The organism is Vreelandella stevensii S18214 (assembly GCF_000275725.1).
In the GTDB taxonomy this organism is placed as follows: Bacteria; Pseudomonadota; Gammaproteobacteria; order Pseudomonadales; family Halomonadaceae; genus Vreelandella; species Vreelandella stevensii.
In genome coordinates this window covers 56,725-280,833 of sequence record NZ_AJTS01000040.1, presented here as the reverse complement: position 1 = coordinate 280,833, position 224,109 = coordinate 56,725, and the positions used below count along the sequence as shown (strand labels likewise).

Annotated in this window: 211 protein-coding genes, 1 tRNA gene and 13 pseudogenes (2 of these 225 cut by a window edge); 118 read left to right on the top strand and 107 right to left on the bottom strand. The window is 59.8% G+C overall.

All coding sequences use genetic code 11. From position 1 onward, the window contains the following. Positions 1 to 255 carry the end of a phosphate regulon sensor histidine kinase PhoR gene (phoR, locus tag HSS18214_RS0111700; protein ID WP_016915483.1) on the top strand. 1,041 nt of this gene lie to the left of the window's left edge, so only the last 255 of its 1,296 coding nucleotides appear in the window; its start codon lies off the left edge, out of view; it ends in the stop codon at positions 253 to 255. A 319-nt stretch (positions 256 to 574) separates the two neighbouring features. Continuing rightward, on the top strand, positions 575 to 886 hold the full coding sequence (locus HSS18214_RS0111695) for a hypothetical protein (protein WP_016915482.1): 312 nt from the start codon (positions 575 to 577) through the stop codon (positions 884 to 886). A 279-nt stretch (positions 887 to 1,165) separates the two neighbouring features. Here HSS18214_RS0111695 and cysZ read toward each other — a convergent pair whose 3' ends face one another. From cysZ to HSS18214_RS0111665, 6 genes are all read right to left on the bottom strand, one after another. After that, positions 1,166 to 1,912, bottom strand: coding sequence for a sulfate transporter CysZ (gene cysZ, locus HSS18214_RS0111690; RefSeq protein WP_016915481.1), 747 nt, complete (start codon positions 1,910 to 1,912; stop codon positions 1,166 to 1,168). A gap of 70 nt (positions 1,913 to 1,982) precedes the next feature. Continuing rightward, entirely contained in the window at positions 1,983 to 2,708 is a 726-nt protein-coding gene (gene phoU / locus HSS18214_RS0111685) for a phosphate signaling complex protein PhoU (protein ID WP_016915480.1), read from the bottom strand. Positions 2,709 to 2,738: 30 nt separating this feature from the next. Continuing rightward, a complete protein-coding gene (gene pstB / locus HSS18214_RS0111680; RefSeq protein ID WP_016915479.1) occupies positions 2,739 to 3,551 on the bottom strand; it encodes a phosphate ABC transporter ATP-binding protein PstB in 813 nt (270 codons plus the stop codon). Continuing rightward, a complete protein-coding gene (pstA, locus tag HSS18214_RS0111675; RefSeq protein ID WP_016915478.1) occupies positions 3,545 to 4,954 on the bottom strand; it encodes a phosphate ABC transporter permease PstA in 1,410 nt (469 codons plus the stop codon). Before pstA ends, pstB begins: the two co-directional genes overlap by 7 nt. Continuing rightward, the gene (locus HSS18214_RS0111670) at positions 4,954 to 6,072 is read right to left on the bottom strand and encodes an ABC transporter permease subunit (protein ID WP_016915477.1); all 1,119 of its coding nucleotides are present in this window, start codon (positions 6,070 to 6,072) and stop codon (positions 4,954 to 4,956) included. Before HSS18214_RS0111670 ends, pstA begins: the two co-directional genes overlap by 1 nt. Before the next feature lie 95 nt (positions 6,073 to 6,167). Then, positions 6,168 to 7,115, bottom strand: a complete 948-nt coding sequence (locus tag HSS18214_RS0111665) for a PstS family phosphate ABC transporter substrate-binding protein (protein ID WP_016915476.1) — start codon at positions 7,113 to 7,115, stop codon at positions 6,168 to 6,170. 101 nt (positions 7,116 to 7,216) lie between these two features. Between HSS18214_RS0111665 and HSS18214_RS0111660 the strand changes: the two genes are divergently transcribed. Then, a complete protein-coding gene (locus HSS18214_RS0111660) occupies positions 7,217 to 7,630 on the top strand; it encodes an acyl-CoA thioesterase (RefSeq protein WP_016915475.1) in 414 nt (137 codons plus the stop codon). 66 nt (positions 7,631 to 7,696) lie between these two features. On the opposite strand, the gene HSS18214_RS0111655 is transcribed toward HSS18214_RS0111660, so the two are convergent. The 3 genes from HSS18214_RS0111655 to hexR all read right to left on the bottom strand — a co-directional run bounded on the left by HSS18214_RS0111655 (position 7,697) and on the right by hexR (position 12,079). Further along, positions 7,697 to 8,785, bottom strand: coding sequence for a TRAP transporter substrate-binding protein (locus HSS18214_RS0111655; RefSeq protein WP_016915474.1), 1,089 nt, complete (start codon positions 8,783 to 8,785; stop codon positions 7,697 to 7,699). Between the two features lie 125 nt (positions 8,786 to 8,910). Beyond that, the gene (gene uvrD, locus HSS18214_RS0111650) at positions 8,911 to 11,109 is read right to left on the bottom strand and encodes a DNA helicase II (RefSeq protein WP_016915473.1); all 2,199 of its coding nucleotides are present in this window, start codon (positions 11,107 to 11,109) and stop codon (positions 8,911 to 8,913) included. A gap of 115 nt (positions 11,110 to 11,224) precedes the next feature. Then, positions 11,225 to 12,079: a transcriptional regulator HexR gene (hexR, locus tag HSS18214_RS0111645; protein ID WP_016915472.1), complete on the bottom strand. Its 855-nt coding sequence runs from the start codon at positions 12,077 to 12,079 to the stop codon at positions 11,225 to 11,227. A 253-nt stretch (positions 12,080 to 12,332) separates the two neighbouring features. On the opposite strand from hexR, the gene HSS18214_RS0111640 reads away from it, so the two are divergent. Next, the gene (locus HSS18214_RS0111640) at positions 12,333 to 12,551 is read left to right on the top strand and encodes a PA3496 family putative envelope integrity protein (protein ID WP_016915471.1); all 219 of its coding nucleotides are present in this window, start codon (positions 12,333 to 12,335) and stop codon (positions 12,549 to 12,551) included. 94 nt (positions 12,552 to 12,645) lie between these two features. Here HSS18214_RS0111640 and HSS18214_RS0111635 read toward each other — a convergent pair whose 3' ends face one another. The 6 genes from HSS18214_RS0111635 to hemC form a co-directional block, all read right to left on the bottom strand. Beyond that, positions 12,646 to 13,989 carry a sodium-dependent transporter gene (locus HSS18214_RS0111635; protein WP_026001899.1) on the bottom strand — a complete coding sequence of 448 codons (1,344 nt, stop codon included), beginning with the start codon at positions 13,987 to 13,989 and terminating at the stop codon, positions 12,646 to 12,648. A 153-nt stretch (positions 13,990 to 14,142) separates the two neighbouring features. Beyond that, complete coding sequence (locus HSS18214_RS0111630; protein WP_016915469.1) at positions 14,143 to 15,012, bottom strand: DUF72 domain-containing protein; 870 nt, start codon at positions 15,010 to 15,012, stop codon at positions 14,143 to 14,145. A 185-nt stretch (positions 15,013 to 15,197) separates the two neighbouring features. Next, positions 15,198 to 16,460 (bottom strand): heme biosynthesis HemY N-terminal domain-containing protein, encoded by a 1,263-nt coding sequence (locus HSS18214_RS0111625; protein ID WP_016915468.1) that lies wholly within the window; start codon positions 16,458 to 16,460, stop codon positions 15,198 to 15,200. Continuing rightward, a complete protein-coding gene (locus HSS18214_RS0111620) occupies positions 16,457 to 17,839 on the bottom strand; it encodes a uroporphyrinogen-III C-methyltransferase (RefSeq protein WP_016915467.1) in 1,383 nt (460 codons plus the stop codon). Before HSS18214_RS0111620 ends, HSS18214_RS0111625 begins: the two co-directional genes overlap by 4 nt. 43 nt (positions 17,840 to 17,882) lie before the next feature. Continuing rightward, a complete protein-coding gene (locus HSS18214_RS0111615; protein WP_016915466.1) occupies positions 17,883 to 18,635 on the bottom strand; it encodes a uroporphyrinogen-III synthase in 753 nt (250 codons plus the stop codon). Beyond that, positions 18,632 to 19,576, bottom strand: coding sequence for a hydroxymethylbilane synthase (gene hemC / locus HSS18214_RS0111610; protein WP_016915465.1), 945 nt, complete (start codon positions 19,574 to 19,576; stop codon positions 18,632 to 18,634). The genes HSS18214_RS0111615 and hemC overlap by 4 nt, the downstream gene beginning before the upstream one ends. A gap of 135 nt (positions 19,577 to 19,711) precedes the next feature. On the opposite strand from hemC, the gene HSS18214_RS0111605 reads away from it, so the two are divergent. The 8 genes from HSS18214_RS0111605 to HSS18214_RS0111570 all read left to right on the top strand — a co-directional run bounded on the left by HSS18214_RS0111605 (position 19,712) and on the right by HSS18214_RS0111570 (position 28,310). After that, on the top strand, positions 19,712 to 22,156 hold the full coding sequence (locus HSS18214_RS0111605; RefSeq protein ID WP_016915464.1) for a sensor domain-containing protein: 2,445 nt from the start codon (positions 19,712 to 19,714) through the stop codon (positions 22,154 to 22,156). Positions 22,157 to 22,275: 119 nt separating this feature from the next. Beyond that, entirely contained in the window at positions 22,276 to 23,679 is a 1,404-nt protein-coding gene (gene argH / locus HSS18214_RS0111600; protein WP_016915463.1) for an argininosuccinate lyase, read from the top strand. Next, positions 23,679 to 23,804 (top strand): LPS translocon maturation chaperone LptM, encoded by a 126-nt coding sequence (gene lptM / locus HSS18214_RS18830; RefSeq protein ID WP_016915462.1) that lies wholly within the window; start codon positions 23,679 to 23,681, stop codon positions 23,802 to 23,804. Before argH ends, lptM begins: the two co-directional genes overlap by 1 nt. Further along, positions 23,804 to 25,075, top strand: coding sequence for a diaminopimelate decarboxylase (gene lysA, locus HSS18214_RS0111590; protein ID WP_016915461.1), 1,272 nt, complete (start codon positions 23,804 to 23,806; stop codon positions 25,073 to 25,075). The genes lptM and lysA overlap by 1 nt, the downstream gene beginning before the upstream one ends. Next, positions 25,075 to 25,908 (top strand): diaminopimelate epimerase, encoded by an 834-nt coding sequence (gene dapF / locus HSS18214_RS0111585; RefSeq protein ID WP_016915460.1) that lies wholly within the window; start codon positions 25,075 to 25,077, stop codon positions 25,906 to 25,908. The genes lysA and dapF overlap by 1 nt, the downstream gene beginning before the upstream one ends. Before the next feature lie 16 nt (positions 25,909 to 25,924). Continuing rightward, positions 25,925 to 26,653, top strand: a complete 729-nt coding sequence (locus HSS18214_RS0111580) for a DUF484 family protein (protein ID WP_016915459.1) — start codon at positions 25,925 to 25,927, stop codon at positions 26,651 to 26,653. Then, the gene (locus tag HSS18214_RS0111575) at positions 26,643 to 27,557 is read left to right on the top strand and encodes a tyrosine recombinase XerC (RefSeq protein WP_016915458.1); all 915 of its coding nucleotides are present in this window, start codon (positions 26,643 to 26,645) and stop codon (positions 27,555 to 27,557) included. Before HSS18214_RS0111580 ends, HSS18214_RS0111575 begins: the two co-directional genes overlap by 11 nt. A gap of 15 nt (positions 27,558 to 27,572) precedes the next feature. After that, positions 27,573 to 28,310 carry an HAD family hydrolase gene (locus HSS18214_RS0111570; protein ID WP_016915457.1) on the top strand — a complete coding sequence of 246 codons (738 nt, stop codon included), beginning with the start codon at positions 27,573 to 27,575 and terminating at the stop codon, positions 28,308 to 28,310. Positions 28,311 to 28,329: 19 nt separating this feature from the next. Here HSS18214_RS0111570 and yihA read toward each other — a convergent pair whose 3' ends face one another. Next, complete coding sequence (gene yihA, locus HSS18214_RS0111565; protein ID WP_016915456.1) at positions 28,330 to 28,977, bottom strand: ribosome biogenesis GTP-binding protein YihA/YsxC; 648 nt, start codon at positions 28,975 to 28,977, stop codon at positions 28,330 to 28,332. Positions 28,978 to 29,282: 305 nt separating this feature from the next. Between yihA and HSS18214_RS0111560 the strand changes: the two genes are divergently transcribed. The 9 genes and pseudogenes from HSS18214_RS0111560 to dtd all read left to right on the top strand — a co-directional run bounded on the left by HSS18214_RS0111560 (position 29,283) and on the right by dtd (position 36,217). Further along, positions 29,283 to 29,912 carry a c-type cytochrome gene (locus HSS18214_RS0111560; protein WP_026001898.1) on the top strand — a complete coding sequence of 210 codons (630 nt, stop codon included), beginning with the start codon at positions 29,283 to 29,285 and terminating at the stop codon, positions 29,910 to 29,912. 115 nt (positions 29,913 to 30,027) lie between these two features. Continuing rightward, a complete protein-coding gene (locus HSS18214_RS0111555) occupies positions 30,028 to 30,660 on the top strand; it encodes a thiol:disulfide interchange protein DsbA/DsbL (RefSeq protein ID WP_016915454.1) in 633 nt (210 codons plus the stop codon). Between the two features lie 2 nt (positions 30,661 to 30,662). Further along, positions 30,663 to 31,526 (top strand): endonuclease/exonuclease/phosphatase family protein, encoded by an 864-nt coding sequence (locus tag HSS18214_RS0111550; RefSeq protein ID WP_016915453.1) that lies wholly within the window; start codon positions 30,663 to 30,665, stop codon positions 31,524 to 31,526. 115 nt (positions 31,527 to 31,641) lie between these two features. Continuing rightward, positions 31,642 to 32,190 carry a TRAP transporter small permease subunit gene (locus HSS18214_RS0111545; protein WP_026001897.1) on the top strand — a complete coding sequence of 183 codons (549 nt, stop codon included), beginning with the start codon at positions 31,642 to 31,644 and terminating at the stop codon, positions 32,188 to 32,190. Further along, the gene (locus HSS18214_RS0111540; protein ID WP_016915451.1) at positions 32,190 to 33,605 is read left to right on the top strand and encodes a TRAP transporter large permease; all 1,416 of its coding nucleotides are present in this window, start codon (positions 32,190 to 32,192) and stop codon (positions 33,603 to 33,605) included. The genes HSS18214_RS0111545 and HSS18214_RS0111540 overlap by 1 nt, the downstream gene beginning before the upstream one ends. A gap of 15 nt (positions 33,606 to 33,620) precedes the next feature. Continuing rightward, positions 33,621 to 34,437, top strand: a pseudogene (thiD, locus tag HSS18214_RS18185) (bifunctional hydroxymethylpyrimidine kinase/phosphomethylpyrimidine kinase). Between the two features lie 133 nt (positions 34,438 to 34,570). Then, on the top strand, positions 34,571 to 35,416 hold the full coding sequence (locus HSS18214_RS0111530) for a universal stress protein (protein WP_016915450.1): 846 nt from the start codon (positions 34,571 to 34,573) through the stop codon (positions 35,414 to 35,416). A 154-nt stretch (positions 35,417 to 35,570) separates the two neighbouring features. After that, positions 35,571 to 35,732: a hypothetical protein gene (locus HSS18214_RS19110; RefSeq protein ID WP_016915449.1), complete on the top strand. Its 162-nt coding sequence runs from the start codon at positions 35,571 to 35,573 to the stop codon at positions 35,730 to 35,732. A 47-nt stretch (positions 35,733 to 35,779) separates the two neighbouring features. Then, positions 35,780 to 36,217 (top strand): D-aminoacyl-tRNA deacylase, encoded by a 438-nt coding sequence (gene dtd / locus HSS18214_RS0111520; protein WP_026001896.1) that lies wholly within the window; start codon positions 35,780 to 35,782, stop codon positions 36,215 to 36,217. Between the two features lie 10 nt (positions 36,218 to 36,227). On the opposite strand, the gene HSS18214_RS0111515 is transcribed toward dtd, so the two are convergent. Then, a complete protein-coding gene (locus HSS18214_RS0111515; RefSeq protein ID WP_016915447.1) occupies positions 36,228 to 38,174 on the bottom strand; it encodes an ABC-F family ATP-binding cassette domain-containing protein in 1,947 nt (648 codons plus the stop codon). A 17-nt stretch (positions 38,175 to 38,191) separates the two neighbouring features. Between HSS18214_RS0111515 and HSS18214_RS0111510 the strand changes: the two genes are divergently transcribed. From HSS18214_RS0111510 to HSS18214_RS0111480, 7 genes are all read left to right on the top strand, one after another. Continuing rightward, on the top strand, positions 38,192 to 38,785 hold the full coding sequence (locus HSS18214_RS0111510; RefSeq protein WP_230478403.1) for a TIGR02444 family protein: 594 nt from the start codon (positions 38,192 to 38,194) through the stop codon (positions 38,783 to 38,785). A 218-nt stretch (positions 38,786 to 39,003) separates the two neighbouring features. Continuing rightward, the gene (locus tag HSS18214_RS0111505; RefSeq protein WP_016915445.1) at positions 39,004 to 40,050 is read left to right on the top strand and encodes a TRAP transporter substrate-binding protein; all 1,047 of its coding nucleotides are present in this window, start codon (positions 39,004 to 39,006) and stop codon (positions 40,048 to 40,050) included. Between the two features lie 228 nt (positions 40,051 to 40,278). Next, entirely contained in the window at positions 40,279 to 40,866 is a 588-nt protein-coding gene (locus HSS18214_RS0111500; protein ID WP_016915444.1) for a TRAP transporter small permease, read from the top strand. A 17-nt stretch (positions 40,867 to 40,883) separates the two neighbouring features. Then, on the top strand, positions 40,884 to 42,167 hold the full coding sequence (locus tag HSS18214_RS0111495) for a TRAP transporter large permease (RefSeq protein ID WP_016915443.1): 1,284 nt from the start codon (positions 40,884 to 40,886) through the stop codon (positions 42,165 to 42,167). A 14-nt stretch (positions 42,168 to 42,181) separates the two neighbouring features. After that, positions 42,182 to 42,625 carry a universal stress protein gene (locus HSS18214_RS0111490; RefSeq protein WP_016915442.1) on the top strand — a complete coding sequence of 148 codons (444 nt, stop codon included), beginning with the start codon at positions 42,182 to 42,184 and terminating at the stop codon, positions 42,623 to 42,625. 141 nt (positions 42,626 to 42,766) lie between these two features. Then, the gene (bamJ, locus tag HSS18214_RS0111485) at positions 42,767 to 43,447 is read left to right on the top strand and encodes a BamJ family beta-barrel-assembly machinery protein (protein ID WP_016915441.1); all 681 of its coding nucleotides are present in this window, start codon (positions 42,767 to 42,769) and stop codon (positions 43,445 to 43,447) included. Between the two features lie 3 nt (positions 43,448 to 43,450). Further along, entirely contained in the window at positions 43,451 to 44,533 is a 1,083-nt protein-coding gene (locus HSS18214_RS0111480; protein WP_016915440.1) for an alpha/beta hydrolase family protein, read from the top strand. Here HSS18214_RS0111480 and HSS18214_RS0111475 read toward each other — a convergent pair. Both HSS18214_RS0111475 and HSS18214_RS0111470 read right to left on the bottom strand, forming a co-directional pair. Further along, entirely contained in the window at positions 44,530 to 45,135 is a 606-nt protein-coding gene (locus tag HSS18214_RS0111475) for an SCO family protein (protein WP_016915439.1), read from the bottom strand. The two genes, HSS18214_RS0111480 and HSS18214_RS0111475, sit on opposite strands and share 4 nt — an antisense overlap. Before the next feature lie 4 nt (positions 45,136 to 45,139). Beyond that, the gene (locus HSS18214_RS0111470; protein WP_230478402.1) at positions 45,140 to 45,691 is read right to left on the bottom strand and encodes a hypothetical protein; all 552 of its coding nucleotides are present in this window, start codon (positions 45,689 to 45,691) and stop codon (positions 45,140 to 45,142) included. Positions 45,692 to 45,751: 60 nt separating this feature from the next. Between HSS18214_RS0111470 and HSS18214_RS0111465 the strand changes: the two genes are divergently transcribed. Next, the gene (locus tag HSS18214_RS0111465) at positions 45,752 to 46,669 is read left to right on the top strand and encodes an AEC family transporter (protein ID WP_016915437.1); all 918 of its coding nucleotides are present in this window, start codon (positions 45,752 to 45,754) and stop codon (positions 46,667 to 46,669) included. Between the two features lie 467 nt (positions 46,670 to 47,136). Here the strand turns inward: HSS18214_RS0111465 and trmB are convergent, their stop codons facing one another. From trmB to thiS, 3 genes are read right to left on the bottom strand one after another with little or no spacing between them, the layout of a single operon-like run. Then, positions 47,137 to 47,886 carry a tRNA (guanosine(46)-N7)-methyltransferase TrmB gene (gene trmB / locus HSS18214_RS0111460; protein WP_016915436.1) on the bottom strand — a complete coding sequence of 250 codons (750 nt, stop codon included), beginning with the start codon at positions 47,884 to 47,886 and terminating at the stop codon, positions 47,137 to 47,139. Between the two features lie 12 nt (positions 47,887 to 47,898). After that, on the bottom strand, positions 47,899 to 48,693 hold the full coding sequence (locus HSS18214_RS0111455; RefSeq protein ID WP_016915435.1) for a thiazole synthase: 795 nt from the start codon (positions 48,691 to 48,693) through the stop codon (positions 47,899 to 47,901). 29 nt (positions 48,694 to 48,722) lie between these two features. After that, a complete protein-coding gene (gene thiS, locus HSS18214_RS0111450) occupies positions 48,723 to 48,944 on the bottom strand; it encodes a sulfur carrier protein ThiS (protein WP_016915434.1) in 222 nt (73 codons plus the stop codon). Between the two features lie 141 nt (positions 48,945 to 49,085). Here thiS and HSS18214_RS0111445 point away from each other — a divergent pair, with 141 nt between their 5' ends. Then, positions 49,086 to 49,469 (top strand): DUF423 domain-containing protein, encoded by a 384-nt coding sequence (locus HSS18214_RS0111445; RefSeq protein WP_016915433.1) that lies wholly within the window; start codon positions 49,086 to 49,088, stop codon positions 49,467 to 49,469. Here HSS18214_RS0111445 and HSS18214_RS0111440 read toward each other — a convergent pair. The 3 genes from HSS18214_RS0111440 to HSS18214_RS0111430 all read right to left on the bottom strand — a co-directional run bounded on the left by HSS18214_RS0111440 (position 49,444) and on the right by HSS18214_RS0111430 (position 54,710). Then, positions 49,444 to 51,930, bottom strand: coding sequence for an EAL domain-containing protein (locus HSS18214_RS0111440; protein ID WP_016915432.1), 2,487 nt, complete (start codon positions 51,928 to 51,930; stop codon positions 49,444 to 49,446). The two genes, HSS18214_RS0111445 and HSS18214_RS0111440, sit on opposite strands and share 26 nt — an antisense overlap. Before the next feature lie 83 nt (positions 51,931 to 52,013). After that, positions 52,014 to 52,439 (bottom strand): PaaI family thioesterase, encoded by a 426-nt coding sequence (locus tag HSS18214_RS0111435; RefSeq protein WP_016915431.1) that lies wholly within the window; start codon positions 52,437 to 52,439, stop codon positions 52,014 to 52,016. Between the two features lie 96 nt (positions 52,440 to 52,535). Then, the gene (locus HSS18214_RS0111430; protein WP_016915430.1) at positions 52,536 to 54,710 is read right to left on the bottom strand and encodes a malate synthase G; all 2,175 of its coding nucleotides are present in this window, start codon (positions 54,708 to 54,710) and stop codon (positions 52,536 to 52,538) included. A 219-nt stretch (positions 54,711 to 54,929) separates the two neighbouring features. Between HSS18214_RS0111430 and HSS18214_RS0111425 the strand changes: the two genes are divergently transcribed. Beyond that, positions 54,930 to 55,898, top strand: coding sequence for an alpha/beta hydrolase (locus HSS18214_RS0111425; RefSeq protein WP_016915429.1), 969 nt, complete (start codon positions 54,930 to 54,932; stop codon positions 55,896 to 55,898). On the opposite strand, the gene HSS18214_RS0111420 is transcribed toward HSS18214_RS0111425, so the two are convergent. Next, positions 55,895 to 57,403, bottom strand: coding sequence for a YifB family Mg chelatase-like AAA ATPase (locus HSS18214_RS0111420; RefSeq protein WP_016915428.1), 1,509 nt, complete (start codon positions 57,401 to 57,403; stop codon positions 55,895 to 55,897). The two genes, HSS18214_RS0111425 and HSS18214_RS0111420, sit on opposite strands and share 4 nt — an antisense overlap. 199 nt (positions 57,404 to 57,602) lie before the next feature. Between HSS18214_RS0111420 and HSS18214_RS0111415 the strand changes: the two genes are divergently transcribed. The 5 genes from HSS18214_RS0111415 (at position 57,603) to HSS18214_RS18825 (ending at position 61,907) form a co-directional block, all read left to right on the top strand. After that, positions 57,603 to 57,938 carry a type II toxin-antitoxin system PrlF family antitoxin gene (locus HSS18214_RS0111415; protein WP_016915427.1) on the top strand — a complete coding sequence of 112 codons (336 nt, stop codon included), beginning with the start codon at positions 57,603 to 57,605 and terminating at the stop codon, positions 57,936 to 57,938. Further along, positions 57,935 to 58,432, top strand: a complete 498-nt coding sequence (locus HSS18214_RS0111410; protein ID WP_016915426.1) for a type II toxin-antitoxin system YhaV family toxin — start codon at positions 57,935 to 57,937, stop codon at positions 58,430 to 58,432. Before HSS18214_RS0111415 ends, HSS18214_RS0111410 begins: the two co-directional genes overlap by 4 nt. Positions 58,433 to 58,706: 274 nt before the next feature. Beyond that, positions 58,707 to 59,819 carry a hypothetical protein gene (locus tag HSS18214_RS0111405; RefSeq protein WP_016915425.1) on the top strand — a complete coding sequence of 371 codons (1,113 nt, stop codon included), beginning with the start codon at positions 58,707 to 58,709 and terminating at the stop codon, positions 59,817 to 59,819. 70 nt (positions 59,820 to 59,889) lie between these two features. After that, complete coding sequence (gene dcm, locus HSS18214_RS0111400; protein ID WP_083844204.1) at positions 59,890 to 61,353, top strand: DNA (cytosine-5-)-methyltransferase; 1,464 nt, start codon at positions 59,890 to 59,892, stop codon at positions 61,351 to 61,353. A gap of 92 nt (positions 61,354 to 61,445) precedes the next feature. Further along, positions 61,446 to 61,907, top strand: coding sequence for a very short patch repair endonuclease (locus tag HSS18214_RS18825; protein ID WP_016915423.1), 462 nt, complete (start codon positions 61,446 to 61,448; stop codon positions 61,905 to 61,907). Here HSS18214_RS18825 and HSS18214_RS18180 read toward each other — a convergent pair. From HSS18214_RS18180 to HSS18214_RS0111375, 4 genes are all read right to left on the bottom strand, one after another. Further along, on the bottom strand, positions 61,863 to 62,780 hold the full coding sequence (locus HSS18214_RS18180) for an ABC transporter substrate-binding protein (protein ID WP_016915422.1): 918 nt from the start codon (positions 62,778 to 62,780) through the stop codon (positions 61,863 to 61,865). The genes HSS18214_RS18825 and HSS18214_RS18180 overlap by 45 nt on opposite strands. Before the next feature lie 105 nt (positions 62,781 to 62,885). After that, on the bottom strand, positions 62,886 to 64,991 hold the full coding sequence (locus HSS18214_RS0111385) for a TonB-dependent siderophore receptor (protein ID WP_016915421.1): 2,106 nt from the start codon (positions 64,989 to 64,991) through the stop codon (positions 62,886 to 62,888). Positions 64,992 to 65,131: 140 nt separating this feature from the next. Continuing rightward, a complete protein-coding gene (locus HSS18214_RS0111380) occupies positions 65,132 to 66,067 on the bottom strand; it encodes a helix-turn-helix transcriptional regulator (RefSeq protein ID WP_016915420.1) in 936 nt (311 codons plus the stop codon). 184 nt (positions 66,068 to 66,251) lie between these two features. Beyond that, the gene (locus HSS18214_RS0111375) at positions 66,252 to 66,593 is read right to left on the bottom strand and encodes an accessory factor UbiK family protein (protein WP_016915419.1); all 342 of its coding nucleotides are present in this window, start codon (positions 66,591 to 66,593) and stop codon (positions 66,252 to 66,254) included. A 350-nt stretch (positions 66,594 to 66,943) separates the two neighbouring features. On the opposite strand from HSS18214_RS0111375, the gene HSS18214_RS0111370 reads away from it, so the two are divergent. The 3 genes from HSS18214_RS0111370 (at position 66,944) to glnK (ending at position 69,140) form a co-directional block, all read left to right on the top strand. Further along, entirely contained in the window at positions 66,944 to 67,282 is a 339-nt protein-coding gene (locus tag HSS18214_RS0111370; protein ID WP_007112359.1) for a P-II family nitrogen regulator, read from the top strand. A 58-nt stretch (positions 67,283 to 67,340) separates the two neighbouring features. Continuing rightward, positions 67,341 to 68,588 carry an ammonium transporter AmtB gene (locus HSS18214_RS0111365; RefSeq protein WP_016915418.1) on the top strand — a complete coding sequence of 416 codons (1,248 nt, stop codon included), beginning with the start codon at positions 67,341 to 67,343 and terminating at the stop codon, positions 68,586 to 68,588. A gap of 213 nt (positions 68,589 to 68,801) precedes the next feature. Beyond that, entirely contained in the window at positions 68,802 to 69,140 is a 339-nt protein-coding gene (gene glnK, locus HSS18214_RS0111360; protein ID WP_009098335.1) for a P-II family nitrogen regulator, read from the top strand. 182 nt (positions 69,141 to 69,322) lie between these two features. Here the strand turns inward: glnK and HSS18214_RS0111355 are convergent, their stop codons facing one another. Then, positions 69,323 to 70,099 carry a ferredoxin--NADP reductase gene (locus HSS18214_RS0111355; RefSeq protein WP_016915417.1) on the bottom strand — a complete coding sequence of 259 codons (777 nt, stop codon included), beginning with the start codon at positions 70,097 to 70,099 and terminating at the stop codon, positions 69,323 to 69,325. A 191-nt stretch (positions 70,100 to 70,290) separates the two neighbouring features. Between HSS18214_RS0111355 and HSS18214_RS0111350 the strand changes: the two genes are divergently transcribed. Next, on the top strand, positions 70,291 to 71,217 hold the full coding sequence (locus tag HSS18214_RS0111350; protein WP_016915416.1) for a LysR family transcriptional regulator: 927 nt from the start codon (positions 70,291 to 70,293) through the stop codon (positions 71,215 to 71,217). 9 nt (positions 71,218 to 71,226) lie between these two features. Here the strand turns inward: HSS18214_RS0111350 and HSS18214_RS0111345 are convergent, their stop codons facing one another. The 7 genes from HSS18214_RS0111345 to phnD all read right to left on the bottom strand — a co-directional run bounded on the left by HSS18214_RS0111345 (position 71,227) and on the right by phnD (position 79,379). Then, a complete protein-coding gene (locus HSS18214_RS0111345; protein WP_016915415.1) occupies positions 71,227 to 73,332 on the bottom strand; it encodes a methyl-accepting chemotaxis protein in 2,106 nt (701 codons plus the stop codon). Between the two features lie 141 nt (positions 73,333 to 73,473). Then, entirely contained in the window at positions 73,474 to 75,339 is a 1,866-nt protein-coding gene (locus HSS18214_RS0111340) for a methyl-accepting chemotaxis protein (protein ID WP_016915414.1), read from the bottom strand. An 86-nt stretch (positions 75,340 to 75,425) separates the two neighbouring features. Then, positions 75,426 to 75,857: a host attachment protein gene (locus tag HSS18214_RS0111335; protein ID WP_026001891.1), complete on the bottom strand. Its 432-nt coding sequence runs from the start codon at positions 75,855 to 75,857 to the stop codon at positions 75,426 to 75,428. 81 nt (positions 75,858 to 75,938) lie between these two features. Further along, on the bottom strand, positions 75,939 to 76,748 hold the full coding sequence (gene phnE, locus HSS18214_RS0111330) for a phosphonate ABC transporter, permease protein PhnE (RefSeq protein ID WP_016915412.1): 810 nt from the start codon (positions 76,746 to 76,748) through the stop codon (positions 75,939 to 75,941). Beyond that, positions 76,742 to 77,542 carry a phosphonate ABC transporter, permease protein PhnE gene (phnE, locus tag HSS18214_RS0111325; protein WP_016915411.1) on the bottom strand — a complete coding sequence of 267 codons (801 nt, stop codon included), beginning with the start codon at positions 77,540 to 77,542 and terminating at the stop codon, positions 76,742 to 76,744. The genes phnE (HSS18214_RS0111330) and phnE (HSS18214_RS0111325) overlap by 7 nt, the downstream gene beginning before the upstream one ends. A gap of 1 nt (position 77,543) precedes the next feature. Further along, on the bottom strand, positions 77,544 to 78,335 hold the full coding sequence (phnC, locus tag HSS18214_RS0111320; RefSeq protein WP_016915410.1) for a phosphonate ABC transporter ATP-binding protein: 792 nt from the start codon (positions 78,333 to 78,335) through the stop codon (positions 77,544 to 77,546). Between the two features lie 54 nt (positions 78,336 to 78,389). Further along, positions 78,390 to 79,379, bottom strand: coding sequence for a phosphate/phosphite/phosphonate ABC transporter substrate-binding protein (gene phnD / locus HSS18214_RS0111315; RefSeq protein WP_016915409.1), 990 nt, complete (start codon positions 79,377 to 79,379; stop codon positions 78,390 to 78,392). 157 nt (positions 79,380 to 79,536) lie between these two features. Here phnD and HSS18214_RS0111310 point away from each other — a divergent pair, with 157 nt between their 5' ends. Then, positions 79,537 to 80,130 carry a histidine phosphatase family protein gene (locus HSS18214_RS0111310; protein ID WP_016915408.1) on the top strand — a complete coding sequence of 198 codons (594 nt, stop codon included), beginning with the start codon at positions 79,537 to 79,539 and terminating at the stop codon, positions 80,128 to 80,130. Here HSS18214_RS0111310 and HSS18214_RS0111305 read toward each other — a convergent pair. The 8 genes from HSS18214_RS0111305 to hemE all read right to left on the bottom strand — a co-directional run bounded on the left by HSS18214_RS0111305 (position 80,127) and on the right by hemE (position 88,165). After that, entirely contained in the window at positions 80,127 to 80,519 is a 393-nt protein-coding gene (locus tag HSS18214_RS0111305) for a RidA family protein (protein ID WP_016915407.1), read from the bottom strand. The genes HSS18214_RS0111310 and HSS18214_RS0111305 overlap by 4 nt on opposite strands. A 97-nt stretch (positions 80,520 to 80,616) precedes the next feature. Beyond that, positions 80,617 to 81,345, bottom strand: coding sequence for an amino acid ABC transporter ATP-binding protein (locus HSS18214_RS0111300; RefSeq protein ID WP_039179251.1), 729 nt, complete (start codon positions 81,343 to 81,345; stop codon positions 80,617 to 80,619). A gap of 86 nt (positions 81,346 to 81,431) precedes the next feature. Further along, positions 81,432 to 82,532 (bottom strand): amino acid ABC transporter permease, encoded by a 1,101-nt coding sequence (locus tag HSS18214_RS0111295; RefSeq protein ID WP_016915405.1) that lies wholly within the window; start codon positions 82,530 to 82,532, stop codon positions 81,432 to 81,434. A 21-nt stretch (positions 82,533 to 82,553) separates the two neighbouring features. Next, entirely contained in the window at positions 82,554 to 83,744 is a 1,191-nt protein-coding gene (locus tag HSS18214_RS0111290; protein WP_016915404.1) for an amino acid ABC transporter permease, read from the bottom strand. Positions 83,745 to 83,842: 98 nt separating this feature from the next. Continuing rightward, entirely contained in the window at positions 83,843 to 84,868 is a 1,026-nt protein-coding gene (locus tag HSS18214_RS0111285; RefSeq protein ID WP_016915403.1) for an amino acid ABC transporter substrate-binding protein, read from the bottom strand. A 226-nt stretch (positions 84,869 to 85,094) separates the two neighbouring features. Further along, positions 85,095 to 86,105 carry an amino acid ABC transporter substrate-binding protein gene (locus HSS18214_RS0111280; RefSeq protein ID WP_016915402.1) on the bottom strand — a complete coding sequence of 337 codons (1,011 nt, stop codon included), beginning with the start codon at positions 86,103 to 86,105 and terminating at the stop codon, positions 85,095 to 85,097. Positions 86,106 to 86,192: 87 nt separating this feature from the next. After that, positions 86,193 to 87,053, bottom strand: coding sequence for a polyamine aminopropyltransferase (speE, locus tag HSS18214_RS0111275; protein ID WP_016915401.1), 861 nt, complete (start codon positions 87,051 to 87,053; stop codon positions 86,193 to 86,195). Further along, complete coding sequence (gene hemE, locus HSS18214_RS0111270; RefSeq protein WP_016915400.1) at positions 87,050 to 88,165, bottom strand: uroporphyrinogen decarboxylase; 1,116 nt, start codon at positions 88,163 to 88,165, stop codon at positions 87,050 to 87,052. The genes speE and hemE overlap by 4 nt, the downstream gene beginning before the upstream one ends. A gap of 218 nt (positions 88,166 to 88,383) precedes the next feature. On the opposite strand from hemE, the gene ribA reads away from it, so the two are divergent. From ribA to cheZ, 3 genes are all read left to right on the top strand, one after another. After that, the gene (ribA, locus tag HSS18214_RS0111265; protein ID WP_016915399.1) at positions 88,384 to 89,019 is read left to right on the top strand and encodes a GTP cyclohydrolase II; all 636 of its coding nucleotides are present in this window, start codon (positions 88,384 to 88,386) and stop codon (positions 89,017 to 89,019) included. Positions 89,020 to 89,368: 349 nt separating this feature from the next. Then, positions 89,369 to 89,488 (top strand): hypothetical protein, encoded by a 120-nt coding sequence (locus HSS18214_RS19585; RefSeq protein WP_237718615.1) that lies wholly within the window; start codon positions 89,369 to 89,371, stop codon positions 89,486 to 89,488. 248 nt (positions 89,489 to 89,736) lie between these two features. Next, positions 89,737 to 90,423: a protein phosphatase CheZ gene (gene cheZ, locus HSS18214_RS0111255; RefSeq protein WP_016915398.1), complete on the top strand. Its 687-nt coding sequence runs from the start codon at positions 89,737 to 89,739 to the stop codon at positions 90,421 to 90,423. Between the two features lie 77 nt (positions 90,424 to 90,500). Here cheZ and HSS18214_RS18170 read toward each other — a convergent pair whose 3' ends face one another. The 7 genes and pseudogenes from HSS18214_RS18170 to HSS18214_RS0111225 form a co-directional block, all read right to left on the bottom strand. Beyond that, complete coding sequence (locus HSS18214_RS18170; protein WP_272942918.1) at positions 90,501 to 90,869, bottom strand: glutathione S-transferase family protein; 369 nt, start codon at positions 90,867 to 90,869, stop codon at positions 90,501 to 90,503. 33 nt (positions 90,870 to 90,902) lie between these two features. Continuing rightward, positions 90,903 to 91,091: pseudogene (locus HSS18214_RS19690) on the bottom strand (glutathione S-transferase N-terminal domain-containing protein); the annotation flags it as partial. Between the two features lie 196 nt (positions 91,092 to 91,287). Then, entirely contained in the window at positions 91,288 to 92,400 is a 1,113-nt protein-coding gene (locus HSS18214_RS0111245) for an RNA-guided endonuclease InsQ/TnpB family protein (protein WP_016915396.1), read from the bottom strand. Positions 92,401 to 92,589: 189 nt separating this feature from the next. Beyond that, positions 92,590 to 93,351, bottom strand: a complete 762-nt coding sequence (gene djlA / locus HSS18214_RS0111240; protein WP_016915395.1) for a co-chaperone DjlA — start codon at positions 93,349 to 93,351, stop codon at positions 92,590 to 92,592. Between the two features lie 28 nt (positions 93,352 to 93,379). Beyond that, a complete protein-coding gene (gene dxs, locus HSS18214_RS0111235) occupies positions 93,380 to 95,290 on the bottom strand; it encodes a 1-deoxy-D-xylulose-5-phosphate synthase (protein WP_016915394.1) in 1,911 nt (636 codons plus the stop codon). A gap of 39 nt (positions 95,291 to 95,329) precedes the next feature. Beyond that, a complete protein-coding gene (locus tag HSS18214_RS0111230; RefSeq protein WP_016915393.1) occupies positions 95,330 to 96,223 on the bottom strand; it encodes a farnesyl diphosphate synthase in 894 nt (297 codons plus the stop codon). Continuing rightward, complete coding sequence (locus tag HSS18214_RS0111225) at positions 96,217 to 96,501, bottom strand: exodeoxyribonuclease VII small subunit (protein ID WP_016915392.1); 285 nt, start codon at positions 96,499 to 96,501, stop codon at positions 96,217 to 96,219. The genes HSS18214_RS0111230 and HSS18214_RS0111225 overlap by 7 nt, the downstream gene beginning before the upstream one ends. A 274-nt stretch (positions 96,502 to 96,775) precedes the next feature. Between HSS18214_RS0111225 and serA the strand changes: the two genes are divergently transcribed. Next, complete coding sequence (serA, locus tag HSS18214_RS0111220; protein ID WP_016915391.1) at positions 96,776 to 98,020, top strand: phosphoglycerate dehydrogenase; 1,245 nt, start codon at positions 96,776 to 96,778, stop codon at positions 98,018 to 98,020. A 52-nt stretch (positions 98,021 to 98,072) separates the two neighbouring features. Here serA and HSS18214_RS0111215 read toward each other — a convergent pair whose 3' ends face one another. After that, positions 98,073 to 98,762 (bottom strand): pirin family protein, encoded by a 690-nt coding sequence (locus tag HSS18214_RS0111215; protein ID WP_016915390.1) that lies wholly within the window; start codon positions 98,760 to 98,762, stop codon positions 98,073 to 98,075. Between the two features lie 242 nt (positions 98,763 to 99,004). On the opposite strand from HSS18214_RS0111215, the gene trhO reads away from it, so the two are divergent. The 5 genes and pseudogenes from trhO (at position 99,005) to ybiO (ending at position 104,318) form a co-directional block, all read left to right on the top strand. Continuing rightward, the gene (gene trhO / locus HSS18214_RS0111210) at positions 99,005 to 99,964 is read left to right on the top strand and encodes an oxygen-dependent tRNA uridine(34) hydroxylase TrhO (RefSeq protein ID WP_016915389.1); all 960 of its coding nucleotides are present in this window, start codon (positions 99,005 to 99,007) and stop codon (positions 99,962 to 99,964) included. A 222-nt stretch (positions 99,965 to 100,186) separates the two neighbouring features. Next, positions 100,187 to 100,318 (top strand): annotated as a pseudogene (locus tag HSS18214_RS19105) (enoyl-CoA hydratase); the annotation flags it as partial. Between the two features lie 101 nt (positions 100,319 to 100,419). Then, positions 100,420 to 101,244: an IclR family transcriptional regulator domain-containing protein gene (locus tag HSS18214_RS0111200; protein ID WP_016915387.1), complete on the top strand. Its 825-nt coding sequence runs from the start codon at positions 100,420 to 100,422 to the stop codon at positions 101,242 to 101,244. 16 nt (positions 101,245 to 101,260) lie between these two features. Further along, positions 101,261 to 101,692 carry a YqaA family protein gene (locus HSS18214_RS0111195; protein WP_016915386.1) on the top strand — a complete coding sequence of 144 codons (432 nt, stop codon included), beginning with the start codon at positions 101,261 to 101,263 and terminating at the stop codon, positions 101,690 to 101,692. A 271-nt stretch (positions 101,693 to 101,963) separates the two neighbouring features. Beyond that, positions 101,964 to 104,318 carry a mechanosensitive channel protein gene (ybiO, locus tag HSS18214_RS0111190; RefSeq protein ID WP_016915385.1) on the top strand — a complete coding sequence of 785 codons (2,355 nt, stop codon included), beginning with the start codon at positions 101,964 to 101,966 and terminating at the stop codon, positions 104,316 to 104,318. 68 nt (positions 104,319 to 104,386) lie between these two features. Here the strand turns inward: ybiO and HSS18214_RS0111185 are convergent, their stop codons facing one another. Beyond that, entirely contained in the window at positions 104,387 to 105,136 is a 750-nt protein-coding gene (locus HSS18214_RS0111185; protein ID WP_016915384.1) for an SDR family oxidoreductase, read from the bottom strand. Positions 105,137 to 105,394: 258 nt separating this feature from the next. Between HSS18214_RS0111185 and folK the strand changes: the two genes are divergently transcribed. Then, positions 105,395 to 105,814: a 2-amino-4-hydroxy-6-hydroxymethyldihydropteridine diphosphokinase gene (folK, locus tag HSS18214_RS0111180; protein WP_016915383.1), complete on the top strand. Its 420-nt coding sequence runs from the start codon at positions 105,395 to 105,397 to the stop codon at positions 105,812 to 105,814. An 82-nt stretch (positions 105,815 to 105,896) separates the two neighbouring features. After that, positions 105,897 to 106,718: a flagellin N-terminal helical domain-containing protein gene (locus HSS18214_RS0111175; protein ID WP_026001884.1), complete on the top strand. Its 822-nt coding sequence runs from the start codon at positions 105,897 to 105,899 to the stop codon at positions 106,716 to 106,718. Positions 106,719 to 106,725: 7 nt separating this feature from the next. Here HSS18214_RS0111175 and HSS18214_RS0111170 read toward each other — a convergent pair whose 3' ends face one another. Then, complete coding sequence (locus tag HSS18214_RS0111170; RefSeq protein ID WP_016915381.1) at positions 106,726 to 108,279, bottom strand: BCCT family transporter; 1,554 nt, start codon at positions 108,277 to 108,279, stop codon at positions 106,726 to 106,728. Between the two features lie 342 nt (positions 108,280 to 108,621). Here HSS18214_RS0111170 and HSS18214_RS0111165 point away from each other — a divergent pair, with 342 nt between their 5' ends. The 3 genes from HSS18214_RS0111165 to HSS18214_RS0111155 are packed head-to-tail and all read left to right on the top strand — an operon-like array spanning position 108,622 to position 111,240. Further along, positions 108,622 to 109,674 carry an ABC transporter substrate-binding protein gene (locus HSS18214_RS0111165; protein ID WP_040461079.1) on the top strand — a complete coding sequence of 351 codons (1,053 nt, stop codon included), beginning with the start codon at positions 108,622 to 108,624 and terminating at the stop codon, positions 109,672 to 109,674. Then, the gene (locus HSS18214_RS0111160) at positions 109,674 to 110,456 is read left to right on the top strand and encodes an ABC transporter ATP-binding protein (RefSeq protein ID WP_016915379.1); all 783 of its coding nucleotides are present in this window, start codon (positions 109,674 to 109,676) and stop codon (positions 110,454 to 110,456) included. Before HSS18214_RS0111165 ends, HSS18214_RS0111160 begins: the two co-directional genes overlap by 1 nt. Before the next feature lie 10 nt (positions 110,457 to 110,466). Further along, positions 110,467 to 111,240 (top strand): ABC transporter permease, encoded by a 774-nt coding sequence (locus HSS18214_RS0111155; RefSeq protein ID WP_016915378.1) that lies wholly within the window; start codon positions 110,467 to 110,469, stop codon positions 111,238 to 111,240. Between the two features lie 9 nt (positions 111,241 to 111,249). On the opposite strand, the gene HSS18214_RS0111150 is transcribed toward HSS18214_RS0111155, so the two are convergent. Further along, positions 111,250 to 111,996, bottom strand: a complete 747-nt coding sequence (locus HSS18214_RS0111150) for a DUF481 domain-containing protein (protein ID WP_016915377.1) — start codon at positions 111,994 to 111,996, stop codon at positions 111,250 to 111,252. Between the two features lie 125 nt (positions 111,997 to 112,121). On the opposite strand from HSS18214_RS0111150, the gene HSS18214_RS0111145 reads away from it, so the two are divergent. The 10 genes from HSS18214_RS0111145 (at position 112,122) to urtE (ending at position 123,932) form a co-directional block, all read left to right on the top strand. After that, a complete protein-coding gene (locus tag HSS18214_RS0111145) occupies positions 112,122 to 113,816 on the top strand; it encodes an ATP-binding protein (RefSeq protein WP_016915376.1) in 1,695 nt (564 codons plus the stop codon). Positions 113,817 to 113,859: 43 nt separating this feature from the next. Then, entirely contained in the window at positions 113,860 to 114,588 is a 729-nt protein-coding gene (locus tag HSS18214_RS0111140; protein ID WP_016915375.1) for a response regulator, read from the top strand. Positions 114,589 to 114,742: 154 nt separating this feature from the next. Beyond that, the gene (locus HSS18214_RS0111135; protein ID WP_016915374.1) at positions 114,743 to 115,738 is read left to right on the top strand and encodes a Bug family tripartite tricarboxylate transporter substrate binding protein; all 996 of its coding nucleotides are present in this window, start codon (positions 114,743 to 114,745) and stop codon (positions 115,736 to 115,738) included. A gap of 91 nt (positions 115,739 to 115,829) precedes the next feature. Beyond that, positions 115,830 to 116,312, top strand: a complete 483-nt coding sequence (locus HSS18214_RS0111130; protein ID WP_016915373.1) for a tripartite tricarboxylate transporter TctB family protein — start codon at positions 115,830 to 115,832, stop codon at positions 116,310 to 116,312. A 49-nt stretch (positions 116,313 to 116,361) separates the two neighbouring features. After that, positions 116,362 to 117,861 (top strand): tripartite tricarboxylate transporter permease, encoded by a 1,500-nt coding sequence (locus HSS18214_RS0111125; RefSeq protein ID WP_016915372.1) that lies wholly within the window; start codon positions 116,362 to 116,364, stop codon positions 117,859 to 117,861. A 341-nt stretch (positions 117,862 to 118,202) separates the two neighbouring features. Next, positions 118,203 to 119,555 carry an urea ABC transporter substrate-binding protein gene (gene urtA / locus HSS18214_RS0111120; protein ID WP_016915371.1) on the top strand — a complete coding sequence of 451 codons (1,353 nt, stop codon included), beginning with the start codon at positions 118,203 to 118,205 and terminating at the stop codon, positions 119,553 to 119,555. Between the two features lie 80 nt (positions 119,556 to 119,635). After that, positions 119,636 to 121,243, top strand: a complete 1,608-nt coding sequence (gene urtB, locus HSS18214_RS0111115; protein WP_016915370.1) for an urea ABC transporter permease subunit UrtB — start codon at positions 119,636 to 119,638, stop codon at positions 121,241 to 121,243. 6 nt (positions 121,244 to 121,249) lie between these two features. Next, entirely contained in the window at positions 121,250 to 122,392 is a 1,143-nt protein-coding gene (gene urtC, locus HSS18214_RS0111110; RefSeq protein ID WP_016915369.1) for an urea ABC transporter permease subunit UrtC, read from the top strand. After that, the gene (gene urtD / locus HSS18214_RS0111105) at positions 122,389 to 123,225 is read left to right on the top strand and encodes an urea ABC transporter ATP-binding protein UrtD (RefSeq protein ID WP_016915368.1); all 837 of its coding nucleotides are present in this window, start codon (positions 122,389 to 122,391) and stop codon (positions 123,223 to 123,225) included. Before urtC ends, urtD begins: the two co-directional genes overlap by 4 nt. Next, positions 123,225 to 123,932 (top strand): urea ABC transporter ATP-binding subunit UrtE, encoded by a 708-nt coding sequence (gene urtE / locus HSS18214_RS0111100; RefSeq protein ID WP_016915367.1) that lies wholly within the window; start codon positions 123,225 to 123,227, stop codon positions 123,930 to 123,932. Before urtD ends, urtE begins: the two co-directional genes overlap by 1 nt. Positions 123,933 to 123,948: 16 nt before the next feature. Here urtE and HSS18214_RS0111095 read toward each other — a convergent pair whose 3' ends face one another. Both HSS18214_RS0111095 and HSS18214_RS0111090 read right to left on the bottom strand, forming a co-directional pair. Then, positions 123,949 to 124,413 carry an RES family NAD+ phosphorylase gene (locus HSS18214_RS0111095; protein WP_016915366.1) on the bottom strand — a complete coding sequence of 155 codons (465 nt, stop codon included), beginning with the start codon at positions 124,411 to 124,413 and terminating at the stop codon, positions 123,949 to 123,951. Continuing rightward, positions 124,410 to 124,859 (bottom strand): Xre family toxin-antitoxin system antitoxin, encoded by a 450-nt coding sequence (locus HSS18214_RS0111090; protein WP_016915365.1) that lies wholly within the window; start codon positions 124,857 to 124,859, stop codon positions 124,410 to 124,412. The genes HSS18214_RS0111095 and HSS18214_RS0111090 overlap by 4 nt, the downstream gene beginning before the upstream one ends. A 212-nt stretch (positions 124,860 to 125,071) precedes the next feature. Here HSS18214_RS0111090 and HSS18214_RS0111085 point away from each other — a divergent pair, with 212 nt between their 5' ends. The 10 genes from HSS18214_RS0111085 (at position 125,072) to ureG (ending at position 133,952) form a co-directional block, all read left to right on the top strand. Continuing rightward, a complete protein-coding gene (locus HSS18214_RS0111085) occupies positions 125,072 to 126,433 on the top strand; it encodes a diguanylate cyclase (protein WP_016915364.1) in 1,362 nt (453 codons plus the stop codon). A 519-nt stretch (positions 126,434 to 126,952) separates the two neighbouring features. Next, positions 126,953 to 127,480 carry a copper chaperone PCu(A)C gene (locus tag HSS18214_RS0111080; protein WP_016915363.1) on the top strand — a complete coding sequence of 176 codons (528 nt, stop codon included), beginning with the start codon at positions 126,953 to 126,955 and terminating at the stop codon, positions 127,478 to 127,480. Continuing rightward, positions 127,480 to 128,106 (top strand): SCO family protein, encoded by a 627-nt coding sequence (locus tag HSS18214_RS0111075; protein WP_016915362.1) that lies wholly within the window; start codon positions 127,480 to 127,482, stop codon positions 128,104 to 128,106. Before HSS18214_RS0111080 ends, HSS18214_RS0111075 begins: the two co-directional genes overlap by 1 nt. A 327-nt stretch (positions 128,107 to 128,433) precedes the next feature. Further along, entirely contained in the window at positions 128,434 to 129,318 is an 885-nt protein-coding gene (locus HSS18214_RS0111065; RefSeq protein WP_016915360.1) for an urease accessory protein UreD, read from the top strand. Between the two features lie 33 nt (positions 129,319 to 129,351). Then, complete coding sequence (gene ureA / locus HSS18214_RS0111060; RefSeq protein WP_016915359.1) at positions 129,352 to 129,654, top strand: urease subunit gamma; 303 nt, start codon at positions 129,352 to 129,354, stop codon at positions 129,652 to 129,654. 23 nt (positions 129,655 to 129,677) lie between these two features. After that, entirely contained in the window at positions 129,678 to 130,001 is a 324-nt protein-coding gene (locus HSS18214_RS0111055) for an urease subunit beta (protein WP_016915358.1), read from the top strand. A 153-nt stretch (positions 130,002 to 130,154) separates the two neighbouring features. Further along, the gene (gene ureC, locus HSS18214_RS0111050) at positions 130,155 to 131,870 is read left to right on the top strand and encodes an urease subunit alpha (RefSeq protein WP_016915357.1); all 1,716 of its coding nucleotides are present in this window, start codon (positions 130,155 to 130,157) and stop codon (positions 131,868 to 131,870) included. Positions 131,871 to 132,029: 159 nt separating this feature from the next. Continuing rightward, positions 132,030 to 132,587: an urease accessory protein UreE gene (ureE, locus tag HSS18214_RS0111045; protein WP_016915356.1), complete on the top strand. Its 558-nt coding sequence runs from the start codon at positions 132,030 to 132,032 to the stop codon at positions 132,585 to 132,587. After that, complete coding sequence (locus tag HSS18214_RS0111040) at positions 132,577 to 133,296, top strand: urease accessory protein UreF (protein ID WP_016915355.1); 720 nt, start codon at positions 132,577 to 132,579, stop codon at positions 133,294 to 133,296. The genes ureE and HSS18214_RS0111040 overlap by 11 nt, the downstream gene beginning before the upstream one ends. Positions 133,297 to 133,319: 23 nt before the next feature. Then, entirely contained in the window at positions 133,320 to 133,952 is a 633-nt protein-coding gene (ureG, locus tag HSS18214_RS0111035; protein ID WP_016915354.1) for an urease accessory protein UreG, read from the top strand. 256 nt (positions 133,953 to 134,208) lie between these two features. Here ureG and HSS18214_RS0111030 read toward each other — a convergent pair whose 3' ends face one another. Genes HSS18214_RS0111030 through HSS18214_RS0111020 form a run of 3 tightly spaced genes read right to left on the bottom strand, consistent with a single transcriptional unit; the run spans position 134,209 to position 138,351 of the window. Continuing rightward, the gene (locus tag HSS18214_RS0111030; RefSeq protein WP_026001883.1) at positions 134,209 to 136,173 is read right to left on the bottom strand and encodes an aconitate hydratase; all 1,965 of its coding nucleotides are present in this window, start codon (positions 136,171 to 136,173) and stop codon (positions 134,209 to 134,211) included. A gap of 60 nt (positions 136,174 to 136,233) precedes the next feature. Further along, complete coding sequence (locus HSS18214_RS0111025; protein WP_016915352.1) at positions 136,234 to 137,142, bottom strand: hydroxymethylglutaryl-CoA lyase; 909 nt, start codon at positions 137,140 to 137,142, stop codon at positions 136,234 to 136,236. 12 nt (positions 137,143 to 137,154) lie between these two features. Then, the gene (locus HSS18214_RS0111020) at positions 137,155 to 138,351 is read right to left on the bottom strand and encodes a CaiB/BaiF CoA transferase family protein (RefSeq protein ID WP_016915351.1); all 1,197 of its coding nucleotides are present in this window, start codon (positions 138,349 to 138,351) and stop codon (positions 137,155 to 137,157) included. Positions 138,352 to 138,562: 211 nt separating this feature from the next. On the opposite strand from HSS18214_RS0111020, the gene HSS18214_RS0111015 reads away from it, so the two are divergent. The 7 genes from HSS18214_RS0111015 to HSS18214_RS0110980 all read left to right on the top strand — a co-directional run bounded on the left by HSS18214_RS0111015 (position 138,563) and on the right by HSS18214_RS0110980 (position 146,694). Beyond that, positions 138,563 to 139,471, top strand: coding sequence for a LysR family transcriptional regulator (locus tag HSS18214_RS0111015; protein ID WP_016915350.1), 909 nt, complete (start codon positions 138,563 to 138,565; stop codon positions 139,469 to 139,471). After that, positions 139,461 to 140,183 carry a haloacid dehalogenase type II gene (locus HSS18214_RS0111010; RefSeq protein ID WP_016915349.1) on the top strand — a complete coding sequence of 241 codons (723 nt, stop codon included), beginning with the start codon at positions 139,461 to 139,463 and terminating at the stop codon, positions 140,181 to 140,183. The genes HSS18214_RS0111015 and HSS18214_RS0111010 overlap by 11 nt, the downstream gene beginning before the upstream one ends. Continuing rightward, entirely contained in the window at positions 140,180 to 141,094 is a 915-nt protein-coding gene (locus tag HSS18214_RS0111005; RefSeq protein ID WP_016915348.1) for a LysR family transcriptional regulator, read from the top strand. Before HSS18214_RS0111010 ends, HSS18214_RS0111005 begins: the two co-directional genes overlap by 4 nt. 191 nt (positions 141,095 to 141,285) lie before the next feature. Continuing rightward, positions 141,286 to 142,266 carry a TAXI family TRAP transporter solute-binding subunit gene (locus HSS18214_RS0111000; protein WP_016915347.1) on the top strand — a complete coding sequence of 327 codons (981 nt, stop codon included), beginning with the start codon at positions 141,286 to 141,288 and terminating at the stop codon, positions 142,264 to 142,266. 97 nt (positions 142,267 to 142,363) lie between these two features. Further along, positions 142,364 to 144,319, top strand: a complete 1,956-nt coding sequence (locus HSS18214_RS0110995; protein ID WP_016915346.1) for a TRAP transporter permease — start codon at positions 142,364 to 142,366, stop codon at positions 144,317 to 144,319. 156 nt (positions 144,320 to 144,475) lie between these two features. Continuing rightward, entirely contained in the window at positions 144,476 to 145,465 is a 990-nt protein-coding gene (locus HSS18214_RS0110985; RefSeq protein WP_016915344.1) for a TAXI family TRAP transporter solute-binding subunit, read from the top strand. A gap of 275 nt (positions 145,466 to 145,740) precedes the next feature. Further along, positions 145,741 to 146,694, top strand: coding sequence for a D-2-hydroxyacid dehydrogenase family protein (locus HSS18214_RS0110980; RefSeq protein ID WP_016915343.1), 954 nt, complete (start codon positions 145,741 to 145,743; stop codon positions 146,692 to 146,694). Between the two features lie 70 nt (positions 146,695 to 146,764). On the opposite strand, the pseudogene HSS18214_RS18165 reads toward HSS18214_RS0110980, so the two are convergent. The 3 genes and pseudogenes from HSS18214_RS18165 to HSS18214_RS0110965 all read right to left on the bottom strand — a co-directional run bounded on the left by HSS18214_RS18165 (position 146,765) and on the right by HSS18214_RS0110965 (position 149,543). Beyond that, positions 146,765 to 148,027 (bottom strand): annotated as a pseudogene (locus tag HSS18214_RS18165) (TRAP transporter large permease). Beyond that, positions 148,024 to 148,545, bottom strand: coding sequence for a TRAP transporter small permease (locus HSS18214_RS0110970; protein WP_016915340.1), 522 nt, complete (start codon positions 148,543 to 148,545; stop codon positions 148,024 to 148,026). The pseudogene HSS18214_RS18165 and the gene HSS18214_RS0110970 overlap by 4 nt, the downstream one beginning before the upstream one ends. Continuing rightward, complete coding sequence (locus HSS18214_RS0110965) at positions 148,545 to 149,543, bottom strand: TRAP transporter substrate-binding protein (protein WP_016915339.1); 999 nt, start codon at positions 149,541 to 149,543, stop codon at positions 148,545 to 148,547. Before HSS18214_RS0110965 ends, HSS18214_RS0110970 begins: the two co-directional genes overlap by 1 nt. A gap of 154 nt (positions 149,544 to 149,697) precedes the next feature. Here HSS18214_RS0110965 and HSS18214_RS0110960 point away from each other — a divergent pair. Then, a tRNA-Arg gene (locus HSS18214_RS0110960) sits at positions 149,698 to 149,774 on the top strand. A 218-nt stretch (positions 149,775 to 149,992) separates the two neighbouring features. Here HSS18214_RS0110960 and HSS18214_RS19580 read toward each other — a convergent pair. After that, positions 149,993 to 150,118, bottom strand: a complete 126-nt coding sequence (locus tag HSS18214_RS19580; protein WP_232710814.1) for an AAA family ATPase — start codon at positions 150,116 to 150,118, stop codon at positions 149,993 to 149,995. 352 nt (positions 150,119 to 150,470) lie between these two features. On the opposite strand from HSS18214_RS19580, the gene HSS18214_RS18160 reads away from it, so the two are divergent. From HSS18214_RS18160 to HSS18214_RS0110940, 5 genes are all read left to right on the top strand, one after another. Continuing rightward, entirely contained in the window at positions 150,471 to 153,977 is a 3,507-nt protein-coding gene (locus HSS18214_RS18160) for a DEAD/DEAH box helicase (RefSeq protein ID WP_156808512.1), read from the top strand. A gap of 99 nt (positions 153,978 to 154,076) precedes the next feature. Beyond that, positions 154,077 to 154,238, top strand: coding sequence for a hypothetical protein (locus HSS18214_RS19575; RefSeq protein ID WP_162129523.1), 162 nt, complete (start codon positions 154,077 to 154,079; stop codon positions 154,236 to 154,238). Then, the gene (locus tag HSS18214_RS19570; protein WP_016915337.1) at positions 154,210 to 154,767 is read left to right on the top strand and encodes an Rpn family recombination-promoting nuclease/putative transposase; all 558 of its coding nucleotides are present in this window, start codon (positions 154,210 to 154,212) and stop codon (positions 154,765 to 154,767) included. The genes HSS18214_RS19575 and HSS18214_RS19570 overlap by 29 nt, the downstream gene beginning before the upstream one ends. Then, positions 154,743 to 155,060: an RpnC/YadD family protein gene (locus HSS18214_RS19565; protein WP_232710811.1), complete on the top strand. Its 318-nt coding sequence runs from the start codon at positions 154,743 to 154,745 to the stop codon at positions 155,058 to 155,060. The genes HSS18214_RS19570 and HSS18214_RS19565 overlap by 25 nt, the downstream gene beginning before the upstream one ends. 189 nt (positions 155,061 to 155,249) lie before the next feature. Next, positions 155,250 to 155,573, top strand: coding sequence for a helicase-related protein (locus tag HSS18214_RS0110940; protein ID WP_083844202.1), 324 nt, complete (start codon positions 155,250 to 155,252; stop codon positions 155,571 to 155,573). A 28-nt stretch (positions 155,574 to 155,601) separates the two neighbouring features. Here HSS18214_RS0110940 and HSS18214_RS18150 read toward each other — a convergent pair whose 3' ends face one another. Continuing rightward, positions 155,602 to 156,294, bottom strand: coding sequence for a PD-(D/E)XK nuclease domain-containing protein (locus tag HSS18214_RS18150; protein WP_237718614.1), 693 nt, complete (start codon positions 156,292 to 156,294; stop codon positions 155,602 to 155,604). 107 nt (positions 156,295 to 156,401) lie between these two features. Here HSS18214_RS18150 and HSS18214_RS0110930 point away from each other — a divergent pair, with 107 nt between their 5' ends. Continuing rightward, positions 156,402 to 157,820 carry an IS1380-like element ISPsp9 family transposase gene (locus tag HSS18214_RS0110930; protein ID WP_083844143.1) on the top strand — a complete coding sequence of 473 codons (1,419 nt, stop codon included), beginning with the start codon at positions 156,402 to 156,404 and terminating at the stop codon, positions 157,818 to 157,820. Positions 157,821 to 157,951: 131 nt separating this feature from the next. On the opposite strand, the gene HSS18214_RS18145 is transcribed toward HSS18214_RS0110930, so the two are convergent. Next, the gene (locus tag HSS18214_RS18145; protein ID WP_016915333.1) at positions 157,952 to 158,905 is read right to left on the bottom strand and encodes an ATP-binding protein; all 954 of its coding nucleotides are present in this window, start codon (positions 158,903 to 158,905) and stop codon (positions 157,952 to 157,954) included. Between the two features lie 76 nt (positions 158,906 to 158,981). On the opposite strand from HSS18214_RS18145, the pseudogene HSS18214_RS18810 reads away from it, so the two are divergent. Continuing rightward, positions 158,982 to 159,538: pseudogene (locus HSS18214_RS18810) on the top strand (IS5 family transposase); the annotation flags it as partial. Here HSS18214_RS18810 and HSS18214_RS19560 read toward each other — a convergent pair. Then, positions 159,458 to 159,754 carry a flagellin N-terminal helical domain-containing protein gene (locus tag HSS18214_RS19560; protein ID WP_083844201.1) on the bottom strand — a complete coding sequence of 99 codons (297 nt, stop codon included), beginning with the start codon at positions 159,752 to 159,754 and terminating at the stop codon, positions 159,458 to 159,460. The pseudogene HSS18214_RS18810 and the gene HSS18214_RS19560 sit on opposite strands and share 81 nt — an antisense overlap. A gap of 160 nt (positions 159,755 to 159,914) precedes the next feature. After that, positions 159,915 to 160,832 (bottom strand): LysR substrate-binding domain-containing protein, encoded by a 918-nt coding sequence (locus HSS18214_RS18140; RefSeq protein WP_016915332.1) that lies wholly within the window; start codon positions 160,830 to 160,832, stop codon positions 159,915 to 159,917. Between the two features lie 283 nt (positions 160,833 to 161,115). On the opposite strand from HSS18214_RS18140, the gene hglS reads away from it, so the two are divergent. After that, positions 161,116 to 162,477 carry a 2-oxoadipate dioxygenase/decarboxylase HglS gene (hglS, locus tag HSS18214_RS0110910; RefSeq protein WP_016915330.1) on the top strand — a complete coding sequence of 454 codons (1,362 nt, stop codon included), beginning with the start codon at positions 161,116 to 161,118 and terminating at the stop codon, positions 162,475 to 162,477. Positions 162,478 to 162,683: 206 nt separating this feature from the next. Here the strand turns inward: hglS and HSS18214_RS19820 are convergent, their stop codons facing one another. The 3 genes from HSS18214_RS19820 to HSS18214_RS19555 all read right to left on the bottom strand — a co-directional run bounded on the left by HSS18214_RS19820 (position 162,684) and on the right by HSS18214_RS19555 (position 164,100). After that, positions 162,684 to 162,770, bottom strand: a complete 87-nt coding sequence (locus HSS18214_RS19820; RefSeq protein ID WP_443089279.1) for a small membrane protein YohP — start codon at positions 162,768 to 162,770, stop codon at positions 162,684 to 162,686. A gap of 232 nt (positions 162,771 to 163,002) precedes the next feature. Then, on the bottom strand, positions 163,003 to 163,797 hold the full coding sequence (locus HSS18214_RS0110900) for an IclR family transcriptional regulator domain-containing protein (RefSeq protein ID WP_016915329.1): 795 nt from the start codon (positions 163,795 to 163,797) through the stop codon (positions 163,003 to 163,005). A 66-nt stretch (positions 163,798 to 163,863) separates the two neighbouring features. After that, positions 163,864 to 164,100: an HAD family hydrolase gene (locus HSS18214_RS19555; protein WP_272942916.1), complete on the bottom strand. Its 237-nt coding sequence runs from the start codon at positions 164,098 to 164,100 to the stop codon at positions 163,864 to 163,866. 77 nt (positions 164,101 to 164,177) lie between these two features. On the opposite strand from HSS18214_RS19555, the gene HSS18214_RS18800 reads away from it, so the two are divergent. From HSS18214_RS18800 to pcaF, 5 genes and pseudogenes are all read left to right on the top strand, one after another. Then, the gene (locus HSS18214_RS18800) at positions 164,178 to 164,327 is read left to right on the top strand and encodes a hypothetical protein (RefSeq protein WP_237718612.1); all 150 of its coding nucleotides are present in this window, start codon (positions 164,178 to 164,180) and stop codon (positions 164,325 to 164,327) included. Beyond that, on the top strand, positions 164,324 to 164,770 hold the full coding sequence (aroQ, locus tag HSS18214_RS0110885) for a type II 3-dehydroquinate dehydratase (RefSeq protein WP_016915326.1): 447 nt from the start codon (positions 164,324 to 164,326) through the stop codon (positions 164,768 to 164,770). Before HSS18214_RS18800 ends, aroQ begins: the two co-directional genes overlap by 4 nt. A 201-nt stretch (positions 164,771 to 164,971) precedes the next feature. Next, entirely contained in the window at positions 164,972 to 165,832 is an 861-nt protein-coding gene (locus tag HSS18214_RS18130) for a lyase family protein (protein WP_016915324.1), read from the top strand. A 205-nt stretch (positions 165,833 to 166,037) separates the two neighbouring features. After that, positions 166,038 to 166,394 (top strand): annotated as a pseudogene (locus HSS18214_RS19550) (CoA transferase subunit A); the annotation flags it as partial. 54 nt (positions 166,395 to 166,448) lie between these two features. Beyond that, positions 166,449 to 167,636 (top strand): 3-oxoadipyl-CoA thiolase, encoded by a 1,188-nt coding sequence (gene pcaF, locus HSS18214_RS0110870; RefSeq protein WP_050980310.1) that lies wholly within the window; start codon positions 166,449 to 166,451, stop codon positions 167,634 to 167,636. 57 nt (positions 167,637 to 167,693) lie between these two features. On the opposite strand, the gene HSS18214_RS19815 is transcribed toward pcaF, so the two are convergent. Continuing rightward, positions 167,694 to 167,780, bottom strand: a complete 87-nt coding sequence (locus HSS18214_RS19815; protein WP_443089279.1) for a small membrane protein YohP — start codon at positions 167,778 to 167,780, stop codon at positions 167,694 to 167,696. Positions 167,781 to 168,046: 266 nt separating this feature from the next. On the opposite strand from HSS18214_RS19815, the gene HSS18214_RS0110860 reads away from it, so the two are divergent. After that, complete coding sequence (locus HSS18214_RS0110860) at positions 168,047 to 168,943, top strand: LysR family transcriptional regulator (RefSeq protein ID WP_016915322.1); 897 nt, start codon at positions 168,047 to 168,049, stop codon at positions 168,941 to 168,943. A 2-nt stretch (positions 168,944 to 168,945) separates the two neighbouring features. On the opposite strand, the gene HSS18214_RS0110855 is transcribed toward HSS18214_RS0110860, so the two are convergent. Beyond that, entirely contained in the window at positions 168,946 to 170,451 is a 1,506-nt protein-coding gene (locus HSS18214_RS0110855; protein WP_016915321.1) for an AbgT family transporter, read from the bottom strand. Between the two features lie 51 nt (positions 170,452 to 170,502). Continuing rightward, positions 170,503 to 171,672: a M20 metallopeptidase family protein gene (locus HSS18214_RS0110850; protein ID WP_016915320.1), complete on the bottom strand. Its 1,170-nt coding sequence runs from the start codon at positions 171,670 to 171,672 to the stop codon at positions 170,503 to 170,505. A 429-nt stretch (positions 171,673 to 172,101) separates the two neighbouring features. Between HSS18214_RS0110850 and HSS18214_RS0110845 the strand changes: the two genes are divergently transcribed. Further along, positions 172,102 to 172,917 carry an alpha/beta fold hydrolase gene (locus tag HSS18214_RS0110845; RefSeq protein WP_016915319.1) on the top strand — a complete coding sequence of 272 codons (816 nt, stop codon included), beginning with the start codon at positions 172,102 to 172,104 and terminating at the stop codon, positions 172,915 to 172,917. Between the two features lie 24 nt (positions 172,918 to 172,941). Here the strand turns inward: HSS18214_RS0110845 and speB are convergent, their stop codons facing one another. Beyond that, entirely contained in the window at positions 172,942 to 173,847 is a 906-nt protein-coding gene (gene speB, locus HSS18214_RS0110840; protein ID WP_050980309.1) for an agmatinase, read from the bottom strand. A gap of 157 nt (positions 173,848 to 174,004) precedes the next feature. Between speB and HSS18214_RS0110835 the strand changes: the two genes are divergently transcribed. The 3 genes from HSS18214_RS0110835 to HSS18214_RS0110825 all read left to right on the top strand — a co-directional run bounded on the left by HSS18214_RS0110835 (position 174,005) and on the right by HSS18214_RS0110825 (position 178,159). Continuing rightward, positions 174,005 to 174,928, top strand: a complete 924-nt coding sequence (locus HSS18214_RS0110835) for a LysR family transcriptional regulator (protein ID WP_016915317.1) — start codon at positions 174,005 to 174,007, stop codon at positions 174,926 to 174,928. Positions 174,929 to 175,125: 197 nt separating this feature from the next. After that, a complete protein-coding gene (locus HSS18214_RS0110830) occupies positions 175,126 to 176,697 on the top strand; it encodes a Re/Si-specific NAD(P)(+) transhydrogenase subunit alpha (protein WP_016915316.1) in 1,572 nt (523 codons plus the stop codon). A gap of 16 nt (positions 176,698 to 176,713) precedes the next feature. Further along, positions 176,714 to 178,159, top strand: a complete 1,446-nt coding sequence (locus tag HSS18214_RS0110825) for an NAD(P)(+) transhydrogenase (Re/Si-specific) subunit beta (RefSeq protein WP_016915315.1) — start codon at positions 176,714 to 176,716, stop codon at positions 178,157 to 178,159. Between the two features lie 59 nt (positions 178,160 to 178,218). On the opposite strand, the gene HSS18214_RS0110820 is transcribed toward HSS18214_RS0110825, so the two are convergent. The 5 genes from HSS18214_RS0110820 to HSS18214_RS0110800 are packed head-to-tail and all read right to left on the bottom strand — an operon-like array spanning position 178,219 to position 184,031. Beyond that, positions 178,219 to 181,602 (bottom strand): pilus assembly protein, encoded by a 3,384-nt coding sequence (locus HSS18214_RS0110820; protein ID WP_237718611.1) that lies wholly within the window; start codon positions 181,600 to 181,602, stop codon positions 178,219 to 178,221. Positions 181,603 to 181,652: 50 nt separating this feature from the next. Further along, positions 181,653 to 182,096 (bottom strand): pilus assembly PilX family protein, encoded by a 444-nt coding sequence (locus HSS18214_RS0110815; RefSeq protein WP_016915312.1) that lies wholly within the window; start codon positions 182,094 to 182,096, stop codon positions 181,653 to 181,655. Position 182,097: 1 nt separating this feature from the next. Beyond that, complete coding sequence (locus HSS18214_RS0110810; protein WP_016915311.1) at positions 182,098 to 183,132, bottom strand: PilW family protein; 1,035 nt, start codon at positions 183,130 to 183,132, stop codon at positions 182,098 to 182,100. 1 nt (position 183,133) lies between these two features. Next, positions 183,134 to 183,568: a type IV pilus modification protein PilV gene (gene pilV, locus HSS18214_RS0110805; RefSeq protein ID WP_237718610.1), complete on the bottom strand. Its 435-nt coding sequence runs from the start codon at positions 183,566 to 183,568 to the stop codon at positions 183,134 to 183,136. Continuing rightward, positions 183,561 to 184,031, bottom strand: a complete 471-nt coding sequence (locus HSS18214_RS0110800) for a GspH/FimT family pseudopilin (RefSeq protein ID WP_016915309.1) — start codon at positions 184,029 to 184,031, stop codon at positions 183,561 to 183,563. Before HSS18214_RS0110800 ends, pilV begins: the two co-directional genes overlap by 8 nt. Positions 184,032 to 184,392: 361 nt before the next feature. Here HSS18214_RS0110800 and katG point away from each other — a divergent pair, with 361 nt between their 5' ends. The 4 genes from katG (at position 184,393) to HSS18214_RS0110780 (ending at position 190,544) form a co-directional block, all read left to right on the top strand. Beyond that, positions 184,393 to 186,546 carry a catalase/peroxidase HPI gene (gene katG / locus HSS18214_RS0110795; protein WP_026001879.1) on the top strand — a complete coding sequence of 718 codons (2,154 nt, stop codon included), beginning with the start codon at positions 184,393 to 184,395 and terminating at the stop codon, positions 186,544 to 186,546. Between the two features lie 247 nt (positions 186,547 to 186,793). Next, positions 186,794 to 187,042, top strand: a complete 249-nt coding sequence (locus tag HSS18214_RS0110790) for a helix-turn-helix domain-containing protein (protein WP_016915307.1) — start codon at positions 186,794 to 186,796, stop codon at positions 187,040 to 187,042. A 3-nt stretch (positions 187,043 to 187,045) separates the two neighbouring features. Next, positions 187,046 to 188,353, top strand: a complete 1,308-nt coding sequence (locus HSS18214_RS0110785) for a type II toxin-antitoxin system HipA family toxin (RefSeq protein ID WP_016915306.1) — start codon at positions 187,046 to 187,048, stop codon at positions 188,351 to 188,353. Positions 188,354 to 188,522: 169 nt separating this feature from the next. Next, positions 188,523 to 190,544 (top strand): PhoX family protein, encoded by a 2,022-nt coding sequence (locus HSS18214_RS0110780; RefSeq protein ID WP_016915305.1) that lies wholly within the window; start codon positions 188,523 to 188,525, stop codon positions 190,542 to 190,544. A gap of 18 nt (positions 190,545 to 190,562) precedes the next feature. Here the strand turns inward: HSS18214_RS0110780 and HSS18214_RS0110775 are convergent. Next, positions 190,563 to 190,808: pseudogene (locus HSS18214_RS0110775) on the bottom strand (biotin-dependent carboxyltransferase family protein); the annotation flags it as partial. 17 nt (positions 190,809 to 190,825) lie between these two features. Here HSS18214_RS0110775 and HSS18214_RS0110770 point away from each other — a divergent pair. Further along, positions 190,826 to 191,113, top strand: a pseudogene (locus HSS18214_RS0110770) (transposase); the annotation flags it as partial. A gap of 131 nt (positions 191,114 to 191,244) precedes the next feature. Here HSS18214_RS0110770 and HSS18214_RS19685 read toward each other — a convergent pair. Next, complete coding sequence (locus HSS18214_RS19685) at positions 191,245 to 191,646, bottom strand: P-loop NTPase family protein (protein WP_272942915.1); 402 nt, start codon at positions 191,644 to 191,646, stop codon at positions 191,245 to 191,247. Beyond that, on the bottom strand, positions 191,600 to 191,953 hold the full coding sequence (locus HSS18214_RS19680) for an AAA family ATPase (protein WP_272942914.1): 354 nt from the start codon (positions 191,951 to 191,953) through the stop codon (positions 191,600 to 191,602). The genes HSS18214_RS19685 and HSS18214_RS19680 overlap by 47 nt, the downstream gene beginning before the upstream one ends. On the opposite strand from HSS18214_RS19680, the pseudogene HSS18214_RS0110760 reads away from it, so the two are divergent. Next, a pseudogene (locus tag HSS18214_RS0110760) lies at positions 191,834 to 192,826 on the top strand (IS1380-like element ISPsp9 family transposase); the annotation flags it as partial. The gene HSS18214_RS19680 and the pseudogene HSS18214_RS0110760 overlap by 120 nt on opposite strands. A 236-nt stretch (positions 192,827 to 193,062) precedes the next feature. Here HSS18214_RS0110760 and HSS18214_RS19545 read toward each other — a convergent pair. The 4 genes and pseudogenes from HSS18214_RS19545 to HSS18214_RS19095 form a co-directional block, all read right to left on the bottom strand. Further along, a pseudogene (locus HSS18214_RS19545) lies at positions 193,063 to 193,583 on the bottom strand (IS3 family transposase); the annotation flags it as partial. Between the two features lie 17 nt (positions 193,584 to 193,600). Next, positions 193,601 to 194,709: pseudogene (locus HSS18214_RS0110745) on the bottom strand (IS3 family transposase). A 117-nt stretch (positions 194,710 to 194,826) separates the two neighbouring features. Further along, positions 194,827 to 195,867: an AGE family epimerase/isomerase gene (locus HSS18214_RS18780; RefSeq protein ID WP_083844197.1), complete on the bottom strand. Its 1,041-nt coding sequence runs from the start codon at positions 195,865 to 195,867 to the stop codon at positions 194,827 to 194,829. A gap of 13 nt (positions 195,868 to 195,880) precedes the next feature. Beyond that, positions 195,881 to 196,687, bottom strand: coding sequence for an acetate and sugar kinases/Hsc70/actin family protein (locus HSS18214_RS19095; RefSeq protein ID WP_156808511.1), 807 nt, complete (start codon positions 196,685 to 196,687; stop codon positions 195,881 to 195,883). Between the two features lie 195 nt (positions 196,688 to 196,882). Here HSS18214_RS19095 and HSS18214_RS18120 point away from each other — a divergent pair. Together HSS18214_RS18120 and HSS18214_RS19090 are read left to right on the top strand one after the other, a co-directional pair. Continuing rightward, positions 196,883 to 197,415, top strand: a pseudogene (locus tag HSS18214_RS18120) (transposase); the annotation flags it as partial. A gap of 451 nt (positions 197,416 to 197,866) precedes the next feature. After that, positions 197,867 to 198,220, top strand: a complete 354-nt coding sequence (locus HSS18214_RS19090; RefSeq protein ID WP_156808510.1) for a hypothetical protein — start codon at positions 197,867 to 197,869, stop codon at positions 198,218 to 198,220. A gap of 226 nt (positions 198,221 to 198,446) precedes the next feature. Here the strand turns inward: HSS18214_RS19090 and HSS18214_RS0110725 are convergent, their stop codons facing one another. Beyond that, positions 198,447 to 199,808 (bottom strand): IS1380 family transposase, encoded by a 1,362-nt coding sequence (locus tag HSS18214_RS0110725; RefSeq protein WP_016913634.1) that lies wholly within the window; start codon positions 199,806 to 199,808, stop codon positions 198,447 to 198,449. Here HSS18214_RS0110725 and HSS18214_RS18775 point away from each other — a divergent pair. The 7 genes from HSS18214_RS18775 to HSS18214_RS18750 all read left to right on the top strand — a co-directional run bounded on the left by HSS18214_RS18775 (position 199,761) and on the right by HSS18214_RS18750 (position 205,452). Then, the gene (locus tag HSS18214_RS18775) at positions 199,761 to 200,594 is read left to right on the top strand and encodes a hypothetical protein (RefSeq protein ID WP_156808509.1); all 834 of its coding nucleotides are present in this window, start codon (positions 199,761 to 199,763) and stop codon (positions 200,592 to 200,594) included. The genes HSS18214_RS0110725 and HSS18214_RS18775 overlap by 48 nt on opposite strands. Further along, the gene (locus HSS18214_RS18770; protein ID WP_083844195.1) at positions 200,594 to 201,235 is read left to right on the top strand and encodes a dihydrofolate reductase family protein; all 642 of its coding nucleotides are present in this window, start codon (positions 200,594 to 200,596) and stop codon (positions 201,233 to 201,235) included. Before HSS18214_RS18775 ends, HSS18214_RS18770 begins: the two co-directional genes overlap by 1 nt. Before the next feature lie 2 nt (positions 201,236 to 201,237). Then, on the top strand, positions 201,238 to 202,224 hold the full coding sequence (locus tag HSS18214_RS18765; protein ID WP_083844194.1) for an iron-containing redox enzyme family protein: 987 nt from the start codon (positions 201,238 to 201,240) through the stop codon (positions 202,222 to 202,224). A gap of 29 nt (positions 202,225 to 202,253) precedes the next feature. Continuing rightward, positions 202,254 to 203,615, top strand: coding sequence for an IS1380 family transposase (locus tag HSS18214_RS0110710; protein WP_016915294.1), 1,362 nt, complete (start codon positions 202,254 to 202,256; stop codon positions 203,613 to 203,615). Continuing rightward, positions 203,609 to 203,983 carry a hypothetical protein gene (locus HSS18214_RS18760; RefSeq protein WP_083844193.1) on the top strand — a complete coding sequence of 125 codons (375 nt, stop codon included), beginning with the start codon at positions 203,609 to 203,611 and terminating at the stop codon, positions 203,981 to 203,983. The genes HSS18214_RS0110710 and HSS18214_RS18760 overlap by 7 nt, the downstream gene beginning before the upstream one ends. 1 nt (position 203,984) lies before the next feature. Beyond that, the gene (locus HSS18214_RS19780; protein WP_162129522.1) at positions 203,985 to 204,230 is read left to right on the top strand and encodes a Rieske (2Fe-2S) protein; all 246 of its coding nucleotides are present in this window, start codon (positions 203,985 to 203,987) and stop codon (positions 204,228 to 204,230) included. Between the two features lie 313 nt (positions 204,231 to 204,543). Further along, on the top strand, positions 204,544 to 205,452 hold the full coding sequence (locus HSS18214_RS18750; protein ID WP_272942913.1) for an MFS transporter: 909 nt from the start codon (positions 204,544 to 204,546) through the stop codon (positions 205,450 to 205,452). A gap of 89 nt (positions 205,453 to 205,541) precedes the next feature. Here HSS18214_RS18750 and HSS18214_RS0110705 read toward each other — a convergent pair whose 3' ends face one another. From HSS18214_RS0110705 to HSS18214_RS0110655, 11 genes and pseudogenes are all read right to left on the bottom strand, one after another. Then, positions 205,542 to 206,339 (bottom strand): IS3 family transposase, encoded by a 798-nt coding sequence (locus tag HSS18214_RS0110705; RefSeq protein ID WP_016915293.1) that lies wholly within the window; start codon positions 206,337 to 206,339, stop codon positions 205,542 to 205,544. Between the two features lie 57 nt (positions 206,340 to 206,396). Next, positions 206,397 to 206,672 (bottom strand): DUF1153 domain-containing protein, encoded by a 276-nt coding sequence (locus HSS18214_RS18115; protein WP_198517602.1) that lies wholly within the window; start codon positions 206,670 to 206,672, stop codon positions 206,397 to 206,399. A gap of 386 nt (positions 206,673 to 207,058) precedes the next feature. Continuing rightward, positions 207,059 to 208,508 (bottom strand): annotated as a pseudogene (gene tnpC / locus HSS18214_RS18110) (IS66 family transposase). Positions 208,509 to 208,606: 98 nt separating this feature from the next. Continuing rightward, on the bottom strand, positions 208,607 to 209,551 hold the full coding sequence (locus tag HSS18214_RS0110690) for a 5-oxoprolinase subunit C family protein (protein WP_016915292.1): 945 nt from the start codon (positions 209,549 to 209,551) through the stop codon (positions 208,607 to 208,609). Beyond that, positions 209,548 to 210,252: a 5-oxoprolinase subunit PxpB gene (gene pxpB / locus HSS18214_RS0110685; protein WP_016915291.1), complete on the bottom strand. Its 705-nt coding sequence runs from the start codon at positions 210,250 to 210,252 to the stop codon at positions 209,548 to 209,550. The genes HSS18214_RS0110690 and pxpB overlap by 4 nt, the downstream gene beginning before the upstream one ends. After that, positions 210,249 to 211,007, bottom strand: coding sequence for a 5-oxoprolinase subunit PxpA (locus HSS18214_RS0110680; RefSeq protein ID WP_016915290.1), 759 nt, complete (start codon positions 211,005 to 211,007; stop codon positions 210,249 to 210,251). The genes pxpB and HSS18214_RS0110680 overlap by 4 nt, the downstream gene beginning before the upstream one ends. Positions 211,008 to 211,032: 25 nt before the next feature. Further along, complete coding sequence (locus HSS18214_RS0110675; protein ID WP_016915289.1) at positions 211,033 to 212,799, bottom strand: M14 family metallopeptidase; 1,767 nt, start codon at positions 212,797 to 212,799, stop codon at positions 211,033 to 211,035. Next, positions 212,796 to 213,644 (bottom strand): ABC transporter permease, encoded by an 849-nt coding sequence (locus tag HSS18214_RS0110670; protein ID WP_016915288.1) that lies wholly within the window; start codon positions 213,642 to 213,644, stop codon positions 212,796 to 212,798. Before HSS18214_RS0110670 ends, HSS18214_RS0110675 begins: the two co-directional genes overlap by 4 nt. A gap of 8 nt (positions 213,645 to 213,652) precedes the next feature. Then, complete coding sequence (locus tag HSS18214_RS0110665) at positions 213,653 to 214,576, bottom strand: ABC transporter permease (protein ID WP_016915287.1); 924 nt, start codon at positions 214,574 to 214,576, stop codon at positions 213,653 to 213,655. A gap of 55 nt (positions 214,577 to 214,631) precedes the next feature. Next, positions 214,632 to 216,152, bottom strand: a complete 1,521-nt coding sequence (locus HSS18214_RS0110660) for an ABC transporter substrate-binding protein (protein ID WP_016915286.1) — start codon at positions 216,150 to 216,152, stop codon at positions 214,632 to 214,634. A gap of 45 nt (positions 216,153 to 216,197) precedes the next feature. Continuing rightward, positions 216,198 to 218,075, bottom strand: a complete 1,878-nt coding sequence (locus HSS18214_RS0110655; RefSeq protein WP_050980307.1) for an ABC transporter ATP-binding protein — start codon at positions 218,073 to 218,075, stop codon at positions 216,198 to 216,200. Between the two features lie 183 nt (positions 218,076 to 218,258). On the opposite strand from HSS18214_RS0110655, the gene HSS18214_RS0110650 reads away from it, so the two are divergent. Beyond that, complete coding sequence (locus tag HSS18214_RS0110650; RefSeq protein WP_016915284.1) at positions 218,259 to 218,789, top strand: winged helix DNA-binding protein; 531 nt, start codon at positions 218,259 to 218,261, stop codon at positions 218,787 to 218,789. Between the two features lie 286 nt (positions 218,790 to 219,075). On the opposite strand, the gene HSS18214_RS0110640 is transcribed toward HSS18214_RS0110650, so the two are convergent. From HSS18214_RS0110640 to HSS18214_RS18105, 6 genes are read right to left on the bottom strand one after another with little or no spacing between them, the layout of a single operon-like run. Beyond that, the gene (locus HSS18214_RS0110640) at positions 219,076 to 219,285 is read right to left on the bottom strand and encodes a diguanylate cyclase (protein ID WP_272942917.1); all 210 of its coding nucleotides are present in this window, start codon (positions 219,283 to 219,285) and stop codon (positions 219,076 to 219,078) included. A gap of 39 nt (positions 219,286 to 219,324) precedes the next feature. Beyond that, positions 219,325 to 219,594: a hypothetical protein gene (locus HSS18214_RS0110635; protein ID WP_011783506.1), complete on the bottom strand. Its 270-nt coding sequence runs from the start codon at positions 219,592 to 219,594 to the stop codon at positions 219,325 to 219,327. After that, entirely contained in the window at positions 219,584 to 221,239 is a 1,656-nt protein-coding gene (tnpC, locus tag HSS18214_RS0110630) for an IS66 family transposase (RefSeq protein WP_193365618.1), read from the bottom strand. Before tnpC (HSS18214_RS0110630) ends, HSS18214_RS0110635 begins: the two co-directional genes overlap by 11 nt. A gap of 28 nt (positions 221,240 to 221,267) precedes the next feature. After that, the gene (gene tnpB / locus HSS18214_RS0110625) at positions 221,268 to 221,612 is read right to left on the bottom strand and encodes an IS66 family insertion sequence element accessory protein TnpB (RefSeq protein ID WP_016915087.1); all 345 of its coding nucleotides are present in this window, start codon (positions 221,610 to 221,612) and stop codon (positions 221,268 to 221,270) included. Continuing rightward, on the bottom strand, positions 221,609 to 221,896 hold the full coding sequence (gene tnpA, locus HSS18214_RS0110620; RefSeq protein WP_016915086.1) for an IS66 family insertion sequence element accessory protein TnpA: 288 nt from the start codon (positions 221,894 to 221,896) through the stop codon (positions 221,609 to 221,611). Before tnpA ends, tnpB begins: the two co-directional genes overlap by 4 nt. A gap of 46 nt (positions 221,897 to 221,942) precedes the next feature. Then, positions 221,943 to 223,313 (bottom strand): sensor domain-containing diguanylate cyclase, encoded by a 1,371-nt coding sequence (locus tag HSS18214_RS18105; protein WP_016915281.1) that lies wholly within the window; start codon positions 223,311 to 223,313, stop codon positions 221,943 to 221,945. A 217-nt stretch (positions 223,314 to 223,530) separates the two neighbouring features. Here HSS18214_RS18105 and HSS18214_RS0110610 point away from each other — a divergent pair, with 217 nt between their 5' ends. Then, positions 223,531 to 224,109 carry the 5' end (the start) of a bifunctional diguanylate cyclase/phosphodiesterase gene (locus tag HSS18214_RS0110610; protein WP_040461060.1) on the top strand. Its footprint extends 2,115 nt past the window's final position, so only the first 579 of its 2,694 coding nucleotides appear in the window; its start codon is at positions 223,531 to 223,533; its stop codon lies beyond the right edge, outside the window.

The window sequence follows — 224,109 nt, the reverse complement described above, 5'->3', positions numbered from 1 at the left end:
AACGGCAACGGGTGTATCGAGGTCGAGGACGATGGCGATGGCATTGATCCGGTGCATATCCCCCGCCTGACCGAGCGCTTCTATCGAGTGGATAAAGGGCGCAGTACGGCAACAGGAGGGACGGGTCTGGGCCTGGCCATCGTGAAGCACGTGCTGCTGCGCCACGAGGCACAGCTCAACGTAGAGTCACACCCGGGCGAGGGAGCTGCCTTTCGCTGTGTGTTTCCTGCCAGACGCGTTACCGGGCCTGCTTGAAGGCTCGACTTCACTGAATCCCCCTCTCTTTTGCATAACACCTGTATAAGTGTGCCATATTGGCATAGAACTCTGGTCACACCTCACTCATGTGTCATTTTTAACCACTCAAAGGCGTGGTCATGACCCCCTGAGCCCATGCTTTATACCATTCTTGTTTTTTTTAAATTATTGATAATAAATAATTTTTTTATTTTTTGGCATCCGTGGCACAACGTATGCAATATTCAAGGCAAGGAAGATTACCGCAGGAACTGGTAAGACATGAAGTCACTCTTCCTTAACTATGCGGTATCAACAGCGATCGAGGAGGCGGAATATGATGTCCAAGGAACTACTCAAGAAAGCTGGTATTTTAGGTGTTTCTTTTGGCCTGATGGCAAGCCCACTGGCATTTGCAGACACCACGGATCACTCATCCATCGACCAGAATCAGGATGTAACCGTCGAAGATGAGCCCATGAACACACAGTCTGGTACGGCTGAGCCCGGTAGTTACGACACAGAAGACCTGACCACCGATCACGGCACACAAGGTCCTGATGTAGTAGATGAGCCAGAGTCTACCAACATGAGCGGCGGTGCCGAGTACACTCCGGAAGATGTGGTAGAAGAAAATAGCGGCAGCTAAACGTAACAATTCTTTGCAAAGCTGAAAAAAACTCTTACGCTTAGGAGTGAGCAAACTGAGGGCAAGGATGTCCCATAGCAAGGATGCTCACCGATTCAAGGATGAATCAGAAAACGGTCAAGACACTGGTCAGGGTAAATTCCAAGGTTGGAGTCCCGCAAACGGAGAGGAAGCCAGCAGTCAGTATCGTTCATAAGTAAGAGTGGTCGAGACCCCGCCTAGCGGGGTCTAATTTTTTGTGCCTGCTATATGGGCGGCCCTGTGATGAATGGCTCTGATTCAGAGCGCCGAGCCTGCCGCCTTATCCCGCGTGTCCGGTGTGCCACGATAGTGGCGGTCCCACATGAGGACTGCGCCTGCGACGGCGCCTGGAATCAGGAACAGGTTGGCCAAGGGGATCCAGGTGATGAGCATGACCAGCCCGCCATATGTCATGCTCGGCCACCAGCGCCGTGAAAGCCTGCTGCGCATGTCCTTGAACGACACTTTGTTGTTATCCATCGGGTAGTCCAGATAGGTAATGGCCATGACCCAGGCAGAAAAGAGCGCCCATAAGGGAGGCGCGAAGACGTTCAAGCCGGGAATCCAGCTGAACAGGAACAATACGGCCATGCGCGGCAGAATATAGCTCAGCTTGACCAGCTCTCGACCCACGGCGTCCAGCGCCGTTTTGGCCAGCCCTCGGTCATCCAGAGGCTCACGCCCGGTGGCCTGGCGCTCTACCTGAGCCGCCAGAAACCCATAGAAAGGCGCTGCGATCAGGTGAGTCACCAGGGTGAAGCTAAAAAAGATCACCACCAGCAAGCTGATGAAGAATAGCGGCCAGATCAGCCACGACAACCACTCCAGCCAGCCAGGCACCATGGCCATGCTGCTCTCCAGCCAGCCCGAAAAGCGTGTGAAGAGCACGTAAACCATACCCGTATACACGAGCAGATTGACCAGAATGGGTAGAAAAACATAGCGCCTTAGCCCGGGCTGATACACCAGGCGGGTGCCTTGCCCCAATGCGTTGAGTGCATTCACGCGACATTACTCCCTAAAAAAACGCCCAGACAATGGTCTGGGCGTATTGCAGGAGGGTTTGACGGCCAGGTCAAGATTTTTTCATGACCTTCTGTTCCAGGGTGTCTGGGTCACTGTGGCGAATATCCAGGCCTTTCACCAGGTACACCACGTATTCCGCCAGGTTATTGGCGTGGTCGCCCACCCGCTCCAGGGCGCGCAGCACCCACATGATGCTCAACACCGAGCTGATGGAGCGCGAGTCTTCCATCATGAAGGTCATCAGCGAGCGCATGGCGCTGCCGTATTCGTCGTCCACCGATTCGTCTTCGCGAACGACCTGCATGGCCAGCTCGGTATCGAAGCGGGCGAAGGCGGTCAGGGCGTCACGCAGCATCTTGCGCACGTGCTCGCTGATATGGCGGACTTCTACCAAGCCACGAATGGCACCGCTGTTTTCACTCAACAACAGTGCATTGCGGGCAATCTTGCTGGCTTCGTCGCCGATTCGCTCCAGGTCCGAGGTGGCACGGATGACCGCAAGTACCAGCCGCAGGTCCGATGCCGCCGGCTGACGGCGAGCCAGCACTCGGGTGCACTCGTCGTCGATTTGCAGCTGCAGGTCGTTGACCTGACGGTCATTGTCGCGCACTTTTTCCGCCAGGCGGCTGTCGCCCTCCAGCAGAGCATGCACCGCATCCTGCACCTGCTTTTCCACCAGACCGCCCATGGCCATCAGGTGGGTCTTCAGCTCTTCCAGCTCCTGGTTGAACTGGCGAGAGATGTGTTGGCTGTGTGTCTCGCTCGTGATATCCATTGAGCACTCCTGACGTATCGTCGATGGGGCCTAGGTCATGCGGCCGGTAATGTAATTTTCGGTGCGTTGTAGACGCGGGTTGGTGAACACTTGATCCGTGGGCCCATATTCGATCAGTTCACCGTTTTGCAAAAAGGCCGTGTAGTCGGAAACCCGCGCGGCCTGCTGCATATTGTGAGTCACCAGCACCAGGGTGAGCTGGGACTTCAGGTTGCGTATCAACTCCTCGATCTTGAGGGTCGAAATAGGGTCGAGGGCCGAGGCGGGCTCGTCCAGCAGCAGGACATCCGGCTGAACGGCCAGCGTCCGGGCAATCACCAGGCGCTGCTGTTGCCCGCCGGAGAGCTGCCAGGCCGAACGGTGCAGGCGGTCCTTGACCTCATCCCACAGAGCGGCCGATGTCAGCGCCCACTCGATGATATCGTCGCGTTTGCGTTTGGGCAGGCGCCCTTGCAGGCGCAGGCCAAAGGCCACGTTTTCGTAGATCGACATCGGGAACGGGTTGGGCGTCTGAAACACCATCCCTACCCGCCGTCTGAGTTCGGTCACGTTCATGCGTGGCGCATGAATGTCCTGCTCTTCCAGGTAGATATGGCCATCGTGGGTCACGGACTCGTTCAAGTCATGAAGCCGATTGATTGCCCGTAGCAGCGTGGACTTCCCGCAGCCTGAGGGGCCGATGAACGCGGTCACCCGGTGACGAGGTACGTCGAGCGTCAGGTCACGCAACGCCGGTTTCCCCGCATAAGCGAGGTTGAACTGGTGGATGCTCAGGCACCGGGCGTCGGCTGAGAAGCGCGTCACCGGCGGTTGAGCAGTGTTGGCGGACGATAACGCTAGCATTCGTTTCCTCGTTGACGCCTTAGATAATGACGCAGAAATATGGCAGTTAGATTAAGCACCAGCACAATCAGTACCAGCAGGAGCGCGGTGGCAAACACCAGGGGGATCGCGGCCTGTACGTCTTCACCGTGGAAGGCCGTATCAAATAGATGATAGCCGAGGTGCATGAACTTGCGTTCGAGGTGCAGGTAGGGAAACTCGCCGTCCAAGGGCATTTGCGGAGCCAGCTTGGCGACGCCCACCAGCATCAACGGGGCCACTTCGCCAGCGGCCCGCGCCACGGCCAGAATCACCCCGGTCAGCATGGCGGGCATGGCCATGGGCAGCACGATGCGCGTGAGCATCTCCAGGCGGGTCGCCCCCAGCGCCACGGCCCCTTCACGTTGGGCATCGGGAATGCGTGCCAGGCCCTCTTCCGTGGCCACGATCACCACCGGCAGGGTCAGCAGTGCCAGGGTCAGCGATGCCCACAGCAGCCCGCCGGTACCAAAGGTCGGTGATGGCAGTTCGTCTTCGAAGAACCAGCTGTCGATGGAGCCGCCGATGCCGTACACGAACACCCCCAGCCCAAACACGCCATATACGATGGAGGGTACGCCAGCGAGGTTGCGGACCCCGATACGCACCAGATGGGTCAGGCGGTTCTGGTGGGCAATTTCGTTGAGGTAGATGGCCGCCAGCACGCCAAAGGGGGTGACGATCACCGACATGAGAATCACCATCAACAGCGTACCGAAAATGGCCGGCCATACGCCGCCCCCGGTATTGGCCGCGCGCGGCCCCTCACTGAGGAACTGCCACACGCGCCCGCCCCAAGCCGCCACCTTCTGATGCCAGGCCATGGCGTTGGGGGGTTGCAGGCGGGTGATCCCCGCCAGCGGCTGAGGCTGTACCCTGCCATTGGCTTCCAGCAACAGCTGGGCGTCGGGGCGCTGGTTTGGCGGCAGCATCAGGGCTTGGCGCACGAACTCCTTGGCCGCCTGTCCCTCAAGCCGCTGGCCTTCGCTTTCGACGGCGACCAGGCGGCCAAGAAAGTCGCCCCAGGGGGTGCGCTCCAGACGTATCAGCTCAGCAGGTGTGGTGACCTGGGCGATTTGATCGACGGCCAGCCAGCGCCAGCTGGCGCCCGTGAGGTCGCGGTTGCCGGTAAAATAGAGCCGCTCCATGCTTTGGGCATGGGGTAGCGGCACCTCGCGCACCGGCTGGCCGATCACCGTTTCGCCGCTGTGCAGGGTGACCTCCTCCAGCTCGGCGGGCCAGAAATGGCCTAACCCTTTGGTGGTCAGCAGTACCAGCAAAGCCCCGAGCATGAGCAGTGAAAGGGCCACGCTACCCGCACATAGCCAAGGCCACAGCCGGTTGCCCGCCGTGTTCAGGCGAAAGCTCAGCGCTCGCCAGCCCATCAGCGTGCGCCTCCCAGCCGCTGATAACGCCGACGCAGGCGCTGACGCACGACTTCGGCCAGCGTATTGACCGAGAAGGTAAAGATGAACAGCGCCAGCGCCGCCAGAATCAGCAGGTGATAGGTCATGCCGCCGGGGGAGGCTTCCGGCAGCTCGATGGCAATCGACGCCGACAGTGAACGTAGCCCTTCAAAGGGGCTGGCGCTGAACAGTGCGGTGTTGCCGCTGGCCATCAGCACGATCATGGTCTCGCCCACGGCGCGGCCTGTGCCAATCATCACCGCCGAAAACACGCCAGGGCCTGCGGTGGGCAGAGCGACCTTCCACAGCGCTTGCCAGCGGCTGGCGCCCAACGCCTGGGCGCCCTCCATCAAGCTGGATGGCACGTCGGCCAGCGCATCCTCGGCCAGCGAGTAGATACTGGGGATAATCGCAAATCCCATGGCGATGCCGACGATCAGGGCGTTGCGCGTGGCGTAGTCGATGCCGTGGCGCTGCTCCAGCCACAGGCGCAAGTCGCCTCCCAGCCAGTGGGTTTCGGCGAGCGGCGCCACCCACAAGGCTAGGGCAGTCATGCAGGCGAGCCACGGTATCAGCCACAGTGCCGCCGACGACAGCGGCAGCCGCTGGCGCCAACGGCTGCTGGCCGCATGCCAAAGGGCGCCTGCCAGCGCTGCGCTCAGCGGCAGCCAGACCAGCACGAGCAGGGTGCTGCCTAAATGACGCTCTACCCACGGGGCCAGCAGCAGTCCGGCAATGAAGCCAATCACCACGCCGGGTATTGCTTCCATCAACTCCATCACGGGCTTGATGCGGCTGCGCAGGCGTGACGACATGAACAGCGCCGAATACATGGCGGCCCCTAGCGCAATGGGCGTGGCAAACAGCATGGCCGCCAGGGCAGCCTTGAGGGTGCCCCAGGCGAGGGGCGACAGCGTGGCCAAGGAGAGCGCTTCGCCAAAACCAAGCAGCGGCAGCGCTTCCCATACCAGAAAGACGCCAATGGCGAGGATCGCCAGCAAAACAGCAATGCCGCCAGCCGTAATCAGTCCGGTGGCAATACGGTCGTGAAGCAAACGTAGCGGCTGACGCGAAGCAGGTAGCCGAGGAGGAGTCATGTCGACATCATACGAAGCAGGTGCCGTGATGAAAATAGGGGTTCATGGCCAGAATAGCTTACCCTACGCCCTGTTTGTGACAATTGGATGACAGTTTATTCATCCAACGCTTGGCTGCTGCGCAGGTGGTCGGGAAGTGCCACGAAGCCTGCCGCCTGCACGATCTGCTGGCCTTCGGCTGAAAAGACCAGCTCCAGAAAGGCTTGCTCGGCCGCCGGGAGCGCTTCGCCGGGGGGCAAGTTGACGTAGAGATACAGCGTTCTGGAGAGTGGATAGGTGGCCTTTTGAATGTTCGCCACGCTGGGCTCTACCGGGTTGCCTTGCTCATCGGCCAGCGCCACGGCGCGTACCATGGGGGTCAGGTGGTTGTATCCGGCATAGCCCATGGCGTTGGGCGACTCTCCCACGGCGGCAATCACCGCTGCCGCACCGGGATGTTCGCTGATATCGCGGCGAAACTGCCCGCCGCACAAGGCGCGCTGCTGGAACAGCCCCTGGGTGCCGGAGGCCAGGGTTCTGCCATGCAGGGCAATGTGCCCGTAGGGCCAATCCGTGGCGGGCAACAGCGCTTCCCAACGCTGCAGGGGCGCATCGGCACCGCAGGCGAGGGTAGTAGAGAAGATGGCATCTACCTGCGCCAGTGACAGGGCTTCCAGCGGGTTGTGGCGATGCACCACCAGCACTAGCGCATCGCGGGCGACGCTGAGCTGGAGCGGTGGATAGCCATAACGCTGGATGAACTGCTGACGTTCGCCTTCGGTCATGGCCCGAGACATGGGCCCAAGGCGCGTGGTGCCCGCTACCAGGGCCGTGGGTGCATTGGCCGAGCCACCCGCCTGAAACTGCAGGGTGATGCCGGGATGGCGTGCATTCAAGGCTTCACCCCAGCGCAGCATCAGCCCGGCCATGGTGTCCGAACCCACGGCGCCCAGGGTGCCGCTGATGGGCGCTGGCTGCGCCCAGGCAAAGGCGCTGAAGCAGCATAGCCAGCTTGCCAGCAGTAGGCGGTAAGGTCTCCATCGCTGTACACTGTCGCTCTTCAAACGCCTTTCCTCTTGTGATTAACTGGTGCTAGCCTGTTATTGCAGTGCAGCAACAGGCGCCAGGCCCGACCACAACAATAACCTTGCAAAGCGACGACCTCATGACACCACTGGATTCCGATGTGGACGATGCTCCCGCCCCCCAAGGGCAGCTCACGTTAAAGTTACTGGCTTCTCGTCAGGATACCAACCTCTACGGGGACATTCCCGGTGGCTGGCTGGTGAATCATATGGACCAGGCCGCCGAGCTGGCCGCTGGCCGCGAGGCAGGCGGGCGTACTGCCACGGTTGCCATCGAAGCCATGGATTTTCTAAGCCCGGTGCGTGTGGGATCCATGGTCAGTGTATACACCCAGGTACAGGATATTGGCCACAGCTCGATCCGTATCGACGTGGAGGTCTGGGTGCGCCCACCCCATGGCCGACACATCGAAGAGCGACAGAAAGTCACCGAAGCGCGTTTCGTCATGGTGGCACTGGACGACAATGGCCGGATCAGAGCGGTTCACAGCTGACGTTGCCATGCCACCGTCGTCACAACAAAAAGGGCGCCGAGGCGCCCTTTTGAGACCGTAGGGTGATTACGCCCCTACGTTGTCACGACTCTTCAGGTAGGCGTATTCGCCGATATCACTGAAGGGACGTAGTACGCTCTGGAAGGCCGAGTAGGATTCCCATACGCGGCGCGACTCTTCGTCGCTATCGACCTGACGCTGAATGGCTTCCTTGGAGGACTCGTACAGCGCGGCCATGACGTCTTCCGGGAAGGTGCGCAGCTGCACGCCGTGCTCGTCGACCAGCGTTTCCAGCGCCTGGGCATTGCGGTAGGCGAACTCGCTGATCATGGCCAGGTTGGAGGCACGTGCCGCTTCGCGAATCACGTCCTGCAGGTCTTCCGGCAGGGCATTCCAGGCGTCCAGGTTGACGGTGCCTTCCAGTACCGCCGTGGGCTCGTTCCATACCGACGTGTAGTAGTAGTCGGCCACCTGATGCAGGCCGAAGGCCATGTCGTTGTAGGGGCCTACCCAGTCGGCGGCATCCAGAACACCGGTTTGCAGCGAAGTGAAGATTTCGGAGCCTGGCATGTTCACGGTGGTGACACCGATACCGTTCATGGCTTCACCGGCCAAGCCCGGCAGGCGCAGGCGAATGCCCTGCATGTCGGCCAGCGAATTGATCTCTTTCTTGAACCAGCCCGCCATCTGAGTGCCGGTGTTGCCGACGGCAAAAGGCTTCAGGTTGTGGTTGGCGTAGATCTCGTCCCACAGCTCCTGACCGCCGCCATGGTACAGCCAGGCGTTCATTTCGGTGGTGTTCATGCCAAACGGCACTGCCGTGAAGAACTGCGAGGCGGCCACTTTGCCACGCCAGTAGTAAGAGGCGGAGTGGCCCATTTCGGCGGTGCCGGCGGCGACCGCATCGAAGACTTCCAGCGCAGGCACCAGCTCGCCCGCGCCATGGACCCGAATACGCATACGGCCGTTGGAAAGCTCTTCCACACGGCGAGCAAAGTCATTGGCGCCGGTGCCCAGAGCCGGGAAATTCTTGGGCCATGAAGTCACCATGTCCCAGGTATAGGTTTCATTGGCGCTGGCAGTCGATACGAACGGTGCAGCAGCGACACCGGCGGCACCCAGGCCGGCGGTTTTCAGGAATTGACGGCGTTGCATGGCGGGCATGACTCCGAAATTATTGGAAGTTTTTTATAAGCGCAGTGAGCGCAGTGTCCGCCTGCCAGTATGCGCCAAGCAGGTTTTATTGGGCAAGTGCTCACGCCTGCTGGCGGGTCAACGGGTTACAGGGGGGAGAGCTTGGCAAACCCGAGTACCAGCCACTTCACGCCTTCGCCGTCAAAGCTCACCTGAACCCGCGCCCGAGCGCCTTCGCCTTCGGCGTTCAGAATGATGCCTTCGCCGAACACCGGGTGGCCCACCCGCTGGCCGACATGCAGGGCAGGCAGGTCGCCGTCGCTTTCGATGCTGGATTGGGCAAAGCTGGGCCGTGAAGCGGTCACGGGGCGCGAGACATGGCCGCGCAGACGCACTTCTTCCAGCAGATGAGGCGGTAGCTCACGGAGAAACCGGGAGGGGCGGGGAAACACCTCTTTGCCGTGCAGGCGGCGAGTCTCGGCGTGGGTCAGGTAGAGCTTCTGCATGGCGCGCGTCACGCCCACGTAGCACAGGCGGCGCTCCTCCTCCAGGCGGCCTGGCTCCTCCACGGACATCTTGTGGGGAAACAGCCCCTCTTCCACCCCGGCAATGAACACCACCGGAAACTCCAGCCCCTTGGCCGAGTGCAGGGTCATTAGCTGCACGCTGTCTTCGAACTCCTCGGCTTCATGGTCGCCTGCGTTGAGGGCGGCTTCCGAAAGGAAGGCTTCCAGCGCGGCCATGCCTTCTCCGGCTTCCGGTGTCTCGAAGGCATCGCCATGGGTAAAGGCCCGGGCCGCGTTGACCAGCTCTTCCAGGTTCTCGACCCGGGCCTGGCCTTTTTCACCGCGCTCGCTTTGATGGTGTTCGATCAGCCCGGTGCGTGCCGTGACGTGGTCGATGATCTCGTGGAGCGGCAGCCCGGAGGTGTCGTTGTCCAGCTGCTCGATCAGGTTGGTAAAGGCCTGCACGGCGTTGCCTGCGCGGCCTTTCAAGGTGCCGTCCTGGATCGCATCGTGCAGCGCTTGCCACAGCGATACGCTCTGCTCCCGGGCGTGATGGCGGACGATTTCCACGGTGCGCGTGCCGATGCCTCGGGTGGGCACATTGATGACGCGCTCCAGGGAGGCATCGTCATCACGGTTGAGCAGCAAGCGCAGGTAGGCCAGGGCGTTCTTGATTTCCAGCCGCTCATAAAAGCGGTGGCCGCCATAGATACGATAGGGCATGCCCTGGCGAATCAGCGTCTCTTCCAGCAGGCGCGACTGGGCGTTGGAACGGTAGAGGATGGCCACGTCCCGGCGGTTGAAGCCTTCGTTGACCTTCTCCTTGATGGTATCGACGATATAGCGGGCCTCTTCGAGGTCGTTGAACCCCGCATACACCGAGATAGGCTCGCCTTCGGCGCCATCGGTCCATAGGTTCTTGCCGAGACGCTCGCTGTTGTGGCTGATCAGCGTATTGGCCGCTTCCAGAATCGCGCTGGTAGAGCGATAGTTCTGCTCCAGGCGCACGGTATGAGTGTTGGGAAACTCTTCTTCGAAGCGACGAATGTTCTCGACCTTGGCGCCCCGCCAGCCGTAAATGGACTGGTCGTCATCGCCCACGGCGGTCATCGGGGTCTGCTGGCCGGTGAGCAGCTTGAGCCAGGCGTACTGCAGGGTATTGGTATCCTGAAACTCGTCCACCAGCACATGGCCAAAGCGCTCGCGATAGTGGTTCAGCAACGGCGGGTTGTCGCGCAACAGCTCCAGGCTGCGCAGCAGCAGCTCACCGAAATCCACCAGCCCGCCTCGCTCGCAGGTGAACTGGTAGCGCTCGTAGAGCTCGACCATCTGGGCGAGGTACGCATCGCCATTGACGTTCACCTGATGGGGTCGCAGGCCCTCTTCCTTGCAACCAGAAATGAACCCCTGCACCTGGCGTGGCGGGAAGCGCTCATCGTCAATCGAGTAATCTTTCAGCAGCCGCTTGATCAGCCGCAGCTGGTCATCGGAGTCGATGATCTGAAAGTGCTGGGGCAGGCGGGCATCCTGCCAATGGGTGCGCAGCAGCCGGTGCGAGATCGAGTGAAAGGTACCCACCCAGACATGGCGCATGGAGATGCCCAGCAAGGCTTCCAGACGCGTGCGCATCTCGCGGGCTGCCTTGTTGGTAAACGTGACGGCCAGCAGGGCATAAGGGGAAAGCCCTTCGGCCTGCATCAGCCAGGCAATGCGGTGGACCAGCACACGCGTTTTGCCGGAACCGGCGCCGGCCAGTACCAGAAGGTTGCCCTGGGGCGCACTGACGGCTTCCCGCTGGGCCGGGTTGAGATGATCGAGTATCGCCGTGACGTCGTCCATATAAGCCGCTGCCGGTTCAAAAAAGGGGCGACCAGTCTAGCACAGCCAGCACACTGGCTGTGCATACAGCGTGTCTTCAGGACGCTGGCTCAGGGCTCTTTCTCAGAACCGTTGCTCAGGACTCTTCCGGGTAACGCAGCGTGGTCAGGCTCTTCTTCACCGCTTTCAGCTGCTCGGCCAGTTTGGGGCCCCGGGTCTTGGCCACGCCCACCGCCAGCACGTCGATCAGCACCAGGTGGGCAATACGCGAGCTGAGCGGGGTGTAGATCTCGGTGTCTTCGTGCACGTCGATGAACAGCGGCAGGCTCACTTCCTGGGCCAGCGGCGATTCGCTGGGACACAGGCCGATCACGGTGGCGCCTGCTTCGCGGGCCAGGCGAACGCTGGCCACCAGCGCCCGGGTACGGCCTGTCTGCGAGATGGCGACTACCACGTCGCCCTCTTGCAGGGTCACCGCCGACATGTTCTGCATGTGCGGGTCGGCGTAGGCAGAGGTCGAGATCTGCAGGCGGAAAAACTTGTGCTGGGCATCGAAGGCCACCGCGCCGGAGGCGCCAAAGCCGTAGAACTCGACGCGATTGGCCATGGCCAGTGCATTGACGGCCTTGCCCAGCGCATCGTTATCGAGCCGGTCGCGCACCGACAGCAGTGTGCCCACGGTGGAGTCGAAAATGCTGTGGGAGAATTCGGCCACCGAGTCGCTGTCGTTCATCGAGAACTGCGCGAACTGGCTTCCGCTGGCCAGCATCTGGGCCAGCTGCAGCTTGAAATCCTGAAAGCCGTTGCAGCCCAGCGCACGGCAGAAGCGCACCACCGTAGGCTCGCTCACCTTTGCTTCGGTGGCCAGGTCCACGATGCGCATGTGAATGACTTCATCGGGGTTGCGCAGCACGAACCGCGCGACCTTTTGTTCGGAGCGACGGAAATGCTCCATGCGGCGTCTCATTTCATCGAACAGGGCGCGGCTCACGTTCAGCTCCTTAAATTCTTGATCGTGCTTGTGCGGCCATAAAGAGGCCACAGTATGCCTGAGTGTTGCATCGGGGGCAGCGTCCTTCACGAGAGTGCTGCCGTTTAAAAGGCGTTAACCCATTTCTTCAAGAATCGTCATCATTTTGTCAAGTAGGTTATAGTAAGAAGTGACGTGCCGCACTGCATCATTTAAAAATCAGTCGTCACGGATGCAGGTGGACGTAGGCAACTCACCTGGAGGAGCGTCGATTATGAGAAACGTCGAACGAATGACCTCGGTAAAAAGCGAATTGCTCGACATATTCATGAGTATGGAGGTCGATGAGCATGCCCAACGTCGGCGCAGCGCCGCCCAACGTAGCCTGAGAGCGCGTCGGGGCATCGAGCTGCACCGGGAATTCCAGAAGCTGTCACGGGATATCGCTCCCTTGCCAGACGATGACGACCCGCAAGAGAGCGAACTGCACTAGCCAGCCGAAGAAGAGGCTGGTGAAGGAAGGCGAGAAAGCGTTACGCCACGGTAACGCCCTCTCTATTGGGTAAGCTTGCCGACCCAGCGGCGAGTTAGAACAGGCCTGCCAGGAAAACCACCGTGACCCCGATGGGGGCGACGTATTTGGCCAGCAGGTTCCACAGGCTGTAGTCGTAGACATCCAGCCTCAGTTCCTTGCGCGCTTCTTCTTTATCCAGGCAGAAGGCGAAGAATACGATCGCACCCAGGCCGGTCAATGGCAGCAGGATCTTGCTGGTGAAGGTATCCAGCAGGTCGAAGATGTTCAGCCCAAAGAACAGCACGTCTGCCCATACGTTGAACGACAGCAGCGCCGCGACACCCAGTGCCCATACCGCCACTCCGCTCACCAATGTGGCCACGATGCGTGGCATCGACGTGCGCTCTTCCAGAGTTTCCACCACCGGTTCCAGCAGTGAAATGGCCGACGTCAGGGCGGCAAAGGTCAGCAGCAGGAAGAACATCAGGCCCAGAATGGTGCCGCCGGTCATGTTGCCAAACGCCAGGGGCAGGGTGACAAAGATCAGGCCGGGGCCTTCGCCAGCACTCAGGCCGTTGGCAAAGACGATGGGGAAGATGGCCAGGCCCGCCAGCAGGGCGATGGCGGTATCCAGCAGGATGACCGTTCGCGCGGTGCTGATCAGGTTGACGTCTTCGCCCAGGTACGAGCCGTAGGCCATCATGATCCCCATGCCCAGCGACAGCGTGAAGAATGCCTGGCCCATGGCCGCCAGTACGACACCACCATCCAGCGCATCCCAATCGGGGCTGAACATGAAGCTCAGGGCCTCACCAAAGTAGCCGCTGGTCATGCCGTAACCCACCAGCACCAGCATCAGGACCACCAGGGCAGGCATCAGGGTGCGAGCAGCGCTTTCCAGGCCTTTGGTGACCCCGCGTGCCACGATCCCAACGACCAACACCATGAAGGCCGTATGCCACAGCAGCAGGGCGGTAGGGCTGCCCAACATGCCGCTGAAGATGGCGCCAATGCTGTCAGCGTCCTGGTCATTGAAGCTGCCGAGCACCGAACCCAGCGTATAGTTCAACGACCAGCCGCCGATGACGCTGTAGAACGAGAGAATCAGAAAGGCAGCCAGGACGCCGCTGACGCCGACCAGTGCCCACGCTTTCGAGCGGCCATGATTGGCGGCCAGTTCGGCCATGGTATTGATGGGGTTCTTCTGACCGCGACGGCCAATCATCCACTCGGCGACCAGAATGGGCAGGCCGACCAGTGCCACACAGGCCAAATAGACCAGAACGAAAGCGGCGCCACCGCTGTCGCCCACCATGTACGAGAAGCGCCAGATATTGCCCAGGCCAACGGCGGAGCCCGCCGCGGCCAGCACAAAGCCCATACGAGATGACCACTGTGCATGCGCAAGTTTTGCCATAAATCACCTGTTTCAGTTCAATTGTAATGGGTCGATATCGGCAGATTGCGCCGATGTTCGGAAAAAAGAGATTGCCAGCGTGCTTTTCCGAAAGAACGCGCAATTTATCCGATCAAGGGTAGGCTTGCCAGTGAGCCAGCCTAAAAAGGCGGCTTAAAATAGCTGGCTCTGCTTTTCCTCGGCGAAGGGCACCAGGTCTGCCAAAGCGGTCTTGGCCTGCACCAGGCGATAGAGGTGGCGAGCCATCTGGGGAGACTCACGGTTGTCTGCGGTATGCACAAATAAAAAAGGGGTTTTCCCCTGTTTTATCCACAGGCTGAGCTGTTCTATCCAAGGGGCGAAGTAGCGAGTGTTGATCGCTTTGTCAATATGCCCAATGAAGCGAATGATGGGTTGTTGACCAGTGGAAAGCACGTGTAGCGGGAGTTTCGGCTTCTCCTGCTGGGCGTGGGCCAGCCCAGCGTGCCCTTCATGCGGCGTAGAGAATACCGGGCGCACATCCAGCATGACTCGGTTGACTGAATAAGTTATCAACAGGCGGTTCAAGGCCCTCTCTGCGTCACCCTTGTGGAAAAAAACAGGGTGGCGAACCTCTACCGCACAGGGCAAATGCGCTGGCCACTGGGCGAGCAGGGCTTCCAACCGGGGGAGTTCGGCAGGGACAAAGTCTCTGGGTAGCTGCACCATGGTAGGGCCTAGCCGGTCGTGCAGGGGCGTCAGCGCGTCCAGAAACGCCCAGGCATCCCCAGGTTGGGCCAGACGCTGGTCGTGGGTAATCCGGCCCGGCAGCTTGAAGCAGAAGCGAAAATGCGGCGGCGCCTGGCGCGCCCAAGCGGCGATGACATCGGGTTTGGGCGTGCCACTGTAAAACGTCGTATTGCCCTCGACGCTGGAAAACACCGCCGCATAGTCGCTGAGCAGCTCGGTTTTGGCCTGGCGAGGATAGAGGCTGCCCTGCCAATCCTGATTGGCCCACATGGGCAGGCCAAGATAGAGGGGGAGGGCGGGGGTTGCGCCGATCATGTCAACAGGGGGCCTTCATCATGCCATCAAAACATCAGTGTAACCGTTTAGCCGTTTTTCCCGCAGCCTGGACGACGCATACCGCGGTAGCCATTGCCGCGTGAATGGTTACTTGCCCTGCCCATAACGCAACAGGGTGCCCCTCGGGGCACCCTGTTGCATTCAAGCGACCTTCCTTGCGAGGGTCATGCCTTGCGCGGCGTTGCTTTCTGGCCACCCTGCTTGCTGTCATGGGCATCGCTGGGCTGTGGCAGTGAAGGCAGCGACTTGGCCAGCATGTCCACGCTGTGCCGGTAGTAGAGCTGGCTCTTGTTGTGCTCGCCCAAGCTGGCGTACAGGCGTGCAAGCTCGGCACAGACCTCACCGTTCGGGCGCTGGCGCTGGCTGGCCTCGAAATACTCAAGGGCCTTTTCCCACTGGCCAACCCGTAGTGACAGGCGGCCACAGGCCAGCAGCAGTTCCGGGTCGTTGGGGCGCTCTTGCAGCCATTTCTGCGCCTTGGCCAGCTGGCGCGCGGCGTCGACGTTCAGCAGGCCATAGCGCTTGACCAGGCGCGCATCCCAATGATGGTCCAGGGAGTGATTGAGCAGCCGCTCGGCAATCGGTTCTTCGTTGGATTGCAGCAGGGCTTCGGTGTAGAGCACGATCAGCTCGGTATTGGCCCGCAGATAGTCGGGCATGTCGGCCCATAGCCCGCGCACACGCTCGATATTGGACGGGTTCTTGGCTTCGAACAGAATCAGCTCCCGGTAGGCCTTGAACTCCAGCTGCTCGCGCTCTTGCTGGGTAATCAGCTTCTGCGCGGCCAGGCGTGGAATGAGGCGACGCAGCCCTTCCCAGTCGTTGACGCTCAAATGCACCTGCTTGAGCAGTTTCAGCACTTGAGGATGGTTGGAGAGCTGCTTGTCCAGTCGGTTGAGGATCGCCAGCGCTTCTTCGGGCTGTTGGCGGTCGATCATCAGCTGGGCCTGCATCAGGCCAATGGCGGTGTCGGCGCCGTCGGTGGTGAGCTGCGCCTGATTCAAGTGCTCCTGAGATTTCTCGTGGTAGCCCTGATAGTGGGCCGCCAGGGCGGCTGCCAGGTAGTTCACCAGCGGGGTGCTGGAGTCATCGGCAGCGCGTACCAAGGTCTTCTCGGCTTTTTTCCAGCGGCCTTCGGTGAGCGCCACCAGCCCATGTACGGTGCGCTTCATGGCGCGGCGGTTGCGGGCGCGGCTGTTCCAGGTGCGAAAGCGCCCCACGGGACGAATGATGCCGGTCAGCAGGCGCAGCACGAAGTGCAGCACGATGAAGGCCGCCAGCAGCAGTACCAGACCGAACCAGAACGACGTCTGGACCGAGGTGTCGCCCACTCGAATCAGCCAGTAGCCGGGCACTGACATCATCAGGTGCCCAAACAGTGCGCCAACCGCCAGGCCTGCAACGATCAGCAGGATAAGTTTTCTCATGCATCACCTCCGTCCTGGCGGCGCGATTCGAAGCGATTGTCGATGAAGCTGGCCAGTGCCTGCTGGGAAGCACTGATGTCCGGCAGCTCGGGCTTGACCTGAACCTGCTTGAGCTCCTGCAGACGCGCGATGACGCTTTGGGTTTCTTCGCGCTCGGTGGCGTAGTAGCCATTCAGCAGTTCCAGCGCCTTGTCGAGGCTGGCTTCATACAGTTCCTGCTCTTCTTGCAGCAGGGCCAGCTGCGACTGCTCCAGCACCAGACGCAGGCTTTGACGCAGATAGGACTCTTGTTCCGGTGTGATCAGCGTTTCGAGGGCTTCATCGTGATGACGAATGACCACGAGGTCTTTCAGCTCTTCACCGAAGCGGGCCAGCTGGCGCTGGAAAGTGCCGGTCGGCGGCTGCTCGATTCCTGATGTTACGGCGCGCTCTTCGATCTCCTGGGAGAGCCGTAGGCCTGAAATGCGCTCCTGCTGCGCGTTGAGCGCCAGGTAGATACCGGTACGGTCGACACGGGGCACGGCATCCAGTGCGGCCAGCTCGCTGGCGATTTCTCGGCGCACCGAGGTGAGTGCCGGGTTGTCGGCATCGACCAGGCGAGCATCGGCAGTACGCAGCAGGGCAGCGGCACCATCCACATCGCCTTCGAGCTGCAGGCGTTGGTTCGCCAGACGCAGCAGGTAGGCGGCTTCGGCGTGTAGCCAGTCGCGCTCGTCGGTTTCCTGCTCTTGTGACAGTTGGGCCAGCACCTCATCCAGGGTGCTGTTGACGTCGCTGCGGTAGCTGTCCAGCTCGCTGCGCAGTTCGCTCATGGTGCTGTCCAGCGCCTGACTGCGCTCGGCTTCACCGGACTCTAAACGTGCTTCCAGGTCGCTGACCGAGGCTTGTGTGGCGCTGTCCTGGGTCTGTTGGGCCAGCTCGTCGATGCGCTGCTGCTGGCTATCCAGGCGCTGCCAGCCTTGCCAGGCAACGATACCCAGGGCGAGTGCCAGGATAACCACCAGCGCAATGGCAATGCCGCCACCCTTGCCGTTTCCGCCACCGTTGTTGGAGGGCGGCGGCGTGGGCTTCGCGCCGCCGCCTGCTGGAGCAGGCCCGCTGTGTCTGGCAGGCTTTTCATCTGCCGGTTTGGCGGTGGGGTTGGTATCTGCGACGCTCTCTTTCGGGGTGTCGGCCGCTGCGGTTGCCGCAGGGGTCGCTGCCGTATTGCTGGTGTTTTTATGCCGCCGCCGTGAACGGCTGTTCTTGGCGGCATAAGACGAAGAGCCGTGGGTGCCCGAGTCTCGGGTGGCGGTGGCGTCACCAGCAGGGGTGCCGCCCTTGGATGCATCGGTAGACGCCTGGTTGACGCCTTCCTGATCAGTTGGTTGTTTGCTCATCTGTCGCTAGCCCTTATTAAGTTCCTTGATCGACATCGGCACCCTAGGGGTTGCAGGACCGATCCAACGCGGCCACCAGCGCAGCCGGCGTTGCTCCCGACGCCACCTTGAGGTCACAAAAACCCAGTCTACCGGCCAGTGTAGCTAAACGGCGACTGGAAACGATTAGCGGTTGGTTCAACGCAGCTGGACCACACCATTTTGCCAGATATTCAAGTAGTTCGCCGCTGGTGACGATTAACGCTCGGTAATGGCCGTTTGCCAGACACTGCTGCATGGCCGCCGAGGGCGGCTGGTATACGCGCCGATAAACGGCCAGCCGAGTGACGCAGGCGCCCCGCTCGGTCAGCGTATCCGCGAGCAGGGTGCGTCCCCCTTCTCCAGCGACCAGCAGCACCCGCTGATGGTCCAGGCGGGCCAGCGAGGCCAGCGACAGGAGTGCTTCGCTGGTGTCTTCTCCCCGCTGGGGCGGGGGAACACGCACTCGTACGCCAAGCTGGTCATGCAGTGCACTGGCAGTGCTGCGGCCCACGCTGTAATAATCGATGCCGATTGGCAACTGCGGCCAGTAGCGATCCAGCGCTTCACTCAAACAGTAAGCGGCAAAGGGACTGACGACTACTATCTTATGGTACTGATCGATATCCAGCCAGATTTGGCGCTGCGTCGCATCTTCCGCCAATGCTTCCAGGCGCATGACGTCCAGAGGTGCAACCTCCCACCCCTGCTCGCCTAGCGCGTAGGCTAGTGCGTCGCCGCGTTCACCGGGGCGACAAATCAGCACCGGTAGCGTCATACGTTGCTGCCGTAGACCTCGGCCAGGATGTCACCAGCCCCCTGATCCAGCAGCTCTTCGGCGATGCGAATGCCCAGTGCTTCCGGTTCGTGAATGGAGCCTCGGCCTTCGGCACGCAGTACCTCGGTGCCTTCCGGGTTGCCCACCAGGCCGCGCAGCCAGAGCGTGTCATTGGCTTTGTCCAGTACGGCGTGGCCTGCGATGGGCACCTGGCAGCCGCCTTCCAGGCGGGTATTCATGGCGCGCTCGGCGCGCACACGGGTGGCGGTGTCCGGGTCATCCAGCGGGGCCAGCAGTGCAATCAGGTCGGGATCGTGCAGGCGGCATTCGATGCCCAGCGCCCCTTGGCCGCAGGCAGGCAAACATACTTCCGGTGGAAGCGCCTGGGCGATCCGGGCGTCCAGCCCCAAGCGCTGCAGGCCTGAGGTCGCCAGGATGATGGCTTCGAACTCGCCGTCGTCCAGCTTGGCCAGACGAGTTTGTACGTTGCCGCGCAGGTTGAGAATCTGCAGGTCTGGGCGCGCTTCACGGAGTTGCAGGCCCCGGCGCAGGCTGGCGGTGCCGATGCGGGCACCTTCCGGCAGCTCCTCGACGCTGGCGTAATGGTTCGAGACAAACGCATCGGTTGGGTCGGCGCCTTCCAGAATGACCGACAGCCCCAGCCCTTCAGGGAAGTGCATCGGCACATCCTTCATGGAGTGCACGGCGATATCGGCGCGGCCATCCAGCATGGCGTCTTCGAGCTCCTTGACGAATAATCCTTTACCGCCGATTTTGGAAAGCGGCGTGTCGAGGATCTTGTCGCCTTTGGTGGACAGCGGAACAAGCTCGACCTCCAGACCATCGTGGGCCGCCATCAGGCGGTCGCGAACATATTCGGCTTGCCACATGGCCAACTGGCTTTTTCGCGTGGCGATGCGCAATTTCGTGATGGGTAACACGTTATACTCCCTTTGCCGCTGACACGGCGCGTCGAACTGTGATAATTCTCATCATAAAGCACCCGGCCACACAGTAAAAATAACCGGTCCATTTAAGACCCGCGCGCGATGCGCCCAACCCTGCCTGGAATGCCCATGTCCGTTGATGAACCGCAAGGCAAGTTAGACCAGTTCTTCCTGCTTTCCCAGGACTTGTTCTGCTGCATCGACTTTGCGGGTAAGCTGCTCAGCGTCAACCCACGCTTCGAGACCTTGCTGGGTTATGAGGCATCGGCGCTACTGGGCAAGCCCTGCAGCGTCGTGGTGGAACCCCGCGACCATCCGGCCATCGAGGAGGCCCTGGCGCGGCTGTGTCGTGGCGACAAGCTCGACGCCTTTTCGGTGTGTGCACTGACCGCCGATGGGCGCAGGGTGTGGATCGAAGTCACCGCCTCTACCGGCGATCAGGTGATCTACGTCATTGCTCGGGATATTACCCAGCGCAAGGCGGTAGAGAAGCAGCTAAGACGTAATCAACGGTTGTTCAGGATTGCCGGTGAAACCGCTCATATCGGTGGCTGGTATGTCGATACGGTCAATAATGTGCCGGTGTGGTCCGATGAGCTGTGCCATATCCACGGCATGCCCGCCGGGTTTCAACCTTCCACGGACGAGGCGTTTGCATTCTACGCGCCGACATCCCGTGAGCGGCTCAAGCGCGATTTTCAGGCCTGTGCGGCGGAGGGTGTCAGCTTCGACGGCGAGTATGAAGTCATCACCCGCCAAGGGCAGCGGCGCTGGGTGCGTGCCATTGGCCGAGCCGTGCGCGATGAGCAGGGGCAGATCATTCAGGTTCAGGGCTCTAGCCAGGACATTACCCAGCGCAAGGCTACCGAACGCCAGTTGACCCTGCTGGAGCGCAGCGTGGAGTCCAGCACCAACGGTGTGGTGATCGTCGATGCGCAGCAGCCGGACCTGCCGATGGTCTACGTGAATAGCGCTTTCGAACGTATCACCGGGTACTCTCGTGACGCGGCGCTGGGGCGTAACTGTCGCTTCCTGCAGGGCGAAGAGACGGATTCGGCAACGCTGGCACTGTTACGCAAGGGCATCCAGGAGCAGCGGGACGTGCACGTGGTGATCCGCAACTATCGCCGCAACGGCGCGCCGTTCTGGAACGATCTGTACATTTCCCCCGTGCGCGATGAGAGGGGTGTGGTCACCCACTTCATCGGCGCTCAAAACGATATTACCGCCCAGCGCGAGTATCAGGCCCAGCTGAGCCATAACGCCAACCATGATGCGTTGACAGGGCTGCCCAATCGACTGCTGCTGGATCAACGGCTGGCCCAGGGGTGCCTGCTGGCCAAGCGTTATCACCGTTATTTGGCCGTACTGTTCATCGACCTCGATGATTTCAAGCCCATCAACGACACTCTGGGTCACGAAGTGGGCGACTTCATGCTGTTGGAAGTGGCTAAGCGGCTGGAGGGAGAGCTGCGGCCCTGGGATACCGTGGCGCGCTTTGGTGGTGACGAATTCATCGTGCTGTTGCCGGACCTTGCCCATGAGCACGATGTGCTGCAGGTGGTCGAGCGGCTGCTGGCCCGAGTATCGGCTCCTTATTGGTATCGCGGCAGCGAGCTGCGCATGACCGCCAGCATCGGTATTGCCACCGACGACGGCACCATCAAGGAGCCGCGCCAGCTGGTGCAGCAGGCGGACCTGGCCATGTACAAGGCGAAGCGACGGGGACGCAACACCTTCCAGTGGTACACCGACGAGCTGAACCGCAAGGTGACCGAGCGCGTCAACCTGCGGCATGCGTTGCAGCAAGCCATTGAGCAGCACCAGTTCGAACTCCATTACCAGCCGCAGATTGATCACCGTGGGCGAGTGGCGGGGGTCGAAGCGCTGATTCGCTGGCATCACCCGGTGCGCGGCAATATCCCGCCTACCCAGTTCATCAGCCTGGCCGAAGACACGGGCCAGATCATTCCGATCAGCGAGTGGGTGCTGGCCACCGCATGCCGCGATGCGCTGGAACTCAATGCGCTGAACGACACCCCAATCACCGTGGCCATCAACGTCTCGCCCATGCAGTTTCAGCGCCCGGGTTTTCTCACCTCGCTGGAGCAGGTGCTGGCCGACAGTGGTCTGGCACCCGCGCTGCTGGAGCTTGAGCTGACCGAAGGGGTGTTGATGGACAGTGCCGAATCGACCATTCAGGCCCTGCAGGCCATCCGGCGGCTGGGCGTGCACATTGCGCTGGATGATTTTGGCACCGGGTTCTCCAGCCTCAGCTACCTCAAACGCCTGCCTATCAACAAGCTGAAGGTGGATCGCTCCTTCGTACGCGACGTCGCCAACGATACTCGCGATGCCGCCATCGTCGAGGGGGTGGTGACCATGGCCGACAAGCTTGGCCTGGAAGTGCTGATCGAGGGCGTGGAAACGGCCGAGCAGTTTGCCTACCTCCGCCAGCTCCAGTGCGACCATTTTCAGGGCTACTACTTCGCGCGCCCGATGAGCCTGACGGCGCTGAAAGACTTCCTGCGCACGCCCTTGTCCTCCCTGGATGCCCCTGCCGAACTGCCGTGAAGGTGAGGGCTGCCGAGCACACTGAGCAGAGTGCTAAAACGGCGTGCCGCTCGGCGGGGTGACTCTGGTACACTTTCCGGTAACGACTCCTTTAGTTTTGTCAGCAGGATATATCACCGATGAGCCAAGCTACGAATCAGTCCTGGGGCGGCCGCTTCAGCGAGCCTACCGATGCCTTTGTCGCACGCTTCACCGCGTCTGTGAATTTCGACCAGCGCTTGGCGCGCCAGGATATTCAGGGCTCGATTGCCCACGCCACCATGCTGGCGCGGGTGGGGGTACTCACCGAGGACGAGCGTGACGCCATCATCAATGGCCTGACCGAGATTCAGGGCGAGATCGAGCGCGGCGAGTTCCAGTGGTCGGTGCCGTTGGAAGACGTGCACATGAACATCGAAGCGCGGCTGACCGACAAGATCGGCATCACTGGCAAGAAGCTGCACACTGGCCGTTCGCGCAACGACCAGGTGGCCACCGATATTCGCCTGTTCATGCGTGATGAAATCGATGTGATCGAGGCCGAACTGACAAGGCTGCGCGATGGCATGATCACGCTGGCCGAGCGGGAAGCCGATACCATCATGCCTGGCTTTACCCACCTGCAGACGGCACAGCCGGTCACTTTCGGCCACCACCTGCTGGCCTGGCAGGAAATGCTGGCCCGCGATCACGAGCGCCTGCTGGATTGCCGCAAGCGGGTCAACGTGATGCCGCTGGGTTCGGCAGCGTTGGCGGGCACCACGTACCCCATCGACCGCCACGTGACCGCCGAGCTGCTGGGCTTCGAGCGCCCATCGGAAAACTCGCTGGATGCCGTGTCGGATCGCGACTTTGCCATCGAATTCACCAGCTTCGCCAGTATCCTGCTGATGCACCTCTCGCGCATGAGCGAAGAGCTGGTGCTGTGGACCAGCGCGCAGTTCAATTTCATCGATCTGCCTGACCGCTTCTGCACCGGCTCCTCGATCATGCCGCAGAAGAAAAACCCCGACGTGCCCGAGCTGGTGCGTGGCAAGACAGGCCGCGTGTATGGCCACCTGATGGCGCTGTTGACGCTGATGAAGTCCCAGCCGCTGGCCTACAACAAGGATAACCAGGAAGACAAGGAGCCGCTGTTCGATGCCGTCGATACCGTGCGCGACTGTCTGAAAGCCTTTGCCGACATGGTGCCCGCCATCGAGCCGAAGAAAGACAGCATGTACGAGGCTGCGCGGCGTGGATTCTCGACTGCCACCGACCTGGCCGACTATCTGGTACGCAAGGGCGTGGCTTTCCGTGATGCTCACGAAATTGTCGGCCTCTCCGTGGCCTACGGCCTGAAGAGCAAGAAAGACCTCTCGGAAATGACGCTGGAAGAGCTGCAGCAGTTCTCCGCGATCATCGAGCAGGACGTTTTCGAGGTGCTGACACTGGAGGGCTCGGTGGCGGCGCGTAATCACATTGGTGGCACGGCACCGGACCAGGTGCGTGCCGCCGCCAGCCGTGCCCGTGACGCGCTGAAAGCGCTCCAGGGTGCCTCATGATGCGCGTTGCCAGTGCCTTGGGCGCGCTGCTGCTGGTGGCGCTGCTGCTGGTGGGCTGCGGCCAGAAAGGGCCGCTCTACTTGCCTGACGATACATCCGATTCGGCCGCCGAGCAGGAGGGGTAATGGATCACTTTAACTATCGCGATGGCGTGCTCTATGCCGAAGACGTGCCGCTGACGACGCTGGCCGCCGAACTGGGCACGCCCTGTTACGTCTACTCCAAAGCCACCCTGGAACGCCACTTCCGGGCCTACACCGAAGCGCTGGGCGGCCATCCGCACCTGATCTGCTATGCGGTGAAAGCCAATTCCAACCTGGCGGTACTGGGCCTGCTGGCACGTCTGGGTGCCGGGTTCGATATCGTCTCGGTGGGTGAGCTGGAGCGGGTGCTCAAGGCGGGAGGCGACCCCGCCAAGGTGGTGTTCTCCGGCGTGGCCAAGCAGCCCCATGAAATGGCTCGGGCCCTTGAAGTCGGGATCAAGTGCTTCAACGTCGAGTCGCGCCCGGAGCTGGAGCGCCTGAACGCCGTGGCGGGTGAGCTGGGGAAAATCGCCCCGGTCTCGCTGCGCGTCAATCCGGATGTCGATGCGGGTACCCACCCGTACATCTCGACCGGCTTGAAGGACAACAAGTTCGGCATTCCCGTCGATGATGCGCTGGACGTGTATCAACTGGCTGCCAGCCTGCCCCATTTGCGCGTGACGGGGCTGGATTGCCATATCGGCTCACAGCTGACCGAAACCGCCCCGTTCCTGGATGCCCTGGAGCGCCTGCTGCTGCTGATGGAGCGCCTGCGCGAGCAGGGTATCGAGATCGACCACCTGGACCTGGGAGGTGGCCTGGGCGTGCCTTACCGCGACGAGAAGCCGCCCCAGCCCTTCGACTACGCCAGCCAGCTGCTGGCGCGCCTCTCCCGCTGGGAAGGCGGCGAGACCCTGACGCTACTGTTCGAGCCGGGCCGTTCCATTGCGGCCAACGCGGGCCTGATGCTCACTCGGGTGGAGTTCCTGAAGCCTGGTGAAACCAAGAACTTTGCCATCGTCGATGCGGCCATGAACGACCTGATTCGCCCGGCGCTGTATCAGGCGTGGCAGGCCATCGTGCCGGTGGATACCCGCACGCCCCGTGAGCCGGCTACCTACGACGTGGTCGGCCCGGTGTGTGAAACCGGCGACTTCCTGGGCAAGGAGCGGGAACTGGCGATTGCCGAAGGCGACCTGCTGGCGGTGCGCTCTGCGGGCGCTTACGGTTTCGTGATGGCCTCGAACTACAACAGCCGCCCACGCCCGCCGGAAGTGATGGTGGACGGTGACCGCTACCACGTGGTGCGTGCGCGGGAAAGTCTGGAAAGCCTGTGGGCGGGCGAAGCGCTGCTGCCGGAAGGGGCGCGCTGATGCTGCTGCACTTCACCAAGATGCACGGGCTGGGCAACGACTTCATGGTGATCGATCTGGTCACCCAGCGTGCCCGCCTGCGCGACGAGCAGATCCGCCAGTTGGCGGATCGGCGCTTTGGTATCGGTTTTGATCAACTGCTGATCGTCGAACCCCCGCGCGACCCGGACATGGACTTTCGTTATCGTATCTACAACGCCGACGGTAGCGAGGTGGAAAACTGCGGTAACGGAGCGCGCTGCTTTGCCCGCTTCGTGCGTGACCAGCGCCTGACCCACAAGCACGAAATTCACGTGGAGACCGCTGGCGGCCCGCTGGTACTCAACGTCCAGCACGATGGCATGGTGCGGGTGGACATGGGCGCGCCGCGCTTCAATCCGGCCACGCTGCCCTTCGAAGCCACCGGCGACCAGCCTCTCCACGAGGTGGAGGTAGACGGTGAAACGCTCTCCCTTGGAGTGGTTTCCATGGGGAACCCCCATGCCGTGCTCCAGGTCGAGGATGTCGAGCGTGCGCCCGTCGAACGGCTGGGTCCGCTGCTGGAGTCGCATCCTCGCTTTCCCAAGCGCGTCAACGTGGGCTTCATGCAGGTCGTGTCGCCCAACGAGATTCGCCTGCGGGTCTTCGAGCGAGGCAGCGGGGAAACGCTGGCCTGCGGGACCGGGGCCTGTGCGGCGGTGGCCAGTGGCATTCGTCAGGGGCTGCTGAAGAGCCCGGTCAAGGTCTCCCTGCCGGGTGGCCAGCTGAGTATCGAGTGGCCTGGCCCAGAAGCCTCGCTGGTCATGGTGGGGCCCGCTACCCGAGTGTTCGACGGTCGGGTATCACTCAACTGATTCGAGGAGAACGGCGATGTCTCAAGCCCCTGAGCCGCGTAAAACGCTGGACCCGGACCAGGTCGCGTTCTGGCTGGCCCGCCATCCCGATTTTTTCATCGGTCGTGAAGGGCTGCTGCAACAGCTGAAAGTCCCGCATCCGCATATCGAGGGAGCGGTGTCGCTGCTCGAACGGCTGGTCATCGACCTGCGCCAGCGGGCCGAAACGGCGGAGGGCCGCCTGGAGCACCTGCTGGAAACCGCCCGCCATAACGAGGCCCAGTACCGCCGCCTGCGCGAAACGCTGCTCAGCCTGGTAGAAGCAGAAGACCGCGATGCCTTGGCGCAAGCGCTGGCGACCCAATTGAGCGAGCGTTTCCAGACGCCCGCCATGGCGCTGTGGTGCCCGGCCTCCTTGAGTGACGCAGAGCCCGCGCCGCCGCAAGCGCCCCGGCATGTGCTGGACCAGCACGCCGGTGCCCGCCTGGCGGCGTTGCTGGATGGTCGCACCAGCCGCTGCGCCAAGCTCAGCGTCAGCGACTGGAAGTGTCTGCTGCCCCATGCCAAGCCCCCGCGCAAGGCGGGCTCTTGTGCGATTACGCGGCTTTCCGCAGGCGAATCCCTGGGCTATCTGCTGCTCGCCAGCCCCGACCCCGAGTGCTACCGCGCCAGCATGGATACGCTGTTTACCGAGTATCTGGGGGATATCGTTGCTCGGCTGTTGCTGCGCTTGGGGCCGCTGGGTTCGGTACCCCATGGAGAGTGACTCTCCGCTGGCGCAGGCGATAGAGGGCTATCTGGCCCATCTGGCCAGCCATGCCAGCCCGGCGACGGTGGCTGCGTATCGGCAGGATCTGAACGCGTTCTGCCAGTTTGCCCTGCAGCGCGGCGTCACTCAGCCCCATGGCTGGGACACGGCGCTGGCGCGGGCCTTCCTGGGGGCCGAGCGCAGCCGTGGCCTGGCGCCCCGCAGCCTGGCGCGCCGCCGGGCGGCGCTCTCCCGGTTTGCCGATGCGCTGGTGGAGCGCCAGGTACGGGCGGACAACCCCGTGGCGCTGCTGCGCACTCCCAAGCAGCCCAGCCACTTGCCCCGGCCGCTGGATGTCGATGCGTTGGCTCGCTTTCTGGATACGCCCCATGATGGCACGCCGCTGGCGCTGCGGGATCAGGCCATGCTGGAGCTGTTTTACTCCAGCGGGCTGCGTCTGGCCGAGCTGGCTGCGCTGGATGTCGCTCACTTGGCGGGCCACCACGTGCGGGTCATGGGTAAGGGCAGCAAGCCCCGCCAGGTGCCGGTGGGAGCCCGGGCTCGGCAGGCGCTGGAAGCCTGGTTGGGCTGCCGTGACGGGTTGGCTGCCAGTGAAGAGCAGGCACTGTTCGTCGGCCTGCGCGGGCGACGTCTAGGGCATCGCGGCATCCAAAAGCGACTGGCCCAGCTGTCGGTACTGCGTGGCCTGCCAGAGCATCTTCACCCCCACCGTCTGCGCCACTCGTTTGCCAGCCATCTGCTGGAGTCCAGTCAGGACCTGCGGGCCGTACAGGAGCTGCTGGGGCATGCCAATCTATCGACTACCCAAGTCTACACGCGGCTGGACTGGCAGCACCTGGCCGAGAGCTACGATGCTGCCCACCCACGCGCCAAACGGCGTTCCCGCGAGAGTGAAAGTTGAGGCGAGAATCGAAACATGGTCACGTTAGATGCCATCACCTTTGATCTGGACGACACCCTGTGGGACAACCACGGCGTCATGCTCACCACCGAAGAGGGCCACTACCGCTGGTTATTGACGGCGCTGGCGGCCTGGCGAGCGGCCCGCCAGGAACCGCCGCTGGCACTGGACTACGATACAGGCGTGGCAGACTACCTGCAGCGCCGTCAGCAGTGGGCCAGCCAAGTGCCCGAGCGTCGCGGCGACTTTACCTGGCTGCGGCTACGGGCGCTGGAAGCGCAGCTGGAGGCCAGCGGGCTACCGCGCAGCGCGGCGCTGCTGTGGGCCGCCGCCGCGATGAACGAGTTTCACCGTCTACGGGTGCAGGTCACGCCTCACCCGGAGGCGGATGGCTTGCTGGCCGCGCTGGCCCAGCGCTATCGGCTGGCTGCCATCACCAACGGCAACATTCATCTCAAGCGCCAGCCGCTGGCCGCCCACTTTCCCATAGCGATTGCGGCCGGTGAGTTGCTCGCCCCCAAGCCGGACCCCAAGCCGTTTTTGACCGCGCTCGAACGGCTCGCGACCGTGCCTGCCCGGGCCATGCATGTGGGCGATTCGTGGCAAGAGGATGTGCTGCCCGCGCAGCAGTTAGGCATGCACGCGGCCTGGGTGGCCGAACGTGGCGATCAGGCGCTGCCCACCCGAGTGCATCGCATTGCCCACGTGAAGGAGTTGCCAACGCTGATTGCATGGCTGGAGCAGCGCCGCTGAAGACGCACCTGACGCACGCTCAGTGTTCGGTTTCTTCGGGCGTGTGCAGCCAGCGGTCCAGGGTCTGGGAAAGCGTGTCCACGCCCTGACGCTTGAGGGAGGAGAAGAGCTGTACCGAGACCAGGTCTTCCCACTCTTTCAGGCGTGAACGAACCTTCTGCAGCGCCGCGCTGGCAGGCCCTTTCTTCAGCTTGTCGGCCTTGGTCAGCAGAATATGTACCGGCATGCCCCGCTGGTCGGCGAACTCCAGCATCATCTGGTCGAATTCGGTGAGCGGGTGACGCACGTCCATGAGCAGGACCAGGCCACGCAGGCTGAAGCGGCCGCGCAGGTACTCGGAGAGGTGCTGCTGCCACTCGATCTTGACCGCTTCCGGCACTTTGGCATAGCCATAGCCGGGCAGGTCGACCAGGCGGCGACTTTCATCGTTCATCACGCTGAAAAAGTTGATCAGCTGGGTGCGCCCGGGGGTGCGCGAGGTGCGTGCCAGCGCGTTCTGCTGGGTCAGCGCGTTGATGGCACTAGACTTGCCCGCATTGGAGCGCCCGGCAAATGCCACTTCGGCGCCGGTGTCGTCCGGGCACAGGGCCAGCGTGGGGGCGCTGATCAAGAATCGCGCAGTAGGGTAGTTCAGTCGTGGGACTGGGCTATCATGAAGGGTAGACATGATGGTGTTCCTGAAAACAGACATGAAAGAGGGCTCATCGAGCCATCCTGCAGGGATCGCCAAGGTACCGCGACGAATTACCCCAAAAGCAGACATGGACTTGCATTCCCGCCGCTTGGGTGATTCGTTATAATGCATGAGGTTTATAACTGCGACCTGGGGCGCTAGTGTACCATCGCGTTCTAGCCAGCAGCGACCAACAACCTGTTGTTCGTTTCGGCGGAGCTGACCCTGGTAGTGTGCAGAGCCTGGGCAGCGCCCAGGGTGCGTACCAGTCAATAATCAAACGGCATAGTGGAATAGCAATGAGAAAGTTACTGGCAAGCCTGGCAATTACCATGGGTGCCGTTGGCACCGCTCACGCCCAAACGGACTATGAAGCCGATGCAGATGCGGCCGCAGGCCGCGAAATGGCACAAACCTGCGCCGCCTGTCATGGCCAAGCGGGTATCAGCCCTTCGGGCGCTTTCCCCAACCTGGCTGGGCAGCAGATGTCCTATCTGGCCAAGCAGATCATGGACATTCGTGACGGCGACCGCCTGGTGCCCACCATGGCAGGTCAAGTAGACGACTTCTCCGACCAGGACGCCTGGGACGTGGCGGCCTTCTTCGCCGGTCAGGACGCCAACCTGGGTCAAACCAGCGATGAAGATACCGAGCTGCTCGCCCGCGGTGAAGAGCTGTATCGCGCAGGCGACATGAGCAAGGGCATTCCTGCCTGCAGCGCATGCCATACGCCCACCGGTGTCGGCATCGGCAGTGCCGTCTATCCGGCGCTGTCGGGTCAGCACGTGGAGTACACCATCTCCACTCTGCAGGACTTCGCATCAGGCGAGCGTACCAACAGCCCCAACAACCTGATGGGCGATATCGCTTCCAAGATGAGCGATCGTGACATGGAAGCGGTTGCGAACTACGTATTGGGCCTGAACTAAGCGCTCGATGCCGTGCCCCATCCTGCGCTGAACCGGCAGGGTGGGGAACCTGCCTGTGCAAGCGGTGGTCTTAGCCTCGCCCTTGTTGGCTCGCTTATTCTGGAGAGTTCTCGCTATGTTGAAAACGTTGATGGTCGCCCTGGCTGGTCTAGGTCTTTCCGCTACGGTCAGTGCCCAGGAGTTGGTGGAAGGCCAGCACTACACGCTGCTGGCGTCTCCGGTCGCCACGCAGGTGGAAGAAGGCCAAATTGAAGTGACCGAAGCGTTCTGGTTTGGCTGCCCGCACTGCTACCGGTTGCAAGAGCATGTCAGCGACTGGTACGACACGCTGGAAGACGACGTCAGTGTGATCCACATGCCGGCCACCATGGGCGGTGACTGGAATACCCACGCCACGGCCTTCTACGCCGCTCAGTCGCTGGGTATCGAAGAAGAGCTGCATGCTGACTTCTTCGATGCCATCCATCAGGATGGCCGCTCTCTGACCGACCCGGACGACATTGCCGAGTTCTTCGCCAACTACGGCGTCAGTGAAGAAGAAGCCAAGCAGGCGTTGACCGCTTTCAGCGTACGCAGCGATGTCAACAAGGCCAACAGCCGCATGCGTGAAATGCGCCTGATGGGGGTTCCGGCCATCGTGGTGGATGGTCGCTATGTGGTATCGCCACAAACCGCAGGCAGTCTCGAGAACATGCCTCGCATTGCCGATGCCCTAGTGGAAAAAGTGCGTAACGAGCGCGCTCAATAACCGTGCTCGAACACGGCACTACCGGTGAGCCTGCGGGCTCGCCACAGGCGCCCGCCGCTCCCTTGCTGGAGCGGGGGCACCTGCGCCTGTTGACGTTCAATCTGCAGGTGGGCATCCAGACCTCTGCCTATCACCATTACCTCACCCGCAGCTGGCAACACTTCTTGCCGCATCCCCAGCGCTTGAAGCGCCTGGCGATGATGGGCAGCGTGCTCGAGCAGTTCGATGTGGTGGGCCTCCAGGAGGTGGATGGCGGCAGCTTTCGCTCCAGCCGTGTCAACCAGGTGGAGTTTCTCGCCGCCCAGGCAAAATTCCCGCACTATTTTCAGCAGCTGAACCGCAACCTGGGGCAGTTCGCTCAGCACAGCAACGGGCTGCTGTCGCGGCTGGGGCCGAGCCGTATCGAAGAGCACCGGCTTCCCGGGATGCTGCCAGGGCGGGGCGCGATTCATGCCCGCTATGGCGATGGCCCCGATGCCCTGCACATCTTCGTGGCCCACCTGGCCTTGAGCCACCGTGGCCGGGTACGCCAGCTGGATTACCTCAGCGACATCATTCAGCCGCTGCGCCACGTGGTCGTGATGGGCGACCTCAACTGTACGCCGGATCAGCTGCATGCCCACGAGCGTTTCAGCACGTCGTTGCCGCTGCATCCGGTGAAGCCGCTGCTCAGCTACCCCTCCTGGCAGCCGCGTAGGGCGCTGGATCATATTCTGCTGTCCCAAACGCTGGAAGCCGCAGAAGTGCGCGTGCTGGATCATCTGTTTTCCGATCACTTGCCCATCGCGGTTGACCTGCCCTTGCCCGCAGCCTGCCTCAGTGCACTGGCAGAGGCCGAGCACGCGCAAACCCATGGGCGCCCATAGCCAGACGTGCCGCCCAGACGTATGGATAAGCGTTTAATCCCGTGAATAGGGATGACGTCAGGCCCAGAATCAGCGATGATTCTGGGCCGTTTTTATTCATGCTGGGACATCTGCTATGCCGACGAGTGCTCAAGAGCCACGTTTATTGCGTTGGCTGGACTGCGTAACCGAGGGGATTGGCCGAGCCATTGCTTGGCTGGTGATCATCATGATGCTGGTCCAGTTTGCCATTGTCATCATGCGCTACTGGCTGGGCATCAACAGCATCGTCATGCAGGAGTCGGTGATGTACATGCATGCCGCAGTGTTCATGCTGGGCGCCGCCTGGACCCTCAAGCGCGATGGCCATGTGCGGGTCGATATTTTCTATCGCCGCCTATCGGCGCGTGGGCGGGCCTGGATCGACCTGATGGGCACGCTGCTGCTGCTGATTCCGGTGTCGATCTTCATTGCGTTCAGTAGCTACCGTTACGTGCGTAGCAGTTGGGCCATCCTCGAGCGCTCGCCGGATGGCGGCATTCCCGGTGTTTATCTATTGAAAACGCTCATGCTGGTGATGGTGGCGCTGCTGCTACTGCAGGCGGTGGCGCAACTGATTCGCCAGACCTTGATATTGCGCGGCAAACTGACCACCACGCCCCCTACTCATGAGGAGATCATCTAGTGCTGGCGACCTTATTAGACATGATGCCGCTGGTACTCTTTGCGGCGGTCTGTCTCGTGTTGATGCTGGGGTATCCGGTGGCGCTCTCGCTGGCGGGCACCGCATTGGCGTTTGCCGGGTTCGGTATGCTGCTGCAGTCCATGGGCATGGACGTGCCCTTCGAAGCGCGCATGATGAATGCCATGCCCAACCGACTTTACGGCATCATGACCAATGCCACGCTGCTGGCGGTGCCGCTGTTCGTGCTCATGGGCGTGCTGCTGGAGAAGTCGCGGGTAGCGGAAACGCTGCTGGACGCCATGGCCATGGCCTTCGGCGCGCTGCGCGGCGGCCTGGGTATCGCGGTGGTCATCGTCGGCATGCTGCTGGCGGCTTCTACGGGGATCGTCGGTGCCACCGTGGTCACCATGGGGCTTCTGTCGCTGCCCACGATGTTGAAGCGCGGCTACTCGCCCGCGCTGGCCACGGGCACGATCTGTGCCACGGGTACGCTGGGGCAGATCATTCCTCCTTCGATAGCGCTGGTGCTGCTGGGCGATGTGCTCTCCAACGCCTACCAGCAGGCGCAGCTCTCCATGGGCGTGTGGAGCCCGAAAACCCTCTCCATTGGTGACCTGTTCATTGGTGCACTGGTGCCTGGCCTGCTGCTGGTGGGGGTGTACATCATTTACCTGCTGGTGGTGGCGTGGTGGAAAGCGGACGCGGCACCGGCGGCGGACCGTGAGGCTCTAAAGGCCGAGCTGGGGCACACCGGCAGCATCTGGCCGCTGCTGCTGAAAGGCTTGCTGCCTCCGGTACTGCTGATCGTGGCGGTGCTTGGCTCGATTCTGGGGGGCTTTGCAACGCCTACCGAAGCGTCGGCGGTAGGGGCGTTTGGCGCGCTAGTGCTGGCGGCGACCAATCGCCAGCTGAGCATCAAGATGCTCAAGGAGACACTCCACTCCACGGCGCAGGTCACCAGCATGGTGTTCCTGATCCTGATTGGCGCTGCGCTGTTTTCGTTGGTGTTTCGCGCTTACGGTGGTGAAGAGCTGGTCACCGAGCTGTTCGAAGCCATGCCGGGCGGGGTCGTTGGAGCCACGCTGGTGGTCATGCTGGTGATCTTCTTGCTGGGCTTCATTCTCGATTTTATCGAGATCACCTTCGTGGTGGTGCCCATCGTCGGGCCCGTTCTGCTGGCCATGGGCGTAGACCCCATCTGGCTGGGCATCATGATCGCGGTCAACCTGCAAACGTCGTTTTTGACCCCGCCGTTCGGCTTTGCGCTGTTCTACCTGCGCGGCGTGACCCCGGCCAGCGTACCGACGTCGGCCATTTACAAGGGCGTGATCCCGTTCATCATTCTGCAGTTGGGCATGTTGTTGGCGCTGGCGCTGTTTCCGGGCATCGCCACCTGGCTGCCCTCTGTCCTGTAGCGAGCGATTGGCGACATGATTGCAAACGTACTGACCATCGCTGGCTCCGACCCCTCGGGCGGGGCGGGCATTCAAGCGGACCTGAAGACCTTCTCGGCGCTGGGCACCTATGGCACCAGCGTGATCACGGCACTGACGGCACAAAATACCTGCGGTGTCGCCGGGGTGCATGGCGTCCCGGTGGCGGCCATTCGCCAGCAGTTGGAGCACCTGTTGGCCGATGTGCACATCGATGCCGTAAAAATTGGCATGGTGGCCAGCCGCGACGTGGCACAGACCATTGCCGACGTGCTGCAGCAGCGTCGCCCGCGCTGGATCGTGCTGGACCCGGTGATGGTCGCGAAGAGCGGTGACGTCCTGGTGGACGATGCTGGCATCCGCGCCGTGCGCGATATTCTGGTGCCGCTGGCGGATGTGATCACTCCCAACCTCCCCGAAGCCGCCGTGCTGCTGGACCGCGCGCGCCCCGCGTCGCTGGAGGACATGGAGTCGCTGCTGCCCGCGCTGGTGGCCTTGGGCGCGCCTTACGTGGTGCTCAAGGGGGGGGCATCTACGGGGCGAAACCTGTCCGGATTTGCTGGCGTCACCTCAGGGCCAGCGCTGGCTGGCCGCCGAGCGGATTGCTACCGACAACCTGCACGGCACCGGCTGTGCGCTGTCATCGGCGATCACGGCGTGCCTGGCGAGGCTGCCCGCTCAGGCAAGCAGCGAAGCTCCCATCGAGGCGATCACCACCGCCAAACAGTGGTTGCACGACGCCCTGGCTGCCAGCGAGCGGCTCAACGTGGGCCAAGGGCGAGGGCCGGTTCACCACTTCCACGCCTGGTGGTAACAGCGCTGGGGGTGGCAGCTTGATCTGGGGCATGCGCGGATAAAGTCGGCTTGCGAGATGCGCAAACGGGCACCATGCTGAAGGGTGCCCGTTTCATCCAACCGGCTGCGCTATTCGGCCAAGGAGCATGCCCATGTCTCGCTCGCTGCTGTTTGCCTCCGATCTTTCCCGGGAAAATCGCGCCGCGTTCGCACGCGCGCTGCGCCTTGCCCAGGAGCAAGGTGCTTCCCTGAACACGCTGCACGTGCTCGACCCTTATCTGCCGCATCGCACCCTGCATGACCTGGAACAGGCCATCAGTGATGATATCAGCGCCACGCTGACGGATTTAAGTGAAGACTACGCTCTGGCGCTGCCTCCGCTGATGATCCAGACCGTGGTGGGCGAGCCCCATGCAGAAATCGTCCGAGAGGCCCACGAGCGTCACGCATCGCTGATCGTGTTGGGTATGCATCGCAAGCGCGGCCAGAAGGAGCTGCTGCAGGGCACCACCATGATGCGCGTGCTGCGCAGCGCGCCGTGCCCGGTGGTCATCGCGTTCACCCCGCCTACGCAGGCATGGCAGCATATCGTGGTGCCCGTCGATTTTTCCCTGACCGCACGCCAGACGCTCAAGGAAGCCCTGGTACGCTTCCCGGAGGCGCAGATCACCCTGCTGCATGCCTGGAGCCTGCCGGGCGAGCGTGAATTGGGCAATCAAGCCTTCTACGCCCAATGGCGGGACCATGAGGTCAGTCGGCTGCGCACGGCGCTGGATAACGAAGTCGATAGCCTGATGGGCGAGCTGCAGGGTGTGCCTGATACCCAGCTGATTCTGGAGCCGGGCAGCCCATGCGATGTGCTCGGTGACTATATCAAGCGCCATTCGCCTGACCTGGTGATGCTGGGAAGCCGCAGCCGACCCCAGCAGCCCAACCCGCTCACCGAGATGCTGCTGAGCGAGCCGCACTGCGATGTGATGATCTGCCGCCCCTGGTAGCGCCGCCAGTCCTTTGGTTGTACGGAACCTTTACGCATAACATGGGCATGTATAGCGTAGGGGTTTCTGTTCCGTCTGCCTTGGGAGGAAAACACCGCGCGGCGACTCAAGCAATCCACTCCGTTCACCACAGCGCGGCTAGCAGTTCGACCGTGTGGTCGAAGACCAGGGCCAACGCTACATCCTGCTAGGCAGTGGCGTGTTCCGCTACATGATCTGGACGGCCTGCGCGGGGGCCTACTACCAGCTGGAAGGCGAAAACGAGCCGCAACCGCTGGGCGAAGGTTTTCGGGATGCCCTGTTAGGGCGCCGCTGAACTGCGCTAGACTCTTGCCTTTCAGCCATTCCAAGGGTAGCCGTAACGTGAAGGCATTGATTCAACGGGTAACCACCGCCAGCGTGACGGTGGAGGGGCAGGTCATCGGCGCCATTGATCACGGGCTCATGGCGCTGATCGGCGTCGAAAAAGGCGACAGCGAGGCTAATGCCGACAAGCTGTTGCACAAGCTGCTGAATTACCGCGTGTTCAGTGACGAGGCGGGCAAGATGAACCATAACCTGCAGCAGGCCCAGGGGGGCTTGCTGCTGGTCTCCCAGTTCACGCTGGCCGCCGATACCCGCAAGGGGTTGCGGCCGGGCTTCTCCAGCGCCGCACCGCCGGAGGAAGGCGAGCGGCTATTCGATTACCTGGTGGCGCGCGCGCGGCAAGCGGGCCCGCCGATGGCCACCGGGCAGTTTGGCGCTGACATGCAGGTGGCGCTGGTCAACGACGGCCCGGTGACTTTCATGCTGGAAGGGTAGCGGAAAAACCTCAGGCGTTTTCGCTGGCCAGCAGTTCGGCCTCCATGGCTTCCAGCGCCTCTTCGGCGGCCAGCCAGGCTTGCTCGGTGCGCTCCAGCTCGACCTTGGCATCGGCTTGCCGCGCCAGCGCTTGGGTCAGTTCCGCCTTGCGGGCGCTGTCGGTATACAGGGTGGCATCGGCCAGCACGGTTTCGACTTCCTCCAGCGCTGCCTGGGCTTTCTCCATCTGTTTTTCGGCCTGATCACGGACCTTTTTCAAGGGTCGCAGCTTTTCACGCAGCTCGGCGGCGGCCTTGCGAGCGGCCTTGCGGTCGGTAGTGGGTTGCTGCCCTTGGCGCTCGCTCTTTTCACTGCGTGCGTCGCGTCGGCTCTCTTCCAGGCGTGCTTTCAGCCAGGCGCGGTAATCCTCCAGGTCGCCATCGAACGGCTCGACCCGATGGTCGGCCACACGCCAGAACTCATCGACCGTGGCGCGCAGCAGGTGACGGTCGTGGGAAACCAGGATGACGGTGCCCTCGAACGCGGCCAGCGCTTCAGTGAGCGCTTCGCGCATTTCCAGGTCCAGGTGGTTGGTCGGTTCGTCCAGCAGCAGCAGGTTGGGTTTTTGCCAGGCCACCAGCGCCAGCGCCAGGCGCGCCTTCTCGCCCCCCGAGAAGGTTGCCACCTCGCCGAAGGCGTCATCGCCCTTGAAACCGAAGCCGCCCAGGAAGTTGCGGATTTCCTGATCGCTGGCGGTAGGAGAGAGCCGCTGGACGTGGACAAACGGGGTGGTGGTCACGTCCAGCCCTTCCAGCTGATGCTGGGCAAAGTAACCAATCGCCAGATGTTCGCCGGGCACCCGCTTGCCCTCTAGCAGGGCCAGCTCGCCGGTCAGCGATTTGATCAGCGTGGATTTGCCCGCGCCGTTGGGCCCCAGCAAGCCAATGCGGCTACCGGGTAGCAGAGTGATATTGACCTTTTCCAGCTGCGCGACATCGGCCGCTTCGCTGCGATATCCCAGGGTTGCCTGGTCCAGCACCAGCAGGGGGTGAGAGGTTTTGTCGGCGGCGGGCAGCGTGAAGTGGAAGGGCGAGTCCACGTGCGCCATGGCGATATCTTCCATGCGCTCGAGCATCTTCATGCGGCTCTGGGCTTGGCGAGCCTTGGTCGCTTTGGCCTTGAAGCGGGCGATGAAGCGCTCTATTTCCTCACGGCGTGCCTGCTGCTTGGCGGCTTCGGCCTGCTGGAGCGCGAGCTTCTCGGCGCGGGTACGCTCGAAGCGTGAGTAGTTGCCCCGGTAAAGCTCCAGGGTCTGCTGATGCATGTGGACGATGTGGTCACACACGGCATCCAGGAAGTCGCGGTCGTGGGAGATCAGCAGCAGCGTGCCCGGGTAACGTACCAGCCACTGCTCCAGCCACAGCAGTGCATCCAGGTCCAGGTGGTTGGTCGGCTCGTCGAGCAGCAGCAGGTCGGAAGGCATGAACAGGGTGCGGGCCAGGTTGACTCGCATACGCCAGCCACCGGAAAAATCGGAAAGCGGGCGCTGCAGGTCGGCCTGTATGAAGCCCAGCCCCACCAGCAGCTGGGCGGCGCGGGAGGCGGCGCTGTAGCCATCCAGCGTCTCGATCAGGCCGTGCAACTCGGCTTCACGGTGGGCATCCCCCGCCTGCTGGGCGGCCAGCAGGTCGGCTTCGGCCTGGCGCAGAGCATGATCGCCATCCAGCACGTACTCGACGATGGGGCGGTCCAGCGCTTCCACTTCCTGAGCCATGTGTGCGATACGCTGGCCACCGCTCATCTCTACATCGCCCTGGTCCGGGCCCAGCTCGCCCAGCAGCAGCTTGAACAGGCTCGACTTGCCCGCCCCGTTGGCCCCGATGATGCCTGCCTTGACTCCGTTGTGCAGGGTCAGGTCGGCGCTTTCCAGGAGCGTTTGCGTACCTCGTTGCAGGGCGACTTGGCGCAGTGCGATCATGCTTTCTCCCGAAACCAGTGGGTAAATTCATGGATTCTAACCGATTGCAGGACTTGCAGCAGGCTTTGCAGCATCGTTCGCTATGGGATTTTGCGCTGGCCTTTTACGCCCAGCCCGGTGTGGAGCAGGCGTGCTTGACGCTACAGGACGCCGCCGACGTGGATGTCTGCGAATTGCTGTTTCACGGATGGCTGTATTGCCACGGCCTCCAGGCCAAACGTGAGGTGCTTGCCGATATTAGCCGTGAGCGAGCGCACTGGCAGCGCCAGTTTACCGAGCCGTTACGTCACCTGCGCCGTGAATTGAAGCCTCAAGCGGCTGAGGATGAGGCCATCGATACGTTGCGCAAGAGCATCAAAACTGCCGAGCTGCAGGCCGAGCGTGTAAATCTTCAACGTTGGCAGCAGTGGGCGCAGGCTTCCGAGCATGTCTCACAGCGTTTGGAGGAAGTTGATGATAGCATGCAAGATCGTAGCATTTGGCTGCAGAATAGGCTCTTTTTTGCCAAATTTGACAGCGCTTCGTTGAGTGGTTCACGCGTATGCGATGGCATCTCCCCTGCGCTTGAATGTCTGGCAAGTCAGCTTGACCACTGTAAATCACCACGCTAGCCTGAAATTAAGCTGTTTTTGAATAACCTGTGACCACTTGTGTGGCAATCGCCCGCTAACCCACAGCAATGAATCCAGCAGCCATAAATCACCAGCAGCCATTAATCGATAGGTGAAAGCGTTTCTGCGTGTTAGCGGTTGATCAGGACAGCACTGGACAGACAACACTAACTTCATGCGCACTCTTAGAGCGCGCTACCACTGTCAGGGAACTCTGTATGAAGCCAAACAAGTTTGTTTCGACCCGTTCACTCACCACGAAACTCATCACGTCCGCGAGCGTAGGTGCTCTGCTGCTGGGCCTGAGCGCTGCTGCGCAGGCAGATAACTGGCGTTATGCCCACGAAGAGTATGAAGGCGACGTTCAGGACGTCTTCGCCATGGCGTTCAAGGAGTACGTGGAAGAGAATTCCGACCACACCGTCCAGGTATATCGTTTTGGCGAGCTGGGCGAGTCTGACGACATCATGGAGCAGACCCAGGCGGGTATTCTGCAGTTCGTCAACCAGTCGCCTGGTTTCACGGGCGCACTGATCCCCGAAGCGCAAATCTTCTTCGTCCCTTACCTGCTGCCCACCGATGAAGAAACGGTCATCGAGTTCTTCAACTCCAGCACCGCGATCCATGAAACCTTCCCGGAGCTCTACGCGGAGCAGGGGCTGGAGCTGCTCAAGATGTACCCAGAAGGTGAGATGGTCGTCACCCTCGACGAGCCGTTTACCTCGCCAGACGAGCTGCGTGGCAAGAACATCCGCACCATGACCAACCCGCTGCTGGCGGAAACCTATCGCGCCTTCGGCGCCAGCCCCACGCCGCTGCCCTGGGGTGAGGTATATGGTGGCCTGCAAACCAACATTCTGCAGGGCCAGGAAAACCCCATCTTCTGGATCGAGTCGGGCGGCCTGTATGAAGTTTCCCCCAACCTGGTGTTCACCGGTCATGGCTGGTTCACCACGGCCATGATGGCCAACCAGGACTTCTTCGAAGGCCTCTCGGAAGATGATCAGCAGCTGGTGCGTGATGCCACGGAAGCGGCTTACGAGCACACCATGGAGCATATCTCTGGTTTGGCCGACGAGTCGCTGGAGAAAATCCAGGCCGCCTCGGATGACGTGACCGTGACGCGTCTCAATGAAGAGCAGATTCAAGCCTTCCGCGAGCGTGCGCCCCAGGTAGAAGAGCGCTTCGTGGAGATGACTGGCGAGCGCGGTGCGGCACTGCTCGAGCAGTTCAAGGAAGACCTCGAAGCCGTGACCAGCAACTGATTCATGGCGAGGGCCTGGCAGGAGTGATGCCTGCAATGCCCGCAAATGCGTGAAAGCAAAAGGGGTGGCCAAGTGCTGCCCCTTTTTTGTTCACCCCTTGGTGAAGAGCAACACCCATCTACCGTGACGCGGGTGCGGCTAATCAGCGTTGAATGGTGTGCTGTTTTAAGCCGCTACAGTAGCAAGGTAGACCGACAAGTTTAACGGGAACAGAGAGGAACAACTCCAATGGATATGAGCGAAGATGATGTTGCTGAAAAACAGTATCGCTCTATGCTGCCTGGGCTGCTGGGTACCGTTGATACGTGGATCAGTAAAATGGAGGCCGTGATTTTGGCGACGGGCGTCATTCTGATGGCGATCAATACCGTGGCCAACGTCATTGGTCGCTTCGTGTTCGGTGAGAGTCTGCACTTTTCCGAAGAGGTCAACCGTATGCTGATCGTGCTGGTGACCTTTGCCGGGATTGGCTATGCCGCTCGGCATGGTCGGCATATCCGCATGTCGGCGATCTACGATGCGCTGCCCACAGGAGGGCGCCGCGCGCTGATGATTGTCATCAGCCTGTTCACGGCGCTAGTGATGTTCGTGCTGTGCTACTTCTCGATTGGTTACATCGACACCATCATGGGCCGCGGCCGCAGCCTGCCCTCTACAGGTATTCCGGCCTGGTGGATGTACGTCTGGGTGCCCGTGGGCTTTGCCGTCACCGGCATTCAATACGTCATGACGGCGATCACTAACCTGCTTTCGAAGGATGTGTACCTGTCCACGCATGTGGTGGACGGCTACAAGGACACCGAAACCGAAGTCTAGGCAGCGAGGAAACACGCATGACTGCAACGATAATTACCATCATGATCGTGCTGCTGCTGCTCGGCTTCCCGATGATGATTCCCTTGATGACCGCGGCCTTCGTGGGCTTTTTCATGAGCTTCGGCGGCCTGGGGCAGATGGAAACGCTCATCCAGCAGATGATGCGCGGTATCAGCCCCACCGCGCTGATTGCGGTGCCCATGTTCATTCTGGCAGCCGACATCATGACCCGCGGGCAGTCGGCCAACCGATTGATCGACATGGTGATGACCTTCGTGGGCCATATCAAAGGCGGCCTGGCCGTCAGTACGGCGGTCTCCTGCACGCTGTTTGGTGCCGTGTCCGGGTCTACCCAGGCTACCGTGGTGGCCGTCGGCTCCCCGTTGCGTCCACGCATGCTGAAGGCTGGCTATAAAGATCCCTTCACCCTGGCGCTGATCATCAACTCCAGCGACATCGCCTTTTTGATACCGCCCAGTATCGGCATGATCATTTACGGGGTGGTATCACAAACGTCGATTGCCGAGCTTTTCATTGCTGGTATCGGTCCGGGCCTGCTGATTTTGGCCATGTTCTCCACGTATTGCATTATTTACGCCATCGTCAACAAGGTGCCCACCGAGCCCAAGGCCAGCTGGAAAGAGCGAGCCGTGGCCGTGCAAAAGGCGCTTTGGCCACTAGGTTTTCCAGTGCTGATCGTCGGTGGTATTTACGGCGGGGTGTTTAGCCCGACCGAGGCGGCGGCGGCCTGCGTACTGTACGCCTTCCTGCTGGAATTCGTGATTTTCCGCTCGCTGAAGCTGCCGGACATGTTCACCATTGCCAAGTCCACGGGGTTGATCACCGCCGTGGTGTTTATCCTGGTGGCGGCAGGCAACGGCTTCTCGTGGATCATCTCGTTTGCCCAGATCCCGCAGACGATCCTGGGTACCTTCGGGATCAACGAAGCGGGGCCCGTGGGCGTACTGGTGGCTATTTCGATCGCCTTCTTCGTGGCCTGCATGTTCGTCGATCCCATCGTGGTGATTCTGGTGCTGACCCCTATTTTCGCGCCAGCGATTGCGGCTTCGGGGCTGGACCCGGTACTGGTGGGGGTACTGATCACCCTGCAGGTGGCCATTGGCTCGGCGACGCCGCCCTTTGGGTGTGACATCTTTACCGCCATTGCGATTTTCAAGCGGCCTTACCTGGAAGTGATCCGCGGCACGCCGCCGTTCATTTTCATGCTGATCCTGGCCGCGGCTCTGGTCATCATGTTCCCGCAAATTGCGCTGTTCCTGCGCGACCTTGCTTTCCGCTAGCCACAGGAGCGCTTATGTTCAATCGCATTTTGATTCCTGTCGATGGCTCCAAGGGGGCCATCAAGGCACTGGAGAAGGCCGTTGGCCTGCACATGCTCACCGGCGCAGAGCTCTACCTGCTGTGCGTGTTCAAGCACCACAGCCTGCTGGAGGCCTCGCTCTCCATGGTTCGGCCCAACAAGCTGGACCTGCCGGACGATGCCTTGAAAGAGTACGCCACCGAAATTGCGGTGCACGCCAAGTCGCATGCCATCGAGCTGGGAGCCGATAGCCTGCGCGTGCGCGCTTTCGTCAAGGGCGGGCGCCCTTCGCGTACCATCGTGCGCTTCGCGCGCAAGCGGGAGTGCGATTTGATCGTGATTGGGGCACAGGGCACCAATGGCGAAAAGAACCTGCTGCTGGGCAGCGTGTCCCAGCGCGTGGCTGGGGCGGCACACTGCCCTACACTAGTGGTGTAAACCTCTGCGGCATCCTGTTGTCTGAAGGGGACGCCTGAACAACACCCGCCGCGTCAGGTAATGCAGCCTGACGCGGCGGGTGTTAGTCTTTAGGGATTCGACAACACGTTGGCGCGCTGCGCCGCTGGATAAGGTTTTTCCATGAAAGCACTTGTGACTTCTACTGCCCTGACGGGTTTATTGCTGGTAGCACCGTTCGCCGCCGCGGCCCCCGAGACCGACGAGCAACGCCTGGCTTACAGCCTGGGGGTAACGTTGGGCGAGAGCATGCAGGCCGATATCGAAGACCTGGATCTCGATGCCTTCACCGATGGTATGCGCGACGTGTTCGACGGCAATGAGCTGGCGATGAGCGAAGAAGAGATGATGGAAGCGCTGATGACCTTCCAGGAGAGCTCCATGGAGGCCCGCGAACAGCAGGCCGCTGAAATTGCCCAGCTGAACCTGGAAGAAGGCCAGGCCTTCCTGGCAGAGAACGCCGAGCGTGAGGGTGTCGAAGTCACCGAGTCGGGCCTTCAATATGAAGTGCTGGAGTCTGGCGATGGGGCCACGCCTGGCGCAGAAGACACCGTAGAAGTGAACTACGAAGGCATGCTGCTGGATGGCACCGTGTTCGATAGCTCTTTCGAGCGTGGCCAGTCGGTCAGCTTCCAGGTGAATCAGGTCATCGAAGGCTGGCAGGAAGCGCTGCAACTGATGAGCGTGGGCGACAGCTGGATGCTCTACATCCCTGCCGAGCTGGCTTACGGTGAGGGTGGCCAAGGGCCGATCGGTCCGAATGAGATGCTTACCTTCCGCGTTGAACTGCTGGGCGTCGAGTAACCCATGCCTGCCGCCACTGCTTATCGCCTGCTCGGCGTATTGATGCTCATGGGTGGCAGTGCTGCCCATGTGCAGGCGGAAACGCCGCCAACTGACCTGCCTGCGTTGGGTGCGATGCCCGAGGCTGCTTCAGTGGTGGGCGTTTCGTCGGGGGGCTACATGGCCACGCAGCTGGCCGTTGCCTGGCCGGAGCGTTTCAGCGGCGTTGGGGTGCTGGGCGCAGGCCCTTGGGGCTGTGCACAGGGGGCGCTGAGCCTGGCGCTCAACCAGTGCATGATGACCCGCCGAGGCTTGCCTTCACTGGACACGCTGGAACAGCGCCATGAGCGCTATATGGCGCTGGAGCAAGTAGGCAGCCGCGAGGCGCTGCGCCAGCTCAGAACCTACGTGTGGCATGGCGATGCCGATGCAACGGTTTCACCCGCGTTGGGTGATCTGTTAGCCAAACAGTGGCAAGGTTGGCTGGCAGAGCCCGACGAGCAGCTGCGCTACGTGCAGCGTGAGAACACCGGACACGGCTGGCCGGTGGCGATGCCCAAGGATGCCCCCATCGACCCCCAATCCCTGGGCGACTGCCATCTGGGCGGCGGTAGTCACGTACTGGCCTGTGGTGACAATGTGGCCGCCGATATGCTGGCCTGGCTCTATCCCGAGCGGCCCGTGCAGGAGAGTGAAGGCGAGTTACGGCGCTTCGATCAGTCCGAGTTTGCCGTCAAGGGCTTGGCTGATACGGGCTATGTCTTCGTGCCCGAGGCGTGTGACGCGGGAGGCTGCCCCGTTACCGTGGCGTTGCATGGCTGCCAGATGAATGACCAAGCGATTGGCGACACCTTTGCTCGCTACAGCGGCCTGAACCGCTGGGCCGAGGAGCACGGACAGATTATCCTCTACCCACAGACCGAAAGCAGCATGGCCAACCCGCAAGCCTGTTGGGACTGGTGGGGGTTTGCCGAAAGCACATGGCAAATCAACCCTTTGCATGACACCCGTGAAGGCACGCAGGCCAAAGCCCTGATGGCCATGGTCGAGCGACTTCAAGAGGCGCCCGACGCTCCCGCAGAGGAAAGCACGCGGGAGGCGGACTAGCCGCCCAGCTCGCTCTCCAGGGCAGATTTCAACCCATGGGGGGTGGGCGAGTAGAGCACCCGCTGCAGAATGGTTCCCTCACGGTTCACCAGAAACAGTGACGCACTATGGTCGATGGTATAGGCCATGGCGGAATCCGGCGCCTCGACACGGCGCCAGATGACGCCATAGCGCTCGGCAACATCGCTCAACTGCTCCTGGCTGCCCACCAGCCCCACGAACTCTTCGCCGAAAAACTGCATGTATTCATTCATTCGCTCCAGCGTATCGCGTTCTGGGTCCACGGTGATCATCACCGGTACCACACGCTCACGCTGCTGTTCGTCCAGCTGTGACAGCACTTGGCGCTTCACGGCCTGGTTCATGGGGCAGACGTCTGGGCAGTAGGTGTAACCGAAAGAGACCACGGCGATCTCGTCGTCATCCAGTTGGGTCAGCGTAAAGTCGCCGTGGGTGGAGGGCATGGCGATGGGACCGCCTTGCGGCTCGCCGTCGTTCGACGGGGTGGCCAGCTGGTACATCCCGACGGCGCTGACCGTCAGCAGTACACCCAGCAGTGCCAACCCCCACACCAGCGGTTTACGTTTATTTGCTGCCGCCATGCCTTCAGCTCCTTGTGACATCGAAATCGAACCAGCTACCCAACTTGCCCTCGGGCGTATCGAGAATGACCCGAGCCCGCCAAGGCATGACGTCCTGGGTGCAAATGCCTACCTGCCCCTGGCCGTGGAAATGGCCGGGCGCCGTTTCGTTCAGCGTGAAACGGTGCAAGCCCATGTCCATGTCTCGGCCCACGAAGTCGACGGTCACCTGACTGGCGCTAACGCCGTCCACTTCGACGTCCAGAGGCAGCACTTCCAGCGCCTGGATACGCCCATGGGCATCGATGGAGAGGGACAGGTGCCCCTTGTCTCCCAGCGTTGCCGAACATTGGCTAGTATGCAAGTTGCACTCACCGCTGGGCGAGAACCAGACCACATCGCTGTCGCCCTTCAGCCAGTTGGCAAAGACATACCAGGTGCAGGCCGCCAGCGCGAGGCCCGTGACCAATATCAACACTTTTAGCGCTGGAAAACCCGTCGGCTCGACGGGTTCAGGCAATTTCTTCATGGCAGAATAGTCGCTACGCAAGCCGTGAGGCGGGGAAGTTGGATTCATGGTAACAGCTATCCAGCGGATGTCGCTGTGCTGGGATGTCGCACTTGATAAGGAAAACAAATGGAGAGTATTACGGGCGCGCTTGGTCCCTTGTTTCTACTGATTCTGCTGGGAGCGTTACTGGGCAACCGCCGCTGGCCCAGCAGTGAGTTCTGGGTACAGATGGAGCGCGTGATTTATTTCGTGCTGTTCCCCGCCATGCTGGTGGGCACGCTGGCCACGGCGGATGTCAGTCAGGTGCCTGTGGGGCGGCTGGCGCTGGTGCTGCTGGGGGCGATGGCGCTGTTTGGCATGGCGCTCTGGCATTTTCGGGGCTGGTTGGCTTTGGAGCCTGCGGCGTTCACGTCTGTCTTTCAGGGGGCCGTGCGCTTCAATACCTATGTGGGTGTCGCGGGTGCCGCCGCGCTGCATGGCAGCCTGGGGGCCACGACGGCTGCCGTGGCCGTGGCGCTAATGGTGCCTATCGTCAACGTGATGTGTGTCGCCAGCTTTGTGGCAGCGGGCACCCTGGGCAGTGCCAGCGTGGGCAAAAGCGCCCTGGCGTTGATCAAGAATCCGCTGATTCTGGGCTGCCTGGTGGGGATTGCCTTGAATCTGTGCGGTATCGGCCTGCCCGGCTGGAGCGAAGACACCGTCTCGCTGCTGGGAGGCGCTGCCTTGCCGCTGGGACTGGTGGCTGTCGGGGTGGCGCTGCGCCCGCGTGCGTTGCTGCGCTTTGACCGCGGTGTGCTGGCTACCAATACCATCAAGCTGGTGCTGATGCCTGTATTGGTGCTGGTGTTGGCCTGGGCGTTGAGGCTGGACCCCGTCAGCCGAGACGTGGCGCTACTCTTTGCGGCGCTGCCCACGGCCACATCGGCCTATATCCTGGCGCGACAGCTGGGCGGCGATGCCGAGCTCATGGCGGCGATCATCACTGGACAGACGCTATTGGCGATGCTGACGCTGCCAATGTGGCTGCAATGGGTGGGGGGATAGAAATAAATAAAAAGCATTCGCATTTGTGTTGACAGGATAAATGAGAATGATTATATTGTGGTTGCCAGCGTTTGATGAGACGCTGGCAACCACGACAGCGATTCGGCCAGGATCAGCGCCAGTTTCCTGTCATGGTTTCTCCCTCTCATTGCTAGTCACGGTCTTTTGCCGCTCCCCTGGAGCGGCTTTCTTTTTTTATGCGTGCCAAGTTTTATTCATCTCCTGTGGGAGGCGATTGCGATCTTCGCCGTCGACAAATGGTAATAAAAAATATTCTTATTTGTGTTGACGGGGTAAATGAGAACTATTATATTGTGGGTGTGGCGTTTGATGAGACGCCACAGGCCAAGACAGAAACCGCCAGTTTCCTGTCATGGTTTCTCCCTCTCATTGATAGTCACGGTCTTTTGCCGCTCCATTGGAGCGGCTTTCTTTTTTGGTGGGTCAGTCGCGGCATAGACCGGGCGTCAGGCTTCCCGGCGGTAGATCAGGTCCCATACGCCGTGACCGAGCTTCTCGCCGCGCGCTTCGAACTTGGTGAGCGGGCGGAAGGCCGGGCGGGGCACGTAAGGTGCGGTCTCGGGCGTGGCGGTGTTGGCGTAGCCAGGGGCGTCCTCCATCACCTCGGCCATCCATTCGGCATAGGCTTCCCAGTCGGTGGCCATATGGAAGGTGCCGCCGGGCATGAGGCGCGTGCGAATGAGCTCCACGAAGGCCGGCTGGACGATGCGCCGCTTGTGGTGCTTTTTCTTCGGCCATGGGTCGGGGAAGAACAGTTGCAGGGTCGTCAGCGAGGCTTCCGGCAAGCACTGCTCGAGGACGGCCAGCGCATCTTCACGGTACACCCGCAGGTTGGTCAAACCGCGCTTGTCGACCTCGTCCAGCAGCTTGCCCACGCCAGGGGCGTGTACTTCGATGCCGATGAAGTCGGTATCCGGGTGGGTTTCTGCCTGTTCGATCAGCGAATTACCCATGCCAAAGCCAATTTCCACCACGCGGGGGGCTTGACGGCCAAACAGGGCATCCAGATCCTGGCGGCCATCGGCAATAGTCAAGCCCAGGCGTGGCCATACTTCTTCCAGGCCGCGCTGCTGGGCTTGGGTCATGCGCCCGGCACGGATCACGTAGCTTTTGATGCCGCGACGGTGCAGCGGCGCATCTGCGCTCTCCGGGCCAGTGGTGTTGCCGTTCGGCACAGTGTCGTTGGTGTCGGTCATGATGTCTCTGTATCAGCCGTTGATTCGGCCTGCAAATGGCGAAGAGGGGTCGGCGCTCTGGCGGCGCGGCATGCGCCCTGCCAAAAAGGCGTCGCGGCCAGCTTCCACGGCCAGCTTCATGGCGTTGGCCATGCGCAGCGGGTCGCGTGCGTGGGCAATCGCGGTATTCAGCAGTACCCCGTCGCACCCTAGCTCCATGGCCATGGCGGCATCCGAGGCCGTCCCGATACCGGCATCCACCAGTACGGGAACTTTGCTCTGCTCGACGATCAGGCGCACGTTGTGCGGGTTCTGAATGCCGTGGCCCGAACCAATCAGCGAGCCCAGCGGCATGATGGCGCAGCAGCCCATGGCTTCCAGCTCACGTGCCACTATGGGGTCATCACTGGTGTACACCATGACTTCGAAGCCATCGGCCAGCAGGGTTTCTGCGGCTTTTAGCGTCTCGACCACGTTGGGGTAGAGGGTGTGATCATCGCCCAGCACTTCCAGCTTCACGAGGTTGTGGCCATCCAGCAGCTCGCGGGCCAGGCGGCAGGTGCGAATCGCATCCTTGGCGTTGTAGCAGCCCGCGGTATTGGGCAGCAGGGTGTACTGCCTGGGCGAGATGACGTCGAGCAGGTTTGGCGCATCGGCGTCCTGGCCAAGGTTGGTGCGGCGCACGGCAAAGGTGACGATCTCGGCACCGCTCTGGGCAATGGCCGCGCCGGTTTCGGTAAAGTCCTTGTACTTGCCGGTGCCTACCAACAGGCGGGAAGTAAAGTCACGTCCGGCAATAGTGAACGGTGTGTCGGTCAGTTGCGTCATGGCGGTTCCTTGAAAAAGCGCGATGGCCGTTAGCCGCCACCAATGGCGTGGACGACTTCGACCTGGTCGCCATCGGCGAGCGCGGTGGCGGCCAGTTGGCTCTTGGGCACGATCTGTTCGTTGATCTCGACGGCGATTCGCCGCCCGCTCAAGCCCAGTTGGGCGACCAGATCAGCGGCGGTCAGGCCCGGGGCAATGGCGTAGGCTTCGCCATTGAGCGTAAGCTGTATCGACTCATTGGGGGTAGACATAAACAGTGAGCGTCCCAGTGGGTGAAGCGAAACGGCCCTTATTGTAGCGGTTTCAGCCTCGGCCAGGTATGTGTGGCACGCAATATCTCGACGATTAACGGTGCGGCGGTAAGCCGCTCACCTGAGTAAAAGGAGCAGGGTGTGCAGCAAGGCGATCGGTGGTGGTGGGGGTTGGCAGCGCTTTCGGGGGCGATGATGGTCATGCTGGGCGCTTACGCGGCCCATGGGCTGTCGGCACGCACCAGTGCGGCCATGGTCGAGGTGGTGGAAACCGGCGTGCGTTATCAGGCGTGGCATACGTTGGCCATGATGGTGCTGCTGGCCTGGCGCAGCCAGTGCCCACACCCTGGCCAGCACTGGGTGCTGGCTCTGTGGGCCACGGGGATGGCGGCATTCAGCGGCTCGCTCTACCTGATGGTGCTGGCAGGGCTGAACGTGGGCATCGTCACCCCCATCGGTGGGGTGTTGCTGATCGGCGGATGGCTGGCGTTAGCGGCGATTACGCTATTTGGGCGCTTTCCATGAAAGCGTCCACGGGCACTGGCTTACCAAAATAGTAGCCCTGGTAAACCTGGCAGCCTAGTCGCTCCAGAACAGTGCACTGCTCGGCGGTTTCCACGCCTTCGGCGACTACCTCCAATCCCAGACTGTCGGCCAGCGCGATAATGGTGCCAGCAATGGGCGTCGTCTGGATGTCCAGCGTTAGATCTCTGACAAAGGCAATATCGATCTTGAGGGTGTCCAACGGCAGTGATTTCAGATAGGCCAACGACGAGTAACCGGTGCCAAAGTCATCCAGCGCAAAACGAATACCCAGCTTGCGCAGCCTGCGCATCTTGTCGATGGTGCCTTCCGGGTCACTGAGTAGCAGCGACTCGGTGAGCTCCAACGTCAAGCATTCCGGAGGCGCTTTGGCACTGCTCAGTGCCGTGACGACCTGCTCGACGAAATCGGGCTGCTGAAATTGGCGCACACTGACGTTCAGCGACAGCTTCAGTGAGTTCAGGTGCGGCACGTGTTGCCAATGGCCCAGCAGTCGGCAGCCTTCCTGCAAGACCCAGGCGCCCAGCGGCAGGATCAGCCCGGTCTGTTCGGCCACGGGGATAAAGCGCCCGGGCGAAATCATGCCTTGTTCTGGATGATGCCAGCGCACCAGCGCCTCGGCTCCCTTGAGTTGGTGCTGTGCATCGACCTGTGGTTGAAGGTGCAAACTCAGCGCGCCGTTTTCGATGGCCAGGCGCAGTTCGCGTTCCAGCGTCAGGTGCTCTTCCAGCGCTTGCTCCATGGCCGAGCAGAAGCGCTGTGGTTGGCCGTCCCGCTGGCGTTTGGCTTCCAGTAACGCCAATCCGGCACGCTTGAACAGCTGGCTAATATGGTCGATGTCACTCAGAGAGCAGACCAGCAGGCCCACATTCAATTTGCAGGGGTAGGTGTGGCCATGCAGCTGATAGGGTGACGACAAGCTGGCTAGCAGGTTCGTCACACGCTGCTGGACGTGACGCTCGGCGGCAGCCTGGGAAGAAGCGGCCAGCTCACCGTAAAGCGCGAACTCATTGCCATCCAGACGTGCCACGTAGGTGTTCTCGTCAACCTGCTGGTTGAGGCGCTTACCTAGCTGTCGCAGTAGCTCGTCGCCTACTTCCTGGCCCAGGCTATCGTTCAATACCTTGAAACGGTCAATGTCGACCAGCACCAGATAGGCAAAATGGCGTGCCTCGGCCGGACTTTCCATGCGGGCGTTTAAGTGCTCCTGAAGCGCCAGGCGATTGGGCAAGCCCGTTAGTCGGTCGTGGTAGGCGGCGTAGCGGATGCGCTGTTGGGCCTGGTGCTCTACGGTGCGGTCGCTCAGTAGCGCCACATAATCCGGTTGCTGGCGATTGGCGTAGCGCACGCGGCTGACGCTCAGCCAGGCGGGGTACTCCTCTCCATCGGCGCGCAGCGCGGTGATCATGCCGCTCCATTTACCCTGTTCTGATAGCGCCTGTTGAATCTGGCCGTTCAGGGTCTGCTGATTCTTGGCATAGGCGACCTTCGCCACTGAGGTGTCGAACAGCTGCTCTGCACTGCGGCCGGTGAGCCGCTCGAACGCGGCATTGCATAGCCGGATACGGGCTGAGTGGTCGAACAGCACCACGCCGTCCTGCAGGGCTGCAATGACTTCTGATAGCCGCCGCTGGGTCATGTCGCCGTGACGCTGACTGGCCTGAAAGCGGCGCTGCACCTGGATAGCCGCCAGCGTCAGGAATGCCGTAGTAACCGCCGCTGCGCTGATCAGGTAGATGAGCCAGTGGGACTCGTGGGAGTGCAAGGTAGCCTGTGCGGTCAGGGGTAAGTGTGGCACCAGCCAGGTCGCCCGCATGGCGACATAGTGCATGCCGCTGACCGCCACGGAAATACACAGCGCCGACAGTAAGGCGTAGCGATGATAGTGGCGCATGCCATCATCCCGGCGGCTAAGCCGGTAGGCGTAGGCGCTGACCACGCCCAGGCCCACGGCCACCACCAGCGACACCAGAAACAGATCGAGTGCGTAGTAAAGCGTCGCGGGCATGCGCATGGCTGCCATGCCGCTATAGTGCATCACACCAATCCCCAGACCGAGACTCGTGCCTGCTATCAGCGTCTGGCGATGAGATAGGGTCTCGCGACAGAGCAGGTTCATGGCCACCAGGCTGCCGATAATCGCGGGGAACACGGAGAGCAGGGTCAGCAGGGGGGCATGGGTGACCGGAAAGCTCAGCTGGTAGGCGTGCATGCCGACAAAGTGCATGCTCCACACACCGACCCCCATGACGCTAGCCCCGGCCAGCAGCCACCAGCGACGCCATAGCCGTGAGTCCGTACTGCCCACCAGTCGAATGATCTCGAGGCTGGCATAAGAGGCCGCTAGCGCAATGAGCCATGATAGCGTTACCAGCGCGGCGTTGTGTGTCCCCTGCAGCGCACCGAGTGCCTGGGGGGCGAGTAGCAGGTTGGGCAGGATCATTAACGAATCGCCATATCGATAAAACAGCCACTGCTTACTTTATAACGATTGTTAAGCGCTTGCTTGGCTTCTCGCCACCTTGATTAAACGTTTTCAGGCTTGTCTGGCAACGCATAGCTGGCGGTGACATGCACCACGGGGCGCGATGCATCGCTGACCGAAAAAATCTGCACTTCGCCCACCGCCAGGCGGCGGCCCAGCTTAATCAGCTTGGCGTGGGCGACGATGTCGTGATCCCCCGACGCCGCGCGCAGAAAGTGGCAGTTCAGATCGCTGGTCACGGCCATGGGCTCGGGGCCAATCTGGGCCAGTATCGCCACGTAGAGCGCCACATCCGCAAAGCCCATCATGGTGGGGCCCGACACGCGAGGGCCAGGGCGCAAGTGCTCATGGCCAATAGTTAGACGCAGGGTGGCGCACATCTCGCCCACGCTCTCTATCTTGCCCATGCGCTGGGGAAAGACTTCATCTAAAAAGTGCTCAATCTGCTCGGCGGTCATCACGGTCATTGTTGTTGTTCTCCTTGACGTTAACGTAAGCTAGCATAAATAAAAAAGCCCCAGGGCGCGAGCCTTGGGGCTTGGCAGGCCATTTAGCAGTAGTGCTTACTTGGCCTTGTGTACCTGGCGCCACTCGTGCAACAGCGGTTCGGTGTAGCCAGAGGGCTGGACGCGGCCCTTGAAGATCAGGTCGGAGGCTGCCTTGAACGCTGTGGAGCCTGCGAAATCCGCACTCATGGCGGTGTACGTCGGGTCGCCCGCGTTCTGCTCATCGACCACTTTTGCCATGCGCTTGAGGGTCTCCTCCACACGCGGCGCATCGACAATGCCATGGTGCAGCCAGTTGGCAATGTGCTGGCTGGAGATACGCAGCGTGGCGCGGTCTTCCATCAGGCCGACGTTGTGAATGTCCGGCACCTTCGAGCAGCCGACGCCGTGCTCTACCCAACGCACCACGTAACCCAGAATGCCCTGGCAGTTGTTATCCAGCTCCTGCTGAATCTCGTCATCCGACCAGTTGGCGTTTTCTGCTACCGGCACGGTGAGCAGGTCGTCGAGCAGATCCGGCTCGCCCTGGGCTTCCAGGTCGCGCTGAATATCGGCGACATTGACCTGATGGTAGTGCAGGGCGTGCAGGGCAGCCGCCGTGGGTGACGGTACCCACGCCGTGTTGGCACCGGCTTTCGGATGGCCGATCTTCTGCTCCAGCATGCTGTGCATCAGGTCGGGCATGGCCCACATGCCTTTACCGATCTGGGCGCGGCCACGCAGGCCACAGGCCAAACCGACCTGCACGTTGTTCTTCTCGTAGGCGGTGATCCAGGCGGCGCTCTTCATGTCGCCCTTGCGAACCATCGGGCCGGCTTCCATGGCGGTGTGCATTTCATCGCCGGTGCGGTCCAGGAAGCCGGTGTTGATGAATACCACGCGCGAGGTGGCTTCGGCGATACACGCCTTGAGGTTGACCGTGGTGCGGCGCTCCTCGTCCATGATGCCCATTTTCAGGGTGTCACGGCTCATGCCCAGAATGTCTTCCACGCGGCCAAACAGCTCGTTGGCAAACGCGACTTCTTTGGGTCCGTGCATCTTCGGCTTGACGATGTACACCGAACCCGCGCGGGAGTTGCGCGGCTGGTCGGCGTCTTTCTTCAGATCGTGCAGCGCCAGCAGCGAGGTCACGACCGCATCCAGGATGCCTTCCGGCAGTTCGTTGCCGTTTTCGTCCAGCACCGCAGGCGTGGTCATCAGGTGGCCCACGTTGCGCACGAACATCAGCGAACGGCCCGGCAGTGTAACGCTGTTGCCGTCGGTGGTTTGCCAGGTGCGGTCAGCGTGCAGCTTGCGGGTGAAGGTTTTTCCGCCTTTCTCGATGCTCTCTTCCAGGTCGCCCTTCATCAGGCCGAGCCAGTTGCTGTACACGCCGACCTTGTCTTCGGAGTCTACCGCTGCCACGGAATCTTCGCAGTCCATGATGGCGGTCAGCGCGGCTTCGACGAGCACGTCCTTGACGTGTGCCGGGTCGGTCTTGCCGATGGGGTGGCTGGCATCGATCTGGATTTCCAGGTGAAGGCCGTTGTTGGCCAACAGAATCGACTCGGGGGCCGAAGCGTCGCCGTTGAAGCCGATCAGCTTGCTGGCATCTTGCAGGCCGGTTTCACGACCGCCCTCCAGGCTGACCACCAGGTGACCATCACGAATGACGTACTTCACCGCATCCCGGTGGGAACCGGTGGCCAGCGGGGCGGCACGGTCCAGCACGCCACGGGCGTAAGCGATGACTTTTTCGCCGCGCTTCGGGTTGAAGCTGGTGCCTTTTTCCGCGCCGTCTTCTTCTGAGATGGCATCGGTGCCGTACAGCGCATCGTACAGACTGCCCCAGCGCGCATTGGCCGCGTTCAGGGCGTAACGAGCGTTGCTCACCGGGACGACCAGCTGTGGGCCCGCTTGAATGGCCACTTCACGGTCGACGTTGGCGGTGGTGGCCTTCACGCTGTTCGGTGGCTCTACCAGGTAGCCCACTTCTTTCAGGAAGCGACGGTAGGCGGGCATGTCGCTGACCGGGCCAGGGTTTTCCCGATGCCAGGCGTCCAGCTTCTCTTGCAGAGTGTCGCGCTCTTCGAGCAGCTGGCGGTTTTTGGGGGTCAACTCGTGGAACAGGGCATCGACACCGGCCCAGAAGGCGCTTTCGTCGACGCCGGTGCCCGGCAGAGCCTGCTCGTTGATGAAACGGTCCAGGTCGGCTGCCACCTGTAAACGGTGGCGCGTGATACGCTCGCTCATGGGGATCTCCTGTGAAGGTGCCCGTGGATTGTTCTAGTGCCACGGCTCGGGTGAAAGGTAATTTATGGAAAATACTTCCACACCTGCGGTGGCATGTAAACAGGGTAGACCCGAAAGCGGTAAAATGCTCGACCAAATGATGAGAGTGGCCCCGCTGCCGCTGCGATCAAGCGCTGTTTCGGCAGCCCATGGATGTGTCATGTTCACGGAGAGACGTTGATGCATAATTTCCAGCATTTGGAAGGCCTGTTTCGCCAGGCATCAGGCGATTCGCCGTTCTCTCTCTTGAGGCCGGGCGAGGCACTCATGGACGCCATGCACGACTACTTCTGCCATTACGGTCTGGCGGCCTTATTGAGTGACAACCACGAGGTGCACGCTGGTTTCATCGATACCGGCCGGTTTGCGCTCTGGTGCCAGGTGTGGAGCCCGCCTGCACCGGTAGGCACGGCGTTTGTGATTCACGGCTATTTCGACCACCTGGGGCTGTATCGCCATTTGCTGGGCTGCTTGCTGGCCAAGGGCTGGCGCGTGGTGCTGTGGGACTTGCCGGGCCATGGGCTCTCCAGCGGCCCCCGGGCCGAGATCGAAGACTTCGACGACTACCAGCACTGCCTGACTTACCTGCAAGAAGCGCTGCAGGTGTATGGCATGGCGCCTACGCCGTGGCTAGGCGTCGGGCAGAGTACCGGCGCGGCCATTCTGGCCACGGATGCGTTGACGCGCCAGGACGAGGCAGGCTGGGCAGGCATCGTGCTGTTGGCACCTTTGGTGCGGCCCTGGCGCTGGAGCCAATCCAGCTGGCTTCACTTGATCGCCAGCCCGTTCGTCAAGGAGCTGCCGCGCAAGTATCGGCCCAACTCTACCGATGAGCAGTTCACCGAATTCCTGCGCGACCAGGACCCGCTGCAACCTGAACGGTTGAGCGTGGCGTGGATTACCGCCATGCGCCGCTGGATGCCCCGGCTGTTGGCGCTGGAGCCCAGCCCGCTACCCACCTTGATTCTTCAAGGCGAGCAGGACCTCACCGTCGATTGGGAGTGGAACCTGGCCATCCTGGCGGAGAAGTTTCCCAACGCGGAGATTCACCGCCACCCGGAGGCGCGCCACCACTTGGTGAACGAAGCAGATCCTATCCGTGAAGTGCTGTTTGAAGCGCTCGATCGCTTTATCGAGAACGTGCATTAAGCTCCCTTCAATAGCCGATCCAGCTGCCGGTAGCCGATGGCTTCGATAAAGTGCGGCTGAGAGGGCTTGGGTTCCCCTTGCAGGTCGGCCAGCGTAAGCGCCACGCGCAGTACCCGGTGGTAGGCGCGGGCGGATAGCTTGAGTTTTTCCAGCACGCCTGCCAGCCAGGCGCGCTCTTCATCGTTGAGGGCGCAGGCGGCTTCCAGCGCTTTACCGCTGAGCTGGCTGTTGAGCGCACCTCTTGCCATTTGCCGCTCCCGGGCGGCCATGACTCGTTCGCGCACCGCGCTGGAGGGCTCGCCCTGGGTTTGTGCGGTGAGCTGCTCCGGTGGCAGCGCGGGCACTTCCACCTGCAGGTCGATACGGTCCAGCAGCGGGCCAGAGAGACGCGCCTGGTAGCGCTGAATCTGGCTGGCGCTGCACTGGCAGCGGCTTCGCGGATCGCCCAGGTGCCCGCAGGGGCAGGGATTCATGGCGGCAACGAGCTGAAATTGAGCAGGGTAGCGGCGCTCATGGCTGGCGCGGGAGAGGTGAATTTCGCCGGTCTCCAGTGGCTGACGCAACACTTCCAGCACGTGGCGCGAAAACTCCGGCAGCTCATCCAGAAACAGCACTCCGTGGTGCGCCAGCGAGATTTCCCCTGGCCTGGGCTTCGAGCCGCCGCCAACCAGTGCGGCGGCGCTGGCGCTGTGGTGGGGCTGGCGGAAAGGCCGTTGGCCCCAGTCGGCCTCCAACGGCAGGCCACATACCGAGCGCACCGCCGCCACCTCCAGGGCGTCGTCCTCGGAAAGCGGCGGCAGAATGCCGGGCAAGCGGCTGGCCAGCATGGTCTTGCCCGTGCCGGGGGGGCCTGCAAACAGCAGGTTGTGGCCCCCGGCAGCGGCCACTTCCAGCGCCCGGCGGGCCTGGTGCTGGCCGCGCACATCGGCCAGGTCGGCCATGGGTGTGGTCGATTTGGCCGATGCCGAGAGCTGGTGGGGTGAGATCTTTTCCTGGCCCAACAGGTGGGCGACGACTTGCCAGAGAGAGTCGGCGGGCAGCACCGGTAGATCGCCCGCCAGGGCGGCTTCATCGGCGCAGGCGCGGGGCACGATCAACGCCTTGTTGGTACGGCGAGTGGCCAGGGCAAAGGGCAGCACGCCGGGTACCGCCCGCAGCTTGCCATCCAGGGCCAGCTCACCTGCGCACTCCATGCCTTCCAGCGCATCCACCGGGATTTGGCCCGACGCCGCGAGAATGCCCAGCGCAATCGGCAAATCGAAACGGCCACCCTCTTTGGGCAGGTCCGCCGGGGCGAGGTTGAGGGTAATGCGCTTGGTGTTGGGGAAATCGAAGCCCGCGTTGATCAAGGCGCTGCGCACCCGCTCGCGGCTCTCCTTTACGGCGGTTTCCGGCAGGCCCACCAGTGTCAGGCCCGGCAAGCCATTTGCCAGATGTACTTCGACATGCACCGCCGGTGCTTCCAACCCCACGCCCGCCCGCGTGGCCACAATGGCTAGCGTCATCGCCTTTCCTCTGCAGTTGTCACTTACTCCAATGTAGGATAAAGCTACATTAGCTTAAGTATTTAACCTAACGTAATTAAGAAGGCTTTGGTAGCGATTAAGCAACCGGTTCAAGTAGCGGAGACAGCTTGACGAAGTAATGCGCTTGCATTACCTTTGTATGCATTACCTTTGCATTGCTATCAAGCGGAGAGCGACAGTGAGCACGCTTATCGAAGACGACTCAACTCTGACGGATCGCTATCAAACGACTGTTCCTGCATCGGTTCGCCGGGCACTAAAGCTGAAGCGCCGAGACCGTATTCATTATACCGTTCGTCCTGATGGTGAAGTGGTGCTTTCCAAGGCGAGTGATGAGGCCAAGCACGACCCTGTGATGGTCAACTTCCTCAATTTTCTAGAGCGCGATCTTCTGGCGCATCCAGAAAATATTCGCCCGGTGACTGCCAGTAGCTTTGCCGAGGCCGAACGGCTTACCGCAGGTATTGAGGTAGACCTCGAAGAGGCGCTGGAAGAGGATGATGACGACGAATGAAGCCTCTGGAGGTTAATGGATGGACGATTTATGCCCATCCGTTGTTCTTGGAACAAGTCGAAGCACTCACCTTGAAGGTGAGACATCTTCAATCGAAAGATCCTGCCGGTTATCGCAACAAGGCGGCCACCAAGCGTCTAGCAGCGATCATGAAGCTAGCCTTGAATGATATTCCGCAGGATCCATCAGGCACTCAATACCGCCAAGGGAGCACGCTTGGCACAGAGCACACTCATTGGCAACGAGCAAAGTTCTACCAGCAGTACCGGCTGTTCTTTCGCTACGATGCTGCGAGCAAAATCATTATTTATGCATGGGTCAATGATGACGCTACAAAACGTGCTTATGGCAGTAAGCATGATGCTTACTCTGTCTTTCAGAAAATGCTCAGCAGTGGCAACCCACCGGATAGTTGGACAGCCTTACAGAAAGCCTCAGTGAGCGAAGTTGAACGAATCCATTTACTTTTAGCGGCAGATAACAACGATAACTAAATCATACTAGATCTTTTTGGGCAGATCCGCTGGGGCTTCCAACCCCACGCCCGCCCGCGTGGCCACAATCGCTAATTTCATGGCGCTCCCTCGCAACGTCTCTCAATCGGCTCATTCAGTTTAATGAGCCTGCTCGTTGGCTAAGCCTACTTTATTCGGGGTGCCGAGGACTACCATGACGGGGCAACGGCAAGATCAACGCAGCCCAACGTTGCTAATTTTTCCTTGCCTGGCCAGGATCAAACTCTGATAGGCAGTGCAGAGGTGATACAACATGAGCTTGCTGACTCCTTTTGGTCCGTTGCGGGATATCCCGCTGGACAATCTTGAACAATTAAAGGAAATACTGATTCGGTCCGACAAGAGCCGGATGTTGGAAGGGTTGGTCATTGAAGCGGTCTTCAATGACTATCTGGACAGGTTGATGACCCAGCAGGTGCACGTGTTGCCCGTGTCTCTGGTCAGAACACTGACCATCAAGCGACGGCCCCGCACCCGCTACGTCAACGCGTGGTGGCTATGGGATCACTCGGGGGCTGGCGAGGCCGCCACTGACCTGAGTCGCCACCTGCTCCCTGCGTCGGGCAAGGATGAGTTTCTATTCGATTGCTATTACGACGAGAGCGCCAGAGACTTCTTCATCAAGGAGTGGCAGGGCAGGACGCATATTCCGATTCAGTCGTTCATGTTGAAAAGTCGTGGATATGACTCCCCCCGTTTCAGGATGCCAACCAGCGCGGTCATTGACGAACACCGCTCGCAACAAGCTTTTTGGTCAGGCATTTTTAGTCATTACAGCCGCGATATTTTTAAACATGTCGTCCTGCATCGACTGTTTAAAAATTGCGCGATACAGCCTTTTTTCGATGGCGTTTGGGATATCGATAGTGTGGCGCGATTGCCCAATGGGACGCTCATGCAGTTGGAGGTAAAACACAAGTTTCCCTACGTCGAGCGAGGTCGTGGCGGCCTCTTCTTTGGGATTAATAATGGCCAGTTACAGGTCATGCAGGATTTGGCGCGTAAAGGGATCAAGACGCTGCACATGATCATGGTCAAACCGATCTGGGACAAACAGCGCGGAACGGGCTACCTGCTTAACCGCATCGGTGAGCGTAAGCGCGTGTTGCTGTTGGCGAAACTGCTGGACACGCCCACCTTGCGCCAGATACGTGAGCGTCCGTCATGGCAGACGGGGGCTGAGCAGTCGTTTACCGGCACGGACCGCCAGAAGGCTCGCTATGTGAATGCCGCCGAGTTCCAGCTGCTGGGAACCCTGGATGATGCGGTCGATGACGTCGCCAAAAACATTCGCCTTGCGGCGATGGGGGAGCTTGACCAGCCAGTGACGGAACAGATGTTGTACGACAGCCGAATTCATCCGTAAACGCTTCGCGGAGCTAGTTTTTTGGGATACAATCGTGCGCCATTGTCACAGATTTGACCCAGAGGTTTGCATGTCTCACCTTATCGATGTCCAAACAGGTGCAAGTTCTGGCGTGGTTGCCAGCCTGCCGGGCGCCTCTCCGTCGCCTTACGAGGCGCTCAGCGAGCGAGCACTGCTGGATAAGCTTCTGGAGATTTATGATCAGGGCGCCATCGCCGAGGCGCTCGCCATGGCTGACAAGGGGAGCTGGTGTCGCGAGACCATCAACCGCTGGGCCAAGGGTAAGGCGGAGCCGAAAGTAACGCGTGCGGCTTATCAGCAAATGGTGTCCATGTTGCCTGCTCCCCGGCCCAGTGACCTTCAGCCGTCCTTTCGGTTTATCGACCTGTTCGCCGGGATTGGTGGCATACGCAAGGGGTTCGAGGCGATTGGGGGCGAGTGCGTCTTTACCTCGGAGTGGAATAAATATGCCGTGCGTACCTACAAGGCCAATCACTTTTGTGACCCGCGCAAGCACCGGTTCAATGAGGACATTCGTGAAGTCACGCTGAGTGGCGACCTGAGCATCGACGAAGAGACGGCGTACAGGCACATCGATCGGCAGATTCCCAATCACGACGTACTGCTGGCGGGCTTTCCATGTCAGCCGTTTTCGTTGGCCGGTGTGTCGAAGAAAAACTCCCTGGGTCGAAAGCACGGTTTCGAGTGTGATGCGCAGGGAACGCTGTTCTTCGATGTGGCGCGTATTCTGGCCGCCAAGAAGCCCGCCGCTTTCCTGCTGGAGAACGTCAAGAACCTCAAGAGCCATGACAAAGGCAAAACGTTCAGGATCATCTGTGAGACCCTGGATGAGCTAGGCTATGACGTGGCGGATGTGAACTCGCCCAAAGGGCAGGATCCCAAGGTCATCGACGCGCGGCACTTTCTGCCGCAGCATCGCGAACGCATCGTTCTGGTGGGGTTCCGTCGAGATCTGGGTGTTCATGAAGGGTTTACCCTGAGGGATATCCATAAGATGTACCCAAAGGAGCGCCCTGCCTTTGGTGACCTGCTGGACCCGGAGGTCGACGACAAGTACATCCTGACGCCGAAATTATGGGCGTACTTGTACAAGTACGCCCAGAAGCATCGTGCAAAAGGCAACGGTTTCGGTTTTGGCTTGACGCGGCCCAACGATGTCGCCCGCACGCTCTCTGCCCGTTATCACAAGGACGGTTCGGAGATTCTGGTGGATCGAGGCTTCGATGACGCCATGGACTTCTATAGTGACCATAATCAGAAGCATCGGCCCAGACGACTGACCCCCCAGGAGTGCGCCAGGTTGATGGGCTTTGACCAGCCGGGAGAAAGCCGTTTCGTCATCCCGGTGTCCGATACACAGGCATACCGTCAGTTTGGCAATTCGGTAGTGGTGCCTGTGTTCGAAGCCGTGGCAAGGTTGATGGAGCCGCGGATACTGGCTGCCGCCGCCAAGTCGGTAGCCCTTCAAGCGGATGACGACCCGCAACAGTACGAGATGCCCCTTGCGCTGTGATTGCCTGGCCGAAACGATCGGTGCCGGGGGTTGGTTGAGCGGGCCATCGTCTTTTGCAGTGGTTCTATCCTTCAGATGAAAGGGCGAGTACCTTGGCTGATATTGTCGATCGCTTGACTCGATCACGCATGATGGCTTCCATTCAGGGTAAGAACACGGCTCCAGAGCGGTTTGTCCAGGCCGCTCTGGAGCAGCGTCATATCGGCTTTGACGTTCATTCGACTGAGCTTCCCGGCAAGCCCGACATCACCATCCCGCTCTATCAGGTCGCCATCTTCGTCAACGGGTGCTTCTGGCATCGGCATGAAGGGTGCTTCTATGCCACCACCCCATCGAGCCGCAAGCAGTTTTGGCAAACCAAGCTCGCTGAGAATGTGCGTAGAGATGCGCGTAAACGGGCTGAGCTGGAGGCCATAGGGTGGCGGGTCGTGGTGGTGTGGGAGTGTGGGGTGAAACACGCGCCGGAGCAGTTTGATGAGGTCATTGATACGATTGAGGGCGAAATTTTTTTACCGGAGTGGCCGGAAAAGCCGCCAAGAGTAAGACGCCAATGACCCTGGCTCACCACGCGGGTCGTACAGTGCGTTGGTCAGCTCGCGGGCAAAGCGCTGGGCGGAGGGCAGTGCGCCAAAGCTCCAAACGGGCGGCAGGCGCAGCAGCCTGTCATGTTGGACACTGGGCAGATGCTGCCACAGGCCGCTCTTTTCCAGCTGCGCTTTCACTCCGGTAGGCAGTGGGTCAACGACGACCAGGGTGGCATCGGGGTAGCGGGCCAGCGCTTCGATACCCACCAGTGCAAAGCCCCAGGCATTGGTGGGCTCATGCCAGGCGTTGGGCAGCGCCAGCTGTTCCAATACTGCGTTATAGAGGCTGTTCTCGCCAAAGACCCGCACATGGCGGGCATCCATGAACTGCACCATCAGCAGGGCCGGGGCGTCACTGCCCGGGTAGCGCAGCTCGGCCATCAGCCGTTGGGTACCTTCGATCAGCGCGTCGGCCTCGGCTTCGCGCTCGGTCAGTTCGCCCAGTTGGCGAGTGAGGGTTTGCATCTCCTGCCAGGTGTCGGCACCTGGGGAGTAAAGGGCGAACGTGCCCACCGGTGCGATGCGCTCCAACCGAGGAACCAGCCCGGTAAACATGGGCGAGAGCAGGGTTTGCTCGGGTGGTGATTGGGCCAGCAGCTCGAGGTTGGGCTGGGTGCGCAGGCCAATGTCGCTAACGTGTTCTGGAATGTGTGGTTCGCCCACCCAGTCGTGATATGCCGGCTGTTGCGCGATACCGCTGACCGGCGCGTCAATCGCCAATAGCGTTTCGGCGATGGTCCAGTCGATGGTGGCCCACTGGGCGTGGCTGGCGGCGCTAAACAGCAAGGCTGCCGCAAGCCAGCAGCCACGGGCCAGGGTTGGGAGTCGGGAGAAGCAGCGCATGGATTGGGCACCTGACAATAAGCGCCTCATTTAAACGATTCCGTTTATCAATTGCAACTGGAAACGCCCGGACAGGGCGCGCGGCCCATGCCCGGGCGTAGCGACTCAGAAACGGTAGTGGACGCTGGCCGTCATTCCGCGTTCGGCACCGAAGTAGCAGTACTCCAGGGAGTTACACGACGCTACGTACTCCTTATCCAGTGCGTTGTGCACATTCAGGCGGGTTTCCACACCGTTGAGGCCTAAGTGGCCCCAATCGTAGCCTACCGTGGCATCGACCAGGGTGTAGTTGGGAACGCTGGCAGTGTTGGCTCGGTCGGCAGCAATATCGGCATAGTGGCGTACGCCTACGCCGACATCCATACCGCTTAGCCAACCCTCCTGCACGGCATAGTGGCCCCACAGCTGTAGCTGATGGCGAGGGGAGTAGATAGCGTTATTGCCCTGGTTGCCGTCGTCGCTTTTCGCGTAGGTAATATCGGTAAAGCTGTAGCCTGCCTGTAGCGAGAGCGCCTCGCTGAGCTGCGCCTGGGCTTCCAGCTCGATACCTTGCGACTCGATCTCTCCCACAGCGCGGTATGGGTCGGTGGGCTGCTCCTTGGTGGCCACGTTCTCCTGGCTGATATGAAAGAGTGCCGCACTGTACTGCTGTAGGTCATTGGGCTGGTACTTCACTCCTGTTTCCCACTGTGCGCCTTCCATGGGGGCAAGCAGGTCGCCGTTGGCATCCACGAAACTGGTGGGCGTAAAGGCTGTCGAGTAGCTGGCATAGGAGGCCAGGCCATTATCGAACAGGTAAACCACCCCGGCACGTCCGCTGAACTGGGTGTCGTTGAGACGACTGGTTTCGCCGCTGTCGCGGTTGGTGTTGTCAATATTCACCCAATCGAAGCGCCCGCCCAGGGTCACCCGCCAGCGGTCGATGGCCATTTGATCCTGAAGGTAAATGCCGGTCTGTTCAAGCTTGTGGTTCTCTCGAAGAGGCGCGTAGAACGCCAAGGGGGCGCTGCCATGGATCGGGTTGAACGCATCCAGAGCGGGGAACACGCCCGATGGCCAGGAAACTTCGTTCTCTCGATGCTGGTAGTCCACTCCCAACAGCAGCGTGTGCTCCATAAAGCCACTGGTCAGGCGAGCTTCTATCTGGTTATCCAACGTCAAGGCCTGAAGGGACTCGCCGCTGCCGGAGTAGTAGCGAGCAAGTTCAGTGGAGGTGGGAGATGCCCAGCCAAAGCCATACACCTGATTTAACGTCACATCGGCATTGAGATAGCGCAGCAGCTGGCGCGCGGTCACCGCGTCGTTGAAGCTGTGTTCGAGGGTATAGCCAACCATGCGCTGGGTGCGCTGGGTGCGCTGATAGGCGTCGTAGTCGGGTTCGCCATCGAAGAAGTTGTTGCTGATTCTGCGTCCAAGGCGGTCGATGACGGCCCCCTCGTAAGGAACGCCCGAGTGGTAGCCTCCTTCTGGCTCATCTTGTAGATAGGCCTCGAGGGTCAGGCTGGTGGCATCGCTCATGTCCCAGGTCAAGCGAGGGGCGATGGCATAGCGCTCTTCCTCGGCAGGGCCAAACTGAGTATCCGCCGCACTGGCAATCCCGGTCAGGCGAAAGGCCACTCGCTGCTCGTCGCCAATAGGGCCGGTGAGGTCAAAAGCGGCACTGCGCTGGTGATTGTTACCCGCCCGGAAGCGCAGCTCGCCACTCGGCTCGAACTCGGGGCGCTTGCTGTTGAGAGCGACCACGCCACCGGGGGAGGCACGGCCGTACAGCACCGAGGCGGGCCCGCGCACCACTTCAATACTTTCTAAAAACCACGGATCGATGCGCATCGTGCTATGGGAATTGGCATCTCCCATCACTTTCAGGCCATCCAGGAAGGTATTGCTCAAACTGCCATCGGAGAAGCCTCTCAAGACGAGGTAGTCAAAGCGGTTGGAGGCACCTACCTGATTGCTGTATACGCCAGGGGTGTAGTCGGTGGCGCGCTGTACCGTATTCACGCCTCGCTGAGCCATCTGTGCCTCGGAAATGGTAGAGACGCTCTGCGGCGTTTCGATGGCTGGCGTGGCGACCTTGGTAGCCGCCTGCTGGGCCGTGACGGTCACGGTGGCTAACGTGGTGCTGGGCTGTGCTGCTGAAGGTGACGCCAGTGCAAGGAGCAGCGCACCGCTCAGGGGAGTCACTAAAAAAGCAGGGTGTTTAGAGGCCATTGGTGATCCTGGAGGGTGGAACCAGTTGTATTGAGTAATGAGAATTATTGCTTTTAATGGCCAAGGAAAGGTGTGCGCTATGCCAGGTCTGCTATGCGCATCGACAAACTCAGGTGGGGCAGGGGAACCCCGTGTACTGACTATGCACGGGGCCGCTGGAGTTCATGGGGGGTAAAGCCGAAATGGCGCTTGAACGCGGTAGAGAAATTGCTGGCATGGCGATAGCCGCAGCGGTAGGCCACTTGTTGCACGCTTTCTCCGCGTAGCAATGCCTCGTAGGCCTGCTTCAGCCGCACCTGGCGAATGTAATCAAACAGCGAACAGCCGAAGCAGGCGTGAAACTTCTGACGCAGGCTGCTAGGGCTCATAGCCACTTCTTTGGCCAGCTCTGACAGACGGTAGTGGGCGCCAGGGTGTTGGGCAATGCGCGTCCGCAGGGCGGCGAGTCGCTGCTGGTCTCGGGTGGAGAGTCCGCTGGAAGCCAAAGGAGCCACGCCATGGTCCGGCAGGCCTTGCCCAATGAGCTGTAGGGCGATCCCCTGCCACACCAGTGCCTGGCGCCAGTGAGCAAGCGACTGCTCTGTCATGGTGCACAGGGTGCTCATAAGCGCCATGGGCAGTTGCCATACGTGTAGTGTAGGCATCGTCGGTGGGGCGACAAGGCCCAGCGGCGTTGTGGCCAGCACGGCCAGATTGATCGTGCGCAGGCGGGGCTGAGCCGGCTGATGAACCTGCAGAGGGTGGCGGTCATTCAAATGGACACACACGCTCTCGCCTGCGTGTAGCGTGAGCCGCTGCTGCTCATATTGCAACGCGATATGGCCCTCCAGAATGACGCTGATGAACCAGGGAACGCTGTGGCAGGAAGTAGAGCGGTAGCCGCGATGCACTTGCAGATCGGACAAGGTCAAATGCAGGGCGGGCGATAAACGCGCATCCTGAACATGGCCGGTAGCGACGGCCTGATGAGGGGAAAGCCCCTGATCCACAAGGTAGTGAATGCCAAAGCGCTGGCCTAGCTGCGCCAGAAAGTGTGGCGTGATATCAGATGGTGCACCGCAGGAGGGCTGGAGCATGAGGCAATGAGCTGATGGGCTAAATGACCTGAAAAATGCGCTGTGATGGTGCTAAAAAGCGCCGATAGATTTAACGCCGAGTCTGCACGATAACATGCTCGCTCATGCTGTCAATGATATTGATTATTGTTCATTTTTTGGGGAGGGAGATGCTGGGGCCTGTGGAAAGGCACCCAGCGTTGTTTCAGCCTGGCTTGCCTGGGGTGGGTTTGTCTTGCTCGGCAGGCTCTGCGGGGGCTGGTGGTACTTCGGCTTCCATGGGCGTGGCCTGTGCGGCGCTGGCTGCTTCCACCGTGGCTTCCAGGCTGGCTACCTGACGCTCCAGCGCCTCGACGCGCGCGCGCGTGCGCTGCAGTACATCCATCAAGATATCAAAGTCTTCCCGTGATACCAGCTCCAGGCGGTCGAAGGCTCCCCGCACCACTTGCTGCACGCCTTTCTGAATGTCTTCCGGGGCCTGGGAAGCGTTCTGTAAACGGTCGCCTATCTGCTGGGCTAAACGGCTGATGCGATCCTGGGGCGTCATGGCTCTCTCCTTAAACGGTGGCGCATAAATGTGGATAGCTTACCTGTAAGGATACGCAACCCTTTGGCAATCCGCATGCCCCGCGTGCGTTTTCTCCTGCAATGCGCTCGTGCATCAAAAAGAAGCATTGAGCTTTTGGTGATGTGCTTTTTTAGTGCAGTGGCGGGTAGGAGGAGGTGGATAGTCGCCCTGCTGATGCTCTTGAAACGTATTTTTTAATGTTTAAGGGCATGAATTTAAATAAGAAAAAAACCAGTGGCACGGTATGAGCATTAGTAGGGCAAGCACTAAATTCGGGCGGCCACGCCGCTCTCCACCGAGTGGGACTGAACCAGCAGGGGAGATCCGGGATGAAACTCATCACCGCTATCATCAAGCCTTTCAAGCTTGACGACGTTCGTGAAGCACTCGCCGACAACGGCGTGCAGGGGATTACGGTTACTGAGGTCAAGGGATTTGGTCGCCAGAAAGGCCACACCGAGCTGTATCGCGGTGCCGAGTATGTAGTGGACTTTCTGCCCAAGGTGAAAGTGGAAGTGGCCGTGGACGATGCGCGTCTGGAGAGCGTGCTGGATGCCATCTGCAGCGCTGCCAACAGCGGCAAGATCGGTGACGGCAAGGTATTCGTGACGCCGCTGGAAGATGTCATTCGTATTCGTACCGGAGAGCGCGGCGCCGACGCGGTATAGGCCAGCCTACACAACGACGACCCATCAATAACTTCTCTTGGATCACGGGGAACACCTGATGAACGAGCTTACAGAATTGAGCTACGCGCTCGATACGTTTTACTTCCTGATTTGCGGCGTACTGGTCATGTGGATGGCCGCCGGCTTCTCGATGCTCGAGGCCGGTATGGTGCGTTCCAAGAACACCGCTGAAATTCTGACCAAGAACATTGCGCTGTTTGCCATTGCCTGCACCATGTACCTGCTGGTGGGCTACTACATCATGTACTCCAGCGGCGAAGGCGGTTTCCTGCCCAGCCTTGGGTTCCTGATCGGTGCCGAGAACAGCGTCGATGCGGTGCTGGCCGGTGGTGAGGATGCCCCTTACTACTCCATGCGTTCGGACTTCTTCTTCCAAGTCGTATTCGTCGCAACGGCGATGTCGATCGTCTCTGGTGCCGTGGCCGAGCGTATGAAGCTGTGGGCCTTCCTGGCGTTTGCCGTGGTCATGACCGCCTTCATCTACCCGGTGTCTGGCTACTGGACCTGGGGCGGTGGCTGGCTGGATGGCGTTGGCTACTCTGACTATGCGGGCTCGGGTATCGTCCACATGGCCGGTGCCGCTGCAGCGTTGGCAGGTGTGCTGGTACTGGGCCCCCGTAAGGGCAAGTACGGCAAGGATGGTTCTATCCACGCGATTCCGGGCGCCAACATGCCGCTGGCCACGCTGGGTACCTTCATCCTGTGGATGGGCTGGTTCGGCTTCAACGGTGGTTCCGAGCTGAAAATGTCGGATGCCGTGTCGGCCAACAACGTTGCTCAAGTGTTCGTGAACACCAATGCAGCGGCCGCGGGTGGCGTGATTGCAGCTCTGGTGCTGGCCAAATTGTGGTTCCGCAAGGCGGACCTGACCATGGCACTGAACGGTGCGCTGGCAGGCCTGGTCGCCATTACCGCCGACCCGCTGTCGCCTTCCGCGCTGGGTGCCGCCGTGATTGGTGCTATCGGTGGTCTGATCGTGGTCGCTGCCATCGTCACGCTGGACAAGCTGAAGCTGGATGACCCTGTGGGTGCTATCTCGGTTCACGGTGTTGTGGGTATCTGGGGTGTGCTGGCCGTGCCGCTGAACAATGGCGATGCGTCCTTCGGCGCGCAGCTGATCGGTATCGTGGGCATCTTCGGCTGGGTATTCCTGGCGAGCCTGGTGGTGTGGCTGGTGCTGAAAGCGGTCATGGGTATCCGTGTCAGCGAAGAAGAAGAGTACGAAGGCGTCGATATCGCAGAGTGTGGCCTGGAAGCCTACCCTGAGTTTGGCGTCAAGAAATAAGCACTGTGCCATAGCAAGCGGCACTGCTACTCAAGGCCTCCCCGATGGGAGGCCTTTTGCCGTATGTAGCGGCGCATATACGTGCCAGGCACAAGGGCTTTTTATTCTCGGGGCTGGCGGGTGTATGCTAAGTGCAACGGGCGTGAGGAGGGTCAACGTCGCGCCGCCTTGTATCCGGTCAAGACAACCGTTGCATAACCAGAGGATGTGGTCATGAAATTAATCTCAGCCATTATCAAGCCGTTCAAGCTTGATGACGTACGCGAGTCGCTTTCCGATATCGGCGTGCAGGGTATTACGGTGACGGAAGTGAAAGGCTTTGGTCGCCAGAAAGGCCACACAGAGCTGTATCGTGGGGCGGAATACGTGGTGGATTTCCTGCCCAAGGTGAAGCTGGAAGTGGCCGTGGACGATGATATGGCCGAACAGGTCATCGATGCGATCACCCAAGTGGCCAATACGGGCAAGATCGGCGATGGCAAGATCTTCGTGATGCCGTTGGAGCAGGTGATTCGTATCCGTACCGGCGAAACCGGCAAAGACGCTGTCTAACGGTGAAGGGTAAGTCGTGAAGGGCAAGGCGTGAAGAGCCAGTCGCGCCGAGTAGACAAAGCCCCTGTGGATAAAATCCACAGGGGCTTTTTGCAGGGCTTTGCGCATAAGATGAGGGGTGTCAAAGGCTACGATCTATTCTTCACCCTTCACCCTTCACCCTTCACCCTTCACCGCTAGACTTACTTCTCCACGAAAGCACGTTCGATGACGTAGTCGCCTGGTTCGCCCATGCGCGGGGAGATGTTCAGGCCCAGCTCATCCAGCAGCGCGCTGGTGTCGTCCAGCATGGCAGGACTACCGCAGATCATGGCGCGGTCCTGACGCGGGTCGATGGGCGGCAGGCCGGTGTCGGCAAACAGCTTGCCGCTGCGAATGTGGTCGGTCAGGCGGCCCATGGTGTGGAACTCTTCACGGGTGACCGTGGGGTAGTACACCAGCTTTTCGGCGACTTCTTCACCCAGGTACTCGTGGGCGGGCAATTCCTTGGTGATGAAGTCGGCATAGGCCAGCTCGGAGACTTCACGCACGCCGTGAATGAGTACGACCTTCTCGAAACGCTCGTAGACTTCCGGGTCCTGGATCAGGCTCATGAACGGCGCCAGGCCCGTGCCGGTGGAGAGCATATACAGGTTGCGCCCGGGCAGCAGGTCGTCGCATACCAGCGTGCCGGTCGGCTTGCGGCTGACCATGATCTGGTCGCCCACCTTCAGGTGCTGCAAGCGTGAGGTCAGCGGGCCATCGGGCACTTTGATACTGAAAAACTCGAGATGATCTTCGTAGTTCGGGCTGGCGATGGAGTAGGCGCGCATCAGAGGTTTGCCCGCCACTTCCAGGCCGATCATCACGAATTGGCCGTTCTTGAAGCGCAGGCTGCGCTCACGTGTCGTGCGGAAGCTGAACAGCGTGTCGTTCCAGTGGTGAACGCTTAGCACTTCTTCCAGGGCAAACTTGCTCATGTCGACTCCTTTGGGGCTGCGCGGTCTAAGCCTTGCGCGCATATTCTAAAAAAGAATAAAAAATAGATTCATAGGATGCGCTCATTCTAGATAAAGGGTGGTATATCTGTTAAGCAAATTATCTTGATAACGTATATCTTTAAAATCGATATAGCATTCGTTGAGCAGCACTTTTTCTGGAGGGCCTGGTCATGCACTACACGTTGCGCCAGCTGGAAGTCTTCGTCGCCGTTGCCCAGCACGAAAGCGTTTCCCAGGCGGCGCGGGCGCTGGCCATGTCCCAGTCGGCGACCAGTACGGCGCTGGCCGAGCTGGAACGCCAGTTCGACTGCCAGCTATTGGACCGCATGGGTAAACGTCTGAAACTCAACGCGTTGGGGTTCCAGCTGCTCCCCAAGGCGGTGGCGCTGCTGGACCGAGCCGAAGAGGTGGAGGAGCTGCTGCGCGGCCAGCAGGGGGTGGGCGCTCTGGACGTGGGTGCCACCCTGACCATCGGCAACTATCTGGCCACCCTGTTGATCAGTGATTTCATGCAGCGTTACCCCGGTAGCCGCGTGCGGCTGGCGGTGCGCAATACGCGGCATATCATCGAGGGGGTGCGCCAGCATTCGCTGGACCTGGGGCTGATCGAAGGGCAGTGCGATGACGACATGATCATCAGCCAGCCCTGGGTAGAAGATGAGCTGTGCGTGTTCTGCTCGCCTAGGCACCCGCTGGCCGGGCGTGCTCACTTGGAACTGGATCAGCTGCTGCGAGAAGACTGGATCATGCGCGAGGAGGGCTCCGGCACCCGCATGACGCTGGAGCATGCGGCGCGCCACCGGCGCAGCCGCTTCAATACGCTGCTGGAACTGGAGCACACCGAAGGGATCAAGCGGGCGGTGGAGTCAGGTCTGGGGATCGGCTGCGTCTCTCGGCTGGCGCTACGAGACGCTTTCCGGCGGGGTAGCCTGGTGCCGCTACCCACGCCGGAGCTGGACCTGAAGCGTCAGTTCACCTTCATCTGGCATCGCCACAAGTATCTGACCACCGGCGTGCGCGAGTTTTTGCGCCTCTGCCGCGAAATGACCGCCGGTGCCCAGCGCAGCGACGACATCCCGCTGCCGCCCATTCCTTGACGCACATGCTCAAACGGCATTCGATTGACTGTGCCCCGGCAGCGCCGGTTGAGTCGCGTTGTCTCCCAAGGTAAACCCGCCCACCAGGGCATCGAGGCGTTCCGCCTGATCTTTCAACTGTTCGGCGGCGGTCGTTGACTCCTCGACCAGCGCGGCGTTTTGCTGCGTCATCTGGTCGAGATCGGTCACCGCAATGCTCACCTGGTCGATGCCTTGATTCTGTTCACTGGCGGCCGTGCTGATATCGCCGAGCATCTGGGTAACGCGGGACACGCTTTGCGTCAACTGGTGCATGGCCGCTTCCGCATCGTGCACCAGTTGGGTGCCGTCATCGACTTTCTCGGCGGACATATCGATTCGCTGACGAATATCCTTGGCAGCTTCGCTACTGCGCGAGGCCAGCTTGCGGACTTCATCGGCGACCACGGCAAAGCCGCGCCCATGCTCGCCGGCGCGTGCGGCTTCCACGGACGCGTTCAGGGCCAGCAGGTTGGTTTGAAAGGCAATGCCATCGATGACCCCCACGATGGTCTGGATTTCAGCCGACGTGTCGCGAATGGCTTCCATGGTCGTGACCACTTGTTCGAATGCCTGGTCCGTTCGCGCCGCTAATTGCGAGGCCGTCTGTGATAGTCCGCTGGCCTCCTGGGAGGCGTGGGTCGTGTGTCGAACGGTACTGCTGATCTCTTCCATGGCGGCAGAGGTCTGTTGAAGGCTGGCAGCGGCTTGCTCGGTGCGACGAGACAGGTCGTGCCCTCCTTGGGTAATCTCGTTGGCGGCATGATTCACGGCCTCGCTGCTGCGACGTACGTCCAGCAGGATGGTTTGAATCTTGGCTGCAAAGGCGTTGAACTGCTCTGCTACTGCCGCACTCTCATCGCGTCCATGCACCGGTAGCCGCTGAGTAAGATCACCACTACCCGACGCGATCTCTTGCATGCGGCTTGCCAACCGCTTCAAGGGGCGAGCAATGCGGCCGCCAATCCACCAAAGTGCAACCATGCCCACTGCAGACAGCAGTAGCCCCACCAGCGTCATGCCCAGGGTGTTTTGTTGGCGCTGTTCGCTGAGTATGGCCTGCAGTGCATTGAGCTCTGCCATGACCACGGATTCAGGTAGCTGGAGTACCAGCACCCACGGCTGTTCCGTATCGCCGATCGTGAGTGGCTGATAGCGCTGAAACATGCCGTTGGAGACTCGGCTGTAAAGGCTGCCCTGCCGAGCAGCCGTGGCAATACCTTCCAGGACAGCGTCGTTCAGCGATTGGCTGGCGGGCAAGCCCAGGGCGTCATCTCCGTGGGTATCGGCAACCAGACCCCCGCGTCCGGCGACCAGCGCCATCCGGCCGGCACCGTCGTAAAGCGTTGCGTTGGCGTCACGCAGCAAAGCCTGGATGAAATTCAGCGAGAGGTCGACGCCCGCCACGCCGCGGAATGCGCCATCGACCAGGATGGGCGCATTGAACGATGTGACCAGCTGTGTCTCGCCATCGTAATCGTAGGCAGCGGGATCGATCACGCAGGGGGCCAGCGTTTCACGTGGACATAGGTAATACTCACCTTCGCGCACACCGCTGGCCAGTCGTGCTTCGCTCTCCATGGTATCGCCCAAGGGCAATACCTCCAGCGTGCCATCCCCGGTACGGTACCACCATGGCATGAAGCGACCACTACCATCATGGCCGTAACGCTCGTCACCAACGAAGCGGGCATCATCATCAAAGGCATTGGGCTCCCAGCCGATGAAAGCGTCCAGCAGGGCCGGGTTATCCGCCACGGTCTGGCGAACCAGGTTGGAAAGCTGACGACGCGTGAGGTAGAGCGCTCGATGGCCCTCCGCATCCTGCATGCCCATCAACGCGTTGGTGGATGCCAGCTGGCTGGCCAGCGTCATGGCCATGTCCAGCTCCCGCTGTATACGGCCCCCTTCTGCTTCGGTCAGGGCATCAAGCCGGGCATTCAGTGCACTTTCTACCAAGGCTTGCGTGTGATCTTCAACGGTTTGCTGTGTGCGGGCGGCAGCCAACAGGTTGTAGATGACCAGCGCGGCGACGACGGCCAGTAGGCAAGGGCCTGCCAGGGCCAGCACCAGAGTGCGTAAGGAGCGAAAGTGCATAGTGTGGTTGACCTGTTGTCATGGGAATCAGGCAGCTGGGTGGGGGCTTCCCAAGGGCAAGTAGACCAGCCGTTAGTGGCGTGCTGATGACAAAAGGGCATAGCCCCCTGCCAATATAGCAAGGGGGCCGCCATGGGCGCGTTAAAACTTTTCGATAGCGGTTGGTGCATTAGGGGACCGTAGAGCAGGGGCATGCTGTGCGACGCCAAGCTTGAAGCTGCTGATGGTGCCGGTCAGGTGGTTTGCCTGCTCCTTGAGGTGCTCGGCGGCGGTGGTGGACTCTTCCACCATGGCAGCGTTTTCCTGGGTCATCCGGTCCAGCTCGGCCACGGCGATGTTGACCTGCTTGATGCCATCACTCTGTTCGCTGGTGGCGGCGTTGATCTCTTCGAGTACGTCGGTGACACGGGTGATGTGCTCGACGATATCGTGCATGGTGCTGCCAGCCTCGCGCACCAGCGAGGTGCCGTTATTGACCCGGGACTGGGAGTCTTCGATCAGCTTCTGGATGTCGCTGGCAGCGTCGCTGCTGCGGCCAGCCAGTTTACGCACTTCGTCGGCTACCACGGCAAAGCCACGGCCATGCTCGCCAGCCCTGGCGGCTTCTACCGAGGCGTTGAGCGCCAGCAGATTGGTCTGGAAGGCAATGCTGTTCATCAAGGTGACGATCTCACCAATCTTGTTGGAGGCCTGGGAGATGTCTTCCATGGTCGTCACTACGTTCGAGACCACCTGACCGCCGTTTTTCGCTACTTCAGAAGCGGCATGAGAGAGCTGGTTGGCCTCCTGGGCCGACGCGGCGGTGTGGGCGACGGTGCTGGTGATCTGCTCCACCGACGCAGACGTCTGCTGCAGGCTGGAAGCCGCATTGTCGGTGCGGCGCGACAGGTCCTGCCCGCCCATGGCAATCTCGTTGGCGGCGTGGTGCACGGCTTCGCTGCTGGTACGCACTTCGATCAGCACTTCTTCCATTTTGCCCACGAAGCGGTTGAAAGCGCGGGCGATCTGAGTGACCTCGTCGTTACCCTCTTCCGGTAAGCGCTGCGTCAGGTCGCCTTCGCCGGAGGCAATGTTATCCATGGCGTTACGCACACCCAGCAGGCGACGCAGCAGCAGCGAGAGCAGCAGGCCGAACACCACGGCAGTGATGGCGGCGACGATCAGCAGGGTGATGATGGACGTGGCAGCAATGGCGCGCAGTCCGGCGGTGGCTTCTGCTTCGTCCAGCGCGACCACCAACTGCCAGCCGCTATTGCCGCCTACCTGGCTGCCCAGGAGCAGCTTGTGGCTTTCCTGCAGGGCCATGGGCTGGGGCGTGTCGGACTGGATAATGCGCGTGAGCTCTTGAGGGTTCAAGTTCGCACTCAGGGCGGTCGAAGGCTCCAGGGTCAGGGCGGCGTCCGGGTGGGCAACCAGGGTGCCATCCTGAGTGGTCAGAAAGCCGAAACTGGAAGGCGTGGGGGAAATATTGCCCACGATATCGATGACGTCCGCTATGGTAATGTCTGCCCCAATGACGGCCATCAGCTCGCCATTACGGTAAAAGGGGCGGGCGAACGTGATGATCAATCCGCCGGTTTGCGCATCGACATAGGGCGCGGTAACGACCGTGTCCGCTGCGCTAACGGCTGCCTGATACCAAGGCCGTCCTCTAGGATCGTAATCACTGGGTGGCTGCCAGCCGTCTGAAAAAATGGCGTTTGATGTGTGTGGATAAGCGAGGTATGCCGTCATGAAGTCGCCAGAATCGGCCAACTGGCGCAACGCCGACAGCGGCTCTTCGCCGCCGGCAGTGTGCTCCATGCTTGCCATCATGGTGTAGCGGGCATTGAACCACTCATCGATAGCCTGTGTGTTTCCATTCACAACAGCGCTGAGGTTGCGGCTGATCTGTTCGCTATTATGATGTTTAACGGTGGAATAGCTGGCAATGCCGTTGATCACCAGGGCGAGAACGATGGCAGTCAACGCCGCTAACAGTATTCGAAAGCGTAGGGTAGCGAACATGGTCACTCTCTTTATCGTCAGGTTAGGTAACGATTATCGGCGAGAGTGACCACTTCTTTAGTCGAATAATTTTTCTTTGGGGGGCGTCAGCGCAAGTCGCTGACGGCTTCCTGAATATCCGACAGCGAGGCTTTGCTGAGGTCCTTGGAGAGGGTATGGATCACCAGTTTGTGGGTGGGGTTGTCGAGTTTCTCCCTCAGCAACCCGAGGAACTTGGGCGGGGCCACCATGATCAGCTTTTCCATGCGGTTATCGACGCGAGCAGCATAGAGCCGTTGGGCGACTTCCTTGGCAAATAGCTCATTTTCATGCCGAGAAGCGGCGCCCTCTTCACCTGACGAGCGTGACGTGGTGGACGTGGATTCATGCACGTCTGCACCACGGCGGTCGGTGATCAGGTCGCCTTCATGCAGCCTGCCTGCCGCATGCACCATGCTCTCCTGCTCGGCGAGTTCCAGAGCGTCACGGGTAAAGATCCTGGCGCGTGCTGCGTCGGCTACCACGATATAGGTGGTCATCGTCATACGTCCTCCATGTCGTTGATTACCCTTTAACCATGGCAAGCGTTTGGGGTTAGGTCAAACACTTGCCTGGCGGCTTTACAGCACTTTGCGGCGCAGCACGCTGGTAATGGCTTCACCGATCAGTACCAGCACGATAATGGCGATCAGGATGGTGGCCACGGTCGGCCAGGCGAATGTATCGATGGCACCTTGCAGGATCACGCCAATCCCTCCGGCGCCTACCAGGCCCAGCACGGTGGATTCGCGGATATTGATATCCCAGCGCAGAATCACGATGGCGAAAAAGGCGGGCATGACCTGCGGGACGATGGCGTAAGCGACCACCTTGGCCTTCGAGGCGCCGGTGGCCTCCATGGCCTCGACGGGACGGCGGTCAATCTCTTCGATGGCTTCGCCCATCAGCTTGCCGATGAAGCCGATGGAGCGAAACACGATGGCCAGAATACCGGCCAGTACGCCGGGGCCGAAAATCGCCACGAACAGTAGTGCCCAGATAATGGTGTTCACCGAGCGGCTGGAGACCAGAATAAAGCGCCCCAGCCACAAACAGGCCCGGTTCGGTGTCGTGTTCTGGGCAGCGATGTAGGCCACTGGCAGCGCCAGAAAGATGGTGATGAACGTGGCTAGGGTGGCGATATGCACGGTTTCCAGCAGAGCATTCAGGATGTTGGCCAGCCCGGCGCTGCTGGGTGGCCACATGCGTGCGCCCAGCCCCGAGATTTGATTCGGCGCGTCCCACACCCAGGGCCAGAAAATATCGATATCGCGAACGGCCCAGAACACCAGCATCAAGGTGGCCAGCAGGACGGCATAGCGGATCAGCCGCTCTTTTCGGTCGTAACGCTGCCAGACCCGGTCGGCGAGTTGTTGTGCGTGATCTACCATATTTTTTTCCTCACCCAGCCGCTGATGCCTTCGCTAAGTAGAATCACCGCAATGATGATCAGCAGAATGGCGAATGCAAAGTCGTAGTCGTAGCGCCCGAAGGCGTTCATCAACGTGCCGCCAATGCCTCCGGCACCGACAATGCCCACCACGGCCGACGCGCGCAGGTTGCTGTCCAGCTGATACATGGAGAGACCCACCTGGCGAGGCAATATTTGCGGAAACACCGCATAGAACAGCGTGGCCAGATACCCGGCGCCAGCGGCACGCATGGCTTCCACCTGGCCCCAGTCGATCTCCTCGATCTCCTCGGCAAGCAGCTTGCCGACAAAGCCGATGGAGTAGAGGGTCAGGGTCAGGATACCTGCCAGCGGGCCAAAGCCCACCGCAGCAACGAACAGGATGGCCACGATGACCGGGTGAAAGCTGCGTGACACGATGATGATGCTGCGACCGATCAGGTAGATCGGCAGAGGCGCGATATTGCGGGCAGCCATGACCGCAAAAGGGATCGAGAGCAGCACGCCCAGCAAGGTGGCCAGAATGGCGATCTGGAAGCTCTCTTTAAAGCCGGTCAGCAGCAGCCCGAAACGTTCGAAGCTGGGCGGAAAGCCACCGCTGAAAATACGCGCCGCCCGGGGCAGGCCTTCGGAGATACGGGCCCAGTTGAAGGGCAGCGAGCCAAACGCCCAGACCAGATACGCCAGGGCGATCAGCATGAGCCCGTAGCGGAGAACGGGGTTGGCGATGAAAGGCGGCTTTTTCCAGGTGCGTGGAGTAGGGGGAGTCGTCATGTCAGGCCCCTTGCGCCGCAGGGTCGGGCTGTTCACTGACCGATTCGTCCGGCGCCTCGATGCCCCCATAAATGGCGTCCAGTGCCTCCTTGTTGAAGTCGCTCGGCAGGCCATCGAAAATCATCTTGCCATGCCGCAGCCCCACGATGCGTTCGGTGTAGGTCTTGGCCTGGGCGACGTTGTGGATGTTGATGAGCACCGGCAGCGACAGCTCGCTGGCCAGGCTCTGCAGCAGCATCATGATCTGCTCGGATGTTCTCGGGTCCAGCGAAGCGGTAGGCTCATCCGCCAGCAGCAGGTCGGGCTCCTGCATCAGCGCACGCACCACGCCTACCCGCTGGCGCTCGCCGCCAGACAGCTCGTCAGCGCGCTTGTTGGCGTAATGGGCAATCCCCACGCGCTCCATCAGCATGAACGCACGCTCGATGTCGGCTTGGGGGTAGCGCCGCGAAATGGCCTGATAAAGGCTCACATAGCCGAGTCGGCCCGCCAGCACGTTCTCCATGACCGTCAGCCGATCGAGCAGGTTGAACCCTTGAAAGACCATGCCGATCTTGCGCCGGGCACGGCGCAGCTCGGCGCCTCTGATATTCACCAGCTCCGTGCCATTGAGCTTGATGGAGCCTGACGAGGGCTCCACCAGCCGGTTGATACAGCGCAGCATGGTGCTTTTACCCGCCCCTGATGCGCCCACGATCGACACGACGCTTGCGCCTTCTACCTTGAGGTCCAGGCCCTTGAGAACGGGCTCACTGTGGCCATAGCGTTTGACCAGATTGGTAATTTCCAGCATGGGTGCACATCCATTCGCTCGATAAAAGCGCGCCGCCAGGGCGGCGCGACCAGGCTACTCCAGGTTTTCCCGCGTGTAGCGCACGTCATTGGCGGCCTGGATGGTGCGAATCACCTGCCAGTGTTCCTGGTAATTGATGGGAATGAATTTCTCGACCCCTTCGAACTCCTCGCCCAGCTCGGTGCCGACGAAGTCAAAGGTAAAGAACGCCTCTTCGATCTTCTCGACCAGGTCCGGGTGCAGGTTGTGGGCGTAGTTGTAAGAGGTGGTCGGGAAACGGTCGGACTCATAGATCAGCCGTACGTCCTCTTCGTCGTACAGGCCACGCGCGGCCATGCGCTCGACCACTTCGGAGGCAACCGGCGCGGCGTCATAGTCGCGGGCCACCACGCCCAACATGGACTGGTCATGGCTGCCGGAGTAGACCACCTCATAATCTTCATCCGGGGTGATACCCAGCTCGGGCAGCAGTGCCCGCGGTGCCAGGTTGCCGGAGTTGGAGGTGGGGGAGGTATGCGCGACGCGCTTACCCTTCAAGTCTTCCAGGGACTCGATGTCCGAGTCGACATGGGTGAACATTTGCAGCGTGTAGCCGAACTGACCATCGTCAGAGCCCATCAGAGCGAAAGGCACGGCCCCGGCCAGGTTCACGGCAAAGGGCGTCGGGCCGGTCGAGAACCCGGCAATGTGCAGTCGGCCGCTGCGCATGGCTTCCACCTGGGCAGCGTTGGACTGCACTGCAAAGAAGCGCACGTCGCGGCCCGTAACCTCGGAAAGGTGGTCGACGAACGGCTGCCAGATGTCGGAGTAAATGGCAGGGTCTTCAACGGGGGTATAAGCGAAGATCAGCGTACTGGGGTTGGCCCAGCTTGACTCATCGGCCGGGCGGTCGGCGACCATGTCGCCATTTTCATCGCAGTAAAGTGTGTCCAGGGCGCCGCGTTCACAGTCGGCCTGGGCATGGCTGGCAAGCAGTGCCAGCGGGAGAAGCGAAACCGCAGTGAGCAGAGCCAGCGGACGCTTGGGCCAGGATGGCGTTTTCATGAGAAGCCTCTTATGTGCGTTATTGTTGTTGCGTGATGCCCACCGTCGCTGCAAGGTGATGTTGTGATCAGCCTGCGTTTCGCTAATGGACATTTGAAGATGCAGATGTTTATTTTTCGAAAACGAACATTCTCAATCTAGGGTTTGTTACAAAGATATGTCAAACACTTTCCTGACCCCCTCCTACCATTGGCGCAACCGTTACCTGTTGATGCGCCATGGTCACAGCCAGGCCAACGCTCAGCGGCGAATCATCAGCTCCCCCGAGCGAGGAATAGACGCCTATGGATTGTCGCCCGAAGGCGAACGGCAGTTGGTCGAAGCGTTGGCGGACTGGCGTTGGCCGGCGCCCACCCAGGTGGTGCATTCGGACTTTTTACGCACGACCCAAACCGCTACTCGGGTAGCCAGCGCTTTTCGACTGGGCATGGCCATCGACGAGCGCTTGCGAGAACGCCATTTTGGCGAGCTGGAAGGCCAGGCAGATAGCCATTACCCCGAGGTATGGGCGCAGGATGCCCAGAGTGCCGCGCATCGGCAGTGGCAGGTAGAGCCGCTCACCAGTGTGGCAGCGCGCATGTGCGCGGCGCTGGAAGCACTGGAGCTGCGCTGGCAAGGGGAAACGGTGCTGGTGGTGAGCCATGGCGACCCGCTGCAGATCCTGCTCACGGCGCTGGCAGGCAAGCCATTGACCCAGCACCGTGAGCAGCTCGCGCTGGCCCCGGCCAGCATCACGCTGGTAGGCGGTTAGGCGCCTTCCCTGGGGGGAATCCAGGCAATCATGTCGACTTCCACGTCGGCACCGCCTGCCAGGCCGGTGACGCCGATGCAGGTACGGGTGGGGAGCGGTTTCTCGAAGTAGCTGGCGTAGACCTGGTTCACTTCATCGAAGTGGCCCATGTTGGTAATGAAAACCCGTGACTGAACCACGTACTCGAAGCTGCTGCCCACCTCTTCCAGGACGATGGCCAGGTTCTGCATGACTCGATGGGTTTGTTCGGTAAAGGTGCCCAGCAGCATTTCGTTGGTTTCCGGCACGGTCGGCATCTGGCCGGTGATGAACACCAGGTCGCCCACGCGGCAGGCGTGAGAGAACGGCGCAATGGGCTGTGGGGCGCGGTCGATGAACAGTTTTTCCATGATGACTCTCTGGTGTGATGTGGGGTATTCAGAAGGGCCATGAAAATGGGCCTCAGCTGAGGCCCACGTTACGCATTATGACGCGCTGGCAGTCGAATCAATGCCCCAGAATCTGGCTCAGGAAGAGCTGGGTGCGCTCGGACTGCGGGTTGTTGAAGAACGGCTCTGGAGCGTTTTCTTCGATGATCTGCCCCTGGTCCATGAAGATCACGCGGTCGGCCACGGTCTTGGCGAAGCCCATTTCATGGGTCACGCAGAGCATGGTCATGCCCTCTTCGGCCAGTTCGATCATGACGTCCAGTACTTCCTTGATCATTTCCGGGTCAAGGGCCGAGGTTGGCTCATCGAACAGCATGACGTCCGGGTGCATGCACAGCGAGCGGGCAATGGCGACCCGCTGCTGCTGACCACCGGAAAGCTGGCCGGGATATTTCTTGGCCTGTTCGGCGATGCGTACCCGCTGCAGGTAGCGCATGGCCTGCTCTTCGGCTTCTTTGCGCGGCTTTTTCTGTACCCACATGGGGGCGATACAGCAGTTCTCCAGCACGGTGAGGTGAGGGAACAGGTTGAAGTGCTGGAACACCATGCCAACGCTGCGACGAATCTGCTCGATACGCTTCACGTCCTGGGTCAGCGGCACACCGCCGACCACGATCTCGCCCTTTTGATGCTCTTCCAGATGGTTGATGCAGCGAATCATGGTGGACTTGCCCGAGCCGGACGGCCCGCAAATGACGATCCGTTCGCCGCGCTTCACTTCCAGATAGATGTCGCGCAGCACGTGAAAATCGCCGTACCACTTGTTGACGCCGCGCATTTCGACCATCAGATCCGAAGTACCGGTGCCAGGGTTATGGGAAGCTGCTTGTGTCATGTCACTATCCTGCTAAAAAATCGTTGATAAAAGCGGCGTTAACGCCTGTGGCCGGTGTGTAGCCTGCGTTCCAGATACTGGCTGTAGCGCGACATGCTGAAACAGAAGATCCAGAACATGAAGGCCGCAAAGACATAGCCTTCCAGCGAGAAGCCCAGCCAGCGCGAGTCGGCCAGTGCCGCTTGCACGATCCCCAGCAGATCGAATAGCCCGATGATCATGACCAGGGTAGTGTCTTTGAACAACGAAATGAACGTGTTCACGATACCAGGAATCATCATTTTCAGAGCCTGAGGCAGTACGATCAGACCCATGCGCTTCCAGTAGGTCATGCCGAGGGCCGCGGCGGCTTCTTCCTGCCCTTTGGGAATGGCCTGCAAACCACCGCGAATGACTTCGGCCATGTAGGCGCTCTGGAACAGCGTCAGGCCGATCAAGGCGCGCACGAGACGGTCCACGCTGACCCCGGTAGGCATGAACAGCGGCAGCATCACCGAGGCCATGAACAGCACCGTGATCAGCGGCACGCCACGCCAGAACTCGATAAAGATGACGCAGAAGCTCTTGACGATGGGCATGTTCGAACGCCGCCCCAGGGCCAGCACGATACCGATCGGCAGCGCACCTACCATGCCCACGGTAGCCAGCAGCAGGGTCAGCATCAGGCCGCCCCAGCGATGGGTCGGCACACGCGGCAGGTCGAAATAGCCGCCGTGCAGCAGCACGTAGGCGATCACGGGGAAGCCGACCAGCGCAAATACGGCCACCCAGCGCTTGAAGGGCAGGCGTGGAATCGCCAGCCAGGCAATCAGGGTGAAGAACCCGGCAAAGACGATATTGGCACGCCAGATTTCCGAGCGCGGGTACAGGCCGTAGATGAACTGGGTGAAGCGTGCGTTGATGAACACCCAGCAGGCGCCTTCCCGGGAGCAGTCTTCGCGGGAGGTGCCTACCCAATCGGCGTTGATGAACGCCCATTGCACCGTCGGTACTACGAGCAGGTAGAGAATATACAGGCCGATCAGGGTAAAGATCGTGTTGATCGGACCGTTGAACAGGTTGCTGCGTAGCCATGCCACGGGGCCCACGGAGTTGCCGGGCGCTGGCCTTGGCTCGATCATCGTTTGGTTATGAATCATTGGAGTGTCCTCGCCAACGGCCTAGCGTTCAACCAGCGCCACACGGGCGTTGAACCAGTTCATGAACATGGAGACCAGCAGACTGATGGTCAGATAAACCGCCATGGTCATGGCAATGACCTCGATGGCTTGGCCTGTCTGGTTCAGCGTGGTGCCCGCAAAGACCGAAACGAGGTCCGGGTAGCCAATGGCGGTGGCCAGCGACGAGTTCTTGATCAGGTTGAGGTACTGGCTGGTGAGCGGGGGGATGATGACCCGCAGTGCCTGCGGAATGACCACCAAGCGTAGCACCAGGTTACGCGGCAAGCTCAGCGCTTGTGCGGCCTCGGTTTGGCCATGGGAAATGGCCTGAATACCAGAGCGCACGATTTCGGCAATGAACGCAGCCGTATAAATCGAAAGCGCGAACCACAGCGCCAGGAACTCGGGAATGACGGTGACACCGCCGCGGAAGTTGAAACCGCGCAGCTCGGGGACATCCCAGGTGATCGGCACACCGGTGGCAAACATCACCAGCAGGGGCAGGCCGAAAATCATCGCGAAGGAGATCCAGTAGGCTGGCAGGCGCTTCCCCGTGGCCTCCTGACGGCGCTTGTTCCAGATCACCAGCGCAATGCTGGCGATGATCGCCGCAATGAACGTGACCGGAATCAGCCCAAACCCGGACTCGAATAACGGTTCGGGAAGGTACAGGCCGCGCACGTTGAGAAAGATGACCTCACCGAACGCCAGGCTGTCACGGGCGCTGGGTAGCGTCCGCAATACGGCAAAGTACCAGAAGAAAATCTGCAGTAGCAGCGGAATATTACGGAAGGTTTCGATATAGGCCGTGGCCAGCCGCGCGATCAACCAGTTGGGTGACAGGCGGGCGATCCCGACGATGAAGCCAACGATGGTGGCGGCAATGACCCCCAGTGCACCCACCAACAGGGTATTCAGCAGGCCCACGAAGAAAGTGCGGCCATAGGTGCTTTGGGAGGAGTAGTCGATCAGACTTTGAACGATCCCGAAGCCTGCGGTGTTGTTAAGAAAACCGAACCCGGTAGTGATCCCGCGAGAGGATAGGTTGTCTTGAACATTACCGACGATATAGAACAGGAACGCAATAACGGCTGCAATGAGTAGAAACTGAAAGATCAGCGCACGCTTTGCGCGGTCTCGCCAGAACGGAGGCTTTTGGCCAACGGGGCGAGCGTTAGGTCTTACGGACATGGATGGCGTCTCCGCTACACGGAAGGTCAATCAAATGGCCCGCCGGTACCCTTGAGTGATGCTGGCAAGGGACGGCGGGCCGGGGTCAAGCGAGACGCTTAGCGAATCGGCGGTGCGTACTGGAAGCCACCCTGGTTCCACAGAGCGTTGACGCCCCGTTCGATTTCCAGCGGTGAATCCATGCCGACGTTACGTTCGAAGCTTTCTCCGTAGTTACCTACCTGGCTCAGGATGTTGTAGGCCCACTCGGCATCCAGACCCATGCCTTCACCGTAGTTGCCGTCCTGACCCAGCAGGCGAGCCACGTCCGGGTTATCGGAATCGCGCATCTCTTCGGCGTTTTCGCTGGTCACACCGTACTCTTCACCGTTGAGCATGGCGAACAGCGACCACTTGACGATGTTGAACCACTGGTCGTCACCCTGACGTACCACGGGGCCCAGCGGCTCCTTGGAGATGACGTCGGGCAGGATCATGGCGGCAGACGGGTCGTCCAGCTGAATACGCAGCGCGGCCAGCTGAGAGGTGTCAGAGGTCAGAACGTCACAACGGCCTGCCTGGAAACCACCGACGGTTTGCTCGGACGTATCGAAAACGATGGGGTCGAATTCCATGCCGTTAGCGCGGAAGTAGTCCGCCAGGTTCAGCTCGGTGGTGGTACCGGACTGGATACAGATGGCGGCACCATCCAGCTCGGAGGCGTTGGAGATGCCCAGGTCAGTGGAGACCATGAAGCCCTGGCCGTCGTAGAAGTTGACGCCGGTGAAGTTGAGACCCAGCGTGGTATCGCGGGTGGTGGTCCAGGTGGTGTTACGGGACAGAACATCGACTTCGCCAGACTGCAGTGCGGTAAAGCGCTCGACGGCGTTCAGGGAGATATAGTTAACGGCGTCGGCATCGCCCAGTACGGCAGCGGCGACGGCACGACATACGTCAACATCGAGACCTTGCCATTCGCCGCTATCGTCCGGCGCGGAAAAACCTGGCAAGCCATCACTAACGCCACACTGTACGGCACCGCGAGAGCGAGTTTCTTCTAATGTGTTCGCCTGCGCGGTAGCGATACCGGCCAGCGTAATTGCACCCGCAGAGGCAAGCAGTACCAGGTGTTTCTTGTTAACCATGTGTGTTCCCCTTCCTCGATTTAATGATGTTATGCATGTCGATGCATGCCTAAAAGCTAGCAAGGAAGGTGCCAAAAAAGATATGTCGGCAAATTCAGCGGTTTTCAACGTAAAATCAGCGAATTTATCGAAAGTATTGGTGCAAAAAAGAGTTCCAGCGGCTACGCGATGCTCTGTTTTGGTGCGTAGCCGCTGGCGCGGGGAGAAAGCTACTGACGTTCGCCGATCAGCGAATCGGCGGGGCGTACTGAATACCGCCGTCTTTCCAGAGCCCGTTGAGGCCTCTGGCAATGTTGAAGTCCGACCCTGAGCCGACATTGCGGTCATAAACGTCGGCGTAATTACCCACTTGCTTGACGACCTGGTAGGCCCAATCGGCGCTGATGCCCATGGCGCTGCCGAAATCGCCATCCTGGCCCAGCAGGCGCTGCACGTCAGGGTCGTCGCTATCGAGCTGTTCGTCCACGTTCGCCTGGCTGACCTCCAGCTCTTCGGCATTGAGCATGGCAAACAGCGTCCACTTGACGATGTTGAACCACTGGTCATCGCCCTGGCGCACGGCGGGACCTAGCGGCTCCTTGGAGATGATCTCGGGCAGCACCACGGCCATGTCGGGGTCGGCCAGCTGCATCCGCTGAGCATAGAGCTGCGAGGCATCGGAGCTCAGCACGTCGCAGCGGCCTGCTTCGAACCCGGCAATCGACTGCTCGGGAGAGTCGAAGACCACGGCATCATAGGTCATGCCGTGAACCCTGAAGTAATCGGACAGGTTCAGTTCGCTGGTGGTGCCCGATTGGGTGCATACCGCGGCGCCGTCCAGCTCCTTGGCACTCTGTACGTTCAGGTCGCTGGCCACCATGAAGGCCTGGCCGTCGTAATAGCTGACGCCGGTAAAGTGCATGCCCAGCGTGGTATCGCGGCTGGAGGTCCAGGTGGTGGTGCGTGACAGCACGTCCACTTCACCGGACTGAAGGGCCGTGAAGCGCTCCACGGAGTCCAGCGGCACGAAGTCCACCTTGTTAGCATCGCCTAGCGCGGCGGCGGCAATGGCGCGGCAGATGTCGGTATCCAGGCCCCGGTACTGGTCGTCGTCATCCAGTGACGAGAAACCGGGCTGGGCGGCATTCACGCCGCAACGCAGGCTATCGCGATTCTGGACGGTGTCCAGCGTGCTGGCCATGGCGATGGCCGGTGCCAACAGGCTGGCCCCTACTCCCAACCAACGAACACTCTTCATGTGTGATTCCTTGACGTCGAAGCGCGCCGATCTGCGCGCATAAAAAAGCCGAGCAGCGCCCGGCTCTTCCACTAACGATGCCCGCTCTCACGCAAAGGCTTTGCGCATGAAGGGGGGCAGCGCCAGGGCTCCACGATGGGCCTCTGCTGTGTAGTACTGTAGCGGCATTTCGTGGCTGGCGGCAGCTTCTTCGCGGAAGCTTTCAACGCTGGTGCCCTTACCTGCCAACGTCACGCTCCACCAGCCAGAGGGGTAGACCGGTTGGGGGAAGGGCAAGGTGGCCACGCTGTCGAAGCCCGCTTCGCGCATGTCGTTGCGCAGTTCGCGAATGATCGAACCGCTATGGTAAAGCGGCGACTCGCTCTGCTGCACCATCACACCGCCACTTTTCAGTATACGGTGGCAGCGTTTCAGGAAGTCGGTCTTGAACAGGCCTTCGGCCGGGCCGACCGGGTCGGTGGAGTCGATGATCAGCAGGTCGATGCTCTCATCGGTTGCGTCGTCGACCCACTTCACGCCGTCGGCAAACAGCAGCTCGGCGCGGGGGTCGCCGTTGGCTTCCACGAGTTCGGGGAAAAAGCGCTCGGCGGCCTTGGTGACTTCCTCGTCGATATCGATCTGGGTGACCTTCTCGACGCCCGGATGGCGCAGCACTTCTTTCAAGGTGCCGCAGTCGCCGCCACCAATGATGACCACGCGCTTGGGGTCCTGATGGGTGAACAGCGCCGGGTGGGCGATCATTTCGTGATACAGGAAGTTGTCGCGGTCGGTGAGCATCACGCAGCCGTCCAGCACCATCAGGTTGCCGTAAGTCTCGGTGGCGTACACTTCCAGGTGCTGGTAGGGGCTTTGCACATCCAGCAGTTTTTCAGAAACTTTCAGCGAGAAAGCGCTGCCGTGGCTATCAAAGACTTCGGTAAACCACTGGTCGTCGCGTAGGTCGCTCATTGCTTGGCTCCTGGGCATGAGTCGTTCGATTGAGTCGGGATGCCCTGATGGTACTGCGGGCTCAAGTCGTGCAGCGCCTCCATGAAGGCGGTGACGTGATCAGGGTTGGTGAACTGGCTGATGCCATGGCCCAGATTGAAAACGTGGCCAGGGCCGTGGCCGTAGCTCTCCAGTACGCGAGCCACTTCCGCACGAATGGCCGAAGGGCGCGCAAACAGCACGTTGGGGTCCAGATTGCCCTGCAGGGCCACCTTGTGGCCCACGCGGGCGCGGGCGTCGGACAGCTCGGTGGACCAGTCGATGCCCAATGCGTCGGCACCGGCGCAGGCAATGTGCTCCAGCCACTGACCACCGTTCTTGGTGAACAGAATCACCGGTACGCGACGGCCATCGTGCTCGCGGATCAGCCCGGAGACGATCTGCTCCATGTAGCGCAGCGAGAACTCCAGGTAGGCCGGTGTGGACAGCGCGCCGCCCCAGGTATCGAAAATCTGTACCGCTTGAGCGCCTGCGCGAATCTGAGCGTTCAGGTAGTCGGTGACCGCTTGCGCCAGGGTGTCCAGCAGCTGGTGCATGGTGTCGGGCGTGTCGTACAGCATGGTCTTCAGGTGACGGAAGTCCTTGCTGGAGCCGCCTTCGACCATGTAGGTAGCCAGTGTCCAGGGGCTGCCGGAAAAGCCGATCAGCGGCATGCGGCCGTTGAGCTCACGACGGATCGTGGAGACCGCCCGCATCACGTAGTCCAGGTCGCGCTCGGCATTGGGCACGGTGAGCGCGGCGACTTCTTCGGCGGTGCGTACGGTCTTCTTGAATTTGGGGCCTTCGCCGGTTTCGAAGTACAGGCCCAGCCCCATGGCATCGGGGATGGTCAAAATGTCCGAGAACAGAATGGCGGCGTCGAGCGGGTAACGCTCCAGCGGCTGCAGGGTGACTTCACAGGCCAGGTCATGATTGCGGCACAGGTCCATGAAGCTGCCCGCATCGGCGCGGCTGGCGCGGTACTCGGGCAGGTAACGGCCCGCTTGACGCATCATCCACACCGGAGTGCGGTCGACAGGCTGGCGCGCCAGCGCGCGAAGAAAACGGTCGTTCTGCAAAGGTGTGGTGGTCATAAACACTTGCTCTTGGAAAATTTGCCCGCATTGTAAGGGAGTCAGCACATCCGACGATAGGAATTGTACGTGAAGTTGGGCAGCGGTGGCGCCTGTTGGCTGGCCAACATCGTCGCACCCCGGCCAATCGTGAGGCTTGCGCCACTTCCTGTTAGACTATGCGCCCACTTGCCAACACTGATGTGGATAACTGGCCTGGTTCATCTGTGAGGTAATCCGTGACCATTCGCTTCATCGCCGCTTCCCGGCTGCCCACCCCCTGGGCCACGTTCACCATGCATGGCTTCGAAGACGATGCCACGGGGAAAGACCATATTGCGCTCACCCTGGGCGATGTGAGCGATGGCGCGCCGGTGCTGGGGCGGGTGCACTCCGAGTGCCTGACGGGCGATGCGCTGTTTTCCATGCGCTGCGACTGTGGCTACCAGCTGCAGGAAGCCCTCAAGCGCATTGCCAGCGAAGGTCGCGGGGTGCTGCTCTACCTGCGTCAGGAGGGGCGCGGTATTGGCCTGCTCAACAAGATTCGCGCCTACCACTTGCAGGACCAGGGGGCGGATACCGTGGAGGCCAACGAGCAGCTCGGCTTCGGTGCCGACATGCGCCGTTATGATCTCTGCGTGCCGATGCTCGAGCACCTGGGCGTCTCCGCCCTCAAGCTGATGACCAACAACCCCCGCAAGGTCGATGCGCTCACCCGCGATGGGGTCAACGTGGTGGAGCGTCAGCCCATCACCACCGGCCTCAACCCGCATAACGAGCAGTACCTGGCCACCAAGGCGGGCAAGCTGGGCCACATGATGGCGCTGGATGACTTCACCCAGGCCAGCGATGTGGATATCGAGCGCAAGGGGTGATAATAGTGGGGCGTCAGATGTCGGGAGCGCCCCAGTATGAAAGCTGTACGAAAAGAATCGTATGTCGGCGTGCATGAACCGTCGCTTGAAGAGCAGGGGAAGTTCAGCCCCCTCGAAGAGTGGCTGCACAGCGTTACCCATGGCATTGGTGCGGTACTCAGCTTGGTGGGTATTGCCTGCAGACTGCTATGGCCTCAGCGTTTTTCGATACTGCGTGTGGCGATTTATCTGTTGATGGGGTGGATGATCGTCCTGGCGACCGGGGAAATGACGGCTAACCTATCAACGACCAGCATGGCTTTGCTGGCTGCTGGGGGGGGCCTATACGCTGGGGGTCATTTTCTATGCTGTGCGCACAATCCCCTATAATCATGCAATCTGGCATCTTTTTGTGATTGCGGGCAGCGTCTGCCATTATTTTGCTGTTTACACTGCTGTCTTGCCATATAACTCTTTCGCTTCGCACTAACACCTCATGGGCTGGCATTCTCTGCCGTATCATCAAGGCGAGTGCATGCTTGTTGAGCAGGAAATTAATGCCTCATTTTGCAGAAAACCAGTCTGTAAGTTGAATTAGTGGTCAATAGCCCGCTTTAATGGGTAATCGTCCCTTTAACAAGCATGCAGAGTGTTTCTTTTACAGGTGCGTATATTGATGGCGACTGCGAAAGTAATACACGTGAAATTCAACAAGATTTTTCCAACAAGAGGATTGTCATGAGCACTGTTAACAACGCCCACGACACGACCATGCCGTCGGTGCTGGGCAAAAAAGACAGTACTGATGAGATGGTGCAGCGCATAGGCCACTTAACGCGACTGCTGCGGGACAGCATGAAAGAGCTGGGCCTGGATCAGCAGATCACCCAGGCGGCGCAAGCGATACCGGATGCCAATGACCGTCTAAACTATGTCGCCTCCATGACGGAGCAGGCCGCAGAGCGGGCATTGAATGCCGTTGAGCGTGCTCAGCCGTTACAAGACGGTCTTGAGGAAGAGGGCGCCGCACTTAATGAGCGCTGGCAGTTAGCGGCAGTGAAGCTGGCGGCGATAGAGGGGGATCCCAGCCTCCTCGAAGACACTCAGGACTTTTTGAACAACAAACTTCCCAGCGCAACCGGGGCGACGCAAAAAGAGCTGCTTGAAATCATGATGGCTCAGGACTTCCAGGATCTCACCGGGCAGGTGATCAAGAAAATGATGGAGGTCATCAAGCTCATCGAAGAGCAGCTTGTTCAGGTGCTTGTCGATAATGTGCCCCATGTCACCGATGGCGTTAAGGTGGAAGATAGCCGAGATGAGCATGCCAAGCTGCGGAATGGACCGCAGGTGAACCAAAATAAGGCAGATGTGGTAGCAGGGCAGGAACAAGTAGACGATCTGCTGGATGAGCTGGGCTTTTAGACCAAGCCAAGCGACATCGAGCCAAAACCATTGCCATGCGTTGCCAGCAATGGTTTTTGAAAGCGTTTAGCGATGGATTAACGCTCGGCTGCGGTCTGCTCTTTCTCCGCGGCGCGGGCCAGCGCCGGGCGGTAGGCATGGCGGGCGCGGTAGGCCACCAGCGGTTCCGGCAGGCGGTGTTTCATGCTCGCTGCCCAGCTCAAGGTGTGGGTCAGGAAGAGGTCGGCCAGTGTGAAGGTATCGCCCACCAGCGTCTCCTGGCCGTGGTAGCGGCGCTCCAGGGCGGTCAGGGCGCGCTGAAATTCCCAGGCGGCGGTGGGCAGTACGGAGGGCACCCGCTTGTCCTGAGGCAGGGCGAACTTGTGCTTGGCCTGCAGCCACAGCGGCTGCTCGATCTCGGTGACGATGAAGCTTAGCCACTGATCTACCTGGGCGCGTTCCTCCACGCTGTGTGGCAGCAGTTGGCCTTCGCCGTACCGTTCGGCGAGATAGCGGCAGATGGGTGCGGATTCGAACAGCGTCAGTTCGCCGTCTTCCAGCACGGGTACCTTGCCATCCGGGTGGCGGGCGAGATGCTCGGCGCTTTGCCCCGCGCCCTGGTCCAGGGCTACGTGGTGGCACTGGTACGCCAGGCCCAGCTCTTCCAGCGTCCAGGCGGCACGCAGCGAGCGGGAGTTAGGGAAACTTTGACATCCTCCCCTCCCTCAGCTTGCGCTGCCGCCTTGCGACGGAAAGGAAGGGGATTCCCAGGTCGTTACCTTCCTGGTTCCTGCTTCGATGTTCGTTGCCTTCAATGCCTTGGCACTGCTGGTCTTACACAAACTCCACAGGCGTACATTCCCGAGTGCCCCTCGGTATGATATTTCAACCATCTGCACCGGCTAATAGCGCGGTGCCTGCTTGCAGAATGTTGCGGGCCGCATTCGCGTCGCGGTCGATGCCCTGAGTACCGCAATCTGGGCAGTCCCAGGTGCGAACATTCAGCGGTAGTGATTCCAGCACAAAGCCGCAGCTATGGCAGCGTTTTGAGCTTGGGTACCAGCGATCAATCTGGACAAACTGCCTTCCCGCCCAGGCCGCCTTGTAGTCAAGCTGGCGCACTAACTCCCCCCAGCCAACATCACTGATGGCGTTAGAGAGATGGCGGTTTTTGACCATGTTCTTCACCTGCAAACTCTCCGCTGCAATCACTTGGTTCTCGTTAACGATCTGGCGGGTGAGTTTATGCAGGTGGTCACGGCGCGTGTCAGCGATCTTGGCGTGACAGCGAGCGACCTTTAACCGTGCCTTGGCTCGGTTGTTCGAGCCCTTTTGCTTACGGCTGAGGCGCCGCTGCGCCTTCGCTAGCTTTCGGGCATAGCGGGCAGTGTGGCGGGGATTATTCACCCGATGGCCGTCACTGGTCACGAACAGGTCTTTGATCCCCAGGTCGATACCGACCATCTTGAACGTAATTGGCAACGCCTCAGTGTCTACCTTGCACAGACAGCTAATGAAGTAACGGCCTGCTGCATCCCTGGATACCGTCACTGTGCTCGGTACCGCAGGCAGGTCGCGGCTCCAGCGGATGTTTAGCGGTTCACGGCACTTGGCGAGCGTGATCTGCCCGTCACGGTACGAAAATGCCGAACTGGCAAAGGTGGCTGACTGCCGGTGCTTCTTCGATTTAAAGCTGGGGTACCGCGCCCGCTTGGCAAAGAAATGCTTGAACGCACTTTGTTGATGGCGCAAGCATTGTTGCAGTGGCACCGAACTAACCTCGGCTAGAAAGGCGGTGTCCGGCTGCTTCTTTAACTGTGTTAGGAACGCGCTGGCATCGTTATAGCCGATCTTTTCCTGACGCTGATAAAACGCGTCAGTGCGATAGCGCAGCACCGCGTTCCAGACAAACCGCACGCACCCAAACGTCCGCGCCAGCAAGGCTGCTTGCTCAGGCGTGGGATAGAAGCGGTATTGGTAGGCGCGTTCGGCTTTCATGCTTTACACTTTAGACGAAATATTGTAAGGATGCAAAACACAAGGCGTCCTGGCGGACGCCGCGCTATCCATCCTCGCACTAAAAGTACGAGGTTTTCCGCGCTAACTGATAAAGGGTGATCATGGGGCGGCTCCAGGCAGTACCGTGAAGCCTTCACTGTAGCCACTGCCTGAACGCCTGTCACGGGGCTACTGGCACCGCGCCGCGCGGATGCGCTCATAGGCATTGCCAATCTCGCTGGTGCGGGCCTGCGCCACCTCGCGCATGCTCTCCGGAAGCCCCTTGCCCGCCAGCTTGTCCGGGTGATTCTGGCTCATCAGGCGACGATACGCTTTCTTGATCTCGGCATCGCTGGCGTCTTCCGCCACGCCCAGTACGCGATAGGCATCCTTCAGAGCTTCCTCGCTGGCGCCTTGAGAGTTGGCCGCCGCGCCATGCAGCATGGCTTCGATCTGCTGTACTTCGGCCTCGCTGCAGCCAACGCCCCGCGCCACGCGCAGAATCATCTCATGCTCGGCGGGGTGCAGGATCCCGTCGGCGGCAATCGCGCTGAGCTGAACCTGCAAAAATACCTGGCGCAAAATGGGCTGACGCTGGGTCAGGCGATTGACCTTGGCCAGCTCGGCCTCCAGGTCGAAGTCGTCGGCACGGCCCCGTTCGAAGGCGGCCCGCGCCTTGGCGCGGTGCTCGCCCTGCAAACGCATCTGATCGAACAGCTTTTCGGCCACGCCCAGCTCACCTGGCGTGACCTTGCCATCGGCCTGGCAAAGGCAGCCCATCACCGAAAAGATCGACTCCAGGAAGCCTTCCTGCAAGCGCGTGCGGGCGGCATTCAAACGGCGCCCCAGCTGGCGTGCCAACCACCAGCCCAGACCCGCCCCCACCAGCAGGCCCACGGGGCCGCCGCTGGCAAGGCCGATCAAACCAAACAGAATCATCAAAAAAAGCATAACGGTCTCAACAAGTTAGTCAGAAGGCTCAAGGCGACGGCAGGCGCGAACGAATGGCCGCTTCGATGCCGGCGGCATCCAGGCCGCAGTCGCGCAGCAGCTCGGCGGGGGTGCCGTGTTCGACGAAGCTGTCCGGCAAGCCCAGGTTCAGGACTTCGACCTGAACGCCTTCGGCGTGGAGCAGCTCATTCACCGCGCTGCCCGCGCCGCCTGCAATCACGTTCTCCTCCAGCGTGACCAGCAGTTCGTGCTCGTCGGCGGCGTGCAGCACGGCGTCACGATCCAGCGGCTTGATGGAGCGCATGTTGATATGCGTCGCATTGAGCTTCTCGGCCACCGCGGCGGCGGCACCATTGATGCTGCCAAAGGCCAGCAGGGCGACGCGCATACCGTCGCTGGTGCCGGTACGGCGTACCTCGGCCTGGCCAATCGCCATGGGCTCCAGGTGGTCAGGAATGGCCACACCGGGGCCGGTACCACGGGGGTAGCGAACGGCGGCCGGGCCCGGATGGTGGTAGGCGGCGCTGAGCATGGCGCGGCACTCTGCTTCATCGGCGGGTGCCAGAATCACCATGCCGGGCACGCAGCGCAGGAACGACAGGTCCATGCTGCCGTGGTGCGTCGGGCCGTCTTCTCCCACCAGGCCTGCTCGGTCGATGGCGAACGTGACGTCCAGGTCCTGCACGGCCACGTCGTGGATCAGCTGGTCGTAGCCTCGCTGCAGAAAGGTCGAGTAGATGGCGACGACGGGCTTCATGCCCTCGCAGGCCATGCCTGCGGCCAGGGTGACCGCGTGCTGTTCGGCAATCGCCACGTCGAAATAGCGTTCGGGGTAGGTCTGCGCGAAGCGAATAAGGTCCGAGCCTTCGCCCATGGCGGGAGTGATACCCATCAGGCGCGGGTCGGCGGCGGCCATGTCGCACAGCCAGTCACCAAACACATTGCAGTACTTCTTCTTGGGCGCAGCGGGGGGCTTCACCAGGGGCGCGCTGGACGCGGGCACTTTTTCCAGCTTGGTGATGGCGTGATAGCCAATCTGGTCGGCCTCTGCCGGCAGGAACCCTTTGCCCTTGACCGTCTTGATATGCAGAAACTGGGGGCCTTTCTGGTCACGCAGGTTGCGCAGGGTCTGGGTCAGCGCGTCCAGGTCGTGGCCGTCGATGGGGCCCACGTAGTGAAAGCCCATCTCTTCGAAGAGCGTTGCGGGGCTTACCATGCCCTTCATGTGCTCTTCGGTGCGCTTGGCAAACTCCAGCGCGCCGGGCAGGTGCGAGAGCACTTTCTTGCCCTCTTCGCGCATTTTCAGGTAAGGCTTGCTGGAGAGCATCCGCGCCAGATAGGTGGCGATACCGCCGACGTTCTCGGAGATCGACATCTCGTTGTCGTTCAGCACCACCAGCATGTTGGCGTTGACGTGCCCGGCGTGGGCCAGCGCTTCGAAGGCCATGCCCGCGGTGAGCGCGCCATCACCGATGATGGCGCACACGCGGCGCGGGTCGTTTTGTGCCTGGGCGGCCAGGGCCATGCCGAGCGCCGCCGAGATCGAGGTGCTGGAGTGACCAACGCCGAAGGTGTCGTACTCGGATTCGGCGCGGCGGGGGAACGCGGCCAGGCCGCCGTGCTGGCGGATGCCGAGCATGGCTTCACGGCGGCCGGTGAGAATCTTGTGGGGGTAGGCCTGGTGGCCTACGTCCCATACCAGGCGGTCCCTGGGGGTGTGGAAGGCGTGGTGCAGGGCCACGCTGAGTTCCACCACGCCGAGCCCTGCGCCAAAGTGGCCGCCGGTGACACCGACGCTATACAGCAGGTAGGCGCGCAGCTCGTCGGCCAGCTGCGCCAGCTGGCCGGGACTCATGGCCCGCAGGGCCGCGGGGTGGTCAAAGGAGTCGAGCAGCGGCGTCGCCGGGCGCTCGCGGGGTATCTCGTCGAACAGCTTCATAGGCGGCATGTTTTCATGGGTATGTTGTGAAAGGCATCGTTAGTGGTCGCGCTCGATCATGTAATGGGCAAGATCGGCCAGGGGCGCGGCGCGCTCGCCAAGCGGGGCGAGCGCGGCAATGGCGTCGTCGATCAATGCGTTCGCTTTTTGCTGGGCGCCCGCCAGCCCGAGCAGGCTGGGATACGTGGGCTTGGCGCGGGCAGCATCGGCACCGGAGGTTTTGCCCAGCGTGGCGGTGTCTCCGGTGACGTCGAGAATGTCGTCGTGAATCTGGAAGGCTAGACCAATGGCCCGCGCATAGCGAATCAGTGCCGCCAGGCGTGGGTCGTCGGCCTCGACGGCGATCAATCCACCCATCTGGACCGCCGCCACGATCAGCGCGCCAGTCTTGTGGGCGTGCATGTGAGCCAGTGCCTCGACATCGGGATGGCCACCCACGGCTGCCAGGTCCAGCGCCTGGCCCGCTACCATGCCGTCGCGGCCAGCGGCCACCGCCAGGGTAGACACCAGCGCAGCCAGACGCGGGTGCGGGCGGCTGGCCATGACTTCAAAGGCCAGCGCTTGCAGGGCGTCGCCTGCCAGAATGGCCGTGGCTTCGTCGTAGGCCTTGTGCACTGTGGGCTGGCCACGACGCAGGTCGTCGTCATCCATGGCGGGCAGGTCGTCGTGGATCAACGAGTAGGCGTGGATCAGCTCGATGGCTGCTGCGGGGGCGTCCAGGGCGTCGTCTTCTGCTCCCAGGGCACGCCCCGCCAGGTAGACCAGCAGCGGGCGCAGGCGCTTGCCGCCCACCAGCAGGCCGTGACGCATGGCTGCCTCCAGGCGCGCCTCGACGGCGGGCCGAGACTCGAACAGCGCCGCCAGGGTGGCATCGACGCGGGCGTTGCTGGCGCGGCGCAGCGTGGTCAGCGGTGTGTCGTGGGCCGTTACCATGGGGGCGTTTCCTCGCTGTCGTCGTGTCCCTGAGCGGCTGACGGCTCTGGTGTGGCATGGAAAGGAGCCACGTCCAGCTTGCCTTCGGGGGCTTCACTGAGCGCGCGCACTTTCAGCTCGGCACTGTCGAGGCGCTGCTGGGCATCGCGGGTGAGCCGCACGCCCTGCTCGAAGGCGGTCAGGGCATCTTCCAATGAGAGTTCGCCTGACTCCAGGCGTTCCACGATGGTTTCAAGCTCGGTCACCGTGGCAGCAAAATCTTGGGGAGGGGTGCTCATGGTCAATGCCTACCGTTTGTCGTGGGCCCTGTGCTCGGTGCGGGCGGCGAAAGTGGCCGGATGCCAGTCAAATAAACGCACAGTATACACCGAGGCAAGGGGGTGGCGTCTGCCTCCCGCAGGCGGGATTCCCCGACGTGTGCCGGGTTCATCTTCAAAACGCAGACTTTTCATCATCCGGGAGCGCTGAGAAAGGCGGAGGCTGTGCTACCATACGGGCCTTCCGTGAACCGATACACGGCGCCTGCCGCCGACCATAGAGGTTGATTCAGCCATGGCCAAAACGTCCCTGGAAAAGAGCAAGATCAAGATCCTGCTACTCGAGGGCGTCCACCAAAGCGCGGTGGACAATTTTCACAACGCGGGTTATGAAAACATCGAGCTTATCTCCACATCGCTGGATGAAGAAGCGCTGATCGAGAAGATCCGTGATGTTCATTTCCTCGGCATTCGCTCCCGTACGCAGCTGACGGAGCGTGTGTTCGATGCCGCCGAGAAACTGGTCAGTGTGGGCTGTTTCTGTATCGGGACCAATCAGGTCGACCTGGATGCGGCGCTCAAGCGCGGTATCACGGTCTTCAACGCGCCGTATTCCAACACCCGCTCGGTGGCCGAGCTGGTGCTGGCGGAAGCCATCATGCTGCTACGCGGCATTCCCGAGAAAAACGCGCTGGCGCACCAGGGGGGCTGGTTGAAATCAGCCAAGAACTCCCATGAGGCGCGCGGCAAGACGCTGGGTATCGTGGGCTATGGCAGCATTGGTGCTCAGCTGTCGGTGCTGGCGGAGTCACTGGGCTTCAACGTGATCTACTACGATGTGATCACCAAGCTGGGCATGGGCAACGCCAGCCAGGTCGCCAGCCTGGAGGAGTTGCTGGGGCGTTCGGACGTGGTCAGCCTGCACGTGCCGGACCTGCCCTCTACCCGCTGGATGATGGGTGCGAAGGAAATCGCCGCCATGAAGGATGGCGCGATCCTGATCAACGCCGCCCGTGGCAGCGTGGTCGAGATCGAAGCGCTGGCCGACGCCGTGAAGGCTGGCAAGCTGAACGGTGCCGCCATCGACGTCTTCCCGGTCGAGCCGAAGGGCAACGATGAAGAGTTCCAGAGCCCGCTGCGTGGCCTGCACAACGTGATCCTGACGCCGCATATCGGCGGCTCGACGCTGGAAGCGCAGGAGAACATCGGTATCGAAGTATCCGAGAAGCTGATCACCTACTCGGATAACGGCACCACGGTGACGTCGGTCAACTTCCCCGAAGTGGCGCTGCCTGCCCACCCGGACAAGCACCGCCTGCTGCACATCCACGACAACGTGCCCGGCGTGCTGTCGCAGATCAACCGCGTGCTGTCGGAGAACGGCATCAACATCTCCGGCCAGTACCTGCAGACCAACGACAAGGTGGGCTACGTGGTCATCGACGTCGACAAGGCCTATGGCCCGCAGGCGCTGGAAGCCCTGAAAAAGGTAGAGCATACGCTGAAGATTCGCGTTCTCTACTCGGCGCAGAACAGCTGATCTCGCCCCTTCGTGCAATAAAAAAACGGCCCCTCTGGGGCCGTTTTGCCTATCAGGCCAGGTCGAACAGCAGGACTTCACTGGCCTCGCTGCCTGCCACTGCAAAGTCCTCGCCTGGGTTGAAAGCCACCGCGTCGCCGGTGCGCAGGGTTTCTCCGTTCACCTCGATGGCCCCTTTCACCACATGCAGCCAGGCATAACGGGAGGGCGGCGCCGCCAGCTGATCACCCGCGCTCAGCAGGCTGGCGTACAGATTGACGTCCTGATTGACGCTCACTGACCCTTCTCGGCCGCTCTGCGACGCGACCAGGCGCCATTGGCCTTGGCGTTCGGCCGAGGGGAAGGCCTTCTGCTCGTAGCTGGGCGCGATGCCCCGCTGGGCTGGCTGGATCCATATTTGTAAAAAGTGCAGGCCGTTTTGCTGGGAGTGGTTGAACTCGCTATGCACTACCCCTGTGCCCGCTGACATGCGCTGTACGTCGCCGGGGCGCATGACCTCGCCGTTGCCCATGTTGTCCTTGTGCTCCATCTCGCCTTCGAGCACGTAGGAGATGATCTCCATATCCCGGTGGGGGTGGGCGCCAAAGCCATGGCCCGGGGCGACCCGGTCTTCGTTGATCACCCGCAGGGCGCGAAAGCCCATGTGCTCCGGGTCCATGTAATTGGCAAACGAAAAGGTGTGGTACGAGCGCAGCCAGCCGTGGTCTGCATAGCCGCGCTCGTTGGAACGACGAATCTTCATGAACGGTACCTCGTTATTCAGTCAGGTTGTTGCCTTCTATATGTCTTCTACTATACGACCGAGTGCGCCTGGCGTGGGGTGAAGCTTTCTCAATGGTGGCGTCGAAATAATCGACGATTGAGGGCCGCCAGAATAGTGGCTGGCAGGCGCGCGCAGATGCACGCGCGGCGCGCTTTTTGCTATCATGCGCGGGTTTATTCACCCGGTCCGCCCTTTACGAGGGCGACTACCAGGAGCACTTCATGACGACCCCCACTTCCACGCCGCCCATCGTGGTGGCTGCGCTATACAAATTTGTCACCCTGAACGACTTCGAAGCGCTGCGCGAACCGCTGCGCCAGACCATGCTGGCCAACGACGTCAAAGGCACGCTGCTGTTGGCCAAAGAGGGCATCAACGGCACCGTGGCCGGCAGCCGTGAAGGCATCGATGCGCTGCTGGCCTGGCTGACCGCCGACCCGCGCCTTGCCGATATCGACCATAAAGAGTCATTCTGCGACGAGCCGCCGTTCTACCGCACCAAGGTGAAGCTGAAAAAGGAGATCGTGACGCTTGGCGTGCCGGGCATCGACCCCAACGACACCGTGGGCACTTACGTCGAGCCGGAAAACTGGAACGACGTGATCTCTGACCCGGAAGTGCTGGTGATCGATACCCGTAACGACTACGAAGTGGCGATTGGCAGCTTCGAAGGCGCGGTCGACCCCAAAACCACCACCTTCCGCGAGTTTCCCGAGTACGTGCGCCAGCACTACAACCCGGAGCAGCACAAGAAAGTTGCGATGTTCTGCACTGGCGGTATTCGCTGCGAGAAAGCCTCCAGCTTCATGCTGAAAGAGGGCTTCGAAGAGGTGTACCACCTGAAGGGCGGCGTGCTCAATTACCTGGAAAAGGTGCCGGAAGAGCAGTCGCTGTGGCGCGGCGAGTGCTTCGTGTTCGATAACCGCGTCACCGTGCGCCATGATCTCACCGAGGGCGAGCACGAGCAGTGCCACGCCTGTCGTATGCCGATCTCTCAGGAAGACATGCAGTCGTCGGCCTACGAGCCCGGCATCAGCTGCCCGCACTGCATCGACTCGCTGCCCGAGAAGACCCGCGCCGCTGCCCGCGAACGCCAGCGCCAGATTGAGCTGGCCAAGGCCCGCGGTGAACCCCATCCGCTGGGCTACAATCCCCGCCAGGCGGCCCACGACAAAGCGTAACCCGACCCCGTGGCCGCTTGCCTTACAAGAGGCCACTTTGGTCGTAGTGAGCGATCAGCGCGTCGGGTAGGCGCTAGACTGAGCAGCACGTTTTGCTCAGGAGCCTGCCATGCCCTCTTCACACGTTGCTTCCCTCGACGACTGCCTGCTGCGCGGGGCATGATTTGAAGCAGATGCGCGCCCACTCCGAGCAGGCCTATTACCAGGTGCTGTTCGCTCGCCGTGGCGATGCCTTTGGGAGAAGCCTACGCCTTTGCCGGAGACACCATGGCCTGCAACATGCTGGCTGAGGACGTGGCCGAGGGCATCGATGCGTTTATCGAGAAACGCCCGCCGGTCTGGCGGCACCGCTAGCGATCCATTGGTGGAATTTGTTTCCGTAAACGCGACATGGCTGCCGGGGCGAGTTATCCTGCTGATTTATGAATGTTAACGCGCCCTCAGGAGAGTGCCAGGTGAGTGAAGTAAAGCGCAGGTCAGTCGGACGTCCGGCGGGAGCCACCAAAGCCAGCGGCGGGCATAGCCAATCGTTGGTACGCGGCCTCACGCTGCTCGAATACCTGGCGGCCAGCCCGCTGGGGATGGCGCTCTCGGAGCTTTCCGAGCAAGCGGACCTGGCACCTTCCACGACCCACCGGCTACTCCAGGCACTGCAAAGCCAGGGGTTCGTCACCCAGGAGAGCGAGCAAGGCCTGTGGCGCATCGACGTGAAAACCTTCCGCATCGGCAACAGCTTTCTGGAAGCCCGCGACGTGGTGGCGAAAAGCCGTCCGTTTTTGCGCCGCCTGACGGCAGAGACCGGCGAAACGGCCAACCTGGGCATTCGCGATGGCGCCACGGCGGTGTTTTTGGCCCAGAACGAATCGCCGCAAATGATGCGCATGATCACGCGGCTGGGGTCGCGGGCACCGCTGCACGCCTCTGGGGTAGGCAAGGCGCTGCTGGCCTGGATGAGCGAGGAGGAGCGCGACGCGCTGTTGGCGGGTGGGTATGAGCTGGCGCGCGTCACGGAAAACACGCGCTATCAGGTCGATTCGCTGTTGGTGGAAATGGCCGCCATTCGTGCCCAGGGCTTTGCCTGTGACCGTGAAGAGCACGCCATTGGCCTGCACTGCGTGGCCGCGTGTATTTTCGATGAGCACGCCACCCCCTTGGCGGCCATTTCCGTTTCCGGGCCCATGGCGCGCATTCCGGAAGATCGCCTGCTGGCGCTGGGGGCGCTGGTGCGCCGCACGGCGGATGACATCACCCTGCAAATGGGCGGCCAGCGGCCTCGTTAATTGCCGATGATTGCTCATGTTTAGTCTGTTTTGGGTGGCGCTGGCCAGTGCCACCCTGCTGCCGGGCGGCTCTGAAGTGTGGCTGGCCAGGCTCTGGTGCCTGGGTGAGCCCGCGCTGGGGCTTTGGCTGGTTGCCACGGTGGGCAATACGCTGGGTAGCATGATCAACGTGGCCATGGGCCGCTATGCGCGCCAGTTCCAGGATCGCCGCTGGTTCCCCGCATCGCCCCAAGGGTTGGCCCGCGCAGAGCGCTGGTATCACCGCTTTGGTGAGTTCAGCCTGCTGTTGTCATGGCTGCCGGTCATAGGCGACCCGCTCACCGTTCTGGCAGGCGTCATGCGGTTGGCCTGGTGGCGGGCGCTGCTCTGGATCGTGCTGGCCAAGGGCGCGCGCTATGCGCTGTTGATCGTCATGGCCCAGCAGTGGCTGGCCCCTTACTGCCAATAAGGCACTGCTATGCGATTGCCTGAAAACTGCGCGACGGTGTCTTCGTTGGCGCACCAGAAGCAGTCGCGTTAACGTCTCTTGCATTCAGGCATGTTACCCTAGCGTATGTTATGTCAGGTTTGCATTCCTGAAGGATGCACTATTCTGTGTGGACGTGTCTGTGTGGGCACGCATAGGCAGGCTCTTGGCGAGTCGCAGGTTCGCAAACACTCACCCAAAGGGAGGTTATGGTGTGACGTCACTACGTTTATTACCCTGGCTAGGCGTCTGGATGCTGGCGCTGTTCGCCTTATTGGCCGGACCCGCCATGGCGCAAACCACGCTGGGCGGTGACAACGAAGCGCCGGATACGAGCGCCGAGCAGCCGCCCTCGTATTCGGCGCTGGCGGACTTGCTGGAAGACGAGCAGGCTCGCCAGGAGCTGATTGAGCTGCTGCGCCACCAGGCATCGGCGCTGCCTCCAGGGTTGGCCAACGAACTCTCCCCGGAAGCCGCGGCTGCCGGTGGCAATGTCGCACCCGAAGATGTCTCGCTGCCGCGCCAGCTGGCCGAACTGACCAGCCGCACGGTGAGTGATGTCGGGGGCCAGCTGGAGCAGGCTATCTCGATCGTCGGCAGTCTGTTCTCGGGGCAAGGGGCCAGCACTTTCAATATGGCCGACTTCACCAATGCCGCGATCAATCTTGGCATCGTCATCATTGCCACGTTTGCCCTGTTCTTTACCTTCCGTCGTCTCGCCAAGACGCTGTTTACCAAGCTTAGTGCCTGGTCGTTGGCCGGTGGCAGCCTGACCCCGGTGCTGCGTCTCGTGCTGTGTGTGGCGCTGGCCACGGTGGTGGATGTGCTGCTGGTGGCGCTGGCCTACGTGGGCGGCAACCTGATCGCCACGTTTGCCGTCGGCGAAGCGGGCGAGCTGTCTACCCGAGCCTCGCTGTTCCTGAACGCTTTCCTGGTCATCGAGCTGCTCAAGGCGGCAGTGCGCATGCTGTTCTCCTCCCGCTATGAGGGGCTTCGGTTGCTGCATATTTCTGCCCAGGAAGCCTCCTATTGGAATCGCTGGATCGCCCGTCTGATCGGTATGGTGGGCTATGGCCTGATGGTGGTCGTACCGCTGGTCAACTATTACCTGGCCCCGACCTTGGGGCAGGCCGTGGGCACCTTCATCATGCTGCTGGCCTTCGTCTATGCCGTGGCGGTGGTGCTGAAGAACCGTGTTCGACTGCGTGATAACTTGAACCTGATGGGCGACCGTTCGACGCTGATGGCCAGCCGTGTCTCGCTGCATCTGTTCGCTCGTACGTGGCACCTGTTTGCCCTGCTGTACTTCCTGATGGTGTTCGTACTGACCCTGACGCGCCCGGGCGACGCACTGCCCTTCGTGCTCATGGCCACGCTGAAAACGCTGGTGGCGGTGGTGGTGGGGCTGCTGCTGTCCACCTTCCTCACCCAGACCATCGGCCGTCGTATTCAATTGTCGGATGACCTGCGTCGCAAGCTGCCGCTGCTGGAAACGCGCCTGAACAGCTACGTGCCCAATGCCCTGCGCGTGCTGCGCACCATCATTGTCGTGGCTGTGATCATGGTGGTGCTGGATGCCTGGGGAGCGTTCAATCTCGCCGCCTGGTACGCTTCCGAGCGCGGTGCCAACCTGGTGGGCAACCTGATCAGCGTGGCGGTCATTCTGATCGTATCGCTGGGCGTATGGCTGGGGCTGGCAAGCCTGATCGAGCACAAGCTGAACCCCGAGACGGGCGACGGGGAGCCCTCGGCGCGTGCCAAGACGCTGCTTAGCCTGTTCCGCAATGCACTGGCCATTGCCATGGTGACCATTACCGGCATGATCGTGCTGTCGGAGATCGGCATCAACATTGGGCCGTTGATTGCCGGTGCCGGTGTGCTGGGTCTGGCGATCGGTTTCGGTGCCCAGAGACTGGTGCAGGACGTCATCACCGGCGTCTTCATCCAGGTGGAAAACGCGATGAATACCGGCGATGTGGTGACCGTAGGGGGTATTACCGGTACCGCAGAGCGCTTGAGTATTCGCTCGGTGGGCATTCGTGACCTCTCCGGTACTTATCACATTGTGCCGTTCTCCAGTGTCGATACCGTCTCCAACTACATGCGTGAGTACGGTAATCACGTGGGCGAATACGGTATTGCCTACCGCGAGAACATCGACGATGCCATTGCCCAGCTCCAGTTGGCCTTCGAAGACCTCAAAGCCAGCGAAGAGCATGGTCACAAACTGCTGGCAGACATGACCGTGGCGGGCGTCACTGCGCTGGCCGATAGCTCGGTCAATATCCGTGTGGTCATCAAGACCACGCCGGGTGACCAGTGGGGCGTTGGCCGGGCGTACAATCGCCTCGTCAAGATGCGCTTCGACTCGGCGGGTATCGAGATTCCGTTCCCGCATACCACCCTGTACTTCGGGCAGGACAAGTCCGGCTCAGCGCCGCCTGCCAACCTGCGCATCATGCAGCAGGACTTCACCATCGATGGCAGCCCGGCCGGTCAGCCCAAGCGAGCAGAGCTCGATGTGGATGACCGTCATCGCCCACGGCGTGGTCAGGCACCTTCCGACCAGGCTGCCGAGCACCACAAGCCTGACGACGAGGATGTCTGATCCTCGCTGCATCAACGACAAGGCCGCCTTCGGGCGGCCTTGTCGTATTTATGGAGTGCTGCTGTGACTCAACAGCCCGGGTAGTTCTCCGAGTGGCGTCCCACCAGGTTGATGGATTCCCCGCCATCTACGAACAGCACCTGGCCCACCACGAAGTCGTTGTCCAACAAATAGTACAAGGCTTGTACGAGATGCGCTGGGCTTCCCTGGTGATCGGCAGGAATACCCTCGATGCGCCACTGAACATAGTCGCTGGTGCGCTGTGATGCGGGCAGCACGACGCCAGGGGCGATGCCATTGATGCGTAGGCGAGGTGCAAACTCCAGCGCCGCCATGCGCGTCATGTCTGCCAGACTTTTCTTGGACAGCAGGTAGGCTGCATAAGGGTACTGATGGTAAGCCACCTTGTTGTCGATGATATTGATGATCTGGCCGCGCTCGACCACCTCGGCAAAGTGGCGCGTCAATAGCAGCGGGGTAAACATATTGACCCGAAACTGGGTCTCCAGCATGTCCAGGTCTGTCTGGGCGATGGGCGCAGGCTCATAGGCTGAGGCGCTATTGAGCAGCACATTCAAGCCGGGAAAGCGCGCTTTCGCCTGTTGAATCAGTGTTTCCGGTGAGTCGCTCAAAAAATCGCAGGAAAGAATCTCGCACTCCCTCCCTTTGCCACGAATCACCATGGCCACCTCTTCAGCCTCCCCTCGGGAGCTATTCACGTGCAGGGCGATATCGAAGCCTTTGTCGGCCAGGGCTTCTGCAAAATGGCGTCCAAGTCGTGTGGCGCCGCCGGTGACCAGTGCCGCAGGTGTTGGCATGAAAAGTCCCTCGCTGTCGGTATGGTGAGTCATGATGGGGGTTTGATCACCAAGACTCTGCGTGAGCGCAGCGTTTGTCAATAAATTGTACAGTGCTTGAACAAAATGCGTGGCGGTTTACTCTGTAGAGAGCCTGAGTGAGCTATTTTTTTGGGGTGCCATGGCGGTTCGACAGTGCCCTTGGTCGGTAACTCCATCACGGTTTTTATCTGGAATACTGCTATGCCCTCAACGTCGTCATATGGAGCACCTGACACCATGCATCATGAATGCGTGATTTCACTGGGTTCCAATATCGAACCCGAGCACCATTTTGCCCGAGCACTGGACATTTTAAGCAGCGAGTGTGAGCTGGTCGCCCACTCGGAGGCTGTTCGTACGGCACCGGTTGGCTTTCAGCAGCAGCCTGACTTTCTCAATGCTGCGCTGGTGGTTCGCACCACGCTGGAGCGGCACGCCTTCAAGGCCTATTTGAAGGATGTCGAGCATCGCCTGGGACGCGTGCGTGGGCCGATCAAGTCGGGGCCTCGTACCATGGATTTGGACATCGTGGCCTGGGATGGCGAGATAGTGGACGAAGGCTATTTTCAGCACGACTACGTGCGTGGCCCGGTCGATGCCGTGCTAGCCGACAGCGGGCGCTCGCTAATCAGTGCAGGCCCTGTCCGACATAATTGATGCGATAGGCCTCACGTTTTCGGGGTGGCGGCCGATAATTACGCTAACCGCGCCCTGCGCGTTTACTTTCGAGGTCATGCCCGTGCTTAGCCTTGCGACCAACATCACGTCGCTGCTGGTGATGAACAATTTACGTACTAGCCAGCAGGCCATGCAGACCTCCATGCAGCGCCTGTCTTCCGGCTTGCGTATCAATAGCGCCAAGGACGACCCCGCTGGTCAGGCCATTGCCAATCGCATGGGCGCGCAGATTCGAGGCATGAACCAGGCCATTCGTAACACCAACGATGGCATCTCCATGGTGCAAACGGCGGAAGGCTCGCTGAACCAGATCAACGACAACCTGCAACGTATCCGTGAACTCAGCGTTCAAGCCCTCAACGGCACCAACTCTTCCGAAGATTTGGCCTCTATCCAGCTGGAAATCGATCAGCGCCTGGAAGAGATCACCCGTGTTACCGAGCAGAGTAACTTCAACGGCATCCCTCTAATCAACGCAGATCGAACCCTGAACATTCAGGTGGGTGCCAATGCGGGGGATGTGATTGGCGTTCGTTTTTCCGCCATGGGGCTTCAGGCGCTTGGGCTGGAAGGTTTTAGCGTGCTGGACGACGGCACGGCCACCGGCAAGCCCATGGACGTGGTGGATGAAGCCATGAAGCTGGTCGACCGCCAGCGCAGCTACCTGGGCGCCGTGCAGAACCGCTTCGAAAGCGTGATCGACGGCCTCAACACCAACATCATCAACACCTCTGCCGCCCAGTCACGCATCCAGGACGCCGACTACGCGCAGGAAGTCTCCAACCTGATTCGTGCCCAGCTGTTGCAGCAGGTCGGCATCTCCATGCTGGCTCAGGTCAACCAGCAGCCGCAGGTGATTCTGCGGCTGCTGCAAGGCTTGTAAGCCGAGATCAGTCGATGATCCCTTGCTCCCGCGCCATGGCGTAAGCCGCTTGCGGGCCGTTCCAAAGTGACGGCAGCAGGATCAGCGAGACGGGAATCGCGGTAATCACGATGAGCTGCTGCAGCGCGCCAATCTGGCCTGCGCCCATGTACAGCAGAACTGCCGCCATCAGTGCCATGGCGATCCCCCAGAACGCACGCATGTAAGGGCTGGGCGCATCATGCCCCGCTCCTACCACGGCAATGGCATAGCTCATGGAGTCGCCGGTGGTGGCCACGAAGATGGTGGTCAGCAGCAAGATGGCCATGGCCATCCAGGTGCCGCCAGGCAGTGCCTGGGCTACGGTGAGGGTAGCCACGTCGAACTGGAAGTTGTTGAGCGCTTCGGTGATATCGATCACGTCGGTCAATTGGTAGTAAATGCCGGTACCGCCCAGCAGCGTGAACCAGATGGTCGTCGCCAAGGGGGCGAGCACCGCCACCGCCAGAATCATTTCGCGTATCGTGCGCCCTCTGGAAATACGCGCCACGAAAATCGCCATCAGCGGCGCATAGCCGATGAACCAGGCGAAGAAGAACACCGTCCACCACTGCATCCACCAAGCGGGCGCGGTGTCGGCGGTCATGGTGGCCATGGTGAAAAAGCCGCTGACATACGCACCCATGCTGGCCATGTAGCTATTCATCAGAAACAGCGTGGGGCCAAAAACCACAATCACGGCACCAATGGCCAGTGCCAACAGCACGTTGAAACGGCTGAGCAGTTGGATGCCTTTGTGTACCCCACTCATGGAGGAGAGCACATAGATGGCCCCTAATATGGCCAGGATGATCAGCTGGCCGGTGTAACCTTCCGGCAGGCCGAACAGCTCATGCAGGCCGAAACTGACCTGAGTCGCCAGAAAGCCAATCGGCCCCACGGTCCCCGCCACGACACCGATCACACAGCAGGCATCCACCACGCTGCCCAGCGGGCCGCGCATCAGGCGCTTACCGAACACCGGATAAAGGAGCGTTCTGGGCTGAAGCGGCTGGCCTTTGACGTAATGCGCATGCGCCAATACCACCGCCGTGAGCGAGCCCAGGACCGCCCAGGCCATGAACCCCCAGTGGGTAAACGACTGAGCCAGCGCACCTGCCACCGCCTCGGCAGTGCCGGGTTCGGTATCGAAAGCGGGGGGCGTGACGACAAAGTGATAGATCGGTTCGCCTGTGGCGAAAAACACCCCGCCACCGCCCAGCAAAGCGCACAGAATGATCGATACCCACTTGAAGGTGCCCATTTCTGGTGCATCCAGATTGCCGATACGCGCCTTGGCTGCTGGTGTCAGCGCCAGGCCCATGGCAATCAGGAAGGTCATCAATAGCAGCAGTTGAAAGTAGCTTCCCAGGGTGAGCGCCGTCCAGGCAAATCCTTGGCTGATGGTGCTGGCTACCCGCTCGATGTCATACAGCGAAAGTGACAGGAAGGCCACGATGAAACCAATGCTAAGCACCAGTACGATGGGGTCTCCAAAGGGTCGCCGTGTGGCTTCCTCAGTGGAGCGAGAAGAGTGCGTCATGTCGAATACCTGTTCAGGATCGAAGGGGGAGTAGGCAGGGTAAGGGCATGGCTTGAGCGTGTTACGGAGCAAAACCGCAGCACAAAAAAAAGCGCCATTCAATGAATGGCGCGAGGACAGGAAACTGAGCACAGTATACCGTCGGATTAGACCAAAGTCTAACGATTTGGCCAAAATGTTTTCTAATGGTGCGAGATGGGTGTGGTGCGCACCATTTTGGCACTTTCAGGCGCAATGAGGGACCCGTTCGCTTATCTAAGCGCATGAATGAACAGTAAAAAGCAAAAGATGGCAGCGTTGCTGCAAAGCATCATCAATATTGTATACAAGGTGCTCACTGCCATGCCGACTCGCTCCCGTACTGCCCGTTCCTCTTTGTTTCCGCTAGCGCTATTTGGCGCGGTGCTGATGATGCCGCTCGGCGCTGCTGCCGAGACGACCTCGATTCGCTTCCAGCTGGACTGGCGCTTCGAAGGCCCGGCAGCGCCGTTTCTGATGGCAGCCGAAAAAGGCTACTTCGCCGAAGAAGGCCTGCAGGTTCAGATCGATTCGGGAAGCGGCTCTGCAGGGGCGGTGAACCGGGTGGCCTCGGGTGCCTATGAGATGGGCTTTGGCGATCTCAACGCGCTGGTCGAATTCCTTGCGGAAAACCCGGAAGGCCCCGGCATCAAGGGCGTTTATATCGTCTATGACGGCACGCCCGCGGCGGTGTTTGCGCGCAAGGAGAGCGGCATCGAGAGCCCCGCCGACCTGGCAGGCAAAACCATCGCCGCCCCGGCCTTCGACACCGGCTATCGCGCCTGGGGCATCTTTGCCGCTGCCAATGGGCTGGAAGCCGACGCAGTGGCGTGGCAAAACGTCGACCCTGCGCTACGCGAAACCCTGCTGACCCGGGGCGATGTCGATGCCATCACCGGCTTCTACTTCACCAGCCTGCTCAATCTGGAAGAGCGCGGCATGAGTGAAGACGAGCTGACCATCATGCCGTTCCCCGACTACGGCGTCCCGCTGTACGGCAACGCGATTCTGGTCAGTGATGCCTTTGCCGATGCCAACCCCGAGGCCGTGCAGGGCTTCCTGCGCGCCTTCAACCGTGCGCTGGGAGAGACCCTGGCAGACCCCGAAGCGGCCATCGAGTACGTGCGTAACCGCGATGGCCTGATCGATGTCGAGATGGAGACTCGCCGTTTGAAGCTGGCGCTGGAGAGCGTGGTGGATACCCCCGATGCCCGTGAGCATGGCGTGGGCGGCGTGGATGACGCGCGGCTGAGCCAAGCGATTCAGCTGGTGGCGGATGCTTACGATCTGCCCACGTTGCCATCCCCCGATCAGGTCTTTGACTCCCGCTACCTGCCGCCGGTAGAAGAGCGCATGCTGCTGCCGGAGGCGGAGTGATGTCGGCAGCGTTCGTCCGCTTCGATGACGTCAGCCTGGCGTACGACGGCTCGGGCAACGCCATCGAAGATATCGACCTGTCGATCCACGAAGGCGAGTTCGTCGCCTTCGTGGGGCCGTCAGGGTGTGGCAAATCCACTTTCATGAAGCTGTGTACCGGCCTGCATGCCCCTACGCAGGGAAGCATCCAGGTGGATGGGCTGCCCGTGACCGGGCCTTTGAAAATCACCGGCATGGCGTTCCAGAATGCCAACCTGCTGCCTTGGCGTACCACCCTGGACAACGTGCTGCTGCCGCTGGAAATCGTCGAGCCCTATCGGCGGCAGTTCCGCAAGCGCCGGGAAGAGTTCAAAGGCTGGGCTCGGGCGCTGCTCGAGACGGTGGGCCTGGCCGAGCATGAAAACAAGTACCCCTGGGAGCTGTCGGGGGGCATGCAGCAGCGGGCGTCCATCTGTCGCGCGCTGATTCATCGGCCGCGCTTGCTGATGCTGGACGAGCCCTTTGGCGCGCTGGATGCGTTCACCCGTGAAGAGCTCTGGTGCGTCTTGCGTGACCTGTGGGAAGCCCAGCGCTTTACCGTGGTGTTGGTGACCCATGACCTGCGCGAAGCCGCTTTCCTGGCCGACACCGTCTATGTCATGAGCCGTCGTCCGGGGCGCGTGATCGAGCGGCGCTCCATCGAACTGCCTCGCCCTCGGGCGCTGGAAACCACTTACCAGAAACCGTTCATTGACCTGGTGCAGTCGCTGCGTGCCCAGATCGGTGAAGTGCGCAGCGCCTGAAGGAGTGCCCATGAACCACAATCGCAAGCTGGCCGAGCGGCTGGCTCCCTGGATCGCCATGGCGGGGCTGGTGGTGATCTGGGAAGTGACGGTACGCCTGTTCAACGTGCCCAGCTTTATTTTTCCCAGCGCGCTGGACACGGTTCAGGCGCTGGTGACCTACGCCGGGCCCATCGGCAAGCACTCCTGGCAAACCTTCTGGACCACGTTGATTGGCTTTGGCCTGGGCGTTGCCGTGGGGCTGTTGCTGGGTTTCATCATCGGCTCGTCGCGCTTTTTGTACAACGCCTGCTACCCGCTGCTGGTGGGGTTCAACGCCATTCCCAAGGTGGCCTTCGTGCCCATTCTGGTGGTCTGGTTCGGTATCGGCTCGGTACCGGCGATACTCACCGCTTTTCTGATCTGCTTCTTCCCCATCGTGGTGAACGTGGCCACCGGCTTGGCGACCCTGGAGCCTGAGATGGAAGATGTGTTGAGAGTGCTGGGCGCACGGCGCATCGATGTGCTGCTCAAGGTGGGCTTGCCGCGTTCGCTGCCGTACTTCTTCGCCTCGCTGAAAATCGCCATCACGCTGGCCTTCGTGGGCACGGTGGTGTCCGAGACCGTGGCCTCCAATCAGGGCATTGGCTACCTCATGATGAGCGCGGGCTCGCAGATGCGCATGGGGCTGGTATTTGCCGGACTGCTGGTGATCAGCGCCATGGCCATGGTGATGTACGAGCTGTTCTCGCTGCTGGAAAAGCGCATGACCGCCTGGGCACACCGCGGGCAGCAGCGCCAGTAGCCGGTCAGGCTACCAGCGGTAGAGAAGCGACGCGCTGGTGGTATGGTCGGTCCGCTCGCTGGCCTCTTCGGGGGGCTGAGAGTTGCGCTTGATCTCATGAGACAGGCGCAACGACAGCCGAGAGTTCAGGCGTGCCGTGAGGGCCGACAGCGAGCGCGAGGTGGTGTTTTCATGGGTGTACTCCACCGACATCTCCTGGCGCAGATCCGCGAACTGGGAGAACTCCCAGCGGTAGTCCAGCGCCGAGTAGGCCACGCCCAGTTGCTCGTTCTCATCGTCACGCAGCCGGTCATGGCGATAGCCGGGCCCTGCTTCCAGAGAAAGGTAGTGGCGCTCGCCATCCACGATCTGTCGACCATAGCCACCGATGGCGGTGAGCTGCTGATCGTAGCCCGCAAAGCGGTCCTTTTCCCAGCGGGCAAACCCAAACAGATAATGCGGGCCGTTGAAGTCATAGCGCTCCCGCCCCGCCACGAGGTACTGCTCCGCGCTGGTGTTGCCATCCTTGCTGACATTGCGCACTTCTGCCCGAAACGAGTGGGTGAAGTCGCCGGTTAGCCAGGTGAGCAGTGTTTTGCCGATCAGCGTGCGGCTGTCGGTATTGCCGGAGAGCTGGTTGAAACCAAGCTCGGCGTCGCCGCTGAAGATGGGCGCATCTTCCTGGGGCGGCGGGGGCGCATAGAAAGGGTTGGCTGCGGCAGCCCCGGCCCAGAGCGGGCAGCTGGCCAGTAACAGGTAGTGTGAAAGGTGTCGCACTCTTCTCCTCCTTGAGTGTTGCGGTGGGCAGGGAGTATATAAGCCGCTGGGTGAAAAAGCGCAAAGCCTAACGCCGCCTGGCGGTGCGTGCCATAATGACGCTCTTGCGCATCACGAGTTCCCTTATGACCGAGCCCCGCCCACGCACCCTGGCCGAACTGCAGCGCTGGCGTCGCACGCGCGCCAAGCGACGCTGGTACAAACGCAGCTTTCGCTTGCAGGTCATGATCCTGGTGGGGCTGCTGCTAGCGGGTATGCTGCTGGCCCAAGGGACCTACCTGAACTACCGTAAAGCCGACATTATCACCTATCAAATGGGCGAGCGGGCGCTGGCGGTCGCCAAGACCGTGGCGGCCATGCCGCAAATCGTCGATGCCTTCTCCACGCCCGAGCCTTCCCACTTCATTCAGCCGCTGGCCGAGCGGGTGCGCCAGGAGACGGGCGCGCGCTATGTGGTAGTGGGCAATGCCCAGTCGATACGCTACTCCCACCCGGTGCCCGAGCGTATCGGCGAGCGCATGGTGGGGGATGATAATGATCAAGCGCTGATCTATGGTCAATCCTACGTGTCCGAAGCCACCGGCACCCTGGGCACCGCCATGCGCGGCAAAACGCCGATTTGGGATGAAGAGGGCAACATCATCGGCGTGGTTTCCGTCGGCTTCATGCTCGATCGCGTGGACATGGACGTGGCGCGCTACACCAAGCTGGGCTGGATACTGGTGGCCATGATGATCGTGCTCGGGTTTGCCGGCGCTTATTGGCTGTCGCAGCACCTCAAGAAGATCATTCTCGGCCTCGAACCCTACGAAATTGCCCGTCTCGCCATGGAAAAGGAAGCCATCCTGCAATCGATTCACGAAGGTATTCTGGCGGTCAATCGAGACGGCCACATTACCCTGGTGAACCAGCAGGCGCGCCGCTTTTTAGAGCTGCCCGACGAGCACGTGCTGTTGGGGCAGCCCATCCGCGAGGTAGTGCCCAACTCCCGCCTGCTGGAGGTGCTCAGACGCGGTGAACAGGAGTTCGACCAGGAAATGTGGCTGGGGGATCACCCGGTAGTGGTCAACCGTGTGCCCATCATTCACGAGGGCGAGATCGAAGGCGCCGTGGCGACCTTCCGTAGCCGCCGGGAAATCATCGACCTCTCCCAGGCGCTGACCCAGGCCAGCCGCGATGTGGACATGCTGCGCGCCCAGGCCCACGAGTTCTCCAACAAGCTCTACACCATTTCCGGGCTGCTGCAGTTGCAGCGCATCGAGGAGGCGCTGGCCCTGATTCATCAGGAAACCGAGCGTGCCCAGGCACAGATGAACTTTCTGATGCGCCATGTGGCCGATGCGGTGCTGAGCGGCACGCTGCTGGGTAAACTGACCCGCGCCCGTGAACTGGGCGTGGCACTGGAAATCGACGAACAAAGCTCGCTCTCCTGCCCGCTGACCGCAACGGGGCAAGAGGTCATGATGAGCGTGGTGGGCAATTTGCTGGATAATGCCTGCCATGCGGCACTGAACGGCCCCCACGCCAGCGAACCCAAGGTACGGCTGTTCTTCACGGATTTGGGCGAACAGCTGTTGGTCGAGGTCGAAGACAATGGGGCAGGGGTCCCTGCGGAGCACGCCGGGTCGATCTTCAAGGAGGGCTTTTCGACCAAGACCGGCAAGCACCGCGGCATTGGCCTGGCGCTGGTGGAGCGGCTGTGTCGCCAGCACGGTGGCGCGATCACCCTGGAAGAGAGCGAGCTGGGGGGCGCCTGTTTCATTGCCGTGCTGGACCGCTCGCTATGTGCCCGCAGCGATGAACCCGGCCCACCAGGCTAAACGGTTCACACTCATAATAACGACGTTAACAAGAGGATGACGCATGTCTGCGACGCAATACGGCATTCTGGTCGTCGAAGACGATTTCCGCATCGCCGATATTCACCGCGCCTTCATCGAGCAAAGTGACGGTTTTTATGTGGTGGGTATGGCGCGCAACGGCAGCGAAGCCAAAGCGCTGATGGCCGAGCACGCCTCGCAAATACAGCTGATTCTGCTGGATGCTTACCTGCCCGATGTGGAAGGGCTGGAGCTTTTGTGGTCGATTCGCCGCGACCATGTGCACGTGGATATCGTCATGGTGACGGCGGCCCGCGAGGTGGAGACCATCAGCGAGGCGCTGCGTGGCGGGGTGTTCGACTACCTGATCAAACCCATCGAAGCGGCAAGAATGAACCAGATGCTGGCACGTTTTCGGCGCGAACGGGAGGCGCTGGCCAACCGCGCTGAGCTGAACCAGGACGAGCTGGACCATGTGCTGGCCCGGGTGACGCCCAGCGAGCCTGCACGCGCCCCTCAGCACAGCTTGCCCAAGGGCATCGACCGCTTGACCCTGCGCCGTGTGGTAGAAGCCTTGGCAGCAGACAGCGGCGCCCTGACCGCCATGCAGGTGGCGCGTACCATGGGCGCCAGCCGTTCGACGGCACGCCGCTATCTGGAGTTTCTCGTGGCCGAGCAGGCCGTAGGCGCCGAGCTGGGTTACGGGGATGTTGGGCGACCCGAGCGGCGCTACCGCTTATTGAAGGGCGATCACGGTTGGCTGGATGCGTGAACAAAATGAACAAAACGACCATAAAGAACAATTTGTCGTTTATGGTCACAAGCTTGTCCTGAAAGGTGGCTGTCTTCTAACGTTCGCGGTGTAACCACAAATGCCGCGTGTCGATCACCGCGCATAACAACATAATTGACTGTGGAGAACGCCCATGATCTCGCTTTCCTTCAAGCGCGCCGCTGTATTTGCTCTGCCTCTGGCAGCCCTCGCCATGACCACTGGCGTACAGGCCCAGGAGTGGACCCCAAGCCGTTCCATCGAATTCGTCGCACCCGCCAACCCGGGCGGTGGCTGGGATACGCTGGTGCGTACCGTTTCTCGCGTGCTGCAGGAAGAGCAGCTGGCAGACCGTAACTTTGCGACCATCAACGTGCCTGGCGGCGGCGGTGCCGTGGCATGGGCGCAGATCGCCCGTGACAGCGGTAACCCGCACAAGCTGTTTGCCACCAGCCCGCCCATCATCCTGGTGCCGCTGGCAGGCGCCTCGCGCTACGACCACACGGATTTCACCCCCGTGGCGCGTCTGATCACCGACTACTCCATCATTCTGGTAGCGGCGGATTCCGAATATCAGACCATCACCGATCTGTTCGACGCGATGAAAGAGAACCCGCGTCTGAGCGTGGGTGGCGGCAGTGCGCCAGGCTCGATGGACCACATCTCGGTGGCTGGCCTGGCCTCTGCGGCGGGTCTCGATGCTTCCTCGGTGAACTACATCCCCTTCTCGGGGGGTGGCGATGCCATGACCAACCTGATGGGTGGCCATATCGAGGCGGTCATTACTGGCGCGGGTGAGTCCGTGGGCCAGCTGGGCGAAGGCAGCCAACTGCGTGCGCTGGGCGTATCTGCCCCTGAGCGCCTGGGCGGTGCTCTGGCCGACGTGCCCACGTACCAGGAACAGGGTGTGGACTACACCTTCGATATCTGGCGTGGCGTGATGGGCACCCCTGACATGCCTGCCGAAGCCGTGGCCTACTACGAAGACCTGTTTGCCGAAATGCTCGAAACCGATGGCTGGCAGCAGGCTCGCGACCAGTTGGGCTGGATCGATGCCTACCAGGATAGCGAAGCGTTTGGCGCGTTCCTGGATGAGCAGAAAGAACAGTTCAGCAGCGTCCTGAGCGACCTGGGCTTGCTGGCTCAATAACCCCCGCTTCACCGTGCTGCCCCGGGCCAGCCAGGCCCGGGGTCACTGCCTGTGACCGTAAGCGCAACCTGCGCCTTCGGAGAGACTCCCCATGACTCGATTGAACACTAATCAGTGGCTGGCCCTCGTGCTGGCGCTTCTAGCTGCCGCCTATCTAGCAATGGCCTGGCAAATTCCAACCTTTCCCCTGCCGCGCCCGGTGGATTCAGACCTGTTTCCAAAAGTGCTGGGAATTACCTTGTTATTGCTAGCAGGGCTGCTCTTCTTTGAAAAACCGGTACCGCTGGCAGGCGCTGACGAGATCGACGAAGAGGCCACCAACGGTCCGCTGCTGTTGACGCCCTGGGCGCGTGTGGTGGTCACCGCCGTGGCCATCGCCGCCTATGCCTTCCTGCTGGTGCCGCTGGGGTTCGTACTGGCGTCGACGCTGCTGTGCACCGGGCTGACGGCCTATTACGGGTATCGTCGTCATGGCATCAACCTGGCGGCTTCGCTGGGGGTAGTGCTGGCGCTGTATATCACCATGACGCGCGTCATGGATGTGTATCTGCCCACTGGCCTCCTGCCGTTCTGAATACGCCGTGCCCACGCACCTGCCGTAGTTTTTTAAGAGAGATACGCCCATGGATGCCTTGAACAACTTGATGTACGGCTTTGGCATCGCGCTCGAGCCCATCAACATCGCTTACGTCTTTGCCGGTGTGTTTGCTGGTACCATCATCGGTATGTTGCCGGGCCTCGGCCCGATCAGTGCCCTGGCGCTGATGATTCCGATCACCTTCTCAATGGAGCCTGCATCAGGCCTGATTCTGATGGCGGGTGTGTATTACGGGGCCATTTTCGGTGGCTCGACTTCTTCTATTCTGCTCAATGCGCCGGGGGTGGCGGGCACGGTCGCCACCTCTTTCGATGGCTACCCCATGGCCAAGCAGGGGTTGGCGGGCAAGGCGCTGGCCATTGCCGCCTACGCGTCGTTCATTGGCGGCACCGTCTCCATCGTCTTCTTGATGCTGGTGGCGCCGCTGCTTTCCAAAGTGGCGGTCAGCTTTGGGCCTCCCGAATATTTCGCGCTCATGGTGCTGGGCCTGACGGCGGTCGTCTCGCTGTCGGACAAATCGCTGGTGAAGGGCCTGATTGCGGCGGTGATCGGCGTCATGATCTCGATCGTCGGCATCGACATGCAAACCGGCACCGAGCGCTACACCTTTGGCTCGATTCAGCTGCTCGACGGCATCGACTTCCTGGTCGTGGCGCTGGGTATCTTCGCCCTGGCGGAAGTGTTCTACATGCTGCTGCGTGGGGGCGGTGGCAAGGAAGCGCCGCGTAACGCCATCGGTTCGCTCAAGCTGAGCGGCAGTGAAGTGAAGCAAATTGCAGGCCCCATCAGCCGTAGCTCGGTGCTGGGCTTCTTTACCGGCGTACTGCCGGGGGCCGGTGCCACCATTGGTTCTTTCCTGGGCTACAGCATGGAAAAACGCCTGGCCAAGGATGGTGACACCTTCGGCAAGGGCAACATCAAGGGCGTGGCAGCTCCCGAAGCGGCCAACAACGCCGCCTGTACCGGCTCGTTCGTACCACTGCTGACCCTGGGGGTGCCTGGCTCGGGCACCACGGCGGTGCTGCTGGGTGCGCTGCTGGTCATGGGCGTGACGCCTGGCCCCATGATGCTGGAGCAGCGCCCGGACGTGTTCTGGGGGGTCATTGCCAGTATGTACATCGGTAATATTTTCCTGCTGGTACTCAACCTGCCGCTGATTCCGCTGATCGCCAAAATTCTCGATATGCCGCGTCCGCTGCTGCTCTCGATGATCCTGATCTTCTGCATGATCGGTGTTTACGGCATGAGCTTCAGCGTCTTCGACCTGCTGCTGCTGCTGGGCTTCGGTTTGATCGGCCTGGGCTTGCGGCTGTTCGGCTTCCCCACGGCGCCGCTGATTCTGGCGCTGATCCTGGGCAGCCTGATGGAAGAGTCCATGCGTCGCGCACTGCAGATTTCCGGCGGTGACTGGTCCATCTTCATCGACAAGCCCATTTCACTGTCACTGCTGATCATTGCGGCCCTGTCGTTGGGCATGCCGCTGCTGAAAAAGCGCCGCAAGCAGAAGGCCATGGCCGCCAAATAAGCGATTGTTGCGTGGTGTGATGGAGTGAGTTTTGGCGTTGTCAGCGCCCGGGGGAAACCCCGGGCGCTTTTTTGTGTGCGTGCACCCCTCTTTGGTGCAAGGCGCTTTGCTGGTGCATGACAACTGTGCATGGCGCCTCTCTGCTTGCCCTGAATTAGTGCGCCTGGCGCAATGCGGGTTTTTTTGAGTATCGCTAACTGTCTGATTGTCATTGTCTTAATAGGCTTTGATTCAATCTGGCGCACCCCTTGCAACGTGAAAGGTGGATTAGCCCACGGCGGGTGAATGCCCGCTCTACGCGCCTATAACAAGCCCCTTCCAAGGGGTGCAAGGAGGTTCAAGTGACCACATCGCAACGCAAGACACACCCTCGTACCCTTGGCCGTTTCGCCACGGCCGCCTTGGCCGCCGCCATCATGGGCGCCAGCGCTCAGGCCGTTGCCCAGGACAACGACCCGATCAAGGTAGGTATTCTGCACTCCCTCTCTGGCACCATGGCAATCAGCGAATCGACCCTGAAAGACACCGTCGAAATGCTCATCGACCAGCAGAACGAAGCTGGTGGCCTGTTGGGGCGTCAGTTGGAAGCCGTGGTGGTCGACCCCGCTTCCAACTGGCCGCTGTTTGCCGAGCGCGCCCGCGAGCTGCTGGCCCAGCATGAGGTAGACGTGGTGTTCGGTAACTGGACCTCGGTATCCCGCAAGGCGGTACTGCCGGTGTTCGAAGAGCTGAACGGCCTGCTGTTCTACCCGGTACAGTACGAAGGGGAAGAGTCTTCCGAGAACGTCTTCTACACCGGCGCGGCACCCAACCAGCAGGCCGTTCCTGCGGTGGAGTACCTGATCAACGAAGTCGGGATCGAGCGTTTCGCGCTGATCGGCACCGACTACGTCTACCCGCGTACCACCAACCGGATTCTGGAGGCCTTCCTGAAGGATGAGCACGGGGTGGCCGAAGAAGACATCATGGTCAACTACACCCCGTTCGGCCATTCGGACTGGCAGAACATCGTCTCTGAAATCCGTCGTTTCGGTGAAGAGGGCAAACCCACGGCGGTGGTCTCCACCATCAACGGCGATGCCAACGTGCCGTTCTATCGTGAGCTGGCCAACCAGGGGATCGATGCTGCGGATATTCCCGTCATCGCCTTCTCGGTGGGTGAGCAGGAGCTGTCCGGTATCGATACCGGGCCGCTGGTGGGCCACCTGGCCGCCTGGAACTACTTCATGAGCGTGGACACCGACGCCAACTACGACTTCATCGACGCCTGGATCGACTGGACGGGCGATGAAGAAGCGGTCACCAACGACCCCATGGAAGCCCACTACATCGGCTTCAACATGTGGGCCGAAGCGGTGCGCAAGGCAGGCACCACCGATGTGGACGCGGTGAAAGATGCGATCATCGGCGTGACCGTGCCTAACCTTTCCGGTGGCTATGCCGCCATGATGCCCAACCACCACATCACCAAGCCGGTGTTGATCGGGGAAGTGCAGGACAACGGCCAGTTCGATATCGTCTGGCAAACGCCGTCCACCGTGGCAGGCGATGCCTGGTCGGACTTCCTACCGGGTTCTCGCGACCTGATTGCTGACTGGCGTGCACCGATGCGCTGCGGCAACTTCAACGTCGCCAACGGTTCGTGCGGTGGCAGCACCGCAGCAGAAGAAGCCGAAGCGGCACTCGCCGAGTAACGCTCTTCCCTTGCCGCGACCCGTCGCGGCAAGGGAGCACGCTACCTCTCCCCATTGATGATGACCAAAGGAAGAACCCCATGAGGCGTTTCCTTTCTGGGGTGTTGTGTCTGTTGCTGCTCAGCATGGCGACGTTGTCGCAGGCACAACCCCCCACCACACCTTCTGATGACGACGCGGCACTGGCGCTGCTGGAAGCGCTGGACGTGGAGAACTTCCGCGCCAAAGGCGACGCGATTACGGCCATTTTGCAAAGCGACGACGAGCGTGCCCGAGATTGGCTGCAAGCCTTGCTCGATGGCCGCCTGCAGCGCACCAGCGAGGGTCGCTTCGTCGTGGTGTTGAACAACACCGGGCGTGACTGGCCCGTGGCCGATGCCTTGACCGACGAGCCGCTGGGCGAGATGTCCCGCCGCGACCTCAACCGCATCGGCATCAACAACGCCCTGCGCAACCAACTGCGCAGCGCCATCGCCGTGGTTGACCTCTACTCCCCCAACGTGGAACGCCGCCGTACCTCCGCCGAGCGCCTGTTGGGCGAAGTGGACGAGACGCTGGCCGAGCCTCTGGAAGCGCTGATTGCCGAAGAAGAGGATAGCCAGGTGCAGCGCCGATTAGCGCAGGCACTGGCTATTTATCAAACCGAAGCGGGCCAGATGGAAGGCGTGGAAGCGCTGCGGGGCAGCCTGCATCCGCGTGCCCGTGTGGCGCTCAATCGCGCGGCCAATGGCGATGACCCGGTGGTCGCCGACGCGGCCAGAGAAGCGCTCCTCAGCATCGAGCAAAACCTCAAGCTCAATCGTGGCCTCGAAACGCTCTACTTTGGCCTGAGCCTGGGGTCGGTACTGGTGCTGGCGGCCATCGGCCTGGCCATCACCTTTGGCGTCATGGGCGTGATCAACATGGCCCACGGCGAGCTGATGATGCTGGGCGCCTATACCACCTGGATGATGCAGCAACTGCTGCCGGGCCAGCCGGGGCTGGCGCTGATTCTTTCCATTCCGGCGGGCTTCATGGTGGCCGCCCTGGTGGGCATTGCCATCGAACGGGGCGTGATCCAGTTCCTCAAGGGCCGCCCGCTGGAAACGCTGCTGGCCACGTTCGGTATCAGCCTGATTCTGCAGCAGCTGGTGCGCACGGTGATCTCTCCGCTCAACCGCACCGTGGTGACGCCCGAGTGGATGAGCGGCTCGCTGGTGATCAACGATGCGCTCTCGCTGACCCTCAACCGCATGTTCGTGCTCGGCTTTGCGCTGGTGGTGTTCGCCGGACTGATGCTGATCATGCGCCGCACGCGGCTGGGGCTCGAAGTGCGCGCCGTGACCCAGAACCGCGCCATGGCACGCTCCATGGGCATCCGGGCCACTCGGGTGGACATCATGACCTTCGCGCTGGGTTCCGGCGTAGCGGGGCTGGCCGGTGTGGCGCTGTCGCAGCTCACCAACGTCGGCCCCAACCTTGGCCAGAACTACATCATCGACTCGTTCATGGTGGTGGTGTTCGGTGGCGTGGGTAACCTGTGGGGCACGCTGGTGGCGGGGCTTTCACTGGGTATCATCAACCAGGTGCTGGAGCCTTGGGCGGGTGCCGTGCTGGCCAAGATCATCGTGCTGGTGTTCATCATCCTGTTCATTCAAAAACGCCCGCGTGGACTCTTCCCGCAGAAGGGCCGGGCTGCGGAGGGCTAACCCATCATGATGACATCTTCTTCTCAACGGTTCTGGCTGCTACGCCCGTTCGGCGAACGGGCCACCCAGCTCTTTCTCGGCGTGCTGCTGGCCGCCCTGGTGCTGGTCACCGTACTGCACGTGGCAGTGCCGCAAGGGCATCCGCTGCATGTCAACGCCTACACCGTGAACCTGTTCGGCAAGTACCTGAGCTATGCGCTGCTGGCCGTGGCGGTGGACCTGGTGTGGGGCTATCTGGGCATTCTGAGCCTGGGCCACGGAGCGTTCTTCGCCATTGGCGGCTACGCCATGGGCATGTACCTGATGCGCCAGATTGGCGACCGTGGCACCTATGGCCACCCGGTCCTGCCCGACTTCATGGTGTTTCTGAACTGGGACAGCCTGCCCTGGTACTGGCTGGGCTTCGATATGGCCTGGTTCGCCTTTGCCATGGTGCTGCTGGCCCCTGGCCTGCTGGCGCTGGTGTTCGGCTTCCTGGCGTTCCGTTCGCGGGTGACCGGGGTGTATCTGTCGATCATCACCCAGGCGCTGACGTTTGCCCTGATGCTGGCTTTCTTCCGCAACGAGATGGGCTTCGGCGGCAACAATGGCCTCACCGATTTCCGTGAGCTGCTGGGCTTCAACCTGCGCAGCAACGACACGCGGCTGGGGCTGTTCATTGCCACTGGGGTGGCGCTGGCGCTGGGCTACATCCTCTGCCGTGCCATTGTCACCAGCAAGCTGGGCCGCGTGTGCGTGGCCACCCGCGATGCCGAAGCGCGTACGCGTTTCATCGGCTACCGGGTCGAACGCTTCCAGCTGTTCGTGTTCGTGGTCTCGGCCATGCTGGCGGGCCTGGCGGGGGCGCTTTATGTGCCTCAGGTAGGCATCATCAACCCCAGCGAATTCTCGCCGCTGTTCTCCATCGAAATCGTGCTCTGGGTAGCACTGGGTGGGCGAGCCACGCTGTACGGTGCCGTCATTGGGGCGATCCTGGTCAACTACGCCAAAACCGTGTTTACCGGGGTCATGCCGGATGCCTGGCTGTTTGCCCTGGGCGCGCTGTTCGTCCTGGTCACGGTCTTCCTGCCCAAGGGCGTCGCGGGCCTTTTGAGCCACGTGAAGCGCCGTCGCAAAGCCGAACAACCGCCTACGGAGGCTGCAGCATGAGCCTGATACAATCGCTGAAAGCACGCGACCGAGTATTCGACTTCATGGCGGGGGAGGCCTCGCCGGTGGACGTTCGCCACGGCCCGATTCTGTACATGGAAGACGTGACGGTGAGCTTCGATGGCTTCAAGGCCATCAATAACCTCAACCTGACCATCGACGACGGCGAGTTGCGCTGCATCATCGGCCCCAACGGGGCCGGTAAAACCACCATGATGGATATCATCACCGGCAAGACCCGCCCCAACCAGGGCAGCGTCTGGTTCGGCAGCCGCCATAACTTGCTGCAAATGAACGAGCCGGAAATCGCCAGCCTCGGCATTGGCCGCAAGTTCCAGAAGCCCACGGTGTTCGAAGCGCTCAGCGTGTTCGACAACTTGGAGCTGGCCATGGCCGCCGACAAGCGCATCTTTCCCACGCTGACCGCCCGCATGACCAGCGAGATCAGCGACCGCATCGACGACGTGCTGGACACCATCGGCCTGACCGCGTTGCGCTTCCAGCCCGCCGGGATTCTCTCCCACGGCCAGAAGCAGTGGCTGGAGATCGGAATGCTGCTGATGCAGCGCCCGCGCCTGCTGCTGGTGGACGAGCCGGTGGCCGGGATGACCGAACAGGAGATGGAGCGCACTGCCGAGCTGCTTACGGGGCTGGCTGGCAAACAGTCGGTGGTGGTGGTGGAGCACGACATGGGCTTTGTACGCTCGATTGCGCGCAAGGTGACCGTGCTGCACCAGGGCAGCGTGCTGGCCGAAGGCAGCATGGATCAGGTCTCCAATGACCCGAAAGTGGTCGAAGTGTACCTGGGCGCGGACGAGGAGGAGATGGCCTGATGCTGACCGTCGACAAGTTGAACCAGTTTTACGGCGAAAGCCACACCCTGTGGGATCTGGACCTGGAGGTGCCCACCGGGCAGTGCACCTGCGTGATGGGCCGCAACGGGGTGGGTAAAACCACCCTGATGAAAGCCATCATGGGGGAAGTGGCGGTGAAGAGCGGCCAGCTGCGCTACCAGGGCAATGATGGCGAGATCGAACTCACCAAAAAAGCCGTGGAGGCGCGCTCGCGCCTGGGTATCGGTTTCGTGCCCCAGGGGCGGCAGATTTTCCCGCTGCTGACGGTGGAGGAGAACCTGCGCACAGGGCTTGCCGCCCGAGGCGACGGGCTGAAAAAAATTCCCGAGCGCATCTACGAGCTGTTTCCGGTGCTCAAGGAGATGAAACACCGCCGTGGCGGCGATTTGTCCGGTGGGCAACAGCAGCAGCTCGCCATTGGCCGCGCGTTGGTGATCGAACCGAAACTGCTGATTCTGGACGAGCCCGGCGAGGGCATTCAGCCCAATATCGTCGCCCAGATTGGTCAGGTGATTCGCCAACTGATCAAAGAGGACGGCCTGACGGTGCTGCTGGTCGAGCAGAAGCTACCCTTCGCCCGCAAATACGCCGACCGCTTCGTGATCATGGACCGCGGCCGCCCGGTGGCCAAAGGCGCTATCAGCGAACTCTCCAACGAGCTGATCAAACAGCATTTGACGGTTTGAGTTATCCACACCCGGTTTACAGCCGTGGATCGGGTTGAAACGGCAGTTCCTCGGCGCTGGCAACGGCGTGCTCGAACAAGGGGTGGGCCGGGTTGAGCATGTAATTAAGCTCTCTCGGCACCACCACGCTGGGCAGGGCCAGCGCCAGGCTCTGGCCGGAGGCTAGCCAGCCATCGCCCAGGTCGGCGGTTTCCGCAGGTGCTGGCGCTTCCCGCCAGTTTTCGGGTAAATCTTCCGTTCCAACGCTCAAAATGCTCTGATTGGGCAGCGTCAGTCGCAGCAGCGCATAGGCATTGAGCAGCCGATAGCTTTCCAGATGCACCATGATTTCCAGCAGCGCCAACGACTCTGAGCTGGCTACATACACACAGGCATTGCCTGGGCTGTTCCAGCGCCCGCCGTAAAGCCGTGCGCCCTCGCCATCAAACGCGCTCTCCTGAAACTTGCGCTTCACCAGCCGGAAAGCGGTGACTTCGCTCATACCGACACCCCGTGCTCCAACCGTCCAATCAGGTTTAGTACCGTTTGGTACTCCGCCGAGGTGGCGCTCATTTCAACGGGGCGACGTCCGCCTAGCCCGGCATTGGGTTTAAGCAGCCAGGCGCGGGCACCCTCCGCGTCCCCCTCGAACAGATCCAGCGCCGCTTTGAAAAGCTCGGCAAAGCGATACAGCCGGTCGCTTTCCGCCATCTTGAAGCGGCCTGACTTGGCGCGGCGGCTCAGTGTGGCGGAAGGGATATCCACATAGCGCGCCAGCGCCTTCTGCTCGATACCGGATACCTTGGCAAGCCTTGGGTATACCCGGTACTCCACCCCCTCATGCAGCAGCTCATGCAGCTTACGCCCTCGGGCAGGCAGGCCAATTTGCTGCCAATAGCCGGAGGCCACGGCTTTGGTGGGTTGATATTGGGAGAAGGTAGCGGTCATTGGGGACCTCCTGTTGATATATTGCCTCTATATCAAATGGTATATTCGAGGTTGGTCTCCGCGTCAAGGCAGCGCTTGCCTCTGGGTGAGTGAACGATGAAGTTAGCGCCACAAACCGCACCAAAAGGCCCAAAACCTTGCTTTGGGTGCGTATTGACTCACCTTGTTTATGTGTAACATGGTCGCTTTCCGCAAAGGTTATCGGGTGGGGTATGCGCTACAAGGATAAACATCAGCTGGCTGCTGAGTGGTTGACGCTGCTGGAGCGTACGCCGGTGGCACTGCGCCAAGCCGTCGAGCAGCTGGCCCATGCCCGCCGGGCGCCGTTTGCCGAGCACTTTTACCGGGTCATGCTGGATGACCCCCATGCCTCGCTGTTTCTCTCCAACGAGCAGGTCGAAAAACGCCTGCATCCTTCCATGCAGCGTTGGCTCAGTGCCATGTTTGCCGTCGAGCACGCGGATCTCGAGGCGCTGGTAGAGCACCAGGAGAAAATAGGCCAGATACATGCGCGCATCGACATCCCGATAAACCTGGTACTGAGCGGTGCCCGGCAGCTGAAGCAGGTGTTTTACGAACAGATCAATCGCTCGATCCAGGCGCCGCTGTCGGCGGGCGAGGCGGCCGTGTACGTCTCTGACCATATCGACATGGCCATGGAGATCATGAGCCATGCCTATTCGGTGGCCAATAATCGCCATGCGCGCACCGAAGAAGCCTACAAGCTTTTTTCGCTCACCCAGAGTATCGGTGATGAGCGTGAACGGCAGCGGGCGGCGCTGCTCAACTGGGAAAATGCGCTGATGTTTGCCGTGGCGGCGCAGCAGGAGACCAGCGCCTTGCCCCGCCTGGCCAGCTCCGAGTTTGGCCTGTGGTATTTGCACAAGGCGTGCCATACCTTCGAAGGCGCGCCGGAGATTGCCGTCATTTCGCGACATATCCATCTGGTGGACGACCAATGGATGGCGCAGTTGACGGATGGCGACAGCGCACTGCGCCTGGCCGCGCTGAGCCATATTCGGGATGCAGCGCGCACGATTCTGATGCTGCTGGACGATATTCTGGACCGTGCCTCGGGGCTGGACGCGGGTCGCGATAGCCTCACTCGCTTGCTGAACCGTAAATTTCTGTCGGTAGTTCTGAATCGTGAAATCGAGCTGGCTCGGCGCTCGGAGAAGTGTTTTGCCTTGCTCATGGTGGACATCGATCACTTCAAGTCGATCAACGATACCCATGGCCATGATGCGGGCGATAACGTGCTGCAGCAGGTCGCCAGTATTCTGGATCGCTCTACCCGAGGCGGCGATTACGTGTTTCGGATGGGCGGTGAAGAGTTCTTGATTATTCTGGTGGATACGGACCCGGACGGAAGCCGCCTGTTCGCCGAGCGGCTACGCCAGGCCGTGGCCAAAGAGCCGATGCTGGCGGCGGCGGATACGCTGCTGAGCGTTACCGTGAGCGTAGGACTCACGTTGCACGACGGCCACCCGGATTATCAGCATTCCATGCAGCGCGCCGACCAGGCGCTCTATCAGGCAAAACGCAGTGGACGTAACCGTGTGGTCGTGCAGTGAGGTAGTGGGTTGAGGTAGTGCGTTGAGATAGTACGTTGAGATAGTACGTTGAGATAGTGCGTTGAGTGGTCAAATTGACACATGGACTGGAGCACACCACGCTTTGCTCTGATAATGAGCACCCTTGCAACTGGTCAAGCGTGTCACGAGCAAGAGCACAATAACAATCAGGATCAGCTTATCCCATGACGAATCGGTGGCATCGACAGAGAGATCAGCGCAAGGGTAGCGTCACTGCTATCGTAGTGTCGTATGTTATCCTTTTGCACGTCCTGTTCGGTGCCTATGCACAGGCAGCGCTGCTTGGCGATGGCGCTCACTCTCCATTGTTCGTGCTATGTGACCCCCATGGTGTGGCGGCCAATCAGGACGGCAGGTCAGAGACCTCGGGCTCCAGCGAACTCAATAACCTCCTGTGCAAGTCGGCCTGCGCACTGGGTGCGGGACTCACGAGCGTACCGCAAGGCATTATCACGTTGGCCGGCATGGAGGCCTTGCCTCCTTATAATGGAGTTTTCCATGTTCATGCTTCGTACAGCACTGTTTTCCTCGCTGCTATTGGTCAGCACCACTCTGCTTGCCCATCACGGCGGTTCTCATGATGGGGATTCGGGGGATCACGACTCACGCATTGAAATTTCTCAGCCCTGGACTCGTGCTACGCCACCTGGCGCAGGCGCAGGAGGTGGTTTTGTCACGATTACCAATCATGGCGATCAGGATGACCGCCTGATGGGTGTTACCACACCTATTACCGAGCACAGTGAAATTCACACCATGGAAATGGATGGCGATGTGATGCGTATGGCGCCCCTGCCTGGCGGTATCGAATTGCCCGCAGGCAGTACGGTAACGCTGGCACCGGGTGGGCTGCATCTCATGTTCATGGAGCTACCAGCGCCGATCGTGGAGGGAGAACCTGTGCCCGTCACGCTGGAGTTTCAGCATGCCCCAAGTATCGATGTAGAGCTGCACGTCTTGCCGCCGGGTGCCTCGCCTGAAGGTGCTGCTTCGGAAGGGATGTCGCACAGCCACCCAGTGCACTGATGCAGCGCCGCGACGTTGCGCTGCTTTCCATTGGCTCGTTGGTATTGCTACTGACGTTGGCCGTGTTTTTTGTGGTCTTCGGCCGTCAATCCGAGGGCCCGACGCTGGCCGAGCTGGGTGGGCAATTTCAGTTGGTGGATACTGAAGGTGGGGTCGTTACGCAAGATGAGCTGATCGGAAAGCCGACACTGTTGTTTTTTGGCTTTACCTACTGCCCGGATGTTTGCCCTAACACGCTGTTCAAACTCTCGCGTTTGATTCAGCAGTTGGGGCCACAGGCAGATCAGTTCAACTATCTCTTTGTTTCTCTGGACTGGCAGCGTGATGGCCCTGAACAGCTGGCGCGCTACCTTTCGGTGTTCGACGAGCGCATACGAGGTCTGTCTGGAAACGAGGCACAAATTGACGCAATGGCTGACGCCTATCAGGTTCAGTACGAGCGTGTGTCACTCGGACAAGGCGATTACACCCTCAGCCATACGGCTGCCACCTACCTATTGGATCGCGAAGGCAACGTCGTGGGCACTCTGGCCTACGACTTCGACCCGGAGTTTGCCAAGGCATCCCTGATATCCTTACTGTCATCTTCCGCGCCGCTGCATCGCGGCGAGCAGCGACACCCCTAAGGAGGCGTGGCCACTGGGTAACAGGTGGGCAAGGCACTAAGAGGGTGTCTACAAACCAATACGGTTAGCTCATTGCGTCACGGTGTCGCGCAAGCCTTGGCATGCCTTTTTTTGGTGCGTACTTAAAGCGCTGCGCTTTTTTATGTGCTTTTTTGGTGCAAAAGGCGACTGGTTTCCCTGGTGGGAGGGGCTGCCAGCAAAGAGCCTATGCCGAGACAAGGGCTATGACAGGGGCTATGGCAAGGGCTATGGCGGCGCCTTCACCATTTTGGCGCACTCCTTGCATTTGTAAGCCAATGATTTATCCACAAGGAAGCGACAGCGCCCATGATATTGAGCGAACTCGCCCTACCCGCTGCTGGTTCCGGCCACCGCTTTGACGCCGAGCGCCGCTGGGCCGCCTCGTTGGCCCTGCGTTTTGCCAACCGCGATGGCGTGACCCGATTAGTGCAAGCGCGCCACCAAGGTCCGTTACGGGTACAGCGCCCCTTCTACCCAGAAGGCAGCCAGGAAGCGTGCCACGTTTACGTATTGCACCCGCCCGGCGGGCTGGTGAGCGGTGATGCGCTGACCATCCGTGCTCATATCGAGCGCGAAGCCCATGCGCTGCTCACCACCCCTGCTGCCAATAAGCTCTACAAAGCCGACAGCCAAGGCGTGGCCTGGACACAGCACACCGAGCTGACGGTAGAAGAGGGCGGCACCTTAGAGTGGCTGCCCCAGGAAACCATCGCGTTTAACGGCTCTAAAGGCAGCCAGCACACTCATATCGCGCTGCAGGGCAGTGCCCGCTGCCTGGGCTGGGAAGTGATGGCGCTTGGCCGCCCGGCCAGCGATTTACCCTATGTTTCCGGGCAGATCGAGCAGCACTTCCGCCTGACCCTGGACGGCAAGCCGCTATGGCTGGAGCGCCAGCCACTGGACCCCGCACACCCGCGCTTCGTGGGCCGCTGGGGGCAGGGCGGCGCGACGGTGCAGGCCACGCTGTGGGCCGTGGGGCTCGATGATGCCCCGGCGGCCATCGAAGTACTGCGCGAGGCGCTGCCGGATAACCCCCGCTGGGCAGTGACGGAGCGCCATGGCGTACTGCTGATGCGCTATTTAGGTGCATCCCGAAACGAAGCCTGGGCCCTGTGTGAACACGCCTGGCAGCTACTACGCCCGCGCTGGATCGAACGCGAAGCGCATACGCCGCGCATTTGGCTAACCTGATTGGCAACACGCTGATAACGCTGGAGACACTCCATGGAACTGACCCCACGAGACAAAGACAAGCTGATGCTGTTTACCGCCGCCCAGCTTGCCGAGCGCCGCAAAGCGCGTGGTTTAAAACTGAACTACCCCGAAGCGGTAGCGCTGATCAGCTTTGAGATTATGGAAGGCGCGCGAGATGGCCGCAGCGTGGCGGATTTAATGAGCTACGGCCGCGAAATCCTCACCCGAGACGACGTGATGGAAGGCGTGGCGGAGATGGTCGATGAAGTACAGGTGGAAGCCACCTTCCCCGATGGCACCAAGTTGGTCACCGTCCACACCCCTATCAACTAACCGTCCACCGCTAGGAGAGCGCCATGATTCCAGGACAGTATCAGTTACAAGAGGGTGATATCGAGCTGTGCGCGGGTCGAGAACGAATCACCGTCGAGGTGGCCAACACCGGCGACCGCCCCATTCAGCTAGGCTCCCACTACCACTTTGCCGAAGCCAACCCCGCGCTGGTGTTTGACCGCGATAAAACCCGTGGCTACCGGCTGGACGTCGCCGCAGGCACCGCCATCCGCTTCGAACCCGGCCAAACCCGCGCAGTCACGCTGATTCCGTTTGTCGGCAAGCGGGAAATCTACGGCTTCCGTGGTGATGTGATGGGGCCGCTGGATCGTCCTCTGAAAAGCTAATGGCGTCAGGCGATTAGGCACCGGCAGGCCATCGCTCATGGGACTGTCTGCGGCATGGATGCCGCAGCCAAGCGTACAGGGACGTATTCACAGCGTGTCCCATGAGTGATGGCCTCTCCAGTGCCAAGCTTCATCTTCTAGGAGAGGCAACACATGAAATCGGTAAACAAAATCAGTCGGCGCGCCTACGCCGATATGTACGGCCCCACGGTAGGCGACCGCGTGCGCTTGGGCGACACCGAGCTATGGATTCAAGTCGAAAAAGACGCCACCCACTACGGTGAAGAAGTGAAGTTCGGCGGCGGCAAGGTGATCCGCGATGGCATGGGCCAAAGCCAGCGCCAGGATGCCTCGGTGATGGACACCGTGATCACTAACGCGCTGATTCTCGACTGGTGGGGCATCGTCAAAGCCGATGTGGGGCTGCAAAATGGTCGCATCGCCGCCATTGGCAAGGCAGGCAACCCCGACACCCAGCCCGATGTCGAGATCGTCATTGGCCCCGGCACCGAAGTGATTGCCGGTGAAGGCAAGATCCTCACCGCAGGCGGCATCGACGCGCATATCCACTTCATCTGCCCCCAGCAGGTGGAAGAAGCGCTGATGAGCGGTGTCACCACCATGCTGGGCGGCGGCACCGGCCCCGCCACGGGCTCCAACGCCACCACCTGCACCCCCGGCGAGTGGCACATTGGCAAGATGCTTCAAGCGGTGGACGACCTGCCCATGAACATCGGTCTGCTCGGCAAAGGCAACGCCAGCCTGCCGGAAGGGCTCGAAGCACAGCTGGAAGCGGGCGCGATGGGTCTCAAGCTGCATGAAGACTGGGGCACCACCCCCGCCTCGATTGATACCTGCCTGAGCGTGGCGGAAAAGTACGATGTGCAGATCGCCATTCACACCGATACGCTCAACGAATCTGGCTTCGTGGAGGACACCCTGGCGGCCTTCAAAGAACGCGGCATCCACACCTACCACACCGAAGGTGCAGGCGGCGGCCACGCCCCGGACATTCTCACTGCCTGCTCCAAGGAGTACGTGCTGCCGTCCTCCACCAACCCCACGCGGCCCTACACGGTGAACACCATCGACGAGCACCTGGACATGCTCATGGTCTGCCACCACCTGGACCCCAATATTCCCGAAGACGTGGCCTTTGCCGATTCACGTATTCGTCGCGAAACCATCGCCGCCGAGGATATCCTCCACGACCTGGGCGTGATCTCAATGATTGCCTCCGACTCCCAGGCCATGGGCCGGGTGGGTGAAGTGGTCTGCCGCACCTGGCAAACGGCCCATAAAATGAAGGTGCAGCGCGGCCTGTTGCCGGAAGATGAAGCGCTGGGGGCCGACAACCTGCGCGCCAAGCGCTATATCGCCAAATACACCATCAACCCCGCCATTACTCACGGCATCGCCCATGAAGTTGGCTCCATTGAGGTGGGCAAACTGGCCGATTTGGTGCTGTGGAAGCCCGCCTTCTTCGGCGTCAAACCGGCGCTGATTTTGAAAGGCGGCATGATTGCCGGAGCGCCCATGGGCGACCCCAACGCCTCGATTCCCACGCCGCAGCCGGTGCACTATCGCCCCATGTTCGGCACCTTTGGCCGGGCGGCCAGCCAGGTAAGGCTCAACTTCGTCAGCCAGGCGGCTATCGATGCGGGCATCAAGGAGCGGCTGGGCCTGCAAAGTACGCTGTCGGCCTGCAAGAACGTGCGCGGCGTGCGCAAGAAAGACATGAAGCTCAACGACGCTTGCCCAGAGCTCACCGTCGACCCGCAAACCTACGAAGTGCGCTGCGACGGCGAACTGCTCACCTGTGAGCCCGCGACTGAACTGCCGCTGGCGCAGCGGTATCACTTGTTTTGAATGTAAGACATATCCTAGGCGACACGAGAGCCGGGGGCAGCCCGTAGAGAGGGTCTTTTGCCATGGATGGCAAAAGTAGCGTACAGGGAGGTATTTACAGCGCCCTCTCGTAGGGCTGCTCCCGGCGAGCCCCCCCAAGGCTATAACAGGACGATATCGATGTTGAAACTGATTGAACGCCTCGGCCCCGTAGATGAGGACACCGCCAGCGACACGCTGACACTGCCCTTCGAGCTGCGCATTCGTGGCCGCTTGAAAGCCGAAAGCGACAGCGGCCAGCCGCTGGGCCTGTTTCTGGATCGCGGCCCGGTATTGCGCGATGGTGAAGGCCTGAAAGCCGAAAATGGTGAGATCGTGCGCATTTGTGCCGCCATCGAGCCCGTGGTGACCGCGCGAGTGAGTACTGGCTTACCCCTGGCACGGCTGGCGTACCACCTCGGCAATCGCCATGTGCAGCTGGCGCTGGGAGAAGACCAGCAGGGCGGCTGGGTGCGTTTCCCACCCGACCACGTTCTCGAAGAGCTGGCCGAGCTGCTGGGCGCGACGCTCGAGCACCACAACGCCACCTTCGACCCCGAGCCGGGCGCCTATAACCAGGTGGGGGGTGGGCATTCGCACGGCCATGGTCATAGCCATGGCCACGGGCATTCCCATGCTCACGACCACGACCACGACCACGACCATGGACATGGACATGGACACAGCCATGCCCACTAAGCCAGACACCTCGCCGGACCTGGCGCTGCTGGGCTTGCTGCAACTGGTGAGCCCGGCGCTGCCCATCGGCGCCTTCGCCTTTTCCCAAGGGCTGGAAAGCGCCTTCGAGCTGGGCTGGGTCCGCGATGAAGAGAGCCTGAGCGAGTGGCTGTCTGGGGTGCTGGAAGATGGCCTGACCCGCTGTGAGCTGCCGGTGATCGACCGGCTATACGGCGCCTTTGCCGACCAGCAAGGCGACACGGTCGCCGAGTGGGACCACTGGCTGGCCGCTACCCGTGAAACCGCCGAACTGGCCGCAGAGGATAGCCGCCTGGGCGCGTCACTCACGCGGCTGCTGGGCAGCCTGGCGCTATTGCCAAACGATGAACGGCTGCCAGGTGAAGACTCACTGACGCCGCTTTTGCCACCGCAGGCGGGTTACGTCACGATGTTCAGCTGGGCAGCTTATCAACGGGGCATTCCCGTTCACCAGGCGCAGCTGGGGTTTGCCTGGGCCTGGCTGGAAAACCAGCTGGCCGTGGCCTGTAAAGCGCTGCCGTTGGGGCATACCGCGGCGCAACGTATCATCGAGCGGTTACGCAGCGAACTGGTCGTGGCCGTCGACCGGGCGAAGTACCTGGACGACGACGCGCTGGGCCCCGTGCTGCCCGGTGTGGCCCTGGCCAGCGCCCTGCATGAAACCCAATACTCCCGTTTATTTAGAAGTTAACTGGCATCATTCAGGAGAAGACAATGACTCACTGTTTACGCGTTGGCGTGGGTGGCCCGGTTGGTTCCGGCAAAACCGCGCTGCTCAAGCAGCTCTGTTCGGCACTGCGCGACCACTACGATATTGCCGTGGTCACCAACGATATCTACACCCGCGAAGACGCCGACTTCCTGCTGCGCCACGATGCGCTGCCAGCCGACCGCATCCTGGGGGTGGAAACCGGCGGCTGCCCGCACACGGCGATTCGGGAAGATGCTTCGATGAACCTGGCGGCCATTGACGAGCTGCACGCCCGCCACCCCAGCCTGGAGCTGGTGCTGGTAGAGTCCGGTGGCGACAACCTCTCCGCCACCTTCAGCCCCGAGCTTTCCGATCTCACCCTGTACGTGATCGACGTCTCCGCAGGCGACAAGATTCCACGCAAGGGTGGCCCGGGCATCACCAAGTCGGACCTGCTGATCATCAACAAGATCGATATTGCCGAGCAGGTGCATGCGTCGCTGGAAGTGATGGAGCGAGACTCGAAGAAAATGCGCGGCGAACGCCCGTTCGTGTTCACCAATCTCTACGATGGCGTCGGCCTCGAAGAGATCATCCGCTTTATTCTCGACAAAGGCATGCTGGAAGAGCGGCGCCCAGCGGCAGCAAGCGCCTGATAAAAAGCTGCCCTGACCAGGCGGTAAGCGGTCAGGGCAGCGGAAAAACGTGGTTGGCGTCGTGTCAAAACGGGCCGTCCCTGGCCACCACTCAGCTACATTGAACTGATAACTCCCTGATAACCTTAACCTAGGTTATGAAAACGCCTGTCGGCTATTAATTATTTGTTAGCAAATTAATAAATGTCGCAAAATGGCTAAAGATGACACATTGAACCTCTGTGGTTGGCCTCAGTTGCTGTAAATGGCGATGCCACTAACGGTGACGCTGGCGCAGGTGGTTGATCACGCCACCTTGCGCAATCAGCTCCCGTTGGCGGGGGCTGAGCCCATGATGCAGCGTCAGCTCGCCCTTGCCGGGGATATGCGCGGTCAGCGTGTCCCCGCGTTCCAGCTGCGCGTAGAGCCCCTCGATCACCAGGCAGTCGCCCTGGGCTAACCGGGCGCTGTCTTCCTCGCGGGTAAAGGTGAGGGGCAGGGCACCAAAGCAGATCAGATTTTGCCAGTGAATCCGCGCAAAACTCTTCGCGACCACCACCTGTAGCCCCAAATAGCGTGGTACCAGTGCGGCATTCTCGCGGCTGGAACCCTGGCCGTAATTCGTTCCTCCGATAATCGCGTGTCCACCCTGGGTGCGAGTGCTCTCTGCGCGCTCGGCGTAGTGCGGGTCGACTGCCTCGAAGGTGAAGGGGGCCGAGGCATACACGCTGCTCCAGTAGGGCAGCACCCGCTGCCCGGCAGGCATGATGTCATCGGTGGAGATATTGTCGCCGGTGACCAGGAGCACCGGCACTTCCAGGCGGTCCGGCAATGGGGCGAGCTCTGGCAGCGCCGGGGTGTTGTCGGTCTTCTGCAGCGCTTTCAGCTTTGCTTCATGGGGAGGCAGCGGCGCGTTGAACAGGGCACGGTTCACCTCGATTCGGGCGGGCTCCTGGGGGCGAGGGTAGGGCATGTCGAGGGTGCGTGGGTCGGTGATCACCCCGGCCACCGCTGAGGCGGCGGCGGTTTCCGGGCTGCACAAAAATACGCTGTCTTCCCGCGTGCCGGAGCGCCCGGGAAAATTGCGCGGCACGGTACGCAGGCTGTTGAGCCCCACGGCGGGCGCTTGCCCCATCCCGATACAGCCATTACAGCCCGCCTGGTGCAGCCGCGCGCCGCTGGCGACCAGATCGGCCAGGTAGCCCTGCTCGATGAGCGAGGTCAGCACCTGGCGGGAAGAGGGATTGATATCCAGCGAAACGCCGTCGGCCACCTGCTTGCCGCGCACGATCTCGGCCACCACGGCAAAATCGCGGAAGCCGGGGTTGCCCGACGAGCCGATGTACGCCTGATGCAGCGGCTGGCCCGCCGCCTCGCGCACGGTGACGACGTTATCCGGGCTGGAGGGCAGCGCAATCATGGGTTCCAGCTGGCTGAGGTCGAGGGTCTCGTGCAGGTCGTAGTGGCAGCCGGGCTCGGCAGCCAGCGGGCTCCAGTCGGCTTCCCGGCCTCGGGAGGCCAAAAAGCGCCGGGTCTCGTCATCGCTGGGGAACACCGTGGCCGTGGCTCCCATCTCGGTGCCCATGTTGGCCAGCACATGGCGGTCCATGGCGGAAAGGTGGGCAAGCCCCGGCCCGTAATACTCGATGATGGTGTTCTTGCCGCCCGCCACGCCGTGGCGGCGCAGCAGTTCCAGTACGATGTCCTTCGCCGAGACCCAGTCGGGCAGCTGGCCTTCCAGCTTGATGCCCCAAATCTTCGGCATGGTGATGTACAGCGGCTCGCCTGCCATGGCCATGGCCACTTCGATGCCGCCCGCACCAATCGCCAGCATGCCGAGGGCACCCGCCGCCGTGGTGTGACTGTCGCAACCGACGATGGACTCGCCGGGCACACCGAAGTTTTCCATGTGCACCGGATGGCTGATGCCGTTACCGGGGCCTGAGTACCACACGCCAAAGCGCTCGCAGGCACTTTTCAGAAACAGGTAGGTTTCGGCGTTCAGGTTGTCGGCCTGGACGAGGCCGTGGTCGATGTACTGAACGCTGGGCTCGGTGTGTACACGGTCGAGCCCCATGGCTTCCAGCTCCAGCATGACCAGCGTGCCCAGCACGTCTTGCAGCAGGGCCTGGTTGATGCGCAGGGCGATTTCACTTCCAGGGGTCAGCTCGCCGCTGACCAAGTGACGTTGAAGCAGCTGTTGGGCAAGGTTTGACGGCGGAACAGGGGAGGATGCGGTCATGGTCATTCACCAGGTTGTCGTTGTTATCGATGGCACAGAGGATGCAGGGAGAAAGCGTGTTCAGGGCAGGGCGTAGCAGCGGTTCGCGCTGCCGGCTTTCACCACCTGGCCGGGCGTGTCGTGGCCGATCAGCGCTGGCAAGGTGGCGGAAATATCCAGTAACGCGGGCAGGTGGACGCCGGTGGCGACGCCCATCTGCTCGAACATGTGCACCAGGTCTTCGGTGCAGACATTACCCGTGGCGCCAGGGGCAAACGGGCAGCCGCCCAGGCCACCCAGCGAGGCATCGAACCGCAGGATGCCCGCTTGCCACGCCGCCAGGGCGTTGGCCAGCCCCATGCCTCGGGTGTTGTGGAAATGCAGCGTGAACGGCACGCCGGGAAAACGCTCCAGCACCTGGCGGCATAGCGCGCCGACCTGGGCGGGGTTGGCCACGCCGGTGGTATCGCACAGCGTGATGCCTTCCACGCCTAGCGCCAGCTGCTGCTCGATCAGGCTGAGCACGCGGGCTTCGGGCACCTTGCCTTCGAAGGGGCAGCCAAAGGTGGTGGAGAGCGAGGCGTTGATGAACACGCCGCTCCCCTGTGCCAGCTGGATGATCGAGGCGAACTGTTCGAGTGACGCCTCTGGCGTCATGCGCAGGTTGGCGCGGCCATGGGCGTCACTGGCCGACATCACCAGGTTGATTTCATCCACGCCGCAGGCCAGCGCCCGCTCGGCTCCCTTGACGTTGGGCACCAGCACGGTGACCTCCACGCCGTCGCGGCGCTGAATGGCATTCACCACGTCGGCGGCATCGCGCAGGTGGGGAATGGCCTTGGGCGAGACGAAGGAGGTGGCCTCGATGCGCGCAATGCCGGTGGCAGTGAGAGCGTCGATCAGCGCGACTTTCTGTTCGGTGGGGATAAAGCGCTCTTCGCTCTGAAAGCCATCGCGGGGGGCCACTTCGTTGATTTGTAGGGTGGTCATGGCGGTCTCCGGTTAGATAATGCCCGCTTGGCGCAGCTTGTCGCGGGTGGCGGCATCGATGCCCAGCTCTTCCAGTACGTCATCGGTGTGGGCGCCCAGCGTCGGCCCGCCTTGCCCCAGCCTGCCGGGGGTGGCGCTCAGCTTGGGCAGCACGCCCGGCACCTTGAGTGGGCGGCCATCGGCGCGGGTGACGCTCTGGATCATCTCCCGGGCAAGGTAGTGGGGGTCGTTGGCGATATCGGCGGCGGTATAGGGGAAGCCTGCCGGTACGCGGGCGTCGTCTAGGGCGCTGAGAATATCGTCGCGGCGGCGGGTCTGGGTCCAGGCTTCGATGGCTGCGTCGATCTCGCTGGCGTGCTGGCTGCGGCCATCGTTGTGGGCCATGGCGGGGTGGTTGGCGAGATCCTCACGGCCAATCACACCCATCAAGCGCTTGAAGATGCTGTCGCCATTACCGGCAATCAGCACGTATTCGCCTTCGCAGGTGCGGTAGGCGTTGGATGGCGTAATGCCGGGCAGCGCGCTGCCGCTGGGCTCCCGCACCTGGCCGGTGGCATCGAACTCCGGCAGCAGGCTCTCCATCATGGCAAACACGGATTCGTACAGGGCCACATCGATCTCTTGCCCCAGGCCGCTGCGCTGACGCTCCTGCAGGGCCAACAGAGTGCCGATCACCGCGTAGAGCGCCGAAAGCGAGTCGCCGATGCTGACCCCCACCCGCACCGAAGGCTCGCCGGGGTGGCCGGTCAAGTAGCGCAGCCCGCCCATGGCTTCGCCAATCACCCCAAAGCCTGGCTTGTTGCGGTAGGGGCCGGTCTGGCCAAAGCCGGAAACTCGCACCATGATCAAGCCCGGGTTCTGGGCGGCCAGCGTGTCGTAGCCCAGCCCCCAGCTTTCCAGCGTGCCGGGGCGAAAATTCTCGACGATCACATCGGCTTCGGCGGCCAGGCGGCGCACCACCTCCTGGCCCTGTTCGCTGCGCAGGTCCAGCGTCACTGAACGCTTGGTACGGCTCTGGACGTGCCACCACAGCGAGGTGCCCTCTTCGAGAATACGCCATTTGCGAAGGGGGTCGCCGGTGCCGGGAGGCTCGATCTTGATCACGTCCGCCCCGAACTCCCCCAGCAGCTTGGTGGCAAACGGACCGGCGATGAGCTGTCCAAGCTCTACGACTTTAAGTCCATCGAGAGGAAGCTGGCGCGTTGTCATAATGAAGGCTCCTGGTAACGCTTGAGCGAGCAAGCGAGTCTGGATGCAGACTCGACTGTTGTTGTCCATCAAGCATCTGCGAGCCTGCCGAGCATCACAATTAGGCAATCAGGAAACGGGCGTTCGTCACTGGCGAACCCTGACGTGGGCGCGCGGTACTTTTTCCAACGATGTTTTCGACCACGTTTCCAACCACTGATCGGGTAATACCATGCTGCGATTCGATTTTGTCACGCTCAGACTGTTCGTCGCGATTGCCGACGAAGGGCGCCTGACCGCTGCGGCGGAGCGTGAGCACCTGGCGCTGGCGGCGGTCAGCAAACGGGTCAGCGACCTGGAGACGTTGGTGGGCACCGAGCTTCTGTATCGTCGGCCACGCGGCGTTGAGCTGACCCCCGCAGGCAGGGCCTTCCTGCACCACGCCCGGCGTATTCTGGAAGATGTGGCCCGGCTGCAGGCCGAGCTGAGCGAGTACGGAGAAGGCGTGCGGGGCCACGTGCGCATTCATTCCAATACCTCGGCGATCATTGCTTTTCTGCCCCAGGACCTCAGCGCCTTTGCCCGGGAATACCCGCAAATCAAGATCGACCTGCAGGAGCGCACCAGCAGTGAAGCGATTGCGGCGGTGCGCGACGGCGTGGCCGATATCGGCATCTTTGCCAGCCACGTGGCCGCCGATGAGCTGGAGGTGCGCCCCTATCGGCGGGACCAGCTGGTGCTGGTCACCCCGCAGGACCACCCGCTGGCCAGGCACGACAAGCTCTATTTGCACCAGGCGGCGGAGTACGATTTCGTGGGGCTGCAACAGGATGCCTCGCTGCAATCGCTGCTCCATGAACAGGCCAGCCAGGCTGGTAGAAACCTGCGCATGCGCATACAGGTACGCAGCTTCGATGCCATCTGCCGCATGATTCACTACGGCCTGGGCGTGGGGGTGCTGCCCCAGCGCACGCTCTATCGAGACCTGCAAGACCTCAAGCTACGCATGATTCCACTGGCCGACGAATGGGCTACCCGGGAGCTGGTGATTGGCATGCGCCATTACGCTGGCCTTTCGGTGGTGGCGCGTCATCTGGTCGACCATCTGCTATCCCCTCAGGAGACACCCCATGACCACTGATTTCGTTGATGACATCAAGGCGCTCACCTTCGATGTGTTTGGCACCGTGGTGGACTGGCGCGGCAGCGTCATCCGCGAAGGCGAACAGCTCAGCGCGGCCAAGGGCCTGGCCATCGACTGGCCGGCGTTTGCCGACCGCTGGCGGGCAGGCTATGCCCCGGCCATGAACCGCGTACGCCAGGGGGAGCTGCCCTGGACCAAGCTGGATGCGCTGCACCGCATGACGCTGGATACCCTGCTGGAAGAGTTCGGAGTGGCCGACCAGCTGAGCGAGGCCGTCAAGCAGCACCTGAACCGCGTATGGCATCGCCTCACGCCCTGGCCGGACAGCGTCGCAGGGCTGCAGGCGTTAAAGCAGCGCTTCACCCTGGCCACGCTCTCCAACGGCAACGTGTCGCTGCTGGTGAACATGGCCCGCCACGCGGGGCTCCCTTGGGACTGCGTGCTCTCCTCCGAGCTTGCTGGGCACTACAAGCGCGACCCCGAGGTGTACCACATGGCGGCCAATCTCCTCGACCTGAAACCCTCGCAGATTCTGATGGTGGCCGCCCACCAGGATGACCTGCAGGCCGCCCACCGGGAAGGCATGCGCACGGCGTTCGTGAAGCGCCCGCTGGAGTTTGGCCCCACGGCCACGCCGGACTTGAGCATCGACCCCTGCTTCGATCTGGTGGCCGAGGACTTCCTCGACCTGGCACGGCAGCTGACATGAAGCTCGACCCCACGTCACTCAGGCTGTTTGTCAAGGTCGCGGAGCTGGGTACCATCAGCGGGGCGGCCGACGCCTCGTTCATGGCCACGTCGGCGGTCAGCAAGCGGCTCAGCGAGTTGGAGGGGTACTTCAATACGCCGCTGCTCAAGCGCAACAATCGCGGGATCGAGCTGACGCCTGCAGGCAGTGCGCTGCTGAACTTGTCGCGCGGCGTGCTGCACAACCTCGAAGACCTCGACCTGCAGATGCGTGACTACGCCAGCGGCCACCGGGGCCTGGTACGGGTCTTCGCCAACATGTCGGCCATTACCCAATACCTGCCCCACGAAATGCGCGCCTTTTTCGAACAGCACCCGGACATTGGCGTTCAGCTCGAAGAGAAGGTCAGCCCCATCATCACCCGGGAAGTGATGAACAATAACGCCGACATTGGCGTCTGCGCGCAGCTGATCCACGGCTACGAGCTGATGGAGTTTCCCTACCATGTGGATGATCTGGTGCTGGTGGTGCCGCAGCAGCATCCGCTGGCTCTGCGGGAGAGCGTTCAGTTCCGTGAATGCCTGGACTGCCCCCATGTGGGCCTGCATACCGCCAGTGCCATCAACCTGGAAATCATGCGGGCGGCCAGCATGGCCAACAAGACGCTGCGGATTCGTATTCAGGTCACCAGCTACGATGCCCTTTGCCTGATGGTGCAGGCGGGGCTGGGAGTGGGCGTGCTGCCCCGAGGGGCCATTCGCCAGTACGTGGACGGTCTCAACGTCAAGGTGCTGTCGATTCAGGATGGCTGGGCGCGGCGCAAGCTGCGTATTTACGTGAAGGATATGGAGCGGCTTTCCATGGCAGCCCGCGTGCTGGTGGAGCACCTGATTCAGTCGGCCAGCACCGCCTCTGCCCCGCCTGAGTCATGACACCATGGTTCTGCTTTCGCGTTTGGAGAAGGCAGGTTCATCAATCACCAATATACAGCCTGTCGCTTTGGCGTTATCACTTTAAGCACCACTAAGCGATCCCCTTGCTTAACTGGTTATCGGGAGAGGCCCAGAGCCTTTCGCAGCACATAACAGCACAACATGCTTCCCGACGCTTCGAGGATATAACAATGACGACGCTAACCTTACGCCACTTGCTTCCCGCTTCCCTGCTTGCCGTAGGCGCACTGACTGCCGCCATTGCCCAGGCCAATACCTCGCTCAACATTGGCGCGGTGCCCACGGGAACCGGCTGGTTCTTCGGCATCTCCGAAGGCGCTCGGGTGATCAGCGCCAACACGGACTACGAAATCACCGTGCGTGAAACAGGCGGTACCCGCGAGAACGCCATCCGCCTGACCCGTGGCGAGCTTGACCTGGCCTTCACCGAGGCGCTGGTAGGCTACGAAATGTACAACGGCACCGGCCGCTTCGAAGACACGCCCAACCCCGATGCCCGCCTGATCTACTGGATTGCCCCCTCCACCATGCACTGGGCCGTGCGCGAAGACTCCGGCATCGAGAGTTTCGAAGGGCTCAACGGGGCGCGCTTCAACCCTAGCAGCATCGGCGGCGGCGGCGAGTACATCACCGAGCTGGTGTTCGATATCCTGAACATAAAACCCGACTTCCAGCGCATGCGCATCGATGATGCCGCCGAAGGGGTGATCGACGGACGCCTGGTCGGCTTCAGCTACAACGGCGTGCCGCCCATTCCCGCCTTCACCGAGGTGCACTCCTCTCGCACGCTGCGCCTGCTGTCGCTGACGGACGAACAGGTCGAGGCGGTCACCGAAGAACTGCCTTTCCTGGCCAGCACCGTGATCCCTGCCGACACCTATCGCGGCATGCCCGATACCACGTCGCTGGGCATCTACATGGGCGTGGCCGCTAACGCCAGCCTGAGTGAAGACTCGGTCTATGACATCACCAAGGCTTACTGGGAGAACCACGAGCAGGTGGCCAACTCCTTCCAGCCTGCCCAAGGGGTGACGCCGCAGGTCGTGATCGACAACGCGACCTTCCCGTTGCATGCCGGTGCCCTGCGCTACTACCGGGACGACCTGGGGCTCGATATCCCCGAGGAAATCATCCCTCCTGAAGCGCAGTAATCCTCTACTTCTGCGGGCTTATCGCCCGCAGAAGCTTCTGATGCCCTTATCCTGACGCGCCGCCATCCTATCGTGCTGCGGTGCGGGAGCTATCCCAATGGACACCCCTGCAAACCCCAACGTCGTTGAGAAATATTCGGAGGACTCGGGCAAGCGTCAGCTGTCCGGCTTCTGGTTCATGGTCACGCGCCTGGCGGCGGTCTCCATGGCGCTGTTTCATCTCTATACGGCCCTCACCGGCCCCATGAACACCCAGAATGCGATCCACTTGCTGTTCGCGCTGCCGCTGATTTTTCTGGCTTACAGCTGCCGTAGCCGCGACGCCAACCGCATTCCCTGGTACGACCTGGTGCCGATCATCCTCGGCGCGGTCGTCAGCATCTATTACGTGATCCACTTTGACCGAATCATCTATCAACTGGGCTATTTGATGCCCACCCAGCTGGATATCCTTTTTGGTGTCTCGGCCATTCTGCTGCTGCTGGAAGCCTGCCGCCGAGCCATCGGCCTTGCTTTCCCCATCCTTGTACTCATCGCGCTCTCCTATGCCGCCTTCGGCCAGCACCTGCCGGGCGTTTGGGGGCATGGCGGCTTCCGCTGGGATGACCTGGTAGCGACCTTCTACCTGAGCCCTACCGGCGTCTACGGCAGCCTGATGCGCACCTCGTCCACGGTGATCGTCGTGTTCATCATGTTCGGCGCCCTGTTGGTGACCACCGGCGGCGGCGACAGCTTCATGCGCCTGGCCAATGCCGCCACCGGTCGCCTCTCGGGCGGCCCCGCCAAGGCCGCCACCCTGTGTAGCGCCATGTTCGGCAGTATCAGCGGCAGTACCGCTGCCAACGTGGCCACCACCGGGGTGTTCACCATCCCGATGATGAAGAAGAACGGCTACAGCCCGCGCTTTGCGGCGGCCACCGAGGCAGCTGCCTCTACCGGTGGTCAGATACTGCCGCCCATCATGGGGGCCGCCGCCTTCGTCATGGCCGACGTCATTTCGACCAGCTACCTCGCTATCATCAGCGCCGCCCTCATGCCCGCGCTGCTCTTCTATCTCGCGATCTGGATGAGTGTGCACTTCGAGGCCAAGCGCCTGGGTCTGTCGCCGATTCCCAAATCCCAGCGCCCCAGCCTGCGCGAGGGTCTGTTCAACATCGAGACCCTGTTGATTCCCCTGATCGTGCTGATCACCCTGCTGGTGATGCGCTATACCCCCACCACGGCAGCGGTGGCCGCCTACTTCACCGCCATGGCGCTTTATCTGTTCTCCTGGCGCAGCCCGGGAACCTTCGTGGAGCGCCTCAAGTCGCTGCCCGCAGCGCTGGAAGCGGGCGCCATGACCGCTGCCATGATCGCGGTCATCATCGGCAGCGTGGCCATCATCGCTTCGGTGATCAGCCTGACCGGCCTGGGTCTGAAGGTCTCCTCGGTCATTCTGGTGGTCAGCGGTGGTGATGTGCTGGTGACGCTGGTGCTGGCCATGGTGGTGGCGATCATCCTCGGTATGGGGCTGCCCACCGTGGCGGCTTACATGCTGGCCGCCTCGGTGGTCGCAGGGGCCTTCATCGAAGCCGGTCTGCCGAGCCTCTCGGCGCATCTCTTCATTCTCTATTTCGCGATTCTCTCCGGGGTCACGCCACCGGTGGCGCTGGCCGCCTATATCGGCGGTGCCATCGCAGGTTCCCACTGGTTCCGCACCGCGCTGACCGCCACCAAGATCTCGCTGGGCGGCTTCCTGATTCCCTACATGTTCATCTACCACCCGCCGCTGCTCGGCAACGGCACGGCGCTGGAGATTGCCCTGGCGGTGGGCTCCGGGGTGATCGGCATCACGGCGCTGGCGGCCTCCACTATCGGCTACTTCCTGCGCCCCTGTTCCTGGCTGGAACGTGGGCTGCTGTTCGCGGCAGCGTTGATGCTGATCAGCGGCCAACTGATCACCGACGTGGCGGGTATTGGCGTCATCGGCGGGTTGTTCGCCTGGCAGTACCTTAAAAATCAGCACTCAGAGGTTGCCCTGACGCCCCCCACCCACAAGGAGCCCGCCAAATGAGTGATCGACAGGACACACTGGACCCGAACGGCCTGGCCACCCGCCGCGAGGTGTTGGCCGCCTGGCGAGAGGAGCAGAACGGCCGCTGAGGCCGTGTTTCGACGACCCGGCCGCCACCGGGCGAACGACAACAATAACTGAGTATGGAGAACTGCCATGACGCTATTCCCAAAACGTCTGCTCACCCCGTTGGCCACCGCGGTGCTGACCGCCGGTGTCGCCTCGGGTGTGGCTACCCAGGCCGTGGCCAACGAGGCCCTCGGCATCGGCGTGGCACCGGCGGCTTCTGGCTGGTACTTCGGCTTTTCGGAACTCTCGCGGCTGGTGAGCGGCGATTCACCGCTGGAAGTCTCGGTGCGCGAAACCGGTGGTTCCAGGGAGAACGCCATCCGCCTGGGCCGTGGCGAGATTGACCTGGGATTGATTGACGCCCCGGGCGCCTACGAGGCCTACAACGGTGAGGGCCGCTACGAGAACGACGCCATCGAGCAGATGCGCGTCGTGCTGTGGGTGGCACCTTCCACCATGCACTGGGCCGTGCGCCAGGACAGTGGCATCGAGACCTTCGAGGGCCTGGAGGGCGCGCGCTTCAACCCCAGCAGCATTGGTGGGGGCGGCGAGTACATCACCGAGCTGGTGTTCGATGCGCTGGGAATCTCGCCTGACTTCCAGCGCATGAGCATGTCGGACGCCGCCGATGCCGTGGTGGATGGGCGCATCGTCGGCTTCAGCTACAACGGCATTCCGCCTATCCCGGCGTTCACCGAAGTGCACTCCGCCCGCCCGCTGCGGGTGCTCTCGATGACTGAGGATCAGGTGTCCACCGTCACCGAGGCGCTGCCTTTCCTGGCCGCCACCGAAATTCCTGAAGGCACCTACCGAGACATGACCGCCGCCACCACGCTCGGCACCTACATCGGCATCGCCGCCACCCATGAGCTCTCTGAAGAGGCGGGCTACGCATTCACCCGTGCCTACTGGGAGAACATCGAACGGCTGGGCGAAACGTTTGCCCCCGCCCGGGGGATGACGCCGGAGATCTCGGTGGAGAACACCACCACGCCGCTGCACGCCGGTTCGCTGCGCTACTACCGCGAGATCGGTATCGAGGTGCCCAGCGACCTCGTGCCGCCGGAGGCGGAATAAACCCAGCAACCATGTGCCTGTGGAGTCATGGTATGTCGGCAGCGTGACCTCGAATGCCGCCACGAAAATGTCCTTGGGCGGCTTCCTGATTCCGTTTATTGTTGACGAGCGGGCAGGCCCTCAGCGCCCAGGTGGGCAGGGCGCTGACCTTGAGGTATGAGCGTGAGGTATGAACGTAAGGTACGAGCGAGAGGTATCTGCCTGACAGCGTGATGTCAGCCATGCCGTGAAACAGGGCACTTCCCTAAGCAGGCAGCAAGCAAGGAGCCGCTTTGATGAACATTGTCATTCCCGATGATTACCAGGATTGTGTGCGCGACCTGGATGCCTTCGCCAAGCTGGCGGGCCACCAGGTGACGATTTACAACGACACCGTCACCGATGAGGACGCGCTGGTCGAGCGCTTCAAAGACGCCGACGCGCTGGTGCTGATTCGTGAGCGCACGCCGATTACCGCGTCCCTGCTGGCGCGGCTGCCCAGGCTCAAGCTGATCAGCCAAACCGGCGGCGGCGCGGCCCACGTGGATATGGCCGCCTGCCGAGCGCACGGCGTGATGGTGCTGGCAGGCACCGGCTCGCCCTACGCCGCAGCGGAGCTTACCTGGGGGCTGGTGCTCTCGGCCATGCGGCGCATTCCCGACGAGGTGGCCAACCTCAAGGCTGGCCGCTGGCAGCGCACCCTGGGCATGGGCCTGAAAGGGCGCACCCTGGGCGTGTTTGGCTACGGCAAGATTGGCCAACTGGTGGCTCGCTACGGCCAGGCGTTCGAGATGAACGTGCTGGTATGGGGCCGCGAGGGCACCCGCCAGCGGGCCGCCGAGGCGGGGCTGGAAGTCGCCACCTCGCAGGAAGCATTCTTCGAACGCAGCGATGTGCTGAGCCTGCACCTGCGCCTGAACCCGGAAACCCGCGGGATCGTCACCGCCGCCAACCTGGCCAGCATGAAACCGACCGCCGTGCTGGTGAATACCAGCCGCGCCCCGCTGATCGAAGCGGGTGCGCTGGAAGCTGCGCTGAAGTCTGGCCGCCCCGGCATGGCCGCCGTGGACGTGTTCGACGAAGAGCCAGTGATAGAGCATACACTGCTGGCGCTGCCCAACTTCCTGGCCACGCCGCACCTGGGTTATGTGGAGAAAGATAGCTACGAGCTCTACTTTGGCGATGCGTTTGAGAACGTGCTGGCATTTGACGCAGGCACGCCAGGGCGTAATCTGGCAGAAGAGGGCTAAGCCTCTGACGCATACCCCGCGAGCGGTGAAAGGTCACCGCCCGCGAGGTGATAGAGGCCGAGGCGTCGGTTCAGTGGCCCGACCAGCCCAGCAGGATAGGCACGTAAACCACCAGCAGCAGAACGCCAATCAGCCCTAGCAGGTACGGCAGGATGGCTTGCGTAATGCGCTCCAGCGGCAGCTGAGTCACCGACGAGGCCACGTAAAGGTTGATAGCCACGGGGGGAGTAATCATGCCAATCGAGAGCCCCACCACGATGATCAGCCCGAAGTGGATCGGGTCGATGCCCAGCTGCAGCACCAGCGGCAGCAGCACCGGCGTGAGGATGATCAAGGCGCTGGCCGTCTCGATGAACACCCCGGTCAGCAGAATCACCGCCACCACCAGCAGCATGATCACGTAGGGGTTGGTGGAGAGCGACAGCACCGACTGGGCAATCGCACCGGGCACCTGCCAGCTGGAGAGCGTCCAGCTCAGCACCGCCGACATGGCAATCACCAGCATGATCACGGCGGTGGTCATCGCCGAGCGGATCAACAGCTTGTACACCTGGGGCAGGGTCAAGTCCCGGTACACGAACAGCGACACCAGCAGCGCGTAGTTCACCGCCACCACCGCCGCTTCCGACGGCGTAAAAATCCCCGAGAAGATACCCCCCAGAATGATCACCGGCGTCATCAGCCCCCAGCTGGCGGATTTCAACGTGCGCCAAATGGTGGCCAGCGAGAGCGGCGTGCCTTTCGGGTACTGGCGCTTGTACGCCTGGGTGATGGCAATGGCCATCAGCGCCAGGCCCATGGCCACCCCTGGCAAGAAGCCGTTCAGGAACAGCTTGGAGACCGACTGCTGGGCGATCACCGCGTAGATGATCATCGGCACCGAAGGCGGGATGACCACGCCGATGGTGCCGCTGGCGGCGATCAGGCTGGCCGCCTAGGCGGGGTCGTAGCCCTTGCGCTTCAGCTCCGGCACCAGGCTAGACCCCACCGCCGCCGTGGTGGCCGCCCCCGAGCCGGAAATGGCTGCGAAGAACATGCCTGCCATCACCGAGACCACCGAGAGCCCGCCGCGCATGAAGCCCACCAGCGAATCGGCAAAGCTCACCAGACGCTCGCTGACCTTGCCTTGGGCCATCAAATCACCGGCCAGGATAAACATGGGAATGGCCACGAGGGCGAACGAGTTGATGCCCTGGAACATCTGCTGGGTGACCACCATCAGCGGCACCCCCGACTGATGCAGGGCGTAGAGCGTGCTGGCGCCAATGGCAAAGGCAATCGGTATGCCCAGCAGCATGAACAGGAAGAACAGCCCGAACAGCACCAGCGTCATAGCACTTCCTCCTGGGCGGTGATGGGCTGCCCGTGCACCAGCACCTCGATTATGTCTACCAGCGCATACCACGCCATGATGCCCGCCGAGAGCGGGATGACGGCGTAGACGTAGGTCATCGAGAGGCGCAGCGCGGCCGACTTCTGAAAGCTTTGTACCTGCATGTAGCGATGGCCGATGACCACCAGTGTGACCATGAAGGCCAGCACGATGGCCAGCGCGGCCAACCTGGCCAGCTTGCGCAGCGGCAGGGGCAGGGCATCCACCGCAAAGGTGACCGCAATGTGCCGCCCACGCTGGAAAGCCAGCGTGCCCGCTAAAAAGGTGATCCACACCAGCAGAAACCGCGCGACCTCTTCGGTCCAGCCCACGGCGCTGAACAGCACCCGTGAGACGATCTGTAGCGTGATTACGCCAATTAAAGCTGCCATGCCCGCAAACACCACGGGCTGGATGATGGCATCCAGCCCGCGTTCAATGCGTTGCAGCAGCGTCAATAGAGGCTGTGCAAACGACATCACTGTTGCAGCGCCTCCTGAATGCGCGGCAGGTAATCACCGAACTGCTGGCCGTACTTCTCATAAACCGGCGCAACGGCGGCCTGGAAGGCTTCCATATCGGGGGAGTCGTTGATTTCCATGCCTGCTTCGCGCAGGGCGGCCAGCTGTTCGGCTTCCATATCGGCGTTCACCTGACGCTCATGCTCGGCGGCTTCCTGGGCGGCCTGGCGGATGACGTCCTGGGCGGCTTCCGGCAGCTGGTTCCAGGCAGGCATGCCCATCACGAAAATCGCCGGGGCGTAGGTGTGGCGTGACAGGGTCATGTAGTTCTGGGTTTCATCCAGCTTGAACGAGTGAATCACGTTCACCGGGTTTTCCTGGCCGTCGATGGTGCCCTGCTGCATGGCGGTCAGCGCTTCGGTCCAGGCCATCGGGATGGCGTTGGCCCCCAGCTCGCGGAAGGTATCGGTGTACACCGGGTTTTCCATCACGCGAATGCGCAGGCCATCCAGGTCTTCCGGCGAGTTCACGGCGCGCTCGCTGTTGGTCAGGTTGCGGAAGCCGCGCTCGGCGTAGGCCAGGCCTTTCAGGTTCACGTCGGCCAGCTTGTCCAGCAGCTCCTGGCCAATGGGGCCATCCAGCACGCCATAGGCGGCTTCGGGAGTGGGGAACAGGAAGGGCAGTTCGAAGACCGCCATCTCTTCCACGAAGTTGGCCACCGGCCCGTTGGTGATCACGCCCATGTCCACGGTGCCGATCTGCATGCCTTCCAGCAGCGTGCGCTCATCGCCCAGCGAGGCGTTGGGGAAGATCTCGATGTTCACCTTGCCTTCGGTGCGCTCTTCCACCAGCTCTTCGAACTTGGTGGCGGCAATATGGAAGCCATCCTGCTCGTTCACCACGTGAGCCAGGCGAAGGGTGACGGGGTTCATGTCGGCAAATTCGTTGGCGTTCGCGGCGCTGACCAGCGCCAGTGAGATGCCCAGTGCCAGCGTACTACGTGCAAATGTTTTCATTTATTATGTTCCCAAACGGATCAGGGTAGGTGCGAGGTGCAAAAGTGCCCCCAGAGCATGCACCACCGCAGGGAAAACGGTCAATCATCTACGCGCCGAAAACCGCCAAGCGGCTGGACACCACGCCCCCACACGGGTACGATACGCACCCAAAGCGCCCGTAGCTCAGTTGGATAGAGTGTCGGCCTCCGAAGCCGAAGGTCGCAGGTTCAATTCCTGCCGGGCGCGCCAGATATATCAAGGGCTTACGTTAATGCGTAAGCCCTTTTGTTTTGCTTGTGTCAAATCTGTGTCATCCATGTGCCACGCCTGCCAATATTGCCTTCAAGCCCTGCTACTCAGCCGTTGACCTGTGGCTTTTGTCTGACACCGGTGTGTCACACGCATATTAGCGTTCTGCTACCCAGTGTGTCGCTTGTGGGTATAACTATCGATATTCTCACGTCCGCTTAGCACAAGATGCTTAAGTCGGCTGAGTATCGTAAGCTAGTGCTTATAAGCGCCTGGCGTCCCTCGAACAGGCAACGGAGGGTGTCCAGCAGCAAGCTCTTGCCGAACCGGCGAGGACGGGACAGAAAATAGTATTTGTTCTGGTTGGCTAGGCGCTCAATGAACGGGGTTTTATCGACTTAGTAGTAATCGCCTTCGCGGATATCGAAAAGGTCTGAATGCCAATGGGAAGCTTGCGACGATGGGCGGATGACATGCGGGCCTCCAATGACGATACCGTTCACGCTTGGTGTGGGTGGGAAGTTTAGCACGGTCGCGTAGAGGTAGACTTGTAGCGGTAGTTACCCACCACGTGAAGTGTCGAGTAGAATTACGCCCTCACGACAACGATTGCGATGATGAACCGTTCAAACGGGCGTATGTCCCGCCGCACTACTGCTTTTTTATCACCCAATTTTTCTTCTTTTAGAGGTTTCTGTGTCTGACCACTCCCGCGCCAATGATGCCATGGCCCTCTTTATCGCGCTTCATCAGAATGATTGGCAGGGTTTCTTCGACGCCAATTCGTTGCAGCGCGGCAAGCGTTATGCCAATCAGCGTCGCGTGCTGGGTGAGCTGAGTCTGGAGCTTGATGCGGAGTGGCTGACGTTATCAGGCGACGTGGAGGGGAGCGAGCGCGAGCCTTACCACACGGATGTCACCATTGGCATTCTCGGGCGTGATGAGACGCTCATCACCGACTGTAGCTGCCCAGTGGGTGTCAGGTGTAAACACGCCGTGGCGCTTATCCAGACCTTTCTCAACCAGATGGGCAATGGGGCTGAGGTGTTTGCAGAGCGTCAGCCGCACAACGGCGCTTCGGGCAAGACGGACACGCAGCAATCGCTTAAACAGCGCTGGGAAAAGTGGATCAAGGAACTCGACCAGTCGCCGGCATCCGTGGGCGAGGGGCAACGTGTCGAGGCGACATATCGACTTGCGCTGTTTCTGGACAGCCGTGACCAGGTGGGCCCAACGCCTGTCTTATCCGTGCTGCCCGCCTGGTTGCGTCCTGGCAAGCAGAAGAGCCGCGGTAACGGCTGGGTGGCACCTCGTAGTATTGAAGTCAGTCGGTCAGGAGCGCTAGTGCCGGCCCCCGAGGGAGGTTGGCTCCCCGAGCAGGAGGAGGCCATTGATCAGCTGATGCACGGTGAGCACGAAGTGACGTGGTCAAGCACGCAGCGCATGTGGGCACTGGTGTCACATTCTTTTCAGGCCCGGGCCTTATGGGCGTTATTGGAGAGTGAAACACCCCCATTGCTGTTTCATCGCAGGCAGACGGGCACCCGGCTTGAGCGGGGGCCTACCTGCCAATTGTCACCGAGTTGGCAAGCGGATAGTGAAGGCGTACAACGATTACATCCGACCACCGTGCCAGAAGACACCCTCTCCTCCGAGGCGATCATCGCCAGAGTCGGTCGTGGCCTCTGCTATCTCGACCCCGAACGCGGCCAGTTCGGGCGGATGGAGGGTGCGCCTGAGCTCCTCGACAAGCTGTATCGGTCGCCGCCGCTGCCACCGGACATCAGCGAATGGCTGGGCGAACGGCTTCAGCAGGCACCCACACTGGCTGAACGCCTGCCCACACCGACACGGATAGAAGAGCAAACACTCAAGGATGTTACACCCCAACTCAAAGTGACGATGTGTGTCGCGGAAGGGCAGCTTGGGTTTAGCCATGGGGCGCCACTACCCCGCTGGATTCAGGTGGGCGCCGGCGTGGTGAGCTTTGATTATGCAGGCATTGAGGTACCGCCCGAAGAGGGTGACACCGCCAATGGATACCGGGATGGGCAGCGGCTGACGATACAGCGCGATACCCAGGCCGAGCGGACCCTGGTGTATGGCCTGCCCTCGGGCATGGTGACCCTTGAGCACTTGGAGAAGAAGAGCACGGTACCCGCATATCTGGAACTGCCGCCCTGGACGTTGCTATTGCCTCACCACGGTACGCCGCCCACACGGGCGACAGAGTGGCCAACGCACCTCGCCGGTCCTGATGAGTGGTGGGAGATGATAGACACGTTGCGCCAAGCGGGCTGCCTCATCGAATTCAGTGAAGACTTCCCTAAAGAGCCTATCTATCTTGAGCCCGAGGCGTGGTACGGCGAACTGGAGCCGGCCGGTAACGGCTGGTTTGATTTGGCGTTGGATATTGAGGTGGAAGGCGAGCGGGTTAACCTGCTGCCCATTTTGCGCCAACTGCTCAAGCGCGAGGATTTTCCCCTGGAGCCCCGCGAAGAGGAGGCCGATGACGCGAGCTGGACCTTGGAACTGGACGATCATCGCCGTTTGACGCTGCCCTTGTCTCGGCTGCGTGGGCTAATGACGCCGATCTTGGATTGGCTGGGCGATGAGCGCGACCCCGACGCGTCCGTGACATTGCCGCTAACGGCCGCCGAGAAAGTGGCGCCTGTCGCCGAGCACGAGCGCTGGGCAGGGCGTGAAGAAGTGAGCGCTTTGGCCCAGCGATTACGCGAGCTGCCGGCGAGCTTACCCCAACCACCCGGTTTTGTCGGTGAGTTGCGCGACTATCAGTCCCGCGGCCTGGCCTGGCTGCGTTTTCTTTCCGAGCTCGGCACCGGCGGCATCCTGGCCGATGACATGGGACTGGGCAAGACGGTGCAAGTCCTGGCGCATGTGCTTGATGAGCGGGCTCGTGGTTCGCTCAAGGGGCCGACCCTGGTGATTGCCCCCACAAGTTTGGTGGGTAACTGGTGCACCGAAGCCGCGCGCTTCGCGCCGGATCTCCAGGTGGTGGCGTTGCAAGGCGGCAAAGCCCAGCGTGAGCGTCAGTTCGCGGAGGCGCTACCCGATGCCGACCTGGTCATTACCACCTATGCGCTCCTGATCCGCGACCTTGAGCGCTTGGGCGAAACGGCATTCGGCCTGTTAGTGCTTGATGAAGCCCAAGCCATCAAGAACGCGGCCAGCCAGACCGCGCGAGCGGTGCGCGCGCTAAAGGCCAAGCGTGCCGTGGCGATGACCGGCACGCCACTGGAGAATCACCTGGGCGAGCTGTGGGCTCAATTGGATGCTGTGGCGCCAGGCGCGCTGGGTAGCCAGCAATGGTTTGGTCAGCGCTTTCGCACGCCTATCGAGAAGGAGGGAGATGTTGCGCTTCGCGAGCAGCTCTCTCGACGCCTAGCGCCGCTGATGCTGCGCCGGACCAAGCAGCAGGTGCTCGGTGAACTGCCCGATAAGACCGAGACGCGTCGCGAAATCACCCTGAGCGGTGCTCAGCGAGAACTCTACGAGAGCCTACGTCTCGCCCAGCACCAGCGCGTGCAACAAGCCGTTGCCGAACGTGGCCTAGCCGGTTCCGGCATCGTGATGCTGGATGCGCTGCTCAAGCTGCGCCAGGTATGCTGCGACCCGCGGCTGGTCAAACTCGACAGCGCCCAAAAGGTGCGTCGCTCAGCGAAACTTGATCAACTGCGGGAACTGTTGCCGCCCCTGATTGAAGAGGGGCGGCGTATCCTGGTGTTTTCGCAGTTTACCGAGATGTTGGGGCTGATCGGCCAGGCACTGGAGAAAGATGGTATCGCCTATACCACCCTAACGGGCGATACCCCCGGTAAGACGCGAACACAGCGCGTAGCGCGCTTTCAGCAGGGGGAGGTGCCGGTTTTTTTGATTAGCCTCAAGGCCGGCGGCACCGGGCTCAACCTCACCGCGGCGGATACAGTGATTCATTACGACCCTTGGTGGAATCCGGCGGTGGAAGCACAGGCGACAGGCCGTGCCCATCGCATGGGCCAGCAGAACCCGGTGTTTGTCTACAAACTGATGTGTGCCGGTACCGTGGAAGAGCGCATTCACGACTTGCAGTCGCGCAAGGCAGACCTGGCCGCGTCCATCTTGGAAGGCGGTGCCGAACGCCAGAGTGACGGCCCGCTATTCGACGAGGAAGACCTGGCGCTGCTGTTTGCGCCGGTGGCGTAGTTCAGGCATCAAAGCAAAAACAACCTCCATGCCACTGCCCTAAGGCCACGCATCACCCGCCATGGTATTCTGTTGCCAAACGATTAGCAGGGACACGCGATGGCGACTCATCATCATGATACGGGATATAAAGAGCTATTCAGCCACCCCGAGTTCGTGCAGCAACTGATTGAAGGCTTTGCCCCTTCCGACATCGCCGGGCTAATGAACTTCGCGACCCTCAAGAAACACAATGTGTCATTACATTACGCCCTTGTTTGAAGAGAAGATCGAAGACGTGGTGTGGTCGGTGGTGGTGACTTGGCAGGGTATGAAGCAGGACGTATTTCTTTACATTCTGCTGGAGTTTCAGTCATCAGTTGACCGCACCATGCCGATTCGGTTGATGCACTACGTTGCCTGCTTTTACAGCGAGCTGCTTAAGCAGAAAGCCATCGTTCCCAGACAAGGCTTGCCACCGGTGTTTCCAGTGGTTCTGTACAACGGCGCCAAGCCTTGGACGGCACCGCTGAACATATACGACATGATTCGGCCGGAACCGCCGAGTTTCCTGCAGGTCTACCAGCCGCGTCTTCGCTATTACCTGGTCGACGAAGGGCGCTATACTAACGAAGAGTTAGGCCTGCGCCAGACACCGCTTAGTGGTGTTTTTGGCGTGGAAAACGCTGGAGAAAGCTGGGAAGCTCTGCAAAATGCGGTGGATCGTGTGGTGGCAATTATTCAGGCCGACCCCAACAAGGAACGCACCGACCGGATCATCACTCGTTGGCTAAAGCGGCACTTGGGCTGAGTGCCGAGGTCAATCTGGATCGGCTAGACAGCCTGATGGAGGATAAAGCCATGTTGGCAGAGAACTTAGAAAATCTTGTCAAGAAAGAGCGCCTGGAAGGTCGGCAAGAAGGCCTGCAAGAAGGTCGCTTGGCAGAAGCACGTGAAGTTGTGCGTACTCAACTCAATTTCAAGTTTGGTGATGTGCCCGAGTGGGTAGAAGCGCAGCTTAGCCAAGCCGATCATGATCAATTGAAAGGCTGGATGCGTGAAGTTCTGTTCGCCGATAACCTGGGCGATATGTTTAAGCATTAAGCCTGTTGTTAGCTGAAACTCCCGGGTGATTGAGGAAAGGCGGCATACCTTGGTGTTTTCGCAGTTCACCGAGATGCTGGGATTGATTGGGCAGGCGCTGGAGAAGGACGGCATCGCCTACACCACCCTAACGGGCGATACCCCCGGTAAGACGCGAACACAGCGCGTAGTGCGCTTTCAGCAGGTGAGATTCCGGTCTTTCTGATTAGCCTCAAGGCTGGCGGCACCGGACTCAACCTCACGGTGGCTGATACCGTGATTCATTACGACCCTTGGTGGAATCCGGCGGTGGAAGCACAGGCGACAGGCCGTGCCCATCGCATGGGCCAACAGAATCCCGTGTTTGTCTACAAGCTGATGTGTGTCGGTACCGTAGAAGAGCGCATTCACGACTTGCAGTCGCGCAAGGCAGCCCTGGCCGCTTCCATCTTGGAAGGCGGTGCCGAACGCCAGAGTAACGGCCCGCTATTCGACGAGGAAGACCTGGCACTGCTGTTTGCGCCGGTGGCGTAACTTAAGTGAATGGATGAGGCCGGAGATATTATGTGTCAGTGGCAAGCGTTTCCACCTCAAACGCTACGATTTGGCGCTCAATGCTGGAAAACTCCACGCCAATGAGATGAATGGGCATGCCACTGGCACGGTGTTTGTCGGCATAGCCTTTGGCTTTGATCTGCTCCAGTGCTTTTCCCTCAGGCAGCTGCTCCACGACCTTGAACTCGAAAAGGTAAATATGCCCGCCGAAGTCGACGCTCATATCGACTTTACCCCGGTGGCTGGCGTCTTCCACCGTCACGCCCACCCCCAGTGCCGCGAAGTGGCTGTAGAACACGCTGGCATAATGCCCTTCGTATTTGGCAATGGGGTTGTTGCGATACCAGTCGTGGGGCAGGCCGGCGTAGAGAGCTTTGAGGTGACCTTCCAGCCCTGCTAGATCATGCTCATGCAGTACCTTAAACAGCGCCAGTTGATAGGTTTGCGCGTCGCTGTCTGGGATACCCAGCACGGGCAACAGAAACTCGTTCAGGCTGCTTTCGACTTCCCGGTTAGGAAACCCCAGCGAGTACAGCTGGTAGCCCACCATCGGCTCCTGCATATCCTTGATGGTGATATAGCCGGTCTGAAACAGCAGTGCCTCGGTTGCGATGTCATCGACATCAAAGCGGCCCAACAACTGTGCCTTGGCCTGAAGGGTGCCAAGTTGCGGGGTAAACACACCGCGTGCTTTCAGCAAGTCCACCAAAAACGTGGGCGTGGCGCTCTCAAACCAGTAAGCCCGGCTTATTCATGAGGCCGACCTGAAAACGAAGATGGCGAGTGGTTTTCTCTTGTAGAATCAGGATATTCCTGCCAGAACACGATTCAAGAGGACCACTCGCCATGGGTGAAAGCCTATCCACCTGGACGCCCTCATGCAACGGCTCTGTCCGTGTTGAGCTGAGCGGCCAGCGCACCACCAGCGACAGCGGCGCTCTGCTGTTGCGTGAGGCCCTCGACAACAGCGGCGTGATTGAGGCGCTGGAAGACAATCTGGTCGATCGACGCCACCCGCTGCGCATCCTTCATTCGCTGGCCAGCCAGTTGCGTACCCTGGTGCTGCAGCGTGCGATGGGCTGGATCGATCTCAGCGATACCGACACGCTGCGCCGTGACCCGCTTTGGCAGTTGGCCTGCAGCGATGCACGCGGGACGACGCCATTGGCGCAGGACAGGCCGTCTCAAGCCACGCTGTCGCGGCTGCTGACCTGCCTCGGCCGAGACGACAACATCGATGCCGTGCACGAAGGCCTGCTGCGACTGGTGGTCTGGCGCCTGACCTCGCTGAAGAACGGCGAGCGCCCCAAACAGCTGACGCTGGACATCGATGGCCTGCCGATCGAGGTGCATGGCCATCAGGGCGGGTCGGCCTATCATGGCCTTTACGGGGCCCGCATCTACTCGCCGCTGGTCGCATCGTTGGCGGAGACCGGCGACATGGTGGGCGGCCTGCTGCGCGAGGGCAACGCCGGCCCGGCAGAGAACGCCGACACCTGGATCCCGCATCTGGTACGACGACTCAACGAGAGCACCGGGGCACAGGTTCGTGTGCGCATCGACGCCGGTTTTACCGATAACGCGACGCTGGAGGCCCTGGAGGATCGGGAGATCGAATACCTGGGCCGGTTGCGCAGTCACACCGGTCTACAGAAGCTGGCAGCACCGCTCCTGAAGCGGCCACCCGGCCGGCCACCCGAGCAGCCTCGCGAGTGGTGCCACGATCTGGAGTACCAAGCCGGCTCCTGGTCGGCACCGCGGCGCGTAGTGCTGGTGGTGCAGGAACGCCCCGATGACCTGCTGCTGCATGCCTTCTTCCTGGTCACCAACCTCAGCAAGTTCGACTGGCCGCCAGAGAAGGTCCTGGCACTCTATCGCAAGCGCGGCAGCGCCGAGGCGCACATGGGCGAAGTGAAGTCGGCGCTCGACGTGCACCTCTCGTCGACCGATCGCGGCGCCTCCACCGTTCAGAACGTGATGGCGCGCAACGAGGTGAGCCTGCTGCTCAGCCTCTACGCCTACCAGGTCCTGCATGGCCTGCGCTGCCTCCTGGAGCGGCAAACCCGACAAGGCTGGAGTCTGAGTCGGATGCGCGAGCAGGTGCTCAAGGTCGCCGCCACGCTGAGGCTGCACGCTCGGCGAATCACCGTTCATCTGGGTGCCGCCGCCGACAAGTGGTGGCCGACGCTGCTGAAGGGGCTACCGAAGCTGACCGCACTGAGCTGACGCTCCTGCGAGACCACCACAGCATCAGAAAGCGAGCGACCGGAGCGGCGGTCGGCGATCACGGCTGCTTGGACGGCCACCATTGATTCCAAAGAGCTATAAGTAAGTAGGAAAAGGGCTGCGTTCAGGCATTACTCAACAGCCACTCGCGCTGAAAAGGCGAATCCTGATGAGCAATGCCAACAGCCAGTACCTTCAGACCGCTCAATCAGCGCCCTCGTGAATAAGGCGGGGTAAGGGCTAAATTTACGCTCTTCTAGCAATAGCAGCACATCAAAGGGGTTATAGACCGCTTCAACGTCCTGCCCACCCCAGCGGTAGCCGTTATACCAGCGGCGAATATCTTCACGGTCAAGCCCGGGCAGCTCCGGTGCAAAGACGGTATCGACATCGTGGTCGGTATAGCCGCAGATGGCGGCATAGTCAGATGAAAGCGTGATATCGCGCAGATTGTTCAGCCCCGAAAAGAGGCTGACTTTGCTGAATTTAGAGACACCCGTCAGCAACACAAAATGCAGGTGTGGGTCGGCATCCTTGAGCACGCTATACAAATTTTTCAGCCCCTCGCGAAGTTCGCGAGCCCTGTCAGCGTCGAGGATATTATCCAATATGGGCTTGTCGTACTCATCAATCAGCACCACGACGCGTTGCCCATGGACATGCTGGGCGTGCTCGATCAGGTTGGCGAAATCGTCGGCAATTCGCTCAGGCGGCGGTGTCTCAATTTTCAGGTTTGCTCGCTGCTGTTGCAGCTGATAACGAATGTTGGCGTCCAGGTCCTGGCGGCTGTTAACCACTCCGCTGGAGAAACTGAGGCGTAGTACCGGGTGTTGCTGCTGCCAGTCCCACTTATCGTGAATATAAAGTCCTTCAAACAGGGTTTCATGGCCTTCAAACAGGCAGCGCAACGTATCCAGCAGCAGGCTTTTACCAAACCGTCGCGGGCGGGAGAGGAAATAGTAACCGCCCGTTTCAGCCATGGTGTGAATCAAGGGCGTTTTGTCGACGTAGTAATACTGACCCTTGCGCAGCTTCTCAAAGGACTGAATGCCAATGGGGAGTTTACGGCGTTGAGCAGATGACATTGAGGACTCCCATGATAACCTGTTCGCTTGTGTCGTTGGCGATGAGTTTAGCACGGTGGCAAGTAGGGCAGGTGGTGATTCAACATCGGTTCGTGCCACCCGTGCTGCCGCAGGAGGCGGCAAAAAAGGGGCTCTGAAGAACCGCTAGATCATGCCCTTGGCCGCAGTCGCGGGGGGTTAACCACCAAAATTCATTTGGTTTGCGATCGTCATGGTTGGCCTCTGGCATTCACGCTGTCTCCCGGCCAAGAGGTAGACTCTCGGCACTTTATTTCGACATTAGAGAGCGTTTATCTGCCTGGTAACGTAGGGTGCCCGCGCAAACGTAGTCGCTATATGGTGGCTGATAAAGGCTATGACAGCGATGAGCTGCGTCGTTATTGCGATAGGCACGGGATGAAGCCGGTCATAGCTCAACGCAACATGTATCGAAGAAGGCGGCCAGGTCTACCTAGACGGTTTGATAAGCCTAAATATCGACAACGAAATGCGGTAGAACGCTGTTTTAGCTGGCTAAAGGAGCTACGCCGCATTGCCACACGCTACGATAAGTTAGCAAGCAGCTTTAGGGCGATGGTATGCGTGGCATGCATAGACCGCTGCCTGCGAGCTAACTTTTCGTACAAAGCCTAGTGAAACGCCGTCGTTGATTCCCCGCGTGATGGTGGAATTTGCTTGCAGGTTGGTCGCCATGCGATTACCAATCGCTTGCCCTGCTGCATCATCCTTTGCACTATTAATCCGAAGACCAGAAGAAAGTCGCTCAATACTTGTCGACAGCTTTGCGCCAGTATTATTCAGGTTTTGCTGTGCCTTGAGCGCAGCAAAACTGGTGTTGATCGTCGCCATTGTTCCGCTCTTCTTGTCCACGATAGTGAGATATTGCGACAAATATTAAAATAAATTTAGCGTGCTGGCGAGTGAGATGATGGGACGTCTGTTGTCGTGCTGCGACTGCAACTCTCATGATGCGGTATGTGCTTGAGATAACCAGCCTGATTGGTGTTGCTTAACTGCTTGATTTGTGGCTTGCAAGGCTCTTTCTGTATTCCCCAAACGGCACCACATGCTCAACGAAGCGGCGCACCTTGGCGAGCTCTCCCAGGTGTTCGGGGTAGACGAGGTAGTAGGCGTTGCGGCTGAGCAGTTGGTACGGCCATGCCAGGGCGAGCCGTTGGCTCTCCAGCTCTTCATCCACGGTGAAGTGGGGCACCAGTGCCACGCCGCCGCCTGCCATGGCGGTTCTGACCAGCATGGGGAAGGTTTCGAAACGGGTGCCGTGGTAGCTGCGCTCGGTCATGACGTGCTGGCTGGCAAACCAGTGGTGCCAGGCATCCGGGCGGGTCGAAAGGTGGAGCAGCGGGCGCTGCGTCAAATCATCGAGTGAATGAATCGGGTGCTGGGCCAGCCAGGCTGGGGAGGCGACGGCGACCATGAGGTCGTCGGCCAGCTTGTGGCAGGCCAGATTGGGCCAGCTGCCGTGCCCATACAAGAGGGCAATGTCGATGTTCTCCTGCTCCAGGTCGAAATCCTCGACGCGGTCGTGAAACGCCAGGCTGATACCAGGATGCGCCGCCATGAACGAGGGCAGCTTGTTGGCCAGCCAGCGGCTGCCGAAGCTGGGCAGGGTGGCGATGTTGAGCACTTCGCTGTGGCCGCTGTACGTCATGATGGCCTGGGTGGACATCTCGATTTGGGTCAGCACTTTGCGCACATCGCTCAGGAAAATCGCCCCTTCGGGGGTCAGCAGCAGGCTGCGGCGTACCCGGCGAAACAGCTTGTGCTCCAGGGTGGTTTCCAGCTGTGCCACCTGTTTGCTGACCGCGCTCTGGGTCAGGTTCAGCTCATCGGCAGCCCGGGTGAAGCTCATGTGGCGGGCGGCCGCTTCGAAGCACTGCATGGCGGTGATGGAAGGAAGATTGCGCATGGTGAACGCGGGCGCTCCTGGGCAAGCGTCACTCAACGGAATGACGGTAAGGGATCCCACCCTACCAAAGGGCTCCCTTGGGCGCCATACTGTTGGGTACCCGGTGCTCGCCGCTCTTTATAAAAGCCTTTAAGCATTCCTTTTTGGCATGCATTGAGTGCTTTTTTTCGTTTGTGGTTCGCTCCCCGAGTCGGTTTGATAGAACGCAGCGCAAGCACGTGTCATGAAGAGGCCATGAGGCTGGCGACGCGTGCCGTTCTTTATCGACCCAGAGAGCCACAACATGTCCTTTATCACCACTGATGCAATACGCGACCGTTTTTCCAAGGCGATGTCGGCCATGTATCAAGCGGAAGTGCCGCAGTACGGTGCGCTGCTGGAACTGGTCGAGCGGGTGAACCAGGAAACCCTTCAGCAGCAGCCCGCGCTGCACCGCCGCCTGAAGGCACAGGGCGAGCTGGCCCGGCTGAGCGTTGAGCGCCACGGGGCGATCCGGGTGGGCACCAAGGCCGAGCTTGCCATGTTGCGCCGGTTGTTTGCGGTCATGGGGATGTACCCGGTGGGGTATTACGACCTCTCGGAAGCGGGCGTGCCGGTGCACTCTACGGCGTTTCGGCCCATCGAAGACGAGGCCCTCGCGCTGAATCCTTTCCGAGTCTTTACCTCTTTATTGCGCCTGGAGCTGATCGAGAGCGAGGCGCTGCGCCGTCGCGCCGAGGAGATTCTGGCCCAGCGGGATATCTTTACCCCCACGGTGCGGGCGCTCATCCAGCGCCACGAAACTCAGGGTGGGTTGAGCAGTGAAGAGGCCGACCAGTTCGTCAGCGAGGCGCTGGAAACCTTCCGCTGGCATCAGGAAGCGACCGTCGACCTGGAAACCTATCAGGCGCTGCACGACGAGCATCGCCTGATTGCCGATGTGGTGTGTTTCAAGGGGCCGCACATCAACCACCTGACGCCCAGAACCCTGGATATCGACGAAGCACAGCGTCGTATGCCGAGCATGGGCATGAACCCCAAAGCGGTGATCGAAGGGCCGCCCCGCCGGGAGTGCCCCATGTTGCTGCGCCAAACCAGCTTTCGGGCGCTGGAGGAGTCGATTCGTTTCGCCGGGGAGGCCCAGGGCACCCATACGGCGCGCTTTGGTGAAATCGAGCAGCGCGGCATGGCGCTGACCCCCAAAGGGCGGGCACTTTATGATGAGCTGCTGAACCAGGGGCGTGCCCAGACCGTTGGCCTGGACAATGACGCCCATCAGGCCGTCATGGAGCGCGTGTTCACCGCGTTTCCGGACCACCACGAGGCGATTCGCACCGAGCAGCTGGCCTACTTCCACTATTACCTGACCGACGCCGGGCGGGCAGCCAAGGGCCGCGCTGAGCACGCCGACCTGGAAACGCTGCTGGCCCAGGGGTGGGTCGAGGCCCAGCCCATCACCTACGAAGACTTCCTGCCCGTTAGTGCCGCCGGTATTTTCCAATCCAACCTGGGCGGCAGTGAAAACGGCGCCTACGCCGGTAACGCAAACCGCGACGCCTTCGAAGCCGCCCTGGGCGCCCCGGTGCAGGATGAGCTGGCGCTATATGCCGAACGCGAACAGCGCTCGAAAGAGGCCGTGTTGGCGTGGTTGGGTGGAGCAGGTTAGGCGGGGAGAGAACTTATAGAAGAGTCTTGGATGAGCATATTGCGGCACGATGGTTTTAATCAGGCCACAATAATTCAGGTTTGCCAAGAGGTCAGCAGGGTACCTACTCCTCTTGGCAACCCTTTGCTTTACAGCATGGTTTGAAATATCAGTGCTTTGTTTAGGAGGGCATCAATTCATTAAAAATGAGCAATATGGCAATCAGTCTAGAAAATCAGCATCAATAGGCCTATGACGACCAGTAGGCCAATCATGAAAATGATGCCGACGGTGCTTGCCAGAAATTTCAACATGTTATCTCTCCTTGATTGTGATGATTAGCTCCTCATGAGCTAACGAGATAGGTGTATCCTTAGTTCATATACTGTACTCAATGTAGAAGCTAGCCCATGCTTGTGCAAATGTTGAGCACAAGCAGTTATATGCTTTGCTCAGCTATCTTCATGAAAATGAATGAAATCTTTTAAAGATAGCTGGCGGTGCGCGCATTTTCCTCGTCTGCTTCACGAAGCTTGAAGCTCAAGGCTAGGCACTGATGGTCGAGCGGATCAAACGCCCTTTTTCCTGCAGGAGCGGCAGGTGGTGTTTAAGCAGCGTCTCCATATCGACCCTGGCCGCATTGGTACTGATATTGATGGCGCCCAGCAGCTTTCCATTCATGTCAAATGCAGGGACGGCCAACGACCGCAAGCCTGGGTCCAGCTCCTGATCAGAGATGGCATAGCCTTGCTGACGAACCTTGTTGATGCATTTTTTAAGGTACTCTTTATCGGTAATCGTTTTCTCAGTATGGCGTTCGAGCACAATTCTCGATAAATAGGCATCCAATGCCGGTTCGGAGAGCTGAGCAAGCAGCACACGGCCCATGGAGGTGTGGGCCGCAGGCAGGCGTGTGCCCACAGAGAGCGAAATAGACATCAACCGATGGGGGGCTGCGGAGCGTGCGACATAAATCACCTCATCGCCATCCAGAATGCCTAGTGATGACGATTCCCCGCACTGCGCAGTAATATCCTCCAGATACTGCTGGATCACACTGCGGTAATTGTTGGCAGAGAGAAAAGAGTAGCCGAGCTGTAATACTTTGGGAGACAGCTCAAAGTAACGCTGCTGTTTTCTAACGTATCCCAGCGCATGTAGCGTCAGCAAAAATCGACGTGCTTTTGCGCGGTTCATGCCGGTGCGCGCAGCCACTTCGCTGAGGGTCATTCTGGGGTGTGAATCGTCAAACGCCATGATGACTTCCAGGCCGCTGGCAAGGGCGGTAACAAAGTCTCTGTCATCAGGCTGCAGGGCATCTGCCTGTAGAATATCTGCCATGTTGCATTCTCATTGGTGGATGCTTGGTCAGGCAACAATGTAGCATATTGTTCGAATGCCGAACAATTATTCCAGGATCAGCAATGCCTCTTCCAGTTGACTCAGGTCATTGATGACCACGGTATCGGCAGGGAAAGGGGATTGATGGGGCTCGGCCGCGACGCCAATGAATCGCGTGCCATTGGAGCGGGCCGCGCGGTAGTCATTGTAAGAGTCGCCAATCATGACGGTGTGCTTTGCGGCGTGGCCTTGTCTGACCAGCAGCTGCCCCAAACCAGTGGCTTTATCAGGCGGTGCCCCCACCGTCTCAATAAAGAATTGCGCAAGCTGCCGCTGTCACCGAGTTTATTGCGGCGGCGAAGCAGGTCGGTGCTGCGGTGGTGAGCGGTGTCAGCCTGTTCGTCTTTCAAGGCGTCGACGCCTTCAAGTTTTTTTGTGAAGATGACGCCAAACGCGAGGCAGCAGCGCAGCAATCGGCCACGCTATTTGCCCACTATCGCCGCCAACTGCTGAAGGAGAATGATGCATGAGCCAGGCTAAAGTGCTTGTCCTGCATGGGCCCAACCTGAATTTACTGGGCACTCGGCAGCCGGAAATCTACGGCTACGAGACGCTGGAAGACGTCAATAACGCGCTGCGTGAAAAAGCCGTGATGGCGGGATGGACGCTGAACTGCCTGCAGAGCAACCATGAGGGCGCCCTGATCGATGCCATTCACGCTGCACGCCTCGATGGCACCCAGGCGATCATTATCAACCCCGCCGCTTATACCCATACCTCTGTGGCTATCCTGGATGCTTTGAATGCCTTCGAGGGCACAGTGATCGAAGTGCACATTTCCAATGTGCACAAGCGTGAGCGCTTTCGCCACCACTCCTATGTCTCACTGCGGGCCGATGGTGTGATTGCCGGGCTGGGCACACAAGGCTACCAGGCGGCCCTGGACGCGGTGATGAAAGCCGCCGATCAGTAACACTCGCGGGAGCCATATCGCGCCTTGATGACGAGCCGCTTCCTGTAAGGCGACTCTGACCGTCATGAAGAGCATTTCATTGGCACTATCAAAAAGCCAGCCAGTGGGTAAGGCTGACCAGCCAGAGAATGAGGCTAAGGGTAAAAAAGGAAGCCACCGTGGCTACCAGCATGGCCGCCGTGCTGACCCCAGGCACTGCCCATGACCTTTGGGGTAAAAGTCGCGCATTGGGCCGTCGGCCTGGAGCGGTCCCTGCGTCGTTTGGGTGCCATTGAGCTTCCTGTGCAGTTTGGGGGTGCCGTGGGAGTGCACTCTGGCTGGGATGCTCAGGGCCTTGGGTGGATGGATGCGTTGGCAACGCATCTCGGTTTGGCAGCTCCAACGCTGCCTTGGCATACCGATCGTTACCCTGTTCACGCGCTTGGTACGGCCCTGGATGCCGTGGTCGGCGCTGCAGAAAAGGTAGCGCTGGATGTCTCCCTGCTGACCCAGACAGAAGTGGGCGAAGTCGCTGAGCCCTCTGCCCCCGGCATGGGGGAGTCCTCTTCCATGCCCCATAAACGCAACCCCGTACGCAGTGCCTTGATCCGCGGGGCTGCACGCCAGGTACATGGTCACGCCTCGGTGCTGTTGAATGCTGCCGCCCATCCATTGGAGAGGGGGCTGGGGGAGTGGCATGCCGAATGGGCGCCGCTCATCGAAAGCGCGCTGCTCACGGAAGGTGCGCTGGAGCAGCTGGTGGTGTTGCTCGAAGGGCTGGAAGTGTATCCAGAGTGCATGCAGCGCAACTTGCGGGCGACGGGCGGCGGCATCATGGCAGAGCCCGTGGCGAAGTTACTGACGGCCTGCCTCGGGCCTGAGCGCGCGAAGGCTTTGAGTGCTGAAGCGGCAGAAACCTCCCGTCTTCAGGCGCGGCCCTACGCGGAAGTCCTGCTCGAATATCCTGACGTTAACCGTCAACTAACGCCTGAAGAGCTGAGCCGGGTGTGTGACCCCGCTTTATACCTTGGTAGCAGCGAGGAGCAGGTGATACGCGCAAAAAATTGGCTTTTAAACATATAAGTTTTTGTTATTTAATGTTTTTGTTGGGTTTTCGAGAATGCCTTCCATCATGCTCGATAGGCATTCAGTGAAGAAGCCATTTGACCCCATTATCGTTCGACAGTAACTTGTTCGTATAGAGAATCTATGTTCGTTTAACGAACATAACGAGTTAGTACGCCAATACGAATAAGTACGCCAACGTCCAGTGAAGAGGCAACCAACAATGGCCGAGTTTCTCAGCTTGCATGACGCGGTAGCGCGCTACGTCCAGGACGGCGCTACCGTTGCCATGGAAGGGTTTACCCATTTGATTCCTTTTGCGGCAGGTCACGAAGTGATCCGCCAGAAAAAGCGCGACCTGACGCTGATTCGGATGACCCCAGATATCATCTACGACCAGCTGATCGGGGCGGGTTGCGCCAGGAAAGTGATCTTTTCCTGGGGCGGTAATCCGGGCGTGGGTTCCTTGCATCGCCTGCGCGATGCCGTTGAGAAAGGCTGGCCGCATCAGGTCGAGATTCTGGAGCATAGCCACGCCGCCATGGCCTGCGCCTTCGAAGCAGGGGCCGCTGGCCTGCCGCTGGCCGTGCTGCGTGGCTACGTGGGGAGCGAGCTACCCAGCGTCAATGAGCAGATCAAGTTCATCGAATGCCCCTTTACCGGCGAGCGCTTGGCCGCCGTGCCCTCCGTGCGCCCCGACGACTTTGCCGCCGCGATTTTCAAGGCAGTACTGGCTGACGCGCCGAACCTGGACCCGGCGGCCATCGAAGAAGTCTTTATGGGCTGCGCCAACCAGGCGGGAGAAGACAACCGCAACGTGGCGCGCATGGCGTCGCTGCTGGCGGGCATGCCCACCTCGGTTCCCGGCACGACCATGAACCGTCTGTGTGGTTCGGGGATGGATGCCGTGGGCACCGCTTTCCGTGCCATCAAGGCGGGCGAAATGGAGCTGGCGTTGGCGGGCGGTGTGGAGTCCATGTCTCGGGCGCCCTACGTCATGGGCAAGGCCGACAGTGCCTTTGCCCGCAGCCAGACCATCGAAGACACCACCATCGGCTGGCGCTTTATCAATCCTGCGATGAAGAAGGCCTATGGGGTGGACTCCATGCCGGAAACCGCCGAAAACGTCGCTGAGCAGTTCAATATCTCCCGGGAAGACCAGGACGCCTTTGCGCTGCGCTCCCAGCAAAAAGCCGCCGCGGCCCAAAAGGCCGGTCGCTTTGCCCAGGAGATCACCGCCATCGAGATTCCGCGTCGCAAGCAGGCAGCGCTGCTTTTCGACCAGGACGAACACCTGCGGGAAACCACGCTGGAGAAGCTTGCGGGCCTGCCGACGCCTTTCCGTGATGGGGGCAGCGTCACGGCGGGCAACGCCTCGGGCGTCAACGACGGAGCGGCGGCCATGCTGGTGGCCAGCGAAGCCGCAGTCAAACGCCATGGCCTGACCCCGATGGCCAAAATCATCGGCATGGCCACTGCCGGTGTCGAACCATGCATCATGGGTTACGGACCGGTGCCCGCCGTGCAGAAGTTGCTCGAGCGCACGGGGATCGCCATGGACGATATCGATGTGTTCGAATTCAACGAGGCCTTTGCTGCCCAGGCCTTGGCCTGTATGCGCGACTTGGGGCTGGCCGACGATGACCCACGCGTCAACCCGAACGGAGGTGCCATCGCTCTGGGGCACCCGCTAGGGATGTCGGGCGCGCGGCTGCTGCTGACGGCGGCCCACGAACTGCAAAACAGTGGCAAGCGCTATGCGCTGTGCACCATGTGTGTCGGCGTGGGGCAGGGCATTGCGACGCTGATCGAACGCGTTTGAGCATACGCTAAACGAAAAGTGCCTGGCATCAGGCACTTTCAATACGTCATCTTGACACTAGAAGATCAACATCAGTAGCCCAATGACCACCAGCAGGCCAATCATGAAAATGATACCGACGGTGCTTGCCAGGAATTTCAACATGTCGCTTCTTCTTAAGTGTATCGGTCAGCTCTTCATGAACTAACGGCGCAGCTACTGGCGAAAGCCTTGAAGATGGCCGCTTCAGCCTTCGAGTTAAAGGGTAGGAGTCACTAGGGGTTTGTGCAAACGAGCGTACCTGGAACGCTTATTCAGACGAGTGTTTGGCGCTCAGGGTGATGCCGATGGCAAAATGCCAGTTTCCTGTAGTCATTGAAAGGTTGCCCACTCGATGACTGCGACGCCTGGAGACGATTCTGGTGACGCCTATGACCCTTCTCGATAAACGGGCCTTCTACCTGTTTGAAGTCAGTAGCTGCGGGGGGATTCGCGCGGCGGCGGAGCATCTTCAGCTGAACCCTTCCGTGGTGAGTCGGCAGGTGCGCTCGCTGGAGCAGGCGCTGGGTATGGCGCTGCTGGAGCGCCAGGGGCGTCATGTGATGCTTACCGAGGCTGGCCAGTTGGTCGTGGAGGGCTTTCTGGCCCAGCGGCGCTTGAATGCCGAGCTGACCGATACGCTGGCGCGGCTGCGCAATTTGCAGGCGGGCAAGGTCGTGGTGTCGGTGGGGGATGGGTTCGTGGACAGTTTCATCAATCACGTGATGCGGCGCGTTGCCGAGCACTACCCTGAGGTGCTGATCGAGATCAAGACCGGCATCTACTACCCGCGTGAACCCCATGACATGGTGGCGAACGATGAAGTGGACATCGCCATTACCTATGGCCCTATTTCGGACCCTCGGTTGGTGGTGCACTCGTTCGAGCGGGGGCCGCTGTGTGCGCTGGTGGCGCCGTTTCACCCTTTGGCCAGGCAGTCCAGCGTGAGCGTGGCAGAGCTGTTGCAGCAGAAGTTGATCTTCCTGCCGGAGGTGTCCGGGTCGCAGCAGTTCGTGAATGCCCTGTTTGCAGCAGCGGGGCAGCCAGCCACGCCCGCGTATCGCTGCAATTTGCACTCGGTGGCCCGGCGCATGGCCAGTGCGGGGGTGGGGGTCGCGTTCATGACGGCGGCGGCGGCGCGCAGCGAGATCGAGGCAGGGTTGCTGCAGGCGGTGCCCATCGATCACCCCATGGCCGCCCGCAGCCAGGGCAATCTGGTACGCCGCGTCGGCAGAAGGCTGTCGCCCGCTGCCGACTATTTGTGGAAGCTGATGAAAGCGATGCAGTAAGGCTAGTTCGCCATCATGTAGACCCCTGGGCCGATGGGCCAGCCCATCATCAACCAGAACATCAGAAACGCCGACCAGGCCAGCAAAAAGCCCATGGCCAAGGGCAACATGGTGGCGATCAAGGTGCCTAGCCCCATGTCCGGTTTGTAACGCTGCATGTACACCAGTGCCACCGAAAAGTAGGGGCTCATGGGCGAGATGATGTTGGTGCTGGAGTCGCCGATGCGGAACATCGCCAGCACGAAGGCCGGGTCGAAGTCGATCATCATCAGCATGGGCACGAACACCGGTGCCATCAGCGCCCACTGGGCCGAGCCGCTGGTCATGAAGATGTTGAGGGTGGCGCTCATGACGATGAACGCGCCCACCAGCGGCAGCCCGGTGAAGCCCGTGTTCTGGAGAATGTTGGAGCCCTCGATGGCGATATACTGCCCCAGTGCCGACCAGCCGAAATAGGCGATGAACTGGGAAATGGCAAAGAACAGCACCAGCGTGGGGGCCAGGTCGCTGGCAGATTCGGCCATGCGCTGCGGGACGTCGCGACTGCTGGTGATCTTGCCCGTGGTGATGCCATACACTAGGCCAATCGTCACGAAGTAGAGAAACATCAGCGGAACGAGAGAGCTCAAAAACGGCGAGGGAATCAAACCGCCGTCATCGTTGCGCAGCGGTGAGGCCTCCGGCAACACGGCCAGTAACACCAGCGCGATGTACGCCAGCGTTGCCAGCCCCACGCGCTTGAGGCCCCGGCGTTCCGAAGCGGTCAGCTCATGGGTTACCACGTCGGTCTTGAAGTCCTTGCTCATGGGCAGCGTGCGCTGCAGGCGGGGCTCCACGACCTTGTCGATCAGCAAGGTGCCGACCATCGCCAGCACGAAGACCGAACAGGCAACGAAGTAGTAGTTGTCGACGGGCGAGACATACGCCTCGGGGTCGACCAGCCGCGCTGCTTCCGTGGTGATGCCCGCGAACAGCGCATCCCCGACGGTGATGAACAGGCTGGCATCGAAGCCAGCCCCGGCGGCGGCATAGGCCGCCGCGGCTCCGGCCACTGGGTGGCGGCCAACGGAGTAATAGACCATGGCCGCCAGGGGAATCAAAATCAGGTAGTTGGCATCTGATGCAATGCTGCCGCAAATGCCTGCCATGAAGACGCAAAACGTCAGCAGCGACGGGGGAGCCTTGGCCACGCTGACCTGCATGAGCGTCGACATCAAGCCCACCTTGTCGGCCAGGCCGATACCGAACATCACCACCAGAATCAGCCCCAGCGGCGGAAAGTTCACGAAGTTGCTGACCACGCTGGTCAGCATGAACTCGACCCCCTCGGCCGATAGCAGGCTGCGCACGACGACCTCGTCGCCGGTTTGGGGGTTGATGGCCGAGACGCCCAGTGCCGACAGCAGGGCCGAGACCACGACCACCAGCGCGGCGAGCACAGTAAACAGAATAAAGGGGTGCGGCAGCTTGTTGCCCACCCGTTCAATGGAAGTCAGAACACCTTGCATGAGTGAATCCTTGTTGAGACGTTGTTATTGCAATCGTGTTGGAGGTGTCGCTCAACGGCGCTGGAGCAGTGAACGGGCCAGCGCCACGAACATCCCGGCGGCCACCGGCAAGATGGCATCGTTGAAGTCGTAATGTTCGTTGTGGAGGTACGCGCTGTCGCCATTGCCCACGAAGAAGAAGCAGCCAGGCACCTCTTGCAGGTAGAAGGCAAAATCTTCGGCGCCCATGGTGGGCATGTAATCGAGCTGCTGGATGTCTGGGCTGACCCCCTGCTCGGTAGCGATGGCCAGCACCTGCCGGGACCACTCGGCGTCGTTGACCAGCGGCGGAATCTGATGCTGATGCTCCAGCGAGAAGTGGGCGCCGTGGGCGGCACACACCCCGGCCACCACTTGTTCCAGTTTGCCCACCAGGGCGTTGCGTGAGCTTTCACGGTCGCTGCGAATATTGACCAGCAGCTCTGCCGTGCCCGGAATGACATTGGCGGCATCGCCCGCATGAAAGGCGGCCACGGTGATCACGCCAGCTTCCAGGGGTGATTTATGGCGGCCCACCAGCCCTTGCAACTGCTGCACCAGCGACGCCCCCACATAAATGGGGTCGACCGCCAGATGCGGCATGGCAGCGTGGCCCGATACGCCCGACAAGGTGATCTTGAAGGTATCGTTACCGCCCATGGCCGGACCGGGTTTGACGAATAGCTGCCCTGCGGGAAAGCCTGGGCGGTTGTGGTAGCCAAAAATGGCCTCTACCTGCGGGTGCTGGAGCACACCGGCCTTGACCATTTTATCCGCACCGTTGCCGCCCTCTTCACCCGGTTGAAACAGCAGCTTGATGTAGCCGCAAAGCTGGTCGCGCTGGGCGATGATGGCTTCTGCGGCCAGCAGCAGCGTGGCGGTGTGCCCGTCGTGGCCGCAGGCATGCATCAGCCCGTCGCGCTGGGAGCGGTGCTCGAACGCGTTGGCTTCCCTGATGGGCAGGGCATCCATATCGGCCCGAAAGGCAATCACGGGGCCGGGGCGGCCGGTGTCCAGCTCGGCCATGACGCCGGTGGTCGCCAAACCTTCGGTCACGTGATACCCCAGGTCGCGCAAGCGCTGGGCCACGAGACGGGCGGTCTGCGTTTCCTCGAACTTCAGCTCTGGGTGTTGGTGCAACTGGTGCCGGATGGCAACCGCCGCGTCGACCTGTGCGTCATTGAAAAAGGGGGTGTAAGGCATTTCCTGTCCTCTGGTGCCGTTGTCAGTGTCGTTATGGGCATCTATCACGCTAAGCGACTTGGCGGGCAGGAACGAGTACCAGAAAACGTTGGGATTGTTGCTTGTGGAGCAACACTCGGCGTTACCGAGCAGGCTGGCTGCCAGCCGCTCGCTTCATTAGGCTGCGGATGTGCGTCGTTCAGTAACGTGTTTTTGGTACTGCCGTCCCGCGAAACCGCTTGGGGAGTCTCGATGAAAGGTGTCGCGATCTTGGTGGGCAGCTGGAGCAGGCGAGAAACAATCGTTCACGATTTCGGAGTGTCCACCGCCATTTCGTTATGTAACGATGGCATGGAAAAGGTATGAAGGGTGGCGGGCATGACCGGCAGGTGGGGGGCAGGCCCTGAAGTGACCATCGAGATGGCGCGGTGTGCCAACAAGGGAGGACCTATGCTGACCAAAGAGCGGGTGATGTTTCGTAATAACGTCAAAGTCATGGGCAGCGGCGACACCACGCTGATCCTGGCCCATGGGTTTGGCTGCGATCAGAACATGTGGCAGTACCTGGTACCCAAGTTGAAAGATACCTATACCCTGGTGCTGTTCGACTACGTAGGGTCGGGGGATTCGCTGAAATCCGACTTCAACGAGGTACGCTACAGCACGCTGGATGGCTATGCCCGAGATGTCATCGAAGTGTGTGAAGCGCTGGAATTGACCAACACCGTCTTTATTGGCCACTCCGTCAGCAGCAATATCGGTTTGCTGGCCGCCGCGCAGGCGCCTGAACGCATTACCCGGCAAGTGATGGTGTGCCCTTCACCGTGCTTTTTGAACATGCCCCCCGACTATTTCGGTGGGTTCGAAAAGGCCGACCTGGATTCGCTGATCGACTTGATGGAGAGCAGCCATACCGGCTGGGCCGAGTATTTGGCGCCTATCGTGGTGGGGGAAGAGGGCACTGAAGACCTCGTCGGCGAGCTGTCGGAGAGTTTCTGCTCCACCGATCCGACCGTGGCCAAGACCTTTGCCGTGGCAACGTTCTTTTCCGATTATCGTTACCTGTTGCCCATCTCGGAACACCCGACGCTGATCCTGCAAAGCGAGGATGACAAGCTGGCCAGCGTGGCCGTGGGCGAGTTCGTGCACCAGCTGATGCCCAACAGCCTGCTCAGCGTCATGCCCACCAAAGGGCATTGTATTCACATGACCCACCCGGACGCCGTCGCCGAGCAGGTCATTCGCTGGCTGAACAAAGCTGCCTGAGCGATGGCCCAGGCGGCTTTGCCATCACTTGACGGGCTTGGAAGCCGCCAGCGTGTAGAGGAATTCCAGCCCTAACGTGGCGGCGGCCAGCGAGGTAATGTCGCCGTGATCATAGGCCGGATTGACTTCCACCAGGTCCATGCCCACCAGCTCCATGCCGACCATGCCGCGAACCACCTTGAGCATCAGGTCCGTGGAGAGACCACCGCACACGGGGGTGCCGGTGCCGGGCGCAAAGGCCGGGTCGAGGCCGTCGATATCCAGCGTCACGTAGGCGGGGTGATGACCTACCCGCGCGCGAATGCGCTCCAGTACTGCCGCCGGGCCGTGGTCGTTCACCCAGTCGGCGTCCAGCACCTCGTAAGGGTGGTTGTGGCGGTCATAGCTGGTACGAATACCAATCTGCAGTGAATGCTCCGGGACGACCAGGCCTTCCTTCAGTGCATGATGGAAGATGGTGCCGTGATCATAGCGTGTGCCTTGCTCGTAGGTATCGGTGTGAGCATCGAAATGAATCAGCGCCAGCGGGCCGTGTTCACGGGCATGGGCACGCAGCAGCGGCAGGCTGATGTAGTGGTCGCCACCCAGCGTCAGCATCTTTTTACCCGCTTTCAGCCAGCGCATGGCGTGGCTTTCCAGGTTGTCGATCAGGCTTTCTGGTTCGCCATAGGCGTAGTCCAGGTTGCCGGCATCGCACACCCGCAGGCGCTCTTCCAACGCAAAATCCCACGGCCAACGCTTGCCTTCCCAAATCAGGTTGGCCGTGCTTTGGCGAATCGCATTAGGCCCCATGCGCGTGCCCGAGCGGCCGGAGCAGGCCAGATCGAACGGCACACCGCTGACCACGACCTCGGCGTCGGTAGCGCTTGGGTCGGTGGCTTTGGGTACCCCCATGAAGGTGGAGATGACGTCACCAAACAGGCTCGGCATGATCTGCGATGGGTTCACCTAATGTGTTCTCCTATCAGCGTGCAGCGGGGGAAACGTGGGTTCGCGAGGCGAGAAAGCGCGACGATAAGGAATTTTTGGCGATGAATGAAATGAATGTTTAGAATGAAATCATTCATCTTATGGATAGTGAGCCCTCATGCGTTCGTTACGCCATTTTGACCTGAATTTGCTGCTCGTCTTCGAGATGCTGATGCGCGAGCGCCATGTCACCCGTGCGGCGGAAAAGCTCCATTTGAGCCAGCCCGCCCTGAGTCATGCGCTCAAGCGCCTGCGTGAAGCGCTGGATGACCCGCTGCTGGTGCGTTCCGGGCAAGGGCTGCAGCCGACCCCCCGTGCCTTGGCACTGTTGCCGGTCGTGCAGCAATCCCTGGCCGCCCTGCAGGCGGGGCTGGCACCCCCCGCGACCTTTGCAGCCGCCACCAGTACGCGGCGCTTCACCCTGGCCACCACGGATTATTTCGAGGAGGTCATGTACCCGGCGTTTTTGAGCCAGCTGCTGCGCAGTGCGCCCGGTCTCAGTTTTTCGATAGAGCTGATTACCCCCGACGTGCTGAACGAGGCACTGGAGCAGCGTCAGGTGGATATGGTGGTGGGGCTGGATCGCCAATCGTCGCTGCCCAGTGGCGTGGTGCAAACCCCCTGGCTGCATGAGGAGCTGGTGTGCCTGGTGGCGCAGCACAACCCCCACGTGGGGGATGCGCTGGCGCTGGAGGCGTTTGCTCAGCTGGCGCACGTCGAGTTGGCCGACATCAGCGGCTTGCTGCCCAGCCCCATCGAGAACTGCCTGGCTCAGCACGGGTTGACGCGCCGTGTCATCTCCAAGAACTTGAACTACATTGCCGCTGCCCGCGTGGTTGCCCTCACCGATGCCATCATGACCCTGCCACGCCAGATGGCCGAGCGCTTCGTGGCCATGCTGCCGGTACGCATGGTGACGCCGCCCGCCGCGCTGCCCGCCCTCACCATGACGCTGATCCAGCATCAGCTTTACCTCAATGCCCCTGCCAACGTGTGGCTCACCGATCAACTGATGGCCTTTGCCAGCAGCAGCACCCGCTAGCAGTGCCCCAGGATGTCGTCGCTCTACAACCGGGTTGCATCAAAGGTTGAATGGCCACTGGCGGGCCTGGCGTTAGATCCTAAACTGCTAACGAGCAACGCCATGGCGTTGCCATGACACGACGGCGTACCCGCTTCTGAGGTTGGCAATACACGGGGAGAGGCGTGCGCAGGGCGGGCTAACCAGGGAGAACGCGTGTGAAAATAGGCGCACCAAAAGAGAGTGCTAAAGGCGAGGCGCGGGTCGCGCTGACGCCGGACAGCGCACAGCAGCTCCACAAGCTGGGCCATGAGTGCCTGGTAGAAGCGGGTGCGGGGGCAGGGGCCGGGTTCAGTGATGAGGCGTACCGGGCGGCTGGCGTCACCGTGGTCGAACGCGCCGAGGCGCTATGGCAAGAAGCCGACGTGGTCGTCAAGGTACGTGAGCCCTCCGAGCAAGAGGCGCAGTGGCTGCGCGAAGGCCAAACGCTGATCGCGTTCTTCTGGCCAGCCCAACACGCAGCGCTGCTGGAAACCTGCAAAGCCCAGGGCGCCACCGTGATCGCCATGGACATGGTGCCGCGTATTTCTCGGGCCCAGAAGATGGATGCGCTCTCTTCCATGGCCAACATTGCGGGTTATCGGGCGGTGATCGAGGCGGGCAACAATTTTGGCCGCTTCTTTACTGGCCAGGTGACCGCTGCGGGCAAGGTGCCCCCTGCCAAGGTGCTGGTGATCGGGGCGGGCGTGGCGGGGTTGGCGGCAATCGGTACCGCTACCAGCCTGGGCGCTGTGGTGCGTGCCTTCGATGTGCGCCCGGAAGTTTCCGAGCAGATCGAGTCCATGGGCGCCGAGTTTCTGTTCCTCGATTTCGAAGACGCCCAGGACGGCGCGGAAAGCGGTGGCTATGCCTCGCCCTCCAGCCCTGAGTTTCGGGAAAAGCAGCTGGCATGTTTCCGCGCGCAGGCGCCCGAGGTAGACATCGTCATCACTACGGCGCTGATTCCCGGCAAACCCGCGCCCAAACTGTGGTTGGACGACATGGTGGCGGCCATGAAACCCGGCTCGGTGATCGTCGATCTGGCCGCCGAAAAGGGCGGCAACTGCGACCTCACCCAGCCCGATGCGCGCGTGGTGAGCGATAACGGCGTGGTGGTGATTGGCTATACCGACTTTCCCTCACGCATGGCCACCCAGGCATCGCTGCTGTATGCCACCAACATTCGCCATATGCTCAGTGACTTGACGCCGGAGAAGGATGGCGTGCTCCACCACAATATGGATGATGACGTGATTCGTGGGGCCACGGTGACCCACCAGGGGGAAATCACCTTTCCGCCACCCCCGCCCAAGGTCAAGGCCATTGGCGCGGCCAAGCCAAAGAAGAAAGAGAAGCAGCCCTCGCCGGAAGAGAAGAAGGCCACCGAGCAGGCGGCCTTCAAGGCACAGACCAAACGCCAGGTCGGCCTGTTGGCGGCAGGCGGTGCCGTGATGCTGCTGCTGGGGCAAGTCGCGCCAGCGTCGTTCATGCAGCATTTCATCGTCTTCGTGCTGGCCTGCTTCATTGGCTTCCAGGTGATCTGGAACGTGAGCCACTCGCTGCATACGCCGCTCATGGCGGTGACCAATGCCATTTCCGGGATCATCATCCTGGGGGCCATCCTGCAGATGGGGTCGGGGAGCGGAGTGGTGAGCGTGCTGGCGGCGATTTCGGTACTGATCGCGTCTATCAATATCGTGGGTGGCTTCCAGGTGACACGCCGGATGCTGGCCATGTTCCAGAAATCCTGAGCGGCGGAGAAACGATATGCTAGGACAAGGGTTCGTATCTGCCGCGGCCATTGCGGCCAGCGTGCTGTTCATTCTTTCGCTGGGTGGGCTGAGCAACCAGGAAAAGGCCAAACGTGCCGTGTGGTACGGCATCGTCGGGATGGCGGTGGCGGTGCTGTTCACCGCCTTCGGCCCCGGTATTGGCGGCTACGGGTGGCTGATCCCGATGATGGTGATCGGCGCCGGGATAGGGATTTACGTGGCGGGCAAGGTCGAGATGACCGAAATGCCTCAACTGGTCGCGGCGCTGCACAGCTTTGTCGGGTTGGCAGCGGTGTTCGTGGCCTGGAGTGCCGACCTGGAGCGTCGCCGGGTGATGGCCGCGCGGGCTGCCGATGGCGTGATGCAGGAGTTTTCTGCGTTTGCTGCACTGGTGGCCACCAAGGCCCCGGACGAGCTGACCTTTCTGCAGATCGAGGTCGTGTTCGCCATCTTCATCGGCGCGGTGACCTTTACCGGCTCCGTGGTGGCCTTTGGCAAACTGGCTGGCAAGGTGGATGGCAAACCTCGCCAACTGCCCGGTGGACATAGGCTCAATGCCGGAGCGGCGGCACTGTCGCTCTTGCTGGCGATCCTGTACCTCAATGGCGCGGGCTTCTGGACACTGTTCCTGCTGGCGGCACTGGCGTTCTTCATTGGCTACCACCTGATCATGGGCATCGGCGGGGCGGACATGCCCGTGGTGGTGTCGATGCTCAACAGCTACTCCGGCTGGGCGGCGGCGGCAGTGGGCTTCACCCTCTCCAATGACCTGTTGATCGTGACCGGGGCCTTGGTGGGCTCCTCCGGTGCTATTCTCTCCTACATCATGTGCAAGGCGATGAACCGCAACTTCATCAGCGTGATTCTGGGGGGCTTTGGGGGCACTCAGGGGCCTGCCGCCGAGATCGAAGGCGAGCAGGTGGCCATCGATGCCAGCGGCGTTGCCTCGGCCTTGAACGACGCCGACAGTGTCATCATCGTGCCCGGGTATGGTATGGCCGTGGCGCAGGCGCAGGCGGCGGTCAGCGACCTGGTACGCAAGCTGCGCGCTGCGGGTAAAACCGTGCGCTTTGCGATTCATCCGGTGGCTGGGCGTTTGCCGGGGCACATGAACGTGCTGCTGGCGGAAGCCAAGGTGCCCTACGATATCGTGCTGGAAATGGACGAAATCAACGACGACTTCGCCACCACCGACGTGGTCATCGTCATCGGCTCCAACGACATCGTGAACCCCGCCGCCGAAGAGGACCCCAATAGCCCCATCGCGGGCATGCCGGTACTCAAGGTGTGGGAAGCCAAGCAGGTGTTCGTCAGCAAGCGTGGCCAGGGCACCGGCTACTCGGGCATCGAGAACCCGCTGTTCTTCAAGGAGAACACGCGAATGTTCTACGGCGATGCACGGGATAGCGTGAATGCCCTGCTACCGCTGGTCGAAGGATGAGTAACGCTGGAAGATGAACTCGGGGAGCCCATGGGCTCCCCGATTTGTTGGCGGGCTGGCTAGCCATCGGTCTCTTCGTCGGTGAGCTGTCGCCATGAGCGACGGCCCAGATGGTCGACGTTGAAGCCGATGGTGATGGAGCCATCGCCATTGGGAGATGCGCTGGGATCGTCGGGGTTACCCACGAACAGGCGCTCTACCTGGCCATCGTTGACTCCGACCAGTCGCTCGCCGGTACCTGCCTGAAGGCCTGTGATGGCATCACCGTTGATGGTGGCGTCGCTGTCTGGCTGGCCGTCGCCGTTGAAGTCGAAAGTGGTCGTGCCGCCGCTGCCGCCGGTATCGGCCAGCAAGGACATGAAGAAGCCTTCCCGGCCGCCACCGCAGGGGTCGGACTCATCAGGGAGCAGTGTCGAGAAGCGTACACGGCGCGGCAGGCTGCTGGAGATCGAAGGGGCAGCAATCACGCGTTCGCCGGGGGGCAGTTCGATGCGCCAGCCGCGCTGGCTACTGGAAGGCGCAAGGTTGGTGCTCGCCCTCAAGTTGAAGCCATCTCGCGACGCACTGCCGGTAATGCGCTGGGTCACCAGATCTGACGTGCCGTAGGGGGTCGTGCGGCCGACACGATCCTGAATGCCCAGAAACTGCTGCGTGGCATTGTTGCCGATATCGCCCGAGCGGAAATAGCTGCCGGTGCCGAACATGACCATCAGCGTATCGGGGGAGCTGCTGCTCAGCGTCACCGCTGGGGCAGAGGTAATCGGCTGGCTGGCGCTGCCCTGGTAAAGACGATTGACGCTGCCGCCCTCCGTGAGCGGGAAACGCCACATATTGCCTGCAAGGTCGCCAGCGTAAGCAAAGCGGGCACCGTCATAGCTGGGCCAGGTCGTGACGGTGGGCGTTGCCAAACCGTTAGGGGCCGCTTCGCTACCGGTGTTGGTTTTGAGGTGCGCAATGAGGCGCCCGGTGGTGAGGTTGACCACAAATAGCGAGGCCTGATAGCCAACGCTGTTATAGCCATTGCCGAAGATAGCCGCCCAGGTACCGTCGGTGAGCTGAGTGATGGTAGGCTGGCTGACCCCCGTGCCCAATTCCGGATGGCGGAACTCCCAGAGCACGCTGTTGGCTCCCATGTTGGCGGGGTTGCTTACATCCAGCGCAAACACCGTACGACCACCCGCGCCCATGGTGCCCACGGCAACGGCTGAAGGCCCACCGGAAATGTTGACGTCGCGAACGGCGGGTGTGCCGTCCATGAAGTAGCGGTGGTTATAGTCGGAGCGCGTCAGGGAACGGATGGGCGGCGCCTCCCCTTGTGTCAACTCTGACGGCAGATACGCGAATAGCTCCTGCCCCGTGTTGGCATGAAAACCATGCAGCATGCCATCGTTGGCGGCCACCATCAGCAGCGGCGGGCGACTGCCAGCCCCTTGCAGAAGCACCGGATTGGCGTTGATGATATCGCCCAACAGCGATTGCCGAGTGCGTAACCCCTGTACGCTTTCGCCCTGCAGCCAGCGCACCTCGGCGCTGGTCAGGCCGCTGGTCTCTGCGTTGAGCAGGGCGCCCACGCGGCTGCCGCTTTCCAGCCGCTGGCTCGTCAACAAACGGCGGTTACCTGCCTGCTGGGCAAGCTGCGTTTCGGCATTCCAGCGGCTGCTCCTGCTGCCATCTGATTGAATGGCAAAGGCGGCCAGGCGGCCTGACCAGTCTTCGCTTCTAAACCCCGCCGTATAAAGCAGGTTGCCATCCTCCACGCCGAACTCATCGCTATTGACCACCGCTGAGGTGTTGGACTGGGAGGCTGCGATGATATTGCCCAGCACCTGCTGCATCACCTGATTCAACGAGGCTTCGTCGTTGGCAAAGTAGGCACGCTCGGTGCCCCCAGCGCGGGCCAGGTCGCCCAGCGGGTCGTCCGAGACATTGGGCAGGTTGGCGATGTCCGGCGGCAGGTTGAAGCCGACGACATAGGTGCGCACAGGGTTCGAGAGCTGTGCCCCCGTGTCGTCATAAAGCCGTTTGATGGCCGCTTCGGCGCTGGCCAATGCGCCACTGACGTTGTTGCCCAGCGAGTTGCCAAAGCGGTCCACCGAGGGTAAGCCATCGGTCAGCCAGATATTGGCATTGATCAAACACTGCTGGGCGTCAGGATTGTTGAGGTTGGGAATCGAGATGCCCGTACGGCGCCCCTGGTTAGTGCCAAACGCGCTGCCGCTGCCACTGTTGTTCAAGAAGTAATCACGCGCGGTGTACATGGTGCCTTCGATAGGGGTCAAGCCCGTTGCCAGCAGTGGCCAGCTGGGGTCGGTCATGGGGTTGCCGCTACCGTTCCACTCGTGGCGCTGAGTGCCCAGCTTGGTCTCGATCGCCTCCCAATGGGCTGCGTTTACCGTGCCATCGTTGTTGAGCCCACCAATGGGCACGTGTAGGTAGCCTAGCCCTGGAGACGAGGTCGTCCGCCACTCCCACTGGTTGAGCTGCATGGAAGCGGTATGCGCTCCCCAATTAGGGATACCCCGCTGACGCAGGCTATCGACCAGCGGGAGGGTGAAATTCGAGCCCACCGGGTTGCTGTAAGAAACGCCGTCACTAATGGAGGGCGAGTTCGAATTGCCCGTGGTCAAGCCACGGTAGCGCTCAGACAGTTGATCGGATGTGGCCGTCGGGTTTGAGATACGCCGCCAGTACTCGGTCACATCATTGCGCGGTAGGCCGGTTGAGAAATTTTCCTCGAACATGTAGCCAGGCACGCCTACGTTGAAGAACGCATAGATATTGGTGCCAGGCAGTCTTGCCCGATAGCGCTTGGTCGTGGCATTCCATGCCCCGTCAAAGTTCGGGTCGTACCAGCTGGGGTTGGCATTGCTGGAGTAACGTGTCGCCAGGCCGCGCTCGGTGAGTCGCCATACGACGGTGCTGCCACTAAAGGCTGCGTCGCGCGTACGCGAGGCGGGGTTTTGCTGATACGCCATCAACCCCAGGTTCAGGTCGCCACGATAACGCTCGATCAGGTCGCGCCCTACGCGTTTCATGATGCTCGATTTGCTCAACGGTGAGCGTGCGCCAGCGGGGCATTCGGAGGCATTGAACGTATTGGGCTGGCAGGCCGCCAGATTTTCACGATCGCCAGGCTGGTTACCCACGGCCACTCGGCCATCCAACCCCTCTTGGCCGCTTTCCGAGTTGTCCAGAATCAGCAGAACATTGGGAGGCACTCGACTGACGACGTTCAAAGGCGCTGGGGAAATACCGACACGGTCACTGGGAATATCGAAATCTTCGTCGATAGGGGCATCATCACCTCCGCCAATGGGGGGCTCGGGCTCTGGTGGCGGATCAGGCGTTGGTTCTGGTTCCGGGTCATCCAGATCCAGGTCTTCGTCTGGATCATAATCTGGGGGTGGGGGAGGAGCAAATCCATAAGCTGGTTCATTAGCCATACTTAGCATAAAGGTAGCAACCAGAATTAACGGTAAAAAACGGATGTGCTTCACGGGGTCACTACCTCCACCGACTGCTGGCGAACGAACAAGGACTCAAGTATCACGCGAGTATCTTCACCACGGCCAAATCCTTGGGCTTCAACGCGATACAGAATATCGAGGACCTCACCGCCTTCATTATCGGAGCGCGAACCGATGGGCCCGATTCTTTGTGATCGGTAGCGCGGGTTGCGATTGAGCTGAGCCATGTTCATGGTATGCGTTGACCAGCCCCCCGAAGGGGCCGCGCCGTTTTGCAAGCGTGTCTCACCTTCCCGCAAGGCGGCTTCGGCTGCCTGAAAGGCAATGCTGTGGTCGCGTTGGCTGGAGGCCATGCGGTCCTGTGTCATGGCTCCTTGCATGGAAGAGAGGCTCAGAATCGTCACGATAGCCAGAAAAATCAGGCTCAATACCAGTGCCATGCCTTGCTGGGGGTGGCCTCGCATTGACATGTCAGCGGTTCCTCAAGGCAATGGTGGTGGTGAACGCCTGATACAGTCGCCCATCACCACCGGTAAAGGCGTTGTCACCCCGGAAGTTGCCTACGGCAAGCGTGGTGTCGGCGTTGCGCAGGTTGGGCCGGTCGCTTTGTACGATGAGCGTAATGCGCACTGCACGCACGGCAGGCCACTGGGCATCGTCGATGTCGTCCACCGCGAGATAATCATCATCCACCAGAAACGCTGTCCGCATGGCCACCACATGGCTGGCCACGATTTCATTGCGCGGTGTGGTTTGGCTGAGGTCCAGCCGCATTAGTGCCGGAATGCCATTATTACTCTGGTCGAGGCCCAGGTAGTAGATAGCGCTACCCAACGCACTCAGCGAGATAGTTTGCTCAGGCTGATAGCCCAACCCGCTGGCGGCGCCCCAAGGGCTAGTGTTGGGTGCCACATTACTTTGCCAGCCAGCCGTGCTGGCTTTTTGCAGTACGCCAGCGTTACTGGAGGTGTTATAGAAAATATCGCAGTTCAACAGGCCCTGCAGCAGCACCAACCGTTGATTGAACACGGCGCCGACATCACGACTTAGTGTGAGCTGTTGGTCGCTGTCGATGCTGTCTATTTCCAGTGACTCATCGGCAAAACCCGTGCGTGCGATGAGGCCTCCCCGAAACGCCAGCACGTCCTGGTTGGCCAGCGGGCTATTCAAACTGGCGGAAAAATCGGCGCTGGAGACATCCCCCCATGCCTGTAAAGGCAGGGGGGCGCTGCTGGTATCGGCAATATTGCGTACATGCACGGTGGTCTGTGGCAAGGCGCAGCCGCCGCTGTAGTCGGCTTGGCGTAATTCGCGTGACAGCGTATCCAGGGCAAATCGGCCCGTGTCTTGCATATCGGCCAGGGCTGTCTGAAAGCGAAAGCTCTGCTGCGACGAAATGAACAGCTGAGTCGCCCCCGCCATCACCAGAAGGCCAATGACCATGGCCACCAACAGCTCGACCAGCGTGAAACCCGCCTGGGCTTGAGAAGGAGAAACATGGCTCACGCTAGAGCTCCGATACCAGTTGGATTTGCCGAACGTCATCGGGGGCGGAGGTGTCGTCCCAGCGTACCGTGACGCTGACGCGCCGATTGGCAACTTCAATGCCGCCTTCGCCGCCGGGGAGCGCCGTCGCCAGGTCTTCGACCCACTGTGTTTGATCACGGCCGGGAAGACCACTCCCCCCGGGAGTGTTGCCTAGCCCCAGCGTGTAAGAGGAGGCTTGTTCGCGATTGGCACGCACCCTGTCCAGCATGTCCTGTGCCATATTGGTGGCCTGGGTTTCGAAATAAGCGGCGCGGTTATGTACCAGGGATTGGGTTTGTAGCCCCAGCACGCCCAGCAGGCCGATCGACAGCACCAGCAGGGCAGTCAACGACTCCAGCAAAGAAATACCGCCTTGGGCCTTGGGCATCCGGTCGTACTCGCTTTTATTAGTCACAGGCTTGCCGCTGGGTTAGTACCCGGGAAATACCGCTGGGCTCCACGCGTACGCAGCGGCCAATATCACCCAGCGTGAGCGAGACACTCTGTGAGGTAAAGTTCGCGCTCACCAACCGTCCCAAGCTGTTGAAGGTAAAACGTTCGGGAGCGTTTTCGATCGCAAGGTCAGCAGACGACTGCTCCCAGCGTCGCAGGATGTCGCCGTTGGCCACCACTTCCCAGCCAGTGCTCCACCCTCCGGTGGCAGGCTGCAGGCGAACTGCCTGATTACGTCTTACGGCCTCGCTGCGCGCAAAGCTCAGCGCTATCTTGTAATCGTTGGTCGTCGTGATGACCCGGTTCTCCTGAATGATTCTGGCAAAGCTGGGGACGGCGATGGTAGCCAGCGTGGCAAACAGGGCAAGCGCGACCAGCAATTCCAATAGGGTAAAACCGGCGGAGAGACGTTTTGTCGTCAGCATGAAGTGCTACTCTGATAGTCGAAAGGCCGAGTACCGTCTGACCGGGTTCATCATATCGTTATTTGATTTTATGCCATGAAAGTATAGCGTTAATGGAGGCGCGGAATGAACCCTGCGCCCGGATGTCGATTGGATGGCGCTGTTGCCATACAGCAGGTATCGGCGCACAGGCCAAAACATTCAATAGTTGAGAGCTATTGATCTGGTCGTAAAATGCAAATTGTGGCTATTAGCAAGGTGCTATAAAACTGTGACACATCAATAATGCATCCGAAACGCCAGCAATCATCGTCTTTAGCGTGGATGCACGGCACTTGTTCCCTTGGTCATTCCAAGGCATAGAGCAATAAGGGAGAGAGCTATGAGCGGTAAATGTCCTGTCATGCATGGCGGCAACACATCGACTGGTACTGCCAATAAGGATTGGTGGCCGGAAGGTCTGAATCTGGATATCTTGCATCAGCAAGATCGTAAATCGGACCCGATGGGCGCAGACTTCAACTACCGTGAAGAAGTGCGCAAGCTCGACTTCGACGCACTGAAAAAAGACGTTCATGCGCTGATGACCGATAGCCAGGAGTGGTGGCCCGCTGATTGGGGGCACTACGGCGGCTTGATGATTCGTATGGCGTGGCACTCCGCAGGCACCTACCGCATCGCCGATGGCCGTGGGGGCGGTGGCACTGGCAGCCAGCGCTTTGCGCCGCTCAACTCCTGGCCGGACAACGTCAGCCTGGACAAGGCGCGTCGTCTGCTGTGGCCGATCAAGAAAAAGTACGGCAACAAGATCAGCTGGGCCGACCTAATGATCCTGGCAGGTACCGTGGCCTATGAGTCCATGGGTCTGCCCTCCTACGGCTTCTCGTTTGGCCGTGCGGACATCTGGGAGCCGGAAAAAGATATCTATTGGGGCAACGAGAAAGAGTGGCTGGCGCCCTCCGACGAGCGCTACGGCGATGTCGAAAAGCCCGAAACCATGGAAAACCCGCTGGCGGCCGTTCAGATGGGGCTTATCTATGTGAACCCGGAAGGCGTGAATGGCCAGCCCGACCCGCTGAAAACCGCTCAGCAAGTGCGCGAAACCTTTGCTCGCATGGCGATGAACGACGAAGAAACGGCCGCGCTGACGGCGGGTGGTCACACCGTCGGTAAATGTCATGGTAACGGCGATGCCGGTGCCCTGGGTGCCGAGCCAGAAGCGTCCGATGTCGAAAACCAGGGCTTTGGCTGGAATAACCCGCACATGGACGGTAAAGCCAGCAAGGCGGTCACGTCGGGCATCGAAGGGGCGTGGACGACCAACCCCACCAAGTTCGACATGGGCTACTTCGACTTGCTGTTCGGCTACGAGTGGGAGCTGAGAAAAAGCCCCGCCGGAGCCCACCAGTGGGAGCCGATCGATATCAAAGAAGAAGACAAGCCGGTCGACGCCACCGACCCCTCCATTCGCCATAACCCGATCATGACCGATGCGGACATGGCGATGAAGGTGGATCCGACGTATCGCGCCATCTGTGAAAAATTCATGGCGGACCCGGAGTACTTCAAGCAGACCTTCGCGAAGGCCTGGTTCAAGCTGACCCACCGCGACTTGGGCCCGAAAGCGCGCTACATCGGCCCGGAAGTACCGGCGGAAGACCTGATCTGGCAGGATCCGGTGCCCGCAGGCAGCACCGACTACTGTGAAGAAGTCGTCAAGCAGAAGATTGCGGCCAGCGGTTTGTCCATCAGCGATATGGTCGCGACGGCTTGGGACAGTGCCCGTACTTACCGTGGTTCCGACATGCGCGGTGGCGCCAACGGCGCGCGTATTCGTCTGGCACCGCAAAAGGATTGGCAGGGTAACGAGCCCGAGCGTTTGGCCAAAGTGCTCAGCGTTTACGAGCAGATTTCAGCCGACACCGGTGCCAGCGTGGCGGATATCATCGTGCTGGCCGGTAGCGTCGGTATCGAGCAAGCTGCCAAGGCAGCGGGCTACGATATCCGTGTGCCCTTCCTGAAAGGCCGTGGCGACGCAACGGATGAGTTGACCGATGCGGACTCTTTCGCACCGCTGGAGCCGCTGGCCGATGGCTTCCGCAACTGGCAGAAGAAAGAGTACATCGTGAAGCCGGAAGAGATGCTGCTCGACCGTGCGCAGCTGATGGGCCTGACAGGCCCGGAAATGACCGTGCTGCTGGGTGGCATGCGTGTGCTGGGCACCAACTACGGTGGCACCAAGCACGGCGTCTTCACGGACCGTGAAGGCCAGTTGACCAACGACTTCTTCGTCAACCTGACCGACATGGCCAACACCTGGAAGCCGGTGGGCAGCAACGCCTACGAGATTCGCGACCGCAAGACCGGTGCCGTGAAATGGACCGCCTCGCGGGTGGATCTGGCGTTTGGCTCCAACTCGCTGCTGCGCTCCTACGCCGAAGTGTATGCCCAGGACGATAACGCCGAGAAATTCGTCAAGGATTTCGTGGCCGCCTGGACGAAGGTGATGAATGCGGATCGCTTTGACGTCGCGTAATCACTATTAGTGCCAGCAAAAACCCCGCATCTCAAGATGCGGGGTTTTTGTATCTGCAGCCCTCGAGTCTTTACGTGCCAAAGTCCTTTCTGAGGTGCTCTGAACATGCTACGGCCAACAGGCATATCAAGAAATCCTCTACAGCGGATAATTGCGAAAAATCCTTTACAGAGGATAAAATGCGTCTTATCCGCTAAAAGGGATAGATCCAAGGGGCCGTCCTGAGGAATCGTTCTGAGACATAGCCATGAAAATTACCTCACCCGATATGCTGGCCAAGGCCTTGAAAGAAGCCCGCTCCCATAATGGCATGAGCCAGAAAGATGCCGCCGAACAGGTCGGCATCAAACAAGCCACCGTCTCCGCTTTCGAGAATCACCCGGAAAAAAGCCGCGTTGAAACGCTCTTCAAACTGATGGCTGCCCTCGGGCTAGAATTACATGTGGCAAAGAGAGAGAGTAAGCAAAGTGAACAGGTGTGGGATGAGGAGTGGTAACCAGTGGCTAACCTGACGGTAGCACTCAACGGTATCGAGGTAGGCCGACTCAGCCTCGGCCGTTCCGGCGCCATGGCTTTCCGCTATCTGCCTGAATGGCTAAACCGCCCCGGCGCACGCGCTATTTCATTATCCATGCCGTTATCTTCGGCAAGCTATCGTGGCGCGGTGGTTTACAACTTCTTCGATAACCTGCTGCCCGACTCCGAGGCGATTCGCGCCAGAATGCAGGCAAAATTTCAGCTGGCGACCGGACACCCCTTTGACCTTCTCGCCGCCGTAGGCCGTGATTGTATCGGCGCTATTCAGCTGTATCCCGAGACAGACACCATACCCAATGTTCGACAGATCACAGCAGAGCCGCTGGATGAGACGGATATCGCGACATTGCTCAGCGGCTACCAAGAGTTGCCGCTTGGCATGCATCGTGATGGAGACTTCAGAATCTCGCTCGCCGGGGCGCAGGAAAAAATGGCTCTGCTTTGGCACCAGGAACGCTGGCATCGGCCATCATTTGCCACGCCCACCAGCCACATCTTCAAGCTGCCCATTGGGTTTCTCAGTCACAGCAATATCGACCTTCGCGATAGCAACGAGAACGAATGGCTATGCCTGAAGATTCTCGAGGCCTTTGGAGTGCCGGTTGCTAACGCCGAGCTGGCGCGCTTCGAACAGCATACCGTGCTGGTGGTAGCGCGATTCGACCGACGCTGGTCGAGCGACGGCAGCTGGTTGATGCGTCTCCCGCAGGAAGACTTTTGCCAGGCACTGGGCATTGCACCGGCACTGAAGTATGAGAACGACGGTGGGCCAGGTATCCGGGCAGGCATGGAATTGCTGATGGGCTCCCAGCAAGCCACGAGCGACCGGGAGAACTTCTTCAAGGCTCAGATCATGTTCTGGCTGTTGGCCGCCATCGATGGGCATGCCAAGAATTTCAGTGTGTTCATCGAGCCACAAACTGCTTACCGAATGACGCCGCTCTATGACGTTATTTCCGCCTATCCCCTCATGGCAAAAGGAAGCCTGCCCGAAGCAAAGGCCAGGATGGCGATGTCGCTGAAAGGAAAGAACCGCCACTATCACTGGTCGCGTTTCTTGCCACGCCACTTTCTCAGTACGGCCCAGCAGGTGGGGTTTTCTCGGCGGCGGACGCTGGAAATCATACAGAGCATACTCGCACAGGCTGACGCAGCCATGAGCCGGGTAGCGGCGCTGCTGCCGGATGATTTTCCTGACACCGTGAGTGCCTCCATCATGGAAGGACTGGGTCGACAGCTCAAGAGACTGGAAAAGGATATAGACCAATGACACCTGCTCCCTGTTCAGGTGCTATTCAGGCTTCGTCAAACCTTCACTCAACTGTCACGAGCATGACATGTTGCGCGCCGATGCTGCTGAGCAAGCCATATTGGCTGTTTCTCATATAAGCCAGCAAATGGTTAAGCCAGCAGTGGGCCGCTCATCAGGGAGATGTATCATGACGAAGAAAACCGTGGCAGGCAGTGTCGATAGCGTAATGGCTCAGGGGGATGAGCCGCTCAGCAACCGTTCCAGCAATGCCTATTTTGGCGATATTCTGGAGCGGCGCTTGAGCCGCCGAGGCGTCCTCAAAGGGGGGCTGGCAACGGTGATCGCGGGCCTGATGGCGACCAGGCTGCCGTTGACGCAAGCGCTGGCCGCCAATGCGGGCGCGGGTTCACCCACCATGGGATTCAACCCGGTAGGTATCAGCGCTGCTGATAACGTCGTGGTGCCTGAGGGCTATCGCGTGCAAAGCTTCATCCCCTGGGGAACGCCCATCACGGGCGATATGCCCGCGTTCAGCCTGGAAGCTTCCGGGGAGCAGCAGGCGCATCAGGTGGGCAGCCATCACGACGGCATGCACTTCTTTGCGCTGAACGGCAGCTCCACCGACGGCCTGTTGGTGCTCAACCATGAATACGTGGAACCACGCTTCTTGCACGCAGCGGCCAGTGGCCTGGCGCTGGACCGCAATGGCTTTCCTCAGCATGACGATGGCAGCCGCGATGCCGATCAGGTGATCAAGGAGATGAATGCCCACGGCGTGAGTGTCGTGCGCGTTCGTGCCAATGAGCAAGGCGAGTGGGAAGTGGTGCAGGATGCCCTGAACCGCCGCATTACTGCCCAAACGCCCATGCAGCTCTCGGGCCCGGTGGCGGGCACGGAGCACCTGATTACCCAGTACAGCCCGGAAGGCCTGATGACGCGTGGCACCTTGAACAACTGTGCCCACGGGGTCACGCCCTGGAACACCTACCTGGCAGCCGAAGAGAACTGGGCGGGCTATTTTGCCAACACGGATACCGACATCGATCGGCGCCAAGCGCGCTACGGGATCGAAACCCGCGACACCGGTCGTTATCAGTGGCACCGTGCCGATCAGCAGAGCGATCAGTTCAGCCGCTTCGATGCCAGTAGCCGAGGAGCCAGCCCGGCAGAGGACTTCCGTAACGAACCCCATGCGTTTGGCTGGATGGTCGAAATCGACCCGATGAACCCCGATTCCGTGCCGGTCAAGCGTACCCACCTGGGGCGCTTTGCCCATGAAGGCGTCATCTTTGCCCCTGCGGTGGAAGGGCAGCCCGTGGTGGCGTACTCCGGGGACGACTCCCGTTTCGAGTACATCTACAAGTTCGTTTCACGGCGCCCCTTCGACGCCGCGACGGCGGACGGCAGCCTGTTGGATGAAGGCACGCTTTATGTGGCCAGGTTCAACGATGATGGCAGCGGCGAGTGGTTGGCGCTGGCCCCCGGCCAGAACGGCCTGTCGCCCGAGAATGGCTTTGCGGACCTGGCGGATATCCTGGTCAATACGCGCAGTGCCGCCGACCATGTGGGCGCCACCAGGATGGATCGCCCGGAGTGGGGCGCCGTCGACCCGCAAACCGGCGACGTCTATTTCACGCTGACCAACAATACGCGCCGCGCAGAGGGCGACGAGCACCCCGCCAACCCGCGCGCCAACAACAGCTTTGGCCATATCATCCGCTGGCAGGAAGAGGGCACTCACGCGGGCGAGCGCTTTGCCTGGGACCTGTTCGTGCTGGCAGGCGACCAGGACGATAGCCGCGACCTGGCGGGCAATGCGCTGGTAGAAGACAACATCTTTGCCAGCCCCGACGGCCTGTGGATCGATGCCGACCGTCGGGTATGGATACAGACCGACATCAGCGAATCCGAAATGAACACCGGTATCTACGAAGTCTTCGGCAATAACCAGATGCTGGTCGCCAACCCGGAAACCGGCGAGATCAAGCGCTTCCTGACCGGGCCTGTGGGCCAGGAAATCACCGGCGTGGTGACCACTCCAGACCAGCGCACCATGTTCGTCAACGTCCAGCACCCCGGCGCCACCACCACCGAAGAAGCCTTTGCCGAAGGCCGCTTCACCAGCCACTGGCCGGAGGGCGGCAGCGCCATCCCGCGTTCCGCCACGCTGGTCATTACCCGTGAAGATGGCGGCATTATCGGCGCGTGAGTAGTGCTCTCAACGCCCTCACAACCAGGCATCCAGCAGGCGGCGATACGCCGCCTGCGCCTGGGTTGCGCTGATAGGCTGCAAACGCACTTCTGTACCCGGCAGGCACTGTGCCAGCCGGGCGCAGGCCATAGGCGTGAGGGCGCCCAAACGCGGGTAGCCCCCAATGGTTTGGCGGTCGTTCATCAGGATGATCGGCTGGCCATCGGGGGGGATCTGCACGGCCCCTAAAGGAATCCCTTCCGAGACGATGCCGCCCAGGCGATGTGCTCGGAGGTAGTGCCGCCACTCCTATCGGCGCCTCCACCGTTCAGAACGTGATGGCGCGCAACGAGGTGAGCCTGCTGCTCAGCCTCTACGCCTACCAGGTCCTGCATGGCCTGCGCTGCCTCCTGGAGCGGCAAACCCGACAAGGCTGGAGTCTGAGTCGGATGCGCGAGCAGGTGCTCAAGGTCGCCGCCACGCTGAGGCTGCACGCTCGGCGAATCACCGTTCATCTGGGTGCCGCCGCCGACAAGTGGTGGCCGACGCTGCTGAAGGGGCTACCGAAGCTGACCGCACTGAGCTGACGCTCCTGCGAGACCACCACAGCATCAGAAAGCGAGCGACCGGAGCGGCGGTCGGCGATCACGGCTGCTTGGACGGCCACCATTGATTCCAAAGAGCTATAAGTAAGTAGGAAAAGGGCTGCGTTCAGGCATTACTCAACAGCCACTCGCGCTGAAAAGGCGAATCCTGATGAGCAATGCCAACAGCCAGTACCTTCAGACCGCTCAATCAGCGCCCTCGTGAATAAGGCGGGGTAAGGGCTAAATTTACGCTCTTCTAGCAATAGCAGCACATCAAAGGGGTTATAGACCGCTTCAACGTCCTGCCCACCCCAGCGGTAGCCGTTATACCAGCGGCGAATATCTTCACGGTCAAGCCCGGGCAGCTCCGGTGCAAAGACGGTATCGACATCGTGGTCGGTATAGCCGCAGATGGCGGCATAGTCAGATGAAAGCGTGATATCGCGCAGATTGTTCAGCCCCGAAAAGAGGCTGACTTTGCTGAATTTAGAGACACCCGTCAGCAACACAAAATTGCAGGTGTGGGTCGGCATCCTTGAGCACGCTATACAAATTTTTCAGCCCCTCGCGAAGTTCGCGAGCCCTGTCAGCGTCGAGGATATTATCCAATATGGGCTTGTCGTACTCATCAATCAGCACCACGACGCGTTGCCCATGGACATGCTGGGCGTGCTCGATCAGGTTGGCGAAATCGTCGGCAATTCGCTCAGGCGGCGGTGTCTCAATTTCGTGCACGAAGGCCTGCTGCGACTGGTGGTCTGGCGCCTGACCTCGCTGAAGAACGGCGAGCGCCCCAAACAGCTGACGCTGGACATCGATGGCCTGCCGATCGAGGTGCATGGCCATCAGGGCGGGTCGGCCTATCATGGCCTTTACGGGGCCCGCATCTACTCGCCGCTGGTCGCATCGTTGGCGGAGACCGGCGACATGGTGGGCGGCCTGCTGCGCGAGGGCAACGCCGGCCCGGCAGAGAACGCCGACACCTGGATCCCGCATCTGGTACGACGACTCAACGAGAGCACCGGGGCACAGGTTCGTGTGCGCATCGACGCCGGTTTTACCGATAACGCGACGCTGGAGGCCCTGGAGGATCGGGAGATCGAATACCTGGGCCGGTTGCGCAGTCACACCGGTCTACAGAAGCTGGCAGCACCGCTCCTGAAGCGGCCACCCGGCCGGCCACCCGAGCAGCCTCGCGAGTGGTGCCACGATCTGGAGTACCAAGCCGGCTCCTGGTCGGCACCGCGGCGCGTAGTGCTGGTGGTGCAGGAACGCCCCGATGACCTGCTGCTGCATGCCTTCTTCCTGGTCACCAACCTCAGCAAGTTCGACTGGCCGCCAGAGAAGGTCCTGGCACTCTATCGCAAGCGCGGCAGCGCCGAGGCGCACATGGGCGAAGTGAAGTCGGCGCTCGACGTGCACCTCTCGTCGACCGATCGCGGCGCCTCCACCGTTCAGAACGTGATGGCGCGCAACGAGGTGAGCCTGCTGCTCAGCCTCTACGCCTACCAGGTCCTGCATGGCCTGCGCTGCCTCCTGGAGCGGCAAACCCGACAAGGCTGGAGTCTGAGTCGGATGCGCGAGCAGGTGCTCAAGGTCGCCGCCACGCTGAGGCTGCACGCTCGGCGAATCACCGTTCATCTGGGTGCCGCCGCCGACAAGTGGTGGCCGACGCTGCTGAAGGGGCTACCGAAGCTGACCGCACTGAGCTGACGCTCCTGCGAGACCACCACAGCATCAGAAAGCGAGCGACCGGAGCGGCGGTCGGCGATCACGGCTGCTTGGACGGCCACCATTGATTCCAAAGAGCTATAAGTAAGTAGGAAAAGGGCTGCGTTCAGGCATTACTCAACAGCCACTCGCGCTGAAAAGGCGAATCCTGATGAGCAATGCCAACAGCCAGTACCTTCAGACCGCTCAATCAGCGCCCTCGTGAATAAGGCGGGCTAATCGTAATGGAACATGACGTTCTTAGGCTGACCACGTTGTTCCCAAGCGTGATCCAGCGCTTTCACAACAAGATCTGCATCTGGGCTGGACGACATGGCCCAGCCAACAACACGACGAGCGTAAAGATCCAACACAACGGCCAGGTAGCTCCAACGCTGGCCACTCCAGATATAAGTGATGTCACCACACCAGACCTGATTGGGCTGGCCTAGTGCAAATTTGCGGCCAAGATGATTCGCAATATCAGGTCGCTCAACGGTCGCCTGCTCGTAAGCATGGGGCCCGGCTGCTTGCAGACCAACCCCATTTCGCTCATCAAACTCCGAACCTTGAAACGGCCGATGGTGACGCCTTCTTCGCTGAGCAACTTCTTGATTGAGCGGCTGCCCGCTGAGCTGCGACTCTTTTTGAAAAGGCGGCTTACCTGAGCTTTTAAGGCCAGACGTTCAACATCCACACGGTGCCGCCGCTGGCGGTACTCGTAGTAACTGGAGTGGCTAATATCAAACGCGTTACAGACCCGACGTCTCCCCATCTTCAGTAGCACCCGGGGTTAGAGTCTGACGTTACTTTATCGTGTTTTACCACCAATTGCTTGGCATAGGCTGCAGGGGTCAAGCCACTAAGACTCTTCTTCGGTCTTTCCTCGTTGTACTCACGCCGCCATGCCACGATGATCACCTTGGCGTGATGAAGGCTGGTGAACCAATGCTCATTCAGGCACTCATCTCGAAAGCGCCCGTTAAATGATTCGATGTAGTTGTTTTGATTGGGTTTTCCAGGCTCGATTAAAAACAGGGCAACACCACGTTGATGAGCCCACGTCAGCATGGCGCGCCCGCAGAACTCCTTGCCATTATCCGTACGAAGGGCGCCTGGTAGGCCACGCTGTAGCGCTAGATGATCCAGAACTCGTGTTAACATGGCACGGGCAGGCACGATAGCCACGGCTTCGTGAGTAGCGTCGTCGGCAATGGTGAGGTTCTTGATCACTCTCCCTTCCGCCGTGCGGTCAAACACAAAATCCATGGACCAGACCTGATTGGCAGCACCAGGGCGGCCAAGGGGTTTGCGTTCAGACAGGGGAATCTTCTTACGCTTGCGTCGCTTCACCTGTAACCGAGCCGCAGCGTAGAGGCGTTCGACGCGCTTGTAATTGACCTGTTCACCGGCTTGACGCAGCTTCAGGTAGATCATGCCCGCGCCGTAACGACGATGCCGGTGTGCCAAGGCAATAATGCGTTCACGCAGTGTCTCATTGCGGTCAGGGGCCGATTGGTAGCGCAAGGCACTGGCACTCATACGCATGACACGGAGCGCTCGGCGCTCACTCATGCCACGTGACACCATAAAACGCACCGCGTCTCGAGGTGCCGGGACGCTCACCACTTTTTTCTCAGCGCCTCGCGAGTGACCTCCCTCTCCAGGAGCTACTCCGCAAGCAGCTTTTTCAGGCGTCCATTTTCGGCTTCGAGCTCCTTGAGCCGTTTGGCATCCGGCACACTCATGCCGCCAAACTTGCTGCGCCACAGATAGTAACTGGCTTCCGAGAAGCCGTGCCGACGGCACAGCTCCTTGATAGGCAGCCCCGCTTCGGCTTCGCCCAGGAAGCTAATGATCTGTTCTTCGCTGAAACGCTTCTTCATGTCCCATCTCCTTAGCATAGGATCGGACTCTAAAGTGTAGCGCTACTCAATCTGGGGGTGACGTCGACCCTGTAAAACTATTGTCTAAGTCGTATGCATCAAAGTTTTTTAGCTGGCCTATAATTTTGGTCGAGCTTTTCTTAACACGGAGGCCATCTCTATTATGTGATATCCTGTGGTGGTTTTGCACTGTAACTTAACATCATCTTCATATTCTCTGTAATGGGAACTCCGAGTAAAAAATCTTCTTTCCATTACATTGTAATAAGATAAGCTTCTTTCGAATTCACCAACAAGTATGCTTGCTCTAATATACTCTAGGCTAGGCCATATTCTTTGTTTTTGATTAATAGGTAAAAAGCTGTCATCGTATTCATTAATAATTATTCCATGCTCATTTCTCTTTACGAGTGATAGAGATGCCCTATAAAGTGACTGTGCAATCTCATGAGCACCACTACTTTTTTCTAAATTAAGTAGTAAAGATACCCATTCAAAATTATGCCCTAACTGATAGCATTCAAAACTGCCATCTTCATTAGCATATTCAGCAATAATATTATTTTTAGGGTTTAAAAATTTATGCATGATGGTTTTGTAGTACTTTAAAGCATAACTTTCATTAATTATTTTCGTCTTTGCGCATTGAGTTAAAGACTCAAATATATGCATGGCAGAATTTTGTTCTATGCCAACTTTTAAATTTATTGGTCTGAATAGCAAGCCAGAAAGCGTAATATCTTCAATTAACTTCAGAGAATTTCTAATATCATTATTTAATTCTTTTTTTGGCATGGCATCAGAGTGAAGATAAAGAATAGATTGCGAATAAAGAAGAAAGCTCAACTCGTAAGCGGATAGCTTAGATAGTTCAGTAATATTGTGTTCTTTATCAAAATAAGAAGAGTACTCACTTTTGTTTTTTACAGCTTCGTAGAGCCTTATTGCTAGTTTTAACAATTTTTCATCGTTAAAATATTCGTAGCTTTTAAGAAGGAAGATAATGCCGCGAGTCTGACAAAGTAGTCTAGGAGAGGCGTTGGCTCTAAGCTCTTGTGAATCAGGGAAAATAACCTCCGGGACGAGACCAAAGCTATTGAGAGATGAGGAAATGTTGAAGATAAGCTCAGAAATGATTTTTTCACAATTTGAAAACATGAAGTTAATTCCATTAAATTTTTAATAATCTATCATTAAAGAAGTGAATATTTTCTTTTTCAATGATGTAAAGACCTTCTAAAGCGATAGGTTCTGGATGGAGTGAAACTGCGATATCACCCAGCTGATGTGACATGGTTTGTTTCTTTCGGTTTAAGTATGCATATTGCATAGATAAACTTTTAAGGGCTTTAGTATTTTCATCTGCTGAAATTACACCACCAACCAGCACTATTCTATCAGGCAGGTAAAGACATGATAAGTTAGACAGCCAAAGAGCTAATAGGGAAGTATATTCTTCTGACATATGAACTTTTGTTTTTTTCGTCTTGATTGTTTCTCTTACCAACCTGCTTCCATCTAGGTCTATAGCACAAAACCCAAACTCAGACCGTAAGATAGATATAAAGCCATCGTGTACATTTAAGTAACATGCGCAGGTACCTGTGCCTAAATTAACAACTAATGTAGATCCACTATAATACTTTGTTGCGCCCAAAGCAGCAGCAGCAACATCATTAACTGCATGTAACGACATTTTCTGTGAATGAAAAATTCTTTTGCATTCATCTATATCGAAGTTAAGAAAAGGAATATCATTGGAAAAAACTGCATTCTCTCCGATATGAGCTGCAAAAGCCGCCACAATTTTTGTAGCATATGGAGAGGTGTTCTTAACTAGCGAGATGAGCTTACTTAATGAGTTGATGTCTGATGTAGGTACATTGTAGGACCCATTCGACGACTTTATTTTTATATTAGTACCACCAACATCTAGGTAGGCCACGCTACTTTGAGAAGTGTCAATGTAAGTAATCATTTTTGCTCATAATTTTTCATTTGGTTTATAAGTTTTGCCCAATTCATCATTTCTTTATGTAAAGTGTAACCTACCATTTTGTAGCATGCTAGTAAGTTAAATGTCGAGGGTTAGGTACGACGTTGAGGCTGTAGAAAAACCCCTTTGACAGCCAGGTTTTGGTAGGATCGGGAAAACAGGCGGGGAGTGGTCAGCATGCCGCGCTTCAAGGTTTACAACTACGATCAGAACGCCATGGTGGTGATCAACTACCAGGATCAGCCTCAGCCTGGCACCTTCGAACACGCAGTGCATTACCTGATCGAGCATAAACTCGACTTGTCGGTTTTCCATCCGGGATATCGCAACGACAAGACAGGTCGGTTGGCCGATGATCCGGCCATCCTGTTGAAGATCATCCTGTTTGCCTACTCAAAAGGGATCACCTCCAGTCGCGAGATGCAGTGGTGCTGCGAGACCAATATCATTTTCAAAGCCCTGTCCTGCGATACCGTTCCCCACTTTACCACTCTGCATGCCGACGAAATTGAAGCGCTCTTTGAACAAGTGCTATTGGTGTGCCACGAACAAGGCTTACTGGGCAACGAACTCTTTACCATTGATGGCCGCAAGATGTCCTCCGATGCCTTTAAAGAGTGGTCGGGTACGTTCAAGGTGTTGAGCGAGAAGCGGGAGAAGCCTGGTTCGGCATCACCTGCTAGAGCACTACGCTCGTGATAAAGCCGAAACGGAAGCCGATTTGGATCGGGACATTCACCGAGCCAGGATGATCCTCTCACTAGATGCTGTTATGAACAAAGTGGATCGCTTCCTAAAGACGCACAGCCCAATGATGGACCGAGGGAAGCGAATTAATGAGGTGAAGAGCAACCTCACCGATAACGAAAGCGCCAAGATGATCACCAGTAAAGGCACGATCCAGGGTTATAATGGTGTGGCCAACGTCACCCCATCTTCAGTAGCACCCGGGTTTAGAGTCTGACGTTACTTTATCGCTTTTTAACACTAGTTGCACTGCATAGGCTGAAGGGGGCAGGCCATCAAGACTCTTCTTCATCAATGGATGACGTCGGGTAGGTATTTGCAATATTTCAAATTAGTGAATTTTTTGTTTCATCCGTTGACATGTTAAAAAAAAACAATATATCATCCTTTATTAAAATTATTTAGGTGGCGCTAATGAACGGTAAGAAAAGCTCTTTTGATTTTAGTTTCGGTACATTCGGAGTTCATGCTGCGCATGCTGAGGCAATTTCGGGAATAGCACCAACAATAAGTAAAAATGTATTAGCTGACCCTTTTGGAATGATAACGCCCGGAAATCATTTTTCAAATCTGATGTTTATGGATGGATATGGGTGGGTGTCAAGCCCTAGTAATGAGTTGTTTGATAAAAAAAAGGTTGAAGATATTACAATTGCTTTGACTGACTCTTTCTTAGATATTTCTGAGATAAAGGGCATGATAAAATCAGGCGACTTGGATATTGATGGTGAAATAATTAATCATGATGGTTGTGTAAAAGTAACCTGAATCCGTGAAGCCGGCGCCGACACTTTCCCTATCACCGCCAGCGAGCACTTTTTGATCATTCGCCCCGTGCAAGTTGGCTTTCGCAAGCCCGTTATTGCCAAAACCCACCGTGCTGATCGGTGCTGACGGCCCGTTTTGTCATGCCTTTCCACCCGCCAGGCACGACATATCTGGCGATCGCGTGTCGCTTGGAACTGCTTGTGGATAGAGTGTCGCCGATTGACGGTCAGCATGGCGTTCCTCGTGGATAACGCAGTCGGCTCCGCAGCGTCTTGAGCACCGTCATGCGCCCGATATCCTGCCCGAAGTCGAGGATGATCTGCCGTGCCTTGTGAATCACGAGAGCCGCACGGTGCACCAACTCTTGTAGCACGGTGCGCAGCCGGCGCCGCTTGGCCGGGTGGCGAACCGGGCTCAGCTCGCCGGTCATGCCTAGCTGTCCCATCAGGCGCAGGATGTTGTAGGCCAACTGGGCGAGATGCAGGATCAGATCGTTGGTGGCGAACTTGCCGGACGGCAAGCGCTCCAGGTCGAGATCGGTCTTGATCTCGCTGTGAAACTGCTCATGGGTGGCATGCGCCTGGTAGCGCTTGATCACCGCCTCCGGCGCCTCGTCCAGGCTGGTCCACCAGCCTTCCAACTCATAGTCCGGTTCGAGCAGCAACTGGCCATCGCGATCGGCGGTGCGCTCTACCAGGCGCATCACGCGTTGGACGACGTATTCGGTCTTGTTGTCGTCGTGGATCGAGACGGTCTGCGGCCACAGCGCCTGGCGCTTGCCAGGACGCAGCTCTTCCCAGTAGTCCGCCGCCACCGCCAGCCAGGTATCTCGATCAGCCGTGGCCGAGCCGCGCGGGTTCCATTTGACGACATAGTCGAGCCGGCGCCCCTCGTCGGCAAAGACCTGGCGTTGCTGTTCGAGAAGCGCCAGGTGCGCCTGGCTGTCGAAGCCGCTGTCCTCGCGTAACAGGATCGGTTGCCTGGTCAGGCATTGGGCGCGAGGCAGTACCCGCTCCAGGAAGGCGTTGCTCTCCTTCATGGTGTGCTGCTTGCCAGGCCGCAGTTCCAGACCCAGGCACCACCCTTCGTTGCCCAGATAGGCGGCGATCGGGGTGTAGCCATCGACCTTCTGGTAGGTCCGCGAGACGCCTTCCTTCTTCGAGTTGCTGTTGTCCATGACGAAGGTGTCGATGTCCAGGCAGACGTGCGTCGTCTCGGCGGTGATCGGTGCTTCGATCAGTGACAGCAGGGTCGTGGACCAGGTGGCGGTGCGCGCCTGCAGGTCGTTGGCGGCAAGTTTCTCCAGCCGCTGTCGCAACGTCGCCGCGCTCGGCACCTTCTGCAGGGTCAGCAGTTGTTGGAAGGGCTTGTCGCGGCGGAAGTTCTCGACAGCGTCATAGTCGCTCATGCCCAGACACAGCAGGCCCAGGTAGCTCTTGATCACGTCACTGGTGCGCATGCCCAGCGTGGTGGGGAAGCGGCTGTCGATGCTGTCGACGCCAGCGATCTCGAAGCATTGCCCGATGATGGACAGCCCGGCGTGGCTGGTGAGGGTGCGGCGACTGGCGCGGAACTTTATGTTGGGCATGGCACTGTCTGGGTGAATGGCGATAATGGCTATATTGCCATGCAGGTCAGTGGGTTAGAAGTGCTTCCGGGGGCCAGTCTCACGGATTCAGGAGTAACAAAGATTTCGATACAACCTGTTTGGGATATAAAGAGTATATGTGATTATTATTCAGTTACTGAGGAGAATTATTTAAGCAAATTATTTAAGTATACCGGTTTAGAATCTGAGTCTTTTTTGAAAAAGAGAGTGTTTATTCCATCTGTTCCAGCTAATACTCTTTATGTTGTAACGAAAAAACCAATATCAATTGGAAGCTTGCATAGTTTAGATATTCTTAGAGTTCATGATGAGTGCAATAGCTCAGATGTATTCGGTTCAACTATGTGTAGTTGCAGGCCTTTTTTAATTGAGGGTATAGTAAAATCGATCAAGTCTGCTCAGTCAGGTGGTAATGCAGCAATATTGTATATGCGCCATGAAGGCCGTGCCATGGGCGAAGTAAGTAAGTTTTTAATATATAACCAAAGAAAATATTTTTATAAAAATAAGGTAACTGATTATTTCGGTAGTGCGGTGGACATTACAAATCATTCTGATATCAGGAATCAGGATATAGCAGCTGAAATATTATATTGGGCTGGAGTAAAAGTAGTAAAAAATTTTGTCTCAATGAGCCCTCACAAGACTAAGGCTCTAGGCGATAAAAATATAATAATTGAAAATACTGGAGTCAATTACCAAGAGATAATCCCTAAAGAATCAAACATAGAGATTGAAGCAAAAATCCTTGCAGGTTATAAATAATGAATAGCATAGTAACGTTATTAGTCGAGGTGAGTTTAAATGGAAAAATCGACGAAGGGAATGGTGTTTCAAGTAAATCATTTTATCGTTATCAAAATAGCTCTGTAAGAGATTTTACACATAAGATTAGATCTGAATCAGACTGTATAGTGATTGGGAGAAAAACTCTTGAAACTGATAATCCATATTTAAGTGTCGATCAGAAATTATTCCCAGGTAAGAAGATTTCTAAAGTTATTGTTGGAAGGAAGCCAATAAAAAATGAAAATTTAAATGTTTTTGATGGCAATGGAGATGTATATTTTTTAGGAAATATAAAGCACCCTATAGACTCTCGTGTAAGGTTAATGCCTGTAGATAAGAATGAGTTAGAAGCATGTGAAATTGTTTCTTCTTTAAGGTCAGCAGGTTTTAATAGAATATTGATAGAAGGTGGGGCGAAGCTTCTGGAGAAGTTTTTAATATCAGGTAGCTTTGATAGATTGATTATTAAGTCTATTCCAATATTATGCTCAAGCGGAGCAAGTGATTTTTTAGATTTAATAGACAGCCCAACCATTAAACTGAGTTTATTAAAAAGCTATACTGCTGGAAATGTTTCTGTTTCTGAATATGAGTTGTTAAAAACTGGATTAATGTAATCATGAATGAATTTCATTCTAGCCAGCTAGAGTTGTCAAAGTGGTATGTTTCAAACTACGTAGTATTAGTTGGAGGCGCACAAAATGAAGATGATAATTATAAAAGATTTGTTTCACAATACGATAGATGCGAGTTGGAAAAACTTTTTATTAAAAAACATGAGCATGAGGAATTTTTCCGGCGTCATTATAATAAAATAACACAAGATAATGCTGAATTTAATCTAAATCGCGAGATTGAAGAAATAAGTAAAAGCGATTGCGACCCAGTTGCTAAAACTCTTTTAAAACATAAACGCTTAGACTTATATAAAGTATATCTAATCCAAGCATCAATGGACTTACTGGCAGAAGCTTCTGCATCAGGCTTTGGTTGTCTTGGAGTTGGAGGAGAACTGCAGACTGATTTATTTCGAATATTAGTAGACGAATTTGGATGCGGTAATTATAGTGAGAAGCACTCTACTTTGTATGCGGTGCTAATGGAAAAATTTGATCTCGATTCAAGTTATTTACATTATCTAAAACATTTTTCAATTGATGCAATTGTTTTCCATAATTTTGTACATTTTCTGTTTCAGAACAGGCGTAATTTTTTCTTGCAACTCGGATTTCTTGCGTGCGCAGAATCATCATATAGGAAGTCAACACACGAACACAATGAGGCATTAAAAGAATTAGGGGTTGAAAATAAGTATAGGAAATATCATTCAGAGCACGCCCATATTGATATTTTCCATACGGAAATTATGCAGGATATATACGAGAATAAAATAAAAGAATTCGGTGATCTTGCAAAACAAGATTTCGCTGCAGGTTTTAAAATGACAGAGTTTTACGGTAAGCGTTTAGCTGACAGCATTTCTAATGCAATGGAATGTATTGTAGAAGCAGGCATGAAAAGTTTTAGTAATGATATGATTATACCTGAATCCGTGAGACCGGCCCCCGGAAGCACTTCTAACCCACTGACCTGCATGGCAATATAGCCATTATCGCCATTCACCCAGACAGTGCCATGCCCAACATAAAGTTCCGCGCCAGTCGCCGCACCCTCACCAGCCACGCCGGGCTGTCCATCATCGGGCAATGCTTCGAGATCGCTGGCGTCGACAGCATCGACAGCCGCTTCCCCACCACGCTGGGCATGCGCACCAGTGACGTGATCAAGAGCTACCTGGGCCTGCTGTGTCTGGGCATGAGCGACTATGACGCTGTCGAGAACTTCCGCCGCGACAAGCCCTTCCAACAACTGCTGACCCTGCAGAAGGTGCCGAGCGCGGCGACGTTGCGACAGCGGCTGGAGAAACTTGCCGCCAACGACCTGCAGGCGCGCACCGCCACCTGGTCCACGACCCTGCTGTCACTGATCGAAGCACCGATCACCGCCGAGACGACGCACGTCTGCCTGGACATCGACACCTTCGTCATGGACAACAGCAACTCGAAGAAGGAAGGCGTCTCGCGGACCTACCAGAAGGTCGATGGCTACACCCCGATCGCCGCCTATCTGGGCAACGAAGGGTGGTGCCTGGGTCTGGAACTGCGGCCTGGCAAGCAGCACACCATGAAGGAGAGCAACGCCTTCCTGGAGCGGGTACTGCCTCGCGCCCAATGCCTGACCAGGCAACCGATCCTGTTACGCGAGGACAGCGGCTTCGACAGCCAGGCGCACCTGGCGCTTCTCGAACAGCAACGCCAGGTCTTTGCCGACGAGGGGCGCCGGCTCGACTATGTCGTCAAATGGAACCCGCGCGGCTCGGCCACGGCTGATCGAGATACCTGGCTGGCGGTGGCGGCGGACTACTGGGAAGAGCTGCGTCCTGGCAAGCGCCAGGCGCTGTGGCCGCAGACCGTCTCGATCCACGACGACAACAAGACCGAATACGTCGTCCAACGCGTGATGCGCCTGGTAGAGCGCACCGCCGATCGCGATGGCCAGTTGCTGCTCGAACCGGACTATGAGTTGGAAGGCTGGTGGACCAGCCTGGACGAGGCGCCGGAGGCGGTGATCAAGCGCTACCAGGCGCATGCCACCCATGAGCAGTTTCACAGCGAGATCAAGACCGATCTCGACCTGGAGCGCTTGCCGTCCGGCAAGTTCGCCACCAACGATCTGATCCTGCATCTCGCCCAGTTGGCCTACAACATCCTGCGCCTGATGGGACAGCTAGGCATGACCGGCGAGCTGAGCCCGGTTCGCCACCCGGCCAAGCGGCGCCGGCTGCGCACCGTGCTACAAGAGTTGGTGCACCGTGCGGCTCTCGTGATTCACAAGGCACGGCAGATCATCCTCGACGTCGGGCAGGATATCGGGCGCATGACGGTGCTCAAGACGCTGCGGAGCCGACTGCGTTATCCACGAGGAACGCCATGCTGACCGTCAATCGGCGACACTCTATCCACAAGCAGTTCCAAGCGACACGCGATCGCCAGATATGTCGTGCCTGGCGGGTGGAAAGGCATGACAAAACGGGCCGTCAGCACCGATCAGCACGGTGGGTTTTGGCAATAACGGGCTTGCGAAAGCCAACTTGCACGGGGCGAATGATCAAAAAGTGCTCGCTGGCGGTGATAGGGAAAGTGTCGGCGCCGGCTTCACGGATTCAGGTTATAGATAGCGCTCTTATTTTTGAACCGTCTGATGAGGATGACGACTATCTAATTAGCGGCTCTTTTATTGTTAATAAAAAACAGCTAGAAAAACACAATCTTTGCGATTACCCATTATATAAGGTTTTGTATTAAAGTGAGTATTTTTTTTGTTGCGCGGGATATATATTTCCAAGGGAAAAGACTTTTATTAGTTGAGATAGACGGTGTTCATTACTCTATTGAAGATAAGTGTCCGCATAGAGGGGGGCTAATTAGTAGAGGAAAAATTTGCGAAAAAGGAATCATCTGTCCATTACATCATAAAATTTATACTAAAAATATGATAAAAAAGAATTGTGTAGAATTTGATTTAAAATCTAATAGTGATTTTTTAATATAATTTGCATCAAATAAAACGGCACACTCATGATTAAACCATTTTGGTCTGGCAGATATTTTTTTTATTTGGCAGACCATTTGTCTGAATTGATAATTGTTTGGTTTGCCTGGCAGCTAACAGAATCTGCAGCTTCAGTTGGGATAGCTGTTTTTGTATCAAGGTTGCCATATTGGTTGTGCTCTATATTGATTGGATTCTTGGTTGATAAATTATCGCCTGGGAAGACTATATTTTTTGCAAATTTGTTAAGTTCTATTATATTGGTGGGTATTCCAATGTTTTTTTACATTAGGATATTAGATTATTATTTGTTTTGTTTTGTTTTTTGGTGTTTTTGTATTCATCTTGTAAAGTTTTTGATATGCTTGCAACGAGAAAAATTGTTGCTGAAATCTCTATGGGTTATGAGTATGTCAAGACAAATACTTTAATTGATATCTCAAAAAGAGCAGGAAGGCTGACAGGTCCCTTAGTTGCTTACTTAATGCTTTTTTATTTTTCGGAAAGTTTGATATTTGTTCTTACCATGGTCTTTCATGTATTTATTTGTTTTTCTTGTTATATTGAAATAGTTGTTCCGAAAGAAAAAAATCATAACAATAGAGAATTGATTTTACAGTCGCTTAAAAATTCTTTATTTAGGTATTTCCGAAACTCCAAACTGGCTAGGTTGGCTTTTTTATATGTTTTTATAAACCCTGTTTACTCAATTTCTTTATGGGTGTTTTTGCCTGTTTATTACGATGAAATTATGTTGTCAGGGGAGAGAGGTTATAGCTTTGCAATGTTCTTACTGTCTCTAGGGGCAATGATGTCAAGTATATTAATCTATAAGAAAGGTATTAAGGATGAAATGAACTCGGTGCTTCTCGGTTTTATTGTTTTTTCTTTAGGTTTTTTTCTGCTGTCCCTATCAACTGGACTACTGTCTTCATTTTTATCAATATTGATTATTTCTTTTGGGATACCTCTTTTTGATGTAGGGTCGGCATCTATTGTTAATAGCGAATCATCAAAGAAAGATCAAGCTAAGTTTTACTCGCTATTTAGATGTTTTGCAGAACTTGGTTTGGCAATTGGTTTGCTAGCTGGTGGTCATTTAATTGACATTTTTGGTTACCGTAATGCTGCAAGCACTATCTCCTTAATTTATATTTTTTTGTTAACTATTGCCCTCATTATAAATTTAAAAAGCCGAGAAAAGGGAAAGTCTCATTTTTGACATGCAACTAAATTGAAATTCAGTATTAGAGTGGCTAACCAGTCTAGTGCTTGGTGTCTATTGTAATGACCCCCTGGTTTCTGCACACCCTACGCGGCTAATGCCGGGTGTGCTCGGGGTGCCACATAGCCCAAGGACTGATGTGGCCGCTCTTCGTTGTAGTACCAGATCCAGCGACTGATCACTGCCCGCGCCTGGCCCAGCGATTCGAATCGGTGCTGCCAGATGCACTCTTCCTTCAAGGACCGGAAGAAGCGCTCGACCAGTCCGTTTTGCTCCGGGGTATAGGGCGTCGTGAACTCTTGGGTGAGCCCGTAGGCCTTCACCGTCGCCGTATAGTGTCGACTGCTGAAGACGAGGCCGTTGTCGGAACGCAGTGCCAGAGGTGAGTGAACTCTCCCCAGCGCTCCCAGGCGATAGATGAGCGCTTCTTCCAACGCCGCCTCAGCCGTCTTGCTACTGCCGTTATCCGATAACCGCCAGCCAAGGATCTCACGTGTACAGCAGTCGATGACCACCGCCAGACTGGCTCGCCGATCCTTTCCACACCACACGTACGTCAGGTCGGTCGCCCAACGCTCATCCGGCCTTGAGGCGATGGACGGTAGGCTCCTGGCCCGAGGCCGACAGCCTTGAGGCCGCTTGCGCACCTGCCATCCCTTCAGCTGAAGGATGCGCTGTATAGGCTTGCGATTCTCTCCCAGAACACACGCCAGACGACGATAGCCGTAAGTTGGGAAGCGCTCCAGGGCCAGTTTTACCCGGCTAACCAGCTCAGCATTGATGATACGGCAACGAGTCCTGGGCTGGTAATATAACGTCCTTCGAGGAAGCCCCAGCCACTGACACAGCTTGACGAGCGAGACCACGTGGCCTTTCTGGGCCATTTCCGCCTGCAACGACCTTACGAATTCTCGTCCTCGTCGAGCAGGCGTTTGAACTTTTTAAGGCATAAATCTGAAGATGGGCCTCACCCAAGGCTTCTTTGGTTTCCCGCAGTTCGGACTCGTACTGCTCGCGCATGTCCCTGGGGCGGGCTCGGAACCCGTTTTCCATGTTGCGCTGCGCTGCGCTTCCTCCATCCAGCCTTCGACGTCTGAAACGGTGAGGTCGTGCTCCCGAGCGACTTCGGCAACCGTGGCTTTACCTTTGAAAATGTCCATGACCACGGAGGCCTTGCGCTTGGCGGTCCAGCGTTTAACGGTAGGTTCGTGACTCATATCGTCCTCCTGATGGCTGCACTATAACCTGTGCAGCTACGAAGGGGGTCACTTCAAAACTGGCAAGATGATTGAGGTGGTAACCACTTCACCACCGCCGGGCAAAACGCCACTGAGGCGCTAGAAAGCGGCGCGCTGACCTTAAGTGACATCGACAACCGCGCCAGCTATGAGGCATACAGCACCAGCGTCGGGCTGAGTGCTGGCCAAGGCGATATGAGCTTCTTTGGTATCGGTGTGGGTCGAGGTGCTGGCGATGCCTGTAGCACTACGTTTGCTGCCGACCACCTCAATGCCCGGCAGCTCAAGACCAATAACACTCAGAATTAGAAAAGAGTATGGCGCCGCTTTGGGAGCAACGCAGCAGATCCATTCATTTTTAGTAACTATTCAGCACCGGTTGGCTGAGTCGGGGCTTCTTGCTGCATGAAGGCTGGCACATCACCCGCAAACAGTTGCTCCAGTGCGGTATGCGCCGCCACCCCTTGCTTGACGGCGGTCGAGAGGAAGCTGCGCATCCGGCAGAAGAATCTCCGCCCCCTCCCAGGAGCGGAAACAGCCCGAGATTTTCTGCTGGACCTTGGTCATTCGCAGATCGCGTTCCCCCTGGTTGTTGGTGAAGGGAGCGGCAGGGTCGTCGAGGAAGCGCAACACGTCGTCCTCGTACGCCTGGAGGCGTTCCAGGAGGTTGCGCGACTTGGTGCGCTTGGCCCGGCCTCGCGTTCCAGGTGGCGGTTTCACCGGCGGGGGGCTCTCGGCGTCCCCTTTCGCCAGGCAATCTCGATAGCGCTGCCGCCAGGCTCGGGTCTCATCGGCCGAGAGGCAGCCGTCGGCCACCTCCACGGCGCGATGCATCTCCAACAACAGGTCATGCAAGGCCTTGGCCCATGCCTGGCCATCGTTCTCCCAGGCCGCTGTCAGCTCCCGAAGGTGGTGCGCATTACAGAGCGCGTGCCGGCAATCCGGATAGCGGTAGTAGGGCTTCCAGTGATCATGCACCAGCACGCCACGCACGAAGGGCAATACGCCGATGGCGTCCATCGCTTCCTGGCCGCGCTTGGGGTGCGGGGCCAACCAGGTCAGGGCCTCGTTGGAGGCGCTGTGTAGCCAGTAGCGTTTGCCACCGACCTGCATTCCGGTTTCATCGGCATGGACGGTGGCTGCTTCACGTAGCGCCGGGATCACCCACTCGGCGAACGCCTCGGCCCGCTGGTAGGCCTCCTGGTTGAAGGCGAACAGGGTGCCGGTGCTCAGCGACAGGCCGCACTGCGAGGTGAGCAACTCGCGGATACGCGCATAGGGCAACAGCTGATACTGGGAGAGATAGACGACATGCGCCTTGAGGCGAGGGCCATACTGGATGGGGCGAGTCACGCCCTCGGGGAATGGCGCCACGTAGCGTTGCCCCTGATCATCTTCGAGGACCTCAGCCTGATATTCGGTGACCACGGCCTGGATTACGATGTCCTGCACTTGGCGCGTTTCGACGCCGACCGGGCGGTAAGAACGCCCCTTGGGGAGTTGCCGACGATCGACACGGAGCTTGACCACCTCGTCGGGGTCCGTCACCGGCGCCAACGTCTTACCCTCATGCCCTGGCTGTCCGCCGGGGCGCCGCTCGCCTTTGGCGCGCGAGCGGCGCTGGCGATTGGGATCCTGGGACGGTGGCTTGCTGCTGTTGCGGCTACTGGTGGCCAGGCGATCGGCCATGAGCTTGACCAGCAACATCAGCACATCGATGGCCGCACGCAGCGACGGAGAGACCGTCTGGTCTTCCTTGAGCTGCTGTCGGACCCGCTCCAGAGCCTCGTCGACGTTGATATCGCTGATGGTCATGTCACCGCATAGATATGCCGAAGGATTAGGCACACTATACCAGAAAAATCAGGTGGTTGGCGATATCCCATCCGCAGCCACCTGAATAGTTACCATTTTTATAGCCAACCTTGGAGCTGCTTGCGATACGCCGCCTGCGCCTGCGTCGCACTGATCGGCTGCAAACGCACTTCTGTACCCGGCAGGCACTGTGCCAGCCGGGCGCAGGCCATAGGCGTGAGGGCGCCCAAACGCGGGTAGCCCCCAATGGTTTGGCGGTCGTTCATCAGGATGATCGGCTGGCCATCGGGGGGGATCTGCACGGCCCCTAAAGGAATCCCTTCCGAGACAATGCCGCCCAGGCGGCTGTTCAGCGCTTTGCCGGTGAGCCGAATGCCCATGCGATCGGCGCGCTGGTCGACCGTCCAGGGCTGGTTGAAGGCATCGAACAGGCTGCGCCCGGCAAAGTGGGCGGCCTGGGAGCCCAGGACCATATCGAGTCGTACCGTTTGCGGCGTGCTGGAAATCGCAGCCGTTGGCAGCTCAGCGTGGGCGGGCAGCGTGCGCACCGACGCCGAAATGCCTTTCCAGGTCAGCGTATCGCCCGCCTTGAGCGGCTGGCCATCTTCATGCAGGCCGCCTATCTGCTCTCGGGCGGTGCATGCTCGGCTGCCCAGCACGGCGGGTGCATCGAGCCCGCCGGGAAAGGCGAGATACGCGCGCAGGCCTTGCTTTGGCTGACGAAAAACCAGCGTTTGGCCCGCCTGCATCAGGAAGCTGGCGTTGGGGGCAAGGGGCTGACCGTCCAGTGTGGTGGCCAGGTCGGCCCCGGTCAAAGCGAGGCGTACGTCCTGGTTGGCCACCAGGGTCAGGTTGCCGCCCATGACGATTTCCAGGGCGGCGCTATGCAGGGGGTTGCCCAGCAGCCAGTTGGCCCAGCGGAAGGCAATCCAGTCGGCGGCACCGCCCTGGGTAACGCCCAGGTGGCCAACGCCGAAGCGGCCTGCATCCTGAATCAGCGCCAGCGGCCCGGCTTGCTTGACGGTCAACATGGGCTGGCTCATGGGCGCTCCTCCAGCGGGGTGGTGTCGCCGCCGGCTGCTTCGAACTCGGCTTTAGAGATCGCCTTGAAGCGCACTTTATCGCCGGGGCGCAGCAGCGGTTCGCCGCGCTTGGCGCGCTCGAACAGCGGCACGGCGGTTCTACCCAGAATGTTCCAGCCGCCCGGGGAAAGCAGCGGGTAGATGGCCGTTTGTCGGTCGGCAATGCCGACGCTGCCCGCCGCGACGCGGCGGCGGGGCGTTTTCAATCGTGGCGTGGCAATGGCCTCATCTACCAGGCCCATGAAGCCGTAGCCAGGGGCAAAGCCCAGCGCAAACACGCAGTAATCGTGGCTGCAGTGGCGCTCGATCAAGTCATCGACGCTGAGCCCGGCGCGCGTTGCTACCGATGGCAATTCGGGGCCAACGCTTTCGTCGTACCACACGGGAATCTCGTGCAGCTGCCCCTGCTGGGTGTCGGCAGGGGTGAGATCGTGCAGCGCGCTGCGCACCAGCGTCGTGGCCTGGCTAAAGGTGAGCTTCTGGCAATCGTAGTGCACCAGCAGGGTGGTGTACGAGGGAATCAGGTCGATCAGCGCATCATCAAAGGCGCGGCGTAGCGCCTCGTCGGCGGCCATGATCCAGGCCATATTGCGTTCATCGATGGCGTCGAACAGGCGCACCGTCAAGGCGTCCATGGCGGCGGTTTCCAGGCGGAGTTTCACGCGGACTCCAGCGCCGTAAAGGCCTCGCGAATGGCGCGCACGGCAGCCACGGATTCGGGGTTGTCGCCATGCACGCAGAGTGTGTCGCAGGGCAACTGCAAGGCGCTGCCATCTCGGGCGGTGAGGGCTTCTCCCTTGGCCAAGGCAACTGCCTGGGCGACAATGGTGGTCTGGTCGTGGTGCACGGCCCCCGCCAGGCGACGAGAGGTCAGATGACCGTTGGCCTCATACGCGCGGTCAGCGAAGGTCTCGAACCACAGCGTGACGCCCATTTTTTCCGCTAGCTGACGGTGCGGCGCTGGGTCGGCAGTGGCCATCACCATCAGCGGCAGTCGGGCATCGTAGGCTTTCACGGCGCGCATGGCGCCTTCCAGCAGCGCCAGGTTGGCGGCCATGTCGTTGTACATGGCCCCGTGGGGTTTGACGTAGCTCAGCGCGGTGCCTTCCGCTTGGCAAATGCCCGCCAGCGCGCCGATCTGGTAGAGCATCATGTCTTCCACTTCATCCGGCGTGCAGGCCATGGAGCGGCGGCCAAAGCCCATGAGATCCGGATAGCCCGGGTGCGCACCGATCTTCACGCCGTGCTGCACGGCCAGCGCCACCGTCTTGCGCATCACATGGGGGTCGGAGGCGTGGTAGCCGCAGGCAATGTTGGCGCAGTCGACGTAGGGCATGACCTCCGCATCCAGGCCAATCGACCAGTTGCCGAAACTTTCGCCCATGTCGCAGTTGAGAAGGGGGAGCATTGTGCTCATAGTTGACTCTCCTGAAAAGCGCTGATTATTGCGAAGTTGCGGGCAACTTTATCAACTGATACTTCTGGTAGGCGCTCATAATGGTTTCATACTGCACTTGGTGGGCCATGACAAAATCATCGCCGTAGATCGTTTCGTCTGGGTATTCAGTAATCAATTGGAGTGGAGTGAGCTGGGTATCGTCACGAGTGAGTAGATAAGGAATATCGTTTCTTATGGTAAATTCCAAGCGGCCAGCGTGAGCTTCGAAAGCTTTGATCTGACGTCGATTGTAGGCCACCAGCCCCGGCACGTTCGCTAGATGTTCCGTGACATGTTCGAGCAGTGCTTCAGCCTGTGCCTTCCAGTGTTGGTGATAGCGGAGGACGAGAAAAAACCCCTTGGGTATCGACCACAGCTCGAAGTTGCGAGGTACGTAACCGGTCAGCGGGCGGGTCCACTCATGGGCGGGGTAACCATGCAGGTTGATGTGTAACTGCGCTCCGCTTGCCGCCTTGGCGCGCTCGCGAATGGCCAGCTCGAATTCTCCCCCCAGTGGCTGGGCCTGAAGGTCGTTGCCGAAAGCCGTGTAGCGCGCAGCATGGTGCATGTGATTTGGCTGTTCGGCAACCAGGCGCTGCTGTAGATGGTAGCCATCTGGGTTTTCGAGCGGTGAAAGCACGAAATGCGAACCTGCCTGCCTCGATAGATCTTGCCCTGCGCGCAAGGCGCCTACGATACCAGAAGGTTCGTTGGCGTGCTGCGCGGCGCTGATAATCACTGCCCGCTCTTGCCCTATGTGATAGCGAGCAGATAATTTACGCCCACTCCGGCTTTTGGCATGAAGTGCCTCTCCCTCAATGGTGTCGAGTTCGGCGTGTATCTTGGCAGCACTCAATGGGTGCTCGGCGCTGTCGAGCATAGTGATTTCTTCAGCAGCAGCATCGTCAGTGTTTAGTGGACGAAGTGTGATCGTAAGCGACGGCGGTGCCTCGGTGCGGGTCTTGATTTCCGGCACAATCTGACCTGGCTGGATTGAGCGGTCGCCCAGTGGCAGGCCAGAAAGTTTTTGGTAGACCTCCAATAGCGAGAAATAGAGCTCCTCGTGCAGTCCCTCGGCCAGGCTCATATGCTCGAGTCCGAAGGCCAGCGGCGTATCCTGGCATGGTAGAGTAACGCTGATATTGAGCTCTTCGAAAAATGGCTGCTCGGCGGGCCACTCGGCTTGGGTAATCGCGTCTATCGCCGTTTCAAAGAGCTGGACATAGTCACAGGTGTAGAGAGAGCTGCCGCTATAGCCGCTAGTGCTTTGCCAGTAGACCCAACCGCAGGGCGAGAGTTGCCAAGCCCCTACGTGGTCTAAATGATGACGGTTGGGTGCTTCCACACGCACCATCTCTTGGGTGCCGTTTGCATATGTCAGCGCCAGCTCGTAGTGGTATAGCATAGTTTGAGTTTGACAAGTGACCGCCTCCCAGCTCAGTGCGACGCTTTCGCCGAGGAGGCCTGCTAACGGGTAAGCCTCCAACAGGAAACGCTTAGGAGCCTCGATGGGTGCCGGGTAACGGATGTGCAACGCACGAAGAGGCAGTATGTCTAGCTCCTCTATCACATAATGCACCAAGGGTTTGTAAGCGCTGTAGAAGCGTGCCTCAATCCCTTGATCCTTGAGCATCTGCTCGGCGCGATGGCGGGCGGTACGATCGTCGAATACCCAAGCGGAGAGCTTGTCGCCCGGTGATAGAGTCTTTCGGTACTGAGATGCGATTGCTTCGACGCTGCGCTCGAAGGTAGTGTCCAGAAGTACAGTCATTGTGAGGTCCGCCCTGTGGGATCTAGAGTGTCGCGCAGCCAGTCACCCAAAAGGTTGAGTCCTAGCACGGTGAGCAGAATGGCAATGCCAGGAAAGACACTGACCCACCAAGCGGTCTGTAAATAGGTGCGGCCTTCGGCCAGCATGCCACCCCAACTCGGTATGACTGGATCCACGCCAAGACCCAGGAAGGTTAGACTGCTCTCTAATAGGATGTTGTTGGCTACGTTCAATGTCATTAGTACGATGACCGGGCCCAGTAGATTAGGCAGTAGGTGCTGGAACAGGATGCGCCAGTCGCGTACGCCTATGGCTTGGGCCGATAGAATGAACTCGCGATCCTTGAGCGACAGCACCGAACCTCTCACCAAACGAGCGTACTGTACCCACTGCGAAACGATCAGCAGAATGATCATGTTGGTCAGCCCGCCACCGATGACTGCAATAAAGGTAATAGCCAGCAGAATGAACGGCAGGGCGAGCTGCACATCGGCAAAGCGCATGACGATCATGTCGATGAATCCGCCGTAGTAGCCTGACAAAAGCCCCATGACGATACCCAGTGCTACCGCACCTAGTGCGGAATAGAAACCTACCTTGAGCGAGATTTCCCCACCGATGATGACTCGGGCCAGTACGTCGCGACCCAACGGGTCAGTACCTAGAGGAAAGCTGCCGTCAGTTAGAGGTGGAGTGAGGCGCATGGCGAGGTTGATGCCGCTGCCACCGTCTGGAAACAGCCAGCCTGAAAGCAGGACCGCTAAACCGATGCTTCCTACTAGCAGGGCGCCCGTAATAAACTCGAAGTTTTTGAAACGCTGAAGTCTCAGAGAATTTAACGACATAAGGCCACCTAACTCTTGCGCACGCGAGGGTCGACGAAGCCATAAGCGACATCGACCAGCAGGTTGATTGAGATGATCAGAAGTGACAGAACTGTGATTACACCCTGCAATACTGGATAGTCACGGGCGGCAACGGCGTCGAAGGCCAGTGTACCTAGCCCTGGCCAGTTGAATACTCTCTCGACAACGACGATACCGCCCAAGAGCCCTCCAAACTGCAAGCCGAAGTAGGTGATTAGCGGGATTGAGCAGTTACGCAGCGCATGCTTGTAGAGTACTACCGAATTGGAAAGCCCTTTGGCGCGTGCCACCATGATGTACTGGGAGCGCAGTGTTTCCAGCATGGTAGTTCTGACCAGACGTACGTTGGTGGCAGTCAGAATGATACCCATGGTGGCGGCAGGCATAATGAAGCTCTGCCATCCCTCCATGCCGCTGGGCGGCAGTAGATTGAAAGTGATTGATAACAGCAGCACCAGCATGATGGCCAGCCAGAAGTTAGGAAAGGAGAGGCCAACTAGTGAAATAACCCGGATGACTTGGTCGGGCCATTTGCCGCGGGAGACGGCGGCCTTAACACCTAGCGGAATCGATAGCGCGATAGAGACAAATAGCGAAGCAAACGCCAGCGCTAGGGTTGCTGGGAGTGCTCGACCGATTAGTTCGCTCACCTGCGTGCCGCCCATGAAGCTGCGGCCTAAGTCGCCGGTGAACAGACCTTTCAGAAACTCCATGTATTGCAACAAAAACGGCTGGTTGAGCCCGAGTGCTTCGCGAATGCGCGCCAGATCCGCCTCGGTGATACTACCCGCCCCTTGGGCAAGCATGATGGCGGGGTCGCCGGTCAGGCGAATCGCAAACGACACGATCAGCGTTACCGCCACAAGCACGAATAGCGCTTGCAGCAATCGGTAGAAAAGAAACTTGGCCACGTGGTTTACCCTCGAAACAGAAGGCCGCCGCCTTTAAGGCGGCGGCGGATTGGGCTTATTCGGCGACGTCGACGTCGGTAAGTCGAACCCGGTTGTCTGGGGCGGGTTCGAAGTTCTCAACTCGATTGCCTACCCCATAAAGCGCGTTCAAGCTATAAAGTGGCATTTCAAGCGCTCGCTCCTTGGTATAGCGAGCAACGAACTGCAATAAGGTTTCTCGCTCGGTGCGGTCAGTGATGCTGCGCTGTGAGTTGAGCATTTCGTCGAGCGTGGTATCGCTATCGTAGGGGTTCCAGCGCTCGCCGGAGTGGTACATCAGATACGCGGTGTTGTCGAAATCGAAAGTCCAGCCTCCCCATTTTTGCTGGAACATCTCACCTGTGCGCCCCGCTGGAATAATGTCGTTGAGCAACACGTTGGTTTCGTAGGGTTGAATAGAGGCGTTGAGGCCCACTCCCTGCAGATAGGCAGCAACCACCTGGGCCACTTCGGTAAAAGTAGCGTCGTTGCCGCGCACGTCGATTTGTAGGGTCGTGCCTGGCTCGATACCGGCCTCTGTGAGCAGTTCTTGGGCGCGCTGCGGATCAAAGGGGTAGGGCTCAAGTTCCGGGTCGAAGCCGAAGGATTGTTCGCCTTGGAAACTGGCAATCACACTGCCTTCTCCAGCCAAAATGGAGTCCACAATGGCGTGACGGTCGACTGCCATGATGATCGCCTGACGGACTCGCTCATCGGCGGTGATGCCTGACTGGGTATTGAAGCGTAGTGCCTCAACGGTGGGTGAGGCGACACTTACCACTTGTGTATTGGGGTGAGCGTTGATCGAGTCGATCATGCCGATAGGAATGGTTGGTGGCAAGACGATATCCACTCGACCGGATTGCAGTTCGGCAACGGCCGTGGAAGGTTCGGAAATGAAGCGGTAAGTGACGCTATCGAGCTTCGGTGCGCCACCCCAGTGATCGGCGAAGGCTTCTAGCCTCACATTGGAGCGTGGCGTGTAATCGACCATTTTGAAAGGGCCTGTGCCTACAGGGTGGATGTTGAAGTAATCGTCACCATGCTCTTCGATATAGCTTGGCGGCACGATCATTGCGCCGTATCCAGCCAATTTGGTCATCAAGACCGGGTCTGGGTTATAAAGGAAAAAATCAACGGTGTAGTCGTCGATAACTTCCACATGAGAAATCGCCGTGTAGTTGGAGCGTTGAGGACCACGGGCGCCTTCTTCCCCCAGTAGACGGTCAAAGGTGAATTTTACCGCGTCGGCATTGAAGGGCTCGCCGTTATGGAATATTACGCCTTCACGCAGCGAAAAGCGGATGCGTTTGCCCTCATCCAACTCTTCCCAGCTGGTAGCAAGGCCAGGTACCAATTCAAGATCTGGGCCACGATAGGTTAGGCCGTCGAAGATATTAGTGGCCACCGATGCCCAGTTGACCAGAAAGGTATCGATTGGGTCCCAGCTGCCTGGATCCTGAGGAGAGGCAATGGTCAGTGAACCTGCTTGACTCGCTCCAGAGGCGGCTAGAGCAGCAGCTAGGGTGCAAGCTTGAAATAGAGTTGTCTTTTTCATTGATCGTCTTCTCTATGGTTTCTTGTTCAGGTTGGAAACAAAGCGCTACAAGTGGGGCAAGGTGCTGTCGCGGGAAACGAAATGACCGGTGGCTATTTCATCAAGAGGATAAATGGTGGGTTCATCGCCCACTCTGCGGATTGGGCTCGGAATATCACCGTCTAACAGCATGTGCTCGCGCCGATGTTGCGGATCGGCCACGGGCACTGCGGAGAGGAGTTTCTTTGTATAGGAGTGTTGAGGCGCGTCGAAAACTCTTTGACGTGGCCCTATTTCGACAATTTGGCCAAGATGCAGTACCGCTACACGGTGACTCATCTTCTCCACTATCGCCATGTCGTGGCTAATAAACAGGTATGCCAAGCCTTCCTCGCGTTGAAGCTGCATCATCAAATGAATGATCTGCGCTTGGATGGAAACGTCTAGTGCAGACAGTGCCTCGTCGGCAATAATAAGTTTGGGCTTGGAGGCTAACGCTCGAGCGATACAGATGCGCTGACGCTGGCCGCCAGAAAATTCGTGTGGATAGCGGTTGGCGTGTTCTGGTTTCAAACCTACACGTTCAAGCAGCTCGCTGACTCGTTGCTTGATATGTTGCTGGTTAGCTATCAAGTGGTGAGTGTGGATGGGTTCTGCAATGGAAAAACCAGCGGTCTTTCGTGGGTCGAGAGATGCGAAGGGATCCTGGAAAATGTACTGCACTTCTTGGCGAAGCTTCATTTTTTCGCTGCGTGACATTTGTACGACCGGCCTGCCGGAGAAGGTGATATCGCCGCTGGTACTTTTCTGCAGTTGCTGGATAGTTCGTCCTATGGTGGACTTGCCCGAGCCTGATTCGCCCACTAGCGCCAGTGTCTCTCCAGGAAAGATGTCGAAGCTGACGTGCTCAACAGCGTGGACGCGATGGCTCACCCCGCCAAAAAAACCTTTGTTGATATCAAAGCGTGTGACCAGATTACGCACGCTGACCACCGGTATTTCTTGCGCACGCACGGTATCTTGGAGCGTAGATACACCTTGGGTAACGACCTTTTCGCCATCAAAGGTCATAAGCGGCTCAGCCCGAGGAAGGGCTTCACCCTGCATGCTGCCAAGTTTGGGCACTGCCGCTAGTAGTGCTTGGGTGTAGGGGGCCTGAGGCGAGGTGAACAATGTGGAGACATTCGCCTCTTCTACCTTCTTGCCGTTACGCATCACTACTACGTGGTCGGCTACTTCCGCCACAACGCCCATGTCATGGGTGATGAAAATTACGGCCATCCCGAGCTCTTTCTGGAGATCGCGAATGATGGTGAGAATCTGCGCCTGAATGGTAACGTCTAGCGCTGTGGTAGGCTCATCGGCCACGAGAACCTTGGGTTTGCAAGCTAACGCCATGGCGATCATTACTCGTTGGCGCATACCGCCTGAAAGCTGGTGTGGGTAGCGTTTCAAAAGCGATTCGGCATCTGCCAAGCGGACTAAGCGCAGTAGCTTTAAAGCTTCTTCGCGTGCTGTCGCTTTGCTGTAATCGCCGTGAAGCAGGAGCACTTCAGTGATCTGGTCGCCGATGGTATAAACCGGATTGAGTGATGTCATCGGTTCCTGGAAGATCATTGAGATCTCTTTTCCACGGATCTTGCGCATCTCCTTGTCAGCAAGCGTTGTTAAATCCAGCGGCGCTTTATCGCTCGTATTGCGATAAAAAATATGTCCCTTGGCGATGGTTGCGTTGAGATACTGTACTAGACCCATTATGGCGAGTGAGGCCATGGATTTGCCCGACCCGGACTCGCCGACGATCGCCAAGGTTTGACCAGCGTGAAGGTCAAACGTGAGATCCTGGACGACCCTGTGGGATCCGAACGTGACATCAAGGGATTGCACGGACAGCAGAGGTGGTATTGATAGCACAATTTTGCCTGTATTTTTTGTGTAATTCATATGGAAATTATATGTATGATGTTTGCATGTCAATTGGGTATTCGCCATTTCAATGTGGGCAGGCAGGTTGAGGTATCATGAGCTAGCCGTTAGCCAAGCCCCATGCCATAAATCGATTACAGGGCTCCTTAATTCCGTTGTGGACGAAAAAATTTTCAAAATCAAATGCTAAAGAGCATGCCTATGAGTGAAGAGAGACAGACTGTGCCCCTCAAGAGAAATCCCATCGTGTCGTCAGAACACCTGTCCCACAAAGCGCAAGAGCTTTCGGAGTTCGAGTTTGGACTAATTATCTCCAGCAATGCGTTCAACCGCTGGATGGTGCGCTGCATGACGGCTACGGGGTATCCTGAGCTTGGGGCGCTTGATGTTTTAGTGCTTCATAGTGTCAATCATCGGGCACGGGCAAAACGGCAGGGAGATATCTGCCTGGTTCTCAACGTTGAAGATACGCATACAGTGGCCTATGCATTGCGTAAGCTCTCAAAGTTAGGATTGGTAGTAGGTGAAAAACACGGTAAAGAAACGCTGTTTAGTACTACAGAGCAGGGGCATGATGCGTGTAATCGCTATGCCGAAATTCGGGAGTCGTGCCTCATTGAGTCACTTGACTCAATGGGTATTGAACGCAGCGAAATCAGCCGTTTAGCCAGCATTTTGCGAGCTATGTCAGGTTTGTATGACCAAGCCGCTAGGGCAGCTGCTTCGCTGTAAAAGCTATTGCTGTCGTTATGTAATGCCACGATTATCCCCTCATTTTGAGAGAGCTTCAAAAGTAGCACTTAGGCCATCATGAGCAGCTTTTGTTGAGGTGTGGCTCCTTCGAGTCCCATGTTGGGTTGTTTGTGATTGCAGTGCCAGAGCCAGCGAGTAGCATAATCTGGCACTTCCTTGGTGCTGTCGAACAAATACTGTGCCTTTCACTGATTCTGCTGTTGGCAATCGCCTTGATGCATATCTTCCCTGAGATTGCGCTGTACCTGCCGCAGGCGATGAATCGTTAACGAGAGGGAAGATCACGCCCGTATACGGCAATACCGCCCCGACCAGCGCGTTTGATGGCATACATGCTCTGGTCGGCGGCGTTGATGATCTCTCGTTCGTTATCAAACTCGCCATCGTCGAGGCACGCGATGCCGATCGAGACAGAGATGTACAGAGACTCATGGCCCACCTGAACCATGGGGGACGCCTGCAAACGTTGCGCTATCCGTTCGGCAGTAAGCGTTCATTCCACGACGTAGTTGACCTACTTCACGTCACGCAGAGGCCTTAATAACTCCGGCGAGACCTTGTACTGTTTGGTGCCGTCCTCGGCCAGAACAATCACACTCTTGCGGTTGATCTTGGTGACGATCCCCAGCACCGGGCCTTCCCGGCCCTCGAAGGTTACTTTCAGGCCCACCCGCAACTGACTCAGTGCCTGCAGATTTTCCTGATCCCTCAGTTCGTCGATGCGCCGGCAGACGTATTGATTCAATTCCAGCAACTGGTCGATGCTCATGTCCTCAATGCGCACGGACGGTAGCCTCCGGCTGTTTGCTCTGTCGATCAGGATGGCGTGGGTCGATCAGCGCCCGTAATGGGTTGTCGGCAAACCGGGTTTTCCAGAGACGAGGCGTCAGGTCGCTGACGTCACTGGCCGGGTGCTGGCTGATGCGTTGCAGCACGTCCACCAGGTAGGTGTAGGGGGTAATATCGTGCAGCTTGCAGGTGCTGATCAGGCTCTGGATGATGCCCAGGTGTTCCGCGCCCAGTTCGGTCCAGCAGAACATCCAGTTTTTCTTGCCCATGGGGATGGGCCGTAGGGCCCGTTCCAGGTGATTGGTATCGGGTTGTACGCCCGGATCTTCCAGGAACACCGTCAGGCTCGTTTCCCGGCCGAGCACGTAATTCAGGGCTTTGGTTAACGGTTCACTGGGTAACAGGCCGCCTTGCCCCAACTGATCCCGGCACCATTGGAAGAAGCCGCTGACGACCGGCTTCGCATGGTCCAGCCGGTATTGACGCTTCTTCTCGCCGGTGAGCTCCTTTTCCTTAATGGTATCTTCAATCTGGTACAGCTTCGCGATCTGTTGCAGGGCTTCGGTGGCCTTCTCAGGATGATCCTTTTGGGCCTCAACGAAGCAACGGCGACTATGCACCCAGCATTGAGCATGAGTAATGCCTTTCTGGGCCGCGGCATAGCGGGCATATGCGGCATAACCATCGCTGATCAGAGTGCCACTGAATTGGTCGTTCAGAACCTGCTCGATGTGCAGTCGGCCCCGACTGTTCGAGTAGGTAAACACCACTTCGTCGTCATCACCGTATAGGGGCCAGAACCAGCCTGTTTTCATCTTGCCTTTCTGCGGGCCTGCCCGGCCCTGGTGGCCCGCTTTGATGGGTGTTTCGTCCATGGCCAGCACCCGGCTGCGCAGCACGTTGTCGGTCTGGGCGTCCACAATGGGCCGAAGCAGGTCGATGGCCCGCTTCACCAGGTTCGTCAGGGTGCTGCGGCTGAGGGTAATACCCGCTTGTTGAATGCGCTGGTGCTGGCGATACAGCGGCAGGTGGAACTGGAACTTGTCCACCAGCAACCCGGCCAGCAGGCTGACATCGGCCAGGCTGTTGTCCAGCACGTTGAACGGGGCTGGTGTTGTCACAGGTTTTTGATCCGTGCCCTTACGACGGAACACCGGGCGTTCGCATTTGAGCACCACATAGCTGGAGGCCCGCTGGGCCAGACGGTAGGTGGTTTTGGTGCCGATGATGTCGTATTGGTCGGCGTCCGGCCCGGTCAGCTCCGGCGGCAGTTGCTCGATCACTTCCACCGGTACATCCGCCGTAAAGCGCAGGCCGGTGTCGTTCAGGCAGTCGTCATCGCGCTGCTTTTTGCCGGTGCCGCGCTGGTAGGCCTTGATGGTGCGCTTTTCTTCCTCGGCAGGCTGTTCCGGTAGCGGTGCGTCATCCGGTTGGAACAGGTTGTCCTGTTCCGGAATATCGTAAACCTGTTTCTCGGATTTGGGGCCGAACAGCTGCTTCTTGAACCAGTCTAACTGGTGTTTCAACTGCCGAATGGATTCCGCCTGGGCCTCCAACTGCTCGCGCTGCAACGCATTTTCCTCGGCCAGGGCCGAGTAGGAAGGTGCATTGGGTTGGGGGTCGGAAGCCGTTGAATTCATGGCCGACATTATACCGGAAGTCCGTCTTCTATACCCCTCGAAAACGCTTGAATTGGCGGTATTTCTGCACCTCGATGCCATCGATCAGTAGTTGCAGATCCGTCAGGGTCAGGGCTCGCTGACCGGAGGCGGATAACGGCACCCGGAACTGCCCCTGCTCCAGGCGCTTGGCCCACAGGCAATAACCGGTAGCGGTAAAATACAGCATCTTCATCTGGGTCTTGCGACGATTGACGAAGACGAAATACTGGCCACTGAGTGGGTCGTGCTTCAACTGATTCCGGACCAGGGCGCTCAGGCCCCGGAACGATTTGCGCATATCCGTGGGCTCGGTGCACAGCCAGATGCGCGCCTGACTATCGAGCCCGATCATCCGTTCTGGCTCAGCCGCAATTCGACGCCGTTGCCGAGGCTGAGCACAATGTTCCAGCCTGGGCCGGACTGCGCTGCACCCATCAGAGAGGACAGGTCCAGAAAACCGGCTTCGCCGGAATCCGCTGAGTCACCGGCCGCCTGATCGGACAGGCGCTTGCGCCAGTTGCAGAAACTGGCGTAGCCGATGTTCTCTTGTTTGCAGAACTTCGAAGCTGACAGACCACTGTCTCGCTGCTGATTGACCAGGGCCTGCCACTGTTCGGGTGTGCGGTGCTTTCTCATGGGGGTAACCTCGCTTGGAAACTGTGAGGTTACTTTAGGGCGAATTTTAGCGGGGTGGCAGAACGTCGTGGAATGAACGCTTACGTTCGGCAAAGTGTTCGGCTGTCCTGGCCGTTTCGTCGGGGAGGAGGACCAGGAACTCTTCACCGCCATAGCGGCCCGCCAGGTCACCCGCCCGAGTCAAGGCAGACAGCGTACTGCCGAACTGGGCAAGCACCTGGTCGCCGGCCTGGTGGCCGTAGCGGTCATTCAGCGCCTTGAAGTGATCCAGATCGATGAATACGACCGAGAGCGTGCGTTGTTGGGCACGGCATAGCGCGAAGCGCTCACGCAGTTGTTCTTCCAGCCAGGCGCGGTTGGCAAGTTGAGTCAGCGGATCGATGCGGCTGCGCTGTTCGAGCTGAGTGTAATCGTTGAGTAGCGCTTCACTGCTTTTTTGCTGTGCTTCCAAACGGGTACTGAGCATCAGCGTGTGCTCGAACAAGCGCTGCTGAGCTTGCTCGAGCAACGAGAAACTATCCACGGCCAGGGCCAGCGGAATGCCTAGCGATTGAGACAGCGGTGGTAACGTTTGCTGTAGGTAGGTGAGCAGTGTATCAAGGGCCAACGGCTCAGGTAGCTTCATCAGGTTTGACTGGCGTATCAGCAGCGCCAGCGCCTGGGCCGGGTCGGGGGATAGCCAGGCATCGGCGACCAGACCCGACAAACGGATGCACAGATCCGCCAGGTTGTCGGTATCCAGCGGACCATGGCTTTCATACACGCTACGCGCCAGTGTCTCGTGTACGCCCCACTTCAACAGTAGCCATGCACCCACCAGCGCGTGATCGCAGCCAAACAGGCATTGCTCGGCCTGTATGACCTGTTGATGTGTCACGTCTTCATGACCATAAAGAGGCTCCGCATCTGCCGGGAAGGCTTTCTGCAAGGCAAGCATGCCAATGTCCTGCAACAGCGCGGCTGTGAACACCCGTCCTGCCTGTTCGGGGCAGTGCTGTTGGGCGAAGTAGCTGGCCGTAACGGCCGCCGTAAAGGCGCGCTGCCAATAAAGACCCTGACTGGGCCTACCACTGTGCTGCTCAAACAGCTTGAAACTGAGCACCGTGGCCAGGGTGGCATCGGTGCCTAGCCGTTGGGTCGCTTCGAAACAGGTCAAGGGCGGCTGGCTGGCGCGCAGGTAGTGCGCGCTGTTGGCCACGCTCAGCACTCTGGCCGTCAGGGCAGGGTCATGTTCGATGGTCGTGGCATAGTCCGTCAGGGTCGCCTCAGCCGTGCTGGCAACTTCCAGGACACGCATGGCGACCATGGGCAGTGAAGGAAGGCCCTGACACTGTAGCAGCGCGCCTCCCAAGGCAGGGGGCATCTGATCGGCAAGCTGGCGGTAAAACGTTTCGCTGATGGCGGCTGAGCCCGTCATGTGATCTCCTCGTACGCCGAACAGCGGAGTGGGCGACTTATCGTATAGGGAAAGCTATTGTTTACCATAGTGTACGCCGCACCGATATGGCGGTGGTACCGCCTCTATCCCTAAGACCCTGGTTTATGCTGTAAATGTCACTGTGTTTTTTTACCTGAATTCAGGTTAAAAAGAGTCAAAGCCGAGCTGCTTAAAAATGACACAAGCGAGTGCCGTGATGCACACCAGACAAGAAGCAGCAGAGATGTTTCGCCAACTGGCAGAGGGGCTTGGGCATAGCCATCGGCCCTCCTTCTTCGACGCGCTGGTGGAACAGCTGGCGCGCCTGCTGGCAGTGGAGCATGCCCTGATTGCTGTGATCCGAGAGCCTAATATAGCGGAAACCTTGTCCGTGTGGTCAAGCGGCGCGCTCGCAGGCAATATCCGTTACTCGTTGACGGGGACACCCTGCGAAACCGTCGTGGGCCACCAACCCTGTCTCTACCCCTGCAACGTGCAGGCGCTTTTTCCAGAGGATGAGCTGCTGGTACAGTTGGGCGCCGAGAGCTACATGGGCTTGCCGCTCTTTGCTGCCGATGGCGCGGCCATAGGCATCATGGCGGTATTGAGCAATCGGCCACGGGCATTCGATGGGCTCGAGAACGAAATCCTGCGTATTGCGGCAGCTCAGGCGGGGGCTGAGCTGGGCCGTCGCCAGACCGAAAGCGCCTTGCAGGCAAGCGAGCTGGCAGCCAAAGAGAGCGAGCGGCGTCTGGATACCCTGCTCAATCACCTGCCCGGCATGGCGTATCGGTGC

What these genes read in the sequence shown, in the direction of transcription:
- HSS18214_RS0111695 (WP_016915482.1), top strand. Translation starts at nt 575, where the DNA reads ATGATGTCCAAGGAACTACTCAAGAAAGCTGGTATTTTAGGTGTTTCT.
- phoU (WP_016915480.1), bottom strand. Translation starts at nt 2,708, where the DNA reads ATGGATATCACGAGCGAGACACACAGCCAACACATCTCTCGCCAGTTC.
- pstB (WP_016915479.1), bottom strand. Translation starts at nt 3,551, where the DNA reads ATGCTAGCGTTATCGTCCGCCAACACTGCTCAACCGCCGGTGACGCGC.
- pstA (WP_016915478.1), bottom strand. Translation starts at nt 4,954, where the DNA reads ATGGGCTGGCGAGCGCTGAGCTTTCGCCTGAACACGGCGGGCAACCGG.
- HSS18214_RS0111670 (WP_016915477.1), bottom strand. Translation starts at nt 6,072, where the DNA reads ATGACTCCTCCTCGGCTACCTGCTTCGCGTCAGCCGCTACGTTTGCTT.
- HSS18214_RS0111660 (WP_016915475.1), top strand. Translation starts at nt 7,217, where the DNA reads ATGACACCACTGGATTCCGATGTGGACGATGCTCCCGCCCCCCAAGGG.
- HSS18214_RS0111655 (WP_016915474.1), bottom strand. Translation starts at nt 8,785, where the DNA reads ATGCAACGCCGTCAATTCCTGAAAACCGCCGGCCTGGGTGCCGCCGGT.
- uvrD (WP_016915473.1), bottom strand. Translation starts at nt 11,109, where the DNA reads ATGGACGACGTCACGGCGATACTCGATCATCTCAACCCGGCCCAGCGG.
- HSS18214_RS0111640 (WP_016915471.1), top strand. Translation starts at nt 12,333, where the DNA reads ATGAGAAACGTCGAACGAATGACCTCGGTAAAAAGCGAATTGCTCGAC.
- HSS18214_RS0111635 (WP_026001899.1), bottom strand. Translation starts at nt 13,989, where the DNA reads ATGGCAAAACTTGCGCATGCACAGTGGTCATCTCGTATGGGCTTTGTG.
- HSS18214_RS0111630 (WP_016915469.1), bottom strand. Translation starts at nt 15,012, where the DNA reads ATGATCGGCGCAACCCCCGCCCTCCCCCTCTATCTTGGCCTGCCCATG.
- HSS18214_RS0111625 (WP_016915468.1), bottom strand. Translation starts at nt 16,460, where the DNA reads ATGAGAAAACTTATCCTGCTGATCGTTGCAGGCCTGGCGGTTGGCGCA.
- HSS18214_RS0111620 (WP_016915467.1), bottom strand. Translation starts at nt 17,839, where the DNA reads ATGAGCAAACAACCAACTGATCAGGAAGGCGTCAACCAGGCGTCTACC.
- HSS18214_RS0111615 (WP_016915466.1), bottom strand. Translation starts at nt 18,635, where the DNA reads ATGACGCTACCGGTGCTGATTTGTCGCCCCGGTGAACGCGGCGACGCA.
- HSS18214_RS0111605 (WP_016915464.1), top strand. Translation starts at nt 19,712, where the DNA reads ATGTCCGTTGATGAACCGCAAGGCAAGTTAGACCAGTTCTTCCTGCTT.
- argH (WP_016915463.1), top strand. Translation starts at nt 22,276, where the DNA reads ATGAGCCAAGCTACGAATCAGTCCTGGGGCGGCCGCTTCAGCGAGCCT.
- lptM (WP_016915462.1), top strand. Translation starts at nt 23,679, where the DNA reads ATGCGCGTTGCCAGTGCCTTGGGCGCGCTGCTGCTGGTGGCGCTGCTG.
- lysA (WP_016915461.1), top strand. Translation starts at nt 23,804, where the DNA reads ATGGATCACTTTAACTATCGCGATGGCGTGCTCTATGCCGAAGACGTG.
- dapF (WP_016915460.1), top strand. Translation starts at nt 25,075, where the DNA reads ATGCTGCTGCACTTCACCAAGATGCACGGGCTGGGCAACGACTTCATG.
- HSS18214_RS0111580 (WP_016915459.1), top strand. Translation starts at nt 25,925, where the DNA reads ATGTCTCAAGCCCCTGAGCCGCGTAAAACGCTGGACCCGGACCAGGTC.
- HSS18214_RS0111575 (WP_016915458.1), top strand. Translation starts at nt 26,643, where the DNA reads ATGGAGAGTGACTCTCCGCTGGCGCAGGCGATAGAGGGCTATCTGGCC.
- HSS18214_RS0111570 (WP_016915457.1), top strand. Translation starts at nt 27,573, where the DNA reads ATGGTCACGTTAGATGCCATCACCTTTGATCTGGACGACACCCTGTGG.
- yihA (WP_016915456.1), bottom strand. Translation starts at nt 28,977, where the DNA reads ATGTCTACCCTTCATGATAGCCCAGTCCCACGACTGAACTACCCTACT.
- HSS18214_RS0111560 (WP_026001898.1), top strand. Translation starts at nt 29,283, where the DNA reads ATGAGAAAGTTACTGGCAAGCCTGGCAATTACCATGGGTGCCGTTGGC.
- HSS18214_RS0111555 (WP_016915454.1), top strand. Translation starts at nt 30,028, where the DNA reads ATGTTGAAAACGTTGATGGTCGCCCTGGCTGGTCTAGGTCTTTCCGCT.
- HSS18214_RS0111545 (WP_026001897.1), top strand. Translation starts at nt 31,642, where the DNA reads ATGCCGACGAGTGCTCAAGAGCCACGTTTATTGCGTTGGCTGGACTGC.
- HSS18214_RS0111530 (WP_016915450.1), top strand. Translation starts at nt 34,571, where the DNA reads ATGTCTCGCTCGCTGCTGTTTGCCTCCGATCTTTCCCGGGAAAATCGC.
- HSS18214_RS0111515 (WP_016915447.1), bottom strand. Translation starts at nt 38,174, where the DNA reads ATGATCGCACTGCGCCAAGTCGCCCTGCAACGAGGTACGCAAACGCTC.
- HSS18214_RS0111505 (WP_016915445.1), top strand. Translation starts at nt 39,004, where the DNA reads ATGAAGCCAAACAAGTTTGTTTCGACCCGTTCACTCACCACGAAACTC.
- HSS18214_RS0111500 (WP_016915444.1), top strand. Translation starts at nt 40,279, where the DNA reads ATGGATATGAGCGAAGATGATGTTGCTGAAAAACAGTATCGCTCTATG.
- HSS18214_RS0111495 (WP_016915443.1), top strand. Translation starts at nt 40,884, where the DNA reads ATGACTGCAACGATAATTACCATCATGATCGTGCTGCTGCTGCTCGGC.
- HSS18214_RS0111490 (WP_016915442.1), top strand. Translation starts at nt 42,182, where the DNA reads ATGTTCAATCGCATTTTGATTCCTGTCGATGGCTCCAAGGGGGCCATC.
- bamJ (WP_016915441.1), top strand. Translation starts at nt 42,767, where the DNA reads ATGAAAGCACTTGTGACTTCTACTGCCCTGACGGGTTTATTGCTGGTA.
- HSS18214_RS0111480 (WP_016915440.1), top strand. Translation starts at nt 43,451, where the DNA reads ATGCCTGCCGCCACTGCTTATCGCCTGCTCGGCGTATTGATGCTCATG.
- HSS18214_RS0111475 (WP_016915439.1), bottom strand. Translation starts at nt 45,135, where the DNA reads ATGGCGGCAGCAAATAAACGTAAACCGCTGGTGTGGGGGTTGGCACTG.
- HSS18214_RS0111470 (WP_230478402.1), bottom strand. Translation starts at nt 45,691, where the DNA reads ATGAATCCAACTTCCCCGCCTCACGGCTTGCGTAGCGACTATTCTGCC.
- HSS18214_RS0111465 (WP_016915437.1), top strand. Translation starts at nt 45,752, where the DNA reads ATGGAGAGTATTACGGGCGCGCTTGGTCCCTTGTTTCTACTGATTCTG.
- trmB (WP_016915436.1), bottom strand. Translation starts at nt 47,886, where the DNA reads ATGACCGACACCAACGACACTGTGCCGAACGGCAACACCACTGGCCCG.
- HSS18214_RS0111455 (WP_016915435.1), bottom strand. Translation starts at nt 48,693, where the DNA reads ATGACGCAACTGACCGACACACCGTTCACTATTGCCGGACGTGACTTT.
- thiS (WP_016915434.1), bottom strand. Translation starts at nt 48,944, where the DNA reads ATGTCTACCCCCAATGAGTCGATACAGCTTACGCTCAATGGCGAAGCC.
- HSS18214_RS0111440 (WP_016915432.1), bottom strand. Translation starts at nt 51,930, where the DNA reads ATGATCCTGCCCAACCTGCTACTCGCCCCCCAGGCACTCGGTGCGCTG.
- HSS18214_RS0111435 (WP_016915431.1), bottom strand. Translation starts at nt 52,439, where the DNA reads ATGACCGTGATGACCGCCGAGCAGATTGAGCACTTTTTAGATGAAGTC.
- HSS18214_RS0111430 (WP_016915430.1), bottom strand. Translation starts at nt 54,710, where the DNA reads ATGAGCGAGCGTATCACGCGCCACCGTTTACAGGTGGCAGCCGACCTG.
- HSS18214_RS0111425 (WP_016915429.1), top strand. Translation starts at nt 54,930, where the DNA reads ATGCATAATTTCCAGCATTTGGAAGGCCTGTTTCGCCAGGCATCAGGC.
- HSS18214_RS0111420 (WP_016915428.1), bottom strand. Translation starts at nt 57,403, where the DNA reads ATGACGCTAGCCATTGTGGCCACGCGGGCGGGCGTGGGGTTGGAAGCA.
- HSS18214_RS0111410 (WP_016915426.1), top strand. Translation starts at nt 57,935, where the DNA reads ATGAAGCCTCTGGAGGTTAATGGATGGACGATTTATGCCCATCCGTTG.
- HSS18214_RS0111405 (WP_016915425.1), top strand. Translation starts at nt 58,707, where the DNA reads ATGAGCTTGCTGACTCCTTTTGGTCCGTTGCGGGATATCCCGCTGGAC.
- dcm (WP_083844204.1), top strand. Translation starts at nt 59,890, where the DNA reads ATGTCTCACCTTATCGATGTCCAAACAGGTGCAAGTTCTGGCGTGGTT.
- HSS18214_RS18180 (WP_016915422.1), bottom strand. Translation starts at nt 62,780, where the DNA reads ATGCGCTGCTTCTCCCGACTCCCAACCCTGGCCCGTGGCTGCTGGCTT.
- HSS18214_RS0111385 (WP_016915421.1), bottom strand. Translation starts at nt 64,991, where the DNA reads ATGGCCTCTAAACACCCTGCTTTTTTAGTGACTCCCCTGAGCGGTGCG.
- HSS18214_RS0111380 (WP_016915420.1), bottom strand. Translation starts at nt 66,067, where the DNA reads ATGCTCCAGCCCTCCTGCGGTGCACCATCTGATATCACGCCACACTTT.
- HSS18214_RS0111375 (WP_016915419.1), bottom strand. Translation starts at nt 66,593, where the DNA reads ATGACGCCCCAGGATCGCATCAGCCGTTTAGCCCAGCAGATAGGCGAC.
- HSS18214_RS0111370 (WP_007112359.1), top strand. Translation starts at nt 66,944, where the DNA reads ATGAAACTCATCACCGCTATCATCAAGCCTTTCAAGCTTGACGACGTT.
- HSS18214_RS0111365 (WP_016915418.1), top strand. Translation starts at nt 67,341, where the DNA reads ATGAACGAGCTTACAGAATTGAGCTACGCGCTCGATACGTTTTACTTC.
- glnK (WP_009098335.1), top strand. Translation starts at nt 68,802, where the DNA reads ATGAAATTAATCTCAGCCATTATCAAGCCGTTCAAGCTTGATGACGTA.
- HSS18214_RS0111355 (WP_016915417.1), bottom strand. Translation starts at nt 70,099, where the DNA reads ATGAGCAAGTTTGCCCTGGAAGAAGTGCTAAGCGTTCACCACTGGAAC.
- HSS18214_RS0111350 (WP_016915416.1), top strand. Translation starts at nt 70,291, where the DNA reads ATGCACTACACGTTGCGCCAGCTGGAAGTCTTCGTCGCCGTTGCCCAG.
- HSS18214_RS0111345 (WP_016915415.1), bottom strand. Translation starts at nt 73,332, where the DNA reads ATGCACTTTCGCTCCTTACGCACTCTGGTGCTGGCCCTGGCAGGCCCT.
- HSS18214_RS0111340 (WP_016915414.1), bottom strand. Translation starts at nt 75,339, where the DNA reads ATGTTCGCTACCCTACGCTTTCGAATACTGTTAGCGGCGTTGACTGCC.
- HSS18214_RS0111335 (WP_026001891.1), bottom strand. Translation starts at nt 75,857, where the DNA reads ATGACCACCTATATCGTGGTAGCCGACGCAGCACGCGCCAGGATCTTT.
- phnE (WP_016915412.1), bottom strand. Translation starts at nt 76,748, where the DNA reads ATGGTAGATCACGCACAACAACTCGCCGACCGGGTCTGGCAGCGTTAC.
- phnE (WP_016915411.1), bottom strand. Translation starts at nt 77,542, where the DNA reads ATGACGACTCCCCCTACTCCACGCACCTGGAAAAAGCCGCCTTTCATC.
- phnC (WP_016915410.1), bottom strand. Translation starts at nt 78,335, where the DNA reads ATGCTGGAAATTACCAATCTGGTCAAACGCTATGGCCACAGTGAGCCC.
- phnD (WP_016915409.1), bottom strand. Translation starts at nt 79,379, where the DNA reads ATGAAAACGCCATCCTGGCCCAAGCGTCCGCTGGCTCTGCTCACTGCG.
- HSS18214_RS0111310 (WP_016915408.1), top strand. Translation starts at nt 79,537, where the DNA reads ATGTCAAACACTTTCCTGACCCCCTCCTACCATTGGCGCAACCGTTAC.
- HSS18214_RS0111305 (WP_016915407.1), bottom strand. Translation starts at nt 80,519, where the DNA reads ATGGAAAAACTGTTCATCGACCGCGCCCCACAGCCCATTGCGCCGTTC.
- HSS18214_RS0111300 (WP_039179251.1), bottom strand. Translation starts at nt 81,345, where the DNA reads ATGGTCGAAATGCGCGGCGTCAACAAGTGGTACGGCGATTTTCACGTG.
- HSS18214_RS0111295 (WP_016915405.1), bottom strand. Translation starts at nt 82,532, where the DNA reads ATGATTCATAACCAAACGATGATCGAGCCAAGGCCAGCGCCCGGCAAC.
- HSS18214_RS0111290 (WP_016915404.1), bottom strand. Translation starts at nt 83,744, where the DNA reads ATGTCCGTAAGACCTAACGCTCGCCCCGTTGGCCAAAAGCCTCCGTTC.
- HSS18214_RS0111285 (WP_016915403.1), bottom strand. Translation starts at nt 84,868, where the DNA reads ATGGTTAACAAGAAACACCTGGTACTGCTTGCCTCTGCGGGTGCAATT.
- HSS18214_RS0111280 (WP_016915402.1), bottom strand. Translation starts at nt 86,105, where the DNA reads ATGAAGAGTGTTCGTTGGTTGGGAGTAGGGGCCAGCCTGTTGGCACCG.
- speE (WP_016915401.1), bottom strand. Translation starts at nt 87,053, where the DNA reads ATGAGCGACCTACGCGACGACCAGTGGTTTACCGAAGTCTTTGATAGC.
- hemE (WP_016915400.1), bottom strand. Translation starts at nt 88,165, where the DNA reads ATGACCACCACACCTTTGCAGAACGACCGTTTTCTTCGCGCGCTGGCG.
- cheZ (WP_016915398.1), top strand. Translation starts at nt 89,737, where the DNA reads ATGAGCACTGTTAACAACGCCCACGACACGACCATGCCGTCGGTGCTG.
- HSS18214_RS0111245 (WP_016915396.1), bottom strand. Translation starts at nt 92,400, where the DNA reads ATGAAAGCCGAACGCGCCTACCAATACCGCTTCTATCCCACGCCTGAG.
- djlA (WP_016915395.1), bottom strand. Translation starts at nt 93,351, where the DNA reads ATGCTTTTTTTGATGATTCTGTTTGGTTTGATCGGCCTTGCCAGCGGC.
- dxs (WP_016915394.1), bottom strand. Translation starts at nt 95,290, where the DNA reads ATGAAGCTGTTCGACGAGATACCCCGCGAGCGCCCGGCGACGCCGCTG.
- HSS18214_RS0111230 (WP_016915393.1), bottom strand. Translation starts at nt 96,223, where the DNA reads ATGGTAACGGCCCACGACACACCGCTGACCACGCTGCGCCGCGCCAGC.
- HSS18214_RS0111225 (WP_016915392.1), bottom strand. Translation starts at nt 96,501, where the DNA reads ATGAGCACCCCTCCCCAAGATTTTGCTGCCACGGTGACCGAGCTTGAA.
- serA (WP_016915391.1), top strand. Translation starts at nt 96,776, where the DNA reads ATGGCCAAAACGTCCCTGGAAAAGAGCAAGATCAAGATCCTGCTACTC.
- HSS18214_RS0111215 (WP_016915390.1), bottom strand. Translation starts at nt 98,762, where the DNA reads ATGAAGATTCGTCGTTCCAACGAGCGCGGCTATGCAGACCACGGCTGG.
- trhO (WP_016915389.1), top strand. Translation starts at nt 99,005, where the DNA reads ATGACGACCCCCACTTCCACGCCGCCCATCGTGGTGGCTGCGCTATAC.
- HSS18214_RS0111195 (WP_016915386.1), top strand. Translation starts at nt 101,261, where the DNA reads ATGTTTAGTCTGTTTTGGGTGGCGCTGGCCAGTGCCACCCTGCTGCCG.
- ybiO (WP_016915385.1), top strand. Translation starts at nt 101,964, where the DNA reads ATGCTGGCGCTGTTCGCCTTATTGGCCGGACCCGCCATGGCGCAAACC.
- HSS18214_RS0111185 (WP_016915384.1), bottom strand. Translation starts at nt 105,136, where the DNA reads ATGCCAACACCTGCGGCACTGGTCACCGGCGGCGCCACACGACTTGGA.
- folK (WP_016915383.1), top strand. Translation starts at nt 105,395, where the DNA reads ATGCATCATGAATGCGTGATTTCACTGGGTTCCAATATCGAACCCGAG.
- HSS18214_RS0111170 (WP_016915381.1), bottom strand. Translation starts at nt 108,279, where the DNA reads ATGACGCACTCTTCTCGCTCCACTGAGGAAGCCACACGGCGACCCTTT.
- HSS18214_RS0111165 (WP_040461079.1), top strand. Translation starts at nt 108,622, where the DNA reads ATGCCGACTCGCTCCCGTACTGCCCGTTCCTCTTTGTTTCCGCTAGCG.
- HSS18214_RS0111160 (WP_016915379.1), top strand. Translation starts at nt 109,674, where the DNA reads ATGTCGGCAGCGTTCGTCCGCTTCGATGACGTCAGCCTGGCGTACGAC.
- HSS18214_RS0111155 (WP_016915378.1), top strand. Translation starts at nt 110,467, where the DNA reads ATGAACCACAATCGCAAGCTGGCCGAGCGGCTGGCTCCCTGGATCGCC.
- HSS18214_RS0111145 (WP_016915376.1), top strand. Translation starts at nt 112,122, where the DNA reads ATGACCGAGCCCCGCCCACGCACCCTGGCCGAACTGCAGCGCTGGCGT.
- HSS18214_RS0111140 (WP_016915375.1), top strand. Translation starts at nt 113,860, where the DNA reads ATGTCTGCGACGCAATACGGCATTCTGGTCGTCGAAGACGATTTCCGC.
- HSS18214_RS0111135 (WP_016915374.1), top strand. Translation starts at nt 114,743, where the DNA reads ATGATCTCGCTTTCCTTCAAGCGCGCCGCTGTATTTGCTCTGCCTCTG.
- HSS18214_RS0111130 (WP_016915373.1), top strand. Translation starts at nt 115,830, where the DNA reads ATGACTCGATTGAACACTAATCAGTGGCTGGCCCTCGTGCTGGCGCTT.
- HSS18214_RS0111125 (WP_016915372.1), top strand. Translation starts at nt 116,362, where the DNA reads ATGGATGCCTTGAACAACTTGATGTACGGCTTTGGCATCGCGCTCGAG.
- urtB (WP_016915370.1), top strand. Translation starts at nt 119,636, where the DNA reads ATGAGGCGTTTCCTTTCTGGGGTGTTGTGTCTGTTGCTGCTCAGCATG.
- urtC (WP_016915369.1), top strand. Translation starts at nt 121,250, where the DNA reads ATGATGACATCTTCTTCTCAACGGTTCTGGCTGCTACGCCCGTTCGGC.
- urtD (WP_016915368.1), top strand. Translation starts at nt 122,389, where the DNA reads ATGAGCCTGATACAATCGCTGAAAGCACGCGACCGAGTATTCGACTTC.
- urtE (WP_016915367.1), top strand. Translation starts at nt 123,225, where the DNA reads ATGCTGACCGTCGACAAGTTGAACCAGTTTTACGGCGAAAGCCACACC.
- HSS18214_RS0111095 (WP_016915366.1), bottom strand. Translation starts at nt 124,413, where the DNA reads ATGAGCGAAGTCACCGCTTTCCGGCTGGTGAAGCGCAAGTTTCAGGAG.
- HSS18214_RS0111090 (WP_016915365.1), bottom strand. Translation starts at nt 124,859, where the DNA reads ATGACCGCTACCTTCTCCCAATATCAACCCACCAAAGCCGTGGCCTCC.
- HSS18214_RS0111085 (WP_016915364.1), top strand. Translation starts at nt 125,072, where the DNA reads ATGCGCTACAAGGATAAACATCAGCTGGCTGCTGAGTGGTTGACGCTG.
- HSS18214_RS0111080 (WP_016915363.1), top strand. Translation starts at nt 126,953, where the DNA reads ATGTTCATGCTTCGTACAGCACTGTTTTCCTCGCTGCTATTGGTCAGC.
- HSS18214_RS0111075 (WP_016915362.1), top strand. Translation starts at nt 127,480, where the DNA reads ATGCAGCGCCGCGACGTTGCGCTGCTTTCCATTGGCTCGTTGGTATTG.
- HSS18214_RS0111065 (WP_016915360.1), top strand. Translation starts at nt 128,434, where the DNA reads ATGATATTGAGCGAACTCGCCCTACCCGCTGCTGGTTCCGGCCACCGC.
- ureA (WP_016915359.1), top strand. Translation starts at nt 129,352, where the DNA reads ATGGAACTGACCCCACGAGACAAAGACAAGCTGATGCTGTTTACCGCC.
- HSS18214_RS0111055 (WP_016915358.1), top strand. Translation starts at nt 129,678, where the DNA reads ATGATTCCAGGACAGTATCAGTTACAAGAGGGTGATATCGAGCTGTGC.
- ureC (WP_016915357.1), top strand. Translation starts at nt 130,155, where the DNA reads ATGAAATCGGTAAACAAAATCAGTCGGCGCGCCTACGCCGATATGTAC.
- ureE (WP_016915356.1), top strand. Translation starts at nt 132,030, where the DNA reads ATGTTGAAACTGATTGAACGCCTCGGCCCCGTAGATGAGGACACCGCC.
- HSS18214_RS0111040 (WP_016915355.1), top strand. Translation starts at nt 132,577, where the DNA reads ATGCCCACTAAGCCAGACACCTCGCCGGACCTGGCGCTGCTGGGCTTG.
- ureG (WP_016915354.1), top strand. Translation starts at nt 133,320, where the DNA reads ATGACTCACTGTTTACGCGTTGGCGTGGGTGGCCCGGTTGGTTCCGGC.
- HSS18214_RS0111030 (WP_026001883.1), bottom strand. Translation starts at nt 136,173, where the DNA reads ATGACCGCATCCTCCCCTGTTCCGCCGTCAAACCTTGCCCAACAGCTG.
- HSS18214_RS0111025 (WP_016915352.1), bottom strand. Translation starts at nt 137,142, where the DNA reads ATGACCACCCTACAAATCAACGAAGTGGCCCCCCGCGATGGCTTTCAG.
- HSS18214_RS0111020 (WP_016915351.1), bottom strand. Translation starts at nt 138,351, where the DNA reads ATGACAACGCGCCAGCTTCCTCTCGATGGACTTAAAGTCGTAGAGCTT.
- HSS18214_RS0111015 (WP_016915350.1), top strand. Translation starts at nt 138,563, where the DNA reads ATGCTGCGATTCGATTTTGTCACGCTCAGACTGTTCGTCGCGATTGCC.
- HSS18214_RS0111010 (WP_016915349.1), top strand. Translation starts at nt 139,461, where the DNA reads ATGACCACTGATTTCGTTGATGACATCAAGGCGCTCACCTTCGATGTG.
- HSS18214_RS0111005 (WP_016915348.1), top strand. Translation starts at nt 140,180, where the DNA reads ATGAAGCTCGACCCCACGTCACTCAGGCTGTTTGTCAAGGTCGCGGAG.
- HSS18214_RS0111000 (WP_016915347.1), top strand. Translation starts at nt 141,286, where the DNA reads ATGACGACGCTAACCTTACGCCACTTGCTTCCCGCTTCCCTGCTTGCC.
- HSS18214_RS0110995 (WP_016915346.1), top strand. Translation starts at nt 142,364, where the DNA reads ATGGACACCCCTGCAAACCCCAACGTCGTTGAGAAATATTCGGAGGAC.
- HSS18214_RS0110985 (WP_016915344.1), top strand. Translation starts at nt 144,476, where the DNA reads ATGACGCTATTCCCAAAACGTCTGCTCACCCCGTTGGCCACCGCGGTG.
- HSS18214_RS0110980 (WP_016915343.1), top strand. Translation starts at nt 145,741, where the DNA reads ATGAACATTGTCATTCCCGATGATTACCAGGATTGTGTGCGCGACCTG.
- HSS18214_RS0110970 (WP_016915340.1), bottom strand. Translation starts at nt 148,545, where the DNA reads ATGTCGTTTGCACAGCCTCTATTGACGCTGCTGCAACGCATTGAACGC.
- HSS18214_RS0110965 (WP_016915339.1), bottom strand. Translation starts at nt 149,543, where the DNA reads ATGAAAACATTTGCACGTAGTACGCTGGCACTGGGCATCTCACTGGCG.
- HSS18214_RS19575 (WP_162129523.1), top strand. Translation starts at nt 154,077, where the DNA reads ATGGCGACTCATCATCATGATACGGGATATAAAGAGCTATTCAGCCAC.
- HSS18214_RS19570 (WP_016915337.1), top strand. Translation starts at nt 154,210, where the DNA reads ATGTGTCATTACATTACGCCCTTGTTTGAAGAGAAGATCGAAGACGTG.
- HSS18214_RS18145 (WP_016915333.1), bottom strand. Translation starts at nt 158,905, where the DNA reads ATGTCATCTGCTCAACGCCGTAAACTCCCCATTGGCATTCAGTCCTTT.
- HSS18214_RS19560 (WP_083844201.1), bottom strand. Translation starts at nt 159,754, where the DNA reads ATGGCGACGATCAACACCAGTTTTGCTGCGCTCAAGGCACAGCAAAAC.
- HSS18214_RS18140 (WP_016915332.1), bottom strand. Translation starts at nt 160,832, where the DNA reads ATGCGCAATCTTCCTTCCATCACCGCCATGCAGTGCTTCGAAGCGGCC.
- hglS (WP_016915330.1), top strand. Translation starts at nt 161,116, where the DNA reads ATGTCCTTTATCACCACTGATGCAATACGCGACCGTTTTTCCAAGGCG.
- HSS18214_RS19820 (WP_443089279.1), bottom strand. Translation starts at nt 162,770, where the DNA reads ATGTTGAAATTTCTGGCAAGCACCGTCGGCATCATTTTCATGATTGGC.
- HSS18214_RS0110900 (WP_016915329.1), bottom strand. Translation starts at nt 163,797, where the DNA reads ATGGCAGATATTCTACAGGCAGATGCCCTGCAGCCTGATGACAGAGAC.
- aroQ (WP_016915326.1), top strand. Translation starts at nt 164,324, where the DNA reads ATGAGCCAGGCTAAAGTGCTTGTCCTGCATGGGCCCAACCTGAATTTA.
- HSS18214_RS18130 (WP_016915324.1), top strand. Translation starts at nt 164,972, where the DNA reads ATGACCTTTGGGGTAAAAGTCGCGCATTGGGCCGTCGGCCTGGAGCGG.
- HSS18214_RS19815 (WP_443089279.1), bottom strand. Translation starts at nt 167,780, where the DNA reads ATGTTGAAATTCCTGGCAAGCACCGTCGGTATCATTTTCATGATTGGC.
- HSS18214_RS0110860 (WP_016915322.1), top strand. Translation starts at nt 168,047, where the DNA reads ATGACCCTTCTCGATAAACGGGCCTTCTACCTGTTTGAAGTCAGTAGC.
- HSS18214_RS0110855 (WP_016915321.1), bottom strand. Translation starts at nt 170,451, where the DNA reads ATGCAAGGTGTTCTGACTTCCATTGAACGGGTGGGCAACAAGCTGCCG.
- HSS18214_RS0110850 (WP_016915320.1), bottom strand. Translation starts at nt 171,672, where the DNA reads ATGCCTTACACCCCCTTTTTCAATGACGCACAGGTCGACGCGGCGGTT.
- HSS18214_RS0110845 (WP_016915319.1), top strand. Translation starts at nt 172,102, where the DNA reads ATGCTGACCAAAGAGCGGGTGATGTTTCGTAATAACGTCAAAGTCATG.
- speB (WP_050980309.1), bottom strand. Translation starts at nt 173,847, where the DNA reads ATGCCGAGCCTGTTTGGTGACGTCATCTCCACCTTCATGGGGGTACCC.
- HSS18214_RS0110835 (WP_016915317.1), top strand. Translation starts at nt 174,005, where the DNA reads ATGCGTTCGTTACGCCATTTTGACCTGAATTTGCTGCTCGTCTTCGAG.
- HSS18214_RS0110825 (WP_016915315.1), top strand. Translation starts at nt 176,714, where the DNA reads ATGCTAGGACAAGGGTTCGTATCTGCCGCGGCCATTGCGGCCAGCGTG.
- HSS18214_RS0110820 (WP_237718611.1), bottom strand. Translation starts at nt 181,602, where the DNA reads ATGGCTAATGAACCAGCTTATGGATTTGCTCCTCCCCCACCCCCAGAT.
- HSS18214_RS0110815 (WP_016915312.1), bottom strand. Translation starts at nt 182,096, where the DNA reads ATGTCAATGCGAGGCCACCCCCAGCAAGGCATGGCACTGGTATTGAGC.
- HSS18214_RS0110800 (WP_016915309.1), bottom strand. Translation starts at nt 184,031, where the DNA reads ATGCTGACGACAAAACGTCTCTCCGCCGGTTTTACCCTATTGGAATTG.
- katG (WP_026001879.1), top strand. Translation starts at nt 184,393, where the DNA reads ATGAGCGGTAAATGTCCTGTCATGCATGGCGGCAACACATCGACTGGT.
- HSS18214_RS0110790 (WP_016915307.1), top strand. Translation starts at nt 186,794, where the DNA reads ATGAAAATTACCTCACCCGATATGCTGGCCAAGGCCTTGAAAGAAGCC.
- HSS18214_RS0110780 (WP_016915305.1), top strand. Translation starts at nt 188,523, where the DNA reads ATGACGAAGAAAACCGTGGCAGGCAGTGTCGATAGCGTAATGGCTCAG.
- HSS18214_RS19685 (WP_272942915.1), bottom strand. Translation starts at nt 191,646, where the DNA reads ATGCCGACCCACACCTGCAATTTTGTGTTGCTGACGGGTGTCTCTAAA.
- HSS18214_RS19680 (WP_272942914.1), bottom strand. Translation starts at nt 191,953, where the DNA reads ATGCACCTCGATCGGCAGGCCATCGATGTCCAGCGTCAGCTGTTTGGG.
- HSS18214_RS18780 (WP_083844197.1), bottom strand. Translation starts at nt 195,867, where the DNA reads ATGTTTTCAAATTGTGAAAAAATCATTTCTGAGCTTATCTTCAACATT.
- HSS18214_RS19095 (WP_156808511.1), bottom strand. Translation starts at nt 196,687, where the DNA reads ATGATTACTTACATTGACACTTCTCAAAGTAGCGTGGCCTACCTAGAT.
- HSS18214_RS19090 (WP_156808510.1), top strand. Translation starts at nt 197,867, where the DNA reads ATGAACGGTAAGAAAAGCTCTTTTGATTTTAGTTTCGGTACATTCGGA.
- HSS18214_RS0110725 (WP_016913634.1), bottom strand. Translation starts at nt 199,808, where the DNA reads ATGCCCAACATAAAGTTCCGCGCCAGTCGCCGCACCCTCACCAGCCAC.
- HSS18214_RS18770 (WP_083844195.1), top strand. Translation starts at nt 200,594, where the DNA reads ATGAATAGCATAGTAACGTTATTAGTCGAGGTGAGTTTAAATGGAAAA.
- HSS18214_RS18765 (WP_083844194.1), top strand. Translation starts at nt 201,238, where the DNA reads ATGAATGAATTTCATTCTAGCCAGCTAGAGTTGTCAAAGTGGTATGTT.
- HSS18214_RS0110710 (WP_016915294.1), top strand. Translation starts at nt 202,254, where the DNA reads ATGCCCAACATAAAGTTCCGCGCCAGTCGCCGCACCCTCACCAGCCAC.
- HSS18214_RS18760 (WP_083844193.1), top strand. Translation starts at nt 203,609, where the DNA reads ATGCTGACCGTCAATCGGCGACACTCTATCCACAAGCAGTTCCAAGCG.
- HSS18214_RS0110705 (WP_016915293.1), bottom strand. Translation starts at nt 206,339, where the DNA reads ATGGCCCAGAAAGGCCACGTGGTCTCGCTCGTCAAGCTGTGTCAGTGG.
- HSS18214_RS18115 (WP_198517602.1), bottom strand. Translation starts at nt 206,672, where the DNA reads ATGAGTCACGAACCTACCGTTAAACGCTGGACCGCCAAGCGCAAGGCC.
- HSS18214_RS0110690 (WP_016915292.1), bottom strand. Translation starts at nt 209,551, where the DNA reads ATGAGCCAGCCCATGTTGACCGTCAAGCAAGCCGGGCCGCTGGCGCTG.
- HSS18214_RS0110680 (WP_016915290.1), bottom strand. Translation starts at nt 211,007, where the DNA reads ATGAGCACAATGCTCCCCCTTCTCAACTGCGACATGGGCGAAAGTTTC.
- HSS18214_RS0110675 (WP_016915289.1), bottom strand. Translation starts at nt 212,799, where the DNA reads ATGACTGTACTTCTGGACACTACCTTCGAGCGCAGCGTCGAAGCAATC.
- HSS18214_RS0110670 (WP_016915288.1), bottom strand. Translation starts at nt 213,644, where the DNA reads ATGTCGTTAAATTCTCTGAGACTTCAGCGTTTCAAAAACTTCGAGTTT.
- HSS18214_RS0110660 (WP_016915286.1), bottom strand. Translation starts at nt 216,152, where the DNA reads ATGAAAAAGACAACTCTATTTCAAGCTTGCACCCTAGCTGCTGCTCTA.
- HSS18214_RS0110655 (WP_050980307.1), bottom strand. Translation starts at nt 218,075, where the DNA reads ATGAATTACACAAAAAATACAGGCAAAATTGTGCTATCAATACCACCT.
- HSS18214_RS0110650 (WP_016915284.1), top strand. Translation starts at nt 218,259, where the DNA reads ATGAGTGAAGAGAGACAGACTGTGCCCCTCAAGAGAAATCCCATCGTG.
- tnpC (WP_193365618.1), bottom strand. Translation starts at nt 221,239, where the DNA reads ATGAATTCAACGGCTTCCGACCCCCAACCCAATGCACCTTCCTACTCG.
- tnpB (WP_016915087.1), bottom strand. Translation starts at nt 221,612, where the DNA reads ATGATCGGGCTCGATAGTCAGGCGCGCATCTGGCTGTGCACCGAGCCC.
- tnpA (WP_016915086.1), bottom strand. Translation starts at nt 221,896, where the DNA reads ATGAGAAAGCACCGCACACCCGAACAGTGGCAGGCCCTGGTCAATCAG.
- HSS18214_RS18105 (WP_016915281.1), bottom strand. Translation starts at nt 223,313, where the DNA reads ATGACGGGCTCAGCCGCCATCAGCGAAACGTTTTACCGCCAGCTTGCC.